Raw genomic sequence first — 230,686 nt, 5'->3', positions numbered from 1 at the left:
ATACTATGACGTTGACCTGATAGCGGCGTGGCATTTTCTTTTCAAGGGAGGCGTAGGCGAGGGCGAGTTGCTCTTCACTCTCCTCAAGGAAAATATCTAAATTACTTAAGATATCCGACTGCATACCCGTTAAGAAGGTTCTGACTTCGGGCTGATGTTTGTATTTGTCTTTCAAGGGTTTGAAAAAGTGCACTAGCACATCTTTAGCGACTTGTTCGTCGTGTTCCTGTTGGGTATCGCTAAACTCTTCTTCCCATTCGGTATTTTGTCGAATGATGCCGCGAAGTTTAACTTCGAGCCCATTGATATTGCTTTCAAACTGGGCGCGCTCGGCTTCGGTTAAGGCGCCAAAGGAGACCTCGTCATGGGGCTCTTCGCCATTGAGGGCAACCATTTGATAATCGCCCTGCAAGGTTAAACTGAGGCTAATGTTTTTTTGTTTTGCTTCTTCGCTCAGCTCGGTTAGCGCCGCTTCTTGTTTTTGTGCCAGTTGGCTTTTGAGCTTTTCAGCTCGTGCATAATACATTTCGTTATCAAAGGCTAAGGGCAGCGCTTTGACCAGTTTTAGCATGAGTTTTTCGATAGACTTTTTAAACTCTTGCCCCGTTCCGGCGGTCAGCTTGAGTACTTTAGGACTGCGAGTATCGTCAAAGTTAACCACATAGCACCAGTCAAACAGTGACGGTTCAATGGGATCATGGCGATTTAGGTAACGCAGCATCATAGTGCGTTTACCTAAGCCGTTTTGGCCAATAGCATAAATGTTATAGCCCTTTTCCTTGATCCCCATGGCGAATTCCACCGCCTGTTGGGCACGTTCCTGCCCAACAATATCATCCAGTGGCGTGAGCTGAGCGGTAGACTGGCACTCAGGGTTAAGCTGTTTCAGTTCAGATTTACGATAAAGCTGTTGACTCGTTAACGGGATGGCGGGTGTTGCTGTGGGCACGGTAGGCATAGAGATCCTTGTTTTTCATCCTGATTATTTCCATTGTAGACAATAGGATAATGTTGTTGTCAATCAAAAGGCGCTAAATTGTATTTAAATCAGTGTCGTGGCTGATTGAGGGATTTTTGCAGATTGATAAGATGAAAAAGCATTGCTTTTCATTGTGTTAGGTTTGCTGGCTTCCTCGTATCATTATTTGAAACAAAGTAATCGGCGATTGGGCCAAATATTTATGTATTAGTGAATGACGATGATTGAGTGTCTGCGGTAATATCTACCCAGATGCTGTGCGGGTTAGCGCGTAGAAACGCTTAAAGCGATGAATCTAAGCTGGTGGCTATCAAGGCTGGATTGCGGCGTGTGAAGGTGAGGGCGCGTGATGCCCTCAATCAAAATGGAATTGTAGAGGCTACAGTAAGCAAGCTTATGATTGATGTTGCAATTTCACAAAAACAGTTGACGGATTGGGCAAACGACTTGCAGTTGATTGCCGATATGACTCAGTCACATGCTGTGGTCCTACAGGCCAGTGTGGCGGGTGACTATCGTCTATTAGTTCAGTCGTCTCAATGCCAATCATCTGATATTGAAGCCCTTATTCGGCATTTTAATCTTAAAGCGCATTTAACCTTACATCAAAATGCCACTCCTAAAGTCAAAGTCGCTTCCTCTGCTGACACTGCTTATAACCCTTTCAATGAATCACGCACCTTTAGTCACCATCAGGTGGACCTTCCCGAGGATATTCGCCAGGCGTGTGCCTATAAGCGCGCCTTGATCCAAAATATCAGCAGCAATCTCCAATGGTGCGATACTGGGCTTGGCAGTTTGATTTACCTGCCTATTCTCTGGACTTCGGGGGCACATTTTGGCGTCTTGTGTGTGTATAACAGCGATCCTCTACATTTAGGGGATAGGGCGCTGCAATTGGCTTCGCTCACGGTCAATAGCCTACAGCTCAATTTGAGCGAGTTGCTAAAGCAGCATAAATACGCCTTGGAGGCGCAGCGCGGGCAAGTCTATGCGCCCGATGTCATTGACCTACAAACCTTTATCGATAGTTTTGAAGAACATATTTGGGTTAAAAATACCCAAGGTGTTTATACCATCTGCAACCATAGTGTTGAGAAAGCCTGGGAGTTGCCACGCAGTGAAATTGTCGGCAAGACGGATGAAGACCTTTTTGGTAAAGAAATCGCCGAGATTTTTCTCAATGGTGACAGGCTTGCCATTGAAGCGGGGACACCGATTATCGTCGCCGAGTGTTTAGACGGTGAAAAACAGAATAAACACTTATGGTTAGAAACCCTTAAAATTCCAGCCATGACTTCTGAGGGCGCGCTTGCTGGTGTCATTGGCATGACCCGTAATATCTCCAAGCATAAAGAGGTGGAAGAGCAGCTCACGCTGGCGACCAATGTGTTTAAACATACCCTCGAAGGTGTGGTGATCACCGACAGGCATGGCAATATCACCGATGTGAATGGTGCCTTCTATGAAATCACCGGCTACTCGCGGGAAGAGTTGCTCGGCCAAAATCCACGATTATTTAACTCGGGTCGCCACGAGAAAGGCTTTTTCGATGCCATGTGGGATCACTTACTCGAGACGGGGAAGTGGAGTGGCGAAATTTGGAATCGCCGCAAGGATGGCACTATCTTCCCGCAAAATATCACCATCAGCACCATTTATGATGAGTTAGGTGATGTGCGCTATTTTGTGGCGGTATTTTCCGATATTTCCGCTCAAAAACAGAGCGAGGCCCAGCTAGCCCATTTAGCTTATTTCGATCCTTTGACCCATCTGCCAAACCGCATGAAGCTGATGATGCAGCTCAAACAGGAACTCAGACATGCAAAAAGGCTCAATGCCCAACTAGCCACAGTGTTTATTGATGTGGATTTGTTTAAACACATTAACGACAGTTTCGGCCACAGTATTGGCGACGAAATGCTGGTGGAGCTGGCTAAGCGGTTACGCAGTCAGCTGCAGGAGCAAGATGTGTTGTCGCGAATTGGCGGCGATGAGTTTGTGGCGCTGATCTCGGGCATTCAAAGCCATGAGGATGCCGCAGCGGCCATTAACCAATTACGCCAAGTGTTTGAACAGCCCTTTGTGGTCAGCACTGGGGATCATCTGCGTCTGACAGCCAGTATGGGAGTATCCATCTATCCCGATGATGGCAGTAATGCCGATACCTTACTGCGTAACGCCGATGCCGCCATGTATCGGGCGAAGAGTGAAGGCCGCAATAACTTTGCTTTTTACACTGAGTCGCTCACTAAGCAATCCTTTGAGCATCTAAAACTGCAGAGTGCGCTTTATGGCGCCCTTGAGCAAAACGCTTTGTATTTGATGTATCAGCCTAAATTGGATTTAGTCAGCCGTAAAACTATAGGGGTTGAGGCGCTACTACGTTGGAATGACCCGATATTGGGGCAAATTTCCCCTGGGGTGTTTATTCCCGTCGCTGAGAAAATCGGGCTGATTTACGATATAGGTTTGTGGGTACTCGAAACCGCTTGCCTTCAAGGCGTGCGTTGGCTTGCAGAGGGGAAACCCTTTGGCCGAATCGCCGTTAACGTTGCCGGACAACAGCTACAACGTAGCTCCTTTGTTGAGGATGTGAAACGCATCCTGACACAAACAGGATTGCCCGCCACTTGCCTTGAGCTTGAAGTGACTGAGAGCGTGATGATGCACAATCCCGATGTGGCGATTCGCGACTTAAAGCTGCTAGGGGATCTTGGCATTGAGCTTTCGGTCGATGATTTTGGTACCGGATATTCCTCCCTTAACTATCTGAAAAAACTGCCGATTCATAAACTTAAGATTGACCAATCCTTTGTGCGGGATATTCCCTTCGACACCAATAATACCGCTATCGCTAAAGCCGTAATTGCCCTAGGGCATGCGCTCAAGTTAGAGATAGTGGCAGAAGGGGTCGAGACTCAAGCACAGGCCGAGTTTTTAACCCAAAACCTCTGCGATCAGGCGCAGGGCTATCTATTCAGCCGTCCGCTATTACCTGTGGATGTTGAGGCGTTTTTAGCGAAAGCCTAAGCTCGTCTAGTGAAAGTCTGAGCGCGTCTATCGACCATAAGGCTGATTGGGCATGATTAACGCCGTGAGCAACTGACAGATGCAATGCAACTGGTCGCTCTAGCGGCTGTCTGTTAACATGGCGCCATTAATGTTTTTGGTGATCTTCCATGTCTTTTAGCGCGCTTTCCTTACATTCTCAGTTAGTGAATACCTTAGCCGAACTTGGCTATCAGCAGCCCACACCTATCCAAATTGAAGCCATTCCAGCTATTTTGGCAAAACAGGATGTGATGGCAGGCGCACAAACGGGAACGGGGAAAACCGCAGCCTTTGCTCTCCCGATTTTGCAGCAATTACTCCTCGATAACCAAAGCCAAGATGCCCCTAAAGATATTCGAGCCCTAGTGCTAGTGCCGACTCGTGAGTTAGCGGTGCAAGTGCAGCAGAGTTTTGTGAAATATGCCAAAGACACGAATATTCGTATCGGGATTGCCTACGGCGGCGTGAGTATCGAGGCTCAGCAAGCCGAATTTAAGGCCGGCATCGATGTGCTTATCGCGACGCCAGGGCGCCTGCTCGATCATCTGCGTCAAGGCGCACTTAACCTTAAGCGTTTGAGTGTGCTGGTATTTGATGAAGCCGACCGTATGCTCGATATGGGATTTATGGATGAAATCAAAGCCGTGCTCAAGCAAGTGCCCGCGCAGCGACAGACATTGCTGTTCTCGGCCACCTTAGACGATTCGATTTTCGGTTTCAGTAAAAATCTGTTGCGTGATCCTAAGCTTATCGAAGTCGCGAAACGCAATACCACGGCCGCACAGGTGGAGCAACGGGTTTATGCCATCGACAATGACCGTAAAACCGAGTTTGTCAGCCATTTAGTGCGCAGTAAAAATTGGCAGCAAGTGCTGATCTTTAGCCGCACTAAGCAGGGTGTCGATAAACTGACCACTCAGCTCAATCAACTCGGGGTGGCAACGCAGGCATTTCACGGTGACTTATCCCAAGGCGCAAGGGAGAAGGTTTTAAAGGATTTTAAACAAGGACTAGTGCAGATTTTAGTCGCGACCGATGTTGCCGCTCGTGGCCTCGATATTGCCGACTTACAGTATGTGATTAACTTCGAACTACCCTTTATTGCCGAAGATTATATTCACCGTATCGGTCGCACTGGGCGTGCGGGTAGCACTGGTTTGGCGATTACGCTGTTTAGCCAAGAGGATGCACTGCTGCTTGAAGAGGTAGAAGCATTGCTCGATAAACGCCTGCCGCAGCAATGGTATCCCGGCTTTGAGCCTGATTTTAATAAAATGGAGCCCGAGCCAAGACGCAATAGTAAAGCGGCTCAAAAACAGCGAGCTAAGAAGCGCGCCTTAGGCGGTAAGAAACGGTAACGCTAGTTTGCTTATTGGTATGGTTTAACTTATGGGTTGAAAGCGTTATCAAAAGTCCTGATTTAGATACTTATCCGCCCCAGAGATGGGGCGGATTTTTGTTTTTCAACCGTTGACGACTCCGCCGTTATCTTGCGCGGCAGTTTACTTATCTTTCACGGTTCTCACGCTGCCGATGGCATTTGGGGTCGCATCTCGCTCATTGTGTGTCTAGTGACTTGCTAATCAAGGTCTTGTTTTTCAGATTGTTAGCGTTGAGCGTTGAGCGTTGAGCGTTGAGCGTTAAGCATTAACTAAAATAGACTTCAGTTTGATTATTGCGTTGCCGCTCTTCATTTTTTTCAGTTGCTTCTTTAATTAGCTCAGCTTTTTGGGCTTCGAGTAGCGCTATCTGCTTGGCCTTTTCTTCCTCGGATAAGCTGTCATTGGCGGCAATTTTCGCCATTTCTTCTTCTAGCTGCTTCAGTTTTTCCCTGTCGACTCCGGTGCGTTTGTCGAGGATAGCCTGCATGGCTTCCGCTAATCTGTCTTCGGATTTTGCGCTCTCTTCTGTACCGGCAATATTTTGCACATTGCTGGTGTAATGTTGTTTGGCATTGGGCGCAAGCTGGCTATAGGTATCACTGGTTTCAGCGCTTCGAGTCACGCCGCCCGATAGGGTGACAGTATCTTGCGGAGCTGTCATTTGAGGGCTCGAACTGGCCGCTGTGCTTGGTACGCCCTGCGTTTGTTGAGTCTGAGCCGATTTTAGCTGGCTTAGTGCAATGGCTGCATAGCTATTGGGATTGATGACCGTCATTTCCTTATTCTCCCTCGTCGATGTTTACTTCCTGATGCCGCGCCAATCGGGCGAATAAACTAAGCAATATCAAGGCCAAGCCCTAGCGACTTTCGTTGGATTTTTAGCGTCAGAAAAATTTTATAAAAATTTGTACAAAAACTTGATCCTTGTACAAGAATGGTCCGTAATATTATTCAAAGTGATACAAGGAATAGCATTATGTACAAGTTTAATCCGCAGCGAATTCAAATTGGGATCAGTGCCTGCCTACTAGGGGAGAAGGTGCGTTTTGACGGTGGGCATAAAAATTCTTCCTATTGTAATCAAGAGATTGCCCCCTTTTTTGATTATGTCCCCTTGTGTCCAGAAATGGCGATCGGCCTAGGTGCACCGCGAAAAAGCATTCGATTAGTGCGCGATGGTGAGCAGATCCGAGTGCAGAGCGGTGACGGCAGCTTAGATGTCACCGACAAACTCAATCGCTTTAGCGAGCAAAAGGTTGAGGAATTAGGCTTTTTAGGCGGTTACTTACTCTGCGCCAAATCGCCGACCTGCGGTATGGAACGGGTGACTGAGTACAAAATCGGTACCAATAATGGCACTAAATCAGGCATTGGGGTGTTTGCCCGTAAATTAATGGAACGCTACCCCTATCTCCCCGTCGAGGAAGAGGGGCGCTTGCACGATATGGTGCTGCGGGAGAACTTTTTTACCCGAGTCTATGCCTATCACGACTGGCATAAGATGTGTCATGAGGGCCTAACCAAGCACAAGTTAGTCAAGTTTCACTCCCGCTATAAGTATTTGTTGATGGCCCATAGCCCAAAATGGTATCGAGAGCTTGGGCCGATTGTGGCCAATATTGAAGACTTAGATCAAACCGCCGAGCGCTATTTTGCGGGTTTTATGACCGCCTTAAAAATCAATGCGACCCGTCGAAACCATACCAGCACCTTACAACATATTCAGGGCTATTTTAAAAAGCATTTGAATAAGGAACAGAAGTTAGAACTGTCTGAAATGATTATGAAATATCGCCAAGGACTTCTCCCTTTGCTGGTGCCTATCACTTTAATTAACCACTATTTGCGCCAATTCCCCACCCCCTATATTGAGGATCAAGTGTACTTAAATCCCCATCCCGAGGAATTAAAGCTGCGCTATGCCTATTAATCACAGTTAGCTGGCGAAAATACGCACCTGAACGATTAGATAATGCATTAAGATTAACGAGTTAAGTGATTGACATGAAACAACATGATTCAAAGGTTGAGGCCGAAAACCTCGAGAGTCGCGAGCTACTCCCGATAGGGGAAGTGTCGTTACTCACAGGGGTTAACGCGGTAACGTTAAGAGCATGGCAGCGCCGCTTTGGGCTGGTGATCCCTGCGCGTACGCCTAAGGGCCATAGGTTATACACACCTGAAAATATTCAACAAATCCATGAGATCAATGCATGGTTAGCCAAGGGGGTCGCCATCAGTAAGGTCAAACCGTTACTGATGAGTTCGGCGCTTGCGACCGAGGCTGATAGCACCCCATTGCAAGAGGGGGATTTGTGGCAGGAGCAGATCACAGCTTTAAATAGTGCGCTGTTTGAACTGGATCAATCAAAGCTGCACCAAATCCTTGATGAAGCCCTTGGCTTATATCCCTTTCAATTAGTGAAACAAAAATTGTTGCTGGCTTGGATGGCGCAGTTACCTGCTTTGTTTGAGCCTCGTTTAGATGCCGAGCTGTTGCTTGCATGGCTAGAAAGTGAGTTAGCCAGTCGCATCGGAGGGCGCGCCAGTTTTGCCGGGCAGGCCAGTTTGGCGCAAATCGGTGTCGTGTGTTTGCCATCTATCCAAGGGCAAAAAACGGCAGAGCTGCACGCGGGTTATTCGAACATGATTCACTCGAGCGCAAGCAACTCAAGCATAAGCAACTCAAGCACAAGCAACTCAAGCATAAGTAGCTCTAGTATGACTAATCGCTTGTATAGCCTGGTTTTACGCTTAGAACTTGCAGAGTTAAGAGTGTCAGTCATTGATCTTGGCGTGCTTGACACTACAAGCCTTGGGCTTATCAATAATCGGCTCAAGGTGGACGCTCTCTTGCTACTGCCTGAGGCGAATCATCCACCATCGAAAATCTTCGAGCTGCAAAGCTTGCTCGAGCAAATGCCACTTTCCTGTTATCTCATCGGCCCCTTTGCACCGACTCTCACGGCCTTATCAGCGTTTATGGCGCCAGACTTGGCTGAATGGGTTAGCCAAGTTTCGGCGGCAAAAGAGCAACAGAAGAAACAGCTACGTAAGAACAAAAACGCGGCCGAAGCGGAGCAAGGAGGGCAAGCCGATGAGTGATAATCAACCCCAAGCGGCAAAGCACGCGTTGATGTGGTTTCGCCAGGATCTGCGTCTAACGGATAACCAAGCGCTGACGGCTGCCTGTGATTGGGTGCGGCAAGCGACGGGCGCAAAACTCAGGGCGATTTATATTGCGACTCCGAGCCAATGGCTCAGCCACGATATGGCGCCGATCCAGATTGATTTTATCCAGCGGCATGTGAATTTGCTCGCCCAAGGACTCGCAAGCCTAGGGATTGAATTTGAGCTTATTCAACTCGATAGCTTTAAAGAGGTGCCCGCTTTTTTAGCGAGTTACTGCGAAAAGCTTGGCGTTGAGCGGGTGTTTGCGGGGCGAGAACCCGAAATCAACGAGCAAAAGCGCGACCAAGCCTGTCTCGATGGGGGGATTCCCTTGGTGCTCAGCGACGAGCATTGCCTATTGCCGCCGGGCACAGTGCTTAACTTAAGCGGTGATATGTATAAGGTGTTCACGCCCTTTAGCCGCAAGTGGCGAGAAGTTGCCGCTAAGCGCGCCATTTTGCCGCTTGCAGTACCTGCGCCGCTTGGCCCTATGTTACCTGAACCAAAGCCAATCAGTTTTAAAGAACGTTTCCCATTCACCAGCAAGCTAACCTCGAGTGAGCAATGGGCGGCGGGAGAGGGGCAGGCAAAACGTATTCTTACCGCATTTATTCAGCAAAAAGCCCAAGACTATAAACAGGATAGGGACTTTCCCGCTCTCGAGGGGACCAGCGTCATATCCCCTTATTTGGCGCTGGGCGTGCTCAGCCCAAGGCAATGTATCGCGGCGCTGCTTGGGCGTTTTCCCGAGGTGATTGTCGATGATACTAGCCCTGGGCGAACCTGGTTGAATGAGCTGATTTGGCGGGAGTTTTATCGCCATTTGTTGGTCGCCTTTCCAGATTTATCCAAGGGGCACAACTTTAATCGTCAGGCCGACCATGTGCAGTGGCGCAACAACCAAGCTGAGTTTTTGGCGTGGTGCGAGGGCAAAACGGGCTATCCGATTGTAGATGCGGCGATGCGCCAGCTTAATCAAACCGGCTGGATGCACAATCGACTGCGCATGGTGGTGGCGAGCTTTTTAACCAAACACTTGCTTATCGATTGGCGCTGGGGGGAACGCTATTTCCGGCAGCATCTTATCGACGGCGATCTGGCGGCTAATAACGGTGGCTGGCAATGGTCGGCGGGCTGTGGCTGCGATGCCCAGCCTTATTTCCGCATTTTTAATCCTATCAGCCAGAGCGAAAAGTTTGATCCAGATGGCAGCTTTATCCGTAAGTACTTACCAGAGCTGGCATCTTGGGGAATCAAGCGTTTGCACCAACCCAATATGCAAAAAACGCCTTCGTTATTTGAGGTGCCAACGCTGGAGTCTGACTCGGCTTATACCTGTGCGATTGTGGAGCACAATGCGGCAAGGGCGAGGGCGCTAGCGGTACTTGGGGTGCTGAAAAAGGCCTAGGCCATAGGCTCAACCTTACAACTTATCCCTTAGGGAGTTATCTGGATGATAAACCAAGCGAAGATTGAACAGAGCGGTGTGGTTGATGAGTTTATCGCGCTCTATCAAGCATTAAACAAGGACAATCTGCATCTGTTGGCTCAGGTCTACGATGACAATATTTGTTTTATCGATCCTATGCATCAAGTGAATGGTTTAATTGCTTTGACTGAGTATTTTGCCAAACTCTACAAAAACGTTGGTTACATTCACTTTGAAATCAAAGAAGTATTGCAAGATGACTCCCAAGCTTCGCTATTCTGGCAGATGCAATATCGCCATCCCAAGTTAAACAAGGGCGAACTCATCCGAGTCGATGGCATGAGCCAGCTTAAGTTTCACCAGCGGATTTACTTTCACCGGGATTATTTCGACTTAGGGCAAATGCTATACGAGCATTTACCTTGTATGGGCGGACTCATTCGCTTGCTTAAAGACAGGGCGGCAAAGTGATGACCTCAGTGCAGATCCACAAAATCAACACTGTGCTGATCACAGGGGCAAGCTCGGGAATTGGGCTGCAATTAGCCAAGGATTATCTCGCCGCAGGCTGGCATGTGATTGCCTGCGGGCGAGATAAAGCCAAGCTCGATGCCCTTGCCGAAACCGTGCTGATTGGGGCGACTTGCATCAGCTTTGATATTAGTGAGCGCAGCCAAGTCCAAGAGAATGCTCTCCGTATCAAAGATGTACTGACTCAGTGCGCCTGTCAGTTAGATCTGGTGATCCTCAATGCCGGTGGCTGCGAGTATATCGATGACGCTAAACACTTCGACGACAGATTGTTTGAGCGTGTCGTGCACACCAATTTGATAGCCATGGGCTACTGCCTTGGCGCGTTTTTACCCTTAATGCCAAGAGGCGCGCGCTTGGCTCTGATGAGTTCGAGCGCGACGTATTTAGCCTTTCCCCGTGCGGAGGCCTATGGCGCTTCTAAGGCGGGCGTGCAGTACTTGGCCGCTAGCCTAAGGCTTGACCTTGCTCAACACGGGATCTCTGTGAGTGTGATTTGCCCAGGATTTGTGGCGACGCCTCTAACGGCCAAGAATGATTTTGCCATGCCGATGCAAGTCGATGTAAAGGCGGCGTCAACGGCAATTCGCCGTGGGCTCTCGCGCGGCGTAACCGAGATCCATTTCCCCAAACGATTTACTTATTTATTGAAATTGATGTCATTTCTACCTGCCTTGGTTTGGCAAAAAATGATCCAACGGGATAACCAGCCAAGGGCGCTTAAGGATGCAGGACGATGAAAAATATTGCCATTGTAGGGACGGGAATTTCAGGGCTGACCTGTGGCTATCTACTCAGCCAATCCCACAAGGTTACTGTGTTTGAGGCCAATGACTATATAGGCGGCCATACCGCGACCGTGGATGTGGAGCATCTTGGTAAACACTATGCGATAGACACTGGTTTTATCGTGTTTAACGACCGAACCTATCCCCGTTTTGAGAGGCTGTTAGCCCGTCTAAATGTCAGTATTTTGCCGACTGAAATGAGTTTTAGTGTGCACAACGCCCTGACGGGGCTTGAGTACAATGGCCATAACGTTGCCAGTTTGTTTGCCCAAAAGCGTAACCTCCTGAATCCGCGCTTTTGGGCCTTTTTAAATGAAATTGTGCGGTTTAATAAAAGCTGCAAGGCGATTTATCAGCAGGATAATTACCCCGCTGGTAACTTGGGTGAGTTTCTCGACCGCGAGCAGTTTTCTCACTTTTTTGCCGAACATTATATTTTGCCCATGGGCGCGGCAATTTGGTCATCGAGCATCGAAGATATGCGCGCCTTTTCGCTGCGCTTCTTTATCCGTTTCTTTGAGCACCATGGCTTATTAAACGTCAGTAACAGACCGCAATGGTATGTGCTTAAGGGGGGCTCACGCAGTTATATTCCTGATTTAATTGCCCCTTTTAAAGACAATCTGCATTTAAACAGCCCAGTGAGTGCCATCGAACGCCATGCTGATGGCGTAAAACTCTATGTGAATGGTGAGTGGCAGGAATTCGATGAGGTGATCCTCGCTTGTCATAGCGACCAAGCGCTTAAGATGTTAACCGATGCCAGCTCGGCCGAAAAAGCAATTCTGGGGGACTTGCAATATCAAAATAATGAGGTGGTTTTACATACAGATACCAACCTTTTACCTAAGCGCAAGGCGGCGTGGGCCAGCTGGAATTATCGTTTGGATGGCAATCAAAAACGCCCCGCCTCTGTGACTTACAATATGAATATTCTGCAGCGCCTACCAAGCGACGCACCAACCTTTTGCGTAACGCTTAACCAGACAGAGCTGATTGACGAAGCCAAAATTCTACGCCGTTTTAACTATGCGCACCCTGTGTTTAATGAGCAGAGTTTGCAGGCGCAGGCGCGCCGGGAAGAAATCTCGGGCCAAAACCATACCCATTTTGCGGGCGCCTATTGGCACAATGGTTTCCATGAAGACGGTGTCCGCAGCGCCTTAGATGTGTGCGCTCACTTTGGGGTTACGCTATGAGTGAGCTCAATAGCGGTATTTACTACGGCAGCGTGACCCATAGTCGCTATACGCCAGTAAAACATCACTTTAGCTACCAAATGGCGTTGCTGGCGATTGATTTAGACGAGGTCGATAGTATCAGTGCCATGGGGCGCAGTTTCGCCAGTCAGCGGCGCGCGCTACTCAGATTTAATCCCAAGGATTACCTTTGTACTTTTACGACAAGGGATAACCAGAGTCGGCAGCTTGAGATAAACGAGCCAAGCAGCTATGCCCTTAAGCAGCGGGTGTTTGAGCAAGTTGCTGAGTTAGGCGGTCACCAGCCTTGCGACAGAGTGTTGTTTGTTGGGCAGATTCGCCACTTTGGCGTGTACTTCAGCCCAGTGAATTTTTACTTTTGTTATCAAGCACAACAGCCTCTATATATGCTTGCCGAAGTGAGTAACACCCCGTGGGACCAACGTCACTGTTATTTAGTGGATTTATTCACCCCTAAAACTACGGATAAAGTGTTTCACGTTTCGCCTTTTATGAACCTTGATATGCGCTACCAATGGCATGTTGAACCGCCCGCTGAACGCTTAAACATTGGCATCGAGAATCTACCTAATCAGACGGGTAAGCGTTTGTTCAATGCCAGCCTGTCGATGACTCGCCAAGCTATCAATGCTCAATCCCTTCGCGCCTTGTTGTTTCGCTTTCCATTTATGACGCTGAAAATCTTCGGTGGAATTTATTGGCAGGCGTTAAAGCTGTTCTTTAAGCGCGTACCTTTTGTGCCACATCCAGTCCAAGTGGAGAAATAAGATGGAAAACACTGCATCGCAATCTTCTGTTATTACGGCAAAATTGCCTGACAGTCTGGCCCGTAAGCTACTGCTTAAAGCATTAGAAAATCTCCCTCATGGCTGTTTAACCTTAGTGGAGGGCGACAAGAGCTATCGCTTTGGTGAGCATCACAGTGATTTACATGCCACCCTGGTGGTGAAGCATCCGAGCTTCTATCGCCAAGCGATGTTTTCGGGCTCCATTGGCGCCGGTGAAAGCTATATCCAAGGTCATTGGACTAGCCCGGATCTCACTAAGGTGGTGCAGCTGTTTGCCCGCAATCTGCCCTTGCTCGATAAGATTGAAGCGAAATTCGGTTGGCTGACTGGATCGGTTAACCGTATGAAACACTTGCTGAATCGCAACTCACAGCAGGGTTCTAAACGTAATATCTTGGCCCATTACGACTTAGGTAATGCCTTGTATGAGCAGTTTTTAGATCGCGAAATGTTGTACTCCAGCGCTCTTTATCCCGATAGCGGAGCGAGTCTAGAGCAGGCGCAGCTACATAAACTGAAAACCATTTGTGAGCGGCTCGACCTACAACCTGGGCAGACCTTACTCGAAATCGGAACGGGGTGGGGCGCCTTAGCCATTTACGCCGCCAAGCATTATGGCGTGCACGTGACGACCACAACGATTTCGGATGCGCAATATGCTTACGCGAAAGCGCGAGTCGAACGGGAAGGCTTAAGCGATAGCATCACCTTATTGACTGAGGATTACCGTAATCTCGGCGGCACCTATGACAGACTAGTGTCTATCGAGATGATTGAAGCCGTTGGCCATGAGTACCTGCCGGGGTTCTTTAAAAAGCTCGAATCCTTACTCAAACCCCATGGCCGCATGTTATTGCAGGCTATTACCATCGCCGACCAACGTTACGACAGTTATCGCAAGGGTGTTGATTTTATTCAGCGATATATTTTCCCTGGCGGTTGCTTGCCTTCGGTTCACCAAATGGTTGGACACTTGGCCAAGCGCACCGATATGCAGGTGTGGTCGATTGATGATATGGGCCTCGATTATGCCAAGACGCTGAGGGACTGGCACAACAATTTCGACCGCGCCATTGAGCAAGTGCAAGCCCTTGGCTATGGCGACGATTTTATCCGCATGTGGAAGTTTTACTTAAGTTATTGCGAAGGAGGCTTTTTAGAGCGCACCACGAGCACAGTGCATTTGGTTGCGGTGCGCCCAGACTACCGTTTGCCGAATGCCGTGAGCGGTAACTAAGGTGGTGATGAGATGTCCTCTATGGCGGGAAACATACTCAATATCTCAAAGCATCAGGGCTTTATACTCTATAACGCCTTGAGTTTTCAGTGTGTGTGGTGGACTGGCGTGTTGTTCGGCAATCGCGCGCTGTTACTGAGTATCCCTTTGTTAGTGCTGCATTTTATATTACTGCCGCGAGTTGAAAGCGCCGCCGCTATCCCGCGGGACTTAAGCACAATGCTTAAGATTGGGTTACTCGGTATGGCGGTTGATAGCCAGCTTACGTTGGCCGGTGTATTTGAATTTTCCGTTTTTCCCGCTTGGTTGGCGTGTCTCTGGTTGCATTTTGCTGTGAGTTTGCAGCATAGCCTTAAGCTTATCCGCGCCTTTACGATTGTATTACAAGCTATTTTAGGGGCAATCTTCGGCAGCCTTAGCTACTTGGCTGGGGCCGCATTTCATGCCGTGAGCCTTCCCTATGGAGAGGGCGTTTCTGCGGTGTTTCTCACAATTATTTGGGCTGTGTTACTGCCTCTTTTCATCAAACTCTCGCGCAGCCATAGGTCTATGGGGTGAACTATCTAGGCGCGTTTATATCGTCGTTAATCCTTGTCTTGCTGGAGAAATCTGATGCTTCATCTTTCATCTATCTTGTCAGCGATGTTGTTAAAAAAGCGATATGTCGGCGCTCTGTGTGGATTAATGCTGCCAGTCGCAGGATATAGCGCCACGCCAGCGGCCATCGAAAATACTATGGCCTCAGGGCTGGTTGAGGTTGGCCGAGGTGAGATGGATTGGCTCTGGTTTAATGTCTATAAAGCCAAGCTGATGACTACTACGGGTAAATACCAGAGCGGGATTTATCCGCAGTTATTAGACATTGAATATTATCGTGATATTGAGGCGAATGATCTGTTAGAGGCGACGGCAGATCAGTGGCGACACTTAGGCTACACCAAGGATGAAATTGCCAATTGGCTGCAATTACTTAAGGGGATTTGGCCTAATGTTGTGCCTGGCGATCATTTAAGTTTCAAACTCATCGATGTGCAGCGCAGTCAGTTCTTTTTCAATGGTCAGCCACTTGGCGTTATCGAAGATCCCAAATTAGCCGAAGCATTTCTGGCGATTTGGTTATCGACCAATACCAGCCGGCCAACCTTAAGGGCGCAATTATTAGGAGAAAAATCATGCGATTGCTAAAGCTTAACTGGGGTAAGCCTGTCATCTTGGGGTTGTTGATGGCTAGTCTTTTGACGAGCTGCTCCAGCGTCGATGTGAGTGACTATCGAGATACTAATCCCCCCTTAGTGTTAGAAAGCTTCTTTAATGGCCCGCTTAAGGCATCGGGCATTGTTGAGAACTTCAGTGGCAAAGTGATACGTCGGTTTAATGTCACCATGGAGGCGAGTTGGCAGGGGGCGGAAGGCACCATCAAAGAATGGTTTGTTTATGATGATGGTGAAACCCAAACTCGCATTTGGCGCATTCAATCCCAAGGAGAAGGGCAATACACTGGCACGGCTGACGATATTATCGGTACCGCGGAAGGGGAGGCGAGCGGCAGTGCGCTGCGTTGGCGCTACGATATGCTACTGCCCGTAGATGGTGATGAATACCAAGTGCACTTTGATGATTGGATGTACTTAGTGAACGACAATACCATTATTAACCAAAGCGATATTATTAAATGGGGCGTCACTGTCGCCAAAGTGACCTTAGTGATCCAAAAGCATTAACGGTATAGCCTAACTAATAATTTTTCGTTTATTACAGTAGGCTGACAAAACACTTCAATCCTGCATGGCTAAGTCGATGAAAAATTATTGGATGTTAATGCAGGTATTCGTAAGTCTGTCTTTAATGGCCTGTTCGAATATCGATTTTCAGTTTGAAGGTCAGTCAGATGAGCAAGTCGACCCTAATCAACCAGCAAGCGATCCTATGGTGCAGGATAATGAGCGCCGGGTTCGTGATGCCCGTGAGGATGGACGACTAGAGCCAAAGAGTAGGTTTAAATTCTAGAGCCCGCTTAAATACTAACGTTGGGTTAATCTAGCGAGAGTGCGATGTTTTCAGCCCTTACTGAAAAATAAGGGCTGAACTTCAAGAGGATTAACCCGCTTGGCGACTATTGTCGACAGCCTTTTTATCGTAATACTCGAAGGGAAATTGGTTACGGATCCGCTGCTGCAGGTTGTCATTCACATTGGCAGAAATATGCAGACGCACGCCGGAGTTTTTTTCTGCTCTAATAGTGCAAGTCAGCTTTTCCGCTTTGGCCAGCTGGCGACATTCGCGTTCGAAACGCTCGGGGATTTTGCCTTTATGTTGAGTCATGCGGCCATCTTTAAAATGCATTTCAAAAATAGTCAGTCCCTTCTTACCTGAAAAGATCAGCTTATAAACCAGAAACAAACCAATCGCGATAAAAACGAGCTTTAAAATAGTGGCTGTCATAATGCCTCCTCTCTTATGTTTATAGGACAAAGATACTCTGGAGTTATGGCTTTTAACAGTGCGCTAACACGCAATTTTAATTTGGCAAAGGTATGATTCTGGCCTAGTCTTACTTTACTAAGGAAATGTACTCCCTCAGTTAAGGAAAACGCCATGTACTTATCTAATGCTGACCGTTGGTCTTTATTGTGTAAAAAACAAATTGATATTATTGATAAATTGTCTGCACAGTTCCCAGAACGAAAAGAACCGCTTAATGAGTTGACCCATGGTTGGCGGCATTTGCAACATCAAGTGCAGGCGGGGGATAGGCCGATAGTGCATGAGCAGATAAAGTAAATTGTCAAAATGACAGAAACAAAAGCCACTCAGTGAGTGGCTTCGTTGTTTTTAATGGTGCTAGCACTAAGAGTCGAGTTTGGGAGCGACTGTGATTATCGAGAGTAAGTCAGTTGCTCAGGGCTGTCGATGCTGTGACTTTTACTCAAAATTCAGGTTCAAAATACGGATACAAAAAAGCCACTCGTCGAGTGACTTCGTTGTTTTTAATGGTGCTAGCACTAAGAGTCGAGTTTGGGAACGACTGTGATTATCGAGAGTAAGTCAGTTGCTCAGGGCTGTCGATGCAGTGACTTTTACTCAAAATTCAGGTTCAAAATACGGATACAAAAAAGCCACTCATTGAGTGGCTTTTTTGTTTTTTATGGTGCCGGCACCAAGAGTCGAACTCGGGACCTACTGATTACAAGTCAGTTGCTCTACCAACTGAGCTATGCCGGCGAATGGTGGTGCCCGAACCCGGAATCGAACCAGGGACACGAGGATTTTCAATCCTCTGCTCTACCGACTGAGCTATTCGGGCAACTAAACTAAGCGTTAGTTAACTACTTCAAACCGAGTGCTTAACACCCCATTCGTTCGAAGTGCGCGTATCATATAGTGCTCGCTTTCACTGTGCAAGCCCTTTTAATTCGACTGACCAAGTATTAAACAAAAAGCGCCTTATTTAAGGCTTTATAGAGATGCGAATGGTTCACTTGGTCGAACTATCAATGGGTTAATTCGATTTAGTTGTGGGATAAATGAGTAAAACGGCAGTGGATGACTGGGAATTTTAAATATTCGCAGTGCGAAGGACTAAGCTGTTAATCAGTATTTTGTTTATATGACGTCATGCCCAAGAACCGAACTTAAGCACTGTTTAAATGATTAATAGCTGGTTAGTCGTAATGTACTTGCATCGAATATCGAAGGAGTTTGAACTCAGCCAAATACCAGAAACAAAAAAGCCACTCAGTGAGTGGCTTTTTTGTTTTTTTATGGTGCCGGCACCAAGAGTCGAACTCGGGACCTACTGATTACAAGTCAGTTGCTCTACCAACTGAGCTATGCCGGCGAATGGTGGTGCCCGAACCCGGAATCGAACCAGGGACACGAGGATTTTCAATCCTCTGCTCTACCGACTGAGCTATTCGGGCAACTAAACTAAGCGTTAGTTGACTACTTTAAACTGACAACTTAATGCTGCCTCGTTCGAAGTGCGGCTATATTAACTAGGGTGTTTATCCTCTGCAAGCGCTTTTTCCTGATAAATGATGTGTTCGACTGTTTAATGTGCACTTTGGCTGTTTTTTATCTATAAACCAGTTGGGAATGAGCCTTTTTGATGCCTCAAAGTTGTATTTCCTGCCGCGTGAGTGACCCGTTTAAGCCCCACAATCAGCGTTAACACCATAATAGCGTTAATCTTTCTGAATTTTAGAAAGATATGAGCGATTTTTACTGATTTTAGTTTTTATTTTTCGTTTTATGATAATGACTATTATTTGATTGTGCGACTTAAGTGCAGAGGTGTGGGGTAGCTATATGTTTAGAAATACTAAGTTGAATTATGGACTTATTGCTATTGCCAGCCATTGGCTAAGTGCGGTTGTGGTGATTGGACTCTTTGCCGTCGGTGTGTGGATGGTGGAATTGACCTACTACAGTGCATGGTACAAAACGGCGCCACATTGGCATAAAAGCGTTGGGATTTTGCTGCTGGCGGTAACGCTGTTTCGTTTAGTTTGGCGTTTGGTTAATCCAAAGCCTGCTCCTGAGCAAAATCACCAAACATGGGAAAAGATTAGCGCTCACATTGCCCATGGCGCGATTTACTTCTTATTACTGGTGATTATGGCCGCAGGTATTTTGATTTCGACGGCTGAGGGCCGTGGAATTATGGTGTTTGACTGGTTTGAGTTACCCGGCCTAACGCCACTGATTGAAAATCAGGCTGATATCGCGGGGGATATTCATCAATATGCCGCCTACAGCTTGATAGCTCTGGTTTTACTGCATGCGTTAGGCGCGTTAAAGCACCATTTTATCGATAAAGATTCAACACTACTCAAGATGATTAAATTTAACCGAGGATAATATAATGAAAAAACAACTATTAGCTGCTTTGATTGGTGGGGCTTTACTCGCTCCAATGGCTGCATCTGCCGCCGATTATGTAATTGACCGCGAAGGTGCTCATGCATCTATTACCTTTAAAGTAAGTCACTTAGGTTATAGCTATGTCGTAGGTCGTTTTAACGATTTCAGCGGTGATTTCAGCTACGACGCTAAAAATCCAACGGCAGCTAAAGTGAATGTTAAAGTGAACACCTTAAGCGTTGACTCTAACCATGCCGAGCGTGATAAGCATATCCGTAGTGACGATTTTTTGAATACGGCTAAATTTGCAGAAGCGACTTTTGTTTCGACTTCGGTTGAAGACAAAGGCAATGGCGATATGGTTATCACAGGTAACTTCACGCTAAACGGTGTGACTAAACCGTTGGCAATCCAAGCGCATGCTGTGGGCGAAGGTCAAGATCCTTGGGGCGGATACCGTGCGGGCTTTACCGGTACGACCACGTTTGCGATGAAAGATTACGGCATCAAGATGGACTTAGGTCCAGCGTCTGCCAATGTTGAGTTAGATTTAGTGGTAGAAGGCGTGCGTAAGTAAGCTTAACGCTACTGAGCTGCATTTATCCGCGAATAAAAAAGCGCCCTTGGGCGCTTTTTTGCTTTCTATTGGATAGGCGCTTAGGCTTATTCCTGACCCTTTTCAGGCACAAAGCCTTCAATTTCCACGTCTTTACCTTCAAACAGGAAAGAGGTCATTTGTTCTTCCAAAAATTTACGATCATCAACATTCATCATGTTGAGTTTCTTTTCGTTAATCAGCATGGTCTGCTTTTTCTGCCATAGGCCCCAAGCTTCTTTACTGACGTTATCGAAAATACGTTTACCTAAATCACCTGGATACAGTTGAAAGTCTAGGCCGTCGGCTTCTTTGTTTAAATATACGCAATTGACTGTACGCGCCATGATTATTCCTTACTGACTGTCGAGGTTGCTAGCAATAGCTACGAGTGATCCCAAGTTGGCTAACACGCGCTCTGTTGCGGCGGCGAGTCCCACTTTGGAAGGTTGATTGATGTTATACCAGAGAGACTGGTTTTGTTCCATGACTGCGCCCACGCTCTGCATACCCAAGGTTTGCTTGTCGTAGCCATTCGCTTGGTTATCCAAATTCAGTAGCATGGGTTGAATATCTAAATGGAAATGGCTAAAGGTATGCCTAAAACCGATTAATGGTTCGAGTTGTGCGGCGTGATAACCTTGGGTTTCAAGCTCTGCATTGAGTGCGGCTTGAGTACTAAATTCGGGGAAGCACCAGAGTCCGCCCCAAATGCCGGCAGGAGGGCGCTTAGCCAAGAAGACTTGGTTATCTTTGAGTAAAACCAACATCCAAGCGGCTTTCTCTGGGATAGTTTTCTTCGGTTTTTTACCGGGGAACTCGGTTTGCCTGCCCATAAGTTGGGCCTTGCAATCGACAGCCACAGGACAAGCGGCACAATTGGGTTTACTGCGAGTACAAATGCTGGCACCAATATCCATCATGGCTTGGTTATATTTTTGAATATCCTGCTCTGGCGTTAACAGCTCGGTTAATTGCCAGAGTTGTTCTTCCACAGGTTTTTGACCGGGCCAGCCCGCAATCGCGCCATGTCTTGCTAATACGCGTTTAACATTGCCATCGAGGATTGGATGATGTTGCCCAAGTGATAGGGATAACACTGCACCTGCTGTCGAGCGGCCAATACCTGGCAGCGCTAACACTTGCTCAAAGTCTGTTGGAAATTGCCCCTGATACAGATCGCGAACCATCTTAGCGGCTTTATGTAGATTGCGAGCCCTGGCGTAATAACCAAGGCCAGTCCAATGATGCAGTACTTCATCATCCGGCGCGTTAGCGAGGGCTAACACATCGGGGAAACGTGCCATAAAACGCTGGTAATAGGGGATAACAGTCGCTACCTGAGTTTGTTGCAGCATAATCTCTGAAACCCATACGCGATATGGGGTTTTATCTTGCTGCCAAGGGAGGGTTTTACGACCGTGGGTGTCGTACCAATTAACGATACGTGTAGCAAAGGAGGCTGTAGATTTCATCGGCGCAGTGTAGCGGGAGATTGGTTGGCAAACAAGTAACACCCCATCGAAAAATCGGCCTAGATTCGCTCTCTAGGATAATCTTGTTATACTTCGCCTCCATTAGTGCTTGCACTGTAAGTTGAACTTTGGATAATGCCCTTCTTTTTAGATGGTGTTGTCCACGAGACGAGGCAAAAATGAGCGAAGTCACTACCGCTGAATTTAATGAAGAAGGCAAGTATCTGCGTAAGATCAGAAGCTTTGTCCTAAGAGAAGGTCGTTTGACTAAAGGTCAAGCGCAAGCCATTGAGACTCAGTGGCCAACAATGGGCTTAGATTACAGCCCAACACCATTAAACCTGACTGAAGTGTTTGGTCGCGAAGCCGATACCGTACTGGAAATTGGTTTCGGCATGGGCGCGTCTTTAGTACAAATGGCACAAGAAGCTCCAGAGCAGAATTTTATCGGTATTGAAGTCCATAAGCCTGGCGTGGGTTCATGCTTAAGTGACGCCGCCGCCGCTGGGGTGACTAATCTTCGCGTGTATCACCATGATGCAATGGAAGTGTTAGAACATGCTATCGCCGATGGCAGTCTTGCTCGCGTGCAATTGTTCTTCCCCGATCCTTGGCATAAAAAGCGCCACCACAAGCGCCGTATCGTGCAGGCGGAGTTTGCTGAGCTTATTCGCCGTAAACTGAAGATTGGCGGCGTGTTCCATATGGCGACCGACTGGGAAAACTACAGCGAACATATGCTGGAAGTGATGAATGCGGCCAATGGTTACAAAAACCAATCCGCCGATGGTACCGTGGTGCCGCGCCCAGATCATCGTCCACTGACTAAATTTGAAGCCCGCGGTCATCGCCTCGGCCATGGCGTGTGGGATCTGATGTTTGAGCGTATCGCTTAACATCTTTTATAGATTTTATTTTTTAACACAACGGGGAAAATCACTATGGCAAAGAATCGTAGCCGTCGTTTACGTAAGAAAATGCGCGTTGATGAATTCCAAGAGTTAGGTTTTGACATTACTTGGACCTTCGATGCATCTGTCTCTGAAGCCGATATTGATGCAACAGTCGATAAGTTTATCGATGAAGTCATTGAAGCCCGTAAGTTAGGTTTCCACGGCGGTGGTCATATCGAGTGGGAAGGTATTATTGCTACCCAAACTATCGGTAAGTGCACCGAAGAAGATGTTGCTGCAGTGAAGGCTTTCTGGGCGGGTCAAAAAGTGACTCAACTTGAAGTTAGCGATCTGTACGATATCTGGTGGAGTTAATGCCAGAACAGGCGTTATTAGAGGAAGTGGTCGACAAAGTTCGGCCCTTGCTCGGCCAAGGAAAGGTTGCTAATTACATCCCTGCGCTCGCCAATGTTGATGCTGGTAAATTGGGTATTGCCGTGACCACAATTGACGGTGAAACCATAGGCGCAGGCGATTACCTTGAGCCATTTTCAATTCAAAGTATTTCTAAAGTTTTCAGCTTAACCTTAGCGCTAACTTTATATGAAGAAACCGAAATTTGGAGCCGTGTCGGCAAAGAACCCTCGGGACACTCCTTCAATTCATTAGTCCAAGTTGAACTCGAGCGGGGTAAACCTCGCAATCCCTTTATTAATGCTGGCGCGTTAGTTATCGCTGACTTATTACAGAGCCGTTTAGGGGCGCCTAAGCATCGGATGTTGGAATTGGTCAGGGCGCTGAGTCAAAACGATAAAGTCTGTTTCGACAAGCAAGTGGCGGATTCAGAATATCAGCACAGTGCACGTAATGCGGCCATCGCTTATCTGATGAAATCCTTCGGTAATTTTCAAGGCGATGTCGATACAGTGCTGCGCACTTATTTTCATTATTGCGCCTTAAAAATGAATTGCGCCGACCTATCGCAGGCGATGTTGTATTTAGCCAACCGCGGTAAAACCTTAGATGGCACTGAGCTTATTTCGCAGGTACAGACTCGGCAATTAAATGCCCTGTTAGCAACTTCTGGCTTATATGACGGCGCCGGTGAGTTTGCCTATCGTGTTGGTATGCCGGGTAAAAGCGGTGTTGGCGGCGGCATTATTGCGGTGATCCCCGGGGAACTTTCGGTCTGCGTTTGGTCACCCGAATTAGACAATCAAGGTAACTCCCTCGCAGGGACGGCGATGCTTGAGCATCTCAGCCAGCGTCTCGGACGTTCAATCTTCTGATTTAACTCTTTTATTAGCACTGTTAGGCTAAATATTAGTGAAATTTACTAATCTGTTATCGGTGCTAATTTTTATAACTTCATAATAATCATATTGTTATAAAGTTGGCACATCTTCTGCTATTCATCTTTTAGCACGTTAGCTTAGTCGAATTCCTCAGATTAAAGGATGAACAACAATGAAGATAAATACACTATTAACCGGAGTGGCATTATCGGGCGTTATTTTAGGCGCTTCTGGCTTGCAATCAGCACAAGCGAAAACCGAGCCGCAAATCGATGAGCGCTGTGAGGTCTCTCTTAACTATGATGTGAGAGTCGAACCGAAAAAATTAGTGATGAGCGAGAAGGGCACCGAGAAGTATCGCATAGAGGTCGACAAGTTATACGTTGAAGGCAAGCAGGTAACCTTAACCGACAAACAGAAAAAGCTCGTGAGCCAGTATGCCGATGAGGTTTCGACTCAGGTTCCTGAGGTCATTGAATTAGTCAACGAAGCCGTTGCACTGGCCTCTCAAGCTGTAAGTATGGCATTAACGCCACTGATGGGCGATGCGGCTGGCGCTAAGTTTGATGAGATGATGGCGGGCGTGCAGAAGCGTGTTGATACCGTAGCCTACAAGCAGGGCGATAGTTTTTACCTTGGTGCGACTGAAGAGTCGATGCAAAACACCTTTAACGACGAATTTGATAAGGAAATGGAACAAATCGTGCAAAACTCCATTGGCACTCTGATGATGAATATCGGCAGCCAAATCCTTGCGGGCGACGGTGAGTCCTTCGAAGCTAAGATGGACGCATTCTCACAAAAAATGGATAGATTAGGCGATGATATTGAGCAGCAAATTGAATCCCAATCTAAGGGGATTGAAGCGAAAGCCGATCGTTTATGTGACCGTTTTGAAAACCTGCTGGTGCTCGAGAGTCAACTGCGTAAAGAAGTGCCTGAGTTAGCACCCTATGTGTTGACGCAAAACACTCACCATGAATTACGTGAATAGTGCTCGGCAGAGTAGCTTAAAACCAACACTGGTTGGAGTCAGGTAATGTCGACCTAACTGACACCATAAATACAGTGATATAAATGAAAAAGCCCCAGTACGTTAAGTGTCTGGGGCTTTTTCTTGATTCATTTTAGCCAAGCGGAATGATATTAATCTAATTGCTTGCGGCTATTTACTATGGAATATTACATTCTAAAGACTAATGTTTGGTATACTCTTAAAATATAATGAAAAGCTGGCAATTCAGTCAGATAGAACACTCTACTTTAGCGGACTTTTTCGGTCTAAATCTCTACAACGAACCCAATTGCTGTGAGATATTAAGGCATTGAGGGATGCTTCAAGGCATTTGTGCTGCATTCCTATGCTATTCCGAAAGTTAATATCACTGTCGAAACTGCTTAAGGCGACTTTCCATGTTAGAACTGTTAGAACCTATTGCGATTTTTACTCATGTGGCCAGAGCTGGTAGTTTTAGTGCCGCCGCAAGAAGGCTTGGGATCTCTAAATCTAAGGTCAGTACGCAGGTAGCCGATCTCGAACATAGACTCGGTGTTCAACTGATCCAGCGTACCACTCGAAGCTTAAGTCTGACTGAAGCTGGACATTTGTTATATCTGCAAGGTGAAGAGTTGCTTCGCGATGCCGAACAGGCCATTGCTAGCGTGCATAACTTAAACGATGCCACCCGCGGCGTGTTAAAGGTGGGGATTTCCCAGTCCTTTGGTGCTATGCATATCATTCCTGCGCTGCCATCATTTATGGCCAAACACCCTGAGCTAGAGCTGCAAGTCAGCTTATTAGATCATAAGGTGGATGTAGTCAGCGAAGGTTTAGACCTATTGTTGACTATGTCTGAGCAGCTTCCCTTGGGTATGGTGGCGCGTCCTTTGATGAAGTGTCAGTTCCTACTCGTTGCCTCGCCTGATTATATTGCTAAACATGGCGAACCGTCGCGTCCAGAGCAATTGGTCGACCATAACTGCTTGGTGTATCAAGGTGAGTGGCATGAGCACAGCATGTGGCAGTTTAAAAAGGGCGATGATTACTGTGAGATAGGTGTCTCTGGTAACTTTAGAGTGGATAACGCTCCCGCTTTAAAATCAGCTGCGATCAGTGGCTTAGGGGTTGTCTATCTTGCCAGTTACTTGATGGAAGATGAAATCGCTAAGGGCACTTTAGTGCCGCTGCTGAGGGATTGGCAACTGACGCATCATTTACCGCTACAGGCCGTTTACCCACGCCGTAAACACTTAGCGCCTAAGGTGAGTGCCTTCATTGAGTTTATTAAAGACCATATTGGTAATCCGCCTTATTGGGATATTCCCTATGCGGAACTCTTCAGTGAACGTCAGTAATTTTGGAAACATTGTTCTTAAAATGCGTTCAATGCGTTTTGAGCGAGTCTGGTAGTTTTTAGATTATATTAAAATCAATTTGTTACGTGATTTTTGGTTTGTATTTTAGTTTGATTTTTTAGGGTTTTCTAAAACAGCTTTTTAGTGGGTGTATTGAAGTCTGTTCTTAAATGAATACAATGGTTGCCAGATGATTCGGAATGACCTGAGTCCTACACTTTTATTGGAAATGACCCCTTTCGATATTAGCGTACAGGTTGGCAGCAATGCAGTTTCGGATCACAGCCAGCAGAAGTTTGCGAACTAAAACAATGTTGGCTTTTAAACCATCATCCTAGTTTTTGGTTTACCTCAGCTCATTAGGCTGAGGTAATTTTTTTCTGATGGTTGAGTGCGGAAAACGAGTTTTGTCTCTCTGTACCCTAAAGTCACACCGAGTGTTAAGTGCTTATGCTTAATACATTAAATATAGTGACCCACAGTGAGATAGGGTTTTATGACCAAGCCGGTGATAAATCCAATAAAAAAGCCACTTGATAGTGGCTTTTTTATTGGCTGTGATTTAACGATGTTATTCGCAAAGGCGCTCAAGGGAGGCTAGCGTTAGCCTCCCAAGGTTTTATGCTTAGGCTTTATTAACGCTGGCAATCCATTGATCGACTTGCTCTTCTAGCACATCCAAAGGCAGTGCGCCGTTAGCCAAGACTAAAGTATGGAAATCCCGGATATCAAACTTATCACCCAGTTGTTTTTCCGCCTTGTGTCTCAGTTCGAGTAACTTAATCATCCCAACTTTATAGGCTGTGGCTTGAGATGGCATAACAATATGACGCTCTACCATTTTCTTCGCATCGGATTTTGCGTTAGGGGTATTATCGACGTAATAAGCTATCCCTTGTTCGCGGGTCCATTTCTTGGCGTGGATCCCAGTATCGACCACTAAACGACAAGCTCGCCATAACTCCATCGCCAGTCGACCAAAATCGGAGTAAGGGTCGGCATATAAGCCCATCTCCTTCGGGAAAGACTCACTGTAGAGTCCCCAACCTTCGATATAGGCGGTATAGCCACCGAACTTACGGAACTTAGGAATATCCTTTAGCTCCTGTGAGATAGCGATTTGCATATGATGGCCAGGGATCCCTTCGTGGTAAGCCAGTGCTTCCATCTGGTATTTAGGCATGGCTTTCATATCGTAGAGGTTGGCATAGTAGCTACCAGGGCGAGAGCCATCGGGAGCCGGTTGTTCATAGAAAGCTTTACCCGCGGATTTTTCCCTAAAGGCTTCAACCTGTTTGACTATCATGGCTGCTTTAGGCTTAACCTTAAAGACTTCATCCAAGCGTGAGCGTATATTATCGATAAGCTTGGTAGCATCGGCTAAATATGCCGCCTTGCCTTCGGCGGTATTAGGATAATAGAACTGTGGATCATCGCGCATAAAGGTGAAGAATTCTTGCAAGGTGCCGTTAAAATTCACCTTTTTCATAATGGCGCGCATTTCATTATGGATGCGTTCCACTTCGGCAAGACCAAGTTGATGGATTTCATCCGCCGTCATGTGGGTAGTGGTCGTGCGTGCAAGAGCATTGTTATAAAACGCCTCGCCGTCGGGGAGTTTCCAAACACCATCGCGGGTATCGGCCTTGGCTTCTAAGGTTTTGATATAGGCGATAAGCGTCTTGTATGCAGGCTCAACTTGTGAGACGAGTGCTTTTTCAGCATCGGCAATCAGTTGGTTTTTTTCTGTTTCAGAGATGCCAAGAGCATTCACTTTTTTGCGAAAATCCGCCAACAACGCACTGTCTTCGCCTTTATCGAAGGGGGCGCCTTTAATGATGTTTTGGCTGTCAGAAATCACGTAACCGAACACAAATTTAGGGGCAATAATGCCTTTATTTGCGCGGATCTCAAGCGCCTGTTGCAGTTGGCTTAAGCGTTTGGGCACGCCATTTAAGCGGCTGATATAGGCCTTAGCATCGCTGACATCGGTGATCTGGTGTTGATTAATCAGGAAGGAGGCTATCATCGAGTGGCCACCATGCATCTGATTCACTGGGTAGTTATGGTAGCGCCACTGATAGTCTTTGATATCGTTATTCAGGTTTTGAGTGAGTAACGTCAGGCTTAGGCGAGTTTGTGGATCAAGCTTACTCGCATCCAGTTGATTCACTTCGGCTAGCTGTTTCTTGGTTCGCGCCAACTCACGCGCATCCGCTTCATCGCCAATGTCGTCCCACTTATCATAGTCCTGCTTTATGCCCATATAGGTTTGCGCAATGGGGCTTGCCATGATGTTTTCCATGAAGATGGTTTCAAACAAGGCGTTGGCTTTTTCTGACTCGCTTTGTGCGGCAACACTGGTACCGGCCACATTATGTGAGTCACTTAAGGTGGGCACAGCATAGGACGGCAGTGCAAGCAGGGCGGAGAGAGTAAATGCGACTAAGCTGATGTTCGTTTTTATTGGCATGATCAGGCTTCCTTAACAATGTTCAGGCAATTCTAAAGAAGCAGGGGAAAAATGTATGAATATAAATGTTAGAAAATGTGTTAGCCATAAAAGATGCTTCATCGAGAAACCTAGGCTAACACATTATTTATATGGGGAATTTAATTAGGGCGTGTTGACGTTTCAGGGTTATTTTTGCAGCAGTTTGGCTGGCTTTTATGCAAGACAAAGTCCGTGCAGTGTAGTTATTCTACATAAACGGACGATAACGCAGCAGAAACGCCAGCCAAACGCTGCCCGAAGGGTTCGTCTAGCAAGCTCGTTCTCTTTGTCACTCGTCATTTGAGTAGAATAACTACACATCATTCCTCGTTTCGCGAGCACGTGCTTGCCAGAACGAACAAAATCTAATCTCGAAACGTCAACACGCCCTAGTGAATTAACAAAATTGTGTCAGTAAATCGTTCACAAACATGTGACCTTTACTGGTTAATTGCCAATGTTCAGCCGATTCGGTCAGTAAACCCCGTTGTTTGGCCTTTTCCATTCCCTCTTTCAACGTATCTCGGTGTAAACCGGTTCTGTCTTCAAACTCTTGCTTAGGAATAGGCGTCATTAAACGCAAGCGATTCATCAAATATTCGAGAGCGCGATCTTCTTCGGCGACCTCAGTCTGCTCGAAGTTATAGTTGTCGGCAGCTAAATAACCCTTAGGGTGTTTGATTTTGACCGTGCGAATAATGCGGTTCTCTTCGGGCAAGGTCACTTTGCCATGGGCACCGCAGCCTATGCCTAAATAATCGCCAAACTGCCAATAGTTAAGGTTATGCCTGCATTGATAGCCGGGTTTGGCATAGGCAGAGATTTCATACTGCTCATAACCGAGTGCCGCTAACTTTTGTTGCCCTTGTTCGTAGATCTGCCAGAGATCTTCATCGTCGGGTAGTTGCGGCGGTTTTGAGTGGAACAGGGTATTAGGCTCAATCGTCAGTTGATACCAAGACAAATGCGGCGGATTGAGCGCCGCCGCGGTATCGATATCCGCCATGGCCTCAGCAAAACTTTGATTCGGAAGTCCGTGCATCAAATCCAAGTTAAAACTTAAATAACCCGCTTGGCTGGCTTTTTGGGCGGCGGTTTGGGCTTCGTTTTGATCGTGGATCCGCCCCAGCAGATTGAGCTTATCCTTAGAGAAACTCTGTACTCCAATGGATAACCGGGTGACCCCGGCGGCGCGGTAGGCACTAAAGTCATCGTGCTCTAGGGTGCCAGGGTTGGCCTCCATGGTGATTTCAATATCGTCACTAAAGGGAATTAGTGCATTGGCACCATCCAATATCCGTTTGATTTGATTGGCATCAAACAGAGACGGTGTTCCACCACCAATAAAAATAGTGTGTAGCTTACGGCCTTGTACTAAGTGCAAGTCTTGGCGTAAGTCAGCTAGCAGCGCATCCACATAGGCCTGCTGGGGTAATTCGCCATTTTGTCCATGGGAGTTAAAGTCGCAGTAAGGACATTTTTGTACACACCAGGGGATATGGATGTACAAGCTCAACGGCGGCAGGGTTAACTGAGGTGACACATTCACTGACATTATTGGGCGTTCCCGTCGGTAAATACGCCTTTTTCCTGCATGGCAGCAATCAGTTGCACTAAAGCTTTACCACGGTGACTCAAGGCATTTTTCTCGTCACTGCTCATTTGGGCTGCGCTGCAATCATGGTGTTCTGGAATAAAAATCGGATCGTAACCATGACCGTTGTCACCCCGTTGCACGAAATCGATTTGGCCTTCCCAAGAGGCTTGGCAAATGATGGGCGTTGGGTCCTTCGCATGGCGCATATAGACTAAAACACATTGGAATCTGGCCGTACGCGGCGCAGGATTATCCTTTAATGTGTCTAAGAGCTTTAACACATTGTCTTGATCCTTGGCATTTTCCCCCGCAAAGCGTGCAGAGTAGATGCCCGGCGCGCCTTGGAGTAAATCGACTTCTAATCCCGAGTCATCGGCAATGGCGGCAAGTCCAGTAATTTGCGCTGCATGTCTGGCTTTGATAATGGCGTTTTCGACAAAGGTTGTGCCCGTTTCGGCCACTTCGCTAACGTTAAATTGGCTTTGTGGCAGCACTTTTACGCCATAGGCGGCGAGCATTTGATCGAATTCGGCAAGTTTACCTTTATTGCCACTGGCGAGGACGATTTGTTGCATGGAATACCTATTGGATTGGGCGCTCTTGTCTGTGTGTCACTGAGTGTGAACATTGAGCGATGTCATTGGACTGTATGCGGCAATGATACCCAAGCTGAGCGGTAAAGGACAGAAAAAGGCAGGGCGATACTTGGTATCGCCCTGCCTTATGAGGTTGAGATTATTCGACGTAGAATTTTTGCTTAAACTGCAGATTGGTGTTGAGCTGATTACCGTGTTTAATGGCGATGTTGAAATTGATTTCTTGATCGTCGCGGTAAGGGACTTCGGCGATGTAATAAATCGCCTTACCCTCACGGATCTCTCTAAATTTCAGATCGATACGCGCATCGAGTAGGTTATTGGCCACGCCAGTGATTTCAACGGGCACTGCGGGCGAGCCTTCTTCACTCATATCTAATACGGCAATGTTAATGATGCCTCTGTAGCTACTGCGTTCGATGCCATAGGATTTCGCAATGCTCGGGGTTAAAAAGGTGCTGCCCAGCGCCATGTAATGAATGTCGAAATTACCGACGGTTTCTTTTTGCTCGGCATTGGCGACGCCACACAGGCTTGCAGTCAAGGCGAGCATAATAAGGAGATTACGTAACATGATGTTGTACCTTCATATGAGGGATTACTTGAGTATAGGTCGCTGGAAGGAGACTTCCAACGGTGCGTTTATTCGAGCAATGTCGCGATTTCTGCCGGAACGTTTTTGGGCGCGCTAATCCGTACCTGCTTATGACGTCCTAATTCGCCCTTAAGGATGTGAACATCGCTTTTAGGGACTTTAAAGGCCTTGGCTAAATACTTGCTTAAATGGGCATTGGCCTTGCCATCGATAGGCGGGGCGGTAATGGCGACTTTTAACTCATCACCGTGTAGCCCGACTATCTGATCGCGACTCGCTTTAGGTTGAATATACAAATTAAGCAGCAAGTCGCCTTGCTGCATAATGACTGCGCTCATTAAATCACGGCCCAAAATGGTACGTATTGCGCCAATAGCATGTTGATAAAGTTCATGCCGATAATCACCAACATCACCGACAAATCTAAACCACCAATGGGCGGAATGATACGGCGCACTGGAGCCAAAATGGGCTCTGTGAGTTGACCCATGATCATCACAATGGGGTTATAGCCTTGATTGAACCAGCTTAAGATGGCGCGAATGAGCAGCATCCAGAAGAGCAAAACGCCCGCCTGTTTGATAACAGTGACAAGCGCAAACACAAAGAACAGCACGATATCAATACCACCACCGGCGATAAGGCTTAACAGTAGTACTTTGACCATCACCACTAATAGGGCGAGTACAAATGAAGAAGTATCGAATCTTCCCATTGAAGGAATTAATCGACGCATAGGCGCGATCAACGGGTGAGTGGCTTTGACCACAAACTGACTGAAGGGATTATAAAAATCGGCACGGGCCAAGGGGAGCCAGATCCGTAATATCACCACCATCAAATATAAATCGAAGAGTGTGCTGATTAAAAAGGTTAATGCATTCATCGAGATTTCTGCCTATATGAGTCCGATTAAAAACGCCCGCGTTAAAATTGAGTGAGTCATCCAGTTATTGCTGAATTAAAAAGTGTTAGCCATTTCTTCTGCACGTTTGATGCAGTTTTCCATCGCATTTTTGACCACACCACGGAGATCCGCCGCTTCGAATGTGGCGATGGCTTGCGCCGTTGTGCCACCCTTCGAGGTGACATTCTCCCGTAAATTACCCAGCGTAAGCTCGGGATTTTGCTTTGCCATCATAGCAGCACCGAGGGCAGCTTGCTGTACTAAGCTTCTGGCTTTGGCTTCATCCATGCCCATTTGCTTGCCGGCATCAATCATAGATTCCATCAGCAGGAAGAAATAGGCCGGAGAACTACCCGCAAGGGCAATGACTTGATTAATCTCAGATTCCTCATTCACCCACACAATTTCACCGCCGCTGGACATCAAGCGTTCGGTAATGGCTTGTTGGGCATCAGAGAGGGGCTGCGGGGCGTAGAGTCCCGTCATACCGACACCGATTTGCATTGGCGTGTTTGGCATAGTGCGAACTAGTGTGATGGATTGCGCTAAATACTGGCTGTAGCGCTCTGCTTTAATCCCCGCAGCAATGGTAATGATCAGCTTGTTTGACATATCAATGCCTTGCAGTGCTTGGCAGACTTGTTCCATCAACTGTGGCTTAACGGATAATACGATGACATCGGCATCTTGGGCGGCGCTAACATTGTCTTGGGATACACGCACACCAAAGTCGGCGGCGAGGGCATCGAGTTTACCTTGGCTAGGATTGGTGGCTTGCACTAGCGCAGCAGGATAGCCGCTACGAATTAAGCCGCTGATAATACTGCGGGTCATATTGCCCGCACCGATAAAACAGATTTTTTGTTGACTCATGTGTACCCCATAATGTCTGGCCTAGGCTGAGTGGATAACATTCAGCATTAATATCATTGAATTAGCGTTATTAGGCCGGATAAAAATTTCTATTTAATGTTCTCTAACAGTATTTGGGCTTTAGCCTCTAAAAACAAGGCTAAAGCCGATAATGCTGACTCGCCTTTGGCTATCTCTGTGATTTCCCTTAGCATCAATCGTACAGATGCATTAAGCCGTAACGACTAATTGCGGGTCGTCTCTTTTGCGCCATAATCCCGTTCACCAAAGATTGCGCTGCCGATACGCACCATGGTTGATCCGCACTCAATAGCCACGTCTAAATCATTACTCATGCCCATAGAAAGCGTATCGACAGCGGGATAATGCTGCTTTAGCGTATCGAATAACTGTTTAAGCTCGCTGAGTTCGCGGCTTTGCTGCGCAGTGTCATTGGTGGCGCTGGGAATCGCCATTAAGCCCCGCAGTTGTAAATGGGGTAATAGGCTTATGCTTTGGGCTAGAGGCAGCATTTGCTCGGCATCAATACCGGATTTAGTGTCTTCATCACTGATATTGATTTGAATACACACATTGAGCGGCGCAAGGTGTGCAGGTCGCTGCTCATTGAGTCGCTGGGCAATTTTCTCCCGCGAGAGGGTGTGCATCCAGTCGAAGTGCTGGGCGACTAAGGCGGTTTTATTGGATTGCAGTGGCCCAATAAAATGCCATTCAATATCAGGGTGTGTGCCCTTTAGCGTCTCAATTTTTGTCACACCTTCTTGAACATAGTTCTCGCCAAAGCAACGCTGGCCCGCATCATAGGCTGCTATAATGTCTTCAATAGGTTTAGTCTTACTGACGGCAAGTAAGCGAATACTGTGAGGTAGGCGTGCGCATTTTTGCGCCGCTTGCGCGATCCTGCTCTGGGCGAGGGCGAGTCTGTCTGCTATTGTTGTCATGATGTAATTATCTGGTTGCAAGGATATCCCAAACTATGGAAATCACTGAGTTATTAGCCTTTAGTGTAAAACACAAAGCCTCGGATCTACACCTCTCTGCAGGGATATCTCCTATGATCCGTGTCGACGGTGAAGTGAGAAAAATTAACCTGCCTGCGCTCGATCATCAGGGTGTACACAGCCTTGTGTACGACATTATGAATGATAAACAGCGTAAGGACTTTGAAGAGCATTTAGAAATCGACTTTTCGTTCGAAGTCCCTAATTTAGCGCGTTTCCGTGTGAACGCTTTTAACCAATCCCGCGGCGCGGCGGCGGTGTTTCGTACCATTCCTAGCGAAATTTTGTCGCTTGAGCAGTTAGGGGCGCCAGAGATTTTTAAGAAAATTTCCAGCTTTCCCCGCGGCTTAGTGCTTGTTACTGGGCCTACCGGTTCGGGTAAGAGTACCACACTTGCGGCCATGGTGGATTACATCAATGAGAACCGCCACGACCATATCTTAACCATTGAAGATCCTATCGAGTTCGTTCACCAGAATAAGCAATGTTTGATTAACCAACGGGAAGTGCATCGTCATACCCACAGCTTTAACGCGGCGCTGCGTAGCGCACTGCGTGAAGACCCTGACGTTATCCTCGTCGGTGAGATGCGCGACCTTGAAACCATTCGTCTGGCGATGACTGCGGCCGAAACGGGTCACTTAGTCTTTGGTACCTTGCACACCACCTCGGCGGCTAAGACCATCGACCGTGTGGTTGACGTTTTCCCTGCTGGTGAAAAGGACATGGTGCGTACCATGTTGTCTGAATCATTACAGGCGGTTATTTCGCAAACCCTGATTAAGAAAATTGGTGGTGGCCGTGTGGCTGCCCACGAAATCATGATGGGTACGCCCGCTATTCGTAACCTTATCCGTGAAGATAAAGTGGCGCAGATGTACTCAGCCATTCAAACGGGAATGGCCCATGGCATGCAAACGCTCGAACAGTGTCTGCAAAACTTAGTGAACCGTGGCCTCATCACCCGTGAGGATGCCATGTCGAAGAGTTCAAACAAACAAGCGACGTTTTAAGGATTTATGATGGATGTCCGTCCGTTTTTAAAAGTCATGGTGGAGCGTAAAGCCTCGGACTTGTTTATTACCGCAGGGTTTCCGCCGAGCGCCAAAATCGATGGTGAGTTACGCCCGTTAGCCGAGAGTGCCTTCACGCCCGCGCAGTCTTTGGATTTTGTCGAGTCCGTGATGACCGAGGCACAAAAGAAGGAGTTTCACACCACTCGCGAGTGTAACTTCGCTTTTGCGGTTAAGGATTTAGGTCGTTTCCGTGTTAGCGCATTCTGGCAGCGTGAATCTCCGGGATGCGTTATGCGCCGGATTGAGACCAAGATCCCTGAGGTAGAAGACTTAAAATTGCCACCGATTTTAAAAGATCTGGTGATGAGTAAACGTGGTCTTATCATCATGGTTGGGGGAACGGGAACCGGTAAGTCGACCTCCTTGGCGGCGTTAGTGGGTTATCGTAATGCCCATGCCCGTGGTCACATCCTCACCATCGAAGACCCGGTGGAATTTGTGCACGACCATCGCAAAAGCATCATTACTCAACGTGAAGTGGGTATAGATACAGAATCCTTTGATGCGGCGCTGAAGAGTTCGCTGCGTCAAGCACCCGATGTGATTTTGATTGGCGAGATCCGTACTCAAGAAACCATGGAGTTTGCGCTTTCTTTCGCCGAAACGGGTCACCTCTGTATGGCGACACTGCACGCGAACAACGCTAACCAAGCGTTAGATCGGATCATGCACTTAGTACCGGAGAGTAAACACCAGCAGTTGCTATTCGACTTGTCACTCAACCTGCGTGGCATTGTGGCGCAGCAACTGGTGCCCAAAGTCGATGGCACAGGACGACGGGCGGCGATTGAAGTCTTGATCAATACGCCACGTGTCGCGAGCTTGATTGCTAAAAACGAGCTGCATTTGCTCAAAGAGACCATGGCCAAATCGAATGAACAGGGCATGCAGACCTTCGACCAAGCCTTGCTGCAACTCTATATCGATGGGGAAATCAGCTATGCCGATGCGCTTCACCATGCTGACTCGCCAAACGACTTACGTTTAATGATCAAACTGCAAAATAAAGAACCTACCAGTTCAAGCTTTATGGAAGGCGTGACCTTGGATATGGATTAATCCTGTCTGCGGTGATGTTAAAGCAGCTCCCTTGAGCTGCTTTTTTTATCGCTTAAGCCAATCGATAACTCGCTGTAGCTTTTATTTTTTTATTCAATATGATCTCTATATTAGTGAGTGACGTAATAGAGAATAACGAGTTTGCCAATCTTGGCGCGCCCAATGAGAAGGACATTATGATGAAACTCCCCTTAGTTATCTTTGCCAGCCTGTTAAGCACTAGCGCATTTGCGACAACTTGCCCGAGTTATCTTGATGTTGAAGTGCGTAAATTGCACTCGGATGAGAAGATTAATCTGTGTGAATTGACTCAGGGCAAGCCAGTGTTACTGGTCAACACCGCGAGTAACTGTGGTTACACTCCACAATTTAAGGCCCTCGAAGCGCTTCATAAAGAATACAAAGACAAAGGCTTAGTGGTGATTGGTTTCCCTTCCGATGACTTTTTCCAAGAAGAAAATGATGAAAAAGACACGGCTAAGGTGTGCTACATCAACTATGGTGTCACCTTCACTATGCTCGCGACATCGCCGGTGCGAGGCAGCGATGCTAACAGTGTATTCAAATACTTAGGAGATAAAGCAGGCTCACCTAAGTGGAATTTCTACAAGTATGTCGTCAGTGGCGATGGCAATACTGTGCAGCAGTTTAATTCTAAGGTGAAACCCGATAGTGCCGAGCTTAAGCAGGCAATAGAATCAGTGCTTTAATGCCCAATTTATTCATTTTACTCATGTTAAGAGGCTACTTTGGCTAGGTTTTCAGGATTATCAAAAGAGATGGGTCACGCAAAGCGTGGCAAAGTGGGTGTGTTGCTACTTAACCTTGGCACACCCGATGCGCCAACGGCATCGGCGGTGAGGCGTTACCTTGCCGAGTTTTTATCCGATCCTCGGGTGGTCGAAATTCCAAAACTCCTGTGGATGCTAATTTTACATGGCATAGTGCTGCGCGTACGCCCAGCCAAGTCTGCGGCGCTCTATCAGAAGGTCTGGACTGACGCGGGTTCGCCGCTGATGGATATCAGCTTGCGCCAAACCGCTAAATTATCGGAAAAATTAACGGCCGATGGGCATCAAGTATCAGTGCATTTAGCCATGCGTTATGGCAATCCTTCTGTGGCGAGCACCTTACAAACGATGCATCAACAGGGGATAGATAAGCTCGTTGTATTGCCGCTCTATCCACAATATGCAGCGCCGACAACTGGCTCGGCCTTCGATGCTATTGCAAGGGAATTAACCCAGTGGCGCTATCTACCATCGCTGCATTTTATTCACACGTATCATGATAACCCTGACTTTATTACCGCATTGGTAAACTCAATTCGTGCCGACTTTGAGCAACAGGGTAAGCCGCAAAAGTTAGTGCTTTCTTACCATGGTATGCCGGAGCGTAATCTGCACTTAGGCGATCCTTATTATTGCTTTTGCATGAAGACCACCCGTCTGGTGGCCGAGCAATTAGGGCTTACAGCGGATGAGTTTGTGATGACTTTCCAATCTCGCTTTGGTAAGGCTAAATGGTTACAACCTTATACGGATGCAACCATGCAGGCGTTGCCAAGCCAAGGTGTACGTGACGTGGCGATTGTGTGCCCAGCGTTTAGCGCCGATTGCTTAGAGACCTTAGAAGAGATCGTGGGTGAGAATGGCCATATCTTTGCGAATGCTGGCGGGGAGAAGTTCCGTTACATTCCGGCACTGAACGATAATGATGACCATATCAGCATGATGGCGAACTTGGTTAAACCTTACCTGTAAGGTTTATAAGTGCAGAAATAAAAAAGGATAGCTTAGGCTATCCTTTTGTTTTTATGAATTATTATTCACCGAAATGATTTTCAAAATAGCTTTCGACAATCAATACGGCTGACACTGCATCGACTTGACCTTTGGTGAGGGCTTTAAAGCCGCCGAGTTCAAATAGCCGAGCTTTTGCATCTGTGGTGGTCAGTCTTTCATCTTGAGTGACAATTTTAACCCCAAACTTAGCGTTCAGTCGGTTGGCAAACTTTCTCGCCCTGTGGGTCATTTCCTGCTCTGTGCCATCCATATTGAGCGGTAAACCTACGACGACTAAATCGGGTTGCCACTCTTTAATGAGTTTGCCGATTTCATCCCAATTGGGGATTCCATCGACGGCTTTAAGGGATAGCAGTGGTGTGGCGCTGGCGGTGATTTGTTGCCCTATGGCGACACCAATACTTTTTGTTCCAAAATCAAAACCTAAAACGGTTTTTGCGTTCATCTGTATATTCACCCGTCACAATAAAATCGGCTAGGCGTGGCCCGCCTGTGATGACAATTGCCAAGCATCAAAGCCGAGCGCGCGGCTCGCTTGTTGCCATCGATCCTCGTGTTTGACATCGAAGAGCAGGGCTTGGTCGGCAGGGATAGTCAGCCATGAGTTATCGGCAAGTTCTTGCTCCAGCTGGTTTTTGCTCCAACCCGCATAACCTAATGCAACGATAAATTTTTCTGGCGAGCGCTCGCTGCCAATCGCCGTTAATACATCCCTTGAGGTGGTGAGCATGAGGCCAGAGCTTAATTCTGTACTGTTGGCCCAATAGGGCTGGGATGTATGCAGGACAAAGCCTCTATCCTGGGAAACGGGGCCACCCATTAAAACCTGCGCGCCCAGTGCCAGATCGGTAGACACTTGTTCAGCGGGTAAATCCATCTGCTCGAGCAATGAGTTCACTTCAATGCCCAGTGGTTTATTAATCACTAGCCCCATGGCGCCTTTTTCATCGTGCTCACATAGATAGATGACGGTGCGCTCAAAAAAAGTGTCATCGAGCGACGGCATGGCGATTAAAAAATGGTTCTGCAAACTCTCCATTAAATGCTCCGTTCAGCCCACAGGCGTTGACCAATAGATTAAATCCAGCGGCTTAGGCTGGTGGCGTATCAACCGCCGGCTAATTTGACTTTGTAGTTTTGTTTTTCAAGCAGTAGTTTTAGTTGCTCACGATTGTCGGTTTGCACTTCGATAGTGAAATCTTTGACTGTACCACCACAACCACATTGTTTTTTAAGGGTTTGAGCCAGTGCTTTTAAGCCCGCTTCATCAAGCCCTAGGCCTGAAATGACCGAGACACCTTTACCTTTGCGGCCTTTGCTGTCTCTGTGGATACGTACAATCCCATCGGATGCAGGGATAGCTTTGGCTTCTGGCTCGGCAGTAATGCGGCCTTTATCTGTGCTGTACACTAAGGAAACGTTGGGATCTACTCTCATAAGTCATCTTTTATCTGAATATACGCCGTTTAAGTTTACCAAACTCAACGTCTTTCGGGGAGGTAAAAAAAGGCCACTGACAGAGACTGAAAGTGGCCGAAGGTCAATGCTAGCTCTTTGCAGGGAAGTAGCATGTTTAAAAAGCAGACTTAGAGATGCTGCAATACCATAGCGATTAATGCCAATGCGGTGAGTAGGGCGCAGGGCATGATAAAACGATGCAATTTAGGGAGGGCGATTAAGCAAGCGGTGGCAACAAACCCAAAGGCGGCAACCGTGGTGTAATTTACCCCGTTAGACACAGTCTCAAAGACGAGCCAACTCAATACGACTAAAGGTAAAAACAGCAGCATCATGGGGAGATGAGGTGTGAGCTTACTGTTATGGGTATCGGCTGAGACTTTTTGCGGTGCGAACCAGAAAATCGCCGATGCCACAATCAATGCGCTAATGAACCAGTACATGTTATTTATCCCTTAATCGCTTTAAGTGATAATCATTATCATTTAAAGTGATTACTGAAGTCAAGCTGAATAACACACTGCTTTTTCATCATATTGAGTTGTAGAACCGTCCATTGCTCTGTAAGCTAAATTTATTTTCGGCTTATTTGTGTTCGATGAGAACAACCAAGGAAATCATCATGAAAAATATAATTGTAGGTTTAGCCGTACTGGCACTGAGTGCCTGTAGTTCGCTGAAGTCGGGTTGGGATTTTGACCCTAGCGCCAATTTTACTCAGTACAAGACCTATGCGTGGGTCGCACAAAAGACCGATGCTTCGGGTTATCACCTCGATGGTTTAATGGATCAGCGCGTGCGAGATGCGGTGAATTCTCAGCTTTCATCTAAGGGCATGACCTTGGTCGATGCGAAAGATGCCGATGTATTAGTGAACTATCTGACCAAAATCGATAAGAAGATTAATGTCGATACCTTCAATACCAATTTTGGCTATAACCCTTACTATGGCCCAGGTTGGGGCTGGGGCGGTAACATGCAAACCCAGACCACAGTCAGAGAATACGAAGTTGGCACCCTGATCATTGATTTAGTTGATAATAAAACAGCTAAGTTAATTTGGCGTGGCTCAGTAGCTGATACTATCCGTGATAAAAATACTCCTTCGGAAAGAGTACAGCTGATCAACGAAGCGGTCGGCAGCGTGATGGCGAATTTCCCGCCAAAGCCTGAAAACAAATAATTTACTTTTAGTCTAAAAAAGCGGCCTTTTGGCCGCTTTTTTGTGGCCAAAATTTAGGCTTGATTGACGTTAAGATGAGTTTTCTGTAAATTTCTATATTTTAATTGATTATGCTTTATTAAAACTTATCAAAAAATAAGCTTAATGGAAAATGGGGAATAGCTCGTTCTTGGTTAATGCATTGTTATTGAAGGGTTGTGGCGTTACGTGATATTGAAAAGTAGAAATGACTAATGCATAAATGCTACCAATAGATTAAATATTCTAATGACAAAATTTAAATAATCTCATTATCCAGTCCGTGGATTATCAGGCAAAATCCGTTCTTTATGCATGGGTAATAAGTAGTTTAAATGCAAGAAGCGCAATTTATCGGATTATTATGGTTGATTGGGATTTTAGCCGAGGCCATGACAGGGGCATTAGCGGCGGGCCGCAAGCAGATGGACTTATTCGGCGTGGTTATCATTGGCTGTGCGACGGCGATTGGTGGTGGCACCCTAAGAGACATGCTGCTCGGAAATTACCCTTTGATTTGGGTCGAGAATGTCCATTACCTGCTGGCGATTGCATTTGCGTCTTTATTAACGGTCGCCATTGCGCCTGTGATGCGTTACCTGTCTAAGTTATTTTTGGCCATTGATGCCTTGGGTTTAGCCGTATTCTCGATTGTTGGCGCCCAAAAAACGCTAATGTTAGGCTTTAGTCCAACGATTGCGGTGGTGATGGGACTCGTTACTGGGGTATTTGGTGGGGTGATCCGCGATATTCTCTGTAACCAAGTGCCTTTGATTTTTAAGAAAGAACTCTACGCGGTGATTTCACTCTTTACCGCAGGCTTATATATCACGCTCAACGCCTATCAATTGGCAGAGTGGATAAACCTAGTGATCTGTTTAACTCTGGGCTTTAGCTTACGAATGTTAGCACTGCGTTATCATTGGTCTATGCCGACCTTCGATTATCAAGCTAACGGCGACCAACACACGCCCTAATAAAAATGGGGCATTAAATGCCCCATTTTTTATGCTTACTGCTGTGCTTGAATGGTTTTTAACGCTTCAAGCGCGGCGTCGTAATTGGGGTGTTCGGTAATATTGGGCACCAGCTCCTGGTACTTAAGCTGACCTTCGGCATCGATAATAAAGATGGCCCGAGCTAGCAAGCCGTAATCTTCAATCAATAAGCCATATTTCTCACCAAAATCACGCCACACTGAGTCGGAGAGAACTTTGATTTTGTCGACATTCTCCACCTTACAGAAACGCTTCTGAGCGAAGGGCAAATCTGTACTGATGGTCAGCATGACGACATCATCGGAGAAGTGACTGACTTCACTGTTAAAGCGCTTTGTTTGCAGTGCACAGACACCAGTATCTAAACTAGGCACGGCGCTGATCAGCACGGTTTTCCCTTTAAAGTCACTTAAACTAATAGGGGTAAATTGTTCGTCGACAACTTTAAATCGTGGCGCCATTTGTTCAAGCTTGGGTAATTTCCCTGCGAGAGTGACAGTCTTGTCGCCCATCATCACTTGGGTTTTATCATTGGCGATAGCGGTGGGGCTGAGAACCATTAAACTAAAGACACAGCCAGCGGCTAGAAACGAAACATACTTTTGCATTTTCTCTCCCGTACTCAGGTATGTTGTGCACATAGGCTTAAGGTACGATAAAACCTAAACTATCACCATAAAAAAGGCCGGTAATGACCGGCCTTTTAATATGCTTGCTGATTATTTGCTCTCTGGCAATTGCTTCACATGAATATCCATTTGTGGGAATGGAATTTCAATGTTCGCTGCATCGAGTGCATTTTTGATCTGTTCTAAAATTTGGAAACGCGCTGTCCAGTAATCGGCGGTTTTAACCCAAGGACGAACCACAAAGTTGATTGAAGAATTCGCCAATTCAGAAAGACCTACAGTGTAACCTGGCTCTTTCAGTACGTATTGGTTGTTATCTAAAATCTCTGTTAATACTTTTTTGGTTTGAGCGATATCCGCAGAATAAGACACGCCAATGACTAAATCGATACGACGGTTTTCAGAGGCTGAGTAGTTTGTAATGGTGCCATTCATGATTGAAGAGTTTGGCGCCACAATTACTTTATTATCTGGGGTGCGTAATTTGGTTGAGAAAATGGTGATTTCATCAACTGTACCGGCAATTCCCGCTGCTTCAATATAATCACCGACGCGGCATGGGCGGAATAGCACCATTAATACGCCTGAGGCAAAGTTAGACAGAGAACCTTGCAGTGCTAAACCTACGGCTAAACCCGCGGCACCGATAACAGCGACTAGAGAGGCTGTTTGTACGCCAATTTGGCCTAAGGTGGCGATAATGGTGAACACAAACACCACTGCCCAAGCTAAGTTAGCCACAAAAGACACCACAGTTGGGTCAATCTTGCGACTGTTAAGCAACTTGCGCACTAACTTTTGTGCGACGCCAGAAAAATATTTACCGACGAAGAAAATAATGAGTGCAAATAAGATTTTTAAGCCATAGGTCATGACCAAATCTGGCGCCTGCTTTAATAAACCTTCGAGGTTATCCATTAAATTACTCCCTAAAAATACGCTAACAAAACTAGTTATTATTGACGATAAATTGTACTCGTCGATTTAATCTGCGACCTTCGCTGGAATGATTATCCGCAACCGGTTCAGATATACCTTTACCGACAACGGTAAAGCGATTTGGATTGAAGCCGTAGTCTTCAACCAAAATACGTTTCACATTTTGAGCCCGTCGTAGTGATAACTGATAATTAAACTCTGGCGTACCGACAATATCCGTATGCCCCACTAGAGTTAACCGAGTCTCAGTATTCGCGTCTAAAAAAGCTTTCACTAAGGCTAAAGCTTTCCATTGCGATAAATCTACTTCGGCGATAGCAAACTCAAAATACACAATCGCGGTCTCAATATTATGACAATCAGCGGCTGAATAAGTACTGGGGTCATTGAGATCACATTGAATACTGCTGGATTTTACTTCGGCTTGGTAAACACAGCCATTGGCCATCACTGTGGTGTTTGCAGGTGTGTTAGGACAGGCATCCTTAATATCGGGAACGCCGTCTTGATCTGTATCTTGCCATGCATACGCGGGTAACATCAGGCTTAAGCTCAGCGCTAAACACGTTACTTTAATCCATTGCATTACGGATATATTCACCACAAATCACCTTGTATTTTATCTTGGATAGTTAAAACCACTAAGAGATTTGCATTGCATTAGCATGAGCATCTTAGTCGGATATTCTATCTTTTTATCGGCCTAACGCCAAGTTTTGCCCGTTATTTGATGCAAATCAATTGCATCAGCATAGATAACATTGGCTCCTTGTTGATTTTATCGGCAGACATAAAGGCAAACTATACAAATTTTTCCTTTGAGGCTAGAGTCGCACTTACGCGATGAATATCCGCGTCGGGGATAGGCACAAGAAGTCGAGGACAAGATGATAGATTTACGCAGTGATACCGTGACCCAGCCAACAGAGGCGATGCGCTTAGCCATGTCGAGGGCTGAAGTGGGTGATGATGTTTATGGTGATGATCCGACCGTTAACAGCTTGCAAGACATGGCCGCCGAGATGTTCGGCTTTGAGAGTGCGCTGTTTACGGCATCTGGTACTCAGGCCAATTTGCTTGCACTGATGGCCCATTGTGAGCGTGGGGATGAATACCTGTGTGGCCAGCAGGCCCATAACTATAAATTCGAGGGCGGCGGCGCGGCGGTACTCGGCAGCATTCAGCCGCAACCGCTGAGCAATCAGTTGGATGGTACTATCGCCCTGACCGACATTGAAGCGGCGATTAAACCCGATGATATTCACTTTGCGCGCACGCGCTTACTGAGCCTAGAAAACACTATCGGCGGGAAAGTATTGCCTCAGACTTACCTCGCCAATGCGCAGGCGCTGGCATTTCAGCGTGGTTTAAAAATTCACTTAGATGGCGCTCGGGTTGCGAATGCCGCCGTGGCGCAGGGGATTGGGATTGCCGATATTGCGGGGCATTTTGATTCAGTCTCCATCTGTTTATCCAAGGGATTGTGCGCGCCTGTTGGCTCACTGCTCCTAGGTGATGAGCGCCTAATTAAAAAGGCCACGCGCTGGCGTAAAATGCTGGGCGGCGGTATGCGCCAGGCGGGGATTTTAGCGGCAGCGGGTAAATTAGCGCTCACAGAGCAGGTTGAGCGACTTGGGGAAGATCATGAAAATGCGGCGTATCTTGCCCAGCAATTGAGTCAGTTGAGTGAGTTTGAAATCGATTTGGCCGCCGTACAAACCAATATGGTGTTTGCCAACCTCGCGCCCCATGTCGATGAGAAAGCCCTAGCGAAGCGTTGCCGTGAGGCGGGGATCCTCATCAGCCCTAGCCGTACCCTGCGCTTTGTGACCCATAAAGATGTTTCGCGTCAGGATATTGATAAAGTGTTGCAAGTGTTTAAATTGCATTTGCAGGCATAATCGGCGTGACGCCCAAGTGAAAGCTTGGGCTTTTTTATACCTCTGGCTTGCTATATCGTGGATTTTAAAATCAAAAGTCGAATTGTGAGCCAGATGCTAGGCGAATTTTTTTAAGCCTATCTATACTAAAAACAATAAGTTCACATCATCGAGGTCATGCTGGGTTGAAACCTAACAATAATACTAATAAAGGGGTCGATTATTGGACAAAACGGATCAGTGAATTGGAAATGCCAGCGCTCTGTTCCACCGTCCAAACGTTAGAAAAGCTTGCCAAGGATGACGTGTCGTCTCTCGCCTTACTCGGGCGAAGCGTGATGCACGATAACGCCCTCACATCCCGCATCTTACGGGTCGCCAATAGCGCGATTTACCATAAGGGCAGTACCCAAATATCGACCGTGAGCCGAGCCGCCATTGTGCTGGGGTTCGATGCCGTGCGTAATATCTGCATCACGGCCCAGCTATTATCGAGCCTTTTAGAGAGCAAGAATCTCGCCCCCGCCGTTTATCAACGCTTAATTAAATTAATGGCGAAGGCATTTCAAGCCGCCATGTTAGCTAGGATGATGCTCAGTGATTACGATGAGGATATTCAGGAAGAAGCCTTTATTGCGTCTTTGCTTTACCACATTGGTGAGAGTGCATTTTGGAGTATCGGCGGCGAGTTTACCGAAACCTTAGACAGCCAACTCAGTGCCAGTGAAACCCCAGCTGAAGAGCGTAGCGTCATTCGTGAAGCCTTGGGCACCTCATTTTCGCAGCTGACGCAGAGTATTGCGCGCCACTGGGGTTTAGGGGAGTTATTGATCCAAGCGGTGAATTATCCTGACGATCAACGCCCTGAAATTCGCTCTATTTTTCTTGCCGATAAGCTTTGCGAAATTCTCTCCCAAGAGGTGATAGATAAAACCGAGTTGGATAAGCGTATCAGCCAAGCCGCGCATTTTACTGGGCTGGATGAGAAAGAATTAACCCTGAGAATGCAGCGCTGTACCAAGGCGACCCATAAATTGGCCGAAGCCTATGGCGCCAAGGTGTTGATTGACTATTTGCCTGACCCTAAACGCATCAATAAGCTTGAGCCCAGCGTCCCTGAGGTTGAGTTGCCCGTGTTTGAGGCCAACTTGAATGTGCAATTGGCTAAGCTGCGTGAACTCACCGCCTTTGCAATCAACAAAGCCGATTTTAATCAAATCATGCAAACCGTGCTCGAGGGGATTTTAGAAGGAGTTGGTGTGGACCGCTGCGGAGTTCTACTCTTATCTCCGAGCCGTAAACAGCTGCAACCTAGGATCATGCTCGGCCGAGACGCCGAGGAAATGAAGCAGCAGTTTATTATCGATCTGAGTGATAGGAAGGGGCTATTTCCACAGGCGATGGAACACAAGGAATGCCAGTGGGTGGATAACCCCAATGCCAAAAAATGGCTAGAACAATGCAAGGAACTTAAGACTCAGTTACCTGAGTCGGGTTTTTTGATGGCGCCGCTCTTGGTGGATAATAAAGTGATCGGTTTTTATTATGCCGATAGGGGGCCTTCACAACGAAGCTTTAGTGAAGTGGATTTTCAAGCCTTTATCCACTTCTCGCAGCTGGCCAATGTGTGTTTTACCGTGTCGCTAAAATAGTGACTTACTGAGCGTTTTTAATTTCTGCGGTAATGTGTTTGGCGATTGCATTGGGGATGGGAAAGCTCAAATGATATTGGGCAATTTTCCATTCCCCATTGGTCTTAATTAAGGTGCCAGTACCACGACTCACGCCATAACTTGGGCTGTTGAGCAGTTCATCGAACAGGATCACATCACCATGCTGCACTAAATGGCGGCGAGTTAAATCGTAGCGCCAACCTTTGGTTGGGCGCGAATAGCGTTCAAACTCGGCCATGCCCCAACGCTCAGTCGCATCGGTTCCAATAAAAATGCCATCCTGACGATAGAGGGCAAAATACTTGTCCCAATCGGCACTGCTCGAATATTGATTCAATTTATCCAGCACTTCGGCGGCTGCTTGCTCATCGGTCTGCGTTATTGCAGCTTGTTCGTTGGCGATGGCCGTTTGTGGATGAAAGCATAGGGCGCCAAGCATGAATATGCTGGCGCTGAACAGGGCAAGACGTTGGCTAGTGCGTGTCGAATGGGCGTGCTGCTCGGCGCGAGTGGAGATTGTCATCGAAAATTCCTTATCCTTATGGTTATTAGGCTAATCGTTTGTTGATTCGATCAATGCCAGTTTATCGGATCGAGTTGATAAAAATGGCTCAATTCTCGATAAAGTGCCGGATGTTCAAGATTAAGCGCTTCTGGTTTTTCAAAAAAGACCTCGGTGACTACGGCAAAAAACTCCGCAGGATTGGTGGCACCATAGTAATTAAACAGTGACGGGCGGCCAAGGGCGGCAGCTTGTACTAACTCATTAAAGGCCTGACTGAATACGTTCGACCACGACAGGTAATCTTGGCGGTGTTGTAAAATCGGCGCGCCATTGGCGTGACCATCTTCTTGATCTAATTGATGGGCAAACTCGTGGATCACGACGTTGTTGCCATCATGGGGATTGGCAGCGCCCTCGAGGGTGTTCTTCCACGACAGTATCACTTGGCCCTGCTCCCAAGATTCCCCCGCCAGCACATTACGTTGCTCCCAAATCAAACCCGCGGGGTCTTGGCGCTGGCTGTCGACAATAAAGGCATCGGGATAGACCAATATCTGCCTTAGATTGGGGTAAAAGTCGGTGTTGCGATTTAGCAAAAGCAGGCAAGCTTGGGCGGCGATAGTGACGCGAATTTCATCGGTTATTTGCAAACCATCACAGCCAACGAATCGTTTCTCATCCAAAAAAACTTGGATGTGGCGTTTGAGTTGTAGTTGAAGATCTGCGGGTAAGGCGTGGAAATAGGGCAATCTCTTTTTCAAAATCGTTCGCCAAGCCTTAGGAAAGGCGCTGGCCATCACACGCTTACGGTGGAGTGTCTTGCGCCAGCGGCTAGACGCTAACCAAGCGATTGCACCGAGACCAAGCATTAGGGTAATGAAAACAGCGAGCATGACTTCCTCAGTGCAATATTTTCCTTAGGTATATTAGCTAATGGGGATTCAGTGAGGCGAACTCAATGCTTTGGCTAAAAATAAATCGATACAGCGAGTTATTGATTACCAAACTCTGGATGTCGTAGCGCTTCGGTGCGATTGCGTCCGGCTTGTTTGGCCTGATACAGGGCTTCGTCCGCATCGGAGATGATTTTATTGGCATCGAGTGATTGTGGCGGTTGCCAGCAGGCGACCCCTAAGCTGATGGTCACCACTCCTGAGTGGGATGAGCTTTGGTGGGGAATGGCCAATTCCATAATGGTTTCGCGCAGTCGCTCGGCAATTCTATAAGCGTCTTCACAGTGGCTCGAGGGCAGTAACAAGGTAAATTCTTCCCCACCGTAGCGGGCGAGGATATCTGTTGGGCGTTGCAGAATCGATTTGGCAGCATTGACGACCTGCTTTAAACACTGATCGCCAACGACGTGGCCATATTTGTCATTAAATTCTTTAAAGTTATCAATATCAAACATCACTATGCTAAGTGGCATATTGTGATCGTTGGCGTAATTCAACTCCTTGTTGATTTGGCTGTCGAGATAACGGCGGTTATAACAGCCCGTTAAGCCATCGGTTTCGGCCATGGCTTTGACTTGCGCGGCGTAGGTTTTTAGGGTCTCCAGCGAGCTGACCATTTGTTGCAGCTCTAAGTTATCGGTAATCGGCATTTCGGTATCGAGTTTTTCATTGGCGATGGCATTCATCGCATCCCGTGTGGCGATCACGGGTTTGATAATTCCCTTAGCGATAAAGTGCCAGCTGATCAACCAGATAAAGAAGCAATACACTATCCCACCACAAAAAATCAGGATCACGAAGGCAGTGCTATCGCTCTTGAGGTTAGAGCTTGCTACTTGGATTTCATCTTCAACATGGTTGACTAACACTTGGGTGAAACTGGCGATTTCCCGCGCGGCATTGGCTTGATAGCCAAAATGCGCATTAGCGATGTGGGTGCTTTTTAAGGCGTTGCGTGATAGTTCAAACAGGTTGTCATTACCCACCATATTTTGCTTTATTTGAGATAACCAGTTGAGATACAGCGTATTATCCTGCGGTATCGAGGCGGCGACTGCCTCCATTTTGAGGAAAAGACGCATGGCATCTCGTTGCAGGCGGTTGAGTCCTATGGTGGTTTGGGTGTTTTTAACTTCATCCAGCAGCACAAACAGGTGTTCACCCTGATGCAAATAATCAGAGATTTTTTGATGCTCATTGAGGTTATGGGTTATTCCCGTGAGATTTTTTTGGGCGATAAGCTGGCTGTTGAGCTCGTGGCTTGAGTCGAGCTGCGCCTGCATCTCAATGGAAAAGGCCGATGACATTCCCGCGAGGTTCGCCTGAATATTTTGTGCCTGTAATTTGGCCTGTAAGGCGCTGTCGGTCAGGGTGTCGAGCAAGGGTAGTTGTTGCTGAAAATACAGCTGAGTATCAATTGTCCTATTTAATGCTTCATGGATATTGGCCGTATTTTCAAGACTTAACAGCACTTTAGTATCTTGCAGCAATTGTTCCCATTGATGGGTTAACTCTTGAAGTAAGCTGAGCCGCTGCTGCTCAGTATCGTAGTGATTCAGCTCGGTAGTGATAATTTGCAGTCTTTCGCTGTTTTTTGCCAATTGCAGCGCTGTGGTGACTTTGACCACATCACTGCTCACCAATTGCTCAATTTTGGTTCTTAACTGTTGTGACAATAGGATGGCGATAATGCCATTAAGCAGCGCCATGCCTAGGATGAAATATAAGGCTAGCGTGATTTTATATTTAAGACTGGTGAGCCGTTTTGAGTTCATTTGTTTTTCTTATCAATTGCAGGCACTTCCCCATAGGTATTCTGCAGGTATTTAATTTTGTTACTTAACTCAATAAAAATATCGGTACTGTTTGCTTCGTGTCGGCTTGCGGCATAGCAAGCGTGGCTTAGCTCGGGATAAATCTGCCCCATAGCAGTAGTGGTAAAATGTCCTACTTCCAATACTTTAGTTGACCAAAACAAGTTTGCTACGTGGCTTGCCTCAAAGGCTCCGGCAATGGCTCTTTTTGAGGCTTGTTTAAATTCGGGGGCTGTGACGACATCCATGCGACAGGGATTACCGCCTCCTAGAGCATAGGCATATTGGGCTTCATAGGTGCCCATGTATTTGAGTAACCAATAGGCGGCTTGTGGATTTTTACTGTCGTAGCTCACCGCAAAAGCGTAGGCGCCGTTATAGGGCATGCCGCCAGGCACTTGGGCCACGCCAAGTCGAGCGCCAGGTATGTTGGCTTCGACTTTAAAGGAGGCGGACCATAGGTTGTTGTAAGCAAAAGGCCAAATCGCCACTTGTCCCGTTGCCATTGCATTGGCTGCTTCGTTGAAGGCAAATTTATCATCTGCTGGAATGGCGTAAGGCATCAGTTTTCGATAGATAGCGCTTGCCTTAATCGCCTCTTGGTTGACTGCGGGCACTTCGAAGTGGGTGATCTGCTTTTGCGGATTATAGACGGGCCACATCCAAGCGCCCCCTAAGCTCCAAATGATGCTCGAAAATTCATCGTTAATATGGGGTTTATTGCCAGACATTAAGGCGAGACCATAAAAGTCATGGCTTAGCGGTTTATCGGCGAGGAGCTCACCCGCTTTTCGGGTAAAAAACGCGGCTTGGTCCTGCAATTGGTCGAAGTTAGTCGCGGGTTTGAGCGGATAACCAAAGCGTTGCTGAAACTGCGTTTGTTCGGTTTTATTCTCAAATAAATCAGCGCGGTAATGACTTCCCATCACGTAGTTGTTGTAGGGAATAGCGTGTAACTCACCGTGATAGGACAAAATATTCAGCAAGGATGGGTAATATGGTTCGAGATAGCTTTCCATCGCTTTTTCACCGTCGGGATCGTAGAGTTTTGCGAGTTCTAATAGGGGGACGGTATAGCCATTGGCGGCCCACTCTTTTGCCCAGCCGGCCTCCATGGTTAGCAGATCATATTTTCCTTCACCTTGCAGCAATGCATGGGTCTGTAGTTCGAACATACCTTCCAGCTCGGTACTGACCACATTGACTTTAACGCCGGTTTTTTCGGTGAACTTGGGTAACATTTCCTGCGTTAGGTAGTCAGTCCAAAAGCCTTTTTCGGCGACTAAGGTGATGGGCGTTTTGTTGGTGAGGGGGGGAATTTGTGCCAAGGAAAATTCCGCTAAGGCAGGTGCTGCTAGCGTGAAACCCAGTCCGACAAGTAAGAGTGACAAAGGTTTTAACAAGAATAACCCCTCGGATACAAGTGTTAACATGCTAATAAGTAGCATTAATCATCTCGACTGTACAATAAGGATAGGCTTGATAAAAAACTATGTCTTAATTTTTGTAGGGTTTTGAGGCGAAAAAAAACGGTGATCGAATTAACTTGGATCACCGAAAAAGGGTGGGAGATGGCGCGATACTAAGATTTTTTTATTTGCTGCTCGCGCATCTGCCGCAAGGCGGTGGGCAAGGCATAATGTTGTTCAATCAAAAAACGGATCAATTTCGATTTGGATATGTCACTTTCTTCAGAGAGCTTGGCTAAATGGCTGATCGCCGCTTCACTGAGGGAAAACGTCGCTTTTCGGTAATGTGGGCGCTCCTCTTCAATACTCGCATCGAGCAGTCTGGTTGCCGTTTGTGGTCGATGTAACGTCACCACATTGGAAGAATCCAGCGTGACTTCGACTTGGGCTTCTTTGACTAAATCGACCGCAACGGCAGAGCCCGTGCTCGGAAGGCGGGTCTCTCCCATAGCATAAAGGGTTGCGGCATCAATAAACTCATCGAGGGAGAGGGGCTGCGCGCCCCCCCTAGATGGCATAGCGTTTTTCTTGAGGTCGCTGAGTCCCATATTGTCCTCTCAGGTGATTTGGCTGAGGTTGATTGATAGCACTGCGTGATGCGGCCATTGGCGTGCTTGGCCTGAGTAATGCCGTTAATGAGGCGGCGCAGTCAACCTGGAACATTTCGCAGGCAATGGCGCGGATTTCGTTGGCAGCCTTGCCGTTGGGCTCAATCTCCATCACGGATAATCCCGATTCTTCGCTATCATCATAGATGTTACGGCTGTAGGTGATCGCATCTAACACATTGATATCGTATGTTTTACAGACTTCTTTGGCCTCTAAAATACGGTTCGCTTGATTCGGCAGGTTAGGGCATTGAGTGATAACAAAAGAGGCATGTAATTTGGGGTTAATCATCTTACAAGTGGCGACGATATCATCCATATGGCTCACGGTTTTTAAGTCGCGGCGTTTTGGTCGCAGTGGCATCAAAATATGCGAAGCCACCGACATGGTCGCCCTTAATGCGAGGTTATCCTGTCCACCACAATCTACGAGAACGAAGTCATAGTGCTGCTCTAAACTCAGCAAGTCATTACGGATTTTGCCGTAAAGTTGCACACAGTTGATGCTAGCAAGTTTTGGATTGTTGTTTCTGGCTTGGATCCAATCGGATGTGGTGCGTTGTGGATCGCAATCCACCATGATGACAGAGGCACCACATTCAGTGGTGAGAAATACTGCGATATTTTGTGCGAGGCAACTCTTACCGCTGCCGCCTTTTTCGCCGCCGACTAACACTATCATGACGAATTCCTCAATGCTTAGGGTATCACTTGGGCGGCTGTTATAAGTGTCGAGCTTTTACCGCACCTTGTTGTCATAAATGAATGTAAACCCTATGTTAATTGAGGTCAATTAGCTGATTTTTGACGTTTTTTTATAAAATGTCGCGCGATTATTATTTGACGTTACAGTGACGTGTGCCGTTTATTTGACTCTTATATCGAGCAAAGATAAATGAGGCTGATTTGTGATTAATTACATGATTTAAAATGCTTTTGTGATTCTTTTGGGCGTATTTAAGTCAGCGTCACTACTTGAGTCGAGTGCAACGATTGCCTCAGTCTTAATTCTTATATTTCTTTTGTGAATATAATTTTTGATATTTATTCTTAAATATTATTGAAACCTTGTTCTTTGCTTTATGATTTTCAGTCGAAAGTTGTCTTGTCGCTGTTCTGTATGTCATCAAATTGCCACCTAATTCAGTTAGGATTTTCCTATTATGCCGTCTAATCACCTTGATTTTTCTACCATTCGTGAAGGGATGCCAAAATGGATATTAAAATGCTTATGCCTATTGAATTTGAGTTGGTTGAATCTGCACCTTTATTTCATGAGCTGCTGAATCTACGCGATGCTGCGGGGCATCCCTCTATCGGTGTGGAAATGGGGGAGGGTCATCCGTTACAGCCTTTATATTGGGTGTCGATTCGGGTGACGGGGGAACAAGAGAAAAACTCGCCGTCAATCATCGCGACCAGCTGCGTGTATGGCGATAAGGCTAACCATTTGGCGATTGAGGACTTTATTGTTTTACCTGAGTATCGTCATTTAGGATTGGCTAGCATCATGTTAGAGCGGGTGATGACTTATATTGATGAACATGCCGCCCCTGGCACCTGTGTCAGCATCAATGTGCATGGCGAAGAGGAGCGACTCTGCGGCGATTATGGTTTTGTCTATTCTCCCTGCGCCAACCTTGGGCCGAACATGCGTAAAATCTATTCTTAATCTCTATTTCCTGACTCAGGGTAAGTGGATGGCTTATCCTGAGTGCGCTTGCCGGATACTTGCTGGATAATGGTCATATCGTTTTGCATCACAAGTCACTTAGCTTGCAGTATGACCTCATGATTACATCACTCGTTAACTTTAGGCATTTGTCCGTCAATAGCGTAGCATCCAGCTATGAGTGTGTTTTTTGTTTGAAGTGGTAATGCAATGGATCAACAACAGCTTATCGATGCCGTGAATCAGGTGATGCCTTTTGGTAAATATGCCGGTCGCCGCTTACTCGAATTGCCCGAACCCTATCTCGTGTGGTTTCATCAACAGGGTTTTCCGAAGGGAAAATTAGGTGAGCAGTTAGCGCTGATTTATGAGGTCAAACTCAACGGCCTTGAGGGCATGTTAAAACCGCTATTGAAATGAGTTCCCTACTGAGCGATAAAAATCCTACTTTTGCGATAAGTGTTGTATTTCGTGATAGAGATTGGCGATTTATTACCTATGGCATGTTTTAATGCCGCATATTAGTAAAACACAAGGAACAAAAGGCATGATGGCAAAATTGGTAAAATTAGCGGCTGTAGCAACTTTAGCGTTAGGTATGTCAAGTGCTTGGGCACAGGGCGTCGTTCATGAAGGTACTGTGGTTGATACTATGAATGGTGGCGGTTACACCTATGTTCAAATTAAAGAAGCTGACAACACGTTTTGGGCCGCTGGCCCAGAAGCTGAAGTCAAGAAAGGCGACAAAGTGGCCGTGGTTGAGCAAATGTGGATGAATCAATTCACCAGCAAAACCTTAAACCGCACCTTTGACAAGCTGTTGTTTGTTGGTCAAATCGAGAAGAAATAATCGATGTCTTAGCAACATTCATGTTGCGATGAGTTCCTAAACCGCCTCGCCTTGTTCGAGGCGGTTTTGTTTACAGCGGCAAACCTTTTCTTATCGCGTTGATGCTATCGCTCGAATCTAAATCGCGGCAGAATATAGCGATTATTTACACTCTTGGTTGATTACTCGTGTCCGCTGCCAATTCAATCGAAAAGCCAGTCGAAGTCATCCCTTATCGGCGCCGTTATGCGCGGGCGGTGAGTGAACTCTTTCATCAGTGCGTGCATAAAATACAACATGAGCGTTATAACGCCGCGCAGCTTAAGGCTTGGTCGCAGGCACCCCGTTCGAGTCAACATTGGCATTTACGCTTAAGTCGTTCCCAAGCATGGATTATTTTGGTGACAGATGCCGCGGGCTTATCTAAGATTTGTGCAGGTTTTATCAATGTCGAAACGGATTTTCACCATAGAGGATATATAGATAGCCTCTATATTCATCCCGATTGGCAACGGCAGGGGCTGGGGGAGCGAGCTTATCGACAGCTAGAACTGTGGGCGAGGGAGCAGGGGTACAGCCAATTGAGTGCCGATGCGTCTTATCTTTCCCGCGGGCTGTTTATTAAACTCGGATTTGTCCAACAACAGCGCAGCTATCAACAAAAACTGGGCCAGGTGTTGCCGAGTTTTTATATGACTAAAAAACTGTAACTGAATGGGAATACATTGCTTATGTGCCCATTGGTCATGATTAACCCATAGGAGTGGACTCCAATGCAGATACGCTTATTTTCACCTCCGGATGTGGCACAGGTGGCGGCGGTATTTAACGCCAGTGTGATGGAGGGCGCGCAGGAATATTACTCGCTTACCGAACGTTTAGCTTGGGCGCAAAATCAGGGTGAGGCGCGAAGCGATGCCTACTGGCTGGCTAAGTTAGAAGACACCACCACTTGGGTGGCGCAGGAAGGCAGCAAGTTGGTTGGCTTTACCAACTTAAGGCTCTGTCCCGATGAAGAGCTCAATTGTATGGTCGGCGAAGTCGATTGTCTGTTTGTCCACCCTGAATACAGCCGTGCCGGGGTGGCGACACATTTGTATTTAGCCCTGCTCGAAGAGGCCAAAAGCCGTAATCTTAAACGGCTTACCGTTGAAGCCTCCTATCAGGCGCGTCCTTTCTTTGAGAAACAGGGTTTTAATTGCATTCGCCGTAATGAACTACGTCGCTATCTCACCGCCGAAGATAAACAAAACGACAGGGCGCAGGTGTTAGTGAATTTTAGTTTGATTATGTCCTTATCATAGGTTCGCGTTTGGAAAGACTGCTCTTCTCTGGCCGTACGATCAGTAATAAAAAAACCGCCTCGTTTCCTTGGCGGTTTTTTATTGGTCACAATATTCATCTGGCTAAGTCAAACACTAGGGCGGTGACATTGCTGCCTGTGGCGCTAAATCGAACCGCTTCTTCGGCGGTGATATGTGCGCCATCCCCAGGGGTGAGCACTTGGTCATTGACCTTAAGCGTGCCCTCCACCAGTTGCACATAGAGCTGACGCTGTGGCTTAAGCTGCGGCATATGCACTTGCTCTTGCGGTGCCAGTATTAGCCGATACAAGGTCGCATCCTGCTGTACTTTCAAGGTGCCATTTTCACCCGTTGGGGTGACCACGGCGGTCAGCGCAGAGGTTTGCTCGAAGGCCTTTTGCTGATAACCGGCATCAATACCTAAGGTGTCTGGTTGGATCCAGATCTGCAAAAAGTGCAGAGACTCAGTGTTTGATGCATTAAACTCGCTGTGATAAATCCCTTTACCAGCAGACATTAACTGAAACTCACCCGCTGGTAAGGTCTTAACATTACCGAAGCTGTCCTTATGGGCAATGGTGCCTGAAATCACATAACTGATGATTTCCATATCTTTATGGCCATGGGTTTCAAACCCTGCGCCCGGCGCAACTCTGTCATCATTAATCACTCGTAGGGAAGACACGCCCATATGCTGCGGATCGTAGTAGCTTGCAAACGAGAAGGTATGTTGGCTCTTTAACCAGCCTAAATCAGCCTGCCCACGGTCCTGCGCTTTACGTATACGGATCATCATTTCCTCCTTATTTTAAGCGTGCGGCTAACAGGTTGTCGGCACTGAGTTTACCTGCACCTGACACGGCCAGAGACACAGTGGCAGCTAACAGGGCTAAACCAAATTCATAACCGTTATTGCTGAGGAACAGACCGTTATCAATGTGGACCGAGAAAATCGCGACCACCATAGTAAAGGACAATACCAGTGCCGTTGGGCGAGTCAGTAAACCGATAATGATCAGCAAGCCACCAAAGAATTCGCTCGAGCCAGCCATCAGCGCCATTAAGTAGCCAGGGGTTAAGCCGATGGAGGCCATCCATTGTCCTGTGCCTTCTAGGCCGTAGCCACCAAACCAGCCGAAGAGTTTTTGCGAGCCGTGGGCCATGAGGATGATCCCGATAGGAATACGCAGGGCCAATGGGGCGAAACTTGGGGCAGAGGTCAGTAATTTTGTGATAAGTGCTTTCATGGGATGTTCCTTAATTCAAATTTTTTAACTATGTCGTTAATGAGTTAGTCGGTGGAGGCTTAGCGTTAATCTCTCCATTGGTTTACAGTCTAGACTTGACCTGATGGAAAGAAAATCGGAACATTTTCAAAGTCTATTTCAAAAAATTTGAATAAGAGGTGGCTATGTTACCTGTGATGAGCCTAGATGGCTTGATAGTACTCGATGCTATTGATAAAAAAGGCAGTTTTTCGGCTGCGGCCGAATCCTTATTCCGGGTGCCATCGGCGCTGACCTACACAGTGCAGAAATTAGAGAGCGACTTAGGGGTAAAATTATTTGAACGTAAGGGCCAGCGTGCCGAATTGACCTTAGTTGGCCAGCTGGTATTACGCCAAGGGCGGGAGATTTTAGCCGCCACCGCCAGGCTTGAAGAGGCGGTTCGCCAACTCGAAACGGGCTGGGAGTCGGCATTAACCTTAGCCATAGATACTGTAGTGCCCGATTTACCACTGCTTAAACTGATTGCTGAATTTACCGAGTTAGGTAAACAGGTGACCATCAATATCACCGAGGAGTCATTGGGTGGCGGTTGGGATGCGCTGTATTCGGGCCGCGCCGATATTGCCATTGGGGTCACGGGGGAGTTACCTAAGGGGCAATATCACTTAGTCGAAATCGGCATGCTTGAATTCATGTTTGCCCTTGCGCCTCATCATCCCTTGGCACAGTTTGACCATCCCATCCCGACCGAAGCCCTGTTGCAATTTCCCTCCGTGGTGGTGGCCGACAGCTCAACGGCGCTCGCGCAGCGCTCAAGTGGATTGTTTGATAGTCGCCAAGTCATCCGCGTGCCTAATATGCAGACCAAGATTAAAGCCCAGCAACTCGGGCTGGGTGTGGGTTATCTTCCCAAACATTTGATCCGCGAAGAACTCGCTTCAGGCGCATTAGTCGCGTGTAAGGTTGAGATCCCAAGACCGGCGCAGCCGGTGTTTCTCGCATGGCGCAAGGGGAATCAAGGCAAAGCGCAGGCGTGGTTTGCCGAACGTTTACCCCATTGCGACTGGTTGTTTTAGTGAGATGTCGATAGTGCGTTTGGGTACAGGATTGAGTGAATCACAGTACTTAACCATTGCTAGGGCGTGTTGACGTTTCGAGATTAAATTTTGTTCGTTCTGGCAAGCTCGTGCTCGCGAAACGAGGAATGATGTGTAGTTATTCTACTCAAATGACGAGTGACAAAGAGCAAGTGTTTGCCAGACGAACCCTTCGGGCAGCATTTGGCTGACTTTTCTGCTGCGTTATCGTCCGTTTATGTAGAATAACTACACTGCACGGACTTTGCCTTGCATAAAAGCCAGCCACATTGCTGCAAAAATAACCCTGAAACGTCAACACGCCCTAAGTACTGTGATGAATTAAGAGGGCTGGGATTTGCGGCAGCGCTGATATAAATCCCTGACGCAGGGCGCTTACACTGAGCGCTTTACATGGCTGGTGTAATGCACATGGGGGGAGAGCAAATCCGCTAAATTGGGGTTGGGCGCCCGATTGAGGAAGCGAATAAAAGCCTGTGGTAGGGTGAGCGTCTCAATCGATTCCTGCCAGCGCGCCTGTAACAGTGGGTGATAACCTTCTTTCCCCGCAGCGGTATAGGAGGTTGACACCCCTACATAGAGCGCATCGGGCTGCACTGGATACCAGAGTGATAAGCCATCTTGCTGCATCATTTCAAGCTTGAACAAGCGCTCCCCTAATGGGCGTCTACCATCGTAGTAATAACGTAATCCATAGGTATAGGGGAAGCTGCCCGCACCCGTTCCGCGCACACTGTTGTTTGTCGCGGCGTTAATTGCCGACTCCAGCGCTTGGTATAAATACTGGCCTTGGATTTCGTATTTGACTAATGGCAACTCGAAGGGCAGCAATTGCCCCAACACATCGGCGAGGGTGAGCCTGCCTTGGGCGACAGATTGCCTTACTCCACCCGCGTTATGCAGGGCAAAGTGGATGCGGGGATCTTCAAGCTTGGCCTCTTGGAACATACTGCGGCTCACCCAAGGGGCGATTTCGCTGCCATGGGGTAATGCCTTAGATGGCAGTCTGGTATGCACTAGATTCTTAGGTACAAGGGCTAAGACTTTGTTTTCCATCTCGGCAATCGCGGGGCGATAGATATCGTGGATCACGCCGTGAATGTCTTCATCGGCAGCATCCCACAATACATAGGGATGCTCATTAAAACGTTGCTGCACGGCTTGATAGTCGGTGTCATCCACTTGCTCACTCGAACTCAACATAAACTGTTTATCGAGCATAAAGTAGTTGCCACCCTTTAGGTTTATCGCGCGGCCAGCTGCATCAAATTCAATCTCGGTCAAGCCTAAGGTTTCGGCGTATTTCCCCGCATGCACGATAGGAGTGCCATGGATGGTTTCACCATAGGGAATATTGCTTAACCCCAAGGCGCTAAAATCGCCCTGCAAGGTATGGGTATGGCCGCCAACGATAAGGCTGATGCCATCGACTTGTTCGGCAAGCCTTCTATCCTGATCTAAACCTAAGTGACTCAGCACAATAATGTGCTTGATGCCTTTGGCATGTAGATGCTCGACGGTGCGCGCCGTGGTCGCAATCGCATCGACAAAGTGGGTATCAGGATCGGGTCTGGCGATGTCTTTCATCTGATCCAGAGTAATGCCGATGACGGCGAGCTTTTTGTCGTAGAAGGGCTTTTCGAGGTAGCTGGCAAGCTGAGTAGTCTCATCATAGGCGAGAATATTCGCCACAGTACGCAGATTACCCGGCTTGCGGATATCCTCTTGGCTCAAGTCCATATTGCCCGCCAGCAGCGGAAAATCGATTTGCTTAGCAAATTCGGCAAGCCGCGCATTGCCTTCATCAATATCGTGATTACCAATCACCATGGCATCGGGTGCGAGTAAATTCAGCAGATGGGCGTTGGCCTTACCCTTAAAATGGCTGAAATACAGCGTGCCTTGGAAACTGTCGCCACCATGCAAAAATAAAAACGGCATTTGGCTTTGTGCGGCTCGGTCACGTGCCTGACTAATCTGATACCCCAGGCGTGCATAGCCACCGCTGTGACTGGTGATATCTAAGGCTTTAAGCCCTAGATTGAGGGAAAATTGTACGCGGCTGGGTTCAAAATTCGAATGGGTATCGTTGATGTGCGCGAGTGAGAGTGTGTATCCCTGTGTCATAACCTACCTCTTTTACGGCGGGAGATTATAACCTTCTCCCCAAAAACAAGAAAGGGAGCCAAGCTCCCTTTACTTTAACAATGACTAAATAATGTCATTAACCCGAGCGCGCCTCGTCATCTTCGGCGGCGGCTTCGAAGTCGCCATCATCGGAGAGACGAATGCCTTTTTGCTTCATGCGCTTGGTCCAGAGTTTACGGGCCAATTGCTGCATGTCGGTCGCTGGGTCATTCACATCGACAATTTCTAAGCCAAGTAGTGATTCGATAATGTCTTCTTGGGTCACAATACCTTGGCTACTGCCGTATTCGTCAACCACCATCGCAATTTGTGTATTGCGTTTAATCATCCGCTCGAATAACGGCAGGATTTTAGCCGTTTCGGGCACCACAAATAGGCTGCGCTTGAGTTCACCAATCGGTGCGTTCGGGCTGTAACGTTCAGCCAGTAAGACATCGGTACGGGTGATGTAACCGATAATGTCGTCGTGGTCCTGATCGTATACTGGAATACGGGTAAAAGGTTTGTCGCGATATTCCTGCACAAACTCATTTTGCGTCAGTGAAACGGGTAACGAGAACATTACGGTACGCGGCGTCATAATCGCCGTCACAGGCACGTCACGCACCTTGAGCATTTGGGTCAAAATTTTAGACTCTTGCTCGTCTAACTCACCGGATTCGTGACCAATCTTGGCCATGGCGCTCATTTCTTGGCGAATGTACTGACCTTCTTCCCCTTTACCTAGCAGGCGAGTCACCTGTTGCGACATCCAAATGAGCGGCTTAGTGACACGCTTCATCCAAGTGATGGCAATCGACACACTCGGGGCTAAACGGCGCCAGTGATTGGCTCCCACAGATTTCGGAATAATCTCTGAGAAGAATAGGATGATAAAAGTTAACACTCCGGAGAACACGCCGAGCATGTCATCACCAAAAACCTTGGCCGCTTGCGCACCGGCAACGGCGGCACCCACAGTGTGGGCAATGGTGTTTAGGGTCAAAATAGACACGAGAGGCGCTTCGATGTTTTCTTTTAGTTTACGCAACCGGGCGGCTGCGGCACTGTCAGTTTGTTCGAGCGAGGCGATATAACTAGGGGTAACCGAAAGCAACACTGCTTCGAATACACTGCACAGAAAAGAAACTCCGACAGCGACAAGCACTATAATGATGAGGGTTAACATATAGGTGGTATTACAACTCCATAATTTAGGCCAACATTGACCCACGCCGATTCTAGCATAGGAGTGTGGAGTTGCTGGCTAAAATTTTTCTGCGTCTGTATAATTCGCCGCCCTGTTGCAGGTTTTGGTGTTGAGGTTAGTCCTATGAGTGAAAAAAAGATCAATTTATTAGACCTTGATCGTAAGGCGATGCGCGCATTATTTGCGGATCTGGGTGAGAAGCCTTTCCGTGCCGATCAGCTGATGAAATGGATCTATCATTTCGGTGTCAGTGACTTCGAAGAAATGACTAACATCAACAAAGTGTTACGCCAAAAGCTGGCGGCGCGTTGTGAGATTGTTGCGCCTGAGATTTCAAGTTATCAAAAATCCGCCGATGGCACCATTAAGTTCGCCATCCACGTCGGCGAAGGTCAAGAAGTCGAAACCGTGTATATTCCTGAAGATGACCGCGCCACTCTGTGTGTGTCGTCTCAAGTGGGTTGCGCCCTCGAATGTACTTTCTGCTCGACTGCGCAGCAAGGCTTTAACCGCAACTTAACTGTCTCTGAAATCGTCGGCCAAATTTGGCGTGTTTCCCATTTCTTAGGGTTCGCTAAAGAAACCGGCGAGCGCCCAATCACCAACGTGGTGATGATGGGCATGGGTGAACCGCTGCTGAACCTAGCCAACGTGATCCCTGCGATGGATATCATGCTGGACGACTTCGGCTTTAGCCTGTCAAAACGCCGTGTGACCCTGTCAACGTCGGGCGTAGTGCCAGCCTTAGATAAACTCGGTGATGCCCTCGATGTGGCGCTCGCCGTGAGTATCCACGCGCCAAACGATGAATTGCGCGATATTCTGGTTCCCGTGAATAAAAAGTATCCACTGCAAGAGTTCCTTGCAGGAATTCGCCGTTACATCGCTAAATCTAACGCTAACCGTGGCCGCGTCACTGTGGAGTATGTGATGCTCGATCACATCAACGACAGCACTGAACAAGCCCATGAATTAGCACAATTAATGAAGGATACGCCTTGTAAGGTAAACCTGATCCCATTCAATCCATACCCAGGTTCGCCCTATGGTCGTTCATCGAACTCGCGCATCGACCGTTTTTCTAAGGTATTGATGGAATATGGCTTAACTGTGATTGTACGCAAAACCCGTGGTGATGATATTGACGCGGCCTGTGGACAGTTAGCGGGTGATATTCGCGATCGAACCAAGCGTTTAGCAAAAAAACGCATGCAAGAAAATCAGATTTCGGTCACAATGAATTAACTCTTTGTTTGCACAGATTTATAGGCTTGCCCATGAAGCATGGATTGTCAGGGTTTTCATTAGCAATTGCCCTGTCATTATTAGTGACAGGATGCGTAACTGAGCGTACCTATTCAGGGACTGATATTCCCGTGTCGGAGCGAAAACTCGATAAAGTCGCCGCTGCACGGGAGCGTATGCAGCTCGGTTTAACTTACCTTAATCGAGGTAACTCGGAACAAGCCAAGTATAATCTTGATAAAGCAATCGAATATGCACCAGAGCTCGAAGATGTGCATGTGGCCATGGCCTATTACTATCAAACCGTTGGCGATTTAGTACGTACCGAACAGGCGTATCAAGACGCTATCAATACTAAGGACGCCTCTGGCGATTCCATGAATAACTTTGGGGTGTTTTTGTGCCAACAAAAGCGATACGACAAAGCTGAAAAAATGTTTTTGGCCGCGATAGAAATGCCCAAATATACGCGTACCGCGTCCAGTTATGAGAACTTAGGCATTTGCAGCCGAGACGCGGGACAAACAGAAAAGGCACGACAGTATTTTCAGATGGCGTTAAAGTATGACCCGAGACGCTCGGTGTCTTTACTGGAGCTGGCTGAGCTTGGGATGGATAAAGGTGATTATGTCGATGCGCAAAACCAATTAGCGCGTTATCACCAAGTGGCTGCCCAGACTCCAGAAAGTTTAACGCTCGGAATAAAAATTGAGCAGGCGTTGAATGATGATGCTGCTATGAAGCGATTTGGCATTTTATTGCTCGCCAAATTCCCAGCATCGCCTCAAGCCAAGCAATACAGAGTTAATTTGCATCAATGAAAGATAACGAAATAAACGCGTCAGTAGAACCAGTTGCAGCGAGTGAAGCTGAATCGACGCCTGATGTAACGCTCGGCACTTTACTCAGAACGGCTCGTGAGCAGATGGGCTTAAGCATTGCGGATACCGCGGTGAAATTACATCTGCGCCCAGGGATTGTTGAAAATCTCGAAGCCGACGATTTTTCCAATATTTCTTCTTCGACTTATGTTCGCGGATACGTCAAAAACTATGCGCGCATGTTGGGGGTGGATAACGCCCTGATTGAGGCATGCCTCGCGCGGCAGGTGCCATTAGTGACTCAGCCTGCTATGCAAAGCTTTTCCCGCAAGACGACTTATCAAGCTCGTGACACTAAACTAAAGTGGCTGAGCTTTTTTATTGTGTTAGTTTTATTGGGTTTGTTCGTCCTATGGTGGATGCAACGAACTACGCTGGTGACCCATGTTGATGTGTCTAAACCAACGGCGGAAGAGTTAGCGGCGGCGAATCAAGCGCTCCCAGGTGATGTGCTGCTGACGGAAACTGATGCCAGTGCGCGTTTAAGTGAGATTGCGGTCAATGGCTCTATGGCGACCGATGGTCCGGTAAAAGATACCGACGAGAGCACTATCGACCCTAATATGAACGATTCGGCAGCGATGGAAGCGGAGCAGACGCCTGCTGCCAATTCGGCTATGAATCCGAGCGAATCTAACACTGCACCGAATACTGCTCCGAACTCCGCAGCGAGCAATACCGTTGCGGTTCCAAGCGCGACACAAAACGCCGCGACCAATGCCGCGCCAGTGCAGAACCAAACCGCATCGAATGCACCTGCAACTAATACAGCAGTAACCAATACTGCTTCGACAGCGCAAGCCATTCCGGTCGCTGCGGGGCAGTCGAGCATTACTATTGAGCTCACGGGCGATTGCTGGATCAACATAGTCGATGCCAAGGGCAAAGCGATTGTTGACGGCGTCCGTGGTGCTGGTGCGAATATTCAAGCCAGTGGTGTGCCTCCGTTTAAAGTGATCTTAGGTGCTCCCACTGTCGTGTCCACGTTTACGGTCGATGGTAAAGCCATCAGCCTTGCTGAATTTCCTAAGGGTCGTGTTGCGCGTTTGACTATCCCACAGGTTTAAGTCTGGCGCCTACGCAGAGTACCGAAAAGAGCGTATTGAGTATGTATAACGAAACACCCATAAAGAGACGTCCTTCAACCCGCATTTATGTGGGCAATGTACCGATTGGTGATGGTGCGCCGATTGCCGTACAGTCGATGACTAATACTAAGACCACAGATGTTGAGGCAACCGTTGCCCAAATCCGTGCCCTAGAAAAAGTGGGTGCCGATATTGTGCGTGTCTCTGTGCCGACGATGGACGCCGCCGAAGCTTTTAAAGTGATTAAGCAATCAGTATCTGTGCCCTTGGTTGCCGATATCCACTTCGATTACCGTATCGCCCTGAAAGTGGCCGAATATGGTGTGGACTGTTTGCGTATCAACCCAGGTAATATCGGTAACGAAGAGCGTATCCGCAGTGTGGTAGAGTGCGCCCGCGATAAAAACATTCCTATCCGTATTGGGGTGAACGGCGGTTCATTAGAAAAAGATCTGATGGACAAATACAAAGAGCCTACGCCAGAAGCCTTGCTCGAATCGGCTATGCGCCATGTGGACATTCTTGACCGTTTGAACTTCGACCAATTTAAGGTCAGCGTAAAAGCCTCCGATGTGTTCTTAGCAGTAGAATCCTATCGTTTATTGGCTAAGCAAATTCGCCAGCCATTGCATTTAGGTATTACCGAAGCGGGTGGCGCCCGTGCCGGTGCGGTGAAATCAGCCGTCGGCTTAGGCATGCTGCTTGCCGAGGGCATTGGTGATACGCTGCGTATTTCGTTGGCGGCCGATCCGGTGGAAGAAATCAAAGTTGGCTTTGATATCCTAAAGTCACTGCGGATCCGTAGCCGTGGCATTAACTTTATTGCGTGTCCTTCTTGCTCGCGCCAAGAGTTCGATGTGATCAGCACAGTAAATGAATTAGAGCGCCGCCTCGAAGATGTGACGACCGCGATGGATGTGTCTATCATCGGCTGTGTGGTCAATGGCCCAGGCGAAGCCTTAGTGTCTCACATCGGCTTAACGGGTGGACATCGTAAGAGTGGTTACTACGATGAAGGCGAGCGTCAAAAAGAGCGTTTCGACAATGATAACCTAGTCGATTCCCTCGAAGCGAAAATTCGCGCTAAGGCGAGCCAAATGGCCAATCGCATCCAAGTGAAAGACACGACTGAGTAACAGACACAGCCGAATCAACCCATAAGGTTAAGCGTTATAAAAACACTCAAGCCTTGAGCTAGACCCCGAAACCGACGGGGTCATTTTACGTTTAGTGTTGAACAGCCTATAATGCCTGACATTTTTTATTAATTTAGCGAAAATCGGACGAGTCGATACAGTGGCAAAACAGATCCAAGCGATTCGCGGAATGAACGACATTCTGCCAACTCAAAGTCCTCTATGGCAAAAAGTGGAAGCGGTACTACGTGCGAGCGTGGCTGCTTATGGTTACAGTGAGATCCGCACTCCAATAGTGGAAAATACCGATCTTTTTAAACGCTCTATCGGTGAAGTGACTGATATTGTTGAAAAAGAAATGTATACCTTCGAGGACCGTAACGGTGACAGTTTAACCCTACGTCCTGAAGGCACAGCCTCAACCGTGCGTGCCGGTAATGAGCATGGTCTGCTCTATAACCAAGAACAACGCCTGTGGTACATGGGCCCAATGTTCCGCCACGAACGTCCGCAAAAAGGTCGTTATCGCCAATTCCACCAGTTTGGTGTGGAGGTCTACGGCATTGGTAGCGCCGATATCGACGCTGAAGTGTTGATGTTATCGGCCCGTCTATGGGAAAAACTCGGCATTAGCGAGCATGTGACGCTTGAGCTAAACACCTTAGGTGACCCTGCTGAGCGCGCCGCTTACCGTGAAGCCTTGATTGCCTTCTTAGAGCAACACAAAGACAAATTAGACGAAGATAGCCAGCGCCGTATGTACAGCAATCCGCTGCGGGTACTGGACTCAAAAGATCCTCAAGTGCAAAGCATTTTAGGTGATGCGCCTGCGCTGATGGATTACTTAGGTGAAGAATCTTCACAACATTTTGCACAATTGCGTGAACTCCTTGACGCAGTTGGCATCCAATACCGAGTTAACCCGCGCCTAGTCCGTGGTTTGGATTATTATAATCGCACGGTTTTTGAATGGGTTACCAATAGCTTAGGCTCTCAAGGCACTGTACTTGCGGGCGGTCGCTACGATGGTTTAGTCGCTCAGTTGGGCGGTAAAGATACGCCTGCTGTCGGTTTTGCGATGGGATTAGAGCGCATCGTTCTGCTGCTTGAAACCTTAGAGCTGACCCAAGATATCCCTGCGGCTGTTGATGTTTACGTCGCAGCGATGGGGGATAGCTGTTTGGTTGAAGCCATTAAAGTGGCACAGGAGTTACGCTCAACCTTACCGACACTGCGTGTTATGAGCCACTGCGGCGGCGGTAACTTCAAGAAGCAAATTAAGCGTGCCGATAAAAGCGGCGCACAAGTAGCCTTACTCATCGGTGAAGAAGAACTCGCCGAAGGTGTGGTTACCGTTAAATATTTACGCAATGACAACGAACAACAACGGGTCGCTCGAAATGCACTAAGCGCATTTTTAGCTGAACTTACCAAATAAGGGGACGTGCGCGTGGAAATTTATAGCACAGAAGAACAACAAGTTGATGCTATCAAGCAGTTCTGGAAAGACTATGGAACCTCGATTGTTATCGGGGCGGTCGTTGGTTTAGGCGGCCTGTACGGTTGGAACTATTACTCCGACATGAAAATCGTGAAGGCCGAAGAAGCATCACAGGCTTTCCAAACCTTAACCACCAAATCAAGTGACGAAGCGGCCATGCTGGCTGGCGTTGCTGAGTTTTCCAAAAATCACGACCAAAAGGGCTATCAAGCACTGCTGGATCTGATCGTTGCGAAAACTGCGGTTGAAGCCAAAGATTTTGCTAAGGCCGAAGAAGCGCTGAAGAAGGTGATTGCCGCTAAGCCAGGTGCTGGATTAGACACAGTGGCAACACTGCGTTTAGCACGCATTCAAGCAGAGCAAGGCCAAATCGGCACTGCGCTAGCGACCTTAGATCAAGTGACGGATAAAGCTTTCTTAGCACAACGTGAAGAACTCAAAGGCGATTTCTTTGTACGCCAAGGCGAAGCGGATAAAGCGAAAACCGCTTACCAAGCGGCAATGGACAATGGCGGTGTTGTGACCAGCCCTGCACTTAAAATCAAACTTGATAACCTAAATCAAGCATAAGGGATCCCTTGATGAAGTCTTGGTGCAAGAACCTGCTAGCCGCTGGGTTAAGCCTAGCCATGTTATCCGCCTGTTCTTCTAGCGATGTGGAAGAAGAACCGGTAAGTGAGTTAACTGCGATTCAGGCGACAGTGTTTCCTGAAGTAAGTTGGAGCGCCTCTGTAGGTGATGGTGTCGGTGATTATTACTCTCGCCTTACTCCTGCAGTTCGTTACGGTAAAATTTTTGCAGCCGACCGTTACGGCGAAGTCGTGGCCTTCGATGAAGCCACGGGTGAGCGCGTTTGGAAGAAAGATTTTAGTGAAGAGTTTCGCGATAACGCCTTAGCCAAAAACAAGGGCGCACGCTTAGCCGCTGGTGTTACTGCCGCGCGCAATAAAATCTTTGTCGGTGGTGAGAGTGGTCTATTGGCCGCACTGAATGCCGAAGATGGTCAAGTGCTGTGGCATGTCGTGACTGGGGGCGAGTTACTCTCTAAGCCAACCGTTGCTGACGATGTGGTGGTGGTGAGCACGAGCTCTGGCGCGCTCGAAGCCTTTAACGTCGATACGGGCGCTAAGCTGTGGGCCTATGAGATGCAGTTGCCTAATCTAACCTTACGTGGCACTGGTTCTGCGGCCTATGAAGCGGGTGGTTTCTTTATCGGTACTGCCGATGGCAAAGTCGCCGTTGTGGTGAAAAACAACGGTCAAGCCGCATGGGAACAAGCGATTTATAATCCAACTGGCGGCAATGAGTTTACTCGTATGGCCGATGTGGATATGACGCCGCTGATCTTAGGTGACAACCTTTATGCGGTGAGCTACAACGGTAACTTGGTGTCGATGGAACTGCGTACCGGACGTGTGATTTGGACCCGTAAGTACTCCAGCTTCAATGAGCTAGCGTCTGCCGGTTTAAGCTTATTCCTAGTGGATGATCACAGCCGTATCTACTCTGTTGACAGACGTAACGGCCTAGAATTGTGGAGCAACTCTGAGCTGGCGAACCGTACACTCACGTCACCAGCCGTATATCGCGACTATCTGGTCGTGGGCGATTTTGAAGGTTATCTGCACTTTATCGACCGCAGCACAGGCAGTATTGTCGGTCGTATCCAAGTGGACAGCTCTGGATTATTCAGCCAGCCATTAGTGGTGGATGATAAAATCTACGTGCAAGGTCGCAGCGGAAAGTTAGCTGTTGTAACACTTCCTTAGTTAAAAGTGTTATCCTTGTAGAGCCCCTGGAAGTGTGTTCCGGGGGCTTTTTATTGAAAAGTTTTTTAGAGGCAAAATCATGATCCCTGTAGTGGCCCTTGTTGGTCGGCCGAACGTCGGTAAATCCACTTTATTTAACCGCCTTACGCGTACGCGTGATGCGCTGGTTGCTGACTTTCCTGGCCTAACACGTGACCGTAAATATGGTCGAGCATTCCTATCCGGCTATGAGTTTATCGTGGTGGATACCGGCGGTATCGACGGCACCGAAGAGGGGATCGAAACTAAGATGGCCGAGCAGTCCCTTGCCGCTATCGAAGAAGCCGATGTTGTCTTATTTATGACCGATGCGCGAGCGGGCTTAACCGCCGCGGATTTGTCTATTGCTCAGCACTTACGTAGCCGTCAAAAAACCACGTTCGTGGTGGCTAACAAGATTGACGGTATCGATGCCGATTCTGCCTGCGCCGAGTTTTGGTCGTTAGGTTTAGGTGAAGTCTACCAAATGGCTGCCGCCCAAGGCCGCGGCGTGACCAACATGATTGAGTACGCCTTAACTCCTTATGCCGAAGCGATGGGGATTGAGCGCCAAGGCGAAGAGGAAGAAGTCGACGAGCGTCAGTACACCGAAGAAGAAGCCGAAGCCGAGCAGAAGCGTCTGCAGGATTTACCGATTAAGCTTGCGATTATCGGTAAGCCTAACGTAGGTAAATCGACGCTGACTAACCGTATCTTAGGTGAAGAGCGTGTGGTGGTTTACGACGAGCCGGGCACCACCCGCGACAGTATTTACATTCCGATGGAACGCGATGGCCGCGAATACGTGATTATCGATACTGCCGGTGTGCGTCGCCGCAGTAAAGTCCATGAAGTGATTGAAAAATTCTCGGTGATCAAAACCCTAAAAGCGGTTGAAGATGCCAACGTTGTGCTGCTGATCATCGATGCCCGTGAAGGGATTGCCGAGCAGGATTTAGGTCTATTAGGTTTTGCCCTGAACGCGGGCCGCGCCTTAGTTATCGCCGTCAACAAGTGGGATGGTATCGATCAGGGCATTAAAGACCGGGTTAAGAGTGAACTCGACCGCCGCTTAGGCTTTATCGACTTTGCTCGCATTCACTTTATTTCGGCGCTACATGGTACGGGCGTTGGCCATCTGTTTGAGTCGATTGAAGAAGCTTACGACAGTGCGACTCGCCGCGTGAGCACCTCTATGCTGACCCGCATTATGCAAATGTCGCAGGATGACCATCAGCCACCATTGGTGAACGGTCGCCGTGTGAAACTGAAATACGCCCACGCCGGTGGTTATAACCCGCCAATCGTGGTTATTCACGGTAACCAAGTCAGCAAGCTACCGGATTCTTACAAGCGCTACATGATGAACTACTTCCGTCGTTCATTAAAAGTGGTCGGTACGCCAATTCAGCTGCGTTTCCAAGAGGGTGATAACCCGTTTGAAAACAAGGTTGAAAAGCTGACCATGAGCCAAGAGCGTCGCCGTAAGCGCGCCCTGAGCCATATTAAAGATCGCAAGACAAAGTAAATCTGCGCTAATGGCTTAAGCGGAACACAAAAAAGGAACCTTAGGGTTCCTTTTTTGTTGGCACATTTTAGGGCGCAATTATAAGTCTTGTATCGATAAAATACTTTATGGTTATGGGCTTAGACGTTGAGGCTAAGGCTGTCTAGACTTAACTTTCATCGGTTATTTGCGTCACGGTCGACTGCACTTGTCCATGGCGTAGGCGAGTGTTTATCTTATCGCCCACACTCAGCTGGGCGGCATTGTCTATGACTTGGTTATTTGCATCTGTGGTGATGCTGTAACCCCGGCTCAAGGTAGCTAATGGACTGACCGTTTCCAATTGATGGGCGGCATATTTGACCCGCTGCTCGCTTTGGTTGAGGGTATCCTGCATAGCGTCTTGTAAACGCGTCGCTAAATAGCTCAATCGATTGGTCTCGAGTGCGAGTTTGTGCTTTGGCGACTGCTGCTCGAGGCGGCTTGCCAGTTGCTGCTGACGGCGACTTAAGCCGTGTAATTTGTTAGAAAGTGCAGCTTCGAGTCTTAATTGCATTTCATCAAAACGCTGCTCAAATTGTTGCAAGGTGCGCTTAGGATCTAAGCGTTGCAGTCTGTGCTCGAGCAAACTTAAGCGTCTTTCCTGCTTGAGTTGATAGTGACTCGCGCTCTGTTTGAGGCGCGAGAGTACTGTGGCTAAGCGTTGGCTCTTATTGTCGCTATCCTGAGACAGCAGCTCTGCGCCCGCAGAAGGCGTCGGGGCGCGAACGTCGGCCACATAGTCACTGATGGTGGTGTCGACTTCATGGCCTACGGCGCTGACAACGGGTAAAGCGCTGTTGTAGATGGTATGGGCGAGCGCTTCGCTATTAAAACACCATAAATCTTCGAGTGAGCCGCCGCCGCGGGTGAGCAGTAATACATCCACCTCGAGCCGTTGATTGGCGATATTAATGGCTTGGCAGATATTCATATCCGCGCTCTCACCCTGTACCTGAGTGGGATAAATAATCACTTCGATGGAAGGGTCACGGCGGGCAAGCACATGCAACACATCGCGGATAGCCGCGCCCGTGGGGGAGGTGATGACCCCAATACGTTGAATATTTTTCGGTAACTGACGTTTAGTGTCGGCGGCAAATAATCCCTGCGCCGCGAGCTTCATTTTGAGCGCTTCAAATTGCTGTGCCAGTAAGCCATCACCGGCGGGGAGCATAGATTCAATCAATAATTGATAGTCACCCCTAGGCTCGTATACGCTGATGGCGCCTTTCACGAGCACCTGTTGGCCATTCACAGGTTTAAAGCTCACGCTTTGATTGCGCCCCTTGAACATGGCACAGCGAATTTGTGAATAATGATCCTTGAGGGTTAAATACCAATGTCCCGAGCTGGGGGCCGAAAAGTTAGAAATTTCACCATTTAGCCAGACTTTTCCCAGTTGTCCCTCGAGAATTTGCCTGACTTCACCATTGAGGCGTGAGACGGTATAAATATTATTTTTAGGGACTTGCATGTGTTTTCTCGTGCAAATGGGATTTTTTCACTATTTTCCATTTACCGCTCCCCAGATGCAAGGTATAATCCCGCCGCAATATTTCACCTCTAAAATCCTACTCAACTGGGGAGATGTTGCCTATGCTACGTTTAATTAAAGAAGCGCTAACTTTTGACGATGTGTTACTTGTTCCTGCGCATTCGACTGTACTCCCAAACACCGCCATCCTTAAAACTCGCCTGACCAATACCATTGAACTGAATATTCCGCTTGTGTCTGCCGCTATGGACACTGTGACCGAAGCGCGTCTTGCTATCGCCATGGCACAGGAAGGTGGCTTAGGTTTTATTCATAAAAACATGAGCATAGAAAAGCAGGCCGAAGAAGTTCGTAAAGTAAAAATTTACGAAGCGGGTGTGGTGCAACAACCTGTAACGGTAACGCCTTCAACTACGCTGGCGGATCTTAAAGTACTGACCGCGAAGAATGGTTTTGCGGGTTACCCTGTGGTAAACGAAGCCAATGAATTGGTGGGTATCATCACTGGCCGTGACGTACGTTTTGTGACTGACTGGAGCAAAACCGTAGAAGAAGTGATGACGCCAAAGGCGCGTTTAGTCACTGTTGCGGAAGGCACTAAGTTAGATGAAGTGCAAAAATTAATGCACTCAAACCGTATCGAAAAAGTGTTAGTTGTCGACGATAACTTCAAGCTGAAAGGCTTAATCACAGTAAAAGACTTCGAAAAAGCCGAGCGTAAACCTAATGCTTGTAAAGACGAATTAGGTCGTTTACGTGTGGGCGCCGCCGTAGGTGCTGGTGCTGGTAACGAAGAGCGTGTCGATGCGCTGGTGAAAGCCGGTGTTGACGTGCTGCTGATTGATTCTTCCCACGGCCACTCTGAAGGCGTGTTGCAACGTATCCGTGAAACCCGCGCTAAATACCCAGAACTGCAAATAATCGGTGGTAACGTGGCAACAGCTGAAGGCGCATTAGCCCTAGTTGAAGCCGGCGTTAACGCGGTTAAAGTGGGTATTGGCCCTGGTTCTATCTGTACCACACGTATCGTGACAGGTGTGGGCGTGCCACAAATTACCGCAGTATCTGACGCTGCCGAAGCCGTAAAAGGTTTAGGGATCCCTGTTATCGCCGACGGCGGTGTACGTTTCTCCGGTGACTTAGCCAAAGCCTTAGCCGCAGGTGCATCATGCATCATGGCGGGTTCAATGTTTGCGGGTACCGACGAAGCGCCGGGCGAAACCGAACTCTACCAAGGCCGTGCCTATAAGTCATACCGCGGTATGGGTTCTTTAGGCGCCATGTCTCAAGGTTCTTCTGACCGTTATTTCCAATCTGACAATGCTGCCGACAAGCTAGTGCCAGAAGGCATCGAAGGCCGTGTACCTTACAAAGGCAAGCTTAAGGAAATCATCCATCAACATATGGGCGGTCTGCGTTCATGCATGGGCTTAACGGGCTGTGCCACGATCCAAGAACTGAACGAAAAAGCGCAGTTTGTGAAAGTGACGTCTGCGGGCATGGGCGAGTCCCACGTTCACGATGTGACTATCACTAAAGAAGCGCCAAACTACCGTTCAGGTGCGTAAACGTGTGTGATAATGGGGCGGCGATAAGCCGCCCCGTTATTAAGATTTGTATGCCCTCAAGATTGAACCTCGTAGTCTTGAGCTAAGTTAAAACAATAGATGAGATAAAGGTTATCCATGAGCGATATTCATGAGCATAAGATACTGATCCTCGACTTTGGATCTCAGTACACCCAGCTAATTGCCCGTCGTATCCGTGAAATTGGTGTTTACTGTGAGTTATGGGCGTGGGATGTGACTGAAGCCCAAATCCGTGAGTTTGCCCCTAACGGGATTATCCTCGCTGGCGGCCCAGAAAGTGTGACTGCCGACAACTCTCCCCGCGCACCTGAATATGTGTTCAATGCTGGCGTCCCCGTTCTAGGGATCTGCTACGGCATGCAAACCATGTCTGAGCAGCTGGGCGGTAAAGTGATTCAAGGCGTGGGCGAAGGCGAGTTCGGCTACGCTCAAATCGAAATGTTAGCGCAATCGGCCCTGTTTAAAGATATCGAAGACGCAGTCAGTGCCGATGGCAAATCTCTGCTCGATGTGTGGATGAGCCATGGCGATAAAGTGTCGGCGATTCCAGAAGGTTTTGTGGCTGTTGCTAAAACTGACACTTGCCCATTTGCGGCCATGTCTAACGAAGAAAAGCGTTTTTACGGTGTACAGTTCCACCCTGAAGTCACCCATACTCGCCAAGGTATGCGTATGCTGTCGCACTTCGCCTTAGATATCTGCGGCTGTGCGGCCAACTGGAAACCTTCTTCAATCATCGAAGACGCTATCGAACGCTTGAAAAAGCAAGTAGGCGACGATGAAGTGATTTTAGGTCTGTCTGGTGGTGTGGATTCATCGGTAGTGGCCATGCTGCTGCACCGCGCAATTGGCAAAAAACTGACCTGCGTATTTGTTGATAACGGCTTACTGCGTTTAAACGAAGCGAAGCAAGTCATGGAAATGTTTGGTGACCATTTTGGTCTGAACATTGTTCACGTCGATGCGGAAAACCGCTTCCTTGACGCGCTGAAAGGCGAAGCCGATCCAGAAGCGAAACGTAAAATCATCGGCCGTGTATTCGTTGAAATCTTCGACGAAGAAGCCAAGAAATGCGTTAACGCTAAATGGTTAGCCCAAGGCACCATCTACCCAGACGTGATTGAATCCGCTGGCAGCGCCACAGGTAAAGCCCATGTGATTAAGTCGCACCATAACGTTGGCGGTCTGCCAGACGATATGGAGTTAGGTCTGGTTGAGCCACTACGCGAACTCTTTAAAGACGAAGTGCGTAAGATTGGTCTTGAGCTAGGTCTGCCATACAACATGCTTTACCGCCACCCGTTCCCAGGCCCTGGTTTAGGCGTGCGTGTACTGGGCGAAGTGAAGAAAGAATACTGTGATTTGCTGCGCCGCGCCGATGCGATTTTTATCGAAGAGCTGCACAAAGCTGATCTTTATAATAAAGTCAGCCAAGCCTTTACCGTGTTCTTACCCGTTCGCTCTGTCGGTGTGATGGGCGATGGCCGTAAATACGATTGGGTGGTGTCACTGCGCGCCGTTGAAACCATCGACTTTATGACCGCTCACTGGGCGCACTTGCCATACGATTTCTTAGGCCGCGTATCAAACCGCATCATTAACGAAATCGACGGTATCTCCCGTGTGGTTTACGATATTTCAGGTAAGCCACCTGCAACTATCGAGTGGGAGTGACCGGTACTGGCTGGCAACGGCAGGCTCTATACCGTCTGTTAGACGGAATTAAAGGTTTCCCTCTCAACGTGATAACCTGAGCCAGTAATAACTTCGCAAGGATGCCAACATATTGCCGTTGCCCGTTGGCACGGAAGCCAGTCCGAGCGTCGGCGCACCGCTGCATGTGCGCCATCGTTCGGAATACACCCCCTTTATCAACTTTCGGCTCGTGGCTTTATTGCGATTGTTGAACAGCCGCTGAGCGAGAGTAAGTGCAGGCCGGTGAGTACTACAGCATGGCCGACAGTATGCTGACGCCATTTCTCGATCATCTGGAGGGTATCCCAGTGCTGGAGAACAAGGGCCGATTATTGCGGCTGGATCAGTCTGTGCGGGTTATTTACAGCGGGTCAGAGCCAGAAGCTCCGCTTGGGTGTTGGCGGAGTCTTGATATTTCTAATATTTATATACATCTGCCATGAGTTATAGTTACTGGCAATTCAACATGGAGGTTAGACAGTGACATTTAGGGATTTGTTCAAGCTTAATACGGAAACAGCGGCACCGGTTATTCAAATCATCAGTCACGAAACCCTGCGGATTCGCGCCTGTTGCATTCAAGTAGCCACAGACCTGAACAGATACCTTTACATATGGAATATGCCGCAGGGCTTGAGGAAATATGATTTCGATGACAATTCCTGGGAATCAGTGGATGAAGGTGAACAGCCTCAGGAAGCCTTGGAGTGGCTGATTGAATCTTCACAAGACCAATTTGAATTCATCTTGCTTCTGGAAGACTTCCATCATTTCCTGAATGAGCACACCCTGATCAGCCGTTTGCGTGCATTTGCGATCGCCGTTGCCAGCCGTGAAATCAATAACGTCACTGTTGTGTTATCCCAGCCTGCTCCATTACTGCCTCCAGAATTGGAGAAAGAGGTACAGGTGATGGAAATGCCATTACCGGATACCGATGACCTCAAAACTCTGATGCGACAGGCCAAGCAGCGGTATGAACTGAGCGACAGGGACTATCAAGAGTCATCCGCTCTGATCGAGTCTGCACTTGGTCTATCAACCAGCGAAGCCCAACTGGCTTTCTCAAAAGCCGCTTGCCAGTTCAAACGTCTCACCGAATCTGAAATCCCTTTTATCGTTAAAGAAAAAGAGCAGGTGATTCGCAAGAGCGGACATCTTGAATACTTTCATCCGAAAGCCACACTCGACGATATCGGCGGCCTCGATAACCTAAAGTCCTGGCTGAACCGCCGTCGTCAGTCGTTTACCGAACATGCTCGTGAATTTGGTCTGGAAACCCCGCGAGGGGTGTTGCTGTTGGGTTTGCCGGGTACGGGCAAGAGTCTTGCAGCAAAGGCAGTGGCCAATGCCTGGCGGTTACCGTTGTTGCGTCTGGACATGGGCAAAATCTACGGCGGTATTGTGGGGCAGTCGGAGGCTAACATCCGTTCGGCGCTGCAAACTGCCGAAGCGCTGGCGCCCAGTATTCTCTGGGTGGATGAAATCGAAAAAGGCCTGTCGGGCATGCAAAGTTCTGGTGCCACAGATGGCGGTACGACATCCCGCGTATTAGGTACTTTTCTGACCTGGATGCAGGAAAAAGAGAAACCGGTGTTTGTGGTAGCGACCGCTAACCATATCGCCCAATTACCACCCGAGCTGCTGCGTAAAGGCCGTGTCGATGAAATCTTCTTTGTGGATCTACCTGTGCAACAAGATCGCAAAGACATTATCTCGATTCACCTGAAACGCCGAAATCGCCTGGATGATTTTACGCAAGACGAATTGGATGAGTTGGCGATTGTCAGCAAAGGCTTTACTGGGGCTGAACTGGAAGAAGCCGTCAAGGAAGCCATGTTTCTGGCCTTTGACGAAGGCCACCAGTTAAACAAGAGCGATATCCTTAAGGCCATTAAGGCTACCTCTCCACTCTCTTTGACTATGGCTGAAATGATTCAGGATACCCGTGCTTGGGCGAAGGGGCGTGCCGTGGCTGCCAGCTCTGTGGAGCCAGAAGCACTGGAGCCTCTCAAAAGTAAAAAGCTCCGTCTCAAACAGGAAGGCGAAAACCCTTTCGTGAAATAATGATCTGGATACCTTGTTATGGAAAACCCGTTTTTTACAGCCCTTGAACAACAAGGTTTCTCGGCAGACACACTGGCCAGCCAGACCAACAGTGTCCTGATGCCGTTTATGCATTACCTGAATAACAGCATCAAGGCACTGGAGAACAAGGAAGTCCGCTGTGAATGGAAGCCTGTTGCCAGAAATCGTTATCGGCTCAAGCCTGACAAAAGTATCTGGCAACTGTTGCCAGTGAGCGAAATAGAAGTTGTCGTCGGCAAGGAAGGCTGGTTTGAGATTCTTACTGTCGATGGTGAGGTACCTGATGCTGATTTTGACCCGGATGAAAACGATCCGATTCAGCAAGGTAAAGGCAAAGGACGACGAGAGACGGATATCCCCGATGGTGGATATAACGCCTCGGAGCATCAGCTGTATTTACCCGAACTTGAATTAGATGATGACCAGATTTCATGGAGCGGTTATCAGCTGGAACTGCGTCCATTGGCCCGTCAGCTTGACCAGTTAAAATCGGTTTATATCGACGGCCAGCCATGTACGGTAACGAAGCAGATTGACGCTCGTCTGATGCTGCAAGGCCATGTGAGGCCCAGCAGTACTCTGTCTATTGACGGGCAAGACACGCCTTTCACCTTGGTTAAAGGGTTGGACGAATCTCGTCTTAAACAATGGCAAGCCAAATCAGAGGGTAATGGTTGGCTGCTGTTTTCAGGGGCGCGGCCTCAACTGGATGGACACGGGCTGGAAGATGTCACCAATAAAGAACTGGCGAAACTGGGTTGCGGTCACTTTCAAAGTCAGGGACAACCCCTGAAAAGTGATCACTGGGAGCTACGTGTAGAAGGCAAAAAACAAGCGCAAAGCCTGATGCTGGAAAGCCGTACTAACCAAGGATTAAATGATACCGACTCTCTTACCTGCTCCGCATTTCCAGCTCTCGTTTGGCAACTTGAATCAGTGTGTGTCGAAGAAAAATGGATTCAGCTGATCGAGAAAGAAGGTGGCGAAGATACCGGTAAATCCGATCTGGACTACTTCTTCGGTGATAACCAGAACATCAAGATTCTTGATTCTACCCAGCGTAAAAATGACGATGGTTTTCGCGTGCTCAAGGTTCGTCAGGATGAGCACCAGATCTTGCTGGCCAGAAATATCAAAGGAAAGAAAAACTGGAATAGCGAGTATCCATCCCAACAAGGGAAGTTCTGTGAGATCCGCGTGAGCGTGGATACCAGCCAGCTAAAGCGTCAGAAGGATGCCATCAACCAACTGATGAGCCGACCATCGAGTGGCCACTGGCCTCTGATTCAGATGCTACAAAAGCGAGAGCAAACCCGTTGGCCAGACGTTCAGCCTGTACGAATCGTTGAATCCGAGTGGAAAGTACTGACAGACCCAAACTTCGATGGCTGTGATCGTCAGCGTGAGTTTGTTACCAAAGCCCTGGCTAACGAAGATTTCACCATTTTGGATGGGCCGCCGGGTACTGGTAAAACCACCACGATTCTTGAACTGATCATGCAGTTGGTACGGCAGGGTAAGCGTATTCTGCTATCGGCTTCTACGCATGCCGCGATCAACAACGTGCTGGAACGTATCAAGGAAAACCCAGTGCTGTCGGCACAGATTTTTCCGCTGCGTATCGGTGATGAAAACAATGCAATCGGTGTTGAAGAATTCCAGTTCGACAAACTGTTTGATGACTTAAAAAAAACGAATGGCTGTGAAAACCTTAGTAAGCAGCTAATGGTAGATTCATCCAATCTGGTTTGCGGTACCACCATTGGTATCTTGCGATTGTTTAATGATCGCGAGGTGTCGCTGGACACCGGCGAGCCGCCGTTTGATGTGATGATTATCGACGAATGCAGTAAAACCACCTTCCAGGAATTTCTGGTGCCTGCGCGTTTTGCCAAACGCTGGGTATTGGTCGGCGACGTGCGTCAGCTATCGCCGTTCACTGATCGTGAGCAGATTGTGGCCAACCTCGATAATCTGATACTAGTTCCGCCAAAAGGCAAAACACCCGCTCAGAACCTTCCTGCAGCAGTCCAGCAAGCCTGCTTCCTGCTAGAGGTGCTGCGAGGTGATCACCAAAGTCCCTATTCCCAGACAATGTTGGTGCCTGTTACCCGTGACGTAGCAAGTGCATTGGTTGCCGAAATTCGAACACGTACTTCGCTGCCGAAACTTGCTAAGGGCCTGGATAACCTGTTGGTCGTAACGGCAAGCGCAGGACGTGATGCAGATAGCCATCAGCTTGGGCTGAAACAGATCCAGCAGAAGCCGGAACGGCTGTATCGCCACAGTTTATGTTTTGTCGAAGAAGGTTGTCTGGGCGAGCTGACGGGCTGGATTCCGGACGATATGTTGATTTTGCATCCCGATTGGTGCCGCATGTCCCAAGCGGCGCAGCATAAGGTTTGGGGAACTGGTTGTAAGCCGTTCAAGGTTAAAACCTCTGATTACGCGGATACCGTGCAGGTTCATAAGGAACTACTCGACCGGATCGACAGCACTAAATGGTCGGAAGAGGTTTGTTGGCGTCTGGAGCGCGAGTACTGGCTGCGGTTATCCGCAAACCAGAAGCAGAAAACTGGCTATCTCGAAGATACTCTGGAACGGCTTTTCCCCAAGTCAGTATCAGCTGATGGCCGAATTCATGTACTCAAAAATATCGCGTTTCCATCTATTCTGGAAGCCCTATCGGGGGATGGGCTGGTCAAACGCAAGAGCGACGATCCAACGACCTTGAATCAGGGGTTTGATGCTTCTGAGAAGTCCCAACGCTATACGACGCTGACGTATCAACACCGGATGCATCCGGATATATCTGCATTCCCTCGACAGCAATTTTACCCACAAGGTGTTTTGAAAGATGGCGGCAAAACGGCTTCTGACAGGGCATGGCAATACGCAAGGTATAAGTCTCGTAATATCTGGCTGGATGTTCGGGGAGAAACCTGGGGCAATAGCAACAAGCAAGAAACGCAGACTCTGATTACTGAGCTTGAAGCGTTTTGTGATTGGGCAGAAGGCAAAAGCAAAAACAAAAAAGGTGAATCCTTTGATGTAGCAGTTCTGACGTTCTACAAAGGGCAGGAAAAAGCCTTGCGGGAAGCCCTTCAAAAGCTGCCGGGTAATGCCAATCGTTATGCACGGTTTAATTACAGAGGCATATCGATCAAGTTGGCGACGGTGGATTACTTCCAGGGGCAGGAAGCGGATGTGGTGTTTCTGTCGATGGTGAATACCCATCGTGATGGTTTTATGGATTCACCCAACCGCCTTAATGTCTCCATTACCCGTGCCCGCTATCAGTTAGTAATTGTTGGACATCATGAATATTTCTCTCAACGTTCCCGTACGCTGGAGCTAAAGAAACTCGCAGAATCCTGCCGGGCTTCGACTGCAAGTAGCTCAAAACAGTTGCACCATCATTCAGGTAAGAAAGGAAAATCTCATTAATGAGTGGCAATCAAAAAAACAGATTGAAGCCGTTAGCGGAACAGAAAGGGAATGCTCGAGCAGATGCTGCTAATCAATCCAGTCCCGGCAAGCATGCTGATGGCATAGTAGGCTCGCTGGCTTTAACGCTCAGCAGAAGCGTTCAGTTGAAACGTTATCCCATCATCGCAAGAGTTACGTTTTTGCGGGAACGCCCCGATCTGGTGTCCTTGTTAAGGAGTATGCAAAACAATCCTGCTAATATGCCGCCTCGATTGAAGGCATATCTCAAGCGGGAAACGCTGTGGGATGAATCAGGCATCTCGGACAAAGGGCTGCAAGTTATAGATAGCGGCTTGTTCGAAGCCAAAGAGCGTGGTCTTTACCATATCTGGTACACACATAATGACCCGTTGCTGGGTACTCGCCCGATCGTGATGCAGCGGGATACGGCATTTTTTGATCCTGATATGAAAAGCTGGAAAAAAGGGGCGGACGCAGCTCGGTCAGAATTTCGGCTAGAGTTGCCTTTAAAGCTGAACGTTCTGGAAGAGTCCTTCGTCGACCGTAACAAGTCTGAAGTAAAGAATATCGGCCTGAAAATGACATCACTTGATCCCGAGGTTATTTGCTCGCCCGAAAAGTCAGCAGAGATTCAGCTTGAATGGACACTGGGCTTTTCAGCATCGCAGCTCAGCCTGAAAGGCCAGCTGGACATGTTGCAATTCAATCAGAATAAACCCAGCTCACGCCCCGAAACACTGCAACTCTCCATTGTTGATTTTGGTGATCGCCTGAACGATGTTATGGAGGCTATCGCTGGAGAACTCGACGGCCACTGGCAGCCTAAAGACCGTCGTATGGGAACTCGGCTTGAACAGATTCAGCGTTTTCCATCAGCTGTGCAGAAATTCTATATTGGAAGTTTTAACCGCTCGGGTCTGCAAACCTATATGGGTGAGTTTCAATCGGTTCAGGCCAAATACATTCCCATCCAGCCAGCTAACCAGGCCGATGCTGAAGATTGGCAGCGTTTCTGGCTTGAAGACTTCTACAGCAGCAAGTACCAGTCATCGGCGGAGACCCGTAAACAGCAGTCACAATGGCTGGATCATATCGCCTTGAATGACTTTGAACTGCCGCTTAAAGAACAGCAGTCCTTGTTATCAGAGCTTTCACGCGAAAGCCAGACACAGGCCTATTGGCATATTGCGGCAATGGCGGATCTGACCCCATCCCAAAGCAAAAAATTGAGGTTGCCAATCAGTCTGATAAACGGTGATGTATTGGATCTCGATGATCTGCTTAAACAGTTGTCAGGAGGCGAATATATTGAACACATCATCTATTCAGATCGTTATGTACATACCCCACGTCAGAGCCGCAACCTGAATTCAGTGGCTGCTTATTTTTCTGATGCCGAAGGCTTGCTGTTGACGCTGGATAGGCAGCACGGAAAAGAAGCTGAACTGCCATACAGCTGGTCTCGCGAAATCCTGCACAAGCAAAATGATAACCACGGTCGTTATTGGATTTTGGTCGGTACGGAGCATACCTGGTGCTGGGAATGCAGCAGCGGGATTGATTTTATCCGCGAGAGTGGTGGCCTATTTACTGTTGATGGCTCACCGACCTTCACTCCGAAAGAAGTGGCAGAGCTGCCTCGATACTTGCAAGACCAGATCAATAACACCATAGCGGAGGCTCTCTGATGACACGGATCGTACCTCGTCAGGAACAATTTCGAATTGATTACCGAAATGAGCATTTGCCTGCTTTGTTCAGCAAACAGGAGTCTGATGCAGACTTCTGCGACTCATTAGATTTGTTCGATGCTCGAAACGTAATTGATAAATACGTCAGTTGTTCTCGCCTTACCCTGCTGATTGCCTGTCAGCAACTAAAAGATGAATCGCTGATTCAGGCCATCAAAGAGCAGGCAGAAAAAGGCATTCGTATTTATCTGCTGCTGGGCGACAAAAATGCCAACAAGGCGGCGATTGATACCTTGTCTGGTCGTTGTCTGATTCGCACAGGCGTGAGCCAGCAAGGTGCCCTGATACTGGTGGATCACACCACCACTCAGGCTCAAGGGCTGCTGTTGATGTCTGGTCTGCCTTTGGTATCTGCTGATCAAGCTGCCTGGGGAATTCTGCTGGAGCGTCAGCAGATCGATGACAGTTTCCGCAGCTTCTGCAAACTGTTCTGGGAAAATAGCAATGAGGAATACCTGCAACAGAACCAGCAGCAATCCAGCGTTCAGCATCCGGATGGCGCTGTCGTTACCAACCACTCCCATCAGCTATGCGGCACCTTACGCGATTGCCTAGGCGATACGCTGGAACACCTGCAAGCAGCCTCTCATTCTAGTTTCGGTGCGACCGGCGATGGCTGGCGGCTGCTGTTGGGAACGCAATCCCGTGAGATAAAAGAGCAGGCTCGTACAGGCGTTGCACTCAGCGATAACCTGATTCCGTCTTTATTGCTATCAAAGGACGGAAACTGGTTGTTGCCAGACCAATCGGATTTCTCTGCGGCCAATTGGTGTTTGAAATTATCAGCACAGCAAAGTCAGAAACTTGGTCAAGCATACGACCAGGCATTTGAAGAAGCAGCATGGCAGTATCGAGGCGATTCTTCGATTTGTGGATACGCTGAGCAGCAGCGACTTCGTTTCGCTGATCAGCCAGATCTGGAATGTCTAGTTGAGAAGGTTCGTAAAATCGAGCTTGAGGATATCAGCACTCAGAGTATCGACAGCTTCCTGAATGATGAAGCCGAACAGCTGGCATCAGGGGGGACGGGCTGGCAACGTAGCCAGCTGGCCCACTTTATTGATTATGATGTGGTTGTACACCCGCCTTACTGTCCTGAGTCCGCAAAGCCCGATGCTTTATATCAGGCTTGGAAAAATTCAGAACAGGATTGGCAGCAACGCCTTGAGGTACTAAACATTGCCCAATCCAAAATTGATCAGCAGCAAGCCAGTATCGCAGACAAATTAAGAGGCTTTATCAAGGGATTCATGCTCGGACAAGGACAATCGGTGAAATCCCTGAACCAGGAAATCGACACCTTGAAAAATTGGTCTGTGACTACAGCAAGACCAGCGGAACGTGAACAACATCGTCAGCGTCTGGAATCATTGCAGGATCAGATTCGCAAGCGTGGTGCTGATACTGAGCAGGAGCTGGACAAGGCCGAAGAAAACCAGCGTTGGGAGCAGCGTCGTGATGCATTAAAAGCCGCTCAGTCGAAGGTGAACGAGCTGTTGAAACAGAAGTTATCGGCACTTGAACAGCTGGAAAAAAACAAGACCGAGGCTACCTCTCAGGTTGGGCGAAAATTCAGCAGTGGCTGGGTAGAGGCTGCCGAAGAGCTCACAGATCATCAGTTGAATGACACCGACATCAACGACCTCAAGCTTGAACAGTTTCTGGCAGAATCTTTGCCTGAGATTCCGCAGGCGGCACCAAAAGACGCTGATGAGCAGGAAAAGCAGTCTCGACAGGAGGCTATTCAGCAAGCCAGATCCCGACATGAAGAATTGACACAACGAGCTCGTCATGCCTGTATAAAAGCCAAACGAGAGGCTCTGCAGTCTATGTCTGTGGATCAGGCAAGCGACTGGAAAACATCCATCAAGGAAAAAATCTGGAAAAAGCATTACAGCGCTTTTGAGCGCTGCCTGGCCGATCATGAGCAAGGCGTGAAGAAAATCGAGCGGGATATTCAGGAAGCTAAAAAGGCACTGGATAACAGCAGATCTGAACAGGAACGAGCAGAAAAGGCACTGAATGAGCACGGTTCATCGTTTGTGTATCAGCCGAAACAAGCATCCGATGCCTTTGCCAAACAGCTCGGTCTGAACGGTAATAAAGCTATTGAAAGCCAATTCCAATGGCCAACAGAGGAACTGCCAGCGAAAGGAACGGAGCTGCGTAAATATCAGCAGGATCGTTATCTGGTGATATTCGATGATGACCAGATTGATCTGGCCACACAGGATGCTGAACGGTTGAACGCAAAAATTGTATGCGATAAGGAGTCTGTTAATGCCTGAACAGAAAATTACCCTGACGATAGATGACGATGGAGCGATTACAGCTAAAACCAGTGGTTTCAAGGGGGAAAGCTGTCTAGAGGCGCTGGATGAATTACTCAATCTGGAAGGTCTAGTCAGCAGCGTCAAGAAGACCGATGAATACCATCAACAGCAGACTCAACAGACGACTCGGGTTCAGTCGCTCAAGGGGAAATCCTGATGAGTGCAGTAATTAAGACAGCTACGCCCTTCGTGATAGAAGAAGTACTGATCGAAGCACTGCTGGCCGTTGGAGCAGAACCAAAAAAAGTCACTTCGAATGAGGTTGGCCTGGTTCAGCGTAATCGACTTAAGGTTGGGGATATTCTAACCAATCGGAGTGATTACAACGGCCGACAGCTGTTTCGGTTTGAGCGAGATCGCTGGGTGATGATGCATGATTCAGATGAGTATACTGCACTTACCGTCGGTCGCTATTCGGAAAAGGGTTATACCAAGGTTTCAAAATTCCTGAATGATGTTAGCGGTGCTTATGAATCTGCTTATGGAATGCATCTGGAAAAACTGGCTGAGCAGGAACGAATCCGCCTTGAGGAAGAACGTAAAGCGAGGGTTGAAACTACTCGCCAGCAAGCCATTGCCAAGGCCAAAGCCCAGGGTTACTCCGTTAAGGAAACTACCAACAGCAAAGGCCAGATTCTGTTAATACTAACCCGTATGGTGTAGCTATGCGACAGGACTATGATGAGTACTTTAACGTTGCGCATATTGAACCAGAAAGCCATATATATGGCCCTGGTAAACGTTACGTTATTTGGCTTCAGGGTTGTTCGTTAGCTTGTGAAGGATGCTGGAATCAGCAGATGTGGTCATTTGAGCCTGAACAATTGATACATCGGGAGCAATTATTGGATGAAATTCTTCAATATAGGGATATTGATGGCATAACCCTACTTGGAGGTGAGCCTCTACAACAGGCACAAAACACACGTTGGTTATTAAGTTCTATTAGGCGCTCCTCGTGCTGCTCGACGGTTTTATATACCGGTTTTACGTATAGTGAGCTAGTAAAGCGCAAGGATTGGGCATTGCTCAGAGAAAATTGTGACTTGATGATAACCGGTCGCTACTCTTCTTCTTTAAGGAATACGAATCTTCGTTGGAGGGGCTCGTCAAATCAGGAATTAATTTACCTGGTGGGGGGCAGAATTCCTCTGGAGCCGCCAGAAGACGCTAACGAGGTCGAAGTAATTATTGATGAAAATGCAGCTATCAGAGTTCTTGGTTACCCGGACAGCGGCTTTTTCGGGACTTTAATAGATTCAGAGTAGATTTGTCTAGCTTGACTTTCAGCCCCTGGGTGTTGAAGTCGGCATCTGTTGCCAGCCTGGCGCGGGCCTGTTGCAGGTCTGCCACCGGGTTGATGGTTGCCAGTTGTGCTGTCAGCCACTCGAGCATGGCTGCTGCAATGCACTGGTGACGACCTTCAAGCGGGCAAGGCGTGTTGTTTGGCGATGGCGACAGAGGAATCCAGTTATGCCAGTAACAGCCGGACATTCGCGGCCGTCGACTGCATCGGCCCGAGGTGAGTTTGGTACATAAAGTTGGGTTCAAGTGCAACCAACCGTTCGATACTTGCACGAATGGCGAGCGGAACTAAGTGCATCGGTGTGGTGGTGACAAATAACAGGTTTTAGCCCGCAGGCGAGTCGAACACCTTGTAGGAAATACTGTGACTGCTGCTGTCGTGAACACTGAAATGGTGTTTAGCGTGTCTGGGGCGTCTCAGCATGTAGCTCTTGGCGAAAGATGCTTTGTAAAAGCCGCCCGAGGCCTCCTAGGTGAGCTGGATGTTTGTGATGGTAATGCGGGTGAGTCTGCTATCTGAAGAGGCTAATCCGACATTTTGAGCGTTTTTACGATTCATGGCATTTTTCATGTTTTTTGATTGAATTTTTCTTCAAGGTGTTGTTTTATAATTAATTTATTTCTCTATTGATAATCGGGAAGGAAAATTCTTTGTCTTGATGACATGATGCATTAACGAAAAGGCGCCAAGTGCGCCTTTTTTATTGGTTATGGGTATAATTGCCCACATTGTTGATTAAAGAGAATCCTTAAGTGGAGCAGACAAAACTTAACCTCAAAATCCTGCATGCGAAGACGCTTAGCTCGGATGAACTTGGCTCTGATGAACTTGGTTGTGATGAAGCTAGTGCTGATGTGAGTGCTGATGTGAGTGCTGATGTGCTAATTGGCGAGCAACCTTGTCTCAATCAAGCAGATGTCGAACAAGCTCGAGTCGATGAACATTGGATGCGTGTCGCGATGGCCATGGCTGAAAAGGCCGAGGCTGCGGGTGAAGTACCAGTGGGGGCGGTTTTAGTCAAAGAGGGTCAGCAAATTGCCACCGGGTACAACTTGTCTATCAGTGAGCACGACCCTTGTGCCCATGCTGAAATTCAGTGTTTGCGAGCGGCGGGGCAGACGATCGAAAACTATCGACTCCTCGATACCACTCTTTACGTTACTCTTGAGCCTTGTGCGATGTGTGCCGGAGCTATGGTGCATAGCCGGATTGCCCGCGTGGTATTTGGGGCAAGGGATGAGAAGACGGGCGCCGCAGGAACCGTGCTTAACCTCTTGCAGCATCCAGCCTTTAATCATCAAGTTGAGGTGACGTCAGGGGTGTTAGCGCAGGACTGTGCTGACCAATTGAGCCGCTTTTTTAAACGTCGCAGGGAGGAAAAGAAGGCTTTAAAACAGGCTCAAAAGGCGCAGCAGGGGACGCTATCCTAAGGAGTTTGGGGACTCGCTTAAGCGTTAGTCTTGGGCTTGGAGAAACGTAAAAAACAGTTTGTGGCGATTGAGCACCCGGCGATGGCGAATTTTCAGTGTGGTGCGACGGCGTGATGCGCTGTTATTGATGGTTTTTCTTCTCATATAGACCCCGTTTTCAATCTTGTTATTGTCTAGGTTAAGGCTATTTTGCTTTGGTTAACGGCTATGGGTTAACGCGCAATGTTTATTATATTGATCTGTCACTATGACAGTATCAGCAGAGATCTCAGGCGGCAATCCCCCTCGATGCATCTGCTCTATAAAGCAGCGTTTTTAGCTCAAAGCGAACTCACTTTAGCCTGTGTTGGCTTAATCAAAGATTAAAATCGTGGTTTGATAGCCGCAAAAAAGCAAGGCTGCGGCGCAAGTCAAGTGATTGAGGGGGAAGCGGTTAGGGCTATTTCGGCTTATCTGGACTGAGGGTGCCGGGCACTGGCGCTGGGCCATCTTCCGAGGCGAGGTCGCTCGGCTCTTCCTCATCGCTATTTTGTTGTTTAGATTGATTATCGACCCAGACTAAGGTGTCGTAATAGCGGCGAATGCTGTCGACGTAATGAACGGCTTCGCTACCACGGGCATAGCCATAGCGGGTCTTCTGGTAATATTTACGCTTTTGCAGCAGTGGCAATACCTTTTTAAGATCGCGCCAGGCGTTGGGATTAAGCTCCATAGATTCGGCGAGTTTACGCGCATCTTCCACATGGGCATAACCGATATTGTAAGAGGCCAGCGCAAACCACATGCGTTGACTCTCGGGGATAGACTCGGGCAGACGGTTGATCATATCCCGTAAATAAGCGGCGCCGCCGCGAATACTCTCTTCCGCATCGAGGCGGTTCGTAATGCCAATTTCTTTGGCGGTGGGCTGCGTGAGCATCATCATGCCGCGCACCCCTGTCGGCGAGCGGGCATTAGGATTCCAATGGGATTCTTGATAACTGGTCGCCGCTAATTTTCGCCAATCTAAGTCGCCGGCGTGGGTTTCGAAAAGCTGACGATAACGAGGCAGCACGGTTTCGATGGCCCGTAGGAAGGCGCGGGTATCGATATAGTCGAAACGCTTAACGTGACCAAAGTACTTTTCGTTTAAATGATCGAGTGTGCCAGCAAGTTTTTCTTGGTGCCAAAATGCCAATAACTGACTCATCAAGCCGTCACTGTGTGTGGGGGGCAATAACCAAACCACATCAAGCTTTTCTTCTAGCACGAGCCCTGAACGTAGATCCGGTAAATAACGGCGGTTAATCTGCACGCTGCTCGAGTCGGCGATGGTGTAGTCGATTTCCTTGTTGGCGATCATCGCTAGCAGCTCTTCGCTGTCTTTATCTGTGACTTGATCCCACACCAGCGTCGGATGGCGCTTCTGTAATTGCGTCAAGGTTTCCACAAAAGAAGAGTCGGCAATGACGGTAATTTTGCCTTTTAAATCTGTGATATCTTTGGGTGTTGGCATGCCTTCACGGTAAACCAGTACTTGATTGACGCGATACAGCGGCGGGCCTAAACGGAATTGTTCACGCCGCGCAGGAGTTTCTGTCATACCGGCGGCAATGATATCAATCTCGTTTTTTTTCAATGCTTCATAGAGTTCGGCGCGGTTGGTGTAGGGCACCATTTTTAAGGGCACATCGAGATACTCGGCAAACAGCACCGCCATATCGTAATCGAAGCCGCTGTTGCCTTGGCCTGAGGTCATATAAATTTGCGGGCCATAAAGGGTGCCGACCCTTAATTCGGTGAGTTTATGGGGGACATATTCTGTTTCTTCCACGGTCACTTGCTGACACGCCGTCAGTAAGAAACCTAAGATAATCGCGAACAGAAATCGAGTCATTAAACACACTTTATTAAATAAAATCAAAATGATGAACAGTAGAAGGTCAGTGAGGTAACAAGGATAAACTGGCTGACATTGCTGTGATTATATCCGTTTGTCGCCAATTACGTAAAAAAATCGTACCGCATGGAATACGAAGGAGGGGAAAAGGGCCGCTTTTTATCTTAATAGGAAACACTGTTTTACGTAAGGTCACAGGTGATTTGTGACAGACATTTCCTTATAATAGCGCCATCTCTGACCCCTGCAATTATAAATATAAGGTGAATTGACGTGATGGAGATCATCCGCGGAGCCCCAGCACTCTCGACGTTTAGAGTGCAAAAGCTAATGGAGGCCTGCGTAAACGCTGCGCTTCCGGTACGCCAAATCTATGCTGAGTATGTTCATTTAGCGGATTTGAGCGAGTTGCTTGAGACCAATGAGCGCGAGCAACTTGAAAAAATTCTCACCTATGGACCAGCTATCGAAGCCCATACCCCCCAAGGTTCACTCCTGTTTGTTACTCCCCGCCCCGGCACAATTTCCCCATGGTCTTCTAAAGCCACTGATATCGCCCACAATTGTGGTTTAGGTAAAGTGAAGCGCTTAGAGCGTGGTGTTGCCTATTATGTGGAGTCAGACACTTTGACTGTCGAGCAGCAACAAACCCTCAAAGGGTTACTGCACGACCGTATGGTTGAAGTGGTTCTGGACGATTTTGCTAAGGCCGATGTGCTGTTTAAGCGCACTGAACCTGCGCCTTTCAAGAGTGTGAACGTGTTGGCTGAAGGTCGCCGTGCCCTTGAAGTGGCCAACGTCGAAATGGGTCTGGCGCTCGCCGAAGATGAAATCGATTATCTAGTCGAAAACTTTGTGCGTTTGAACCGCAATCCAAACGATATTGAACTGATGATGTTTGCTCAGGCCAACTCTGAGCACTGCCGTCACAAGATTTTTAACGCTGATTGGACAATTGATGGCGAGGCGCAGCCTAAGTCTCTGTTCAAGATGATTAAAAACACCTTTGAAACCACACCAGACCACGTGTTATCTGCCTATAAAGATAACGCCGCTGTGATGGAAGGTTCGGTTGCGGGACGTTTCTTCCCCGATCCAAACGGTGTTTACAGCTATCACACTGAACCAATGCACGTACTGATGAAAGTGGAAACCCACAACCATCCTACAGCAATCAGCCCATATCCAGGTGCGGCGACAGGGTCAGGTGGTGAGATCCGCGACGAAGGTGCAACCGGTCGTGGCTCTAAACCTAAAGCGGGTTTAACTGGCTTTAGCGTATCGAATTTAAAAATTCCAGGTTTTGTTCAACCATGGGAAGGCAACTACGGTAAGCCTGAGCGTATCGTCAGCGCGCTGGATATCATGACCGAAGGCCCACTTGGCGGCGCGGCGTTTAACAACGAGTTTGGTCGTCCAGCCCTGTTAGGTTACTTCCGTACCTATGAGCAAGAAGTCTCGAGCCACAACGGCGTAGAAGTCCGTGGTTATCACAAGCCCATCATGTTAGCCGGTGGTTTAGGTAACATCCGCGAAGAGCATGTACAAAAAGGCGAAATCACCGTCGGTGCTAAGCTGATCGTACTCGGTGGCCCTGCGATGAATATCGGTCTGGGCGGCGGCGCGGCATCTTCTATGGCGTCGGGTCAATCGAGCGAAGATTTAGACTTTGCGTCGGTACAGCGCGAAAACCCAGAAATGGAGCGTCGCTGTCAGGAAGTGATCGACCGCTGCTGGCAATTAGGCGATAAAAACCCAATCCAATTTATCCACGACGTGGGCGCGGGTGGTTTATCTAACGCTTTCCCAGAGTTAGTTAACGATGGTGGCCGTGGTGGTATCTTCAATCTGCGCAACGTGCCATCGGACGAGCCTGGCATGAGCCCGCTGGAGATTTGGTGTAACGAATCGCAGGAACGTTATGTGCTTTCGGTTGCTGCCGAAGACCTGCCGTTATTTACGGCGATTTGTGAGCGTGAGCGCGCACCGTTTGCGGTAGTGGGCGAGGCGACGCAAGAGCAGCATTTAACCCTAGCCGACAGCCATTTCGATAACAATCCTATCGATTTACCACTCGAGGTGTTATTAGGTAAAGCACCTAAGATGAGCCGTAATGTGGTATCAGCTAAGGCAGTTTCACCTGCACTTGAGCAAAGCAACATCGATGTGAAAGAAGCGGTTAAACGTATTCTTAGCCTGCCAACCGTGGCGGACAAAACTTTCCTTATCACCATTGGTGACCGCACGGTAACGGGCCTAGTGAACCGTGATCAAATGGTTGGCCCATGGCAAGTCCCCGTGGCTGATTGTGCAGTAACGGCGGCAAGCTTTGATACCTATGCCGGTGAAGCCATGTCTATGGGTGAACGTACGCCGCTGGCACTGCTCGATTTTGGCGCCTCTGCCCGTATGGCGGTGGCCGAATCGATTATGAACATCGCGGGTGCGGATATTGGTTCGTTCAAACGTATCAAACTGTCGGCTAACTGGATGTCTGCCGCGGGTCACCCTGGCGAAGATGCGGGTCTTTATGAAGCGGTTAAGGCCGTGGGTGAAGAGCTGTGTCCAGAACTGAGCCTGACCATTCCTGTCGGTAAAGACTCCATGTCGATGAAAACCGCATGGCAGCAAGACGGCGCGAACAAAACCGTGACGGCACCTATGTCACTGGTCATTTCTGCCTTCGGTGTGGTGCAGGATATCCGTAACACGGTAACGCCTGAACTTCGCAGTGATAAAGGTGAAACCTCGCTGTTATTAGTCGACTTAGGCGCTGGCAAAAATCGTTTAGGCGGTTCTTGTTTGGCTCAGGTTTACGGTGAGTTAGGCGATATCGCGCCTGACTTAGACGATGCAGCTCTGTTACGTGGTTTCTTCGAAACCATGCAAAAGCTGGTGGCGAAGAAGTCGGTTATTGCATACCACGATCGCAGTGACGGTGGTTTATTCACAACGTTAGTGGAAATGGCCTTTGCGGGTAACACGGGTCTTGCTATCGACTTAAGTGCACTGCAAGGTACTGACGTTGAACGTCTATTCAATGAAGAACTCGGTGGCGTACTGCAAGTGAGCCGCGCTGATGCCGAGCTTATCGCTGCGCAATTCGCCCAAGCAGGCGTCCCTTGCCACATGATTGGTACTCTGGCGAATGACCAACGCGTAACCATTAAAGATGGTGCGCGTGAAGTGTTCAGTGAGACACGTGTTGCACTGCGTACCTTATGGTCTGAAACCACTTACCGTATGCAAGCGCTGCGTGATAACCCAGCCTGTGCATTAGAAGAGTTTAAGCTCAAGCAGGATGAAACCGACTTAGGTTTAACGGTTAACTTAAGCTTCGATCCAAGTGAAGACGTTGCTGCGCCGTACATCCTCAAAGGTGCTGCACCTAAGATGGCTATTTTGCGTGAGCAAGGCGTTAACTCCCATGTGGAAATGGCGGCCGCGTTTGACCGCGCAGGTTTTGAGAGCCGTGACGTGCATATGTCTGACATTCTGTCAGGCCGCATTAGCCTTGAAGAGTTCCAAGGTCTGGTGGCCTGTGGTGGCTTCTCCTACGGTGACGTATTAGGTGCGGGTGAAGGTTGGGCTAAGTCTATCCTGTTCAACGCCCGTGCTCGCGATGAGTTCTCACGCTTCTTCGAGCGCGACTCAAGCTTTGCGCTCGGTGTGTGTAACGGTTGCCAAATGCTGTCTAACCTGAAGGAAATCATCCCTGGTAGCGAGCACTGGCCACGTTTCGTGCGTAACCGCTCTGAGCGTTTCGAAGCGCGTTTCAGCTTAGTTGAAGTGCAACAAAGTCCATCACTGTTCTTCCAAGGTATGGCGGGTTCACGTATGCCTATCGCCGTGTCCCACGGCGAAGGACATGCAGAATTTGCTAGTGCGCAGGCGCTGGCCTTAGCTGAGGCTTCTGGCACTATCGCGCTGCGTTTTGTGAATGGTAAAGGTGAAATTGCCACCCAATACCCACAAAACCCGAACGGTTCGCCAAACGGTTTAACTGGTATCTGTACTACCGATGGTCGTGTGACGCTGATGATGCCACACCCTGAGCGTGTATTTAGAACGGTTGCAAACTCTTGGCACCCAGATAACTGGGGTGAAGACAGCCCATGGATGCGTATGTTCCGCAATGCGCGAGTCAACTTAGGCTAAGGTTTTTATTGAGAAAACCACGACTTAAGTGAGCAAAAAAAAGGAGCGAAATTTTTCGCTCCTTTTTTATATATAAAACGCATCTTTAAAAAAGATAAGGTATTTTAAGATCTTAGTCTTATATTTGTTAAACCTAATAAAATGAAGTTCAAAAATATCAATCTTAAAGACTAAATACCCCTTAATAAGTAGTTCACACAAGTGAAACAAAACTGACTTGCTTTAATTTAGTCACTGTACTTGCCTGTATTCTCGAGACATAAAAGCAAAAAGCCCCCAACTCATCGAGAAGGGGGCTCGTTTTGCGCTAACAAAACTTCAAATCAAATCAGTATTATTTCAGAGTAAGCGGTGAACGATTACAGCTCACGAGCTGTATAAAGTTCAACAAAAACACGCTTATAGCTGTTAACCAGACGTTCAAATAAGTTTGTCATATCTCTTTCTCCACACCAAAGTTAGACCTATGTGCGCGGAGTTGGGCTTGTCTGGGGCGCTTCACCAGTCACATCAAACCGTCTCCTTAACACAGGAGATATATTAACCAGCTTAAGCCGTCTTCTCAAACGAGAAAAAATACATTTTATCATTAGTAAAACTAATTAATTTTAGTTTTAAAATATTACATTCTTAAAGGTTTCCTAAATTATCAGTATGATTTTTATGTATTTAATTATTTTAATGATAATGGGCCTGGTAATGTTTTATTAGTGTAAATATTGTTTTTAATTTGTTTTTAGTGATTTTTGCTGCTTATCCATTGGATTTTTGCTCAAGTTGGTAAAAACTAACTTTTTAATTCAGCTTGGTGTGTTCTCTACCTCATAATTATGACTCTGTCAACAGTGGGTAAAAGTGAAGTGTGTGCCCCGTTGCAAAACCCATCTAAAGCCCTGAGTTTGATTGATTTGAATCAAAGGCGGGTGGTATAAAATACTCACAAATGAAAGCGATTAAATATCTTAACTATCTGATATTTATATCGATGGGATCATTTGTAGGATTGGGTGGTGAGGTGAAAGTCTCAAAGCCGAGCGATAGTGTGACTAGGGTCTCAGTATGCGAGGAAAAAGGGGATTTTTAAGCCTTGCTGCTTCGATGTAATGAAAAAGATGAAATTTAACGGTTTATACTGGATTCAGCTATAAACACAAAATGAAAACTCACTATCCTACAAAGGCACTTGCTACGAATGGCTCAAGTAGTCGTAGCAATTGGACGCACCACGTAAGGAGTCACCGATGATTGTTGAAGAGGTTGTTGAGCTATCACGGTTGCAGTTTGCGCTGACAGCCATGTATCACTTCCTGTTTGTTCCCTTAACCTTGGGGTTGGCATTTTTGCTGGCTATCATGGAATCACTCTATGTGATGACTGATAAACAAATTTATAAAGATATGACTAAGTTCTGGGGTAAGTTGTTTGGTATCAACTTTGCCTTGGGTGTTTCAACGGGTTTAGCGATGGAATTCCAGTTTGGTACTAACTGGTCTTATTATTCGCACTATGTGGGTGACATCTTTGGTGCACCACTGGCCATTGAAGGATTAATGGCGTTCTTCTTAGAATCGACCTTCGTGGGTATGTTCTTCTTCGGTTGGGATCGTTTCTCTAAGCGTCAACACTTAGCGACAACCTGGTTGGTGGCCTTTGGTTCCAACTTCTCCGCATTGTGGATTCTGGTGGCAAACGGTTGGATGCAAAACCCTGTGGGTAGCGTGTTCAATTACGAAACCATGCGTATGGAAATGACCAGCTTTGCTGATGTTATCTTCAACCCTGTGGCACAGGTGAAGTTTGTTCACACTGTGGCTTCTGGCTATGTGACTGGCGCAATGTTCGTATTAGCGATCAGCTCTTACTACATTCTGAAGAAACGTGACTTACCTTTTGCACGTCGTTCATTTGCGATTGCAGCCAGCTTTGGTATGGCGTCTATCCTGTCTGTTATCGTTCTGGGTGACGAATCAGGCTATAAAGTGGGTGAAGCGCAGCGCGTTAAGTTAGCGGCAATTGAAGCAGAGTGGCACACTGAGCCTGCTCCTGCAGCCTTTACTGCAGTTGGTTTCCCAAATCAAGAAACCATGCACACCGATTTCGCGGTTAAGATCCCTTACGCTATGGGTATCGTGGCAACACGTTCTTTAGATGAAGAAGTGACAGGTCTACGTGACTTAGTGGCTGAACACGAAGTACGTATCCGCAACGGTATGAAAGCTTACGAGATGCTGGTGAAACTGCGCGCTGGTGATAAGTCTCCAGAGTTACGTGACGCGTTCGAAGCGGCGAAAGTTGACTTAGGTTACGGCTTACTGCTGAAGCGTTACACCGACAATGTTGTAGATGCGACAGAAGAGCAAATCAAAGCGGCAGCGAAGGATTCTATCCCGAATGTGGCACCGATTTTCTGGAGCTTCCGTGTGATGGTTGGCTTAGGCTTTGTGATGTTGTTTGTGTTCGCGGCGGCCTTCTGGCAAAGCACACGTCATCAGATTGAAGAGAAGAAATGGGTACTCAAAGCAGCACTCTTTAGCTTGCCATTACCTTGGATTGCGATTGAGTGTGGTTGGTTTGTGGCTGAATATGGCCGTCAACCTTGGACCATCTCTGAGGTGCTGCCGACCTTTATGTCTGCTTCGAGTTTAACGACTGGGGATCTGTGGTTCAGTATTATTTCGATTTCACTGTTCTACACTGTGCTGCTGGTGATCGAGATATTCTTGATGCTTAAGTTTGCCCGTCTTGGCCCTAGCAGTTTAAAGACTGGTCGTTATCACTTCGAGAAACTAGAAGCCTAAGCAGAGGATTTCATTATGTTTGATTATGAAATATTGAGAGTTATCTGGTGGGCTCTGATCGGCGTACTGTTCATCGGATTTGCGGTCACTGACGGTTTTGACATGGGCGTGGGTGCACTTTTACCGATTATCGGTAAAGACGATACTGAGCGCCGTATTATGGTCAACACCATTGCTCCCCATTGGGACGGTAACCAAGTGTGGTTAATCACCGCAGGTGGTGCCTTGTTTGCGGCATGGCCTATGGTGTATGCAGTGTCTTTCTCTGGCTTCTATGTGGCCATGATGTTAGTGCTGTTTGCCTTGTACACTCGTCCTGTAGGATTTGACTATCGCTCTAAGATTGAAAATCCAAAATGGCGTAAGTCGTGGGACTGGGCGTTGTTCTGTGGTGGCTTTATTCCACCGCTGATCATCGGTGTGGCCTTCGGTAACTTACTCCAAGGTGTGCCATTCAATTTCGATGAGTTCCTACGTGCGACTTATCACGGTGGTTTATTTGGTCTGTTGAACCCATTCGGTTTACTGGCAGGCTTAGTGAGCGTGAGCATGTTTATGATGCAAGGCGCTGCTTGGTTACAAATGAAGACTGACGGTGAGCTGCGTGTACGTGCCGCGAATGCGACTCAGCTATGTGCACTGTTAGTGGCAATATTATTTGCCGCTGCGGGTGTGTGGTTAGCCAATGGTATTGATGGTTATGTTATCACTTCAACCCTTGACCACCATGCACTGTCAAACCCAACGCTGAAAACCGTTGCAGTTGAGTCTGGCGCTTGGTTAGCCAACTATGATAAGTATCCTATTACTATGCTGTTCCCAGTATTAGGTGTGGCATTACCACTGCTGGTTATCCTAGTGAGCCGCTTAAATCGTTCAGGTTTTGCGTTCTTATTTAGCTCGCTGACAGTGGCTATGGTGATCTTAACTTGTGGTGCAGCAATGTTCCCATTCGTTATGCCATCTTCATTAGATCCTAACGTGAGCTTAACCATGTGGGATGCGACTGCGAGTGAAATGACATTAACTGTGATGACTTGGGCGGCGATTATCTTCGTTCCAATCGTGTTAAGTTACACTGTATGGACTTACTTCAAGATGTTTGGCCGCTTAAACCGCAAACATATTGAAGATAACAAAGCCTCACTCTATTAGAATTAAGGAGCATCTACTATGTGGTATTTCACGTGGATATTAGGGGTTTTGTTAGCCTGTTCTTTTGGTGTGATCAACGCCCTGTGGCTTGAAAACACGGAGAACATGGACCGCTCAAGCGATGACGCTGAGTAATAGCTAACCTCCTATAGCTGAACCCTTTAAAACCCCGCAACAGCGGGGTTTTTTATTACCACGTTATTAAGCTTAAGGGATTCGCTAAGGTGGCTTGGTTTGCAGAGATATTTTTAGTTACAACAAACAACAAGCAACAAGCAACAAGCAAGAAGCAAGAAGAAAGAAGAAAGACGTTAGCTCATGCCTATCTGAAAGCTTATGCTCAATTGCCAAAGCCAAAGCCAAAGCCAAAGCCAAAGCCAAAGCCAAAGCCAAAGCCAAAGCCAAAGCCAAAGCCAAAGCCAAAGCCAAAGCCAAAGCTAAAGCCAAAGCTAAAGCTAAAGCCAGCAGGTTGCTCGAACATGAAGCTTCACAACGTGATAAGCGTTTCGCGAGGTTTACCTTGCAGTTTGCTGCATGAATTTAGCAATGGCGACTTAACTGAATAGACGTAACTTAAGTAGAAAGTCAAAAAAATACCGCCCAAGTGGGCGGTATCTTAACAAAGCAATAGTTTGACTTAGGCTTTAAATTGGCTGATTTGTTGTTTAAGCGCGACGGCGAGGGAGGATAGATCATTCGCCGAGTTCACCGTTTCGGCCGCTCTGTGCTCACCTTCATTAGCCAGTTCGCTTATCTGGTGCAGATTATGGGTGATCTCTTGGGCAACGCTGCTTTGCTGCTCAGTCGCCGAGGCAATATTGCGTGAACTAATCGCCAGTTCGCCAATTCTGCGGGTGATTTCCTCCAGCTGCTTGCCGGTTTCTTCCCCTTGATTAGCAGAGGCGATACCCAGCTGGTGGCTCTGCGCCATTTGACTGGTGGTCGTTTTCACTTGAGATTGCAGCTTATCAATGGTTTGCGAAATTTCCAAAATGGAGGATTGTGTCCGCTGGGCTAAGGTTCGCACCTCATCGGCGACCACGGCAAAGCCTCGGCCCTGTTCTCCTGCGCGGGCCGCTTCAATGGCCGCGTTGAGTGCGAGCAGGTTGGTTTGTTCGGCAATGCTGTTAATCACCTCGGTGACTTTACTGATGGCCTCACTCTCTTGGCTGACTTTTTCGACGGCCTGATGGCTACTACTGAGCTGTTGGCTCAGTTTCAACAGATCTTGTACCACTTGGGTTTGTTGCTGTTGGCCTTCTTTGGCGGCGAGATCCACTTGTTGGCTCTGGTTCGCACCATCTTGAGCATGGTTGGCGACATCGCGGATGGAGGTGGACATTTCTTCAATCGCGGTGGCGATTTGATCCGTTTGTTGCATCAATGCCTGGGCTTCTTCACCGTTTTGCTTAGCAATCCGCTGTGCTTTAGAGGCTTGCTGTTCAATGCTTTGCACCGAGGCTTGCAGTGCACTGATTAATTGTCGCAATTCCGACGACATGGTTGACACGCTGGTGGTGATCTTGTCGACTTCGTTTTGACTATCGTAGGCCGATGGTGGAAGCGGATGACTAAAGTCTCCCGTGCCAAGGATTTCCATATGACGCTGCAGCGCATGTAAAGGCTTGAGTGAGCGGATTAGCACAAAGGATAGCAGTACGGTAATAAGCACAATACCCGTGACCGCCACTATGGCGTTGATGGTGAGTAGCAGTAGGCTCTCTTCATTTAATTCGTTTGCATTCACTTGGCCAATCAACATCCAATTCCACCCATTCACCGTTTGGGTGTAGGCAAACATAGGTTGGTTTTTACTGTTAGTGTAGCGAAACTCCGATTGATCCTGTGTGGCTTGGCTAAGGGTTAATCCATCGAGCATGGACTCAGTTACTGGCTCGCCCGCATTAAATTTGGGATTGGCGACCAACACATTGTCGGCTTTGCGCATCAGCAGGAAGCTACCGGTTTCTTCTAGGGTGATTTTATTTACCGCGGCTTGTAACTGTGTGAGTGATTGAGTGATTTCAAAGCCGATATATAAGATCCCAATCACTTGCCCTTGGGCATCTTTAATTGGGCGATAGACTGTCATGTAGTCTTTACCGAAGAGTTTGGCGTAGCCTTCGTAAACTTCACCTTTGATAAGTGTTGGATAACCGGGATGGGTTTTACCGAGGAAAGTACCGAGGGCTCGGCTACCATCGGCCTTTTTTAACGAGGTCGCAATCCGGACAAAGTCATCCCCATCGCGCACAAACACCGTGGCGGTTCCGCCTGTGAGGTTGGCAAAGCGGTCAACTTTACTCTTTGACGAGTTAATTTGTTCTTTTTCATGTAGTAACGCAGGTGTGCTGACGCCGAGCACATTCACGGTTTTATCTGGGCGACTAAATTGACCGGGGTACATTTCCTTAAAGACATCGGCATTGCGTCTTGCTAGTTGCAGCAAGCTATCGTATTGCAGCTCCAGCATGTCGGAGACGGCGTGCATCTCGGCTTTCATGGCACTGATGCCTTTATCTTCGAGCACGTTTGACGCGGATTTGTAGGAGAGGGTACTCAGTATGCAGAAAATGATCAGGGTAAGGATAAAAGCGAGGGCACCAATCTGTTTTGCAATAGGCCAATTTTTATAGTTCATTGTACGATCCTATAGGGTAAAGGTTAACGCTAATGTAACCGAACTTTTACGTTGTGGTCTTGATATGGGTCTAAGATTTTCTATTATTTATAAATAGTTCGCTCACAGATACCAGTGTAGACCAGTCTTTACTTTAGTCGATAGGAATATACATTTGAGTGGTAGGAAGAGTGGCGTAAGGCGATCGTTGAGGGACTAAACGGAAGTATCCCTATGGTTTACTGCGATTGAGTTGATACCAGAAACAAGGAGTGACACTATGCTAGGCGAAAATCATGCATTGGTTTATGAGTTCCCAGATTTTGTCGAACATATTCAAAAGCTTAAAACGAGTAATGCCGTTTTTGCCACTATGGCGGAGCGCTACCATGAGCTAGACCATAAAATCCGCGCTCTTGAATTAACTAAAGTGCCCACCGATGATGAGCACTTTGTTGCCTTAAAATTAGAACGACTCCATCTTAAAGATAAGTTATATCAATACCTTGTGCATGATGCGATTTGAGACGATAACGCCAGTGTCGGAGCCGTACGGCGCGTTTTCATCAGTAACAGATACATGGTTGGCACCCAGACGAGTGACAGCAACGTCGTGAGTAAGGTCCCGCCCGCAATAGCGATGGCAAAGGGAGGCCAGAAGCCACCACCCGCAATAATCAGCGGAATAAATCCGCCGACCGTGGTGATAGTGGTCGAACTGATATGACGACCGCAGCTGCTGACCGTGGTGATGATCACCTCTTTATCACCTGCTCGGGCATTGTCGGTATCTTCAAGCTCAGCCAAAATCACAATCGCCGCGTTGATCGCAAGCCCCATTAGGCCGAGTAGGGCGATGATGACTGGAAAGCCAAAGGGATAACCAAACACATACACCGCAAGCAACCCAAGCCCCGCCGACTGTAATGCGCTCAGTAAAATAATCGCTGTAAGCCTAAAGGAGTTAAAGGACAGGACGACCGTGGCCAGCAGCAGGGTGACGACCAAAATCAGATTGGATAATAGATTACCTACCGCCTCATTACGTTTAGCACTTTCACCGCCGATTTCTATTCGATAGCCCGCAGGGAGCGAAATCGCCGCGACTTTATCTTTCACATCGTTTAACACTTGAGCGGGCAATACGCCGCTGACGATATAGGCTTCAATCGTGTTGACGCGTTGGCCATTACGCCTAGGGATCGCCCCGCGACTGACTTGCACCTCATTGTGGGACAGCGCAGACAAAGGCACGGCTGTGCCTGAGGGGGTGACGAGCTGAATTTCTGAGAGGCGACTGGCTTGCTCGCGGCTGGTGTCGCCCAAACGGACTCGAATAGGCAAAGACTCGGTCTGTTCGAGCACACTGCCGCCGATAACGCCCGTCGTCGCCATTTGAACTTGTCTGGCGATATCAGTCAGGGTTAAGCCACTGATCAAACTCGCATCTTCGTTCACCTGCAACCACACCTTAGGAGCGCCGGCGCTCAACGTCGCGCGGGTATGAAGCACATCGGGCGTGGCGGCTAAGATATTGCGCACTTCATCGCCGAGTGAGCGTAAGGTTTCAAGGTTAGGGCCAAATATCATTAACTCGACCGGCGCATTAAAGGGCGGGCCTTGCTCAAGTTTACGCACTAACACCTGCGCTTCGGGAAAGGCCTTATCTAAGGTTTGCTGCAGCTCAGGGATGAGGGCGTTGGCGCGCTCAAAGTCACTGGCTTTCACCATGGCCTGAGCATAGTTGGTGGCTCCCTGTTGGCGCTGAGTCAAGTTGTAATAAAACGAAGGGGTATTGCCACCCACAACCCAATCGACTTGGGTGATGCCCTCGATTTGATGCAATTGCTTATCCATCAACTGCACTTGGTTTAAGGTGTTTTCGAGGCTGACATGGGGCGCGAGATACAGCTCAATTTGGAACATATTCCGATCCGACGGCGGGAAAAACTGCTCAGTCATTTTGCCGGAAGCATAAAACCCTAGCAGGGGAATTATCCCGATAAAGGTCGCGCTCAGTAGTGGGCGATTTAACGCAAATCTTAGGCTTGCTTGAAAGTAACCACTTACTAAAGGCACACTGATGCCATGTTGATACCAGACAGGATGTTTACCTTCGAGGCTAAAGCGTCCCGCAAGGCCCGCGATCAAAGTATGGGAAATCACATAGGAACCCAGCAGGGCAAACATCACCGACATTGCTATGCCACCGACAAACTCCCCCGCCGCACCCGGCATCAGCACGATAGGGGCGAAGGCTAAAATGGTGGTGATGGTTGACCCGGCCAAGGGCAGCCAGAGGTGATGTAAGGTCTCAGTTACCGCGCTTAAGCGACTCATCCCCTGTTGGCGGCGCTGGGCGATGGCATCGACGATAACAATAGCATTGTCCACCATGATCCCAAGGGCGACGACTAGGCCTGTGACCGACATTTGATGAATGGGTAGGCCGATGTATTTCATACAGGCCAAAGTGAAGAGGGCGGTCAGGGGGAGTGACAGGGCAACGATAATCGCGTTTCTTAAGCCTAAGGTCAGCAGTAAGACCGCCAGAATAATCACAAACCCTTGTAATAGGTTGACGATCAATCCGCCGAGACGTTCGCTGGTGTAGCTGTTCTGCTCAAACAGCCATTGCACTTTGATATTGGCCGGCAGCTCCTGATTGAACTCATCGACCAAGTGTTTGACTTGCCCTTGCCAGATATCGACGCGGGTATTGTTGAGCATGCGCGCAGCAACAAACACGCCCTGCTCGCCATCGACGAGGGCGATGCTGTCAGCGGGGGTTTTAGGTTGGCGACTGATGTGGGCGATGTCTCCCAAACGAATAATTTGTCCCTGCGCATCCACTTTGAGTGGCACTTGGCGAATACGGCTTTGGGAATCGAGCTCACCCGAGACTTCGACGAGGGCGCGAAAGTGATTGTTATTAATCTCGCCCGCGGCAATTTTACTGTCGGCGCTGCTTAAGATTTTCGCTATGGTTCCCGGCGTTAATTGCAATTGGCTCATCTTATAGCCATCGAGCTGGACTAGGATTTCCTCCTCGGGCGCGCCGTAGAGTTTAACGAAGTCGGTGCCGGATAAGAGCCTGAGCCTGCTCTGTAATTCCTTGGCGTAGCGGTTGAGCATATCCACCCGCGGTTGACTGCTATCGTTCCACACTAGGCTTAAAATGGCGGTGTAGGCGTAGCCGACTTGATCGTCTAAGGTCGGTGTTTGTATGCCATCGGGGAGGGAGTTTCTCGCATCAGCTAATAGATCCCGCGCCCTAGACCAGACGGGATCTGTGTCAGTGACGGTATCTTTAAGCTCCAACTGGATCACCGAAATACCGGGTCTTGAGGTGGATTGAATAAGTTTAATTTCCTCAAGGCGACGTAATTGATTCTCTAATACTTCGGTGACAAGCGCCTCGACCCGCTCGGCGGAGGCGCCGGGATAAGGGGTGATGACAGATGCAAATCGGTTGGTGATGTGTGGATCTTCGGTGCGTGGCAAACTGGAGATAGCGCCAAATCCCGCGACCAGCAGCAGGGCGATCACTAGGCTGACTAAGCGACCATTTTCGACGAAGGCTTTAATCATGATTACCTCGTCGATGCGATGGAAGAAACGGCTTGGCCCACCACTAACTTATGTAAGCCTTGAGTCACATACTGTTCGTCGGTCTTAATCGCGCCTTGAATGTAGGCCATATCTTGAGTGGTGTAGAGGATATCGACATCGCGACGCTCTATCTGAGTTGAAATGCTATCGGTTGTTGATTGTGACGGCGGCGTGGTTACATAGATATTCCAGCGGCCGCGGATCCCATCGATAAGTGCCGATACAGGCACCCAATAGCCCGCTTGCTCGACGGTTTGTTGTTGATGCAAATAGGCGATTTCACCGTTGATCACATTGGCATGTTCCGGCAGGCTGATCCTTAGCTGAAGAGTGCGACTAATGGGGTTTACCTCGGCACTGATCCCGGCAATCTTGGCGGTAAATTGCTGATTATGCACGCTCACTGTCACATTCTGCCCATTGACGAATTGCTGGGCGACCGCGACCGGAACACCGATATAGGCTTCGGTATTCACACTGCCGACTAAGGTAAATACAGGGCTGCCTGCGGCGACCACTTCCCCTAGATTGTGTTGCCGTTGGCTGATGATGCCATCGAAGGGCGCAAGTAGCTGTGATTTATCGCGTTTTAGTTGGTTTGCTCGCTGCGAGGCCAATAATCGGTTTTTGGCGGCTTCGAGACTCGCCAGTTGTGTACGGTTCTCGTCGAGTAACTGTTCTGAGACATAACCCGATTTTTTAAGCTCAAGATTTCGGTTGAGGGTGCTGGTGGCAAGGTCAACATCGGCTTGGGTTTGCGCAAGGCTAGCTTGGATTTCCTGATGCTCGGCATCGAGCAAGCGGGTATCGAGCTTGGCCAATACTTGCCCTTGCGTCACCTTAGCGCCGCTATCGACAGTTAACTCACTGAGCTTACCCGATAATTCGAAGCCGACACCCGTGGTATTGCCAGCGCGGATCGTGCCAGTGAATACTTGCTCACTCTGATAGCTAGAGGACAAGCGCAGTGGCGCCGTCGTCACGGTTTGCAATTGGGTGGCGTTGGCATGCTCTGTCACTTCCTTTTGACAGGCCGTTAAGGTGGAGACGGCAATCACGCAAAGGTAAAATGCACGCCAAGAACGTCGGGCAGCTCGATCCATTTGAATCCTTCCGTTGTAAGCTTAAAGTTAATTTTATGTAACTAGACTTGCTAGTCTAGTTGTGCGGAACTAGACTGTCTAGTCTATTTTATGCTTAACTAATACGAATTAATTATGTTGCTACCTTGAGTGAAGATATGACTCAGTCCTCCGATATTCCGATGAGCCGCAGTGAACAAAAGAAACAGCAAGTGCTGGTGGCGGCCATTGACTTGTTTTGCCGCCAGGGGTTTCCCCATACCAGCATGGATGAAGTGGCGAAACAGGCGGGCGTGTCCAAACAAACGGTGTACTCCCATTACGGCAGTAAAGATGATTTGTTTGTTGCGGCGATTGAATCCAAATGCGTTGGCCACAACTTAAATGCCGACTTACTCAGCGATCCAAGTCAACCCGAAGCCACCCTCACCGAATTTGCTCTGCAATTTGGTGAGATGATTGTTAGCCCTGAGGCGATTACCGTATTTAAAGCCTGTGTGGCGCAATCGGAGAGCCACCCTGAAGTGTCACGATTGTTTTTTGAGGCGGGACCACAGCATATGCTTGCGATGCTGACAAAATATTTAATCGCCGTAGAGGCGCTTGGGTTATATCGCTTTCCACAACCGCATCATTGTGCGGTACGTTTATGTTTGATGTTGTTTGGTGAATTGAAACTCAGGTTAGAGTTGGGGCTTGAAACCGAGCCTTTATTGGGGGAGCGTGAGCAGTATATTCGGGGTTGTGCCGAGATGTTTTTAAAAGCCTACCGAGTGTAACGGCGTTAAGCGGTTGGTATCAGTTTGTATCTTCTTCGAAAAGAGTGAACTTTTGTTTCAAATCGAGCGTATTATTCGCGACAAATTACTCACAGTAACGCAAGGAGCAGGCGTGACTAAATCACTTGATTCTCGAGTCAGCATAAAGCCCAGCCTAATGTATATAGGATTGGGATTAATGCCTTTTTTAAGTTATGCCGTGTCCGCGGCTGAGGCGCGTCAACCAGCGCAATATAAACCATTTAAGCTGAGCGTATCGCAGATTAGTACCCAGAGTGCATCGGTTGCCAATGGCGATACAGAGTTGCAGCGGGACAGCTTATTACTCAACGCCAGTGTCAATATTCCCCTAGATAAACAGTGGTCAATTGGAATGCGTGTCGGTTACGATAGGCTTGATTACGATTGGCGCAATATCCGTTTAACGGGGGCGAATAACGCAGCAGGCCTGTTTAGTGATGCGGGTGAAACCTGGGAAAATATCGACCGTTACCGCGCGGGTCTATCCGTTAGCTACCGGATGGATAAGCATTGGTCCTTTATGTTGTCGCCACAACTTCAATATGCCTATGCCGATACCGCATCGGCTAGCCATGCGCAAAGTTATGGTGTAGTTGCCTCGGCCATGTATGCCTTCGAGTCGGGCAATATGCTCGGTTTTGGCGTTGCGTATTTAAACGATATCGATGAAGTGCGCACTATGCCTTATCTGGCGGTGAGTTGGCAGATTAATGATCGTTGGCGGTTAGCTAACCCCTTCCAAGCGGGATTTAGTGGCCCTGCGGGTTTGGAGCTGAGTTATCAAGTGAGCCCTGCATGGAATGTTGGCTTTGGTAATTCACGTCGCACCGAGCGATTTTTAGTCGCCGATAAGGATACCGTGGTAGAGACTAACGAGTGGGTGAGTTATCTGCGTGCCGGTTGGCAAGCTACGCCGGCTATTGCGCTGAATCTTTACGCGGGTTACTACTTCAATGGTGAGTTGGAAGTCACCCATCAAGTGGCGCTCGATATGGATAACCAAGGCGCTGCCGCCTTGGATCTCGAGTTCCGATTTTAATTACTGGCCCAGCATGGCCTCTTTGAGGCTCTTCTGGGCTGGTTTTTCCCCTAGCCAAATTTTGAGTAAGGCCTGGCGGAACATTTCCCCTTCAATCGTGGCTTGTTCTTGACCATTTTTATAGGCGGTCACGCCACGGCTTTTGTTGGCCACCAAGGTGAATTGGTCGCCTTCTTTGATTTCATCCTTAAATAGCGCCATAAAGGCGTCAATTTGTGGCTGAATGTCGGTCGTATTATCGGCGGTCGCGTGCTCAAAACCTTCGGTTATCGCATCACGCATTTTCTCGGACGTAATCATTCCTGACGTAATATTGAGGCGAATCGCCGCAACCGGGGCATTGATCACCTCGGTCATGGTTTTGCTCGGGGTGGGGACATACAGACTACCCACATACAAATCCATAAAGAATTTGCTGCGAACACCAACGCCATTCAATTGCAGCGCCTGAGCGTCGAGCGTGATGCTGTCGGCGACTTGGACACCAGAGACTTCTATAGCTTGGGTGAATAGTGGAAAAAGCAAAGCGGTAGTTAGCGTCAGGGTTGAGAGTAACTTCATCATACACCTCATATTTTTTAGTTATGGTCGTTGAGCGTATCCATGGGATTAACGGCTCAAACGAAGATTAATCTGTTGATTGCCAAGCGATACTAATCGAAACCAAAGAGGAGCGATAGCCTAATCTGTGCAAGCTATCGCTTAGGAGGTAAATCAAGTTGTGCTGCTTTCTTTTGAGGGGCAGCTTAAGAAAGCAAAAGGTCGGAATTAATGGTTGGAGCCATTCGACTTATTGGCAGACCTGGTTAGCCACGAACACCTAATTTGTATTGGCCATTTTGTTCAAACATCACCGCTTGTTTTTGTTTAGGGGAGATCAGAATTGGGCCATCATCGAAAAACAGAAAGCACTTCCAGTTGCGGACAAAGACATCCCAACGAGTCTCAATCACTTGATATTTTTCGTAGCAAAAATAGACCTGAGTATCGTCTGGCCACTGGATAAACTCGGCTAACATCTCGGGTAGGCTATTATCTTCACTGTCCCACGCACTCTGCCAATGATCCGTTTTGACCCATGCGTTGGCTTTAGCGGCCCAATCCCCTTTAGTAAACTGTTCGGCGCGGCTACTTTTATTGCTAATCCACTGATTCCAAACCAGCATGGCGCTTTTGTCTGTCAGCGGCAGAATGCCAGTCTTGTCATCATCGCTCACAGGCAAGTCTTTATGGTTAAAAATCCACTTTCGGCGATAGGTATCTAAAGGTATATAGGTATGAGCCAAAAAAGCTGTCCTCGGTATATTACGGATTATTCAGGATGAGTGGGTTACGCGAGGTAAGTATACTTTTTTGAGAAAAATTAGGAAATGAAGCCGTTAAATCTAACTCTAACTTTACACTATCTGGTCTCTCCACAGGGACTCGAACCCCGATCGGCCGCTTAGGAGGCGGCTGCTCTATCCTGTTGAGCTATGAAGAGACGCTAGTGATTATACTGGTTTTATCTTTGATTAAAAGGCTTATGATTTAGTTGGTTAAATCTTAAGCGCGATGTCGTTTATCTGAACATTGTAAGCTGCATTTTGGTCAACTAGGACCGCAGTTGCACTTTCTTCGCTGACTTGTTCGATTTTTACCGTTGCTCGGCTTTTGGTGGCGACGGCACGCATTTCGTTGAGTCTATCGGGCAAGTTTTGTTGTAACACGACCTGGAATTTATCGCCAACTCGAATGCCGTGTTTGCGACCTAAGTTGAGGATAATTCTATCGCCTTGACGGCTGACGACTTGTCCTAATAGTGGTCTGCAATTGAGCGTGTTGTCTATATCTCGAGTTGCTTCTTGCATGATTTGGCTGATATTTCTGCCATAGGATGAACGCCAAAATCGGTCACTATTAGGGGCTATGATGGCCTGTTCTTCAAACTCCCACGGGGCAGAGGTACTGTAGGTTTTGCTCCATACTTCCTCGCCGCTAATGCCGTGATAGAGACTGAGCTTAAATTGGAATTGTCTGAGTGGCGCTTCATCCCACCATCCCATAAAGGTAGATTGCACTGGCTCAGTCGATATATCGATGATTTGTGGCAATAAAATATATTGGCTATCGGTGATTTCACTCAACCAACTGGGGAGTCGATAGCCGCGGATATCGACGAGTTCCTGTGCAATATCAAGCCGCTCTTTGGCATGGATATGGCTAAAACCAGTAGATGAGTAGCCATCAATACTATTACCCAGTTTCTCGGAGATGACTTCTTCAAATCCCGATAATTGTCCGTAGCGTAACTGTGCTCGGTCTTTTATTTGCGCTTGGGGAATTAAGATGGCGGCCTTTAATTGGCCTGCCGGGCATTGCTGGGTTGGGTCATCATTGAGATCGAGCCTGAGGGATACATAGATTTTATTGCCTTGAATACGCTCGCTCACCAATTGAATGCTAATCGCCTGGGCATAACGATTAATCGCAAAGCTGTTTTGCGTTAAGTTGCCGTTAGTAGTTTGCTGTTCGCTGGTGATTTGGATACCGGTACTGAGCGTGGCATAACTCACCGCTTGATTGATGGCTTCTTCACGTGCTTGGGCGATGTTGCCATTGGTGATCACCGCTTCTCCACTGGCCTCGACCCATTCGGCGTTTGCCGGTGCAGCAAATAGCAGTAGGCTGCTGATTATGAGCAAGTTCTTTCTTAGTATGTTCATCAATAAGCCCTTAACTAAAATTGCTGGGATGAGTCAGTTTACTGGCAGTACTTTATGGCTCTAAGCAAATTGTATGCCTGATTTATCGTGGTAAAGGGATAAAGTTATCAATAGATTTGTCGATAATCTGAAGAGTTCATTAAGCGCAATATTTTGACTTGGTCTAATACTTGCTTGCTTTATGGCAAAGATTGCGGCTCCCACTGGGCCACATTGATACTGATGACGAGGTTACTCCTATGCTTAAGCGTGCATTCATTCCTCTGGCACTGTTAGTGCTGGTTGGGTGTGCGACTAAACCCGTGGCACCGCCCAAACCTAGCTTAGCTGACGGCAATGGTTTGCCGCCTACGGCGACAATTAATCATCTAGCGCAGCGCATTGTGACTGAGTTAGTCAAACAGAATGATGCCTTGCGTCCCGACCAACCTATCGTTGTTGCCACGCCTGTGTTAGTGGGGAATTTGAGTAGCACCAATGCGCTGGCGCAGCAGCTCCAGCAAGGGCTGATGACGTCTTTGCATAGCTTTATGTTTAATGTGGTGGATTTGAATTTAGGTGATGGGTTGAGTGTGACGGCTGATGGCGATTTTATTTTGACGCGCGATTGGCAAAAGCTTTCGACCAACTTACCCGTTGACCATATTGTGGTATCGACGATGAGTCCCACGACCAATGGCATGGCAATTAACACTCGGATTGTCACCCTGAGTAATAATCGCGTGGTGTCAGCCTCTCAAACCTATGTGACCCAAAAAGAGTTGAGCAATTACATGCAGCCTTCAGAGCAAGTTATCTCTCAGGATGGGATTTTATACCGCCAGTCGAGCCCTGGTATGAATGAAGTGCGAGTGCTAGGAGATGGAAAATGAAACGCTACCTATTCATTGTTGCGGCGCTCCTACTGACAGGGTGTGCTGCCAAAGATAAATATGTTCAGTGGGAAGATGTACCGCCAAGCAGTTTTCCTAAGTTGACGGCCATAGGTTATGCCCCGCTTGCGACTCAACCGGCTAAAGAGCAGTCCCAACGAGTATTGATGGCGATGCAGGCCTCAAAAATTGTAGCTTATCGTGAACTGGCTGAACAAGTGTATGGACAAAAGATCACCGCCAATAGCAGTGTCAGTGATTGGATGTTGACAGATGACAATGTTAAAGCTTCTGTGACTGGGGTGATCCGCGGCGCAAGAGTGGTAAAAAGCTACCCGGCAGGGGATCACTATGTCACCGAGTTGGAGCTTGATTTTGCCAAGGTATGGCAAATTTACCAACAGCAGAGCCGCCCACAAAGAATTAAAGACGTTACCTATTTTTAGCGCTAGGGTAGGTTTTAGCGCTAGTGCTGGGTGACTACTAGTCCTTGCTGTACCAATAAACAAAAGCCGCACTCAGTTTTAGCGCGGCTTTTGTTTGTATCCCGTTTACTTTTTATTGCTCGACTTATGCTTTTAAATCATTACCTAAGCTAGAAAGAGTCGAGGTTCTGCCTTTATCGTTATAAGTCAGAGTAGTCGCGTTTCGGCTCGCCTGTAAGGCTTGGGCAAAGCGGTTTAGACTCGCCAGATTCATCTCGATGAGACTGGCATTTTGAGCGTTAAGATCCTTACATTCGGCAAGGGCCTCTTTTACGACGGCCATTTTATGGGATAGTTCTACTTGCGAGGTGAGTAAGGATTTATCGCTGTGATTGGCCAGTAAGTCATCGTTGGCCTTGAGTTCTTGCAGGCATGTTGATTTTTGCTCCGCAAGCGATAAAAGCAAATCGGCGTTTTGGTCAACCAAAGCGCCTTTTTCCTTAAGAATAATCTGTTTAAGAACAGCCAAATGGGCGTGTTGTTGATCTACCAGTTTAGCTATTTCTGTCATAGTTACTCTTTATTGAGGTCATTCAATTCAGCTTCGAAGCTGGCAATGTTGGCCGCCAACTTTTCGGGATCAATTTTATAGCGACCTTCGGCAATCGCTTGCTTAATTTCAGCGACTTTCTTTTGGTCGACTTCAGGTAGGCTGGCCATTTTGGTTTGAGCTCCTTGTAGCTGTTGAGCTTGAGCCGTAATGACGACTGAGTCACCTTTTTGTTGAGTCGATTTAGCCGCAACCTGAGTCGATTGCTCGCTTTCGCTGCTCTTTTTAGTACTGTTTGAACGGACTTGCGCGGCCGCTCCGGCGTTAAATTTGCTAATATCAATTGCCATTTTAGGCTCCAGCGTCGTGTATACGGGATTTCTTAACTGGGGTATCGGCAGCCCAACGAAAAGCTTTAGCTTATTTTACATTCTAACTTCGACTTCGCCAATGGCTGTGACTATAGCATCTAGTTCCTTGTTTGAGCTGCTATTTTTGACCCTAATTTGGTCACCAATATTACCATCTTGCAGTGCTTCCCCCACGGTTTTTAGCACAAAATTACTGGAACGGACATAAATCGACACTGAATCATTCTTACAGACAAAGCAAAGGTTATTGGCAAAAATGGGAAAATTTTTGGCAACACGGCGTTTAACCCGTACGCCTGAAAGTTGGCTGGTATCGCTAAATTGCATTCCGCGTAAACTATTTTGATCAATATAACGGATTTCAACCTGAGTCGGACTGATTAACTCCCCTGGCGCCAGTGTTTCGCTGGCGACCACCACAGGGAACAAGATATCAACACGTACCGACATAAAAATCTGCCAAGGGTAGGCCAAATCCGGTGTGTCACAGCTGACTTTTACTGTGTTGTTGCGGCTGATTTCCCTATCCGATGCTAGTTCAACTTTTATTGGGGACGCACATTGTGCAGGTAATAGTCGGTTGTCGATAGGTTGGGGTGCGATTTCCACTTTGGCATTCGCCGGCACTGAAATCTTTTCATTAATAAGGGCTTTAGCTAACTCTGATATCGCCGATACGCTAGGTACCTCGGGAGCTGCATTGGCTGCCGAGGTGAGAAATAATGCGATAACACATAAAAAATATACTAAATTTACTTTCATAATGAAGAGACTAGCTTGTAACGCCAGAATGCACCTATACTTTTATCAAACGTGAAACTGTCCTGTGTCGTTAAGGCCAAAATTTCGTGTCAGAAGTTTGACTCAGTTTCAACTATGGTTATGGATAACAAGACGCAAGCAATTAATATGCCTATACTCAAACGAGTTTTAGGGCCGTATATAAACAGAACAAGGCAGAGTTATGTCGAGTATTCTTGATTCAGTCAACAAACGCACCCAACTCGTAGGTCAAAACCGACTAGAACTATTGCTATTTAAGTTGAATGGTCGTCAGCGATTTGGGATTAACGTATTCAAAGTGAAAGAGGTTTTGCAGTGTCCGCCATTAACGGCCTTGCCTAAACTTAACCCCTACGTCAAAGGGGTGGCACATATTCGCGGAACGACTATTTCAGTGATCGATTTAAGTGCCGCAACTGGTGGACGTCCGCTCGCGAGTACCGAAAATTGCTTTATTATCATTTCAGAATATAACCGTAGCGTGCAAGGTTTCTTGGTCAGTTCAGTTGAACGTATCATCAACATGAATTGGGAAGCTATTATGCCGCCACCGCAAGGTGCTGGCCGTTATTCCTATTTGACGGCGGTGACTGAAATTGAAGGCGAGTTAGTCGAAATTCTCGATGTTGAAAAGATTCTTGATGAAATCTCCCCAGTAAAAACCGCGATTAGTGAAGAAGTGAATGAGCAGCTCACTATCGATAGAAGTCAGCATTATCACATTATGGTGATTGATGATTCGGCTGTGGCTCGTAAGCAGATTATTCGCGCGTTGGAATCATTAAACTTACAGATTGATACGGCAAAAGATGGCCGCGAAGCATTGGACAAGTTAAAGGCGATTGCAGGTGAAATGAACAATGTCGCGGAAGAAATCCCATTGATTATTTCCGATATCGAAATGCCTGAAATGGATGGTTATACCTTAACGGCAGAAATCCGCGACGATCCAAAACTTAAGCATATTAAGGTTGTTTTGCATACTTCACTCAGCGGCGTGTTCAACCAGGCCATGGTGCAAAAAGTAGGTGCCAACGACTTTATCGCGAAATTCAATCCCGATGAATTAGCGGCAGCAGTGAACAAGCATTTAAGTTTGTAGTGAAAGTGTGGGTTAGTGCCTAGTAGCGCTTTACGCTATAATCTAGCCCTTATTACATGATTGTTGGCACTTATTTGGGTGCTTGCTATAGGATCTAGGACGTGAATGTGCCTGACAAATCACTCGCTGAAGCCGAATATAATCAATTTAGGTTGTTCCTAGAACAACACAGCGGCATCGTACTGGGGGAAAATAAACAATACCTAGTACGTAGCCGTCTTGCTCCTTTGATGGGCAAATATAATCTGCCTTCGTTATCCGATGTGGTAAAACATTCGATGAAGCCCACGGAGCGAGCCTTACGGGCAGAAGTGATCGACGCCATGACAACTAATGAAACCTTATGGTTTCGTGACCGTTATCCGTTTGAGTTGCTCAATAATGTGTTGTTACCTGAATACAGTAAGTTGGGGCGTCCATTAAAAATATGGTCCGCTGCCTGCTCGTCTGGCCAAGAGCCTTATTCGTTGGCAATGACTATCTTAGAATATCAACAGAAGAAGCCGGGAGCTTTGCCGGGCGGCGCCTCGATTCAAGCAACCGATCTTTCGCCTTCGATGCTGGAACGTTGTAAAAATGCCGAATACGATAGTTTGGCGTTAGCGCGTGGCTTATCCGAGGAGCGTAAGCGCCAGTTTTTTGATGCTTTGCCCTCTGGCAATATGCGAGTTAAGGATAACGTTAAGCGTTTAGTCAATTTTCGCGCCCATAACTTACTTGAGAGTTACACCTTACTCGGCAAGTTCGACATTATCTTCTGTCGAAATGTGCTGATCTATTTTGCCCCAGAGGCAAAAGCAAAAATTTTGCGGCAATTCGCTGCCGCTTTAAATCCGAAGGGCATACTCTTTCTCGGTGCGTCAGAGTCGATTGCGGGTCTGACGGATGAGTTTGATATGGTTCGTTGCAACCCTGGCATCTATTACCAGAAAAAGACTTAATATTCTGAAATTAAATAAAAATTACCGACATGAGTCGGTAATTTTTTACCTCGCCAAACCCCATTTCTACACATTTCTGATAGTTTCTGTTTTTTGGCACATGAATTGCTTTATTCCCGTGAGAGTCACGATGGAGGCAATTTTATGGCGATTAATTTTGATAAGGCACTAGGTGTGCACCAATTCACTTTGGGGATACGTGCCGAACGTGCCGAAGTGATTTCAAGCAACATCGCAAACGCCGATACGCCACATTATAAAGCCCGTGACGTCGATTTTTCTGCGGCCTTAAATATTGCGAAAACCCAGCAACAGCAACGCAATAGCCTTGAGATGACAGGCGATGAGCAGCATTTTGGCCTCGCACAGTTAACGGGACAATACGTGAAGTTCCGTGTGCCAAATCAGCCAGATACTGGAGATGGCAATACAGTGGATATTCAACAGGAACAGTCGGCATTTATGCAAAATGCGCTCGAATATCAAATGTCTCTGGGATTTTTGGACAGTAAGTTTAGCGGCATGAAAAAAGCGCTGAGAGGGGATTAATCATGAGTTTATTTAGCATTTTTGATGTGGCTGGCTCTGGTATGTCAGCCCAGTCCGTCAGGCTCAATACCACGGCGAGTAACATCGCTAACGCCGATTCTGTTTCTAGCAGTATTGATAAAACTTACCGCTCACGTCATCCCATTTTTGAAGCTGAAATGGCCAAAGCGCAGAGCCAACAGCAAGCTTCTCAAGGTGTTGCAGTAAAAGGCATCGTTGAGAGCGATAAACCCCTATTAAAAGAGTATTCGCCCGATCACCCGATGGCGGATGCGGATGGTTTTATTTATAAGCCGAATGTGAACGTCATGGAAGAAATGGCGGATATGATTTCTGCCTCTCGCTCATATCAGATGAATGTTCAAGTCGCTGAAGCCGCAAAATCTATGCTGCAACAGACACTTGGGATGGGTAAATAACATGCGCGATTTAGGAGGTAAGCTGTGAGCCTCATTAACCAACTTAGCCAGAATACGGCTCAGACGACTCAAACTAAGAGCCAATCGAATACGGTAGCGACTAATACCACGAACACAACGAGTACATCAACCGGCAATCCATTTTTAGATGGGATCCGTTTGCCCAGCGAATCTGTTGTGCCAGAAGCAAAAGGTAAGCAGCTGACTCAAGAAGATTTTTTCTCATTACTCAGTCAGCAGTTGTCGATGCAGGATCCGTTTAAGCCTGTCGATAACGACCAGATGATTGCGCAAATGGCATCCTTTTCTACCGTGGATGGTATTTCAAAGCTCAATGATGAGATTGTTAATTTAAACAGCGTGATGACATCGAGTCAGGCGCTGCAAGCATCGGGATTAGTTGGACGTAAGGTATTGATCCCAACCGATACCGGCAATGTGTCAGCCGAAAGCCCCACCCTGAGTGGCGTGGTGAGTACGCCGGATAAAATTCCTGTGATTAACGTGCGTGTACTGGATGATAAAAATCAAGTTGTTAGCACCTTTAACATCGATGGCAGTGCTGGCGGCAATATCCCTGTGACATGGGATGGTTTAAATAAAAATGGTGATCCTGTCGGTGCCGGTAATTACACCATTAAGGCCAGCGGTCTTGTCGATGGTAAATCTCAAGAGCTTGCCGTTTCGACCTATGCCCACGTGACCAGTGTTTCTTTGGGCACAGCAAGCACAGGGGCGATTCTGAATCTTCGCGGTGGTGCAGGTATTAAGCTCTCTGATGTACTTGCGGTATCAGAAACCTAATTTGTCAGTATTGAGTTGGACCCAGGTCCTTAATTGAATTGAGTGAAATGTAGAGGTGAATTATGTCGTTTAACATTGCATTGAGTGGCATTTCTGCTGCACAGAAAGACTTAAACACTACCGCGAACAACATCGCGAATGCTAACACCATTGGCTTTAAAGAATCGCGTGCTGAATTTGCGGATGTTTACGCTAATTCAATTTTCTCTAACTCTAAAACCGCCGTCGGTGGTGGTGTGGCAACGAGCCAAGTGGCACAGCAATTCCACCAAGGTAGTTTGCAGTTGACCAATAACTCCTTGGATTTAGCGATTAAAGGAGGTGGTTTCTTTGTAACCTCATCGGAAATAGGCACTTTAGACCATCAGTTTACCCGCGCAGGTGCATTCAAAGTCGATAAAAATAATTATATGGTTGATTCTGCAGGTAATTACCTGCAAACCTTCCCAGTTGATAAAGACGGTAACTCAACATCGGTCAGTTTAACGACGGCAAAACCTGTGCAAATTCCTGATACAGCCGGTAGTCCAGTTAAGACTGATAACATCACAATGCAGATGAACTTAAATTCTAAGCAAAGTGCTCTGGATCCTGCAGCTTTTGACCCGTTGGATTCCAAAACCTATAACAGTGTGACCTCTCTGACGATTTATGACTCCCTCGGTGAGCCACATATTATGACCACCTATTTCGTGAAGCCAACGAATGGCTCTTATAATGGTGAAAACAACTGGGTTGCCTACTACGCAATTGATGGTAAGCAAGTGGATGTGTCTGGCCCCGCAGGGACTTATCAAACGGATACCAATGGTGATGGTACGCCAGATACACCTGCAACAGCCCAAACCACAGGCGGTTGGAAAGGTTCGGTATTAAAATTTAACGAAGTGGGTGTTTATACTGGTAGCGACCCTGCTGTCATAGCTACAGAACCCTTAGGGGTTGCTGGTGCGGGCGTGTTAGGCCCTGGTGCCGATGGTACTCAAGCTGTAACTATTAAGTTCAATGCGCCAACTCAGTTTTCGGCTCCATTTGCGGCCACCGAATTAACGCAGGACGGTACGACTGTTGGGCGTTTAACCAACGTCGAAATCGGTGAAGATGGTTTGATCACTGCCAGCTACTCTAACGGTTCAACCGTGGCATTAGCTCGTGTTGCCTTAGTTCGTTTTGCCAACGAGCAAGGTTTAACTCAAGTGGGTAACACCTCATGGAAAGCGAGCCTTGAGTCGGGTCCTGCGCTCGCGGGTGAACCCAACAGTGGTACCTTCGGTAGCATCAGTTCTTCGGCATTAGAGCAGTCCAACATTGACTTAACGACTGAGCTGGTGGATTTGATTTCGGCGCAGCGTAACTTCCAGGCTAACTCGCGTACCCTCGAAGTGAACAACACTCTGCAACAAACTGTACTGCAAATTCGTTAAGCTGATTTACTCCTTTTCTAAGTGTTGCCGCTGGCGGCAACACTTAGCCTCTTTTGGCCATATTGCCATTTCCTCATGATTTTCTCCCAATTTATCAGTAAATTAGCCATTAACTTTATTGGCATGATGCTTGCTTTGCTATTGTCAGGTTGAAAATTTGACGGAGCAGTCTGTGGACAAATTCCTCTACATATCCATGAGCGGAGCTAAGCAAAACATGCATGAGTTGGCATTGCGTGCCAACAACTTAGCTAACGCCAATACCGATGGATTTAAGTCGGACATGGCGCAAGCCAGATCGATGCAAGCCTTTGGTGAAGGATTGCCATCGAGGGTTTTTGCCATGGTCGAAACACCCTCCGCCAATTTTCGAGCTGGCCCCATCAAAACCACTGGGCGGGATCTTGACGTTGCCATTAAAGGTGATGGTTGGTTCGCTGTTCAGGCAAAGGATGGCAGTGAGGCCTATACCCGTTCAGGGAGTCTCAGTTTTGACTCGACAGGGCTATTGCATAACGACCGCGGTAATCCTGTGATGGGTGATGCGGGACCGATTGTGTTACCGCTGCCGATTGAAAAAGTCACCATCTCACAGGATGGCATTATCTCGGTACGTCCTCAGGGCGCGACAACGGAAGTGGTTGAAGAGGTAGGGCGATTAAAGCTGGTTAATCCTGGCAATGCACAAATGATGCGCGGTGAGGATGGACTGTTCCGTTTGGTATCGGGTAATCCGGCGCCAACCGATCCAAATGTGTTTGTTGAGAGTGGGGCTGTAGAGGGCAGTAACGTCAATCCTGTGGATGAGATGGTGTCCTTAATCGACCTACAGCGACAATTTGAATTGCAAGTGAAGATGATGAAAACCGCGGAAGAAAATGACCGCGCTTCTTCTTCATTAATGCGGATTAGTTAGGAGATAAATTATGCATCCAGCGTTATGGATTAGTAAAACTGGCTTAGACGCACAGCAAACCGATATTGCGGTGATTTCAAACAACGTCGCGAACGCCAGCACCGTCGGCTACAAAAAGAGCCGCGCAGTCTTTGAAGACTTACTCTATCAAACCGTTAACCAAGCGGGGGGCATTAGTGCCTCGAATACTAAGTTACCCAATGGGTTAAATATTGGTGCGGGTACCAAAGTGGTGGCCACTCAAAAAATGTTTACCCAAGGCAATATGCTGACCACGGATAACTCACTCGATCTGATGATTGAAGGCCCAGGCTTTTTCGAAGTGCAGTTACCCGATGGCACCACAGCCTATACCCGTAATGGTCAATTTACCTTAGATGATACTGGGCAAATTGTAACGCCAGGTTCGGGTTACGTTCTGCAACCTGCGATCACGATTCCCGATGATGCGACCAGCATTACCGTGTCTGCCGAAGGGGAAGTCTCGGTGAAAACACCGGGCACGGCGGAAAACCAAGTCGTGGGGCAGCTCAGCATGTCCGATTTTATTAACCCATCGGGTTTAGATCCTATGGGACAAAACCTGTACACCGAAACCGGTGCCAGTGGTACGCCTATCCAAGGCACGGCATCACTCGATGGTATGGGAGCGATTCGTCAAGGCGCGTTAGAAACCTCTAACGTGAACGTGACCGAAGAGCTGGTGAATCTTATTGAAAGTCAGCGGATCTACGAAATGAACTCTAAAGTGATTTCGGCGGTGGATCAGATGCTGGCGTATGTGAATCAGAATTTATAGAGGCACATTATCATGGCTAGATATTTTATATTGGCCGCAGCGCTCTTGCTTACGGCATGTAGCTCCACCTCCAAGAAGCCGATTGCAGATGATCCTTTTTATGCACCGGTTTACCCTGAAGCGCCGCCAACCAAAATTGCCGCAACGGGATCCATTTACCAAGATAGCCAAGCGGCCAGTCTCTATTCGGATATTCGCGCCCATAAAGTGGGTGACATCATCACTATCGTGTTGAAGGAAGCGACTCAGGCGAAAAAGAGTGCGGGTAATCAGATCAAAAAAGGTTCTGACATGTCGCTCGACCCTATTTATGCCGGTGGTAGCAATGTGTCGATTGGCGGGGTTCCCCTCGATCTGCGTTACAAAGACAGCATGAACACTAAGCGGGAATCCGATGCCGATCAAAGCAATAGCTTAGATGGCAGTATCTCCGCTAACGTAATGCAAGTGCTTAATAACGGCAACTTAGTGGTGCGCGGCGAGAAATGGATCTCCATCAATAACGGCGATGAGTTTATCCGAGTGACCGGCATAGTGCGTTCACAGGATATCAAACCTGATAACACTATCGATTCAACCCGTATGGCCAATGCGCGTATTCAATACAGCGGTACTGGTACCTTCGCCGATGCGCAAAAGGTGGGCTGGTTAAGCCAGTTCTTTATGAGCGATTGGTGGCCCTTCTAAGGAGTCGTATCATGAAATTGAAACTGATTTTAGCGGTTGCCATGCTGGCGTTTTCACTTCCTAGCCAAGCAGAGCGCATTAAAGATATTGCCAATGTTCAAGGGGTTCGTAGCAACCAATTGATTGGTTACGGCTTAGTCGTCGGTTTACCTGGAACGGGTGAGAAGACCCGTTATACCGAGCAGACCTTTACCACCATGCTGAAAAACTTTGGGATTAACCTGCCTGATAATTTCAGACCCAAAATTAAGAACGTGGCCGTGGTGGCAGTGCATGCGGATATGCCGGCCTTTATCAAACCTGGTCAAGAATTGGATGTCACAGTATCAAGCCTAGGTGAAGCGAAAAGCTTGCGCGGCGGTACCTTATTGCAAACTTTCCTTAAAGGGGTTGATGGGAATGTGTACGCGATTGCGCAGGGCAGTTTAGTGGTCAGCGGCTTTAGCGCCGATGGTTTGGATGGTTCTAAAGTCATTCAAAATACGCCAACCGTGGGTCGTATTCCTAACGGCGCGATTGTTGAACGTAGCGTAGCAACGCCATTTTCGACTGGCGATTATTTGACGTTTAACCTACGCCGCTCTGACTTTTCGACTGCGCAGCGTATGGCCGATGCAATCAATGACTTGCTAGGCCCCGATATGGCGCGGCCATTGGATGCGACCTCTGTGCAGGTTAGTGCTCCAAGGGATGTGTCACAACGGGTGTCCTTTTTAGCCACACTCGAGAATATCGAAGTGGAGCCTGCTGATGAGTCAGCTAAAGTGATCGTGAACTCCCGTACAGGCACGATTGTGGTTGGGCAGAACGTCAAGTTATTGCCAGCCGCGGTGACACATGGTGGCTTGACGGTAACTATTGCCGAAGCGACTCAGGTATCCCAACCTAATGCGTTAGCGAATGGTCAAACGACGGTGACGAGCAACAGCACAATCAACGCGAGCGAAAGTAATCGCCGTATGTTTATGTTCAATCCTGGCACGACCTTAGATGAGTTAGTGCGAGCCGTAAACTTGGTGGGCGCGGCCCCTTCAGATGTACTTGCTATCCTCGAAGCGTTAAAAGTGGCAGGTGCTTTGCATGGTGAACTTATCATCATCTAATTTCTGTCGGGAAAATCATGGAAAAGCTTTCAAGTTCATCACATTTTCTTGATCTGGGCGGGCTCGACTCCCTGCGCGCCCAGGCTCAGAAAGATGAGAAGGGCGCCTTGAAAAAAGTCGCCCAACAATTTGAAGGCGTTTTTGTGCAAATGCTGATGAAGAGCATGCGTGATGCCAACGCAGTGTTTGAATCCGACAGCCCACTCAACAGCCAATACACTAAATTTTATGAGCAAATGCGGGACCAGCAGTTATCCGTCGATTTATCGGATAAAGGTGTGCTGGGCCTTGCAGACATGATGGTGCAGCAATTATCCCCCGAGTCGAGTCAGTTTACGCCCGCATCCGTGCTGCGTAATGACGGTGGTATGAAGCTGCAACATGATGCGAAGGCCTTCAATATTCCAGCTCAAGCAACCTCGGCTGCTGAAACTCAAACTGCGGCTACGCCAGTAGTTGCGGCGCAAGGCGTGCCAGCATCGATTGCGCGCCCAAGTGTTGATGCGGATAACGCCGAGGGCGTGACGTCCTCCTTAGATATCGATAGGCCTGAGCGCTTGCTGGCCATAGATACGCCAAAGCCCGCTTGGTCAGAGCAACCCTTATCGCCAATCGAACCTGTGATCAGCGGCCAAATCTTGCCGACGGCGGCATTTAGGGAAACCCAAAAGACCCTCAAATTTGGTAGTCGGGAAGAGTTTTTGGCGACCCTCTATCCTCATGCAGAAAAAGCCGCCAAAGCCCTTGGCACTCAACCCGAAGTGCTCTTGGCACAGTCAGCCCTTGAGACGGGCTGGGGTCAAAAAATTGTCCGTGGCAATAATGGCGCGCCCAGCCATAACCTGTTCAACATTAAAGCCGATCGTCGTTGGCAAGGTGATAAGGCTAACGTGAGTACCTTGGAATTTGAGCAGGGTATTGCCGTTAGACAAAAAGCCGATTTTAGGGTGTATGCCGATTTCGAGCACAGTTTTAACGATTTTGTTTCCTTTATTGCTGAGGGTGAGCGTTATCAGGCGGCGAAGAAAGTCGCGGCGTCACCAACTCAGTTTATTCGAGCATTACAGGATGCTGGCTATGCCACCGATCCTAAATATGCTGAAAAAGTCATTAAAGTCATGCAGTCCATCAGCGAAGAGCTGAAATCGATACTGCCAGGAGAAGACAAATGATCATTCTTCATAGGATGTTAGTGTTGGGGAGTATCGGCTGATGGCTATCGATCTATTAAATATTGCCCGTACAGGCGTGCTCGCATCCCAGTCACAACTGGGGGTGACCAGTAATAACATCGCCAATGCCAACACCGCGGGTTATCACAGACAAGTGGCGACGCAAACCACGTTAGATTCACAACGTCTTGGTAATAGCTTCTATGGCACAGGTACTTATGTCTCTGATGTTAAGCGTATTTACAACGACTATGCTGCACGCGAATTGCGGATTGGCCAAACCACGCTGAGTGCGGCCGAAGCGAGCTACGGCAAGTTGAGCGAGCTTGACCAAGTCTTCTCGCAAATTGGCAAAATAGTGCCACAGAGCTTGAACGATTTGTTTTCAGGGCTAAATAGTTTGGCGGACTTGCCAGCGGACTTGGGCATTCGAAGCTCGACTTTAAACGATGCCAAACAATTGGCGAACAGTTTGAACCAGATGCAGTCGACGCTGAACGGACAACTGACTCAAACTAATGATCAAATCACAGGTATGACGAAGCGCATCAATGAGATCAGCACTGAACTTGCTAATCTAAACCTCGAGTTGATGAAGTCGCCGAACCAAGACGCCATGTTACTGGACAAGCAAGATGCATTGGTACAGGAGCTGAGTCAGTACGCGCAGGTGAATGTGATCCCCTTAGAAAACGGGGCCAAAAGCATCATGCTCGGCGGCGCAATTATGCTGGTTTCGGGTGAAGTCCCCATGTCGGTCAGCACTGCGACGGGCGACCCTTTCCCGAATGAACTGCAGTTGATGTCGAGCATCGGCTCTCAAAGTGTACGTGTCGACCCTAGTAAGTTAGGCGGTCAGCTCGGTGCCTTGTTTGACTATCGTGAACAAACTCTAGTGCCTGCGGGGTTGGAACTCGACCAACTGGCCCTTGGGGTTGCCGATAACTTTAACAAGTTACAGGCGCAAGGATTCGATCTTAATGGCCAAGTGGGCGCCGATATCTTTAAGGATATCAACGATCCACTGATGTCTATTGGCCGTGTGGCTGGATTTTCCGGCAACACAGGTAATGCGACCTTAGGTGTCAATATTGACGATACGAGCGCTTTATCGGGTGGCTCCTACGAGCTGTCTTTTACGGCGCCAGCCACCTATGAACTCAGAGACACGCAAACCGGCACTATCACACCGCTCACCTTAAATGGCACTAAGCTCGAAGGTGGCGCGGGATTCTCTATTGATATTAAAGCCGGCGCCATGGCCTCTGGGGATAGATTCGCGATTCGTCCAACCGCGGGAGCGGCGAATGGTATTGAAGTGGTGATGACAGATCCCAAAGGCATTGCCGCCGCTGCGCCCAAAATCACCCCAGATGCAGCGAACTCAGGCAATACTCAAGTGAAGGTCACGCAAATTACCAACCGCAGTGCGGCAAACTTCCCAACAACGGGGAGCGAACTCACCATTCAATTGGATACCACGGCTGTGCCGCCAACCTTTGAAGCCTTCGATGCCAATGGTACATCCCTTGGCGCTCCAGCGGCATATACGCCACCCAGCATTAGTGCGTTTGGCTTTACCTTTGAAGTCGATAGCAGTGCGGCGGCTGCAGGCGACAAATTCACCTTCGATTTATCCTTTGCCGAAGGGGATAACACTAACGCCTTGGCAATGGCCAAACTCAGTGAAACCAAGGTGATGAATGGCGGTAAATCGACGCTTGCCGATGTGTTTGAACAGACCAAGCAAGATATCGGCAGTCAAACCAAAGCGGCCGAAGTCCGAGTCGGGGCGGCTGATGCAATTTATCAACAGGCTTACGCCAGAGTAGAGAGCGAATCAGGGGTGAACTTAGATGAAGAAGCGGCAAACCTGATGCGTTTCCAACAGGCTTACCAAGCGTCTGCGCGGATCATGTCAACCGCCCAGCAAATTTTTGACACCCTACTGACCTCAGTGCGTTAGGAGAAGTGACGATGAGACTATCAAGTGCGCAGCTCTTTAATCAAAGCATTAGTAGTGTGCTGCAAAAACAAACGGCCACGAGCAAGATTTTGGATCAGCTCAGCAGTGGTAAAAAGGTCAATACCTCAGGGGATGATCCGGTTGCGGCTTTAGGTATCGATAACCTGAATCAACGCAATGCCTTAGTCGATCAATTTATGAAGAATATCGACTATGCCACCAATCATCTTCAACAAACTGAAAGTCAGTTAGGCCAAGCGGATACCTTAATATCCAGTATGAAAGATTTGATGTTACAGGGTTCAAACGGCAGCCTAACATCTGAGGAGCGGCAAACTATTGCCGATGATTTGCGCAAGAGCCTTGACCAGTTATTGACGATTGCGAATACCAAAGATGAATCGGGCAATTATTTATTTGCGGGTAACAAGACTGATACTTTGCCATTCCAATTTGATGCCAATGGGAAAATTGTCTATCAAGGTGATTCTGGTGTCCACAGTGCGATAATCGCATCAGGTATACAGCTTAATACCAATGTTGCCGGTGATACCGCATTCATCAAATCCCCCAATGCAATTGGCGATTATAGCGTCAATTATTCGTCATCCCAGCAAGGGGAGTTCAGTGTTACCAGTGCAAAGCTTGACGGTGTAACGCCTTCACTTTCCGACTATAAGATTAATTTTTTAGATGATGGTGCGGGTGGTATTAATGTGGAAGTCACTGATACTGCTACCCCTGCGAATGTGATTTCAGCCGCAGCACCTTTTGACCCCTCCGCATCAATCAATTTTGACGGCGTTAAGCTAAGCATTGAAGGTGAGCCAAAGATTGGTGACAGCTTCACCCTTCACCAAGAAGCTGAAGTGAGTATTTTCGACACCTTTAGTAAGGCTATCGATCTATTTGAGAATGGAGCTGAAGTACAAACTCCTTCAGGTCAATCAGAGTTGGCACAGTTATTGAATAATGTTCAGAGTGGTGTCAAACAAATCAGTCAGCAACAAGGCTTAGCAGGCAACAGTTTAAAAGTACTGGAAAAATATACTGATAAGCATACTGATGAAAAGTTGATCAACACCTCGGCGTTATCCAAGTTGGAGGATGTCGACTATGCCACTGCGATTACTGAATTTGAAAAGCAACAACTTGCGCTCAATGCGGTATCCAGTGTGTTTAGTAAAGTGGGCTCAGTATCGTTGTTTGACTATATCTAGAGCCCGCCTCGCCCAAAACAACAGAGTGCGCCACTTTTGTAAAAGTGTCTCTGAGTTTAATAGGGCAGGTTTTAGATATGGGTAATTAAACCAACGCTTAAGCATTTTAAGCAATATTAAAGTGTACAAAGCAAACCAATATTCTTGGAAAGTAACAAGATTTAGCCAGGCTTCCACGTCTTGGCACCCAACTTAGAAGAGGAATGTAACATGGCTATTACTGTTAATACCAATGTGACCTCATTGAAGTCACAGAAAAACTTGAACGGCGCCAACAACGCCTTGCAAACCTCCATGGAGCGTCTGTCATCTGGCCTGCGTATTAACAGTGCCAAAGACGATGCCGCTGGTCTGCAAATTTCTAACCGTTTGACCAGTCAAATCAATGGTCTTGATGTCGCACAACGTAATGCTAACGATGGTATCTCGATTGCACAAACCGCTGAAGGCGCGATGCAAACATCTACCGACATTCTGCAACGTATGCGTGATCTATCGTTGCAGTCAGCTAACGGTTCAAACTCAACTGAAGACCGTGCAGCTATGCAAAAAGAACTTGCTGCATTGCAAACAGAGTTGACCCGTATCGCTGATACCACTTCTTTTGGTGGACAAAAATTACTTGATGGTACTTACGGTACGCAAAAATTCCAAGTTGGTGCCAATGCAAATGAGACCATTTCAGTGTCTTTGATGGATGTGGCGGCAAATAAGATTGGTAATAATTCAATTAGCGGTGCAGGTACCAAATTTGGGGTTGAGGCTGCAACAGTATTGACTCAGGGAACGACTGCTGATGCAGCATTTACTGTTAACGGTAAAGTTGTTGCGATTACTGCTGGTGATAATGCTGCAACAGTTGCAACAAATATCAACAAGTCAGGAGCGGGCGTTAAAGCGGAAGCGTCGGTTACGACAACTCTGTCAGGTTTAAGTGCGGCTGATACTGGTACGTTTTCAGTCGTTAACGCCGATGGCACCAAAGATAGTTATGATTTAGCTAACTACAAAGGTGATGCAAAAACACTCGCGACAGATCTGGGTAAAGCGGGTTATGACGTGAGCTATGATGATACTACTGGAACAATTTCCTTGACTGCTAAGGGGGTTGCTGGGGTTGAAATTGCAGGTTACGGCGGTGGTACCACTGCGAAATTAGGTGGCCAAGCTGCGGGGGCTGCAAACGCGAGCAAAACAGCATCACTGACATTATCATCATCCGAAAAATTTAGTGTTTCTGGTACAACAGCTAACGAATTGCTTGGCGGTGGAGTTGTGGCAGCAGGTGGTAGCTCAACACTAAATGCGGTGAGTAAGATTGATATCAATACTGCGAAAGGTGCTCAGGATGCACTTGAAGTGATTGACGCTGCAATTGCAGGTATTGATAGTAGTCGTTCTGATTTGGGTGCTGTACAGAATCGAATGAGCTTTACAATCAATAATTTGAATAACATTTCGACTAACGTATCTGATGCCAGAAGCCGAATTCAAGATGTGGACTTTGCGAAAGAAACTGCCACTATGACCAAACAGCAGATTCTGTCACAAACCTCATCTGCGATGTTGGCACAGGCGAATCAACTTCCTCAAGTAGCATTGTCACTACTCGGTGGTTAATTGTTCATACTATAGTTATACTCTCGTTATTACTTGAGTTTTATATAAAGCTAAAAATGCCGATTCTTATCGGCATTTTAATTTTATGATATTTAAGTAAATTTCTCGATTTTGAAGAAATTTCTAAAAAGTAGCTAAAGTTCGTTCCTCCTTTGCCGTTACAGTGAATGTAACAAGTTAAGCTTCGCCTGGCTGAACAGCTCAGGCAGTTGTCTACCAGGTAATATGAGGAACCTATATCATGGCAATTACTGTTAATACCAACGTGACCTCGCTGAGTTCACAAAAGAACTTGAACAACGCCAACAGCGCCTTACAAACATCTATGGCACGTTTATCATCTGGCCTGCGTATTAACAGTGCCAAAGACGATGCTGCAGGTTTACAAATCTCTAACCGTTTGACCAGTCAGATCAACGGTCTTGATGTTGCTCAACGTAACGCCAACGACGGTATCTCTATTTCGCAAACCGCAGAAGGTGCGATGCAAACGTCTACCGACATTCTGCAACGTATGCGTGATCTATCATTACAATCAGCTAACGGTTCAAACTCAACTGAAGACCGTGCATCTATGCAGAAAGAAATTGCATCTTTGCAGACCGAATTGACTCGTATCGCTGATACCACCTCTTTCGGTGGTCAAAAATTACTTGATGGTACTTATGGTACGCAAAAATTCCAAGTTGGTTCTAATGCCAATGAAACCATCTCAATTTCTTTAGGTGACGTTGCTGCTAACAAGATTGGTAACAACTCAATTAGCGGTGCTGGCACCAAGTTTGGGGTTGAAGCTGCAACAGTGTTGACACAAGGCACTACAGCTGACGCAGCATTTGCTGTTAATGGTAAAGTTGTTGCGATTACTGCTGGTGATAACGCTGCAACAGTTGCTGCAAATATCAACAAGTCAGGTTCGGGTGTAAAAGCTGAGGCATCAGTCACGACTACTCTGTCAGGCTTAAGTGCGGCTGATACAGGTACCTTCTCTGTTGTTAACGCTGATGGCACTAAAGATAGCTATGATTTAGCTAACTACAAAGGTGATGCGAAAAGTCTTGCTACCGATTTAGGTAAAGCGGGCTATGACGTGAGTTATGATGATAGTACTAGCACTATTTCTCTGACTGCGAAAGGCGTAGCTGGTGTTGAAATTGCGGGTTACGGCGGTGGTACCACTGCGAAATTAGGTGGTCAAGCTGCGGGTGCTGCGAACGCAAGTAAAACTTCATCACTGACATTATCATCATCTGAAAAGTTCAGTGTTAAAGGTACTACTGCGAATGAATTACTCGGTGGTGGCGTTGTGGCTGCTGGTGGTAGCTCTACTTTGAACGCGGTAAGCAAGATTGATATCAATACCGCACAAGGTGCTCAGGATGCGCTGGCAGTGATTGACGCTGCAATTGCAGGTATTGATGGTCAACGTGCGGATTTAGGTGCAGTACAAAACCGTATGAGCTTTACTATCAATAACCTGAGTAATATTTCTACCAACGTATCTGATGCTCGTAGCCGAGTACAAGATGTGGACTTTGCGAAAGAAACTGCCACTATGACCAAACAGCAGATTCTGTCACAAACCTCATCTGCGATGCTGGCACAGGCGAACCAACTTCCTCAAGTGGCCTTGTCACTGCTGTAAGCGAAGTAAAGGTTTTCGTTTGACTGGGCAGAGGGAGGGCAGTTTTGCTCTCCCTTTATTGTTTTAGTGTTACCGCATCTGTTGTATGGCCGATGCAAAATATAGGAAACACGATATGAGTGACGTAACATTAAATGCAGGCCTTGGACTGCAATCGGTAGTGAATGCGGCAACCAAATCGGCTATCCCTCCACAACAGATAGTTGTTGATACGGCTACAAACGTTAAAAATGGTGTAAATTTTGCTTTAAATTCCGATGTTGTCAATGCGTTGGCAGATACAGCTAATGTAGATCAACAAGAAGAACAAACATCTCTGACTCAAGTTGCAAGTTCATTGACTGAAACCATGTCAATGATGAAAAAAGGGCTAGAGTTTAAAGTAGATGAGCTTGAAGGTTTACCAGTCGTGAGTGTCGTGGATGTGAACTCTGGTGAACTGATCCGCCAAATTCCTTCAGAAGAGGCTTTGGCATTGGCTGAAAAGATGTCGGAAATTGCTGGCGTATTGATGAAAACAGAGGCCTAAGTCAACAAAGACTGAGAGGCAGGGGAGGTTAACATGGCGGGTTTAACTGCAAGCGGCATTGGTTCAGGGCTTGATATTGGTGGCATAGTCTCGGCTTTGGTAAACGCTGAAAAGGCTCCCAAAGAGGCGCAATTCAATAAAACCGAAGGCCTTGTTAATACTCAAATCTCCGCTCTAGGCGCATTAAAAAGTAGTATTTCTGATTTTTTGGATAAATTAAAGCCATTGTCTGAAGCCAAAACCTTTACTGGGTTTACTTCTAAGTTATCTAAAAGCGACTATTTGTCGGCCAAGACTGATTCCGATGCAGTTGCAGGCAGTTATAACTTAGTGGTTGAGCAGCTCGCTCAAAGTCAGAAAGTCGGCTCAGCAAATGTTACCGATGTGACAGCGCCAATTGGTAGCGGCTCTCTGGCAATTGATGTCGCTGGAAAAAGCTTCTCCATCGATGTTGCGAGCGGTGATTCGCTTCAGGATATTGTAAAAAAAATCAATAAGGCTGACGATAATGTTGGGGTAACGGCCACCATCATCAACAGTGATGCTGGACCACAGATGGTTCTGACATCCAATAAAACGGGCACAGCAAATCAAATCCAAGTGACAGCAAACGATGATACAGGTACAGCCCTTGCCGATACCTTCACCATGACAGAGGTACAGGGGGCCAAAGATGCCATACTGTATGTGGATGGCCTAAAGGTGACATCAAATTCTAATGAGGTTAAGGATGCAATACAGGGCGTTACTTTGACTCTTAAAGATGCCGATGTCGATAAATCTACCACATTGACAATTGAGCAAGATAAGGCTTCTGCAACCAAAGCCATAAAGGAGTTTGTTGAGTCTTATAATACCATGACAAGCACAGTGAAGGGGATGTCGGGTTATGATCCTAAAACTAAACAGGTGGGAATATTCCAAGGCGACTCTCTTATTCGTAGTTTGCAAAGCCAGTTTCGAGGGGTGATCTCTTCCTCCTATGGCGATGGTATGGCGCTAGCAAACCTAGGCATTAAAACCACACGTGATGGAACCTTGGAGCTGGATGAGGATACCTTAAAAAAAGCACTTGAGAATGATATAAGTGCAGTGGCCGATTTCTTTACCACTGAGGGCACCGGATTTGCTGCCAAAATGACTAGTGTGGGCGAAGCATATACTCAATCAGGGGGATTGCTTGATAGCCGTGATGAAACATTGGATAACCGACTTTCCCGTCTAGGGGATGAAAGAGCTGCTTTTTCGTTGAAAATGAAAGCCTATGAAGCTCGGCTTACTAAGCAGTTTAATGCAATGGATTTGATGGTTGGCCAGCTTAATTCGCAAGGTAGTACTATTCAGGCTCGTATCGATTCGTTACCTGGATTAGTCTCACGTAAGAAATAATATTGAGTGACCCACATGTCTGAAGCAATAAATGCTTATGATGAGCTGCAGTTAGTAAACAAGTTAGTGCATGAAACATTGTCACATTTGGATACAGTTGCAGGTAATCTTGATGAGTCAGAAGAATTGGCAAGTATCCTGCAAGAACTTATAAACAGGCGTCAAGAATTGTTACTACAATGGCTGCCTGACACAACTCAAGATGATGTTACGTTACTCACAGAACAGCAAAAGCTAAGTCTGACATTCGAGCAGTGTATCGCTAATGTTAGGCAGCAGTATGCCAATGAGTTAGCACTCAGAAAAAGTAACACTTCAAAAGTAAATTTGTATAAAACTTTGTATGCAAACAGGTAGGTAGTTATGAGAGGCTCACTCCAGTCTTATCGTAAAGTTTCCCTCGAGAGTCAGATCGCAGATGCTTCTCCACACAGAATTACTCAGATGTTGTTTAATGGGGCATTAGAGCGGATTGCTCAATCAAAAATTGCAATGGAGCAATGTGATATCGCTAGCAAAGGCTTATTGATTGGTAAGGCTATCGGTATTATTCTCGGTCTGAAAAACACACTAGTGATGGATGCGGGTGGCGATATTGCCACTAATTTAGCCAATCTTTACGATTTTATGGTGCAACGTTTGACTGATGCGAATGTGCAGAATGACCCTGCAGCATTAGATGATGTTGCTGGATTACTGCGCGAAATCAAAGAAGCGTGGGATGCAATTCCTGCGGATAAACACAATATCACTTCTCATACATAAGCTCGTTAATTGTGTTATAGATCAACAGGAAAAAGGACGCACTGAGTGCGTCTTTTTTTTGGCTTTCGTCAATTTATTGACATAATTGACTAGAATCATGGGATAAATGAACTAAAATCAATTCAGTTTGGCATAATCCGCATTCGAAGCTTGCTTCTCGACTGCTGATAATACAATATTCATCACAGTAGTGATGGTGGCACAGATTGTTACATTGAATTTGTTAAGCTTTTACAGCAACTAATCATAAATAATTAATGCGAATTGATACCTAATTAGCGCTTTACGGCCTACTGAATGATGCAAACAGATCAACGAATTTTACTTGTCGGAACCCCATCAGAGCGCTTAAGTCGCCTGTGTTGCATTTTTGAATTTTTAGGTGAGCAGATTGAAATCATCTCCGCCGAAAAGTTGAGCTCTTGTCTCCAGGATACCCGTTATCGTGCCTTAGTGCTGACGACAGACAATATGTCTGTAGAGGCATTGAAATCACTCGCTAATCAGTACCCATGGCAACCTATTTTATTGTTCGGCAACGTCGGTGATCTGCAAGTATCGAATGTGCTTGGTCAAATCGAAGAGCCATTAAACTATCCGCAACTCACTGAACTGCTGCATTTTTGCCAAGTGTATGGCCAGGTTAAACGGCCGCAAGTGCCAACCAGTGCGAATCAAACCAAACTATTCCGTAGTTTAGTGGGCCGCAGTGAAGGTATTGCCAATGTTCGCCATTTGATTAGCCAAGTTGCAACTTCTGACGCGACAGTATTAGTGCTAGGGCAGTCGGGTACAGGTAAGGAAGTCGTCGCTCGTAACATTCATTACTTGTCTGAACGCCGTGATGGTCCTTTTATTCCGGTGAACTGTGGTGCGATCCCGCCAGAACTACTCGAAAGCGAATTATTCGGTCATGAGAAGGGCTCTTTTACGGGGGCTATTAGCTCGCGTAAGGGCCGTTTTGAGCTCGCAGAAGGTGGCACACTGTTTCTCGATGAAATCGGTGATATGCCTTTGCAGATGCAGGTAAAATTGCTGCGTGTGCTGCAGGAGCGCGTATTCGAGCGTGTCGGTGGCACTAAGACGATCAATGCTGATGTGCGTGTTGTCGCTGCTACCCACAGAGATCTCGAAAGCATGATCACCAGCAACGAGTTCCGTGAAGATCTTTACTACCGCCTCAACGTTTTCCCGATTGAGATGCCTGCTCTAAGCGACCGCAAGGATGACGTTCCTCTACTGTTGCAAGAGTTGGTAAGCCGAGTCTATAACGAAGGACGTGGCAAGGTTCGCTTTACCCAACGTGCGATTGAATCGTTAAAAGAGCACGCTTGGTCGGGTAACGTACGTGAATTGTCGAACTTGGTTGAGCGTTTAACGATTTTATATCCTGGCGGTTTAGTCGATGTGAATGACTTGCCTATCAAGTATCGCCATATTGATGTGCCAGAATACAGCATCGAACTCAGTGAGGAACAACAGGAACGTGATGCGCTAGCATCCATCTTCACTAGTGAAGAGCCGGTTGAAATCCCTGAAACCCGTTTCCCAAGTGAATTACCGCCGGAAGGGGTCAACCTTAAGGATCTGCTGGCTGAGCTTGAAATCGACATGATTCGTCAAGCGTTAGAGCAGCAGGATAACGTTGTTGCGCGCGCGGCAGAAATGCTCGGTATTCGTCGTACTACTTTGGTTGAGAAAATGCGTAAGTACGGAATGACGAAAGAATAGTCATATTCCCGTTGTTTATCCTATTGTTTTACCTATCTAAATTCATTTTTTAATTTGGCATAGAATCTGCAAACACTCCGTCAGAAGCAATTTTTTGACGGAGTGACTATGTCAGCCCATCCACTAGCGCAACTTGAAACATTCAAGCACACTAGCAAACAATGGAACCAACTGCGTGAGGCCGCCAATATGTCCAATCGGATGGAGCATATTTTACAGGCTATGCCTTCTGGCGTGGTGATTTTGAACGGTGACGGTATTGTTACCGATGCAAACCCTGTTGCCGTGGAATTGCTAGAGCAGCCGTTATGCGGCGCCCGCTGGATTGATGTGATCCATACGGCGTTTGCGCCACAGGATGATGATGGTCATGAAGTCTCATTACGCAATGGCCGCCGAGTCAAATTTGCGATAACCCCATTAACGCCAGAACCGGGCCAATTAATTGTGCTGACGGATCTGACCGAAACTCGTCTACTGCAAAAGAATCTTTCCCATCTGCAGCGTCTGTCAGCCCTCGGCAAAATGGTCGCGACGCTGGCGCATCAGGTGCGTACACCACTGTCGGCGGCACTGCTCTATGCTGCGAATCTGGCCAGTCCCAAATTATCGGAATCAGCTAAGGCAAAATTTCAGCAGAAGTTAGTGGATAGACTCAATGAGCTTGAACGCCAAGTTAACGATATGCTGCTGATGGCCAAAGGGCGGCAGGATGAATTGGGTGAGTTAGTTAACCTTGATGAGGTGATCAATACTGTCATGGCGAACTGTGAGCCGATTGTGGCTCAGCGCGGCGCAACATTGGCTGTCACCAATGCGTCCAACGGTTTAATGCTGGCGAATGTGAATGCGCTCAGTTCTGCCGTGAATAATCTGGTGATGAATAGCCTTGAAGCTGGGGCAACGCAGATCCAAATCGTCGCCAATGATATCGGCGAGCAGTTAGCCCTCAATGTGGTCGACAATGGCAAAGGGCTGGATGCCAAGATGCAACAAAAAGTGTTGGAGCCTTTCTTTACCACCAAAGCGCAAGGAACGGGCCTTGGCTTAGCCGTTGTGCAGTCCGTGGTGCGCAATCATGGCGGCCAAATCCAATTGAGTTGTATGCCCAATAAAGGTTGTACTGTGTCATTGACATTCCCGCAGGCTAAATCGGCTACAGTGTTGCCGCTGGAGAAACCCTATGTCTGAAGCCAAATTACTCTTAGTCGAAGACGATGCGTCCCTGCGTGAGGCATTGCTCGATACCTTGATGTTGGCGCAATACGACTGTATTGATGTGGCCTCCGGCGAGGAAGCCATTATCGCATTGAAGCAACATCAGTTTGACTTAGTGATCAGCGATGTGCAGATGCAGGGCATTGGCGGCTTAGGCTTATTAAATTACTTACAGCAGCATCACCCCAAGCTGCCGGTGTTACTGATGACAGCATATGCCACCATTGGTAGTGCGGTCAGTGCAATTAAATTGGGCGCCGTCGATTATTTGGCTAAACCCTTTGCTCCAGAGGTGTTGCTCAACCAAGTTTCCCGCTATTTACCGCTCAAACAAAATAGCGATCAACCTGTTGTTGCCGATGAAAAGAGTCTTGCGCTCTTGTCCTTGGCGCAGCGGGTGGCGGCATCCGATGCCTCTGTGATGATCCTTGGGCCAAGCGGCTCGGGTAAAGAAGTATTAGCCCGCTATATTCATCAACATAGCAGCCGTGCCGAAGAGGCGTTTGTGGCCATCAATTGTGCGGCCATCCCTGAGAATATGCTCGAGGCGACCTTATTCGGTTATGAAAAGGGCGCTTTTACAGGGGCTTATCAGGCATGCCCTGGTAAATTTGAACAGGCGCAAGGTGGCACCTTATTACTCGATGAAATTTCAGAAATGGATTTGGGACTTCAGGCCAAACTGCTGCGTGTGCTGCAGGAGCGCGAAGTGGAGCGTTTAGGTGGTCGCAAAACCATTAAGTTAGATGTTCGTGTGCTTGCCACTTCGAATCGGGATTTAAAGGCCGTGGTTGCCGCAGGGCAATTCCGAGAAGATCTCTATTATCGCATTAACGTGTTTCCACTGACCTGGCCTGCACTGAATCAACGCCCTGCGGATATTTTGCCCTTAGCTCGGCATTTACTCGCTAAACACGCCAAGGCGCTAAATGTGCTTGATTTACCAGAGTTTGATGAAGCAGCTTGTCGTCGTTTACTCAGTCACCGCTGGCCGGGTAATGTGCGCGAGTTGGATAACGTTGTCCAACGCGCGTTAATTTTACGTGCTGGTGCTGTGATTAGTGCCAACGATATTATTATCGATGCCCAAGATGTGCCTCTGTCATCCGATGACGCCGAATACGCTAACGAGCCGGAAGGTTTAGGTGAAGAGTTAAAGGCGCAGGAGCATGTGATCATTCTCGAAACCTTAGCGCAATGCCAAGGTAGTCGTAAGCTGGTTGCCGAAAAACTTGGGATCAGTGCGCGGACCTTAAGATACAAGATGGCCAGAATGCGCGATATGGGGATTCAATTGCCCAACTAAGTTGTGTTTTTTACCTTGTCTAAAGCCATTGCCACAGGGGTCACCCTTTGGTGATTTCATATTTGACGACTCCCTCAATTCTTTTTAACACGGCTGAGTGAAAACTTGGCCGTGCTTTTGCATATCCTGTTTATCTAGAGAGTTTAATCGTCAATAACTCGACGATGGGGAGCACGACATGCAAATTGGCGCGAATTCATTACTGCAAGAAATGCAGTCACTTCAAGGTGAGATCAAACCTTCTTTTGGGATTTCACCCAATAATATTGTGCAGCAAGTGAATAACACCAGCGGTGCTGACTTTGGGCAACTTCTCTCTCAAGCCATTGGTAATGTTAGCGGCTTGCAGTCAACCTCATCGAATCTCGCGACTAGGCTCGAAATGGGTGACACGACAGTGAGCCTTTCTGATACTGTTATCGCCCGCGAAAAGGCCAGTGTTGCCTTTGAAGCCACAGTCCAAGTGCGCAATAAGCTCGTTGAAGCTTATAAAGAAATAATGAGCATGCCTGTTTAGGCCTTGAATAACGCAATTAGCAGGTACGAATCGTGAGCACAGAAATGATTGTCGGATCAAACGCCGGCGCAGTGGACCAAGGGGTCCAACAGGAAAATAAATCCGGCGTGCTGGGGAGTCTTGGTGGCGTCGATATGATGCGTCAAATCACCATGATTTTAGCCCTCGCCATTTGTTTGGCGTTAGCCGTGTTCGTCATGATCTGGGCACAGGAGCCTGAGTACCGTCCATTGGGTAAAATGGAAACTCAGGAAATGGTGCAAGTGCTCGACGTGCTTGATAAAAATAAGATCAAGTATCAAATCGATGTTGACGTCGTTAAGGTGCCCGAGGACAAATATCAAGAAGTTAAAATGATGCTGAGCCGTGCGGGTATTGATAGTGCCGCCGCCTCAAACAAAGACTTTCTCACCCAAGACAGTGGTTTTGGCGTGAGCCAAAGAATGGAGCAGGCTCGCCTCAAGCATAGCCAAGAGGAAAACCTCGCCCGCGCAATTGAACAACTGCAAAGTGTTAGCCGCGCTAAAGTGATTTTGGCGTTACCTAAAGAAAACGTGTTTGCGCGTAATACTGCGCAACCAAGTGCGACCGTTGTGATTAACACTCGCCGTGGCGGTTTAGGCCAAGGAGAGGTCGATGCGATTGTGGATATCGTCGCTTCTGCCGTTCAGGGCTTAGAGCCTTCTCGCGTTACCGTCACAGATTCTAACGGCCGTTTACTGAACTCGGGCAGTCAAGATGGCATCTCTGCTAGGGCGCGTCGTGAGCTTGAGTTGGTTCAACAAAAAGAAGCCGAATACCGCACCAAGATTGATTCGATTCTCTCGCCCATCCTTGGCCCTGATAATTTCACCTCCCAAGTGGATGTGAGCATGGATTTTACCGCGGTCGAGCAAACCGCTAAGCGTTTTAACCCTGACTTACCGTCGCTACGTAGCGAAATGACGGTTGAGAATAATTCGACAGGTGGTTCAACTGGCGGTATTCCTGGCGCGTTGTCGAACCAACCTCCGATGGAGTCAAATATTCCTCAGGATGCGACCAAGGCGACAGAAAGCGTGACGGCCGGTAACTCGCACCGCGAAGCGACTCGTAATTTTGAGTTAGATACCACCATCAGCCATACCCGTCAGCAAATTGGCGTAGTGCGCCGCGTCAGTGTGTCGGTAGCCGTGGACTTTAAACCTGGCGCTGCCGGTGAGAATGGTCAAGTGGCGCGCGTTGCCCGCACCGAGCAAGAGCTCACCAATATCCGCCGTTTACTGGAAGGCGCGGTAGGCTTTAGCGCGCAGCGTGGTGATGTTTTAGAGGTGGTCACTGTTCCCTTTATGGATCAATTGGTTGAAGATGTACCTGCGCCTGAGCTTTGGGAACAACCTTGGTTCTGGCGTGCAGTTAAGCTAGGTATCGGTGCCTTAGTTATCTTAGTGCTGATCCTTGCTGTGGTGCGCCCAATGCTGAAACGCTTAATCTACCCAGACAGTGTGAACATGCCTGAAGATTCAAGATTGGGGAATGAGCTGGCCGAGATTGAGGATCAATATGCAGCCGACACCTTAGGGATGCTCAATACCAAAGAAGCAGAGTATAGTTATGCCGACGATGGCTCAATTCTTATCCCTAATCTGCATAAAGATGATGATATGATTAAAGCTATCCGTGCGCTTGTGGCCAATGAGCCCGAGCTTTCAACCCAAGTCGTGAAAAACTGGTTACAAGACAATGGCTGAGAATAAATCAAAAGACGCCGCTGAAACCTCAAGTTTCAATATTAAGGATCTCAGTGGCATCGAAAAAACGGCGATTTTACTGTTAAGTTTGAGTGAAGCCGATGCCGCCTCTATTTTAAAGCACTTAGAACCTAAACAAGTGCAAAAGGTCGGTATGGCGATGGCGGCCATGGAAGACTTTGGGCAGGAAAAAGTCATCGGGGTGCATAAGCTGTTTCTCGATGATATTCAAAAGTATTCTTCTATAGGCTTTAACAGCGAAGAGTTCGTCCGTAAGGCGTTAACCGCGGCTCTAGGTGAAGACAAAGCCGGTAATTTGATTGAACAAATTATCATGGGCAGCGGCGCCAAAGGTTTGGATTCCCTCAAATGGATGGATGCGCGCCAAGTCGCGACTATCATCCAAAACGAACATCCACAGATCCAAACCATTGTTTTATCGTATTTAGAGCCAGACCAAGCGGCGGAAATTTTCGGCCAGTTCCCTGAGAATACTCGCTTAGACTTAATGATGCGTATTGCTAACCTTGAAGAAGTGCAACCTGCGGCATTGCAGGAATTAAACGACATCATGGAGAAACAATTCGCCGGTCAAGGCGGCGCGCAAGCAGCGAAGATGGGCGGCCTAAAGGCGGCGGCCAACATTATGAACTACCTCGATACGGGGGTCGAAAGTCAGTTGATGGAAACCATGCGCGAAACCGACGAGGAAATGGCGCAGCAAATCCAAGACTTAATGTTCGTATTCGAAAACCTAATCGATGTGGACGACCGTGGTATCCAAACCTTGCTGCGTGAAGTGCAGCAGGATGTATTGATGAAGGCGCTGAAAGGTGCAGACGATCAGCTCAAAGACAAAATTTTGGGCAATATGTCGAAACGGGCCGCCGAATTGCTGCGTGACGATTTAGAGGCCATGGGTCCAATCCGGATCAGCGAAGTGGAAATCGCCCAAAAAGAAATTCTGTCAATTGCGCGTCGATTAAGTGACAGCGGTGAAATCATGTTAGGCGGCGGTGGCGGCGATGAGTTCCTCTAATCGGAGTGACAATAGCGACAATAAATTGTCCCATCGGGTAGTGAGCGACTCGGAGATCGAGTTCAGCCATTGGCAATTACCCGATGTGACCCAAACCGAAGGGGTGAGTATTTCAAACCTCTTTGGTTATTCGCCGCAGCAAGCGCCGAAGGCGGTGGCCGCCGAAACCGTTGCGCCACCCACCATGGCGGAAATTGAAGATATTCGCGCTCAAGCCGAAGAAGAAGGCTTTAACGAAGGTAAGACACAAGGTTATGCCGAAGGACTGGAGCAGGGCAGACTCGAAGGTTTAGAGCAAGGCCATACCGAGGGCTTAGCCCAAGGTCATGAGCAAGGGCTTGAGGCTGGGCTTGCTGAAGCCAAGGCATTAGTCAGCCGCTTCGAAGGGCTATTAAGCCAATTTGAAAAGCCATTGCAAATACTCGATGGCGATATTGAACATTCCTTAATGACACTCACTATGGCGCTGGCTAAATCTGTGATTGGTCATGAACTTAAAACTCATCCAGAACAAATCCTGTCGGCGCTACGTTTAGGGGTCGAATCTCTGCCAATCAAGGAGCAAAGCGTCAGTATTCGCATGCATCCCGATGATGTCGCCTTGGTGGAGCAGCTATATTCCAGTACCCAATTAAACCGTAATCAGTGGCAGTTAGAGGCCGATCCCAGCTTAAATTCTGGGGATTGCATTATCAGTAGCCAACGCTCGCTGGTGGATTTAACCCTGTCCTCGCGCATCGATGCGGTGTTTGAGTCCTTACGTAATCAACAGTCCCATTTGAGTCATCAACAGCAACAACGCCAAGCGGCTCTCGATGAGGAAAACGCTGCAAAAGTGCTATTGAGTGATGAGCTAGGTGACGAGGCGCAGAGCACCGAGTCCCTGAGTACAGAGTTGCAAGCTGATGGAGAGCAAGATGCAAAATCGCCGCCATCAACTGCTGAATAGATTGAATCATTGCATCGACAAAGTCCCGCCGTTTCGAGCCGTCGCCAGTGGTCAACTGGTGCGCGTGGTAGGTTTAACCTTAGAGGCGAGTGGTTGCCGTGCGCCTGTGGGCAGTTTGTGCTCTATCGAAACCATGGCCGGAGAGTTGATTGCCGAAGTCGTCGGGTTTGACGATGAGCTGCTGTACCTTATGCCGATTGAGGAATTACGCGGCGTGTTACCCGGCGCCCGTGTCGTCCCCCTCGGTGAGCAGGCGGGGCTGAGTGTGGGCTTATCCCTATTGGGACGCGTGCTCGACGGCAATGGTGTGCCGTTAGACGGTCTTGGCGCATTATCGACCGAACAGCAGGCGCCAAGGCACAGTAACGCCATCAACCCACTTTCTCGCCGTGCGATCACCGAACCACTCGATGTGGGTGTACGCGCCATCAATGCCATGCTCACCGTTGGTAAGGGCCAACGTATGGGCCTATTTGCAGGCTCGGGTGTGGGTAAGAGTGTGCTGTTAGGGATGATGACCCGGGGCACGACAGCTGACATCATTGTGGTGGGGCTCGTCGGGGAGCGTGGCCGCGAAGTTAAAGAATTTATTGAAGAAATCCTCGGTGAAAAGGGCAGAGCACGCTCTGTTGTGGTGGCGGCGCCCGCCGATACCTCACCCTTGATGCGTCTTCGTGCCTGTGAAACCTCGACTCGTATCGCTGAGTATTTTCGTGATTTAGGCTATAACGTACTGTTATTAATGGATAGTCTGACTCGTTACGCCCAAGCGCAGCGTGAGATTGCTCTGGCCGTAGGTGAACCGCCAGCGACTAAAGGTTATCCACCTTCGGTATTTGCTAAATTGCCGCGTTTGGTTGAACGGGCGGGTAATGGCGGGCCTGGACAAGGTTCTATCACCGCATTTTATACTGTGTTGACTGAGGGCGACGATCAACAGGATCCGATTGCCGATGCTTCACGGGCGATCCTAGACGGCCATATTGTGCTATCTCGCTCACTGGCGGATTCTGGGCATTATCCTGCAATAGATATTGAGGCTTCGATCAGCCGTGTGGCCCCAATGGTGATTTCGAACGAGCACTTAGAAGCCATGCGCCGTGTCAAGCAGACTTATTCCCTCTATCAACAGAATAAGGATCTGATTTCGATTGGTGCCTATGCCCAAGGCAGCGATCCGCGAATCGATAACGCTATACGCCTGCAACCTGCGATGAATGCTTTCTTACGGCAGACCATGCGTGATGCCTTTAGTTTTGCCGATAGCCAAGTCATGCTTGGGCAACTCGCGGCGCAATGTAAATAATCGAGACTGTTATGGCGAATGCCGATCCCCTCTTACTGGTGTTGAAATTAGCCCTCGATGCAGAGGAACAGGCCGCGCTGCTGCTAAAGTCGGCGCAACTAGAGTGTCAAAAGCGCCAAAATCAATTGGATGCACTCAACAATTATCGCTTGGACTATATGAAGCAGATGCAGTCTCAGCAGGGCCAAGCGATTAGCGCCAGCCATTATCACCAATTCCACCGTTTTATTCGGCAAATCGATGAGGCCATTGCGCAGCAAAATCGTGTGGTCGCCGATGGTGAGAAACAGAAAAATTATCGTCAGCAGCATTGGCTCGACAAGCAAAAGAAACGCAAGGCGGTTGAATTGCTCTTGGATAATAAAGAGAAAAAACGCCAAGCTCTTGAGTTGAAAAAAGAGCAAAAGATGACCGATGAATTTGCCTCTCAGCAGTTTTTTCGCCGCAATAAACCCTAACCCAAGCTCGCCATTGTGCGTGTAAGTTGTTTCTTCGATATGTAACCCTCACCTATTGGCACTTTATTTGCTTGCTTTATGCCAGAGATGGCCAAAGCCGCATAAATTGACGTTTGCCCTACTTTTTTATGTCTTCGGGTGAATGTTTAGGAGCTGATATGCAACAAATGAACAATATCCTATTAGCGTCAAGCGCGAAAAATAGCGCTAGCTCAAGTAAAGCATTGACTCAAGATACTAATAGTGAAGACTTTTCTGCAGCGTTGGCTTCAGTCACATCCGTATCTTCACCCTCGACTAAACCCCCAGTGTCTCAGGATGTGGCCGTCAAATCTTCCAGAGCGGAAGCCAGCACTGACGATACAAATACCGATGATGACGCCGATATCAACTTGATTTTCGCCCAGATTGGTATGGCAAATGAGATGAAGAAAGCGGCAGCACCGGGCGAGTCTTTGCCGCTTGAGGCTGATATCACGGCAACGAATGATGCCGATACCGACTCATCCTCGTTATTGGTCGATGCTCAATCTCTGACCGACAGCTCTATTGTTGACGGCACTTTTCCCGATGAAATGGCTAAGTTCGTTCAGGCCACTAACACTGGCCTTGGCGATAACAAACTGAAGGTTAGTACTGAATCAGAAGACTCTGGGGCAGTCGCTCCAAAGGCGGCCGGACAAAATACAGTGCAAGCCACCGCACAGCTATTACAGCAACAAACCTCACAACAGAACGCCGTTGATGCTGAAAGTGTAGGACTACCGATTCCAGCGGCTGATGTCGATGCTTTGGTTGCGGCCGTGACTGTAGCTGAAACGGATACTCAAGGCACCTCAGTTGATGATCCGCATTTGATTGATGATGCAGCGTTACTTACCGGTCTGCGCAGCGAAAAGTTCGTTAAACCGCCCGAGAATCATATTTTACCCATCAAGGGTGAGCCCGTGTTGGGGGGAAAAGAGCTTGGTACCACAGACATTGGCGCTAAGGCGATAAATATGTCGACGCAGCCTGCAGATAAAGCACTTGCATCCCAAAGCATGGTATCTCAAGCCGTTGATAATCAAACGCCAATCAAAGCGGCCAATGCCTCTGCGAGTGATGTATTAACGACGAATGCGGCTACAGCCGCGAATACTAACGATCTTAATACCTTAGGCACGAATGCAGCGACTAATGTCTCAGGTACCACAGCCATCGATCCGAGTCTTACTGCCGACAACCCATCCCGCGCCGAGATTTCCGCAGGCTTTTTGCTAAAAGACGCTAAGTTAGCGGTTACTCTCGATGCACAGCAAGATAGTAGGGTTGCTGCTTTAAGTTCAGGTAGTGAAGAGGCGGGCAGCGAGTTTAAGCCTGTGGAATTTAAAGCGGTATCTTCACTGCATTCTTTGGCAACGCCGGTAACCCAGCGTCAAGATATTCAACAAGTGCAGCTTTCCTTGCGCCAAGGTGTAGAAACTCAAAACCAAATGCAGGAGATGATCCAGCGCTTCTCGCCTGTGATGAAGCAGCAATTAGTGACTATGGTGAGTCAAGGGATCCAACAGGCGGAAATTCGCTTAGATCCGCCAGAACTTGGGCATATGTTGGTTAAAGTACAAGTACATGGCGACCAGACACAAGTGCAGTTCCATGTCACACAATCGCAAACCCGCGATGTTGTAGAGCAAGCCATTCCTCGCCTACGTGAATTATTACAGGAGCAGGGAATGCAATTGGCCGACAGTCATGTTTCTCAAGGGGACCAAGGTCAACGCCGCGAAGGGGGATTTGGTGAAGCGGGTGGTTCGAGCGGTGGAAATGTGGATGATTTCTCGGCAGAAGAGCTAGATTTAGGTTTAAATCAAGCAACTAGTTTAAATTCAGGTATAGATTATTACGCTTAAGAAGGTAACCTATAGTAATAAAGCGGATTATGCGCCAAGCCCTGATCCCATTCCCGAATTTAGCCAATTAAAGAGTACAGAAAATGGCCAAGGAAGAATCATTAGAACTTGAAAGCACCGAAGCGCCTAAAAGTAAGAAGAAGTTTATTTTTATCGGTGCGGGCGTGTTTGCAGCCCTGTTGATTGGGGGCGCCCTGTGGTTTTTCCTCGGTAGCAGTGATGAGGCGCCCGAAGCTGCCGCCGAAGGTGCTACAGCAACGGAGGCGACCACTCCTGCCGCCGATGCGGCAATGGCGGCCTATGTGCCAATGCCACGGCCCTTTTTATTTAACCTCCCAGGGCCTGACCGTGCTCGTCTCGTTGAAATTAAAGTGCAACTGATGGTCAGAGGCCAAGACGATGATGTGTTGACCCAAAAGCATATTCCGTTGATTGAAGATGCGCTGTTAACCACCTTTAGTGGCGCCGATGTGCAAAAGTTAAGTACACAGGCGGGTAAAGATGAATTGCGACAATTAGCACTGCTGAGCGTACAAAATACCTTGCAATCTGTGACCGGACGTAAAGTGGTTGAGAAAGTACTCTTCACCGGTTTTGTAATGCAATAACCTTTTATCTTCAGCACCTTAAAGAGGCGAAGACAATACTGTGAGTGATTTATTAAGCCAAGACGAAATTGATGCGCTCTTACACGGAGTCGATGACGTCGAAGAGGATAATGAGCTTGATGCCGCGGGGCTAGAAGCTCGCTCCTACGACTTTTCCTCCCAAGACCGTATTGTGCGTGGTCGTATGCCCACGCTCGAGATTGTGAATGAGCGTTTTGCCCGCCACCTGCGGATCAGCATGTTCAACATGATGCGTCGTGCGGCCGAAGTGTCGATTAACGGCGTGCAAATGCTGAAATTTGGTGAGTACGTACACACCTTGTTCGTCCCGACTAGCTTGAATATGGTGCGCTTCAATCCCTTAAAAGGCACGGCACTGATCACCATGGAAGCGCGTTTAGTGTTTATTCTGGTGGACAACTTTTTTGGCGGCGATGGCCGTTTCCATGCCAAGATTGAAGGTCGGGAATTTACCCCAACTGAACGTCGCATCGTGCAGTTATTGCTTAAGATTATCTTTGAAGACTATAAAGATGCTTGGGCGCCAGTGATGGATGTCGAGTTTGATTATTTAGACTCCGAAGTAAACCCCGCGATGGCCAACATCGTCAGCCCCACTGAAGTGGTGGTGATTAACTCCTTCCACATCGAAGTGGATGGTGGCGGCGGTGACTTCCATATCACTATGCCTTATTCGATGATTGAACCTATCCGTGAACTGCTCGACGCGGGTGTGCAGAGTGATAAACAAGACACCGACATGCGTTGGTCACAGGCGCTGCATGACGAAATTATGGATGTGAAAGTCGGATTTGATGCCAGTGTGGTTGAGCATGAACTCACACTCAAAGATGTCATGAACTTCAAGGCTGGAGATATTATTCCGATCGAGCTGCCTGAATACATTATGATGAAAATCGAAGACTTACCGACCTATCGCTGTAAAATGGGGCGTTCACGCGATAATCTAGCACTTAAAATTTACGAAAAAATCCCACGTCCTGAAACGGTCAAATCCGAACTGCAATTAGTGACACGTAAAGGCAAAGCCAGAGACATATCCGAATTATAAAGGTGAAGTGAGATGAGTACAGATGATGATTGGGCTGCAGCCATGGCCGAACAGGCATTGGAAGAGGCTAATGCCATTGACCTTGACGAGCTGGTAGACGACTCGCAGCCAATAAGTAAGGCTGAAGCCGCCAAACTAGACACTATTTTAGATATCCCTGTGACGATTTCGATGGAAGTTGGTCGCAGCTATATCAGCATTCGTAACCTACTGCAGCTGAACCAAGGTTCTGTGGTGGAATTGGATAGGGTGGCGGGTGAGCCGCTCGATGTGATGGTCAATGGCACACTTATCGCCCATGGTGAAGTGGTTGTGGTTAATGATAAGTTTGGTATTCGCCTAACGGATGTGATCAGCCAAACTGAGCGGATTAAAAAGCTTAAGTAATTCATCGAACAAGACAAAGCCTGAAGGAGCGAGATGAGCACATCGGTCATACTCAGTCTAGTGTCAGCGACTCAGGCGAGTGTTGCTGGCGTTGCAAACGAAAGTGCCGCGACAGCAACGAAAGTGGCTGAACCTTCGCAAATGGCTGCCGCAGCGAGCATGCTAGGCGGTCTTATTTTAGTGTTATTGCTTATCTTCGCCTTAGCGTACCTGCTGCGGCGATTTAATTTAGTGCCGACGAATCACAGCGTGCTGAAAACCCTTGCGGTAACATCCCTTGGGCAAAAGGAGCGTTTGGTGTTAGTTCAGGTCGGTGAACAGCAGTATTTATTGGGTGTTAGCGGGCAACAGGTTAATTTAATTGATAAATTAGCTGAGCCAATCCAAATTGAGTCCGTTTCCTTTGCGGACAAGCTACGGCAGGCGAAATTAAAACAATGATGAAGTACATACTCACCTTGATTGGGGTTAGTACCCTGTTGTTTGCCGCATCGGTGGGCGCGGCCGATGGTGTATTGCCGGCGGTAACCGTAAAAACCGCTGCCGATGGTTCGACCGAATATTCGGTGACCATGCAGATCCTATTACTCATGACCTCGCTGAGCTTTATTCCTGCGATGGTCATTATGTTGACTTCCTTTACCCGCATCATAGTGGTTCTCTCGATTTTGCGCCAAGCCATTGGTTTACAACAGACACCTTCTAACCAAGTCTTGATTGGTATGAGCCTGTTTATGACCTTTTTCATTATGGCGCCAGTGTTCGACAAAATTTATGACCAAGGGGTAAAACCCTATATCGATGAGCAGCTCACGCTGCAACAGGCCTTCGATAAGGGCAAAGAGCCATTACGAGCATTTATGTTAGGGCAGGTGCGTACCACAGATCTGAAAACCTTTATCGATATCTCGGGGTATCAAAACATTAATTCCCCAGAAGAAGCGCCAATGAGCGTGTTGGTGCCAGCTTTTATTACCAGCGAACTGAAAACCGCCTTTCAAATTGGGTTTATGTTGTTTGTGCCATTTTTAGTGCTCGACCTTGTGGTTGCCAGTATCTTGATGGCCATGGGTATGATGATGCTCTCGCCGATGATTGTTTCTTTACCCTTTAAGATCATGTTGTTTGTGCTTGTTGATGGCTGGGGCCTAGTGATGGGCACTTTAGCCAATAGCTTTGGTTAGACGAGCGGAGATTCGCGATGACGCCAGAAGCCCTAATCGATATTTTCCGTGAGGCCTTAGCTGTGATTGTCATGATGGTTTCGGCCATCGTGCTGCCGGGCTTGGGGATTGGCCTCATTGTGGCGGTGTTCCAAGCCGCGACCTCAATTAACGAACAGACTTTAAGCTTTTTGCCTCGACTGATCGTGACCTTACTGGCCTTGATGGTTATGGGACACTGGTTAGTGCAAACCCTCATGGATTTCTTTATCGAAATGGTTAACCGCATTCCCCAAGTGGTGGGCTAAGCCCATGGAGCTGCTGCTCGACACCTTAATGCAAACCATCGCCTCTTACATGTGGCCATTGTTTCGCGTGACCAGCATGCTGATGGTCATGGTGGTGTTTGGTGCTACGACAACCCCGACTCGAGTCCGTTTACTCTTAGCTGTGGCGATCACTCTGGCCATTGCGCCAGTATTACCGCCCGTTAAGGATGCGGAGCTCTTTTCCTTAAGCGCTGTTTTTATTACCGCTCAGCAAATTATTATTGGCGTCGCCATGGGCTTTGTAACCCAAATGGTGATGCAAACCTTTGTGTTAACGGGCCAGATCATCGGTATGCAAACCAGCTTAGGTTTTGCCTCTATGGTCGATCCGGGTTCTGGCCAACAAACGCCAGTGATAGGCAACTTCTTTTTGTTGCTCGCGACGTTGATTTTTCTCGCCGTCGATGGACACCTGTTGATGATCCGTATGTTAGTCGCCAGTTTCGAGACCTTACCGATTTCGAATCAAGGGTTAACGTTGACGAGTTATCGCGCGCTAGCGGAATGGGGCTCCTATATGTTTGGCGCGGCACTGACCATGTCGCTCTCGGCGATTATTGCCTTGCTACTGGTTAACTTATCCTTTGGGGTTATGACTCGCGCCGCGCCGCAGCTGAACATCTTCTCGATAGGTTTCCCAATCACTATGATTGGTGGACTGCTCATTTTGTGGTTAACCTTGACCCCCGTAATGGCCCATTTCGAAGAGGTTTGGGCGTCGGCACAGCTTTTGCTATGTGATATTTTGGGGCTTCAGTGTCAAGCCGACGGCATACTTTAACCTGATAGGAACGCGTAATGGCTGAAGAAAGTAGCGGCGAACGCAGCGAGGAACCCACCGGGAGGCGCCTCGAACAGGCGCGAGAAAAAGGGCAGGTAGCTCGTTCAAAAGAGTTAGGTACTGCGACCGTGTTGCTCTCGGCTGCGACAGGTTTGTATATGCTCGGGCCTGGGATTGCGAAGGCGCTGTCCAATGTGTTTGAACGCGTCTTTACCATGGATCGCGCTGCGATTTTCGATACGAACCAGATGTTTAATGTATGGGGCGTCGTGGGGAGCGAGATTGGTTGGCCGTTACTCAAGATTATGTTACTGATTGTCGTGGTGGCATTTATCGGCAACGTATCCCTTGGCGGGATGAACTTCTCCACCCAAGCCATGATGCCTAAAGCCAGTAAAATGAGCCCGATTGCGGGCTTTAAGCGGATGTTTGGTGTGCAGGCCTTGGTTGAATTAACCAAAGGGATTGCTAAGTTTTCTGTGGTAGCAATCGCGGCTTATTTACTACTCAGTCACTATTTTAACGATATTCTACTCCTGTCAGCCGATCATCTCCCCGGTAACGTCCATCATGCGCTGGATTTGTTAGTGTGGATGTTTATTCTGCTTTGCTCCTCCGTCTTAGTCATTGTGGTGATCGATGTGCCATTTCAGATCTGGAATCACAACAAACAGCTGAAAATGACTAAGCAGGAAGTGAAAGACGAGTATAAAGATACCGAAGGTAAACCTGAGGTCAAAGGGCGAGTACGCCAAATGCAGCGTGAGTTAGCGCAGCGACGCATGATGGCCGAAGTTCCCAATGCGGATGTGATTGTGGTGAACCCTGAGCATTATGCCGTGGCCATTAAATACGATGTGAAGCGTTCTGCAGCGCCTTTTGTTATCGCTAAAGGGGTGGATGAAGTCGCGTTTAAAATCCGCGAAGTGGCAAGGGCACATAACATTGCGATTGTCTCAGCACCACCGCTGGCGCGAGCAATTTATCACACCACTAAGCTTGAGCAGCAGATCCCTGAGGGTCTATTTACCGCGGTGGCACAGGTGCTGGCTTATGTGTTCCAGTTACGCCAGTACCAAAAAGGTCGTGGCCGTAAACCGATTCCAATCCCTGCTAATCAACCCATTCCAGACGAGCTGAAGCACTAGTTGAGTGTTAGGTTAACGCAGAGCTCGTTCACAGAGATAAAACCACGACTTGAAGTGCTAGCGGTTGGCGCGTTTTTTGCTTTCAGGCTGTTATACGTCAAAGTTTAGGTATCTGTGAATGGATGTTAAAGCCTCCCTAGGCCAAGTAAAACAGTTGAAACTGAGCTCTTTCAAGGGCATAGGTACGCCAATGCTAGTGCTTGCGGCATTGGCTATGATTGTATTGCCTATCCCGCCGTTTCTACTCGACGTTTTATTCTCTTTTAACATTGCCTTGGCTTTGATTGTTCTTCTTGTCGCGATTTATACCGATAGACCCTTAGACTTTGCTGCGTTTCCAACGGTTTTATTAGTCGCGACACTGCTGCGACTCGCGCTTAACGTTGCATCGACCCGTGTAGTATTACTCGAAGGTCACAATGGTGGTGATGCCGCCGGTAAGGTGATTGAGGCCTTCGGCTCCGTGGTCATAGGCGGTAACTATGCAGTGGGTCTAGTTGTATTTATCATCTTGATCATTATCAACTTTGCCGTTGTGACTAAAGGTGCTGGCCGTATTGCCGAGGTGAGTGCTCGCTTTACCTTAGATGCGATGCCCGGTAAGCAAATGGCCATCGATGCCGACTTGAACGCAGGTATTATTAATCAGGATCAAGCCAGAACCAGACGCGCCGAGGTGACCCGCGAAGCCGACTTCTATGGCGCAATGGATGGTGCATCTAAGTTTGTGAAGGGCGATGCGATTGCCGGTATCATGATCCTAGTTATCAACATTCTCGGTGGGTTTATTATCGGGATTGTGCAGCACGGTTTGACATTCTCCCAAGCCGTTGAAATTTATACCCTGTTAACCATTGGTGACGGTCTCGTCGCACAAATTCCAGGTCTATTACTGTCTATCGCCGCGGCGTTGATGGTGACCCGTCAAAATGAATCTGGCGATATGGGCCAGATGCTGATCAGTCAGATGTTTGACAGTCATAAGTCGCTCAGTATTGCGGCTGGCGTACTCTTTGTCATGGGTATTGTGCCAGGCATGCCACATATGGCGTTTTTAAGCTTTGCCGTGATCACAGCAGGTGCTGCTTACTTTATCTTCAAACGTAATGAAGCTAAACGTGCCAAAGCCCTTGAACAAGTCAAAACCGGCCCAACGGAAAGAGCCGAAAGAGAACCTAAAGAACTTAGCTGGGACGATGTGCATCACGTTGACACTATCGGTCTGGAAGTGGGTTACCGTTTGATCCCATTAGTCGATAAGGGACAAGGTGGTGAATTACTGAGCCGAATCAAAGGGGTACGTAAAAAGCTTTCTCAAGAACTGGGCTTCTTGGTGCCTGCGGTACATATTCGTGACAACCTCGATTTATCACCTAATGCCTACCGCATCTCGTTAATGGGCGTGGTGGTTGGAGAGGCGGATATTCGCCATGACTGCGAACTCGCCATCAACCCTGGCCAAGTTTATGGCAAGCTCGATGGTATCGAAACACGTGACCCTGCCTTTGGTCTCGAAGCCGTGTGGATTGCCCCTGAGCTGCGTGAACATGCACAAACCTTAGGTTATACCGTGGTGGATGCTGCGACAGTGGTGGCAACCCATATTAGCCAAATATTGACGAATAACGCGGCGAAACTCTTAGGCTACGAAGAAGTGCAACAACTGATGGATATGCTTGCCAAGCATTCACCTAAGCTGGTGGATGGCTTTATTCCTGATGTGATGCCGCTCGGAAATGTCGTAAAAGTGATGCAAAACCTATTAAATGAAGGAGTTTCTGTCAGAGACTTGCGTACCATAGTGCAAACTTTGTTAGAATACGGCACTAAGAGTAACGATACTGAAGTGTTAACGGCGGCAGTGCGTATCGCATTGAAGCGCATGATAGTTCAAGAGATCTCGGGTCCTGAACTTGAAATACCTGTCATAACTTTGGCGCCAGAGTTGGAACAGATGTTGCATCAGTCAATGCAAGCAACCGGTGGCGATGGCCCAAATATCGAACCTGGTCTTGCAGAGCGTATGCAGCAATCCTTAGCGGATGCCGCTCAAAAGCAAGAAATGGTTGGTCAGCCCGCTATTTTGCTAACGTCAGGTATGTTACGTGCGACACTGTCTCGCTTTGTTAAATATACTATTCCTAATCTCAGAGTGATTTCTTACCAAGAAATCCCCGATGAAAAGCAAATACGCATAGTGTCTGCCGTCGGCCAGTAGAGGACGCATAAGTGAAGATTAAACGTTTTTTTGCCAAAGACATGCGTGCTGCACTGGCCCAAGTGAAGGACACGCTCGGCTCCGATGCCGTGATTATGTCGAATAAAAAGGTAAATGGCGGCATTGAGATTGTGGCCGCCGTTGACTATGACGAGCCCAAAGCGAAGGCGCCTGCCGCTGCACCGACTTTTATGGATGTGAGTGATGACTTAGTGTCGCTCGGTGCTAAAGCGCCGATTCGCGCTGAAACTAAGTTAAAACCCTCGGCGCCAGCAGACTCTCTCCAAGCATTGCTCGAGAAGCAACAAAGCCGTTTAAACCAACAGCTCACCCATCAACAGCAAGACGCCGAACTGCCTGCGTGGGCACAAGGTCTACAAGCTCCCGCCGCGCCAAAAGCTGAACGCCGTGATATGGGACAGACTTTCGATAAGAAGCCGCAGGTTTCACAGAAGCAAAATGCGGATATTGAAGCGATGCGTGATGAGTTAGCATCCTTACGCAATTTGCTTACTCATCAAGTGTCTGCGCTGATGACTGAACACAAAAAGCGTATCGATCCTGTGGGTGCCATGCTGGAGTCAAAGTTACTGGAAGCGGAGTTTTCGCCTGCGGTCGCGAACAAGTTAGCGGCGCTTAGTCAACACTATACCCCGGCAGAATTAGTTCGTGCCTTGCCACAAAGTCTAGCGAATATGCTTGATAATCAAGGTGATGATATCGTTAAGCAAGGTGGTGTTGTGGCGCTGGTTGGCCCAACAGGTGTAGGCAAAACCACTTCCTTAGCGAAATTAGCGGCTCGCTTCGCCGCCCATCATGGTGCGGATCAAGTCGCCTTGATTACTACCGATCATTATCGTATTGGCGCCTATGAGCAATTGGCCACCTATGGCAAAATTATGGGATGCCCAGTTAAGCAAGCCCATGATCTTGCTGAGCTAGAGCAAATACTGTATCAGTTCAGAAATCGCAAGCTAGTATTGATAGATACTGCGGGAATGGGCCAACGAGATATGCGGCTTTACCAGCAACTTGATAATTTAACTGCAAATAGCAGAATACCTATCCGCAGTTATCTGGTACTGTCTGCCACAGGACAGCGCCGCGTGCTACAGGATGCTGTAAATCACTTTAAACGCATTCCCTTATCTGGTGTTGTACTCACCAAACTTGATGAGTCCGTGTCGTTAGCGGGTGCATTAAGTGTGTTGATCCAAAGTGGGTTGCCATTAAGTTATGTTACGGATGGGCAGCGAGTGCCCGAAGATATGAAAGTTGCCGATACTTTGCTGCTCGCAGAGCAGGCGTTAGCAGCTTTAGAAAACACTGAACAACAATCGTTACCAGACACAGCGTGGTCAGATAATATGACCTGTGCATTTGAGTAGAGTTATGACCCTGGATCAAGCAAGTGGTTTACGTATGATGAATCAACCCTATAACGAAAAAGTGAAAGTAATCGCGGTTACGGGTGGTAAAGGTGGCGTGGGTAAAACCAGCGTGTCTATCAATACCGCAGTAGCATTAGCCGAAAAGGGCAAGCGTGTCTTAGTGCTTGATGCCGACCTAGGCTTAGCAAACGTCGATGTCATGTTAGGGATCCGTGCTGAACGTAACCTTTCCCACGTACTCTCTGGCGATGCTGAGCTGGATGATATTATCGTCCGAGGACCTAAGGGCATAGGCATTGTCCCTGCGACCTCAGGAACTCAAGGCATGGTAGAGTTGAGCCCTGCGCAACATGCGGGCTTAATTCGTGCTTTCAGTGAGATGCGTACCCAGTTTGATATCCTCATCGTGGATACTGCCGCGGGGATTTCTGACATGGTACTCAGTTTCTCTCGCGCGTCACAGGATGTGTTGGTGGTTGTTTGTGACGAGCCAACTTCTATCACTGACGCCTATGCGTTAATCAAAATTCTCAGCCGTGAACACGGCGTTTTCCGCTTTAAAATTGTTGCTAATATGGTGCGCAGTTTGCGCGAAGGTATGGAATTGTTTGCTAAACTCAGTAAAGTGACCGACAGATTCTTGGACGTGGCACTTGAACTGGTTGCGACCATTCCGTTTGATGAAAACCTTCGCAAATCAGTGCGTAAACAAAAGTTAGTTGTTGAGGCTTATCCTAAGTCTCCAGCTGCGATTGCGTACCATGGCCTAGCGAATAAAATCATGAGCTGGCCAGTACCACAGCAACCTGGTGGGCATTTGGAGTTTTTCGTTGAACGTTTAGTTCAGCGACCAGATTTTCAAGAGGAAAAAACGAGTGAATAAAGCCGCAGCGTATACTTGTTTAGACAGTAAAACGTCAATCGTTGAACAGTATGCACCGTTGGTCAAAAGAATTGCACATCACTTGCTCGCCAGATTACCTGCCTCAGTGCAGCTCGATGACTTGCTTCAAGCGGGGATGATGGGGTTATTAGAAGCATCATCCAAGTTTGATGGTGGCAAAGGTGCAAAGTTTGAAACCTTCGCCGGCATACGGATCCGTGGCGCCATGTTGGATGAGATCCGTCGTGGCGACTGGGTTCCCCGTTCTGTTCATCGTAATAATCGTCGAGTTGCTCAAGCCATTGATGAGTTAGAGCAAGTGTTGGGTCGTGATGCACGCGACACAGAAATTGCAGAAAAACTTGATATGACGCTCGATGAGTACCATCATATTCTTAACGATGTTTCTGTTGGTAAAATCATAGGGATAGAAGACTTAGGCGTATCGCAGGATATACTCACTTCGAGCGATAATGTCAGTGATGGTACATTTGAAGCGTTAGCAGAAACCCAGTTTCATTCAGCACTAGTTGAGGCGATAAAATTATTGCCCGAAAGAGATGCGCTAGTGCTATCGTTATACTACGATGAAGCATTGAATTTAAAAGAAATTGGCGCCATTCTTGAGGTAAGTGAATCGCGAGTTAGCCAGATATTAAGTCAGGCAATGTTGCGGCTCAAAGGCAAACTCAAGCATTGGACATAAGTATAATTATTTATTGAGCACAGAATGTCAGCTCACCGGAGGAAACCTTGGACAAGAATATGAAGATTCTCATCGTTGATGACTTTTCGACAATGAGACGTATCATCAAGAACTTGTTGCGAGACTTGGGGTTTAACAATACCCAAGAAGCAGACGACGGCTCAACTGCGCTGCCTATGTTACAAAAAGGCGACTTTGATTTTGTCGTGACAGACTGGAACATGCCAGGTATGCAGGGTATTGATTTGCTAAAGGCTATTCGGGCTGACGATTCCCTTAAGCATTTACCCGTATTAATGGTTACCGCTGAAGCAAAACGTGAACAAATTATTGCTGCCGCACAAGCCGGTGTTAACGGCTATGTGGTTAAACCTTTTACCGCAGCAACACTTAAAGAGAAGTTAGATAAAATATTCGAACGACTCGCTTAAGCAGGGATGAGCTATGAAGTCACAAACATCAGGGCTCATTACGCTCGAGAAGGCTCAGCGTTTAGTTGAACTATTAAGCGCGAATGAACAAGCTCAAGCAGATGATTTATTTAGGGAACTCGCGGCTCCACTTCAACGGGAGCTCTTTGATGAAGTTGGTAAATTAACCAGACAACTTCACAGCGCATTAATGGATTTCCAAGTTGATAATCGTTTGGTTGAACTCGCGAATAACGAAATTCCCGATGCTAAGGAACGGCTAAGTTATGTCATTGACATGACCGAGCAAGCAGCGAATAAAACCATGGATGCGGTAGAAGAGTGCTTGCCGCTCGCGAATGCATTAACGGCGAATATTCAACAAGTGATGCCTTCTTGGGACAAATTGATGCGCCGTGAAATCGCTCTGAGCGATTTTAAAGCGCTTTGCCACAATGTGCAGCATTTGATGTCACGTAGCGAATTGGATTCCAATCGCTTACGCGAATTGCTCAACCAGATTTTGATGGCGCAGGATTTTCAGGACCTGACTGGACAAATGATCCGGCGGGTGATCGATCTAGTGATGGAAGTTGAAAGTAATCTGGTGTCTATGCTGACAGTATTTGGTGAGCAACCCGTGATTGAGAGTCAGATTACTCAGAAAAATAATATTGAAGCTGAAGGACCGATAATGAATGCCGAGCTTCGTCAAGACGTCGTTACCGGTCAAGATGAAGTCGATGATCTGCTGTCGAGTCTGGGTTTCTAACTGGGAGTCAATTTGATGGCCTTTGATGTAGATGAAGAGATACTCCAGGACTTTTTAATTGAAGCGGGCGAAATTCTTGAGTTGCTGCAAGAGCAGCTGGTCGCGCTTGAAAACAATCCTGATGATACTAACTTGCTAAATGCAATTTTCAGGGGGTTTCATACTGTAAAGGGCGGTGCGGGTTTCCTTAGTCTCACTCCCATGGTGGATGTCTGTCACGAAGCAGAAAACACCTTCGATTTATTACGTACAGGCAAACGCAGTGTCTCCGCCGAGTTAATGGACATCATTCTTCAGGCTGTCGATGCGATTAATACTATGTTTGCTCAAACCCAACAAGGCGAGCAACAAGACCCAGCAGATCCTGCATTATTGGCTAAGTTGAAAATGCTCAGCTCCGGTGAGCCGCTTCCTTCCGAATCGGGTCAAAGTAGTGCCGAAGTTGAGCCATTGCCTGAGCCCGAACCTGTCATAGAAACTGTGGTTGAAGTCGCCGCCGTTGAAGAAATGCCGATTGAGAAATCAGAGCTTTCAGATTCCAGTATTGATGAAATCGATGAAGCAGAGTTTGAAGCATTACTCGATGCGTTGCACGGCGCCGGAAAAAGCCCCGGAGTTTCTGCGCCTCAAGCCGATGCTGCCCCTGCTGTGCAAAATAAGCCTCAAGCGACATCTGCAAGCGCAAGCGATGATATCACCGATGACGAGTTTGAAGCGCTGCTCGATGAGCTGCACGGTTCTGGTAAGTTTAAAGGTAAAGTGGAAGAGCCTGCCAAGCCAAAAGCTGAAGCAGTTGTCGCTGCACCAAAGCCTGCCGCTCCTGCTGTTGATTCGGACGAAATCACTGACGATGAGTTCGAGCGTCTCCTCGATGAATTACATGGCAAAGGCGGCGCGCCAGCAAAAGCCACTGCCAAAGTTGAATCTGCTCCAGCTAAAACCGAGCCCGCTAAAGCGCCTCCAAGTGCCGCGGCGCCTTCAACGCCTGCCGCTCCCAAAGCCAGTGTTGCTACGCCAGCAACCCCTCCCGCGGTAAAAGCCAAAACTGATGTCGCGGTTGCTGAAAAAGCCCCGGCTAAAGCAGCGACAGCAGCGTCTGCTAATGTACCTCAGGGCGAGACAACTGTTCGCGTCGATACCGCGAGGCTCGACCAAATCATGAACATGGTCGGCGAGTTAGTGTTAGTGCGTAACCGCTTATTGAGCTTAGGCATTAGTCGTGATGACGAGGAAATGTCTAAGGCGCTAGCGAATTTAGACTTGGTGACAGCGGATTTGCAGGGCGCGGTGATGAAAACGCGTATGCAACCCATCAAGAAGGTCTTTGGTCGCTTCCCTCGGGTTGTACGCGATTTAGCCCGTACTCTGAATAAAGAAATCGATTTAGTCCTTGTGGGTGAAGAGACCGACCTCGATAAAAACTTAGTTGAGGCGCTCGCTGATCCGTTAGTGCACTTAGTGCGAAACTCGGTAGATCACGGTATTGAGATGCCCAATGACCGTGAGGCCAGCGGCAAACCGAGAACGGGGACCATTACCCTGTCTGCAAGCCAAGAGGGTGACCATATTCTGCTGAAAATCGAAGATGATGGCGCAGGTATGGATCCTGAAAAGTTGAAGCAAATTGCCATCAAGCGTGGGGTACTCGATGAGGATACCGCTGCGCGGATGACCGACAGCGAAGCTTATAACCTGATTTTTGCGCCTGGCTTCTCGACTAAAGTGGAGATTTCAGATATTTCCGGCCGTGGTGTTGGGATGGACGTGGTGAAAACCCGTATTACACAACTTAACGGAACTGTGCATATCGACTCGATGAAAGGCAAAGGCACCATACTTGAGATTAAAGTGCCGCTGACCTTGGCGATTATGCCGACCTTAATGGTGGACGTTGCCAAGCAGGTGTTTGCGTTGCCTTTATCCAGTGTGAATGAGATTTTCCATCTCGATCTCACCAAAACCAATATTGTCGATGGACAACTTACTGTGATTGTCCGCAACAAGGCCGTACCGCTTTTCTATCTGGAGCAGTGGTTACATCGCAATCGAACCAGCTTTAAACATGGTGATAAGAAACACGGTCATGTGGTGATTGTACAGCTGGGAATGATGCAAATTGGTTTTGTTGTTGATGCTTTAATTGGACAAGAAGAAGTGGTGATTAAACCCTTGGGAGCATTGTTGCATGGCACGCCAGGTATGGCGGGGGCGACAATCACATCCGACGGTGGCATCGCCCTCATCTTGGATGTCCCTGGTTTATTAAAGCATTATGCGAAAAATAAAAGTTAGTTTCCAATAAGGAATGGAATGGCCATTAAAGTATTAGTCGTTGATGACTCAAGTTTTTTTAGACGACGTGTTAGTGAAATAGTCAATCAAGATCCTGAACTGGAAGTGATCGCGACGGCCTCTAACGGGGCCGAAGCGGTGAAGATGGCTGCCGAGCTAAATCCTCAAGTCATTACAATGGATATTGAAATGCCTGTCATGGACGGCATTACTGCCGTGCGTGAGATCATGGCGAAATGTCCAACACCAATTTTGATGTTTTCTTCATTGACCCACGATGGCGCCAAAGCCACGCTAGATGCCCTCGATGCGGGGGCGCTCGATTTCTTACCAAAGCGCTTTGAAGACATTGCGACCAATAAAGACGAAGCGATTCTATTATTGCAGCAAAGGGTTAAAGCCTTAGGTCGTCGCCGGATTTTTCGCCCTACGGTGCGTCCAACGGCGCCTACGCCGCCACCTCGTCAGAGTGCGAGTGCCGTATTAGGCGGCGCTGCTACCCATGCGCAACCTGCGCCAGCGCCTGTGCGTTCTTCACCTGCAACCTCGATTCGTCCAAGTGGTAAGCAATATAAATTATTGCTGATTGGCACATCGACGGGCGGGCCTGTCGCCTTGCAGAAGATTTTGACTCAGTTCCCAGCAAATTATCCTCATCCTATTTTGCTTATCCAGCATATGCCTGCGGCTTTCACCCCCGCTTTTGCGAACCGTTTAAACGGTTTGTGTAAGATCGAAGTGAAAGAAGCGGTTAATGGTGACGTATTGCGTCCAGGTTGTGCCTATCTTGCACCAGGTGGAATGCAAATGATGGTTGAGCGCGCTGGTGTTACTGGCCGTGTCAAAGTCTTGGCGGGTAGCGCTGAGATGAACTACAAACCCTGCGTCGATATTACCTTTGCCTCAGCATCTAAAGCCTATGGCGGTGATGTGCTGGCGGTCGTGCTGACGGGAATGGGAGCCGACGGCCGCGAAGGTGCGCGTATGCTGAAATCAGCGGGCGCGACCATTTGGGCTCAGGATGAGGCTAGCTGTGTGGTTTATGGTATGCCACAGGCGGTGGCCAGTGCGGGTATCGCCACTCAGTCCATTTCTCTGGATAACATGGCAGAGTCGATTTTAAAAGAGTCTGCGCGTGGCTAAGTCGAAAACACAGATAAGCACAAATATTTTGCTTATCATAGTGTTAATGGCGATAGCTATAGTGTGCCTCGGCGCGTTAAGTCTCGACTATCATCGAAAAATCATTGCATTACGCGATGATGTAAAGCGATTGGAGTCGACACAGATTTTGCTCATGGTGCCGGATGAACAGGCACAGGCGATTGCGTCTTGGCTCGCTTCCCATCCGGATCAAACCAAAGCAATGTTAAAGTTGGCTTCACCGGGGGAGCAAAAGGCGGTGACGCTAGGCCCTGAGGCGTTCTCGGCATCCGATGCAAAAATTCCGCCGACGCTTGAGAAATCGGTAGAGGATAAACCGCCGCAGCAGCAAACGGCTGTCGATCCCGTGCCTGAGTCTCTGCGTTCAGAAGCTTCATCGGCTTCTGCTACGGAAGCACAACCTCAGTCGAGTAATGTTCCCGTGGTGATTTCAGAAAATGCCGATGGGGTGAAAGTCATTAGTTTGCCTAACGGCGGCATACGAGTGACCACAAGGGAAGGCGAGTAGTGCTTGTCGTTGCTCAAACGGGCATGATGAATAGCCGAGAATCAACATTAAAGAGGTCAGTTCTTTGAAAGTCTGGACCATTGCGAATCAAAAAGGTGGGGTTGGAAAAACCACTTCAGTAGCCAGTTTAGCGGGCGCGCTCGCTAAACGGGGTAAACGTGTACTGATGATTGATACCGATCCCCATGCATCGCTTGGTTATTACCTTGGCATTGACTCTGAAGAGGTTCCTGGTTCGCTATTTGACGTGTTTGTGGCGCATAAGAGTCTGACGACTGACTTAGTGAAGTCCCACATAGTGCCCACCTTAGTCGATGGCTTAGATTTACTGCCCGCTACGATGGCGTTAGCCACGCTAGACCGAGCGCTCGGACATCAAGAGGGTATGGGGTTAGTGCTGCGTAATTTATTGGCACTGGTTGCCGATGAATACGATGTGGCGATTGTGGACTGTCCACCCGTGTTAGGGGTATTAATGGTGAACGCGCTGGCGGCCAGTCAACATATAGTGATCCCAGTGCAAACAGAGTTTTTGGCCATTAAAGGGCTCGAGCGCATGGTTAAAACCATGGAAATCATGGGGCGGTCAAAGAAAACCCGTTATAGCTATACCGTTGTACCCACTATGTACGATAAACGTACCAAGGCATCACCTGCTGCCTTGCAGGTGCTGAGTGAACAATATGGCGACAGCCTTTGGCGAGATGTGATCCCAGTAGATACTAAGTTTAGAGACGCCAGTTTGGCACATTTACCCGCTTCCCATTATGCAAGCGGCAGTCGTGGCGTAAAAGCTTACGAGCGATTATTAGATTTTCTTTTAGCTGGGGAGTTTGGCCATGTCAAAATCGGTTGATGAAACTGTTTTTGATTTTTTTGAATTATTGCTACATGAAGAAGACAGCAAAGCTGTGACTTCCCCGAATGCGCCTCAACATGAGATTGTGGCACCACTGGTTGGCAAAAAAAATGAAGCACAATTACTCGATGACGCCATTTTAGCCGAGCACAGTCAGGCTAAAGTGCACGCGAGCGTGACCATTGCTGCCGAAGTGCAGCCGCAGAAGGCAAAGTCTGTCAGCAATATGCCTCATCTTGATGAGCCTGCGCCGTTAGTTAATAAACAGGCTTTGGAGAAACTCCTCGCGCCGGTATTAAAAACGGTGGTGATTGAGGATAAGCCTGCTGAGGCCATTGTCGAGATTGCACCTGAAGTGGTTCAAGTTCAAGAGGTGGCTCATGACGAGAATACTTCGTCTGGCGCAACGCAAAACGACGCTAGCGTAACCATTGAGCTGCCATCCACAGTCGTAGATGACGAGATAATCATTGAGATAACACCCGAGACTCAGGTGGGGTTTGCCCCTCCAAGTATCACAAAAGACCTACAAGAAGTACTCGATGATGAGTTTCAAGTACTATTCTTTAAAGTGGCTGGGTTAACCTTAGCTGTGCCTTTAGTGAGTCTTGGTGGGATCGTTAAGGTTGAGCGGATTAATCATATTATCGGTCGCCCTTCTTGGTTTTTAGGGGTGCAAACCCATAGGGAAGAACAGTTAAATCTGGTTGATACCTGTGCATGGGTGATGCCAGAAAAATACACGGATAAACTGGCGCAATCGGTAAATTATCAATATCTTGTATTATTAGAAGGCAGTAATTGGGGATTAGCTTGTGAGTCTCTCGTTAATGCAGTAAAAATTAATAAATCGCAAGTAAACTGGCGCAGCAAAGCGGGGAAACGTCCTTGGTTAGCTGGTGTAGTGAAAGAACAAATGTGTGGCATTTTGCACGTACAAGCCTTAGTTGAAATGCTTGATGCGGGTTTAGGCTGTCAGGACTCCATTGGTTGAGGTAAACATGAAAGATACAAGAAATGTCGCGGCCGTGGCTGCAAGTAAAGATGATGCAGTATTGCAATGGGTTACCTTTAAGTTAGACAACGAAACTTATGGTATCAATGTGATGCAGGTGCAAGAGGTGTTACGTTACACTGAGATTGCTCCTGTGCCTGGCGCACCCCATTACGTATTAGGGATCATTAACCTGCGAGGCAATGTGGTGACTGTTATCGATACTCGCTCACGTTTTGGTCTGCAATCGGCGGAAGTGGATGATTCGACTCGTATCGTGATTATCGAAGCTGAGAAACAAGTGATCGGTATTTTGGTGGATAGTGTGGCCGAAGTGGTTTATCTGCGCCGCTCTGAAATTGATAATGCCCCGAATGTTGGCACTGAAGAAAGCGCCAAGTTTATCCAAGGCGTGAGCAATCGCGATAACGAGCTACTGATCCTCGTCGACTTAGACAAGTTATTATCCGATGAAGAATGGGCAGAGTTAAATCAGCTCTAAGCTTCCATGATGAGACGACAGATTAGCTAATCTGTCGTCCTTGCTTCTCACGATACAAACGGTTTATTTCGCCATTGTTTAACCGTTATGATTGCCGTTTGGTGAAACCGTTGTATTGTTGATTTCAGTTTTTAGTGATGCGTAAGGATGATTAATGGGCGATGAATTTTTAATCGCAGCCTTAGTTTATGTGATTGCGTGTTTAGGGTTAGTCCTTTATCTCCAAAAACAATTGAGTAAGTTGCGCAGTAAAGTTGAAGCGTTAACTGTACTGGTCAAAGAAGGCGATCGCCAACGTGAGTCCTTTAAACGGGAGTTGCAGGAGCTTCGCAGCGGCACTATCGGCATGGGACGACGTGTTATTGAGCTTGAGAAGCGCTTACATCAACAATCTGAGCGTATCGAAGAGTCGACGCAGCAGGATCCTCAAGCCAAACTCTATACCCGAGCGATGAAAATGGTCGCGTTAGGCGCGGGGGTGGACGAACTGATTAAAGAGTGTGAGTTACCTAAAGCTGAGGCTGAGTTGTTAATTCGTCTTCATCGAAAATAGGCTGCAAAGTCGCATCATTCTTATTCTTAGGCTTTCTCTACAATTTTCTTGTGCATGTTATTCCACTGCTCAGGCTTTCTCTACAATTTTCTTGTGCATGTTATTCCACTGCTCAGGAAATTTGCCATCCAACATGTACACAAACGCAATCAGTTCTGCGATCAGCAGATACAGTTCTTTCGGAATTTCCTCACCTAATTCGAGCAATCTTAAAAAATTGCTCAGGTGGGGATCTTGATGAATATAAACACCAGATGCTTTTGCGAGCGCAATAATTTCATCTGCAACCAATCCCTCCCCTGATGCCACGACTTTAGGGGCATGTTTCCCATCGTAACTTAAGGCGACGGCTTGCTGGGTTTTGGGTTCTTCATTCATCATTCATTCTCGATTTTAAGCACTTGTTTTCACTAAAAAATGATCGCCCGGGAGCAGTGTCGCCGGCACTTGGGCTATTTGCGTTGAAAGCTCACCTGGCGTAAAGCCTAGCTGGGATAATTTTTGGCCTAAGGGTGCTAAAAAATTATCGACGCGATTGAGCAGTTGTTGGCTATTACCTTTAAATTGAATATCTAACACTTGCTGATGGAAGCGTGCCGAAATCAGCAGCGGCCCCTGTGCAAGATTAAACTTCAATTGCAGATGCCAACCTTTGTGCTTTTGTTGTTCGTCATCATTGGCATCTCGTTCAAATTTTCCTTCGAGCTGTTCATGCCGTTGATTGATCCCATAGGGCAGGGCAAAAAACCATACCAGATTGCCGTTATTTTCGCCGCTTGCCTGCTGATAAAGATGTAAGCTCGAGGCCAGTTGGCCCATGCTTTCAAGCCCTCCTGCTTTACTCAATTGTCCAAGCTGATTGGTCGATAAACCCGTTTTAGCCTGTAATTGCTCTAGGTAATCTGCCAGCTTCTGGCTGACCGTATTGTTGCCATTATTGGCCCTAAACCCCAACAATAGTTGAAATAGCGAGGTAATCGCATTGGCATTCAGAAAAACGGCGGGTTGACTAAGCTGTGAGGCGGCAAGGTTTAAGGCTGAAAGCCCAAGCATAGCGTCCCTTAATTCGCTCAGTTCACTTAATTGACCTAATGTCGGCGGGCTTAAATGGGGCAAATGTTTTAATAACTCCGCCGCGAGATTTGCTCCGCCACGCGCGAGCATTTGTTCTAACGGCAAGGCACCGGCTTTGGTAAAGGCTTTCTGTAGCACCTCATTGACACTGATTTGTGCCTCGGTGGACTTATTTGTTTTTTCGCCTAATTGAGCCTCCATCGCCTGTGGTTTGAGATTCAGTGGCAACTCGTTACCGACTAAGCCAGTTTTAGTGGAACTTGTAGGGGGGAGATCCTGTTGAGCCTTGGCCGCTAAAGGCGAATTTCGATTGCTATCGAGATTGTTCGCCCCCGATCCCATAGTTTTAGCTTCTAAAGGTTTTAATTCTAGAGGCTTAGATTCAAAAGGCTTAGATTCAAAAGGCTTTGATTCAAAGGCCTTGGATTCTAACGCCTTAGCATCCAGCACTTGTGCTTTTTGCTGATTTTGGGAAGTTTCTTGCGATTGCGCCGCAGTATTTAACGTTTGATTTACAACAGTCAGCTTAGGTTCAGTATTGGCTTGTAGACTGGTTTGAGGATTAGCGGCCGATACATTGATTTTGCTGCTTGGCATATCTGTTGCGGAAGAAGGAGCTAGCATATTGGCAGCTTTATTCTCCGAGGACACAGGTGCTTGAGTGCTAGGCTTCGCTGTATTTAATGGCTCGGCCTGTGGTGCAATTCCTTCAAGTTTACGTAAAAATGCAGCAATTATCTGAGCAGGCTCAGTTTTAGTGATGACCACATTAGCTGCTTGTTTATCAATAATGGGAAGTTGAGTTTCATTTATTGGCGCGCCAATGTGGATTTCAAGTTTGCTCAGTATTGGGGTCAGGACTAAAATAGGCCTTCCTTGCGAGAGGCTTATTTTAGCTTGATATTCTCCAGTGCTGAGTCGAGTACCTGGATCCTGTGGCACCACAGTCCCGTTAGCAAATTGAAATTCTTTCGTTGTAACAGTGACATTGGGTAGCGGATATCCCTGTGGCCTTGCCGCTAGGGTATAGAGCTTATCCAGGGAGATGCCATTTTGCTGCGCAAGTTGCGCTATCGCTTCGGGCAATTTTAGGGTCAGTGTCGCGCCTAGTGTCAGTAATTGTGCGTTAGCGACTGTGCTATTGGCACTCGTGCTGGCTGTGGCTTCTGGGGTGATTGGATTCACTAAGAAACTACTCGCCACAATCAAGGCTTGTCTTTGCTGTGCATTAACAAGCTTTAAATTATATTCTGTACCGTTTAGAATAATACTATCGCCCTCGGGGGAGACTTGTACTTCAGCTGGAAGGGGACGTGAGTGTACGCTCACGGCATCGTTTGAAGAGGCTGGAGCGATTAATTGCGCATTAGCGGTATTAATAAGTGGAATTGACTCCATGTGAGGCCCTTGTTGGTGTATCTAACGGCACGCTATTTTGAAAAATTATCAATTGACCAAAATGTTTTGCCAAGTATGCTTATGCGCTTTGTAAAAACAACGACAGTTTCTCTGTCATACTAGAGTATGCCACTCAGGTGAATAATCTTTTATCGTCACTTGTCCTTGGTCACTTTAGCAAAACTCGATATCTAAGCAGTACATTTATTTAAGAGAGCAATATGAAGTTGAAATGGCTAGGGGTACTTTTAGGATTTGCATTACTGCCTAAGGTGTATGGGGCAGAGGCGACTGTACCTGAGGCTACTCCAAAGGATACGGCTTCAGCAGTAAAGATTACTTACGATGACCCGCGTGATCCCTTTGAGGGGTTTAACCGTGCAATGTGGGATTTCAACTATCTGTATTTAGACCGGTATATTTATCGTCCTGTCGCACATGGATATAACGATTATCTGCCATTGCCCGCAAAAACGGGGATAAACAACTTCGTACAGAATTTGGAAGAACCGAGTAGCCTAGTTAACAACGCCTTACAGGGTAAATGGGGCTGGGCAGCAAATGCTGGTGGCCGTTTTACGGTGAACACCACAATCGGTTTACTCGGGGTATTTGATGTGGCGGATATGATGGGGATGCCACGCAAGCAAGATGAATTTAACGAAGTGCTAGGCTACTACGGCGTGCCAAACGGACCGTACTTTATGGCTCCGTTTGCCGGCCCCTATGTGGTGCGAGAACTCGCATCGGATTGGGTTGATGGTCTATACTTTCCACTATCTGAGCTAACAGTGTGGCAATCCATTGTTAAATGGGGACTTAAGAGTCTTCATGCGAGAGCGTCGGCGATTGACCAAGAAAGGCTTGTTGATAATGCGCTCGATCCTTATACCTTTGTGAAAGATGCGTACTTACAACACATGGACTATAAAGTCTATGATGGCAATGTTCCTCAAAAACAAGAAGATGATGAGTTGCTCGATCAGTACATGCAGGAACTTGAGTAAGCTTATGCGCTGTACTTGGCTGTAAATCCTTTTTTGCAGCCAAGCCCTTGCCGTATTGAATGATTCTTCCGATGTCATGATTGAGTTATTGCTATCGCAATGAATGTTATTCGGGAATCTTTATGGCGTTAAATGATGTTTCTATTCTTTTGGTCGAAGACGACCCGGTCTTTAGGCAAATCGTCGCCACTTTTCTGATTGGGCGCGGTGCCGAAGTTGTGCAGGCCTGCGATGGTGAGCAGGGATTGTCCATTTTCAAGCAACAACGTTTCGATATCATTCTTGCCGATCTTAGCATGCCTAAACTCGGTGGGCTCGATATGCTCAAGGAAATGAGTAAATTAGAGCCGCTGGTGCCATCAATTGTGGTCTCTGGCAATAACGTAATGGCGGATGTCGTTGAAGCCCTGCGTGTTGGTGCCTGTGATTATCTCGTAAAACCCGTCCCCGATTTATTTATCATCGAACAAGCGATAAAGCAGGGGTTGCAACGACACCATTCCGATGATGTGACTCAAGCCGAGTTTGATGCTTTATCTAATCAAGAGCTCAAGGATAACTTGGTTCTGTTAGAACAAAGTGTCGAGGCTGCTAAGCAAGTTCAGCAGCAGCTGTTTCCTGCCTCTAACATCAGCTATCCCACGGCCAAAGTGGATTACAGTCTATTTAAGAGTAGCGATATCAGCAGTTACTTTATTGATTCCACTATGGTGGGTAGTGACTACCTCATCATGTATATGGCCCATCTCTATCCCGAAGACAATAGAGCGGCTTTTGCCTGTGTATTGCTGCGCAGTTTTGTTAACCAAAAGCTCAAAAGTTATCGTAGTGGCCAAAGCAAGACGATCATCGAGCCCTTTAATATGTTGAGTTATTTGAACGAGCGTTTAGTTAAATCTGGCCTCGATATTACAGTCGATATTATTTATGTCGCTATCGAATTAACTCGGTATCGCGCCGCGATTGCGCAAGCTGGTAAGGGGCTGAGGTGCTACTTGCGTAATGATGAAGGTTTGAGTCCATTAGCGCTTTCTGAGAGCTTGCAATTGGGGATGTTAGACTGGGGGAAACCGAGCATTCAGTTTCGCACTATATTGCCGCAGGAGCAGCTTTGTATTGCGACCAGTGAGCCCGAACACAAGCAGCAACTCTTAGAAAACCAATTTAAAGGCCTTGTTTATGATTCACAGTTACCCGCGGGTGGCTTTATGCAATTAAGCCTATAACGGTGGCCAAATTCACTATGCCACTACAGTGACTTTGTGCGTATCGATGATAACGAATATGAAGGTTGGCGATATCTACTGTTACTCTGACATGTAATCATAAATTAGCTCGACGCTTATGTTCATTATCTAAGCTACAAATAAAAAACGCTGCCATGGCAGCGTTTTTATTGATTGAACCTAACGCAGATTAACGTTTAATCGCTTCATGCTCACCGGTAACGGCAATTTCATCTTCTAACGCTTCGGCTTCGTTGTGATGCTTGCTTTCTGCGCCATGCATCCAATCCACAAGTTTGTCGGCCATGAAGTATAAGATCACACCAGAAAGCGCAGCAGTAATCGCAATACCCGAGAAAATGGCCATTGCATTGGCAAGCTGTTCTTCTTTTTCACCGCCGTGGCCGATGAATGAGCCCACTACGCCACCAATCTTGTTAGCTGCAGCAACGAACAGGAACCAAGCACCCATCATTAATGAAGCAATACGTAATGGGGCTAGCTTAGTCACCATAGATAAACCAATCGGTGATAAGCAAAGTTCACCCATGGTGTGGAAGAAATAAGCACCGACTAACCACCACATGCTCGATTTCGCTGAAGCATCGCCACCCATCTCAACAACGGCACCGATCATGAATAAGAAGCCAACGGCTAATAGCACTAAGCCTAAAGCAAACTTAACAGGCGAGTTTGGTTCATTCTTACCTAAGCGTACCCAAATCGAGGCTACAACAGGTGCAAAAATCACGATAAACATCGCGTTCAAGGATTGGAACCAAGTGGTAGGAACTTCCCAAGTACCGATCATACGGTCGGTAAAGTCATTCGTGAACAGGTTCATCAAGCCGCCAGCTTGTTCAAACCCCGCCCAGAAGATGATGGTAAATAAGCCCATCACCATGATGACTTTAATACGGTCACGCTCAACTTTGGTGAGTGGCTCTTTGCGAACTTCGCCTTTTTCTGCCGCTTTTTGCTTTTCAAGCTTAGCAGCTGGGGTTCTACCGATATCACCAAGTAGCTTTTGCGCAAACAGAAGTTGGATGATTAATGACAGGATCATACCAATACCGGCACAGATAAAGCCGGCTTGGAAGTTGCCATCATAAGCCGCCACCACAGAACCTACGATAATGCCCGATAGGAAAGCACCGACGTTGATCCCCATATAGAAAATGGTGAATGCACCGTCACGGCGATGATCACCTTCTTCGTACAGATCGCCTACCATGGTAGAGATATTCGGCTTGAACAGGCCGTTACCTAAGATCAAGGTACCTAAGCCGACATAGAAAACTTCGGTTTCCATACCAGGTACCCAAGCGTGCGGCGTACCGAGAATAAATTGACCTGCGGCCATTAAAGTACCGCCAATCATAATCGCGCGGCGTTGGCCTAAAAAGGTGTCTGCTAACCAGCCACCGAGTAGCGGCGTTAAGTAAACAAGACCCGTGAATGTTCCGTAGAGTGAAATGGCGTCGGCTTGAGTCCAACCTAAACCGTGCCCCCCTTCGCTCTGAACCTTATCAACTAAATACAGCACCAAAATGGCGCGCATTGCGTAATAACTAAAACGTTCCCAAAGTTCTGTTGTAAATAGTAGGAATAGGCCCTTGGGATGACCAAGCATCGTCCCTTGTGGTTTTGCTACGCTCATGAAGTTTCCACCTTAAGCTCGTGATTGCCTGTGGCGCCCCTGAAACAGGATGATGTCACCACAGAAAAATGGTTGTTGCTCTTCTCATTTATCCACTGTGAATTCGTTGGTTTACTCAAGCTTTAAAGCAAGAGTAACTTGTTGAATTGCCGCGGCTTACGTATGAGTTATTGTTACGTTTTTATAATAAAAGTTATATTTTACGCGCGAAATTAAATAATTTCGCTAAAATCCCACCTTATATACCCTTTAAAAGTAACTAAAGTCAATTTTGGCTTGCTAACTGGTGAGATTATCTGCAACTTAGCGCAAACACCGATTAATGCTGATTTTACTAATATATGCAGCCACTGTTCAGATACCGAGCGGCAATCCCTTTGTGCCAAAAAACTGCTTCCATCCCTATTCACAACTTTGCTATGATTGCGAGCCGTGAATGGATGTCACTTAACATAGGGTAGTGAGATTAGTAAATGAAGGCATGGTACCTTTTGTACTGTAAACCTCGTAGTGAAGCGAGGGCTCAACAGAACTTAGCGCTTCAAAATTTAGAGACATACTTACCGATGGTTTCTGAAGAAAAATCTCAACGCGGGCAGAAGCGGATCTGTCGTGTACCTCTATTCCCAAATTATCTGTTCATCAATTTCGACCCAAGCCAAACCAGTGTTAAGCAGGTCAACTCTACTCGTGGAGTGAGCCGTATCGTCAACTGCCAAGAAAAAATGACACCTATTGACGATCGTATTATTCACGCCATTCGCATGAAAGAATTAACGCCTTCCCAAGCGGTTTTAGACCATGAATTAGAACTAAAAACCGGGGAAAAAATTCGCTTTAAAGACGGCCCTTTTGTGGATTTAGAAGGCATTTTTCAAGAGAAATGCCCGAACAAGCGCTGTCATGTGTTGTTTAATATTATGGGGCAGAGCAAAGTTGTAGTTGTTCCAGAAAATTCGGTCACGAGGTTATAACTCGATAAACATGGTAACTAGCGTGTGTTGCGAATTACTTCAGTGAATATCTATGTCATCGATGCTTAAACCATTTAGAGTATTTCGTTGTAGATAGTTTCGGTTTGTTGTTTCAATAGCATCGGGTTCTGAACATCAAACATAAAAAAGAAGTAGCATTTTGTACAACACTTAGCGTGTTGGATAGTACACTCTTACTTGTTTAAGCTTTTTTGAGTAAAAGCTCATGAGTAAGTGTATGGTTAGAATGTGATCTATTTTGTGAATTCTAATCATTACAGATTTTAAATTAACTTATCTAATTGATAATTATGAAGTTCGCATTGCGAAGGGGATTTTGGAAACCGTGATCCATGGGCGGTAGCGTGCCTAAATGTTACCATTTTTCTTAAATGGACGCTGCAATCATCATCTCCCCTTGTTCCCTTTGTCCAAAGAATCGTGGTGATTGCTATAGCATTCTCCTCAACAATAAATGTTTAGTTTACGCTCAGTTACTCATTCTGTGTATTTTGAGTGTAGTGGTGGTTTGTATTTACCTATCGGAGATATCTGGTGTTACAACAAGTCAAAAAATTCATCCTAATGGGTTTAAGTGCCTCTATATTGATGTGCTCTCAAGCGCAAGCGCTTACACCCTCTCCGCAAATGATTGAACAATTCAAACAATTACCCAAAGCAGAACAACAGCGCTTAGCAAGACAATACGGAATTGATCCCAGTATTATTTCTGGTAGTCAAACGCAGCCACAGATAGCTAATCCGCAGGTTGTTTCCGAGCGTCAAGTTCAGCCTGAGCGTACTAACGCAACAAATGATAAGAAAGAGAAAGCTGAATTAGATTTTTCTGTGGACTCTTCTAACCTCAAACTTCGTCGTTTTGGTTATGAAATGTTTGCGGGTGAGCCAAGCACTTTTGCGCCAGTATCCGATGTGCCAGTACCCAGCGAATATCTTGTTGGGCCTGGCGATAACATCAAAGTGCAGCTTTATGGAAAAGAGAATAAAGAATACGACTTAGTGATAAATCGCGAAGGAGTGATTCAATTCCCTGAGTTAGGCCCTATCCCTGTAAATGGTTTAACGTTTTCCGAATTGAGAGAAACTCTGGCGCAACGTATTCAGCAACAGATGATAGGTATTGAATCCAATATCACCATGGGTGAATTACGCTCAATTCGTATCTTTGTGGCAGGTGATGCTTACAAACCTGGTTCATATACAGTTTCTAGCTTATCGACTATTACACAAGCGCTGTTCGTTGCTGGTGGTGTTAACGAAATTGGCTCGTTACGTAATATTCAATTAAAACGAAATGGTAAGCTCGTTGGAACCCTAGACTTATATGACTTACTGCTAAAGGGTGATGCATCAGGCGACCTTCGCTTACATTCTGGTGATGTAGTGTTTATTCCGTCTATTGGTGGCCTAGTAAGTGTCTCTGGTGAAGTAAGACGTCCCGCTATTTATGAGTTAAAAAACAATGAAACCATGGCTGATGTTATTACAATGGCCGCTGGTTTAAATCCTGGGGCATACCCTAAAAGCAGCTCTATTGAGCGTTACAACAGCAAATCGTTAAAAACTGTTGTCAACGTCGACCTCACCAGTGATCAGGGGAAAATGACTCTAGCCAAAGCGGGTGATGTGATTCGTGTTAAAAACGCCTCAGAACAATTTGAAAGTGCTGTGACCGTTGTGGGGGCAGTTGTTCGTCCTGGTAAATACCAATGGTTCGCAGGACAAAAAATTAGCGATATCTTTCCTTCTATTTGGGGAGATTTAGCCATCTCTGCTGATTTAGATTATGCCTTGGTCGTTCGTGAAGTTAACGAATATGGGGATATTGAAGTCCATCAGTTTTCACCTGGAAAAGCGATTAGTAATAATAATAGTGACCAAGATATTGAGTTAAAAGCTCGTGATAAAGTAATTGTTTTTAACTTTTCTGACGATGTGCAAAACCGTTTTGAGCTTAACAAGTTAGTTAAACAACGTGTTGAGAAGGTTACTTCTTTAAACACTAATACCTTGATCAGTTCAGATTTATTCAAAGCAGGCTTTGTTCAGCTTGATAAGAGCAGAATAACTCAGCGCACGCAGTTGGCTGGTGTAGTTGTAACAGACAAAACAGACTCAGAAGATGTGGCCGTGGTCAAAGGCGTAGTCAACAAAATGTTGGCTAACTTATTTGATGACACTGAGTTACTCAAACTCAGTAATCAAATGGCACGTCAAGAATTACTCTATCCTGTTATGGTCAAGCTTAATAATCAGGGCAGAGCAGGTGCTGGTATTCAGGTTGTTGGGATTGATGGTCAGGTACGTTTACCTGGGTTGTATCCACTAACAGCGGGAGCAAAAGTGAATGATTTGGTTGTTGCAGCTGGTGGCCTAAAAGAAGGCGCCTACACAGCCAGAGCTGAATTAACCTCAACGGTAGTTGATAATTCAGGCTCAAAGACTGAGCATAAGAATATTGACTTAGCGTTAGCGCTGCAAAATAACTCAAGTGCAAATTTGTTGTTATCTGGCAGAGATATTCTCACTGTAATGACCACGCCTGACTGGCAAGAAACCAAAGTGGTTGAAGTAAGAGGTGAGGTGAAATTCCCTGGTCGTTACAATATTCGTCGTGGTGAAACCTTAAGCGATTTAATCACTCGTGTAGGTGGTTTTACTGAATATGCTGCATTACCTTCGGCAGTATTTGTGCGTGAGTCTGTGCGTCAGCAAGAACAGATTGAAATCAAAAAGCTGGCTGACCAGCTCCGTCGTGATATTGCTACCCGCGGGATTTCAAAAGATGGCACAGTAGTTAATTATGCCGATGCACAGTTAATGTTAACCGACCTTGAAAACATTAAAGCGGTTGGTCGTTTAGTCGTGGATTTACCAGCAATTTCACTCGGTATTACTCAGGCTGATTTGCAGTTAGAAGATGCTGACATTTTATATGTCCCTTCAACTAAACAAACGATCTCTGTGATGGGCGAAGTCCAACATCCTGCTACCCATAGATTTAAAGAAGGTTTAACAATCGACCAGTATCTAGCAATGTCAGGTGGTGCGAGAGAACGTGCTGATGAGGGAAGAACCTATGTTATTCAGGCTAATGGTTCAGTTCTAATGCCTTCGCGTTCAAGCTGGTTTAGCGGTGGTGAGCAATTGCAACCTGGTGATACTGTGATTGTTCCATTAGATACTGAATATAAAGATAACCTGACACTCTGGTCGCAAGTAACAGGCATAATTTATAATACTGCCGTAGCAATTTCTGCTATCTCAGGTCTATAGAAACTAGGAAATTGATGAGAACATCAGTGCCATTTGTGATTCTACAAGTCACTATGCTGATGTTCTTAGTTAGCGTTTATTAATTTTATCTAGCACTATTCTAACTAAAGAATTAACTCTGCGAGAATAAGTTTCAATGTCGAGCGAAACAAACACATATTTACAAGATTCAAGGTTAAGACCTGATTCGTGCGATGATGCACTTTTTAAAAATGTTCATCATTCTACAGACGATGAGATCGATATACGTGAACTACTATCCGCTTTATGGAAAGGAAAGTGGCTAATTATTACCGTTACAATGCTGTTTGCAATCGGTTCTGGAGTATTTGCTTTTAGCCAACCGAATATCTATAGAGCAGAGGCTCTATTGGCTCCCGCATCTGAAGAGCAAGGTGGAAGCCTTAGTGCTTTAGCGTCACAGTTTGGTGGTTTAGCTAGTCTAGCAGGAGTAAATTTAGGAAGTAAAAAGGGTACTGACAAGACCGAGCTTGCTATTGAAGTCCTAAAATCCCGTAGTTTCGCCAGTGAATTCATTCAGAAGCATAATATTCTTCCTGATTTGATGGCCGCAAAAAAGTGGAACCGTGATACGGATACATTAATATACGATGAGGATGATTATTTAGCTGATACTAAAACTTGGATCAGAGATGTAAAAGCACCATTTAAATCTGAGCCATCGATGCAGGAAGCATATAAAGAGTTTAGCAAAGTGTTCGGCGTTAATTCAGCTAAAGACACCGGTATGGTTAAGGTTTCAATTGAACATATATCACCTAATATTGCTAAGCAATGGGTAACCTGGTTAGTGCAAGATATTAATAAGGTGATGAAGGAACGTGATGTTACTGAAGCACAACGTAGTACAGCATTTTTAAATAAGCAAATAGCATTAACAAATGTTGCTGATATTAAAACCGTTCTTTACAAGTTAATTGAAGAGCAAGCAAAGACAATAATGTTTGCTGAAGTGCGGGACGAATATGTATTTAAAACTATTGACCCTGCAATTGCCCCTGAAGAAAAAGCGAAGCCTAAACGTGTACTTATTTGCATTTTAGGACTTATTTTGGGGGGGATGTTGGGTGTTGTTCTAGTTTTAATTAGATATTTTTCTAAAAAGTAAAGTTGGTTGGCCGAAATATGTTTAATATTGTGCAAGCCATGAATGGTTTCTTACTCATCTTTAATCCTATTAGGACATATTCATATGAGTTTACGAGTTAATAACGCGATGGAGTCTGATAGTTTTCTACCAGTTAAAACCGTTACTAAACGTTTTAAATCCAAAAATCAGGTTCTAAGCCAGAAGCTTATTTATGTATATTGTCCTGAAGACAGAGAGCAGGAGATTGGTTTAATCGTAGATGACTACAGTTTTGATATGGTTGTCAATGATTACAGCATCACTGATTTGAGTTGTAAGGTTATTTGTCATTTTGAAAGCGCGCGTTTGACTAAAGAGCAGAGACAGTTTCTTGTTAAAGCGACAGAACTTGGTGCTTGGGTAGAGCCTTTAGTTAGCTATCTTGATGAAAGACTTGGTTATACTGAGGTTCGATTACTACATAGTGGCTATTTTCTACATCAAAAAGCTTTTTCAATTTTATCTACAAAACGTACTCAATTAGCTAAAAGAGTTGTTGATTTATTTGCGGCGTTTCTGCTTTGTACTGTTGCAATTCCTGTTGGATTACTCACTGCATTGGCTATAAAGTTAGAAAGCCCAGGGCCAGTATTTTATAAACAGCGCCGTACAGGACAATATAATGACGAATTTGAAGTGATTAAATTTCGTTCTATGCGTAATGATGCTGAAAAGTCTGGTGCGCAATGGGCTACTCAAAATGATGCTCGTGTTACAAAAGTAGGTAACTTTATTCGTAAGACCCGGATCGATGAATTACCGCAGATCATCAATATTCTAAAAGGTGAAATGTCAATTGTTGGTCCAAGACCAGAGCGTGAAGTCTTTATTGAAGAATTAGAGCAAGAAATTCCTTATTATCGTTTTCGCCATGCTGTCAAACCAGGTGTAACAGGCTTGGCTCAAGTAAGTTATCCATATGGAGCGTCTGTAGAAGATGCAATTTGGAAACATAAATACGATATTTATTATATTAAACATCATAGTTCTCTTTTAGATATAAAAATTTTATTTAAAACAGTCAAAGTAGTGTTATTTGGAATGGGCAGGTAACTGCCTTTTTATTAAATTTTAGGTCAGACTTAATGAAGATTTTAGTAACTGGCGGTGCAGGGTTCATTGGTTCTGCAGTTGTACGCCACATTATAGAAAACACTGAAGATAGCGTTGTCAATGTTGATAAGCTAACCTATGCAGGAAACTTAGAGTCTTTGGCTCATGTTGCTGGTTGTTCACGCTATGCATTTGAAAAAGTTGACATTTGTGACCGTGCTGAACTAGATAGAGTTTTTGCAATGCACAAACCAGATGCAGTGATGCATCTTGCTGCAGAATCTCATGTTGACCGTTCTATAACAGGCCCAAGTGACTTCATTCAGACTAATATTGTCGGTACCTATACTTTACTAGAATCTGCTAGAGAATATTGGATGAAACTTGAAAGTCATAAAAAGCAGGCTTTTCGGTTCCATCATATTTCTACTGATGAAGTCTATGGTGATTTGCTGCACCCTGACGAAGTGTCACCGGATGTGACCTTGCCTCTTTTCACTGAATCAACACCCTATGCTCCAAGCAGCCCATATTCAGCCTCTAAAGCTTCAAGCGATCATCTTGTACGTGCTTGGTTACGCACCTATGGTTTACCGACAATAGTGACGAATTGTTCCAATAACTATGGACCTTATCATTTTCCTGAGAAATTAATCCCACTGGTGATCTTAAATGCACTTGAGGGTAAACCTTTACCAATTTACGGCAAAGGTGACCAGATCCGCGATTGGCTATATGTCGAAGACCATGCTCGCGCACTATATAAAGTGGTTACAGAAGGTCAAATTGGTGAAACCTACAATATCGGTGGGCATAACGAGAAGCAAAATTTAGAAGTTGTGCAGACCATTTGCACTATTCTTGATGCTCTCGTCCCCAAAGCAAGTTCATATGCTGAGCAAATCACCTATGTGACTGACCGACCTGGTCATGACCGTCGCTATGCGATTGACGCAACTAAAATGAGCCGTGAGTTGAATTGGCACCCTCAAGAAACCTTTGAAACAGGTCTTCAAAAAACTATTGAGTGGTATTTAGCTAATCAAGAATGGTGTCAACACGTTCAAGACGGTACGTATCAACGCGAGCGTTTAGGTATTTAATCTTTTTTATTTGCCCTAGATTTTATCTAGGGCTTATTTTTCTAGGAACTGATTTACTATGAAAGGAATTATTCTCGCTGGTGGGTCTGGCACTCGTCTCTACCCTATCACCAAGGGCGTATCTAAGCAGCTTTTACCTGTTTACGATAAACCCATGATTTATTACCCCATTTCAGTATTAATGCTAGCCGGTATTAAAGATATTTTAATTATTACTACTCCAGAAGATCAATCGTCATTCCAACGTCTTCTTGGGGATGGTTCTGAATTTGGTATTAATCTACACTACGCTATTCAAAGTAGCCCTGATGGGCTTGCACAAGCATTCATAATTGGTGAAGAGTTTATTGGTGATGACAGTGTATGTTTAGCGCTTGGAGATAATATTTTCTGGGGGCAAGGTTTTTCGCCGATACTTAAAAAAGCAGCTTTGAGACCTACTGGTGCAACAGTGTTTGGTTACCAAGTTAAAGACCCTGAGCGTTTTGGTGTTGTTGACTTTGACGATGATATGAAAGCTATATCAATCGAAGAGAAACCCACTAGACCTAAATCTAACTTTGCAGTTACAGGGCTATATTTTTATGACAATCGAGTAGTTGATATTGCTAAAAATGTTAAGCCTTCTGAACGCGGAGAATTAGAAATTACTAGTGTAAACCAAGCTTATTTAGAACTTGGCGAATTAAACGTTGAGTTACTTGGTCGAGGTTTTGCGTGGTTAGACACCGGAACTTATGAAAGTTTACTTGAAGCAGCTTCCTTTGTTGAAACTATAGAAAAACGTCAAGGCTATAAAATCGCATGCTTAGAGGAAATTGCATGGCGAAATAAATGGTTAACTAACGAACAGGTTACGGATGCCGCAAAGAAAATGGCAAAAAATAGCTATGGTGAATATTTGAATACATTACTCCAAAATGAGAGTTAGTCATGGGATTGGTAAAAATAGTTAACTTTAATGGCCTCGGGGATAATAGAGGACAGTTGGTTTCCTTTGAGGGAAATAAAAATATCCCCTTTGAAATTAAAAGAGTTTACTGCATCTATGCGACAAAAGGTGATGTGGTTCGTGGTTTGCACGCCCATAAAACGCTAAAACAAGTTGCAATCGCTTTGAGTGGTAGTTGTCGATTCGTTCTGGATAATGGAGTGACTCGTGAGGAAATGCTTCTAAATTCACCTACAGAAGGATTATTAATTGACTCATGTTTATGGCGTGAGATGCACGATTTTTCAGAAGATTGTGTATTAATGGTTTTAGCTAGTGACCACTACGATGAGAACGATTACATAAGAGATTATCAAAAATTTTTAAAAGAGAAAAATAATGTTTAATAATATTTTAATTATTGGTTCAGGTATCATGGGGCAAGGTGTGGCAACTTTGCTATTATCCAAAAAACTGAATGTGACACAAGTTGTTCGCACCCCTGATGCTGCTAAAACAACTCATGATAATATAATTAAAGCATTAACAAAGCTTGTTAGACGTACCAAGGTTGAGATTGACTTAGATGAAGTTTTGTCGAGATTTAACGTTGTTACTGAATTAAATTTAAATTCTAAATTTGACTTGGTTTTTGAGGCAATTGTAGAGAATTTAGACTCCAAAAAATCTATAATCAAAAAGTATGATAGCTATATAACTTCGGATACTATTTGGGCAACAAATACATCTAGCCTTTCAATTACGGACATGGCAGCAATTTACTCCTATCCAGAAAAATTGCTTGGCTTACATTTTTTCAATCCCGTAGCAAATATGGAACTGGTTGAAGTTATTCCCTCAATTCTCACGTCAGAAGATACTGTAAATCGTTGTTGGGACTTCTGTATCCACTTAGGCAAATCTCCAGTTAGGGTCGAGGATAGTCCTGGGTTTATTGTTAATAGGCTTTTAATACCCATGATAAATGAGGCTGTAGGCATTTTAGAAAGTAGAGTTGCCACAGTCGAGGAAATTGATTCAGCAATGAAGCTTGGTGCTCATCATCCCCTCGGACCTTTAGCTCTTGCTGATTTAATAGGTAATGATGTCTGCTTATCCATTATGAATGCTTTATATTCTTCAACATGTGATTCGAAATATCGTCCTTCTTATCTTTTACAGAAAATGGTAAGTGCTAAGAAATTAGGTAGAAAGTCTGGTCAAGGTTTTTATACTTATTAATACATGAAGGAGATATATTATGACTTCTAAAATACATCCGTCCGCCATCGTAAGTAGCAAGGCAATTATTGGAAATAATGTTGCAGTTGGCCCTTATTCTATTATTCATGATAATGTAGTTATCGGAGATAACTCTACGATAGAGGCATTCTGCGAACTTGGTGTAAAAAATAAGTTTTGTGATGATACGCCGTTAGTTATAGGTGAAAACTCTCATATAAGAAGTCATAGTGTGTTTTATGCATCCTCTAATTTTGGTAATAACCTAATTACTGGTCATAGAGTAACGGTTAGAGAAAAAACTAACGCCGGTGTGCATTTTCAGATTGGAACACTTGGTGATATACAGGGACATTGTGAGATAGGTGATTATGTAAAATGTCATAGCAATGTACATATTGGTAATAAGTCTAAAATTGGTAATTATGTTTGGATTTTCCCATATGTTGTACTAACTAATGACCCACATCCTCCAAGTGAAGTTCTTATCGGTTGTGAGGTAAGTGATTTTGCTGTAATTGCTACTATGTCGGTTATTCTACCTGGTGTCAAAATTGCGTCTGATACATTAATTGGTGCTGGTAGTATAGTCGGTAAAAACGTTGATGAGGGGTGGGTTGTCGCTGGCAATCCTGCAAAGCCTATCTGTCCTATTAGTAAGATTAATTTGAAAGATGGTAGTGGTCGTAAAGCTTACCCATGGAGAAGTCATTTCCATCGCGGTTATCCTCAGCATGAAGTTGAAAAGTGGCTGAGTGAATTCAACTTAGAAAATTAAACTAAGTATTTTTATTCACTAGAAGAGAATTATTGTGATAAATTTTTTAGATCTAAAAGAAATTAATAAACAATATCAAACTGAGTTAAAGGATGCTTGTGCGAAAGTAATTGACTCAGGTTGGTATATTATGGGCAACGAACTTGCTCAATTTGAACTTGAGTTTTCTGCTTACTGTAATACTAAATTTGCTATTGGTGTTGCCAATGGATTAGATGCATTAATTTTGACTATTAGAGCTTGGAAGGAGTTAGGTAAACTTAAAGCTGGCGATGAAGTTATTGTCCAAGCTAACACTTATATCGCTTCAGTTCTGGCTATTACTGAAAATGATTTAGTCCCTGTGCTAGTAGAGCCAAATTCTGAAACATATAATCTGGATCCGCAAACTGTTCGTGAAGCCATTACTGAAAAAACCAAACTGATTTTACCTGTACATTTATATGGTCAACTCTCACCAATGCCAGAAATTATGGCTATCGCAGAAGAGTATGATTTATTAGTTTTGGAGGATTGCGCACAGTCTCACGGCGCTGAAATACAAGGTAAGCGAGCCGGAAACTGGGGTGATGCTGCAGGTTTTAGTTTTTACCCTGGGAAAAACTTAGGCGCTCTAGGTGACGCTGGTGCTATTACAACTAATGATCCGGAGTTAGCCGAAACTTTAAAGGCGCTTCGAAATTATGGCTCTCATAAAAAATATGAAAACCTATACCAAGGTGTCAATAGTCGACTAGACGAAATACAAGCTGCAATGTTGCGCGTAAAATTGCGTCACTTAGAGGCCGAAACTGAACGTCGTCAGTTAATAGCGCAAACATACCGCGCTGGTATAACAAATCCACTGGTTACACTTCCGCATGTCACTGCTGAACTTGCTCACGTATGGCATTTATTTGTTTTACGCTGCGAAAAAAGGGAAGCTTTACAGCAATATCTCGCGAGTAAAAACATACAAACATTGATTCATTATCCAATTCCCCCACACAAGCAACAGGCGTATGGTGAGCTCAACTCACTGCAATTGCCTATTACTGAGCAGATCCATCAACAAGTGTTGTCAATTCCGCTAGACCCTACAATGAGTGATGAAGATATCGAAGAGGTGATCGGAGCAATAAACGGATTTAGTGCATGAAACGTTTGTTAAAAGTCACTGCTTTGACAGGTTTACTGACCCTACTGAAAATGGCGATGGGTTTTGTTATTGCTAAAGTAGTGGCAATTTACACCGGACCAACGGGCTTGGCTATGCTTGGTCAAGTGCAAAGTATGGTTAGCAGTTTAAACGGCGTTATTAATGCTCCAGCAGGAAATGGAGTTGTTCGTTTTACTGCTGAGCACCAGGAGCAAGGTTTCGAAGCCTGTGCTCCTTGGTGGAGGGCTTCTTTGCAATGGGTGGTTATTATCTCAGCCATTGCTATTCCTATTGGCTTACTATTATCGAACCAGATAGCGCAATGGCTATTCCAAGATACTCAACTTGCTTGGGTGGTTATTGCAACTGTTTCTGTGCTTCCTCTATCTGCGATTGGTACTTTATGTAATTCTGTTATTAATGGACAACAGCTATATCGACGCTACGTTGGTCTTGGCATGATTTCTGTGCTGATATCCAGTGGTGTAATGCTAGCTATGATAGCGTTTTATAATATAAAAGGTGCACTTTTTGCTGCAGCGATTCAATCTGCATTAATTGGCCTGTTAATGTTAATCGCAAACTTAAGACAACCATGGTTTAAGTTATGCTATTGGTGGGGATCAACTGATAGAGCAGCACGCAAAGCTATTGCGGGTTACATGTTAATGGCTATTACTAGCGCTTTAACGCTGCCAGTCGCACTGATTTTGATTCGGAATATATTAATTAGCCAAGTGGGTTGGGATGCAACTGGTCAATGGCAAGCCGTATGGAAAATATCAGAAGTTTATTTAAGTGTTATCACAATTGCATTGAGTACATATTACTTACCAAAATTATCATCACTACATGGTGTCGATAATGTTATTAACGAAATCAACAAAACCGTTAAGGTTATTTTACCTCTCGTTGCTTTAACAGCTCTTATAGTTTACTTATTGCGTGATATTGCAATTTCAATACTTTTCACAGAGGCATTTAGGCATGCTCGTGATTTGTTTGCCGTACAATTAGTTGGCGACGTTATAAAGATAGTTGCTTGGTTGTATGCATATCCTATGATTTCTCGTGGTGCGACTAAGTTGTTTATTGCTTCAGAAATTTTTTTTGCAATATCATTTTTAGTCCTTACGTACCTATTAGTTTCAAGTTATGGCTTAAGAGGCGTTACTATGGCTTACGCGATAAACTATTTATTCTATTTCTTTTTTGTATTTTTCAATAGAAGAGTCATCGCGTCTTAATATAAGATTTAGGTATTTAGAGAGGTAGCATTGTTTCGGTTCATTAAGTTATTTTCTGTTATATTTAATTATTCATATTTGTTTGTTATAAGCAAATTGACAAACTCAGCTGTGACTTTTCGTTTTCCAAAGATTGAATCTGGATTGAATCTTTTTCTTGAAGGAAATTCAAAGTTAGTTTTGAATAATATTTCATCTAGGAAAAATTTGAGCATTGTTATTTGCAATGGTGAAGTAATCATTGGAGAGAATTGTTTTTTTAATAATGATTGTTCTATTAATTGTCTCGATAAAATAACTATTGGGAATGACACTATTTTTGGTGAGAGTGTTAAAATTTACGATCATGACCACTTGGTTGATGATGATTACTTTGTTTATAAAAATAAGTTCATAACTGCACCAGTATCAATAGGAAAAAATTGTTGGATAGGTTCTAATGTTACCATCTTGAAAGGTGTGCAGATTTCTGACAGAGTCATCATTGGTGCGAACGCTGTTGTCCATAAATCAATTATGGAATCTGGTGTCTATGTTAATAAAAATGGACAGCTTACAAAAGTTAAATGATTAATTTCGATTAGGATGTAGTATTGGATACCTTAGTGACCATTGCTGTAATTGCATATAATTCTGAAAAAACGATTCTAGATACATTGGATAGTATTTTAAGACAAAAATATAATAAAAAGTGTATAGAAGTGGTCATTTCTGATGATGCCTCCGCTGATGCTACATTATCAGTTGCAGAGACATGGGCTAAAGAAAATGTACTTTCCTTTTATGGCATAAAATGTATATCGGGTAATACAAACAAAGGCGTTTCGGCTAATTGTGATTCGGCATGGCGAAATGCTAGCGGTGATTGGATAAAAACCATTGCCGCTGATGATATACTGCTAGATGATTGTATCGTGGAGAATGTGGATTATATTTGCAAGAATGAGTTAACTCATGTTTTGTTCTCGAATATGATTCCTTTTACGGAGCAAGGCCGTGAAACTCCTATATGCCACGATAAATCAAAATTTCTTGGTGGGCCAAATGAGCAACTTAAGATCTTGTTGAAAGAATGTTATCTCCTTGCACCCACTAGTTTTGTAAAGCGGGATGTTCTTATTCAGGTCGGATATGCTGATTTGAGATATCCAATGTTAGATGATTATCCTCTATGGTTTAGATGTTTAACAAATGGCTATAGAATGGACTATATGGACAAAGCAACTGTTCTTTATCGCAAAGGTGATTCGCTTTCCCAACAAGCCATAAAAATAGGTAATCTTAAATATTTGCAGTCGTTGTATTCATTTCAAAGGGATGAGTTGTGGCCATTATTATCATTTTTTAAGATATTTAAAAAGTGGGATGATTCTGTAGTATTTTATGAAAAGTTGCTTTGGATAAAATATATTGGAAATAAAAATACAATTTTATACAGATTTTTTCATTTTTCACTTTTTCTGATTCGGCCTTATAAAGTCCAACAAAAAATCATCGATTTATTTCGCTAGCACTTGGTTAAATTATAGTGATCAACGATATTTTAGTTTTTATTCTATTTTTAATCGCAACTATATTTTCTAGTTGGAGATTGAAATTATTCTCTTTAAAACCATCGATTATTGGTGCATTGTTATTTTTATCTTTATATGTATTGATTATTCCAGGGACTATATTGGTCTCTTTTTTTGATTTTCCAATAGTGATGAATGTTCAAAATGTACTTGCAGATAGCACCTTTGATATAACCTTCAGATATACCTTTATTTCAATATCCCTTATTCTATTGTTCATCTCATTTTTGTCTTTTTTCTTCGAGCTTGATGTGAGATTAACTTCTGTTCGAATTTCATATAAAGTTTCAATACTTTTACTACTTGCTTCAATTCTGGTAGTATCTTTTAAAATTATATCTATTGGGAACATTCCTCTATTTTTGGCTTTGGTAGGAGATTCCGAAGGTGCTGCATTAATTAAAGCAAAAATTTTGAGAAGTGAAGTAGGTGCTGGTGGGCTATTTATTGGTTACATATTCGCATATTTTCCACAATGTTCATTGGTCTATTCCTATTTAGCAAAGAAAATTGAACCTAAAAAATATACATTGATTTTTAATTTAAATCTTATTCTTGTTATATTTTATTCATTATACGATCTTCAAAAATCTAAGCTTGTATTTGTTTTCTTTATCTTATTTGTTCTTTACCTAAAGTACTCAAAAAATATTAACTATTTCTATGTCCTTATTTCTCCATTACTAAGTTTAGCCGTTTTATCTGCTGCATTTATGCTTTTGCATGAAACTCCATTAGGTGATGTTTTGACCGCTGTTGCTGCTCGTCTATTTATTGGTCAAACTGAGGGCGCCTATATGATATACGATGTATTACAGCCAAATCTTGAACGGATAACTTATGGTATGCCGCTCGCAGGGTCTTTTGGGTTTGCCGCAATTGATCCTGCGGCTGAAATTATTACGATATTTTTTCCCACCGCAGGTGATGCTTGGGTTAATTCAAACACTTATATTCAAGCCCACGCTTGGAGTATTTTTGGCCTTTTGTCCTTGTTTATAGCGCCGTTTGTGGTTGTAATTAATATCTTAGGGCTTTATTTTTTAAAAGCGGTATTTAGTAAGTTTGCAGGTGGTTTTTCTCATTCTGTTTACATTGTGTCTATCTTAACATTGCCAATTAATAATGATTTTTCCTATTTCCTATTTTTTAAATCTTGGCTTTGCTTTTTGATATTGATGTTTTTTTATATTATTATAAAGTTTACTTTCGATTTCTTGTTTTCTAGAACAAAAAAGTCGGAACATATAGTTATTAAAAGGTTTTAAATGAAGATTTTACATATAGTTGGTAATGAAATTGAGCCTTCAAATGGAATCGGGAAATTAATTCCTGAGATGATTGGAAAAGTCAATTTGTATAGTGACATTTTAGATTGTTCAATGCTCTGTTTAAATGGGAATTATACTAATAAGGAATTTAAAGTATTTAGTGAGGAAGATATTTCCGATTCTTTATTTAACGCTTATGATATTTTTGTTTTTCATGGCGTGTATTTTTTTAAGTATATCGGTTTATATAAAAAAATATTATCGTTAGGTAAGATTTATCTTGTAAAGCCTCATTCAAGTTTGATTTATCAAGCACAAAAAAAGTCTCTGATAAAAAAAATAATTGCAAATTCAATTTTTTTTAAAGGCTTCATAAAGAATGCTGCAGCAGTCATTTATACTAATGAAGATGAAGCATCTAATTCAGTTCGTTGGAATGAAAGAGTAATCTTCGAGGGTAATGGTATTACTAGTACCCAAATTGATACTGTCTATCAAGATAAATCCATAAGTTCTAAGCCATATAAATTTGTTTACTTAGCTCGAATTGATTCTTCGCACAAGGGTACTGATATATTACTTGATGCTCTTTTTGTTTTAAAAAACTCTAAGGATATTGTGGATATTGACTTCACTTTTTATGGTAAGGGTGATGTCCAAGAAGAACTTCTTCTCCAAAAGCGAATTTCAGAGCTGAATTTTGCTAGTGTCTCTTTCAAAGGGCCTATTTATGGTGATGAAAAAATTCAAATGCTAAATAGTAAAGATGTTTTTGTCTTAACATCACGATATGAAGGCTTTCCTATGGCCGTATTAGAAGCACTTGATTGTGGTTTACCTTGCCTTGTTACTCAAGGTGTTAATATGTCAAAAATTATTGGCAAATATAATGTTGGTTGGGAATGCCAAACAAATGCGAACGATGTAGCTGAATTACTGCTAGATGTCATTAATATCGAACCGTTACATTTGAGAGATATGTCTATCGCCGCAAGGCAATTTGTTACTGATAATCATAGCTGGCCTTCACTTGTAAAGCAAACTGAAGCTATGTTTTTGGGTGTAAATGAGAGGACAACGTGAGTAAGAGAATTCTGATTGTTGGAGGTTCTTCATTTATAGGCATTAATTTGATTGAATCTTTAATTAATAAAGGTTTTGAAGTTATTGTTTTCGGACGAAAAAAACCGTTATGTTTGAATAATAACTTCACATTTATTTCTGCTGAGCTAACTGATTTTGAACTGCATAGAGCATTACTATCTGAACTCGATATACATACAGCGATATACTTGGTAAATTCATTTTCAGTTAATTCTAAGACGTTAAATTTTAATGATTTATTAGATGTAAATAAAAAATTTATTTCAAATGTTTTTGATGTAGTAAAAAGGTTTGTCTTTTTTTCATCAGGTGGAAGAGTTTATCGAAGCAGTGATTTTCCACATTCTGAAACTGAAGAGTTGAGTGCGCTATGTGATTATGGCAGGAGTAAAATACTTTTAGAGTCGTTCATATCTTTTGAATCAGAGTTGAAAGGTAAGCCATATTTAATAGTTAGACCGTCAAATCCATATGGCCCACATCAAATGTTAAATGGTACACAAGGATTAATCGCTGTAGTAACAGGTCGCATTTGCTCTGGCCAGTCTGTTGAGGTTTGGGGAGATGGATACGAGGTAAGGGATTATATTTATATAGATGATTTCGTTGATTTGTTCACTAAGCTTTTAGCTCTTCCTAGTCCTAAGCATAATATTTATAACATAGGCTCTGGATTTCCTGTTTCGACATTAGAGATCTTAGAGGTTGTTAGGAGAAATTTAAAAGTAGAGCATGTTTCCGTGCGTTATGTTTCGAGTTTAAGTACTATAAAATCAAATATCTTAAATAACTCGAGATTACATGATGAGGTGGGGCCTTTTAATTATACAAGTTTAGATTTAGGAGTTTCTAAATTTATTCAATGGTTAGGTAAGTGAAGGTGTTAGATGATCACATTAAAAAATGAGAATTTTTCTGTTCTTTTGTCAATTTATCATAAAGAATCACCAAATAATTTTTCTCAGGCAATGAGAAGCATCTACGATCTTCAAGAATTAAAGCCGGATGATATAGTTCTAGTTAAAGATGGCCCTTTAACACCTGAGCTTGACACAGAGATTCTATACTGGAGTAATAAACTTGGTAATGTTCTTACTATAGTACCATTGCATGAGAATGTAGGGCTTGCTGCTGCATTAAATTTTGGTTTGCAGTATTGTAAGTGGGACCTTGTTGCTCGTATGGATACGGATGATATTTCGACTCCTGATAGATTTAAATTGCAAGTAGGTTTTATGAGTGAAAGGGCTGATATATCTGTCTCAAGTGGTTATATCGAAGAGTGGGATATAAATCTTTCAGAACAAGTTTCTCATCGCGCATTGCCTATTTGTCACGATGAAATTGTGAAGTTCGCAAGGTTACGTTCTCCAATTAGTCATCCGGCTTGTATATTTCGCAAGTCTATTATTCTATCTGTTGGTGGATATCCTTCACTTTATCCGGAAGATCATCTGCTTTGGGTTAAAGTCATTCAAAGTGGAAATAAGCTTGCGAATATACCTCAAGTTATACTTAAGATGAGAACTGGCGAGGATTTTATAACTAGACGTGGTTATAAATTTTTAAAGGGTGAGTTATCCAGTTACGTAGCTATGTATAAGTGCGGTTTTTTAAACTTTTGGCAGTTTTCTAAAGTTTCAATTATTCGTACATTTGTCAGGTTAGCACCTAATTTTATTAAAATCGGTCTGTATAAATGGTTTAGACGTGTCTAATTATCATCCCTTCTTTTGTGACCTTTGTTGATTGTTTTTGCATATTTATGCTGCAAATTTCAGTTTTACTTGCCATGGGAAATAGTCTTAAGTTTTTGCTAGGATTTTATTTCAAGTAGATTCTAGCAACTTGATTTCTTTATTTTTTAGGAAAATGAGCAAAACCTTTATCTGGCTATCGTTTTCTTCATATCGATCTTTTACTTCTGTTTGTTTGATTTTTTGTTGTACGGCCTCAGAAGTTTTAATTCTTAAAAACCTTAACTCACTAGTTAGTTTCTTAGAATTCTTAGCATGCTTATACTGCAACATATCGTAAGGTTTTAGTTGAATAGTTTGTCCTTTATAAACTAGGTTCAGCGGTTCAAGGCACAACAACCATTGTTGTAGTTCGTTGTTTTGTGTATTTGTTAGTTTATGGACATTATCTTCGCGACTGGTTTTGGTGGGTTCAAGACTGAAGAGGTCATCTAATTTTAGCTGTTCAATACATGCGTGGTATTTTCCGCGCCTTGTCATCACATTAAAGTCTAGGATCTGTTTATCTAATAGTTTGCTCTCTATTTGAGTTTCCCCGCTAAAGCAAAATGGAGAATCGTTCGGGCGCAGGATGATTTCCTCTGATTGTCCTAAATCATTCCCCTTTATGTGTAGTTTTACCCCTTCACCTTCCAATATACATAGCTGTCTATCGATGCCGTGGAAGAGTGAGAAGGGGCCATCGCTCGAAATGGTGGCGATGCTGATCCTAAAATCAAAGTTGCTGAGATCTGCCCCCTTTGGCCATATCAAAAGTTGTTTAGTGCTGCCACTACCGTTTTTCCATAAACTCGATTCGCATTCTTCATAACGGATTATCCGGATATTGGGATTCAATTTAAGCTTCTCTTTTGATTATGGATTGTTTCAGTACAGAGGATACCTACTTCGGCGCATTATGCAGTGGCGCATCGTTGCATACTGCGTTCAGAGCTAAATCTCTTTCTTCTTCAAAATGTAATGATCTGCTAGTTCGCCACTTACCCGATTACCTTTCATATCTAACATAAACAGTTGGTTTTCTCCTACCAAGTATTTAGTGCCATCGGATAAGGTGATTTTTGAGCCATTACTATCCCAGTCAAATTTTCCTGCCACTTTAAAGATGGACTCATCTTTACCCAAGTAAATACTCTTTAATTCAAAGCTATTATCCGCTTGGAGCGTGAGTGTCGTTTGGATCCCTTCGCAACTTGCACAGGGGACAACGCCTTCATATACACCTGGCCAATCGAGCGCATTTTGGCTGGTATCGCCAAGTGGTAGGTTTTTTTGTGTATCTTGATGTGGCGCAGCGACAGGCTCATTAGCCACTGTCTTAGCGGGCTCACTGCATGCGGTAATCATTAAAGCGAGAAGGGCGAGTGATATCTGCGAAAGTTTCATATTCATCTTAACCGTTTGATTAATTGGCTGTCGTGTGATGATAACCGCCATCATTACAGGTTCCAACCTTATTTATGTCTGGTATTTCTTTCAGTGTCTTAGTGTTAAGACGGACTTTATGTGTTTGAACTTCATTACGAGTTCAGCAAAAAAAGTGCTAAGGTTGGATGATTTTTTATCGGCGTGTTTAGGTAAAGCAGCACTAGGCATTGATCTGCAAAACCAATTGTAACCAGCGAGTGCATCTCAACTAGTGTGTTTCTAGATTGAATCTATACTAAAGAGAATCACTTAAGCTTAGGTCACCAAGTTTATTGCCTCATTTTTAAGTCAGGCGGTACCACGCGGGGTAAATGTGCATTATGACACGTATGTTAGACAGGATTTTATTCGATGTAAGCCGTTCATCCATTATTGATGGTGGCGATCTTGTTGAGGCCTCACAACTTATCGTGTCATCTGTGTGCCAAGGGTTAAAAATCACCCGTGCTGGTATTTGGTTATGGAGTGAAGATCACCAAAGTATGCATTGCTTTTACCTGCTTGATAATATGCACAGGCAAGAGGCGTTGATATTAACTCGGCAGGATTATCCACATTATTTCAGTCTATTAGATAATGAGCGCGCTATTATTGCGAATCATGCGCAAACCGATGGGGCGAGCCATGAGTTTGTTAGTGCCTACTTAGTCCCTAATCGTATTAGTTCTCTGTTAGATAGTCCCATACGTCATCGCGGAAAAATGGTCGGCATTATCTGCTCCGAGCATCAAGGAGTGCCTCGAGAATGGACGCGTGACGAAAGAGCCTTTGCTTCTGCTTTGGCCGATTTATTCGGCCGAGCGATGAGCGCAAAGGAAATTTTGGATTATCAGCATCAATTAAAAGCCATTAATGCGGATTTGGAGGTTCAGGTTGAACAGAGAACGCAAGAACTTGAAACCGCATTATCGGATTTGCGCTCAATACAACACCATTTAGTTGAAAATGAGAAAATGGCGGCTTTAGGGAGTTTGGTTGCAGGGGTTGCACACGAGGTCAATACGCCTCTAGGGATTGCCGTGACATCCGTAACCCATTGTTTAGATGAAGTGGCATTGTTGAAAACGGCTTTTGAGCAAAATGATCTGGATGAGGATAAATTTTTATCCTTTATCAATACTATGCAGGATGGTTTAGGGTTGATTGAGCGCAATCTTTCGCGAGCAGCGGAGTTAGTCCATAACTTTAAGCGCACCGCCGCAGACCAATCGGTGCTAGAACGTGAGCGGTTTAATTTAAAGACCTATATTTTCCAAATATTCAGCTCATTAAGGCCGTTAATGCGTAAGAAGAATATTGCCTTAAATGTGGAGCTTGATGACGACATCTTTATCGAATCTTACCCTGGTGCCATCGCACAGATTTTCACTAATTTAGTGGCTAACAGCTTTCGCCATGGATTTCCTGAGAGTTTTACGGGGGATAAAAGCATCACTATTCGAGTACAAAAACAAGACTCGAACATTTGTATGCAGTATCAAGATAATGGGGTAGGGATGAGCGATGAGGTTAAACTTAAAGCCTTCGAGCCTTTTTTCACTACCGCACGTAAAGACGGTGGCACAGGCCTTGGTATGTCGATTATTTATAATTTGGTGACGCAAAAGCTACATGGCACCATTTTGCTAACCTCATCCCCAGATCAAGGCGTGAAGGTCGAAATACAGATCCCTGAGAAATAAACTTAGATATTGTTTAGGGGACAACTCGGTCTTGTTGAAGAGCTCGCGCCATTCAGCTTTATCGGCATTTATATGCTACAATCATTCTTTAATTTTGACTCACTAATCCTTGATATATCGATGAAAAATGCATTTTTTGGCGGTTATTATGGTTCTTCTACTTGGAGGGGATCACCTGCTGATATATCAATCTTTCTTTGTGAGAATAGTTGACACATTACCTGTTAATAGCTGTTTAACTTTTCGTAGTATTGAACTTAACGGGTAGAAATTTAAATTACTGAACAAGAAGATTTCTAATGAAATGTATTGAAACAGAGATAGCTGAGATTCTTCTGTTTGAACCGCAAGTATTTGGTGATGAACGCGGTTTTTTTATGGAAACATTTCGCCAATCGTATTTCACTGAATGTTTTCAAAGTCGAGGGTTAAAAACGCCAGAGTTTGTACAAGATAATTACAGTCGCTCACAGCAACACGTATTACGTGGCTTGCATTACCAATGCAAGCATCCGCAGGGGAAATTAGTCCGGGTGTGTGCAGGCAGTATTTTTGATGTTGCAGTGGATATTAGGCCGCAATCAGGAACCTATGGTAAATGGGTAGGGCGTGTACTTTCTGCTGATAACCATTTGCAAATGTGGATCCCCCCTGGCTTTGCGCATGGTTTTTATGTGCTGAGTGAATATGCCGATGTGATTTATCGCTGCACTGATTATTACGCGCCAGATGATGAATATGTGCTAGCCTGGTATAGTGCAGAGTTTGCGATTGACTGGCCCCTGCAAAACGAAACGCCGATTCTATCCGCAAGGGATGCAAACGCCGCCGTTAGCGCTTAAACGCTAACGGCGGTTTTTGTTATCTTACAGACTGTTTTTCCACACTGGGGCGAGTGAACCAAGGTGAGCGAGCATCTGTAATATCAAACAGATAATATTTACGCCCCACCATTTGCCCGCCATCACGGGTGAGAGGAGACCAGACAATTGTAGCTCTGCTATGAGTTGATTTAATAGTCATCAAATCAAACGGAATTGATATGTAGAAGCCTTTTGTGAAGCTTCCTTCACCATATTCTTCCGATGAAAGGTTGGTCTTAGTCGCATAGGCACCAACAATAACACCACTGTCGAATTGTTTAGAAAAATCTACTGTTACGCCTTTATCTTCAGTGAGATACTGGCCAGCACTGACTCTTAATAAGGTATTGGGGAACCAATCCGGTTGATAATAGGCTGTAGCATGCCCTGTTAGCGTTCCTGTTTGTACTCTATATGGACGATTTGTATGTGGGTCGTAGTGATTTTCCTCTGAAAAGAAACCAAACATACTATCCGGATCACGTTGTTTGACATAGTTTACATCAAAACCAAAAGCCCATTGGCTGTTAAGTGGTCGATAGAGGAATTCTGTGCCAACACCGCCATACATCATTTCTAAATAGCCACCATAGGCTTGATAAGAAATGTTGTCGCTTAGATTATCCATCCAAGTTAATTGTAAGTTAGTGACCCTTACCGGGTTATCATGAACATACTGACGAACTAGGGTACGAACCCGTTTTAAATCAGTGCCATCTGGGGGCACATCATATAAAAACTTATCATAGTTATCGTAAAGATTAAGATAAAGGGAGCTTGAAAACTCAAAATTATCACTAAAGCGATAATTTGCACTGCCGGTCACCCCAATGTTGAACATATAAAAACCTTCGGAGCCGCCGAAAGATTGAGCCATGGTAGGTGAAATATCGAAACTTAAGTTATCTAACCAATCCTTATCAGTATTTGTCACCAGTTTCCCTTGCGGTAACCCTGGAACACTAACAACACTGGCATCACTCACTTTTGCATTGATGTAGCCATGGTTTGCAACCTGGGCAAATTTTATAGCATCAATACGGGTTTCCGTTATTGGTTGGTTATAACGCGTTTCAATCAACCGATACTCTTTTATATAAGTTGTGTCAGTATTATTGGCAAGGATGGTTGATGCTCTTTGATGCGCTTCATTTCTATCGCGGAATTTGTTTTGTTCACCTACAACGGTAATACTTTCATTATCAAGGTAAATTTTGGCGTTAGCGTAACCTGCGATGGTTTGTAAGTCACGAGCAACTTTATTCCAGTCCACTTGAGGATTCTCAATTGTCTGACTGGACGCTTTTACAGGCTCTAGATTTGCTACTTCAGCATTTTGCACTTCTGATTTATGCGTTGAAGTTGCTGTACTCACTGTCGCTTGTTCGGCTCTTGGTGTGTTTACTTGAACTGAAGACTCTGTTTGCGTAAGGGTTAATGGCGCGGCAGGAAGTGGCTTATATTTTTCAGCCTCCGGATCGCGTTTAATCTGTGACAAGGTATTAAAGTTGGTTTGCAGACTAAAGCCAAGCGTCCAAGTATTACCGCGCTCATAACTTAAATGAAGGTCTCCCCAGTCCCCAAAACGATAGAGCATTCCATAGTTAAACTTGCTGTCCTGAGGCATAGCTATACCACCCCTAACCACGGGAAAGTCTGATTGATAGTCGTTACCATCGTATTCGACTTTCAAACGTAACGGTTCCCAAGGGGTTTGATATTCAACGCCACCAAAGAGTGCCGCACAGCCTTTAAACCAACGCTGATAATCAACAGTGCCGCCTTTACCCCCATAAGAAGTATCTCTATCACAGTTGTAATTTAGATCCTTTTTATCGGAAGTGAGATTACCGCTGTTACCGATATAGCCCCAGCCTATACCCAGAGTAAAATCAAGTGGGCCAACTTTTTTTGTTGCGGCAATAAATTCGCCATCAAATAAGCCTGTACCACCAAAGTCTCGCACTCCAATGGACGTTTCGGGCAGCCAGTTACTCTCTTCAAGTAGACGAATCTTAAAATCAATACCTTTATCTGTGTATTTAGTGCTTCCGCTAAAGCTAGGATCATCGCTATAGAGTAAATCCTGTACTTGGGTATAGCGGATTGTTGTTTCAAACCAAGGAAATAATTGTACAGATGCAGTGAAGTGTTGGTATTCGTCGTTATAACTTGTGGCAAAGTTAAATTCACCTTCAGGTGCCATGCGACCCGTCGGCATCTGCATTAGGCCTACACCACCAAAGTCAGACTGTGAAGGCAACAATGTTGGGTAAGAAAATTCATCGGCGCAAACATGTAATAATGGTAGCAGTGCTAAAGATAGCGCTGATAAACGCCCGAAAGAGGGAAAAGTGGGAGTCGAGTTTTTCATTACAGAGCCCGATTTTTGAGTAATTCAATGATGTTGTTGTTTAATGTGGAATAGTCATCAAATAGGCCTGAAAACTCAACGAAGAGTATGGCACCAGGAGCTATGTCCATAGACTGATGATTCCAATAGGCAATAGGTTGGCGAATGGTCTTGCCGTCTGGCTGAATTATCCATACAAAGCTATTTTCAGCATTCTCCAATAAGCCTGCTTGTTTCAGATAATCTTTACTACTTGTACGAGATACCCATTTTTGCTCCCCTGTTTGTGCCACGGCTCCAACCACTGTAATGGTTGTTGGACGTGGGGGGAGTACCAATAAGAATTGACCGTCGATAATGGGGTTATAAGCATCGGTAATACGAATTAAATCGAGATCTAATGGCTGATTAACTCTTTGTCCAAGTTTTATGTTACGCAGAAATTGTGCAAACTTGGAAAGTTTAGCAATGTACTGGCTATTGTCTGCTTGCTGTCCCATATTAGCCAACTGTTGCAAGATTTGCTGGCGAATAAGTTCTAATGTTGCGGTATTTTTAGTATCTAACAGCGCGGCACCTAACCAATAAACTGGAGTCGGATGAGCTTCCGTTATGTTATTGGCGGGAAGTCGCGTTAATCCGTCTTGTACTGCTTGCTCGACTCGGATGGCTGAAGGATAAGTCAGTTGTAGCTGAGTAAGATCTGATGACGAGGTACTGACAAAAAGTTGGGTACTGGCATTAACTGCAGGTAAAAATAATGAACTGGCCAGTAGTGTGATAGCGGTGATACAGGATTTCATCATAGCTCCACTAAGCTGCAAATGGTCTAAGTAAAGTAATATCGATAAATGGTAGGTCGGGGGCGATCTTCTGACGACTCTTAATGACATTGCCATCTAGTGGGTTTAGCCAAAACTCATTTTGGTATTGTATATTGAGGGTATCCACAGAGACATACTCACTAAAATGTAGAGTTTGAGTGGGAAAGCCATTGATTAAAATACTCTCTTCGGCAATCAATTTAAATTCTGATTTAGCTTTGTAGCCATAATGATAACCGGGTTGCCAATCGAGTGTTCGAGTCCAAGTTTTTGGGGTATCGCTTAAATGCAAACCTAATAGCAATGGATCCGTTTTATCACTTTCAATTGCACTTAAATTGCCTGTGAGTAGGTTATGAGTTTTGACTAAGCGGCCATTCACTGTAACTAACATAGCTTTATCAGCAGATAGCCATTTTAGCTCTAAGGCTTCATGGGATGATTTTTTTGATGAAAGGTTTATTTTGGATTCTGCAAAACCTAGCACCATAAATACTTGGGGAGTATCATCCAGTTTTGCATAGATACTTGCATAGGGTACCGCTGCTACTTGTTCTGGACTAAGAACAATGTCTTTCGTTCCTAAAAAGGCCAACTTGATCGTATCATTTAATGCACTAATTCGTTGACTACAGCCTGATAGTCCTACGCATACTGCCGAAATGACAATAAGGGGTAAAATATTTTTATTAATACGCATCCGAGTTGCTTATTCTCAATAATAGTAGAAGACCAATGTAAATATATGAAGAGGTTATTTCAAGCTAGATTGTATTGGTTTTGGGCGATTAAAAGCTCAAAAAAAAACAACCGCCCATAAGGCGGTTATTTAAGCATACTTTCTAACTGATTAGTTAGTGCCAGTAGTTGTACCAGTACCAGTACCAGTACCAGTACCAGTTGCAGCTGGGCTACCATCAGAGCTGTTAGCAGCAATTGTGACACCAGCTACTACTGCGCCTGCAGCGATAGCGCCTGCAGTAAGACCACCAACAGCAGCACCAGTACCTGCGCCAGCACCAGCTGCTGGTGCTGGAGTTACTGGATCTGCAGCGTTAGCTGCAACTGAACCTAACATTGAAATAGCAGCAATAAGTGCTAATGAAGTTTTTTTCATCGTGATTCCCTTTTAGAAAAAATTAACCTAATTTTTAGCTAATCTAGTGCAGCATGATAGGCGATTCAACTTAAATGATCAATGTTAAATCTGTTTCGCTATTCAAACTTTAGACTGATTTGCTGCCGAGTCGCCTTCAAATAATCCTTAATTTAGAATGGGTTTGCCACATTCACGTTAGAACATTTAGGCGACTCCTATTTTATACCACGCCGAGGGGGGGCTTCAAATCGATTTATTTGGCGATTTATAACAAGCGCTAAGTCATACCTCATGCCAAATTAAAAAACGCTTTTATCTCATCCATTTGAGCCATGCCATCTTTATAGCCCAATTCAATCAATGCACTGGTGTAGGATTTCTCAAACAAGAGGTAGGACACAATACTCGAGTCTGACTGCCTGTCGATACCGATAAACCCCAGTAAGGTCTTAATTGCCCAAGGCATATCATCATAGAAACGGGCGGCGATTTTACTTAAGTCTTCACTGGGTTTTATCACTAAGGTTTGTATGGGATGTAATGACAGTTGAGTACGGCTCTCTTCGGGTATAAGCGACAGCGTGTGATTAATCCGCTCTAGGCGCTCAAGATCGCTATTTAAGGTATCGGAAAAGATAGTATCTAACAGATGACCCGCAATGGTCGCTGTCTTCGGATGATATTCTAGCTCCATCGGAAAATGCTTATGGGGACTGTCTAGGTTTATCACTAATAGTTTATTAGCCCCCAAATGAATGGGACTTGAGAGTGGCGCCAGCTGGTGGACTGAGCCGTCACCATAATAAGCTTGATTAAGTTTAATTGACGGAAACACCATGGGGATCGCCGAGCTTGCCAAAAGATGCTCGGTATTTAACATCCGCCGCTCACCGCTGCGTCTGGCGCGAGTCCAGTTTTCAATATCCCGCGAAGCTTGAAAAAACGTGACCGAGCGTGAGTTGTTATAGCAAGAAGTATCAACACTGAGCGCCGTCAATGCGCCGTTGCGGATATTGCGATCGATTCTCTTAAAATCGATGAGTTCATTCAGTAAATGTCGTAAAGGCTCGTTATCGAGCAGGCTGCCAGCGTCGGTATTCACCTTATCATCCTGCAGGCCTTTGAGTGCCATCTTGGCTAAATGACTTAACACGCCGGGGATAGAGGCGCGGTATACCTTTCTAGTTTCAAAATGGCGCCAAACCCATTCGAGTTTTTTGACGCCTAAGTGAAAGCAGGAGGCGTGGGTGGCAATGGAGGTGCCATTAATTGCGCCCGCAGAGGTGCCACAAATGATTTTGAATGGCACGCCATGGTTGCGCGGATAAAGCTGGACCAGTGCTTTTAACACTCCCACTTGATAGGCGGCCCGAGCGCCACCGCCACCGAGAACTAATGCTGTTGATGTTGGCAATCTTATGACTCAACGACTTGTTATTATGATTTTATTAAAGCAATGCCTTATCTAAAAAAGCAAGTCTGAGCAGTTATCTCAATGACATTTCTTTAGTTTGTCTTGAGAGGGCTTGCAGAAGGCAATCTGTTTTTGGGGCGGGAATAAAAAACGCACTTGAGGGAGACTCAAGTGCGTTTGCATTTATATCGCGAGAATCTTATTTAAGCATCTGCTCAAACGGGCTGTGTCGGCGCAATAAGTCCGGCGCAGTATGCCTTCGCTTAAGCTTGCAGATTCTTTAAGAAATCGACGATTTGGTCGAATGGCACATCTTGCTTTTCACCGGTGCGGCGGTTTTTGTATTCAAATACGCCAGCGTCGATATTGCGATCGCCGATCACCACAGTGTGTGGAATACCAATCAGTTCCATATCGGCGAACATCACGCCTGGGCGCTCTTTACGGTCATCCAATAGCACATCGATACCCGCAGCACTTAAGTCTTTATATAACTGCTCGGCAATATCGGTTACGCGGTGTGACTTGTGCATATTCATTGGCAGAATGCCTACACTGAATGGGGCAATGGCTTCTGGCCATACAATGCCGCGGTCATCGAAATTTTGCTCAATGGCAGCAGCCACGATACGGCTCACACCAACACCGTAACAACCCATCAGCAGCACTTGTGATTTACCGTTCTCATCGAGAACAGTCGCATTCATCGATTTAGAATAGTTAGTACCGAGTTGGAAAATGTGACCCACTTCGATACCACGCGCCATGGCGTAAGTACCTAAACCATCAGGTGTGGGTTCGCCTTCAACCACGTTACGGATATCGGCAGCTTGTGCCAGTGGCAGATCGCGCTCCCAGTTGATCCCAAAGTAGTGTTTGTCATCTTGGTTAGCGCCAGCGGCGAAGTCGCTCATCACGCTAACACTGTGATCGATGATGATAGGCATGTTCAGGCCGACAGGGCCTAATGAGCCAGGACCTGCGCCAATGGCGTCACGGATTTGGGCTTCAGGGGCAAATTCTAATGGTGATGCCACTAAATCTAACTTGTCTGCCTTGATTTCGTTCAGTTCGTGGTCGCCGCGTACAATCAGCGCTACCAGTGGCGCTTCTTCCGTCGCACCTTTCACAATCAAGGTTTTCACTGTCTTAGTGATATCTAAACCGAATTGCTCAACTAATTCAGCAATGGTTTTTGCATTTGGGGTATCGACTAAACGTAATTCTTCAGTTGCCGCGCCACGCGCTTCGGTGGGCATGGGTGATTCGGCTTTCTCGATGTTAGCGGCATAGTCGCTGCCAGTAGAGTAGGCGATTAAGTCTTCACCGCTTTGCGCCAATACGTGGAACTCGTGTGACATGCTGCCACCGATAGAACCTGTGTCCGCTAAAACTGGGCGGAAGGCCAAGCCCATGCGCGACAGAATGTTGCTATAGGCTTGATACATGGCCTCATAGGTTTCATTCATGGTATCTACGTCCAGATGGAAAGAATACGCATCTTTCATCAGGAACTCGCGCGAACGCATTACGCCAAAGCGTGGGCGCACTTCGTCACGGAATTTGGTCTGGATTTGGTAAAGATTCAGCGGTAATTGCTTGTAAGAGCTGACTTCTTTACGGATTAAGTCGGTGATTACTTCTTCGTGGGTAGGCCCCAGAACGAAGTCACGGTTATGGCGGTCTTTAAAACGCAGCAGCTCAGGACCAAATTTGTCCCAACGACCCGTTTCTACCCATAAATCAGCCGGTTGCACCATAGGCATAAGGATTTCAATCGCGCCTGCTTTGTTCATTTCTTCACGAACAATGGCTTCGACTTTACGCAATACACGCAGGCCCGTGGGCAAATAGCTGTATAGACCTGAAGCGTTACGGCGGATCATACCAGCACGTAGCATTAATTGATGGCTAATGACTTCTGCATTCGCAGGTGTTTCTTTTTGAGTAGAAAGTAGGTATTTGCTAACGCGCATTACCGATGTCCAAATTTGAGTTGAATGGGCGCCATTTTATCACCTGCTTCGATGATGTCACCTATGGATTGAGGTTAAATTCAATCAGCTGCAGACAAATGGCCGTTTTCATTTTACAAAGTGTGCCGCGTCGCCACAGAGGGCGATGCATACAGATAAAGCTAAGTGAGTTATTTATCCCGCCTATCGCCAATCACCCGGGCGGGATTGCCCGCGACTATGGCCCATGCGGGAATATCTTTAGTGACAATACAGCCCATGCCAATTACGGCATGGTCGCCAATGGTGACACCATCGACAATCCCTGCCTGTGCGCCAATCCACACATCTTTACCTATCACTATGCCTCTAGAGTTTGAGGCTTGTTGATAAACAGGCGTCTCGGGCGCCATGCCATGATTAAACGCATAAATAGTGACATGGTTAGCAATGCGGGTTTGGGAGCCAATTTGAATGCCCACTCGGCCGCCATCGAAGGAGCAGCCGTGATTGATAGCGACTTCATCACCGAGCGTGATAGGACCGTGCAAAAAGCATTCTGCGGCAATCATGCAGCGATTACCGATTGTGATATCGCGATTTGGCTCGGCAAATAACTGCGCCTCGGGCGCAATAAAACAGTTTTCGCCAATGGTCACGGTTTCGAGGGCGCAAAGGTTGGCTTGCACTTCATCCTGCCAAGGTTTGGCCCAGACTAAGTGTTTTTCCTTGAGTGAGAAATACAGCCAGGGCATCCAAGATAGACGCTTTTTATGTTGGCTTTGATAATCAGGCAAGGCCGTTGTGATTGGCGTCTGCATTTAGCCACATTTCCCCGGTTTGAGTTCTAATACCTGAATGTATTCCTGCTCATCCTCATCGACCGCCATCCGCCAAAAGATATCTAAATCATACAAAGCTACTTGATATAACTTGGGGTCATCTTTGGCTTTTTTATAGGCAGGGCGGGGGTCTTGCCCCAGCACGCCGTGGATGAGTACGGCTAAATCGGTATAGGCGTCCTGTTTACTGTAGGAATCAATCTGGGTTGCGGCGAGCTCGGAAAACACTACGCTGATAAGTTTTGGTGCTTCTTGCGCGATACCGCCGACGGCACCTTCAATCGAATCCGAGAACGGAATATAGGGCTTAATATCAATAATGGGCGTGCCATCGACAAGATCCATGCCCGAAATCTCTAGGCACACTTTGCCTTTACGTTGCACTACCCCGTGGAGTTTGACCACGGATTGGCCAATGCCATTCGGACGGAAAGTGGAGCGAGTCGCGAATACGCCGAGTTTTTCATTGCCGCCCAAACGGGGCGGGCGTACCGTCGTTTTCCACCCTTGGGCGAGATTTTCATGGAAACAAAACAACAACCAAAGGTGAGAATATTGCTCGATACCACGCACGGCATCGAGATGATTGACATGGGGCTCCAGCTCAACATAACCGCGCGCCTCCACCAACCCGGGCTGCCTTGGAATGCCAAATTTTTGTTTATAGGGAGTGCGGCAAGTGGCGACAGCGGTAATCTGGTTGGTAAATGTCATGCAAAAAATACCTAAAGCAAGGGCAACAACCCAAACGCAGATGGCCTAGGTTGTTAAGTACATCAATATTGGCGTGCAGTATACACGCTTTGAATTAGTCGGCAGAGGCCATTTTGATGGCTTGGCCAACGCAGAGGGCGCGGCTGACGCAGCCTTGGGCTGCTTCTTCCATCATCACGCATTGTTTGATGATGATACCATTGGCGCCTTTATCGGCTGCCGCACGGCGGGCTTCGGTTCGGGCTTCACTTAAGGAAGCGGGCACCGCATTCACATCGGCTTGGCAAGATTCACCCTGTACCAAACCTTTTAATTCGTAATGGCCTTTAGGCAAACTATCGCCCTCAAACAGCGTGACATCTCCCGCCTTGAAGTAGTCATTAATCGCCTCGCCGTCCAAATTGCTGTTAAAACTGTAATCGCTGGCACAGGCGCTAAGCAGTAGCACTAATGCACTTGAGAGGATGATTTTCATGGTTTGACCTGAGATTAAGGGTAAATAAGCGCAGTCCAACGGACTGCGCGGTATCGAGCGATTTATCTGAGCAAATTCTAGCGCTTAAGATACTTTTGATAAAGCTGCTGGTGGCGATTATTCAGATCTATTTGCCGTCCTTCAATCCAGATCGCATCAATTTTGTTGCTCATGGGGTCGAGGATATCCCCGTCACTCAGCACAACACTGCCCTGATAACCGACGGCGATGGCGCCTAAATCGGTGATCCCCAGCAGTTTTGCTGCATCTAAGGTTACCGATTTTAATGCTTGCTCGGGCGTGACGCCGTAAGCGGCACTGTAGCCCGCGGCATAGGGAAGGTTACGACTGTTCCAATCCGATGAAAATCCAAGGGCATAGGGAATGCCCGCACTTGCCAGCAACGAAGGGATTTTAAAGGGCAAATCCACGGGTTCATCTTTACGTTTGGGCAGACTCAGGGTGTGCGGGTAAATCACACTGGCGTTCACTTCCCTTAAGCTTGACGCCAATCGCCATGCATCATAGCCACCGACAATCACCAATTTAAATTGATATTTTTTAGTCAGGGCAATGACTTGCTCAATTTGGCTGACACTGTCCGCATGGGCAAATAGCGTGGCCTTACCTTGGTACAGGGGCAGCATGGCTTGCCAACGTAAATTGGTTGTCTTGGCCGAATCCTTTGCCTTATGGCTTAAAAAGTAGCGATAGCCATCCTCAAAGGCTGTGGTCAGTGTATCTATGGCCTGCTGATTTTTCTCAATGGCCTTAGCTTTTTCCTTTTCATCCTCCGGCATACGCTTGATTTGCGGCCAGTAAACATGGAATTGGCCTTCGCTTGGTTGCAGAGCATCCTCAATCGTCCAAGCATCAAGATCCACGACCACAGATTGGCCCGCGAGTCCGTCGCCACTGGGGACGATTTGTGCGTGGGTGATGCCATTGTAGCGAATGGTTGGCAGCAGCTCTGAATCCGGGTTGTAAGCCGTTGCCGCGCTGATTTGCGGATTAAAATCTCCGACTTCAGCATTATCGACGGTTGGGCGCACCATCTCGATTTCTACTAAACCAAGACTGGTATCGAGCGCGATAAGGCCTGGATATAAATGTTTACCCGTAGCATCGATGATCTGCATCTGGCCATCAGCCTCATTGGCGCTTAACTGTGGCCCTAGTGCGCTGATTTTACCGTTTTCAATCAACACATCGGTATTGGTTAAAACCCCTTGGCTGACCGTATGCACAGTGGCGTTTTTAATCAACACACCGTGAGTTTGTTTAGGCGTAGGGATGAGATTATGTGCCTGCACGGACAAGGTGATGGTCAGTGTCGACAGCAGCAAGCTAGTGGGTAAGTGCTTCATTATTTTGCTCCCTGATGATGTTGGCCCCAAGCCTGATAATGGGTATCGCAGTGCCATTGAGGTTCCTTAAGCGGTGTAACTTTTTCACCCGCCTTGGCGCTATCATCACTACTGAGAATTTTTTGGATAAGGGCGGCGCGCTCTGCGACGACCTGCTGCTGGGCAAGCTGGTCTTGGTCGCGATCGAAGTAGCGCTTGCCTTCGACCCAAGCCTGGGTCACTTTGGCATAAATCGATAGCGGCTCGGCATTCCAAAGCACGATATCGGCCATTTTGCCTGGGGTGAGTGAACCAACATACTCATCGACTCTGAGCTGTTTCGCCGGGTTGATGGTCACCATATTCCAGGCATCTTCTTTAGACATATCGCAATACATCATTGACTTCGCCGCTTCTTGGTTAAGTCTGCGCTGCATTTCGTAGTCGTCAGAGTTGATGCTGGTAAGCACGCCTTGTTTTTGCATCAGGCAGGCGTTTTGTGGAATCGCATCATAGACTTCGAACTTATAGGCCCACCAATCGGCAAAGGTCGAGGCGCCTGCGCCATGGGCGGCTAGTTCACTGGCAACCTTGTAACCTTCGAGCACGTGGGTAAAGGTTTGCACCTTAAAGTGATAGGCTTCGGCTAATCGCAGGAACATTAAGATTTCTGACTGCACATAGGAGTGGATATGCACATCGCGCTGCTGCTTTAACACTTCGGCGACCGCCTGTAGGCGATAGCTTGGGCGCGGCGCAATGGTTTTCTTCTTCTCACTGCTGCGTAAGTCATCATAGTCCTTCTGCGCTTTCTCATAGGCGATTGCGGCATCGAAGGTTTCTTCAAATAAAGCTTTTACGCCCATGCGAGTCTGCGGGAAGCGCTGAACAAATTTCTCGCCCCAGTTACTCTGTTTGACGTTTTCGCCAAGGGCGAATTTGATACTGGCAGGGGCATTGGCAAATTTAAGCTGCTCAGCACTCTCACCCCATTTCATCTTTATTAACTGGGATTGGCCACCAATTGGGTTAGCGCTACCATGGAGTAATTGTGCGCTGGTGACGCCGCCCGCGAGTGCACGGTAGATGGAGATATCTTCGGGATTGACCACATCGCCAATCCGCACCTCAGAGGTGACTGCATCTGTACCTTCATTAGTGCCACCATTGATAGCAATATGGGAATGCTCATCAACGATACCCGCAGTTAAATGTTTACCCGTGGCATCGAGAACTTGATAACCCGAAGGCGTGCTGAGTTGCTGACCGATTTTTTCAATTCGGCCATTGGCCATTAACAGATCCGCATGTTCCAAAATGCCCTGTTTATCCGAGGTCCACAGGGTGGCATTTTTAATATGGAGTTTTTCGGCTTTTGGCGCCTCGCTCAAACCATAGGCAACGTTAGGGTAGGTGAGTTGACTCACTAAAGTCGGTGCAGCATCGGTTTTTGGGGTATCGGCAGGCTTTGTATTTAAACTCGACACGATAGCAATACCCGCCACATTAATACTGCGACTTTGGGCGTCCACCATGCGGCCTTGAATACCATCTTTAGCGAGCCAGAGGGTAAAACGGCTGATGCCATGTATGCCCGCATCGCTTAAATCGGCGTTAAAGCTCACGCGGCCGTCGTCTTCAAGCTGAAGATTGGTGAGTGTAATGCTCTTCTCGCCACTACTCAGTTGACCTTGGAAGGCGGTTTTGCCCGCTTTGCCCGTTTCTTCAAGGCTTAGATCTAAGGCGAGATTATTCAGCGTGAGCTGATAATCGCCTAAGAGTTTGGCCTGTGGGAGTGAGCGAATGGACTGCTCTTCGCCCTGCAGCCAGACACTGTAAATCTGACCATCTTCAAAGATATTGCCCTTAGTAATCACAAAGTCGGCCATATAGTCGGGGGCAAGTTTACCGGCGAAGTCGGCCGTTCCCGCCATTTCGGCGGCTTGAGTCGTCAGCGCGGCGAGGGCATTGTCCTCACTCAGTCCCTGGGCGATGGCTTGACGTAGGCGAGGCCAAAATGCCTCGGTCTTAATGCCAAATTGGGTAAAGGCAAAAGGGATGCCCGCATTGGCCACTGCTGCTGGATTTGTGGGGGCGCGTTCCCATTGTCTGAGTTCAGCAAGGGAAACTTCACGGTCGGCATCATCGGTACCCACATCCGGTGCCTGCGGATAGTTGAGCGGCAGGATCAGAGGATAATTCAGGGCCTTTAATTCATTGATGCGCGCATATTCTTGACCACTTGCGAGTAAGTTGGCAGGCTGCTGATGTTCTTTGAGCAGGTTCGCGGCGCGCAGCAAATCGTTGAGGCTTTTTGTTTCAAAGACGATTTGTTTCTCGGCTAAGTTATCTAAGCGTTCGAAGGCAATATTAAATTCAATTTGAGGATTTGCTGAACTATTAACCGATTTGTGCTTATTTTGGTTATACCAGTTAGCATCGGCAAAGGTTTGTCGGATAAGTGCAATACTGCCCATCAGAGAATTGGGGTAGTCTTGTTCAGACGTGCCTTTATCGAAGGCCATAAAAGGTTGGCTGCGAGCACGATAAATCACCTCGTTGGCGGTTTTATCCGCTAATGAAAGGCTAACACCCGTGCCGCGGAAAATACCGTCGAGTTTACTGCTTTGTACGCTGGTAAAGCCGTTATTGATCCAATCGCGTGCGCGTTCTTTATTTGGGTAGACGTAATTAAACCATTCTTTTTCAGCGTGAATTGCGCCATTTTCTGCATTACCGCCGATACGTTTAATATCATATACCGGACGAGTCAGCCCCAATTTGGGATATTCAAACTCGATACCATAATCGGTAAAGGGATCGATAAAACCAGGATAGATAGTATAACCACTGAGATCAACCTTTAATGCCGCTTCTGGGATATCCCCTTTTTCAATAATGGCTTTGATCCGATTGTTTTCAACTAATAAGGTGGCATTTGTGAGTCGCTTCCCTGGCGCCATGATTAATTCAGCATTAGTAAAGGCCGTTAACTTATTGACGGGGGGGATGGGATTGGCCTCGGCAAAAATGTTGTGGGATACAAAACTACTTATAATGCCGCAGCTTATTATTATCTTATTGTTTATCTGCATTTTTTATTCACTTAGACGGAGGGGGAATAAAGAGTAACCTAAAGCAGATGTAAATACTAAAGCTGAATTGTAACGCAATTTAAGCATTTGCTTGAATGCAATGGTAGTGGCATTCAGGCATAAAAAAGCTCGCAGGGCGCGAGCTTTTTTATGTTACTCAATGGTAATAGCAAACGGCTATTACGAGCACGGTATGGGATTAGATTAAGAAATCATCCATAGAACGGCCTTTATTGACTTCGTTCTTAAATACCGTTGGCATACGACCTTGACCAGTCCACTGGATCACTTCGCCGTTAACTTCAATTTGATATTTTGCTGGACGTGGAGCGCGTTTTTTACCCACAGCTTTAACTGCTACGCCACCTAAGTCGTCGATTGATAAACCAACTGCTTCCATTTGTTGGCGGATTTCTTCGATTTTAGCATTACGTGCAGCAATAGCTTGCTGCTCTTCTGCTGCCATTGACTCACGCTCAACTAAAATTTTATCTAGCTTAGCCGCTAAATCACGCAGTTCTTCAACGCTGAGATCTTTTACCGCAGCTTTAAAACGACGACCGTGAGTTAATATCTCTAAAAATTCGCTCATATCTATTTTCGTCCCACTCTATTTTTATTACAGGATAATGGTGAACAACAGCTAAATGATAGAAAGTAATATAGCTCGAATCAAATAAAATTATGCAATAAACAGAAATTAAATATTATTTAATTTTTGAACTTTTTAAATATGGCAGATAAGTGTTCAAAAATGTGGCCAATACCACAGTCTTAAAAAATGCAAACAGGCGTTTGAGTTTAGTTGACGTTAACGTTAACAGGACGTAAAGTGGCTCTATCCTGCATTGGTGATGACCAATGTTTTGTCCATGTACATGAAAGTGTAGGAAGGAAACCCTATGAAAGTATTGGTGCCTGTTAAGCGCGTAGTTGATGCCAATGTGAAGGTCAGGGTAAAAGCTGACAACACCAGCGTTGATACCGCAAACCTCAAAATGGCGTTGAACCCTTTTTGTGAAATTGCAGTAGAAGAAGCGGTTCGTTTAAAAGAAGCGGGCAGTGCTACTGAAGTAGTGGTCGTCAGTATCGGCAATAAAGCCGTTCAAGAACAATTACGTACCGCGTTAGCATTAGGTGCTGATCGTGCGATTCACATTGATACTGAAGAAGAGTTAACCCCAGTATCAATTGCCAAATTACTCAAAGCCGTACAAGAAAAAGAACAAGCGCAATTAGTGCTGTTTGGTAAGCAATCTATCGATGGCGATAATAACCAAACTGGCCAAATGTTTGCCGCATTAACGGATATGCCACAAGCCACTTTTGCTTCTGAAATCAAAGTAGAAGGTCATTCGGTTCAAGTGGCTCGCGAGATCGATGGCGGGATGCAAACCTTAAGTCTGCCATTACCAGCCGTGGTGACAGCCGATTTACGTTTGAACGAACCTCGTTACGCTTCATTACCTAACATCATGAAAGCTAAACGTAAGCCATTAGATGTGCTCACTGTTGCGGATTTAGGTGTGACGCTAAAAGCCCATCAAACTGTGGTGAAGGTGACGCCGCCTGCCGAACGTAAAGCAGGTATCATGGTTGCGTCGGTAGCTGAGCTGGTTGAAAAGTTAAAGAATGAAGCGAAGGTGATCTAAATGGCCATTTTAGTATTAGCAGAACACGATAATGCGGCACTGAAACTGGATACCGCAAAGGTTGTCACTGCCGCGCGTGCAATTGGTGATGATGTACATGTATTGGTGGTGGGCCACCAATGTGGCGCCGTGGCGCAAGCTGCGCAAGCCCTACAAGGTGTCGCTCAAGTATTGGTCGCCGATAACAGTGCCTATGAAGCGCATTTAGCCGAAAACGTGGCTAAATTGCTGGTGGACTTAGCACCAAACTACAGCCATATCCTCGCTGCAGCATCGAGCGCTGGCAAAGATACGCTACCACGTGTGGCCGCCTTGTTAGACGTTGCACAAATTTCGGAAGTGATTGGCGTAGTGAGCAGCGACACCTTTGTTCGCCCGATTTACGCGGGTAACGCTTTAGCGACAGTACAAAGCCATGACGCGATTAAAGTGATGACAGTCCGTGCCAGCGCCTTCGATGCGGCGGCGCAGGGCAACAGTGCTGCAGTTGCCACCTTAGATAAAGTGTTTGAAGCCAAAACTCAGTTTGTGTCTCAATCATTGACCGTTTCTGCGCGTCCAGAGTTAGGTAATGCGGGCATTATCGTTTCTGGTGGCCGTGGTATGGGCAGCGGTGAAAACTTCGGTATGTTAGAGCAATTGGCGGACAAACTCGGTGCTGCTGTTGGGGCATCTCGCGCCGCGGTTGACGCAGGCTTTGTGCCTAACGACCTGCAAGTCGGTCAAACCGGTAAGATTGTGGCACCAAACCTCTACATCGCCGTGGGGATTTCGGGTGCGATCCAGCATTTAGCTGGGATGAAAGACGCTAAGGTGATTGTGGCAATCAACAAAGATCCTGAAGCGCCAATCTTCCAAGTGGCCGATTATGGCCTCGAAGCCGACCTGTTCGACGCCGTTCCAGAGTTGATTTCAACTCTAGGTTGATTTTATCCGTGATCTAAGTCAAAGTAAGCGGCTTTGCGGTGGCAACTGCTTAGCCGCTTATGTTTTTATGTGCCTCACGCCCGTGCATGGGCGTTCTTAGAAGTAGAGGCGCACCAAATATCAGTAGTGATCAGTAGGGTGATTCCGTTGATCGTTCACGAAAGGATTTGGTGCCGAAGTGGTTTGATTTATCACGATCAACTGCTGGGGTTGTGCCGAATAGGTACAACACTGCCATAGTATTTTCTGATACGGATATTAGGAATAGTTACTATGGAGCGCTACTGATAGGACAGGTGATCTTGGGTATCTATTGCCTTTTCCCACCAGTTCAGTCGCCCTCCATTCGTATTTTGACGAAGAAATAATCAATGACTGTAGTAAGTTACGCCGATTCGGCACTTTCTCTGCTGCCGCCTGTGGTCGCAATTGTGTTGGCGATTTTCACTCGCCGCGTTCTCCTTTCCCTCGGTTTAGGTATTGTGATTGGGGTGTTATTACTCAATCAATTTTCACCTGTGGCCAGCGGTGAGTTTTTATTTAACAGTGTAAAAGGACTTTTTTGGTCAGAAGATGGCGTAAATTCTTGGAATTTATACATTCTCGGCTTTTTAATTGTATTAGGGATGATCACGGCATTAATTACCGTCAGTGGTAGTGCTAGGGCATTTGCTGATTGGGCGCGCCTGCATATTCGCAATAAACGCGATGCCAAATTACTGACCATGTTTTTAGGCTGTGTTGTCTTTATTGACGATTATTTCAATAGCTTAGTCGTGGGTTCTGTCGCAAGGCCCGTCACCGACCGTTATTATATTTCCCGCGCTAAGTTAGCCTATTTATTAGATTCAACGGCGGCGCCGGTTTGTGTTATTTCGCCGGTATCCAGTTGGGGCGCTTATATTATTGCGCTGATCGGCGGCATATTAACCGCCCACGGTTTTGCCGACTCTGGTCATTTGAGTGTGTTTATTCAAATGATCCCTATGAATTTCTACGCTATTTTCTCTTTATTATTATTACTTTGTGTTGCATTTATGGGCTTAGATATTGGCCCTATGCGTGAGCATGAATTAAATGCGCAGCGCGGTAATTTATATGATGAGAATAAAGGATTACCGCCCGGAGCGAATGCCGATTTACCCGAAGCCGAAACGGGTAAGATCCTTGGTTTATTCTTACCTATTACCGTGCTGGTATTTGCGACCCTGTATTTTATGATCGACAGCGGTGCCCAGGTATTAGCGAAAGAAGGTATTGAATTTAATATTATTTCAGCTTTTGAAAAAACCGATGTGAGTTCATCACTGTTCTTTGGTGCCCTGATTGGTTTAGCGGTTGCGCTGGTACTTAACCTAGTGCAAGGCGTTGAAAAGTCGATGGTCGTCAAAGGCGTGGTGCAGGGCGCTCGCTCTATGCTGCCTGCGATTTATATCCTGTTATTTGCATGGACCATTGCCGGCGTGATTGGCCAGCTTGAAACCGGTAAGTTTATGGCAAGCCTCGCCACAGGCAATATTCCTTTTGCCTTCTTACCTGCGTTGATGTTTGTGTTAGCGGGTCTAACGGCGTTTTCTACCGGCACCAGTTGGGGTACGTTCGGCATTATGCTACCGATTGCCGCCGATATGGCGATGGGCAGCCATACAGCCATGATGTTACCTATGCTGGCTTCGGTTTTGGCGGGCGCGGTATTTGGTGATCACTGCTCACCGATTTCGGATACCACGATTTTGTCGTCAACTGGCGCGAGCTGTCACCATATCGACCACGTTGTGACTCAGTTGCCTTACGCTGTGATTGTGGCGCTGATCAGTATGGTGGGTTATGTGGTGCTTGGCTTTACAGAATCGGTGAATGCGGGACTGCTGACCTGTGGTGTGTTGTTTGTCTTAAGCATTGTGTGGTTACGACTCAAATCCCAAAGCAACGCGAAATAAGCCTGACGTAAGCGAGCGCTTTATTCGTGAGTCTTCATTGTTAATTTCCCAAGCTCTCAAAACAAATCAGCCAGCATTATGCTGGCTGATTTTTTATCTATCACACATCCCAAATTACAGGGCGGTGTTGAGTCCACGGCGGTTCAATAACCCTTCGGTGGTAGGCTCTTGACCACGGAAGTTTTTGTAAGCTTCCATTGGTGCAATGCTGTTGCCCACTTCGCGAATCGTCTTGCGGTATTTCATGCCGATTTCACGGTTTAGGCCACCTTGAGTTTGCACATAAGCGTAGGCATCTGCCGCTAAAATCTCACTCCACATATAAGCGTAGTAACTCGCTGAGTAACCACCCGGAAAGGCGTGGGCAAAGTAAGTTGACTTATAACGTGGTGGCACGGCAGTGATATTTAAGCCGTGTTTTTTCAGCGCATTGGCTTCAAATGTCGCCACATCTTGCAGTGGGGCATCTGGGCTTAATGAGTGCCATTCCATGTCGACGAGCGCCGCAGCCATATACTCTAAAGTATCGAAGCCTTGGTTAAAGCTGCCTGATTTGAGCAGTTTTTGCAGCAAATCATCGGGAATTGGTTTACCAGTTTCGTAGTGTTTGGCGTAGTTGGCTAACACTTTAGGGTGGGCTGCCCAGTCTTCTTCGAAGGTTGATGGGAATTCCACAAAGTCACGGGAGACCGAGGTGCCCGCCAAGCTTGGGTAAGTCACCTTGGAGAACATTCCGTGGGTACCGTGGCCCATTTCGTGGAACATAGTGGTGACTTCGTTGTAGCTGACGAAGGTCGGTTGTCCCTCTGGCGCCTTCTTAATGTTCATCACGTTGACCACGACAGGCTTAGTGCCTTCGAGGAAGGATTGACCCACGAACGAGCTCATCCATGCGCCGCCGCGTTTGCCTTCACGGGCAAAGTAGTCGGCGTAGAAAATCGCCATGCTCGAACCATCGGCATCAAACATTTCGTAGGCTTTCACATCCGGGTGGTACACAGGTAAATCTGGGCGAGGCTTTAGGGTAACGCCATAGAGTTCTTTGAGGGTGTAGAACACGCCGTCTTCGAGTACGCGGTTAAATTCGAAGTAAGGGCGAATGCTATTTGCATCGAGGGCGTATTTCTCTTGGCGAACCTTCTCTGCGTAGAATTCCCAGTCCCAAGGCGCGAGTTCAAACTTGCCGCCAGTCTTGTCGATCATCGCTTGGATATCGGCCGCTTCTTTTTCGGTATTAGCGACGACGGCAGGCACCATTGAACCAAACATGCTGTATACCGCTTCAGGCGTTTTTGCCATTTGTGGCGCGAGGCGGTAGCTGGCCCAGTTTTCATAACCTAAGAGGGCAGCGCGCTCGGCACGTAATTGCGCTAAGCGAGACACTAAAGAGGCCGTTTCGTTTTCACCCGTTAAACCACGGTTTGCCGAGGCTTCCCAAATGCGTTGGCGCAGTTCACGGTTCTCTAAAGAGGCGAGCACTGGCTGGCGAGTGGTGTTGGTGATGTTGATTAAGTACTTACCTTCGTGGCCCGCGGCCTTGGCATCGTTGGCTGCCGAGGTGATTTCGCTGTCAGTAAGGCCCGCCAGTTGCTCTTTGTTATCGACAACGATGGCGATTTCTTTGGTTAAGCGCAGTAAACGTTGCGAGAACTCGTTGGTCAGCGTCGATTGCTCTTCGTTCAGCGCGCGGATCTTCACTTTCTGCTCATCGGTCAGTTTAGCGCCAGCCATGATAAAGCGCTGGTGATACACCTCAACCAAACGTACCGCTTCAGGCGTTAAGCCTAAGTTATTGCGGTCGTTATAAATGGTTTCAATACGGGTGAATAGTGCTGGATTGAGGTTGATGTTATCCGAGTGCGCTGCCATTTTAGGGGCCATCTCACCTTGGATTTTACGCAGTGCAGGATTACTGTTTGACCCCGCGAGGTTATAAAACACGCTCGATGCTCGGGTCAGCAGGGCACCGCTTTTTTCCATGGCGACAATCGTGTTGTCGAAGGTCGGGGCGGCAGCATTGTTGGCAATGGCCAAAATCTCTTGATAATGCTCTTTAATGCCTTGCTCTAATGCGGGCTGAAAATGCTCGTCTTTAATGACACTAAAATCAGGCGCTTGGTATTGCAGCGTGCTGGCTTGGAACAGAGGATTTTGGGCTTGAACTGCGGTCACATTTGTCGCTTTAGTCTCTTGAGTGCTGCAGCCTGCGAGTGCGCCTGTCATCAAAGTGGCGCCAATGGCGATGGCAATAAAACTTTTACGCATAGTTGAGTGATTTCCTTAGAATTGTAGTTTTTTGTGACTCTAGCGTTACTAACTTAAATAGGACTGAAAACCTATGGGGTGAAGTTGTAAGTAAAAGTAAACAAAAAAGCGCCCTACAACCGTAGGACGCTTGAACTATTTTCTTGCAGGGAAAATAGCGGGACGACTAGTTATTTACGGGTAAAGTTATGGTACTTGTCGATACCAGAGCTGCTACCTGTGTTGTGGCACACGGCACAAGATTCACCCGTAGGTTGCTTGAACCAATCGCCAGTGGCTGGCACGCTGATCTCGCCACCGTTGCTCACCATGTGAGCTTTGACTGCATCGCCAGTATGGCAGGCATAACAGTTAGCAGTAACAGGGCTGGTCATCTTGCTGCCGGGTTCAAGAATGTATTGATTTGGCACTTTGTTTAAATCAATAGCGGTTTCGTGACAGGCAACACAGCTAGTGACTGGGTTGATAGCGCCTGCGCCGTTCGCTGTCTTGGCTTGGGTGCCGTCGGCCTTCATCTCACCAACATTTGCACCATTACCCCAGTGCCAGCTGTGGATCATAGGACCAAAACCTGCACCCAGTGTGGCCGAAGTCCGCGCCATACCGTTATCGTGACAGGCAATACAACCGTTACCGCCTTGATCGAATGCACCGTTTTTGTGGAAAGCGGTGGCATCGTTGTGGCAAGTCGTACAGCTGTTATCGCTGATCACAGTGCGACGTTCAAAACCTGATACTTTCTCAGCACTTACTGGATTTACCACATCTGAGTAGGCGGTGAAAGAAACACCCATTGAACCGTCATAACCCTTGGCTCTGAGGTTACCATTGCTTTGATAGCGTTGATTACCGTCGTACTCCATCCAGCCTGCAGTGCTGAAGGTGACCCGTGCAGAGTAGGCATAGTTAGCGTTTACTGCGCTGATATCCGTCAGTAGGTGACAGATATTCTTAGTACCATCGGTGTTGTAACCATAGTAATAGTTTGTACGGTTACCTGGGCGGCCTACTAAGGTGTTGTTGTCATAAGCATGCAGATAGGCACCAGCGTAGACAATCGGCTTCTTGGCATCAAATACCAGAGGATCTGAGTAGTTGAAGTTATCTTTAATGCTAAAGATGTTGCCGTCGGTGTCTTTCACTGTGATGGTGGTACACCAACCGGGTTCTGCTTTAGCTACGCTTGAGCCATCTGGCGCATAGTGATCGGTTAAGGTGGAAATATCATCTACTTTTACGGGGGTTGAGAGTGTTACTTGGTACTTAGCACGGATAGCTTGACGCTCGGTAATGCCTTCTTTGCCTTCATGCATTGGGCGTACATCGGCACCATTACTTGGCACAATCGCACCTGGTACGCCACCAGTGTTGTGACAGTCGATACAACCAGGGCCTGAAACGCTGATATTGGTTGGCGCTTCAACGTGGCAAGAAGTACAGTTCATCACGCTGAAATCTTTAGTGAATTTCTGGTGATTAATGTGACCAATCTTAGACAGTGTATTGGTGGCGTAACCGCCGATAGAGAAGCCTTCAGCGTTTTTCGCGCCACGGCTCACCGAGCCGTGACAGACTAAACAGCCTTCAACGAAAGTGACCTCGCTGTCCATACCTGTGGCGACATAGCTAGCATGGCGACGTGGGCTAGTGGCGTAATCGACGTGACAAGCATAGCAGCTGTCGGTGGTGGTTGAATGCGTGCCTTCAGGCTTATTCACAACCATTGGCGCAGAGCGCGCAATACCGCTTTCGCTGTTACCTCCGACTCTGAGCCAGACGATGCCTTCAGTACTGGCGTTGACACCTTTCATTGGAGCTTTAAAGCTGTAATGACCATCGCCTAGCGACTTGATTTCAGCGCCTTCAGTGGCTTGAGTTGCAGCGCCGCCGATATGCACGTTGTCGGCGACATTGTTAATGTCGGCTTCGGTGCGGTTATTAATAAAGCCCTTGTCGGTTAAGGCGGCGACTTTAGCTTCGGCATTTAACAGGCCATTGACTAAGTTGCCGTTTTCGTCGGTGACTTCAAATTCATAGGTGATACTACCTTCGCCAAAGCTGTAGCCAAGTACTTTAACATTGGTCACTAGCGAGCTTGTGACTGGTGGTGGCGTCCATGGATCTCCGGGTTTACCGGGTTGTCCTGGATCGCCGGGTTGGCCTGGTGCGCCGTCTTTACCATCACTGCCACAACCTACGAGTGCACCGGTTAAGGTTAATGCTACTAGGTATGCCAGTTTTTTAGATGTGAATATTCTCATCATAATCTCCATTTAATCCAATACGCATTTAAAGGCACGGATTGCAGCACTAAATTTGCAGGGGAGATTAGTGCTTTGAGCCGCTGATTTAATTTGCAAGCGTTCGAATAACTTTTTTTGTTTTTGTGAGTACATTTGTCTCGAGGAAATAATACGGATATTGAGATGTTTGTTTTTTGAACCAAACCGCATTTGATCCTATATCTTTGGAGGTAGATCTCAATTTTAAATATTTGTTAATGTGTTTTTTCTTATGTAAAACAATATTTAAGGTTGAATTAAGCTTATTGTAACAATTGAACTGTGACAGGGTTTGCCTGATGACTATTTTCTGGTTTGGACGGAAATACGAACAATCACGCTAAACCGAGGTGGAAGATCGCGTTGGTTTAATACCCGTTCGTGATAGTCAGATTGGGATTTCAGTAGAAAAGCTGAGATTGGCCTAGTGTGTTAGGGGACGGCGCAATGGTAAACTAGGCGCCATAAGCTCTGGCAACAGAGAAACAATAAATTTAAGTTAAAAAAGGGATTCGTTTTGGCGCAATTGTATTTTTACTATTCAGCAATGAATGCGGGTAAATCCACCTCTCTATTACAATCTTCCTATAACTACCGTGAGCGCGGCATGAATACCCTAGTGATGACGGCCTCTATCGACGACAGATACGGTAAAGGTAAGGTGGCATCGCGTATTGGTATTGAAACCGATGCCCAGGTATTTAGCAGCCACGACAATCTGATAGACATGATCACCACGGCGCACAAACAGAATCACTTGAGCTGTGTGCTGGTGGACGAGTGCCAATTCTTAAGCAAAGAGCAAGTCAAACAACTTACTTATGTTGTTGATAAAATTGATATCCCAGTTTTGTGCTATGGTTTACGTACCGACTTCCAAGGTGAACTCTTCACTGGCAGTCATTATTTGTTGGCATGGGCCGATAAGTTAGTTGAACTGAAAACCATTTGTCACTGTGGACGCAAGGCCAATATGGTGGTGCGTCTCGATGGTGAAGGTAAAGTGATGCGCGAAGGTGAGCAGGTGGCGATTGGCGGTAATGAAAGTTACGAATCGGTTTGCCGCAAGCATTTTCGTGAATTTATTTGGGATTGATTGAAGCCTCAAGCGCGGTTAGCACTTGCGATAAGTAGCTAAGTATTTTTACGCTAACCACTTTGAGGCGCGCTGCCAACTCATTAAAATACGGTGAGATCTAACAAGAAATGCAATGATCCTGTGTTGTTAGATCTTGCTCAATGAAGGCAAAGGAATGTATTTGCAGACTCATGCACAGTGGACGAACTTAAGTGTGAGTTTTGCCCTGATACTGGATGTGTTGAGCATAGGTTGGGAACTTTCCCACGTAGAAAGGATTTGTTAAGTGATTTTTGGGAGCCGTTTTGCCTAATTCTACGCAAGAAATGCAATTCGAAAATTATCGTCCTCGTCCGCCACAACCCGAACCTAAGGCTAAGCGTCAGCGCAAGCCGAGATCTAAGGGGCGTGTCTGGTTCTTATTTTTTATTCTGATTATCTGTGTGGCGATTTTGGTTGGGCAGGAGGTTAAAACCTCTTATTTCCAGTCTAAGTATGTTCATCAATATGCGAAGACCTTGACCTATGAGCTGAAAAATCAGCCCACTCAGTCAATTATCTATCCAAGTTACGGACCCTTCGATGAACGTCATGGCTACAGTAAGTTGCCCCAGTACATCGATAGATTGCTACAGCGTAATTTCCAAGTGACGCAGCAAGTGGAGTTTTCCCCTGCGCTACAGGAATACGCCCAGATGGGCTTTTTCCCGCCTTACCATGAGAAGGCGCAATCGGGATTAACGCTGCTGGATTGTCGCAATACCGATCTGTACGAGTTTACTTATCCTAAACGTGTGTACCAGGATGACGATAAAATCCCCAATGAAATCGTCAATACCTTGTTATTTATTGAAAACCGCGAGCTGTGGACGACTGAGCCAAAGCTTAATCCGGTGATCGACTGGCCACGCTTTATTGTGGCGGGGATGAGCCAAATCGCTGAAATGGTGGGGATGAATGTCTCTACCGCAGGCGGCAGTACGCTGGCGACACAAATTGAGAAGTTCCGCCATTCCTCCCAAGGGTTAACCCTAAGCATCAAGGATAAACTGCTGCAAATTGGCTCGGCCACAGTGCGGGTTTATCAGCAGGGTGAAATAACTGAGCCTGCTCGTAAGCGCATTATTCAAGACTATTTAAACACTGTACCTTTATCCTCCGCGCCTAACCATGGTGAAGTACACGGTATTGGAGATGGCCTATGGGCCTGGTTTGGTACGGATTTCGACACGGCGAACCAACTGTTAGCTTCGCCGCAAATCAAAGCCAATGCCGCTAAGCGTGGTCAAGTGTTCCGCCAAGTGGTGGCCTTGATGATTGCCCAGCGCCGTCCTTCCTATTATCTATTGCAGGGGCACGAGGACTTAGAGGAACTGGTCGACAGCCATATCCGTTTGCTCGGCCAATATTACCTGATTGACCGACCGCTGAGGGATGCCGCACTTGCTCAAAAGTTGCAGTTTAAAGTCGCCAAGCCTCAACGTAATACGCAGTCGGGTTCCGATAAGGGCGTGAACAGCATCCGTATCCGTACCGCGGGGATGTTAAATGTCGGTCTGTATGATTTAGACCGCCTCGATTTAACCGTGAATAGCAGTTTGCACAGCGACCTGCAGCAGCAAGTGAGTCAATACTTACGCAGTCTTGGGCAAGCCGCTACGGCCGAGAAAGTCGGTCTCTTAGGTGAGCGGTTACTCGAGCCAAGCCAGCTGCAAAATGTGCTTTATAGCTTCACTCTCTATGAAAAAACCGCAACGGCTAACCGTGTGCGGGTGCAAACCGACAGCACAGACCAACCGTTCGATATTAACGAGGGCAGTAAGTTAGAGCTGGGCTCGACGGCCAAACTCAGGGTACTGGCGACTTACCTTGAGATCATTGCCGAGATCCACGACAAATACTCGAAGAAGCATGGTATTGAGTTGGAATCAATTGAGATTGAACCCCGCGATCACCTTACTCGCTGGGCGATTGACTACTTGATAGTGAACCCAGATAGACGCCTCGACCGTATGTTGAATGCGGCGCTGCAACGGGAATACTCAGCCTCACCGAACGAGCAATTCTTTACCGGTGGTGGTTTGCATGTGTTTAACAACTTTAAAAAGACAGAAGATTTTAAAGTGCCGACCATGTACGAGGCGTTGCAAAACTCCATCAACTTACCCTTCGTACGTTTGATGCGCGACATAGTCAACTACAGCAGCAGTATGCAAAACGAAGGCAATATGGCGCGCCTGCTGCGTAATGATAAAGATCCACGCCGCGAGGAATATCTGCGGGTGTTTGCCGACCGCGAAGGCAATACCTTCGTGAATAAGTTCTACCGTAAATATAAGAAAGTGGCGCCCAATGAGCGTTTAGCGCTGTTTTTTGATGGTCAAACCCAAGCGGAGCAGCAACTGACCGCGGCTTACCGTTACTTGCAGCCCTATGAGTCCATCGCTTCATTTAAGGCCTTCTTGCAGCAGCGTTTGCCACAAAACAATTACACGGATAAGCGGATTAAAGAGCTGTATAACAAGTACGGCCCTGAAAAATATAATCTGCCCGATCAAGGTTATATCGCCCGAGTGCACCCACTCGAACTCTGGGTACTCGATTACTTGAATCAACATCCTGAGGCTAACCTCAACGATGTGAAAGAGGCGAGTAAGGATGAGCGTCAGGAAGTGTATCGCTGGCTGTTCAGAACGCGCCATAAAAACGCGCGTGATGTGCGGGTACAGGTAATGCTTGAAGTGGAGGCTTTCCTTGACATTCATCAGCGCTGGGCGCGTTTAGGCTATCCCTTTGAATCTATGGTGCCTTCTTTAGGTTCGGCGCTTGGCAGTTCGGGAGACAGACCCGCGGCGCTGGCGGAATTGATGGGGATTATCCAAAACGATGGTTACCGATTACCGACGGTGCGGATCAATCAGTTGCACTTTGCCGAAGATACGCCCTATGAAGTACGGCTCGATAACCAAAATAACCAAGGTGAGCGAGTGATGCGACACGAAGTCGCTCAGGCCCTAAAGGCAGCACTGGCTAACGTGGTTGAAAACGGCACCGCAAGACGGCTTAAAGGCATCTTTACCGACGATAATGGCGCCATGTTGGCTATCGGCGGTAAAACCGGTACGGGCGACAACCGTATTGTGACTCAGATGCAGCAGGGCCGCAAAGTGGCTACCACGGCGATGAACCGTACCGCGACGTTTGTGTTCTATTTAGGGGATAACTACTTCGGCACCTTAACCGCCTTTGTGCCGGGCAGTAAGTCGGACGATTTTAGTTTTACTTCGGCGCTGCCATTACAAGTGATGAAGGGCATGATGCCAATCCTCGCACCCTATGTGAAATCCTCAAAAGGCATGTGTGTGCGGGATGAGTAATGACTCACTTATTTTGCGATATGGTTTTTGATACATAAGCATTGTAATGCTAGCTTGAAGTTCCTTAGATAAAGCAAACCCCGCAGCCGTGAATCGGTTTGCGGGGTTTTTATTGGCACCGACAGGCTTACTCGTCAGCGTTGATATATTGCTTGCGGTCTAAATCGTACTTGCGCATCTTGTCGTATAAGGTTTTGCGGGGCAGTTCGAGTTGCTCCATGGTCTGCTTAATGCTGCCCTTGTTATGACTTAAGGCTTCTTCTATCAATACCCGCTCAAAAAACTCGACCCGTTGTAGCAATGACATACTGGTATGCAGACTGGGCGCGTTGCCTAAGGTGCCGGCGAAGGCGGCTTCGCCACCTAGTAACACATAACGTTCGGCCAGATTTCGCAGCTCGCGCACATTACCCGGCCAGTCGTGGGAGGTGAGGATAGTATTCTGCTCGGCATTGAGGGCTATTAAGGCCTTGTGATAGCGCGCCGAGGCCACACGGGCAAAATGTAAGAATAATAAGGGAATATCTTCGCGGCGATCCCTGAGGGGTGGAATGGGCACTGTCACCAGATTTAAGCGATAGAGCAGGTCTTGGCGAAACTCTCCGGTGTCGCACAGGGACTTTAAATCCACTTTAGTGGCGGCAATCACCCGAATATCCAAATGAATGCTTTTATTGGAGCCTAGGCGTTCGACCTTGCGATCTTCGAGCACCCGCAGCAGTTTGACCTGTAACGACAGCGGCGTACTTTCGATTTCATCTAAAAAGAGTGTGCCGCCATTGGCGTATTCAAACTTACCGATACGCAGTTTATCTACACCAGTAAAGGCGCCAGCTTCGGCACCGAATAGCTCGCTCTCAATCAAGTTTTCGGGAATCGCGCCGCAGTTAATTGCCACAAAGTTGGCTTGATTGCGACTGCTGTGGTCGTGCAGATAGCGGGCGACCAATTCCTTACCCGTACCGGTTTCACCTTCAATAAGCACATCGGCTGGGGTGTCGATCACTTGGTCTATGATGTGACGCATACGCAAAATGCCGACACTGTGACCTAATATTCTTGGGCCTGGCACGTTATGGCTTTCTAACTCTTTCTTTAATTTACGGTTTTCTAGAGTGAGGCTGCGTTTATCTAAGGCGCGCTTCACCACGTCTAGCATGTGTTCGTTGTTAAAGGGTTTTTCGAGAAAATCGTAGGCCCCTTGTTTTAACGCATTGACCGCCATAGCGATATCACCAAAGCCGGTGAGCAGCACGACGGGTAAATCGGGGTCCTGCTGACGAATTTGCTGCATCAAACTGATGCCATCGAGCTGCGGCATATTCACATCGGAAATCACTACTCCGGCCCAGTCTCTGTCGAGTAATTTGGCAATTCCTTTAGGATCGGTAGTGGCGAAGGCTTTAATGCCTTCCAGCTCAAAAAGCTGCACGAGCACTGTGCCTATATGGGGCTCATCGTCGATGATCAGTACGCTATAGTCTTGAATTGAATTGGGCAGACTCATGATGACTGACGTTCCTCGGCTAAATAAATCGGTAAAATAATGTGGAAAATGGCGCCGCCGTCCTCGGCATTGGCAACATTAATTTGCCCCTGCATGGACTCGATAATGCGCTGGGAAATGGATAACCCGAGTCCAAGCCCTGTACGTTCGCTGGTGGTGAAATAGGGCTCAAAAATTTTCTCCATTTGGCTTTCGCGCACCCCAGGGCCCGAGTCCTGAATACTGATACAGAACTTGTCCTGACAGTTTACCCTAATACTCAGTGTCCGTTTTGACGATTGCTGCATGGCAACAATCGCGTTGCTCATAATATTCACAAACACTTGTTGTAGCCTCACCTTATCACCCCAGACCTGATATTGGCCTTCGGGGAGCAGCACATCGAGTTCAACCCCTTGTTTGTCGATTTCGGGCTGAACTATGGTCAGGGCTTGCTTGATACAGCCCTTGAGATCGGTGGCGCTGTCATTGCCTTGGCTCTTGCGGGTAAAACTTTTAAATTGACCGACAATATCGGCTAATCGATCGGTCAGCTCGATAATAATTTTAAGATTATCAGAGGCTTTATCCGGCATATTGCGGGCGAGAAAGGTTTGGGTATTTTGCGCGTAGCTGCGAAGGGCGGCTAAGGGTTGATTCAGTTCATGGTTGATACTGGCGGATAGACTACCTATCACGGTCAACTTAGCCGCTTGAATGAGTTCATCCTGAGTATCTTTAAGGCGATTATTGGCCTGCTGCAGATCTTGGGTGCGCTCTTCCACCCTTTGTTCTAATAAGCTCTGGGCGAGTTGCATTCGCTGTAGGTTGCGGCGACGCTCGCTACTAAAGAGTAAGCCTAAGGCGAGCAGTAAATAGATGGATGCCGATAACAGCATGAGCGCGGGCATAGACTCGAGCAGAGGTTTCATCGGCGCCAGAATATGCACTCGCCAGCCTGCTTTGGTCATTAAATGATGGGTGTCCATATATTGCGCCTGGCTGTTGCCGGAGCGAATTTGATAGATATGGCCATTACTCAGGCTGTCTTCTTGGTATTGGGGTTTAATCAGTAATTCACCAATCGGCCGCTCGGCATAACGTTTCGAGGCATTTAAGGCATATTGTTTCGCCTGAGTCAGCGGCGTAAGTGAGGCTAAGCGCCATTCATCGACACTGGAGATAAACACGATATCGTCGGGGTCGCTGATGAGGAATTGATACTGGCCCGCTATCGCAATACTGGTGCTTTGCTGCTCGATATCGGCGATATCCACTTTCACAATAATGGCACCCAGAATACCCTTCGCGCCTTGCTGATAAATGGGGTAAGAAAAGTAAAAGCCGCGTTTATCCGAACTGGTGCCCACCGCATAGTAGCGGCCCAAATTGCCTGAAATCGCGTCGGTGTAATAGGGTCTGAAGGAGTAGTCTTTGCCGATAAACGAAAAACTTTGTTGCCAGTTGCTGGCGGCAATCGCAATACCGAGGGCGTCGATAAGATAAATATCGGATGCCTCAGTCACATGCTGAATTTCTTCCAAGTACAGGTTAAGTTCTTGTACTTTTTTGGGGTTTTGTTGATCGTTGAGCACATTGGCGAGCATGGGGTTGGTCGACAAAACATGGGGGATACTCTCGTAACGCGACAGGGCGCCATCGAGGAAGCTGACCAGCTCTTTGAGTTGTTTTTCTGATTGCTGTTGGATTTCAATTTTGCCCTGATAAAAGTGCACCCAGTAGGTTAATTTTAAGATGGCAAATAAGCCCGCAAGTAACACTATGGTCATTAAAAGACGTTGTTTGGCCTTGGGTGTCATGGGCAACATAGCAGGCGATCCTGATCCACACTGAATAAAACAAAGCGAGCCTGAGTAGGCTCGCTTAAAAACTATCTAGAATCAAGGAATAATCCTTATTCCTTGAGATTAATATCCGTTGAGCTTATCCAGAAATTCCGGCAAGAACAGGGAGATTTGTGGCACATAGGTGATAAGTGCCAAGAAGGCCAACATCAGTGCTAACCACGGCAGTACGGATTGGATCACCCAGCCGATACTACGGCCTGTGATCCCCGCCGTCACGAAGAGGTTAAGCCCCACCGGCGGCGTCAGCATACCAATCTCCATGTTCACCACCATGATGATACCTAAGTGAATAGGATCGATACCTAAGTGAGTGGCAATCGGGAACAAAATCGGCGCCATAATCAACACGATGGCCGATGGCTCCATAAAGTTACCCGCCGCTAACAGCAGTAAGTTGACAATGATTAAGAAGCCCCAAGCGGGTAAGCCCATGCCAACAATGTGTTCGGCAATGATATGCGGAATACGCTCAGTGGTCAGCACGTGGGCGAATAGCATGGCGTTGGCAATGATAAACAGCAGCATGATGCTGACTTTTGCCCCGTCGCGCACCACATGGCGAATTTCTTTGTCGATTGGGGTTTTAATCAGCCCGAGCACCATATGGCCTAAGTTACGGGCAATCGCGTTGGGGATGGGCTCATTAGGGTTACGCCAAGCCACATTTTTCAATGGGCCGATATCGCGATAACCAAATACCGCAATGAAATAGGCATACATACAGGCTACGGCAGAGGCTTCGGTTGGACTGGCCACACCGCCGTAGATTGAACCTAACACGATAAGAATTAGCGCCAGACCACCTAAGGCTTTGGCACTGGAAATACCCAGTTGCTTAAAGCCGGGGAAGGGGCGTGATGGCAGATTTTTAAAACGGGCGACGATATAAATCACTATCATCAGCAGGAAGCCCATCATCAAACCAGGGATTAAGCCCGCCATAAACATTCTGGCTGCCGACACTTCCGTCGCCGCCGCATACACTAGCATTACGATTGAAGGTGGGATCAAAATCCCTAAGGTACCAGAAGTGGTAATGACGCCAGCGGCAAATTTTTCGGGATAACCCGCTTTTACCATGCCGACGATAACAATCGAGCCAATGGCGGCCACCGTTGCAGGCGATGAGCCAGACACTGCGGCAAACAACATACAGGCCATCACTGAGGCCATGGCTAAACCACCTCGGATATGGCCGATACTGTCCATCGCAAAGTCGATGATCCGTCGTGCCACCCCTCCGGTTGACAGGAAGGCTGAGGACAGAATAAAGAATGGGATCGCTAGCAGGGTATAGTGCTCTGACGATGACTCATAAAGTTTTAACGCCACAGAGGCGAGGGAATCGTTGGAGAAGAATAAAATCGTCAGCATGCTTGAGAAACCTAACGCAATCGCGATAGGCATACCTAAAAACATACAGACGAGTAGGGCAGTAAAGAGGGTCGCAATGGCCATTACTTCGCTTCCTTGTTGTCTGTTTCTTGTTGTGCGTGCTGAGCAGCTTCATCAATTAAATGCATGCTTTCTTTCGCTTCATCGGCAAATTGGAATCCTGAGACTTGGTTGCGCAGGATGGCGATAAACAGTTCAAAGAAACGCCAAGTCAACATGCTAAAACCAATCAATAGAATGCTTTGGGATAACCAAATGGGCACAGCGCCGTCTTCGACATCAATCTTTAAGGTGTTCCAAGCAAAGTCGGGATCTAAGCTGTTTAACAGAAACTTAGGAAAGTGAATATCTTCCATTGGTACGCCGATTTGGTACATCTGTGACAGATATTCCCAGCTACCTTTTAAAAACAGTCCGCAATAAGCCAAGCAAATCAATGCCGTCACTAGGGAAGTGACTTTTTTAGCCTTAGGGGGCAGATTTTTTACAAACGCATCAACACCGATGTGAGCACCGACTTTCACCCCATAGGACATACCAAAAAGCACAAACCAACCACAGAGGGTTAAGGTCAGTTCTTGGATCCATAAAAAACCGGTATTGAAGAAAAACCGCGCCACTACCTCAGTGAACACTAAGAGTGTCATCAAGGTGATCAAGAGGTTGAGCACCCCTTCTTCAAAGTAACCAAAAATTCGCGATATCACAGCTGTACTCCCCTCGCTCAAATACCGCTTAACCCCAAATAGAGGTTAAGCGGTTTATTTCATTATTGTTTATTTGCAGCAACAGCGGCTTCAATCACATCTTTACCTACTTGGTCTTCAAATTTCGCCCAAACAGGTTTCATTACATCAATCCATTTTTGACGTTCTTCTGGTGTTAAGGTCACCAGTTGAGAACGTTTAGAATCAAGGATTAATTGCTTGTCTTCGTTATCTTTTTCAGCAGCGATCTTGTTACCTAAGGCGATAGACTCATCTAACGCTTCTTTGATCACTTTACGTTTATCCGCTGGTAAACCTTTCCAGAAGGCATCAGAGGTCACGACCATGTAGTCCAGAACTCCGTGGTTACTTTCAGTAATCTGGCTTTGAACTTCATAGAATTTTTGTGAGTAGGTGTTTGACCAAGTGTTTTCTTGACCGTCGATCGCACGGGTTTGCAGCAGAGTGAACACTTCAGAGAAAGGTTTTTTCACTGGGATGGCGCCAACAGCATCAAACTGAGCAGCCAATACGTCAGATGCCATCACGCGGAATTTTAAGCCTTTAGCATCAGAAGGTTGTTTGAGTGGGGTATTAGCAGAGAACTGCTTCATACCATTATGCAGATAACCTAAACCGACAATCCCTTTACGGGTCATTGAGTTCAGCAGGGCTTGGCCAGCTTCGCCTTGTTGGAAACGGTTTACTGCATCCATGTCATTGAACAGGAATGGCAGGTCGAAAACCTGTAGGCGCTTAGTGTAACGCTCAAATTTAGAAAGAGAAGGCGCTACAAATTGCACGTCGTTTAACAGAAGTGCCGCTAACTCGTTGTTATCCCCAAATAACTGTGAGTTAGGGAATACACTGACCGTATATTCACCAGGTAAACGTTGTTCAACTAATTCTTTAAACTTCAACGCCATTTGACCCTTTGGCGTGTTTTCAGCAACCACGTGGGAGAACTTGATTTCAACGGGCGCCGCAAACACGTTAAAGCTAGTCGCAAACACTGAGGCCAGTGCCAGCATTTTTGCGACGGTTTTTAATGGACGAGTGATACCCATCTGTTGATTCAATGTCATTTTTGAGTTCCTTTTTCTGTTGTTAGGATTTGTCCTCAGCCTTGGTTAGTTTGTTACCAAGTGTGAGTAGGAATACAGCCTTGATTTCCCTGAGGTCTGTCTTAATAAAGGCAAATACCACGCCAACTTACGATGCACTCTGTAAGTGTTTGGTTAATAAAGTGTAGTTCATTTGACGTTTGTCACGCTTTTAGTTTTGTGGGTGAGATCTCGCTCACGTTGATTTTTGCTATGGGTGGAAATCCACCCAAACTGCATTTTGTGGGGCATGAGCAGAGGTTTTTAGCTTGATGATTAACTGAGCAAAATAAGTTGCTTTTAGATCAAAAGCTGTTTGAAAAATGACTGTGAAGCAGGGGATAGCTGAGATGGCGAAGAGGAAGCAATGCGGGAGTCAGCCATGATCTTCGCCAATTCGCTTAAGGATTTCATCGCTTGGGAGCAGCTCTAAATGTCCGCGTTCATCGAAGTACCAGCCAGTAATAAAGCCTTTTTGGCGCATGCTGACCAGATTTTGCATGACTTCACGGGCTTCCCTTAGCGCGGTTTGTTCATCGCAGGCATGGGTATGTTTTAAATACGCTGCAATATTGGTGAGGGATGCAGATTGACTGACGCTGGCCATAGTGCTGATCTCCAAATATGCCTAAGGCAACAATCAGCAGCGTTTAAATGGGATTGAATACTGGGCTACAGACTCAGTTAAGCAGATGCTGATTAAGATCAAGCATAGTTGAGTTGTGCTAGGGGTAAAGTTTTTGGGGGAATCTGGTGGTCGCTACTGGGATCGAACCAGTGACCCCCTCCTTGTAAGGGAGGTGCTCTCCCGGCTGAGCTAAGCGACCCGGGGTAAATCAATACTGCAGAATATGGTGGTCGCTACTGGGATCGAACCAGTGACCCCCTCCTTGTAAGGGAGGTGCTCTCCCGGCTGAGCTAAGCGACCCGGGGTAAATCAGTACTGAAGAATATGGTGGTCGCTACTGGGATCGAACCAGTGACCCCCTCCTTGTAAGGGAGGTGCTCTCCCGGCTGAGCTAAGCGACCGGAATTCTTTCAATACAAATTTTAATGTCATTCTAAAAATATGGTGGTCGCTACTGGGATCGAACCAGTGACCCCCTCCTTGTAAGGGAGGTGCTCTCCCGGCTGAGCTAAGCGACCGGAGAATGACTACACAGTGAGTGAGGAGTATATGGTGGTCGCTACTGGGATCGAACCAGTGACCCCCTCCTTGTAAGGGAGGTGCTCTCCCGGCTGAGCTAAGCGACCCGGGCATATAACAACTTGTATACCATGATTAAATTTGCATTTAACACATGGTGGTCGCTACTGGGATCGAACCAGTGACCCCCTCCTTGTAAGGGAGGTGCTCTCCCAGCTGAGCTAAGCGACCTCTGCTGTGTGGAGCCGTATTATAGGGAGGTTCGATCGAGTGTCAACGCTTTTTAATGAAAAAAGCATTGGTCGCGCTATTTTTGCTCGGATTGCCGTAATGTTAATCACGTCATCATTCAAAGTGTTACTTTATTGGACAATTTAGCTGGCATTTTCATTTCAGGCTTTAGCGCTCATCTTGCCAATAAGTCAGCCAATTGCATCGTTAAGTGTTCTCTTTTGAGGGTTTACGGCTTTTTTAGGCTGAAAAGGGTTCTCTTATACGGCTTAAATGATAAAGGAGTAGGGGGGCAGCACCATTCTCTTCATCTATTTTGCTCAATTTCGATGACATATTTCTAAATAGAGGTGCGTAACTTTGATCTAGTTTCGAATATATGGCTTTGGTTTTAGAGCGTTTGTTTTCGGATATGGGACGCTGGATTTTCATCTTTATCAGAGCAATCTAAAGCGCTCACCTTTGAGCAGATACTTTGAGGGGATCTGCAATACCTGCACTAAGTGCCATTTGCAGCGCAGAGTTAGGCTGCTAGAATAAGCCCACTTTTTACCGTGATTGTCTTTATCTAGACGACTTTATATAGGTTAGTGTCCCATTATGACAACTAAGACGCGTTTTGCCCCAAGCCCAACAGGCTTTTTGCACGTGGGCGGTGCCCGTACAGCTCTATATTCTTGGTTACAAGCCCGTGCCAATAATGGTGAGTTTGTTTTACGTATCGAAGATACGGATATTGAACGTTCTACTCAGGCTGCATGCGATGCCATTTTAGAAGGCATGAACTGGTTAGGTTTGACGTGGGATGAGGGCCCGTACTATCAAACTAAGCGTTTTGATCGTTATAACGAAATCATCGCGCAGATGTTAGAGCAGGGCACAGCTTATAAATGTTATTGCTCGCGTGAACGTATCGATGCTTTAAGAGAAGCACAAGCGGCAAATGGCGAAGCCCAAAAATACGATGGTTGCTGCCGTGACTTGCCGGCGCGTGATACCGATGAGCCTTTTGTTGTGCGTTTTAAAAACCCCATCGGCGGTTCAGTGGTATTTGATGACCATGTTCGTGGCCGTATCGAGTTTTCAAACGATGCATTAGATGATCTGATCATTGCCCGTACCGATGGCGTTCCTACTTATAACTTCTGTGTGGTTGTTGACGATTGGGACATGGGGATCACTTGTGTGGTTCGTGGTGAAGACCATATCAACAACACGCCACGTCAAATCAACATCCTTAAAGCATTAGGCGCGCCTATTCCTGAATATGCCCACGTGTCGATGATTTTAGGGGATGACGGTGCCAAGTTGTCTAAGCGTCATGGTGCGGTAAGCGTAATGCAATACCGTGATGATGGTTACCTGCCAGAAGCACTGCTTAACTACTTAGTTCGCTTAGGTTGGTCACATGGCGATCAAGAAGTCTTTTCTTTAGAAGAAATGAAGCAGCTCTTTAAGTTAGACGACATCAACAAAGCGCCTTCTGCTTTTAATACCGAAAAACTGGTTTGGTTAAACCAACACTATATTAAGACGCTTGATCCTGAATATGTGGCTAGCCATTTACAGTGGCACATGGACGATCAAAAGATTGATACCTCAAATGGCCCAGCTTTATCTGCGGTAGTGACTGCATTGGCTGAACGCGCTAAGACCTTAAAAGAGTTAGCCGCTTCTAGCCGCTACTTCTATGAAGACTTCGCAGAGTTCGATGCTGAACAAGCGAAAAAGCACTTACGTGGTGTCGCGCTTGAGCCATTACAATTAGTGCAACAAAAACTGGCTGCATTAACTGAGTGGACTGTTGAAGCTATCCACCAAGCGATTGAAGCTACCGCGACCGAATTAGAAGTCGGTATGGGTAAAGTGGGTATGCCATTACGTGTCGCTGTGACAGGTGCAGGGCAGTCTCCTGGCTTAGATATCACCTTATTCTTAATAGGAAAGGCGCGTTCTGAGCAAAGAATATCCAAAGCGATTGAATTTGTAGCAGATAGAATAAATTCCTAAAAAACGAGTTGACACATTTAGGTGCGCTGCATAGAATGCGCCCCGTAGTTGAGACACAGACGAGCGAATGCTTGTAGTGCACTTAAATACAGCTTGATAAGTTTGGGGCTATAGCTCAGCTGGGAGAGCGCTTGCATGGCATGCAAGAGGTCGACGGTTCGATCCCGTCTAGCTCCACCAAACTTACCGCCGATATTAAGCGGGATAAGCATTAGTAATAATGCAAGTCGAATTAATATGTCCTTGTGTCCCCTTCGTCTAGAGGCCTAGGACACCGCCCTTTCACGGCGGTAACAGGGGTTCGAATCCCCTAGGGGATACCACTATGTTTATCACATAGGGTTCCTAGCAAATGACTAACGAGTCGTTTGGTAAGAACAAATCCAGTTTCTGCGATATATACTGAATATCAGTCATGTCGAAAGAGTTTGGGGCTATAGCTCAGCTGGGAGAGCGCTTGCATGGCATGCAAGAGGTCGACGGTTCGATCCCGTCTAGCTCCACCAAATTCGCCGTATTAAGCGAGAGCACTGTTAGTCATTAATAGTTTTCAAATTAATATGTCCTTGTGTCCCCTTCGTCTAGAGGCCTAGGACACCGCCCTTTCACGGCGGTAACAGGGGTTCGAATCCCCTAGGGGATACCACTCTATCCTCTAAAGATAGGGTGCTATCACAAATGACTAGCGAGTGATTTGTGAGTTAACAGTAAGACCTCAGTGATGAGGCCAAACATCGGTCCTTGTGTCTCCTTCTGTTTTTAGAAGTGCGCCTAGGATACCGCCAATGTTAAGCGGGAATGAAAATTCAAATTAATATGTCCTTGTGTCCCCTTCGTCTAGAGGCCTAGGACACCGCCCTTTCACGGCGGTAACAGGGGTTCGAATCCCCTAGGGGATACCACTCTATCCCTTAAAGATAGGGTGTTATCACAAATGACTAGCGAGTGATTTGTGAAATAACCGCAAGACCTCAGTGATGAGGCTAAACATCGGTCCTTATGTCTCCTTCTGTTCTTAGAAGTGCGCCTAGGATACCGCCAATGTTAAGCGGGAATGAAAATTCGAATTAATATGTCCTTGTGTCCCCTTCGTCTAGAGGCCTAGGACACCGCCCTTTCACGGCGGTAACAGGGGTTCGAATCCCCTAGGGGATACCACTCTATCCCATAAAGATAGGGTGCTATCACAAATGACTAGCGAGTGATTTGTGAGTTAACAGTAAGACCTCAGTGATGAGGCTAAACATCGGTCCTTGTGTCTCCTTCTGTTCTTAGAAGTGCGCCTAGGATACCGCCAATGTTAAGCGGGAATGAAAATTCAAATTAATATGTCCTTGTGTCCCCTTCGTCTAGAGGCCTAGGACACCGCCCTTTCACGGCGG

At 46.6% G+C, this 230,686-nt stretch carries 207 protein-coding genes, 17 tRNA genes and 1 riboswitch (1 of these 225 cut by a window edge); of the genes, 146 read left to right on the top strand and 78 right to left on the bottom strand.

Annotated elements, in window-relative coordinates; genetic code table 11:
• Positions 1–958: the start of a Lon protease family protein gene (locus L2713_RS06540; RefSeq protein WP_248967341.1), read on the bottom strand. The gene continues 1,460 nt to the left of window position 1, outside the view; the window shows 958 of its 2,418 coding nt (coding positions 1–958); its start codon is at positions 956–958; its stop codon lies beyond the left edge, outside the window.
• A 417-nt stretch (positions 959–1,375) separates the two neighbouring features.
• Here L2713_RS06540 and L2713_RS06535 point away from each other — a divergent pair, with 417 nt between their 5' ends.
• Both L2713_RS06535 and L2713_RS06530 read left to right on the top strand, forming a co-directional pair.
• Positions 1,376–4,012, top strand: coding sequence for a bifunctional diguanylate cyclase/phosphodiesterase (locus L2713_RS06535; RefSeq protein ID WP_248967340.1), 2,637 nt, complete (start codon positions 1,376–1,378; stop codon positions 4,010–4,012).
• A 149-nt stretch (positions 4,013–4,161) separates the two neighbouring features.
• Entirely contained in the window at positions 4,162–5,391 is a 1,230-nt protein-coding gene (locus tag L2713_RS06530) for a DEAD/DEAH box helicase (RefSeq protein ID WP_248967339.1), read from the top strand.
• A 289-nt stretch (positions 5,392–5,680) separates the two neighbouring features.
• Here the strand turns inward: L2713_RS06530 and L2713_RS06525 are convergent, their stop codons facing one another.
• Positions 5,681–6,190, bottom strand: coding sequence for a hypothetical protein (locus L2713_RS06525; protein ID WP_248967338.1), 510 nt, complete (start codon positions 6,188–6,190; stop codon positions 5,681–5,683).
• Between the two features lie 201 nt (positions 6,191–6,391).
• Between L2713_RS06525 and L2713_RS06520 the strand changes: the two genes are divergently transcribed.
• From L2713_RS06520 to L2713_RS06465, 12 genes are all read left to right on the top strand, one after another.
• A complete protein-coding gene (locus tag L2713_RS06520) occupies positions 6,392–7,345 on the top strand; it encodes a YbgA family protein (RefSeq protein WP_011625604.1) in 954 nt (317 codons plus the stop codon).
• A gap of 74 nt (positions 7,346–7,419) precedes the next feature.
• A complete protein-coding gene (locus tag L2713_RS06515) occupies positions 7,420–8,520 on the top strand; it encodes a MerR family transcriptional regulator (protein ID WP_248967337.1) in 1,101 nt (366 codons plus the stop codon).
• Positions 8,513–9,994, top strand: a complete 1,482-nt coding sequence (gene phrB / locus L2713_RS06510; protein ID WP_248967336.1) for a deoxyribodipyrimidine photo-lyase — start codon at positions 8,513–8,515, stop codon at positions 9,992–9,994. Before L2713_RS06515 ends, phrB begins: the two co-directional genes overlap by 8 nt.
• A gap of 45 nt (positions 9,995–10,039) precedes the next feature.
• A complete protein-coding gene (locus tag L2713_RS06505; RefSeq protein ID WP_248967335.1) occupies positions 10,040–10,486 on the top strand; it encodes a nuclear transport factor 2 family protein in 447 nt (148 codons plus the stop codon).
• Positions 10,486–11,286: an SDR family NAD(P)-dependent oxidoreductase gene (locus L2713_RS06500; protein ID WP_248967334.1), complete on the top strand. Its 801-nt coding sequence runs from the start codon at positions 10,486–10,488 to the stop codon at positions 11,284–11,286. The genes L2713_RS06505 and L2713_RS06500 overlap by 1 nt, the downstream gene beginning before the upstream one ends.
• Entirely contained in the window at positions 11,283–12,533 is a 1,251-nt protein-coding gene (locus tag L2713_RS06495) for an NAD(P)/FAD-dependent oxidoreductase (protein ID WP_248967333.1), read from the top strand. The genes L2713_RS06500 and L2713_RS06495 overlap by 4 nt, the downstream gene beginning before the upstream one ends.
• Positions 12,530–13,321, top strand: coding sequence for a DUF1365 domain-containing protein (locus L2713_RS06490; protein WP_248967332.1), 792 nt, complete (start codon positions 12,530–12,532; stop codon positions 13,319–13,321). Before L2713_RS06495 ends, L2713_RS06490 begins: the two co-directional genes overlap by 4 nt.
• A gap of 1 nt (position 13,322) precedes the next feature.
• A complete protein-coding gene (locus L2713_RS06485; protein WP_248967331.1) occupies positions 13,323–14,579 on the top strand; it encodes an SAM-dependent methyltransferase in 1,257 nt (418 codons plus the stop codon).
• Between the two features lie 21 nt (positions 14,580–14,600).
• Positions 14,601–15,137, top strand: coding sequence for a DUF2878 domain-containing protein (locus tag L2713_RS06480; protein WP_248967330.1), 537 nt, complete (start codon positions 14,601–14,603; stop codon positions 15,135–15,137).
• A 54-nt stretch (positions 15,138–15,191) separates the two neighbouring features.
• The gene (locus L2713_RS06475) at positions 15,192–15,764 is read left to right on the top strand and encodes a chalcone isomerase family protein (RefSeq protein ID WP_262251083.1); all 573 of its coding nucleotides are present in this window, start codon (positions 15,192–15,194) and stop codon (positions 15,762–15,764) included.
• The gene (locus tag L2713_RS06470; RefSeq protein WP_248967328.1) at positions 15,752–16,300 is read left to right on the top strand and encodes a DUF3833 domain-containing protein; all 549 of its coding nucleotides are present in this window, start codon (positions 15,752–15,754) and stop codon (positions 16,298–16,300) included. Before L2713_RS06475 ends, L2713_RS06470 begins: the two co-directional genes overlap by 13 nt.
• Positions 16,301–16,364: 64 nt before the next feature.
• Positions 16,365–16,586, top strand: a complete 222-nt coding sequence (locus L2713_RS06465; RefSeq protein ID WP_315973156.1) for a hypothetical protein — start codon at positions 16,365–16,367, stop codon at positions 16,584–16,586.
• 90 nt (positions 16,587–16,676) lie between these two features.
• Here L2713_RS06465 and L2713_RS06460 read toward each other — a convergent pair whose 3' ends face one another.
• The gene (locus tag L2713_RS06460; protein ID WP_248967326.1) at positions 16,677–17,021 is read right to left on the bottom strand and encodes a DUF3634 family protein; all 345 of its coding nucleotides are present in this window, start codon (positions 17,019–17,021) and stop codon (positions 16,677–16,679) included.
• Positions 17,022–17,174: 153 nt separating this feature from the next.
• Here L2713_RS06460 and L2713_RS06455 point away from each other — a divergent pair, with 153 nt between their 5' ends.
• Positions 17,175–17,360: a hypothetical protein gene (locus L2713_RS06455; protein WP_011625617.1), complete on the top strand. Its 186-nt coding sequence runs from the start codon at positions 17,175–17,177 to the stop codon at positions 17,358–17,360.
• Positions 17,361–17,725: 365 nt separating this feature from the next.
• Here L2713_RS06455 and L2713_RS06450 read toward each other — a convergent pair.
• The 4 genes from L2713_RS06450 to L2713_RS06435 form a co-directional block, all read right to left on the bottom strand.
• A tRNA-Thr gene (locus L2713_RS06450) sits at positions 17,726–17,801 on the bottom strand.
• A 6-nt stretch (positions 17,802–17,807) separates the two neighbouring features.
• Positions 17,808–17,883, bottom strand: a tRNA-Phe gene (locus L2713_RS06445).
• Between the two features lie 458 nt (positions 17,884–18,341).
• Positions 18,342–18,417: transfer RNA gene (locus L2713_RS06440), tRNA-Thr, on the bottom strand.
• Positions 18,418–18,423: 6 nt separating this feature from the next.
• A tRNA-Phe gene (locus L2713_RS06435) sits at positions 18,424–18,499 on the bottom strand.
• Positions 18,500–18,887: 388 nt separating this feature from the next.
• On the opposite strand from L2713_RS06435, the gene L2713_RS06430 reads away from it, so the two are divergent.
• On the top strand, positions 18,888–19,439 hold the full coding sequence (locus L2713_RS06430; RefSeq protein WP_248967325.1) for a cytochrome b: 552 nt from the start codon (positions 18,888–18,890) through the stop codon (positions 19,437–19,439).
• Positions 19,440–19,443: 4 nt separating this feature from the next.
• Positions 19,444–20,019, top strand: a complete 576-nt coding sequence (locus L2713_RS06425; protein WP_248967324.1) for a YceI family protein — start codon at positions 19,444–19,446, stop codon at positions 20,017–20,019.
• Positions 20,020–20,105: 86 nt separating this feature from the next.
• Here the strand turns inward: L2713_RS06425 and L2713_RS06420 are convergent, their stop codons facing one another.
• On the bottom strand, positions 20,106–20,384 hold the full coding sequence (locus L2713_RS06420; protein WP_011621967.1) for an oxidative damage protection protein: 279 nt from the start codon (positions 20,382–20,384) through the stop codon (positions 20,106–20,108).
• A gap of 9 nt (positions 20,385–20,393) precedes the next feature.
• Complete coding sequence (mutY, locus tag L2713_RS06415; protein WP_248967323.1) at positions 20,394–21,512, bottom strand: A/G-specific adenine glycosylase; 1,119 nt, start codon at positions 21,510–21,512, stop codon at positions 20,394–20,396.
• A gap of 179 nt (positions 21,513–21,691) precedes the next feature.
• On the opposite strand from mutY, the gene trmB reads away from it, so the two are divergent.
• The 5 genes from trmB to L2713_RS06390 all read left to right on the top strand — a co-directional run bounded on the left by trmB (position 21,692) and on the right by L2713_RS06390 (position 26,055).
• Entirely contained in the window at positions 21,692–22,408 is a 717-nt protein-coding gene (gene trmB, locus L2713_RS06410) for a tRNA (guanosine(46)-N7)-methyltransferase TrmB (RefSeq protein ID WP_011621969.1), read from the top strand.
• Between the two features lie 45 nt (positions 22,409–22,453).
• Positions 22,454–22,780 (top strand): YggL family protein, encoded by a 327-nt coding sequence (locus tag L2713_RS06405; RefSeq protein ID WP_011621970.1) that lies wholly within the window; start codon positions 22,454–22,456, stop codon positions 22,778–22,780.
• Entirely contained in the window at positions 22,780–23,694 is a 915-nt protein-coding gene (gene glsB, locus L2713_RS06400; RefSeq protein ID WP_248967322.1) for a glutaminase B, read from the top strand. The genes L2713_RS06405 and glsB overlap by 1 nt, the downstream gene beginning before the upstream one ends.
• Before the next feature lie 178 nt (positions 23,695–23,872).
• Complete coding sequence (locus L2713_RS06395) at positions 23,873–24,694, top strand: YggN family protein (protein ID WP_248967321.1); 822 nt, start codon at positions 23,873–23,875, stop codon at positions 24,692–24,694.
• Between the two features lie 419 nt (positions 24,695–25,113).
• Positions 25,114–26,055: a LysR family transcriptional regulator gene (locus tag L2713_RS06390; protein WP_011625622.1), complete on the top strand. Its 942-nt coding sequence runs from the start codon at positions 25,114–25,116 to the stop codon at positions 26,053–26,055.
• Positions 26,056–26,680: 625 nt separating this feature from the next.
• Here the strand turns inward: L2713_RS06390 and L2713_RS06385 are convergent.
• The 8 genes from L2713_RS06385 to L2713_RS06350 all read right to left on the bottom strand — a co-directional run bounded on the left by L2713_RS06385 (position 26,681) and on the right by L2713_RS06350 (position 34,058).
• Positions 26,681–28,528, bottom strand: a complete 1,848-nt coding sequence (locus L2713_RS06385; RefSeq protein ID WP_248967320.1) for a DUF885 domain-containing protein — start codon at positions 28,526–28,528, stop codon at positions 26,681–26,683.
• Positions 28,529–28,946: 418 nt separating this feature from the next.
• Entirely contained in the window at positions 28,947–30,104 is a 1,158-nt protein-coding gene (gene hemW, locus L2713_RS06380; RefSeq protein WP_248967319.1) for a radical SAM family heme chaperone HemW, read from the bottom strand.
• Complete coding sequence (gene rdgB / locus L2713_RS06375; RefSeq protein ID WP_248967318.1) at positions 30,104–30,721, bottom strand: RdgB/HAM1 family non-canonical purine NTP pyrophosphatase; 618 nt, start codon at positions 30,719–30,721, stop codon at positions 30,104–30,106. Before rdgB ends, hemW begins: the two co-directional genes overlap by 1 nt.
• A gap of 160 nt (positions 30,722–30,881) precedes the next feature.
• Positions 30,882–31,316, bottom strand: coding sequence for a DUF4426 domain-containing protein (locus tag L2713_RS06370; RefSeq protein WP_011621977.1), 435 nt, complete (start codon positions 31,314–31,316; stop codon positions 30,882–30,884).
• Positions 31,317–31,384: 68 nt separating this feature from the next.
• A complete protein-coding gene (gene yggU, locus L2713_RS06365; RefSeq protein ID WP_011621978.1) occupies positions 31,385–31,675 on the bottom strand; it encodes a DUF167 family protein YggU in 291 nt (96 codons plus the stop codon).
• On the bottom strand, positions 31,675–32,223 hold the full coding sequence (locus L2713_RS06360; protein WP_248967317.1) for a YggT family protein: 549 nt from the start codon (positions 32,221–32,223) through the stop codon (positions 31,675–31,677). The genes yggU and L2713_RS06360 overlap by 1 nt, the downstream gene beginning before the upstream one ends.
• Positions 32,224–32,298: 75 nt before the next feature.
• Positions 32,299–33,117: a pyrroline-5-carboxylate reductase gene (gene proC, locus L2713_RS06355; protein ID WP_086904529.1), complete on the bottom strand. Its 819-nt coding sequence runs from the start codon at positions 33,115–33,117 to the stop codon at positions 32,299–32,301.
• 224 nt (positions 33,118–33,341) lie between these two features.
• Positions 33,342–34,058 carry a YggS family pyridoxal phosphate-dependent enzyme gene (locus L2713_RS06350; RefSeq protein WP_248967316.1) on the bottom strand — a complete coding sequence of 239 codons (717 nt, stop codon included), beginning with the start codon at positions 34,056–34,058 and terminating at the stop codon, positions 33,342–33,344.
• 35 nt (positions 34,059–34,093) lie between these two features.
• Between L2713_RS06350 and L2713_RS06345 the strand changes: the two genes are divergently transcribed.
• From L2713_RS06345 to hemH, 4 genes are all read left to right on the top strand, one after another.
• On the top strand, positions 34,094–35,131 hold the full coding sequence (locus L2713_RS06345; protein WP_011716282.1) for a type IV pilus twitching motility protein PilT: 1,038 nt from the start codon (positions 34,094–34,096) through the stop codon (positions 35,129–35,131).
• A 9-nt stretch (positions 35,132–35,140) separates the two neighbouring features.
• Positions 35,141–36,253, top strand: coding sequence for a PilT/PilU family type 4a pilus ATPase (locus tag L2713_RS06340; protein WP_011621983.1), 1,113 nt, complete (start codon positions 35,141–35,143; stop codon positions 36,251–36,253).
• Between the two features lie 176 nt (positions 36,254–36,429).
• Entirely contained in the window at positions 36,430–36,963 is a 534-nt protein-coding gene (locus L2713_RS06335) for a glutathione peroxidase (protein WP_248967410.1), read from the top strand.
• A gap of 69 nt (positions 36,964–37,032) precedes the next feature.
• The gene (gene hemH / locus L2713_RS06330) at positions 37,033–38,016 is read left to right on the top strand and encodes a ferrochelatase (RefSeq protein ID WP_248967315.1); all 984 of its coding nucleotides are present in this window, start codon (positions 37,033–37,035) and stop codon (positions 38,014–38,016) included.
• A 61-nt stretch (positions 38,017–38,077) separates the two neighbouring features.
• Here hemH and ruvX read toward each other — a convergent pair whose 3' ends face one another.
• From ruvX to L2713_RS06310, 4 genes are all read right to left on the bottom strand, one after another.
• Positions 38,078–38,503: a Holliday junction resolvase RuvX gene (gene ruvX, locus L2713_RS06325; protein ID WP_011621986.1), complete on the bottom strand. Its 426-nt coding sequence runs from the start codon at positions 38,501–38,503 to the stop codon at positions 38,078–38,080.
• A 30-nt stretch (positions 38,504–38,533) separates the two neighbouring features.
• Positions 38,534–39,097, bottom strand: coding sequence for a YqgE/AlgH family protein (locus L2713_RS06320; RefSeq protein ID WP_011621987.1), 564 nt, complete (start codon positions 39,095–39,097; stop codon positions 38,534–38,536).
• 68 nt (positions 39,098–39,165) lie between these two features.
• Positions 39,166–39,495, bottom strand: a complete 330-nt coding sequence (gene yciH / locus L2713_RS06315; protein WP_011625632.1) for a stress response translation initiation inhibitor YciH — start codon at positions 39,493–39,495, stop codon at positions 39,166–39,168.
• Positions 39,496–39,644: 149 nt separating this feature from the next.
• Entirely contained in the window at positions 39,645–39,959 is a 315-nt protein-coding gene (locus tag L2713_RS06310) for a hypothetical protein (protein ID WP_011716287.1), read from the bottom strand.
• A gap of 179 nt (positions 39,960–40,138) precedes the next feature.
• On the opposite strand from L2713_RS06310, the gene L2713_RS06305 reads away from it, so the two are divergent.
• Complete coding sequence (locus L2713_RS06305; protein WP_011621990.1) at positions 40,139–40,699, top strand: DUF4136 domain-containing protein; 561 nt, start codon at positions 40,139–40,141, stop codon at positions 40,697–40,699.
• Between the two features lie 353 nt (positions 40,700–41,052).
• Positions 41,053–41,694: a trimeric intracellular cation channel family protein gene (locus tag L2713_RS06300; RefSeq protein ID WP_248967314.1), complete on the top strand. Its 642-nt coding sequence runs from the start codon at positions 41,053–41,055 to the stop codon at positions 41,692–41,694.
• Positions 41,695–41,729: 35 nt separating this feature from the next.
• On the opposite strand, the gene tpx is transcribed toward L2713_RS06300, so the two are convergent.
• From tpx to L2713_RS06285, 3 genes are all read right to left on the bottom strand, one after another.
• Positions 41,730–42,323 carry a thiol peroxidase gene (gene tpx / locus L2713_RS06295; protein ID WP_086904763.1) on the bottom strand — a complete coding sequence of 198 codons (594 nt, stop codon included), beginning with the start codon at positions 42,321–42,323 and terminating at the stop codon, positions 41,730–41,732.
• Between the two features lie 111 nt (positions 42,324–42,434).
• Positions 42,435–43,262: a mechanosensitive ion channel family protein gene (locus L2713_RS06290; protein ID WP_086904764.1), complete on the bottom strand. Its 828-nt coding sequence runs from the start codon at positions 43,260–43,262 to the stop codon at positions 42,435–42,437.
• A gap of 31 nt (positions 43,263–43,293) precedes the next feature.
• Complete coding sequence (locus tag L2713_RS06285; protein WP_380823106.1) at positions 43,294–43,884, bottom strand: OmpA family protein; 591 nt, start codon at positions 43,882–43,884, stop codon at positions 43,294–43,296.
• A 286-nt stretch (positions 43,885–44,170) separates the two neighbouring features.
• Between L2713_RS06285 and ltaE the strand changes: the two genes are divergently transcribed.
• Together ltaE and L2713_RS06275 are read left to right on the top strand one after the other, a co-directional pair.
• The gene (gene ltaE, locus L2713_RS06280; protein WP_248967313.1) at positions 44,171–45,184 is read left to right on the top strand and encodes a low-specificity L-threonine aldolase; all 1,014 of its coding nucleotides are present in this window, start codon (positions 44,171–44,173) and stop codon (positions 45,182–45,184) included.
• A gap of 164 nt (positions 45,185–45,348) precedes the next feature.
• A complete protein-coding gene (locus L2713_RS06275) occupies positions 45,349–46,815 on the top strand; it encodes an HDOD domain-containing protein (protein WP_248967312.1) in 1,467 nt (488 codons plus the stop codon).
• Between the two features lie 4 nt (positions 46,816–46,819).
• Here L2713_RS06275 and L2713_RS06270 read toward each other — a convergent pair whose 3' ends face one another.
• The 6 genes from L2713_RS06270 to L2713_RS06245 form a co-directional block, all read right to left on the bottom strand.
• The gene (locus tag L2713_RS06270; RefSeq protein ID WP_248967311.1) at positions 46,820–47,359 is read right to left on the bottom strand and encodes a nuclear transport factor 2 family protein; all 540 of its coding nucleotides are present in this window, start codon (positions 47,357–47,359) and stop codon (positions 46,820–46,822) included.
• 50 nt (positions 47,360–47,409) lie between these two features.
• On the bottom strand, positions 47,410–48,234 hold the full coding sequence (locus L2713_RS06265) for a M90 family metallopeptidase (protein WP_248967310.1): 825 nt from the start codon (positions 48,232–48,234) through the stop codon (positions 47,410–47,412).
• A gap of 98 nt (positions 48,235–48,332) precedes the next feature.
• The gene (locus tag L2713_RS06260) at positions 48,333–50,069 is read right to left on the bottom strand and encodes a diguanylate cyclase (protein ID WP_248967309.1); all 1,737 of its coding nucleotides are present in this window, start codon (positions 50,067–50,069) and stop codon (positions 48,333–48,335) included.
• Entirely contained in the window at positions 50,066–51,556 is a 1,491-nt protein-coding gene (locus L2713_RS06255) for an ABC transporter substrate-binding protein (protein WP_248967308.1), read from the bottom strand. The genes L2713_RS06260 and L2713_RS06255 overlap by 4 nt, the downstream gene beginning before the upstream one ends.
• A gap of 134 nt (positions 51,557–51,690) precedes the next feature.
• Positions 51,691–52,125 carry a hypothetical protein gene (locus L2713_RS06250; protein WP_011622001.1) on the bottom strand — a complete coding sequence of 145 codons (435 nt, stop codon included), beginning with the start codon at positions 52,123–52,125 and terminating at the stop codon, positions 51,691–51,693.
• A complete protein-coding gene (locus L2713_RS06245) occupies positions 52,085–52,867 on the bottom strand; it encodes an AAA family ATPase (RefSeq protein WP_011622002.1) in 783 nt (260 codons plus the stop codon). The genes L2713_RS06250 and L2713_RS06245 overlap by 41 nt, the downstream gene beginning before the upstream one ends.
• Before the next feature lie 531 nt (positions 52,868–53,398).
• Between L2713_RS06245 and L2713_RS06240 the strand changes: the two genes are divergently transcribed.
• The 5 genes from L2713_RS06240 to L2713_RS06220 all read left to right on the top strand — a co-directional run bounded on the left by L2713_RS06240 (position 53,399) and on the right by L2713_RS06220 (position 55,990).
• Positions 53,399–53,857, top strand: coding sequence for a GNAT family N-acetyltransferase (locus L2713_RS06240; protein WP_011716301.1), 459 nt, complete (start codon positions 53,399–53,401; stop codon positions 53,855–53,857).
• Between the two features lie 210 nt (positions 53,858–54,067).
• A complete protein-coding gene (locus tag L2713_RS06235; RefSeq protein WP_011622004.1) occupies positions 54,068–54,277 on the top strand; it encodes a DUF3820 family protein in 210 nt (69 codons plus the stop codon).
• Between the two features lie 127 nt (positions 54,278–54,404).
• Positions 54,405–54,707 carry a hypothetical protein gene (locus L2713_RS06230; RefSeq protein ID WP_011622005.1) on the top strand — a complete coding sequence of 101 codons (303 nt, stop codon included), beginning with the start codon at positions 54,405–54,407 and terminating at the stop codon, positions 54,705–54,707.
• Between the two features lie 167 nt (positions 54,708–54,874).
• The gene (locus tag L2713_RS06225) at positions 54,875–55,396 is read left to right on the top strand and encodes a GNAT family N-acetyltransferase (protein WP_248967307.1); all 522 of its coding nucleotides are present in this window, start codon (positions 54,875–54,877) and stop codon (positions 55,394–55,396) included.
• 63 nt (positions 55,397–55,459) lie between these two features.
• On the top strand, positions 55,460–55,990 hold the full coding sequence (locus tag L2713_RS06220) for a GNAT family N-acetyltransferase (protein WP_011622007.1): 531 nt from the start codon (positions 55,460–55,462) through the stop codon (positions 55,988–55,990).
• Positions 55,991–56,084: 94 nt separating this feature from the next.
• Here the strand turns inward: L2713_RS06220 and L2713_RS06215 are convergent, their stop codons facing one another.
• Both L2713_RS06215 and L2713_RS06210 read right to left on the bottom strand, forming a co-directional pair.
• On the bottom strand, positions 56,085–56,783 hold the full coding sequence (locus L2713_RS06215) for a pirin family protein (protein WP_248967306.1): 699 nt from the start codon (positions 56,781–56,783) through the stop codon (positions 56,085–56,087).
• A 10-nt stretch (positions 56,784–56,793) separates the two neighbouring features.
• The gene (locus L2713_RS06210) at positions 56,794–57,237 is read right to left on the bottom strand and encodes a DoxX family protein (protein ID WP_248967305.1); all 444 of its coding nucleotides are present in this window, start codon (positions 57,235–57,237) and stop codon (positions 56,794–56,796) included.
• Between the two features lie 164 nt (positions 57,238–57,401).
• Between L2713_RS06210 and L2713_RS06205 the strand changes: the two genes are divergently transcribed.
• Positions 57,402–58,295: a LysR family transcriptional regulator gene (locus L2713_RS06205; RefSeq protein WP_248967304.1), complete on the top strand. Its 894-nt coding sequence runs from the start codon at positions 57,402–57,404 to the stop codon at positions 58,293–58,295.
• 396 nt (positions 58,296–58,691) lie between these two features.
• Here L2713_RS06205 and L2713_RS06200 read toward each other — a convergent pair whose 3' ends face one another.
• On the bottom strand, positions 58,692–60,443 hold the full coding sequence (locus tag L2713_RS06200; protein ID WP_248967303.1) for a bifunctional metallophosphatase/5'-nucleotidase: 1,752 nt from the start codon (positions 60,441–60,443) through the stop codon (positions 58,692–58,694).
• Between the two features lie 97 nt (positions 60,444–60,540).
• Complete coding sequence (locus L2713_RS06195) at positions 60,541–61,632, bottom strand: CNNM domain-containing protein (RefSeq protein ID WP_011622012.1); 1,092 nt, start codon at positions 61,630–61,632, stop codon at positions 60,541–60,543.
• A 144-nt stretch (positions 61,633–61,776) separates the two neighbouring features.
• On the opposite strand from L2713_RS06195, the gene rlmN reads away from it, so the two are divergent.
• The 8 genes from rlmN to der all read left to right on the top strand — a co-directional run bounded on the left by rlmN (position 61,777) and on the right by der (position 70,819).
• Positions 61,777–62,898, top strand: coding sequence for a dual-specificity RNA methyltransferase RlmN (gene rlmN / locus L2713_RS06190; protein ID WP_023266487.1), 1,122 nt, complete (start codon positions 61,777–61,779; stop codon positions 62,896–62,898).
• Between the two features lie 32 nt (positions 62,899–62,930).
• Positions 62,931–63,719 carry a type IV pilus biogenesis/stability protein PilW gene (gene pilW, locus L2713_RS06185; RefSeq protein WP_248967302.1) on the top strand — a complete coding sequence of 263 codons (789 nt, stop codon included), beginning with the start codon at positions 62,931–62,933 and terminating at the stop codon, positions 63,717–63,719.
• Positions 63,716–64,846, top strand: a complete 1,131-nt coding sequence (locus tag L2713_RS06180) for a RodZ domain-containing protein (RefSeq protein ID WP_248967301.1) — start codon at positions 63,716–63,718, stop codon at positions 64,844–64,846. Before pilW ends, L2713_RS06180 begins: the two co-directional genes overlap by 4 nt.
• 41 nt (positions 64,847–64,887) lie before the next feature.
• Entirely contained in the window at positions 64,888–66,003 is a 1,116-nt protein-coding gene (gene ispG, locus L2713_RS06175) for a flavodoxin-dependent (E)-4-hydroxy-3-methylbut-2-enyl-diphosphate synthase (protein ID WP_011622016.1), read from the top strand.
• 160 nt (positions 66,004–66,163) lie between these two features.
• Positions 66,164–67,441, top strand: coding sequence for a histidine--tRNA ligase (gene hisS, locus L2713_RS06170; protein ID WP_011622017.1), 1,278 nt, complete (start codon positions 66,164–66,166; stop codon positions 67,439–67,441).
• A 12-nt stretch (positions 67,442–67,453) separates the two neighbouring features.
• Complete coding sequence (locus L2713_RS06165) at positions 67,454–68,074, top strand: tetratricopeptide repeat protein (protein ID WP_011716314.1); 621 nt, start codon at positions 67,454–67,456, stop codon at positions 68,072–68,074.
• 11 nt (positions 68,075–68,085) lie between these two features.
• On the top strand, positions 68,086–69,273 hold the full coding sequence (gene bamB, locus L2713_RS06160) for an outer membrane protein assembly factor BamB (RefSeq protein ID WP_011716315.1): 1,188 nt from the start codon (positions 68,086–68,088) through the stop codon (positions 69,271–69,273).
• A 79-nt stretch (positions 69,274–69,352) separates the two neighbouring features.
• Positions 69,353–70,819, top strand: coding sequence for a ribosome biogenesis GTPase Der (gene der, locus L2713_RS06155; RefSeq protein WP_011622020.1), 1,467 nt, complete (start codon positions 69,353–69,355; stop codon positions 70,817–70,819).
• A gap of 148 nt (positions 70,820–70,967) precedes the next feature.
• On the opposite strand, the gene xseA is transcribed toward der, so the two are convergent.
• Positions 70,968–72,314, bottom strand: coding sequence for an exodeoxyribonuclease VII large subunit (gene xseA, locus L2713_RS06150; protein ID WP_248967300.1), 1,347 nt, complete (start codon positions 72,312–72,314; stop codon positions 70,968–70,970).
• 122 nt (positions 72,315–72,436) lie between these two features.
• Between xseA and guaB the strand changes: the two genes are divergently transcribed.
• From guaB to tadA, 10 genes are all read left to right on the top strand, one after another.
• Positions 72,437–73,903, top strand: coding sequence for an IMP dehydrogenase (gene guaB / locus L2713_RS06145; RefSeq protein ID WP_011716317.1), 1,467 nt, complete (start codon positions 72,437–72,439; stop codon positions 73,901–73,903).
• Positions 73,904–74,020: 117 nt separating this feature from the next.
• A complete protein-coding gene (guaA, locus tag L2713_RS06140; protein ID WP_248967299.1) occupies positions 74,021–75,598 on the top strand; it encodes a glutamine-hydrolyzing GMP synthase in 1,578 nt (525 codons plus the stop codon).
• 501 nt (positions 75,599–76,099) lie between these two features.
• The gene (locus L2713_RS06135) at positions 76,100–77,686 is read left to right on the top strand and encodes an AAA family ATPase (protein ID WP_248967298.1); all 1,587 of its coding nucleotides are present in this window, start codon (positions 76,100–76,102) and stop codon (positions 77,684–77,686) included.
• 18 nt (positions 77,687–77,704) lie between these two features.
• The gene (locus L2713_RS06130) at positions 77,705–81,154 is read left to right on the top strand and encodes an AAA domain-containing protein (RefSeq protein ID WP_248967297.1); all 3,450 of its coding nucleotides are present in this window, start codon (positions 77,705–77,707) and stop codon (positions 81,152–81,154) included.
• Positions 81,154–82,845, top strand: a complete 1,692-nt coding sequence (locus tag L2713_RS06125) for a hypothetical protein (protein WP_248967296.1) — start codon at positions 81,154–81,156, stop codon at positions 82,843–82,845. The genes L2713_RS06130 and L2713_RS06125 overlap by 1 nt, the downstream gene beginning before the upstream one ends.
• Positions 82,845–85,196 carry a hypothetical protein gene (locus L2713_RS06120; protein WP_248967295.1) on the top strand — a complete coding sequence of 784 codons (2,352 nt, stop codon included), beginning with the start codon at positions 82,845–82,847 and terminating at the stop codon, positions 85,194–85,196. The genes L2713_RS06125 and L2713_RS06120 overlap by 1 nt, the downstream gene beginning before the upstream one ends.
• Positions 85,189–85,398 carry a DUF2997 domain-containing protein gene (locus L2713_RS06115; RefSeq protein WP_248967294.1) on the top strand — a complete coding sequence of 70 codons (210 nt, stop codon included), beginning with the start codon at positions 85,189–85,191 and terminating at the stop codon, positions 85,396–85,398. Before L2713_RS06120 ends, L2713_RS06115 begins: the two co-directional genes overlap by 8 nt.
• Positions 85,398–85,904, top strand: a complete 507-nt coding sequence (locus L2713_RS06110) for a hypothetical protein (protein ID WP_248967293.1) — start codon at positions 85,398–85,400, stop codon at positions 85,902–85,904. The genes L2713_RS06115 and L2713_RS06110 overlap by 1 nt, the downstream gene beginning before the upstream one ends.
• 2 nt (positions 85,905–85,906) lie before the next feature.
• Entirely contained in the window at positions 85,907–86,509 is a 603-nt protein-coding gene (locus L2713_RS06105; RefSeq protein WP_248967292.1) for a 4Fe-4S single cluster domain-containing protein, read from the top strand.
• Between the two features lie 922 nt (positions 86,510–87,431).
• Positions 87,432–87,977 carry a tRNA adenosine(34) deaminase TadA gene (gene tadA / locus L2713_RS06100; RefSeq protein WP_262251910.1) on the top strand — a complete coding sequence of 182 codons (546 nt, stop codon included), beginning with the start codon at positions 87,432–87,434 and terminating at the stop codon, positions 87,975–87,977.
• Between the two features lie 439 nt (positions 87,978–88,416).
• On the opposite strand, the gene mltF is transcribed toward tadA, so the two are convergent.
• Entirely contained in the window at positions 88,417–89,853 is a 1,437-nt protein-coding gene (mltF, locus tag L2713_RS06095; protein WP_011622025.1) for a membrane-bound lytic murein transglycosylase MltF, read from the bottom strand.
• A gap of 279 nt (positions 89,854–90,132) precedes the next feature.
• Between mltF and purL the strand changes: the two genes are divergently transcribed.
• The 4 genes from purL (at position 90,133) to cydX (ending at position 98,102) form a co-directional block, all read left to right on the top strand.
• Positions 90,133–94,014, top strand: a complete 3,882-nt coding sequence (gene purL / locus L2713_RS06090) for a phosphoribosylformylglycinamidine synthase (protein ID WP_011716321.1) — start codon at positions 90,133–90,135, stop codon at positions 94,012–94,014.
• A gap of 1,241 nt (positions 94,015–95,255) precedes the next feature.
• On the top strand, positions 95,256–96,812 hold the full coding sequence (locus tag L2713_RS06085; protein ID WP_011716322.1) for a cytochrome ubiquinol oxidase subunit I: 1,557 nt from the start codon (positions 95,256–95,258) through the stop codon (positions 96,810–96,812).
• Positions 96,813–96,827: 15 nt separating this feature from the next.
• Positions 96,828–97,967: a cytochrome d ubiquinol oxidase subunit II gene (gene cydB, locus L2713_RS06080; RefSeq protein WP_248967291.1), complete on the top strand. Its 1,140-nt coding sequence runs from the start codon at positions 96,828–96,830 to the stop codon at positions 97,965–97,967.
• An 18-nt stretch (positions 97,968–97,985) separates the two neighbouring features.
• On the top strand, positions 97,986–98,102 hold the full coding sequence (gene cydX / locus L2713_RS06075) for a cytochrome bd-I oxidase subunit CydX (protein ID WP_011622029.1): 117 nt from the start codon (positions 97,986–97,988) through the stop codon (positions 98,100–98,102).
• 205 nt (positions 98,103–98,307) lie between these two features.
• Here the strand turns inward: cydX and L2713_RS06070 are convergent, their stop codons facing one another.
• Both L2713_RS06070 and L2713_RS06065 read right to left on the bottom strand, forming a co-directional pair.
• A complete protein-coding gene (locus tag L2713_RS06070; protein ID WP_248967290.1) occupies positions 98,308–98,448 on the bottom strand; it encodes a hypothetical protein in 141 nt (46 codons plus the stop codon).
• Between the two features lie 156 nt (positions 98,449–98,604).
• On the bottom strand, positions 98,605–100,608 hold the full coding sequence (locus L2713_RS06065) for a methyl-accepting chemotaxis protein (protein ID WP_086904637.1): 2,004 nt from the start codon (positions 100,606–100,608) through the stop codon (positions 98,605–98,607).
• Between the two features lie 259 nt (positions 100,609–100,867).
• Here L2713_RS06065 and L2713_RS06060 point away from each other — a divergent pair, with 259 nt between their 5' ends.
• Positions 100,868–101,113, top strand: a complete 246-nt coding sequence (locus L2713_RS06060; RefSeq protein WP_208662060.1) for an HP1242/YdcH family protein — start codon at positions 100,868–100,870, stop codon at positions 101,111–101,113.
• Here the strand turns inward: L2713_RS06060 and L2713_RS06055 are convergent.
• Both L2713_RS06055 and L2713_RS06050 read right to left on the bottom strand, forming a co-directional pair.
• Entirely contained in the window at positions 101,086–104,178 is a 3,093-nt protein-coding gene (locus L2713_RS06055; protein ID WP_248967289.1) for an efflux RND transporter permease subunit, read from the bottom strand. The genes L2713_RS06060 and L2713_RS06055 overlap by 28 nt on opposite strands.
• A 2-nt stretch (positions 104,179–104,180) precedes the next feature.
• Positions 104,181–105,302, bottom strand: a complete 1,122-nt coding sequence (locus L2713_RS06050) for an efflux RND transporter periplasmic adaptor subunit (protein ID WP_248967288.1) — start codon at positions 105,300–105,302, stop codon at positions 104,181–104,183.
• A gap of 137 nt (positions 105,303–105,439) precedes the next feature.
• Here L2713_RS06050 and L2713_RS06045 point away from each other — a divergent pair, with 137 nt between their 5' ends.
• Together L2713_RS06045 and L2713_RS06040 are read left to right on the top strand one after the other, a co-directional pair.
• On the top strand, positions 105,440–106,060 hold the full coding sequence (locus tag L2713_RS06045; protein WP_011625666.1) for a TetR/AcrR family transcriptional regulator: 621 nt from the start codon (positions 105,440–105,442) through the stop codon (positions 106,058–106,060).
• Positions 106,061–106,238: 178 nt separating this feature from the next.
• The gene (locus L2713_RS06040) at positions 106,239–107,120 is read left to right on the top strand and encodes a DUF6268 family outer membrane beta-barrel protein (RefSeq protein WP_248967287.1); all 882 of its coding nucleotides are present in this window, start codon (positions 106,239–106,241) and stop codon (positions 107,118–107,120) included.
• On the opposite strand, the gene L2713_RS06035 is transcribed toward L2713_RS06040, so the two are convergent.
• The 4 genes from L2713_RS06035 to L2713_RS06020 form a co-directional block, all read right to left on the bottom strand.
• Positions 107,121–107,681: a chalcone isomerase family protein gene (locus tag L2713_RS06035; RefSeq protein WP_248967286.1), complete on the bottom strand. Its 561-nt coding sequence runs from the start codon at positions 107,679–107,681 to the stop codon at positions 107,121–107,123. It abuts the gene before it with no gap.
• A gap of 245 nt (positions 107,682–107,926) precedes the next feature.
• Complete coding sequence (locus L2713_RS06030) at positions 107,927–108,406, bottom strand: DUF2947 domain-containing protein (RefSeq protein ID WP_248967285.1); 480 nt, start codon at positions 108,404–108,406, stop codon at positions 107,927–107,929.
• 121 nt (positions 108,407–108,527) lie between these two features.
• Positions 108,528–108,603: transfer RNA gene (locus tag L2713_RS06025), tRNA-Arg, on the bottom strand.
• A 55-nt stretch (positions 108,604–108,658) separates the two neighbouring features.
• Positions 108,659–109,825 carry a flagellar assembly protein FlgT gene (locus L2713_RS06020; protein ID WP_109286356.1) on the bottom strand — a complete coding sequence of 389 codons (1,167 nt, stop codon included), beginning with the start codon at positions 109,823–109,825 and terminating at the stop codon, positions 108,659–108,661.
• 239 nt (positions 109,826–110,064) lie between these two features.
• Here L2713_RS06020 and L2713_RS06015 point away from each other — a divergent pair, with 239 nt between their 5' ends.
• The gene (locus tag L2713_RS06015; RefSeq protein ID WP_248967284.1) at positions 110,065–110,697 is read left to right on the top strand and encodes a FlgO family outer membrane protein; all 633 of its coding nucleotides are present in this window, start codon (positions 110,065–110,067) and stop codon (positions 110,695–110,697) included.
• Entirely contained in the window at positions 110,694–111,143 is a 450-nt protein-coding gene (locus L2713_RS06010; RefSeq protein WP_011625672.1) for an LPP20 family lipoprotein, read from the top strand. The genes L2713_RS06015 and L2713_RS06010 overlap by 4 nt, the downstream gene beginning before the upstream one ends.
• 124 nt (positions 111,144–111,267) lie before the next feature.
• Here L2713_RS06010 and L2713_RS06005 read toward each other — a convergent pair whose 3' ends face one another.
• The 3 genes from L2713_RS06005 to flgA all read right to left on the bottom strand — a co-directional run bounded on the left by L2713_RS06005 (position 111,268) and on the right by flgA (position 112,805).
• Entirely contained in the window at positions 111,268–111,693 is a 426-nt protein-coding gene (locus tag L2713_RS06005) for a flagella synthesis protein FlgN (RefSeq protein WP_248967283.1), read from the bottom strand.
• A gap of 2 nt (positions 111,694–111,695) precedes the next feature.
• A complete protein-coding gene (flgM, locus tag L2713_RS06000; protein ID WP_011622043.1) occupies positions 111,696–112,022 on the bottom strand; it encodes a flagellar biosynthesis anti-sigma factor FlgM in 327 nt (108 codons plus the stop codon).
• Positions 112,023–112,097: 75 nt separating this feature from the next.
• Positions 112,098–112,805 carry a flagellar basal body P-ring formation chaperone FlgA gene (gene flgA / locus L2713_RS05995; RefSeq protein WP_011716392.1) on the bottom strand — a complete coding sequence of 236 codons (708 nt, stop codon included), beginning with the start codon at positions 112,803–112,805 and terminating at the stop codon, positions 112,098–112,100.
• 202 nt (positions 112,806–113,007) lie between these two features.
• On the opposite strand from flgA, the gene L2713_RS05990 reads away from it, so the two are divergent.
• The 50 genes from L2713_RS05990 to L2713_RS05745 all read left to right on the top strand — a co-directional run bounded on the left by L2713_RS05990 (position 113,008) and on the right by L2713_RS05745 (position 162,762).
• Complete coding sequence (locus L2713_RS05990; protein ID WP_011716393.1) at positions 113,008–113,928, top strand: chemotaxis protein CheV; 921 nt, start codon at positions 113,008–113,010, stop codon at positions 113,926–113,928.
• Positions 113,929–114,029: 101 nt separating this feature from the next.
• Positions 114,030–114,869 (top strand): CheR family methyltransferase, encoded by an 840-nt coding sequence (locus L2713_RS05985; RefSeq protein ID WP_011716394.1) that lies wholly within the window; start codon positions 114,030–114,032, stop codon positions 114,867–114,869.
• A 144-nt stretch (positions 114,870–115,013) separates the two neighbouring features.
• The gene (gene flgB, locus L2713_RS05980; protein WP_011716395.1) at positions 115,014–115,418 is read left to right on the top strand and encodes a flagellar basal body rod protein FlgB; all 405 of its coding nucleotides are present in this window, start codon (positions 115,014–115,016) and stop codon (positions 115,416–115,418) included.
• Positions 115,419–115,420: 2 nt separating this feature from the next.
• Positions 115,421–115,837, top strand: a complete 417-nt coding sequence (flgC, locus tag L2713_RS05975; RefSeq protein ID WP_011622048.1) for a flagellar basal body rod protein FlgC — start codon at positions 115,421–115,423, stop codon at positions 115,835–115,837.
• 24 nt (positions 115,838–115,861) lie between these two features.
• Positions 115,862–116,641, top strand: coding sequence for a flagellar hook assembly protein FlgD (gene flgD / locus L2713_RS05970; protein WP_109286359.1), 780 nt, complete (start codon positions 115,862–115,864; stop codon positions 116,639–116,641).
• A gap of 62 nt (positions 116,642–116,703) precedes the next feature.
• On the top strand, positions 116,704–118,065 hold the full coding sequence (gene flgE / locus L2713_RS05965; RefSeq protein ID WP_109286360.1) for a flagellar hook protein FlgE: 1,362 nt from the start codon (positions 116,704–116,706) through the stop codon (positions 118,063–118,065).
• Positions 118,066–118,237: 172 nt separating this feature from the next.
• Positions 118,238–118,981, top strand: a complete 744-nt coding sequence (gene flgF / locus L2713_RS05960; protein WP_248967282.1) for a flagellar basal-body rod protein FlgF — start codon at positions 118,238–118,240, stop codon at positions 118,979–118,981.
• Positions 118,982–118,991: 10 nt separating this feature from the next.
• Complete coding sequence (flgG, locus tag L2713_RS05955; protein WP_011622052.1) at positions 118,992–119,780, top strand: flagellar basal-body rod protein FlgG; 789 nt, start codon at positions 118,992–118,994, stop codon at positions 119,778–119,780.
• Positions 119,781–119,792: 12 nt separating this feature from the next.
• A complete protein-coding gene (gene flgH, locus L2713_RS05950; protein ID WP_109286362.1) occupies positions 119,793–120,467 on the top strand; it encodes a flagellar basal body L-ring protein FlgH in 675 nt (224 codons plus the stop codon).
• An 11-nt stretch (positions 120,468–120,478) separates the two neighbouring features.
• Positions 120,479–121,570, top strand: coding sequence for a flagellar basal body P-ring protein FlgI (locus tag L2713_RS05945; RefSeq protein ID WP_011622054.1), 1,092 nt, complete (start codon positions 120,479–120,481; stop codon positions 121,568–121,570).
• Positions 121,571–121,587: 17 nt separating this feature from the next.
• Positions 121,588–122,742: a flagellar assembly peptidoglycan hydrolase FlgJ gene (gene flgJ, locus L2713_RS05940; protein ID WP_248967281.1), complete on the top strand. Its 1,155-nt coding sequence runs from the start codon at positions 121,588–121,590 to the stop codon at positions 122,740–122,742.
• A 40-nt stretch (positions 122,743–122,782) separates the two neighbouring features.
• Positions 122,783–124,708, top strand: a complete 1,926-nt coding sequence (flgK, locus tag L2713_RS05935) for a flagellar hook-associated protein FlgK (RefSeq protein WP_248967280.1) — start codon at positions 122,783–122,785, stop codon at positions 124,706–124,708.
• 11 nt (positions 124,709–124,719) lie between these two features.
• Positions 124,720–125,928: a flagellar hook-associated protein FlgL gene (gene flgL, locus L2713_RS05930; protein ID WP_248967279.1), complete on the top strand. Its 1,209-nt coding sequence runs from the start codon at positions 124,720–124,722 to the stop codon at positions 125,926–125,928.
• Between the two features lie 210 nt (positions 125,929–126,138).
• The gene (locus tag L2713_RS05925) at positions 126,139–127,548 is read left to right on the top strand and encodes a flagellin N-terminal helical domain-containing protein (RefSeq protein WP_248967278.1); all 1,410 of its coding nucleotides are present in this window, start codon (positions 126,139–126,141) and stop codon (positions 127,546–127,548) included.
• Between the two features lie 241 nt (positions 127,549–127,789).
• Positions 127,790–129,193 carry a flagellin gene (locus L2713_RS05920; RefSeq protein ID WP_248967277.1) on the top strand — a complete coding sequence of 468 codons (1,404 nt, stop codon included), beginning with the start codon at positions 127,790–127,792 and terminating at the stop codon, positions 129,191–129,193.
• Between the two features lie 115 nt (positions 129,194–129,308).
• The gene (locus tag L2713_RS05915) at positions 129,309–129,722 is read left to right on the top strand and encodes a flagellar protein FlaG (protein ID WP_248967276.1); all 414 of its coding nucleotides are present in this window, start codon (positions 129,309–129,311) and stop codon (positions 129,720–129,722) included.
• A gap of 33 nt (positions 129,723–129,755) precedes the next feature.
• The gene (gene fliD / locus L2713_RS05910) at positions 129,756–131,111 is read left to right on the top strand and encodes a flagellar filament capping protein FliD (protein ID WP_248967275.1); all 1,356 of its coding nucleotides are present in this window, start codon (positions 129,756–129,758) and stop codon (positions 131,109–131,111) included.
• A 15-nt stretch (positions 131,112–131,126) separates the two neighbouring features.
• The gene (locus tag L2713_RS05905; RefSeq protein WP_248967274.1) at positions 131,127–131,468 is read left to right on the top strand and encodes a hypothetical protein; all 342 of its coding nucleotides are present in this window, start codon (positions 131,127–131,129) and stop codon (positions 131,466–131,468) included.
• A gap of 6 nt (positions 131,469–131,474) precedes the next feature.
• The gene (gene fliS, locus L2713_RS05900; RefSeq protein WP_248967273.1) at positions 131,475–131,876 is read left to right on the top strand and encodes a flagellar export chaperone FliS; all 402 of its coding nucleotides are present in this window, start codon (positions 131,475–131,477) and stop codon (positions 131,874–131,876) included.
• Between the two features lie 297 nt (positions 131,877–132,173).
• A complete protein-coding gene (locus L2713_RS05895; protein WP_248967272.1) occupies positions 132,174–133,607 on the top strand; it encodes a sigma-54 dependent transcriptional regulator in 1,434 nt (477 codons plus the stop codon).
• A 108-nt stretch (positions 133,608–133,715) separates the two neighbouring features.
• Positions 133,716–134,798, top strand: a complete 1,083-nt coding sequence (locus L2713_RS05890; RefSeq protein ID WP_248967271.1) for a sensor histidine kinase — start codon at positions 133,716–133,718, stop codon at positions 134,796–134,798.
• Positions 134,791–136,131, top strand: coding sequence for a sigma-54-dependent transcriptional regulator (locus tag L2713_RS05885; protein WP_248967270.1), 1,341 nt, complete (start codon positions 134,791–134,793; stop codon positions 136,129–136,131). Before L2713_RS05890 ends, L2713_RS05885 begins: the two co-directional genes overlap by 8 nt.
• A gap of 178 nt (positions 136,132–136,309) precedes the next feature.
• The gene (gene fliE / locus L2713_RS05880; protein WP_011625692.1) at positions 136,310–136,648 is read left to right on the top strand and encodes a flagellar hook-basal body complex protein FliE; all 339 of its coding nucleotides are present in this window, start codon (positions 136,310–136,312) and stop codon (positions 136,646–136,648) included.
• A 44-nt stretch (positions 136,649–136,692) separates the two neighbouring features.
• Positions 136,693–138,378, top strand: coding sequence for a flagellar basal-body MS-ring/collar protein FliF (gene fliF, locus L2713_RS05875; RefSeq protein ID WP_181382174.1), 1,686 nt, complete (start codon positions 136,693–136,695; stop codon positions 138,376–138,378).
• Complete coding sequence (gene fliG, locus L2713_RS05870) at positions 138,371–139,417, top strand: flagellar motor switch protein FliG (protein WP_011716417.1); 1,047 nt, start codon at positions 138,371–138,373, stop codon at positions 139,415–139,417. Before fliF ends, fliG begins: the two co-directional genes overlap by 8 nt.
• Positions 139,404–140,366, top strand: a complete 963-nt coding sequence (gene fliH, locus L2713_RS05865; protein ID WP_248967269.1) for a flagellar assembly protein FliH — start codon at positions 139,404–139,406, stop codon at positions 140,364–140,366. The genes fliG and fliH overlap by 14 nt, the downstream gene beginning before the upstream one ends.
• Positions 140,335–141,672, top strand: a complete 1,338-nt coding sequence (fliI, locus tag L2713_RS05860) for a flagellar protein export ATPase FliI (RefSeq protein ID WP_248967268.1) — start codon at positions 140,335–140,337, stop codon at positions 141,670–141,672. The genes fliH and fliI overlap by 32 nt, the downstream gene beginning before the upstream one ends.
• A gap of 11 nt (positions 141,673–141,683) precedes the next feature.
• Positions 141,684–142,130 (top strand): flagellar export protein FliJ, encoded by a 447-nt coding sequence (gene fliJ / locus L2713_RS05855; protein WP_055647463.1) that lies wholly within the window; start codon positions 141,684–141,686, stop codon positions 142,128–142,130.
• Between the two features lie 158 nt (positions 142,131–142,288).
• The gene (locus tag L2713_RS05850; protein WP_248967267.1) at positions 142,289–144,022 is read left to right on the top strand and encodes a flagellar hook-length control protein FliK; all 1,734 of its coding nucleotides are present in this window, start codon (positions 142,289–142,291) and stop codon (positions 144,020–144,022) included.
• 83 nt (positions 144,023–144,105) lie between these two features.
• Complete coding sequence (gene fliL / locus L2713_RS05845) at positions 144,106–144,630, top strand: flagellar basal body-associated protein FliL (protein ID WP_109286377.1); 525 nt, start codon at positions 144,106–144,108, stop codon at positions 144,628–144,630.
• 40 nt (positions 144,631–144,670) lie between these two features.
• Positions 144,671–145,702: a flagellar motor switch protein FliM gene (gene fliM / locus L2713_RS05840; RefSeq protein ID WP_109286378.1), complete on the top strand. Its 1,032-nt coding sequence runs from the start codon at positions 144,671–144,673 to the stop codon at positions 145,700–145,702.
• 12 nt (positions 145,703–145,714) lie between these two features.
• On the top strand, positions 145,715–146,089 hold the full coding sequence (gene fliN / locus L2713_RS05835; protein ID WP_011622077.1) for a flagellar motor switch protein FliN: 375 nt from the start codon (positions 145,715–145,717) through the stop codon (positions 146,087–146,089).
• A 33-nt stretch (positions 146,090–146,122) separates the two neighbouring features.
• Positions 146,123–146,530, top strand: coding sequence for a flagellar biosynthetic protein FliO (gene fliO / locus L2713_RS05830; protein WP_011625697.1), 408 nt, complete (start codon positions 146,123–146,125; stop codon positions 146,528–146,530).
• Positions 146,527–147,273 carry a flagellar type III secretion system pore protein FliP gene (fliP, locus tag L2713_RS05825; RefSeq protein WP_011622079.1) on the top strand — a complete coding sequence of 249 codons (747 nt, stop codon included), beginning with the start codon at positions 146,527–146,529 and terminating at the stop codon, positions 147,271–147,273. Before fliO ends, fliP begins: the two co-directional genes overlap by 4 nt.
• Before the next feature lie 17 nt (positions 147,274–147,290).
• The gene (fliQ, locus tag L2713_RS05820) at positions 147,291–147,560 is read left to right on the top strand and encodes a flagellar biosynthesis protein FliQ (RefSeq protein ID WP_011622080.1); all 270 of its coding nucleotides are present in this window, start codon (positions 147,291–147,293) and stop codon (positions 147,558–147,560) included.
• A gap of 4 nt (positions 147,561–147,564) precedes the next feature.
• Entirely contained in the window at positions 147,565–148,362 is a 798-nt protein-coding gene (fliR, locus tag L2713_RS05815) for a flagellar biosynthetic protein FliR (RefSeq protein WP_011622081.1), read from the top strand.
• Between the two features lie 17 nt (positions 148,363–148,379).
• Positions 148,380–149,510: a flagellar biosynthesis protein FlhB gene (flhB, locus tag L2713_RS05810; protein ID WP_011622082.1), complete on the top strand. Its 1,131-nt coding sequence runs from the start codon at positions 148,380–148,382 to the stop codon at positions 149,508–149,510.
• Positions 149,511–149,628: 118 nt separating this feature from the next.
• Entirely contained in the window at positions 149,629–151,728 is a 2,100-nt protein-coding gene (gene flhA / locus L2713_RS05805) for a flagellar biosynthesis protein FlhA (protein WP_011716429.1), read from the top strand.
• Between the two features lie 11 nt (positions 151,729–151,739).
• On the top strand, positions 151,740–153,116 hold the full coding sequence (gene flhF, locus L2713_RS05800; protein WP_248967266.1) for a flagellar biosynthesis GTPase FlhF: 1,377 nt from the start codon (positions 151,740–151,742) through the stop codon (positions 153,114–153,116).
• Positions 153,117–153,120: 4 nt separating this feature from the next.
• Positions 153,121–154,002 (top strand): MinD/ParA family protein, encoded by an 882-nt coding sequence (locus tag L2713_RS05795; protein WP_011622085.1) that lies wholly within the window; start codon positions 153,121–153,123, stop codon positions 154,000–154,002.
• The gene (locus L2713_RS05790; protein ID WP_109286381.1) at positions 153,995–154,708 is read left to right on the top strand and encodes an RNA polymerase sigma factor FliA; all 714 of its coding nucleotides are present in this window, start codon (positions 153,995–153,997) and stop codon (positions 154,706–154,708) included. The genes L2713_RS05795 and L2713_RS05790 overlap by 8 nt, the downstream gene beginning before the upstream one ends.
• Before the next feature lie 47 nt (positions 154,709–154,755).
• Entirely contained in the window at positions 154,756–155,139 is a 384-nt protein-coding gene (gene cheY, locus L2713_RS05785) for a chemotaxis response regulator CheY (RefSeq protein ID WP_007649667.1), read from the top strand.
• Between the two features lie 13 nt (positions 155,140–155,152).
• A complete protein-coding gene (locus L2713_RS05780) occupies positions 155,153–155,890 on the top strand; it encodes a protein phosphatase CheZ (protein WP_248967265.1) in 738 nt (245 codons plus the stop codon).
• A gap of 15 nt (positions 155,891–155,905) precedes the next feature.
• Positions 155,906–158,182, top strand: a complete 2,277-nt coding sequence (locus L2713_RS05775; RefSeq protein WP_248967264.1) for a chemotaxis protein CheA — start codon at positions 155,906–155,908, stop codon at positions 158,180–158,182.
• A gap of 18 nt (positions 158,183–158,200) precedes the next feature.
• Positions 158,201–159,325 carry a protein-glutamate methylesterase/protein-glutamine glutaminase gene (locus tag L2713_RS05770; RefSeq protein WP_248967263.1) on the top strand — a complete coding sequence of 375 codons (1,125 nt, stop codon included), beginning with the start codon at positions 158,201–158,203 and terminating at the stop codon, positions 159,323–159,325.
• 13 nt (positions 159,326–159,338) lie between these two features.
• The gene (locus L2713_RS05765) at positions 159,339–159,854 is read left to right on the top strand and encodes a membrane anchored protein in chemotaxis locus (protein ID WP_248967407.1); all 516 of its coding nucleotides are present in this window, start codon (positions 159,339–159,341) and stop codon (positions 159,852–159,854) included.
• 64 nt (positions 159,855–159,918) lie between these two features.
• On the top strand, positions 159,919–160,710 hold the full coding sequence (locus L2713_RS05760; protein WP_086903718.1) for a ParA family protein: 792 nt from the start codon (positions 159,919–159,921) through the stop codon (positions 160,708–160,710).
• Entirely contained in the window at positions 160,694–161,707 is a 1,014-nt protein-coding gene (locus L2713_RS05755) for a chemotaxis protein CheW (RefSeq protein WP_248967262.1), read from the top strand. The genes L2713_RS05760 and L2713_RS05755 overlap by 17 nt, the downstream gene beginning before the upstream one ends.
• Before the next feature lie 7 nt (positions 161,708–161,714).
• Entirely contained in the window at positions 161,715–162,209 is a 495-nt protein-coding gene (locus L2713_RS05750; RefSeq protein WP_011073088.1) for a chemotaxis protein CheW, read from the top strand.
• A 154-nt stretch (positions 162,210–162,363) separates the two neighbouring features.
• A complete protein-coding gene (locus L2713_RS05745) occupies positions 162,364–162,762 on the top strand; it encodes a DUF2802 domain-containing protein (RefSeq protein WP_011622093.1) in 399 nt (132 codons plus the stop codon).
• Positions 162,763–162,831: 69 nt separating this feature from the next.
• Here the strand turns inward: L2713_RS05745 and L2713_RS05740 are convergent, their stop codons facing one another.
• Together L2713_RS05740 and L2713_RS05735 are read right to left on the bottom strand one after the other, a co-directional pair.
• Complete coding sequence (locus L2713_RS05740; RefSeq protein WP_374918424.1) at positions 162,832–163,143, bottom strand: EscU/YscU/HrcU family type III secretion system export apparatus switch protein; 312 nt, start codon at positions 163,141–163,143, stop codon at positions 162,832–162,834.
• A 12-nt stretch (positions 163,144–163,155) separates the two neighbouring features.
• A complete protein-coding gene (locus tag L2713_RS05735; protein WP_248967261.1) occupies positions 163,156–165,234 on the bottom strand; it encodes a flagellar hook-length control protein FliK in 2,079 nt (692 codons plus the stop codon).
• A 221-nt stretch (positions 165,235–165,455) separates the two neighbouring features.
• On the opposite strand from L2713_RS05735, the gene L2713_RS05730 reads away from it, so the two are divergent.
• Positions 165,456–166,241, top strand: coding sequence for an MlaA family lipoprotein (locus tag L2713_RS05730; RefSeq protein WP_248967260.1), 786 nt, complete (start codon positions 165,456–165,458; stop codon positions 166,239–166,241).
• 122 nt (positions 166,242–166,363) lie between these two features.
• Positions 166,364–167,467, top strand: coding sequence for a response regulator (locus L2713_RS05725; RefSeq protein WP_248967259.1), 1,104 nt, complete (start codon positions 166,364–166,366; stop codon positions 167,465–167,467).
• A gap of 190 nt (positions 167,468–167,657) precedes the next feature.
• Here the strand turns inward: L2713_RS05725 and L2713_RS05720 are convergent, their stop codons facing one another.
• Positions 167,658–169,127, bottom strand: coding sequence for a peptide MFS transporter (locus L2713_RS05720; RefSeq protein ID WP_220055068.1), 1,470 nt, complete (start codon positions 169,125–169,127; stop codon positions 167,658–167,660).
• A 473-nt stretch (positions 169,128–169,600) separates the two neighbouring features.
• Between L2713_RS05720 and rfaH the strand changes: the two genes are divergently transcribed.
• The 17 genes from rfaH (at position 169,601) to L2713_RS05635 (ending at position 187,707) form a co-directional block, all read left to right on the top strand.
• Positions 169,601–170,101 carry a transcription/translation regulatory transformer protein RfaH gene (gene rfaH / locus L2713_RS05715; RefSeq protein ID WP_248967258.1) on the top strand — a complete coding sequence of 167 codons (501 nt, stop codon included), beginning with the start codon at positions 169,601–169,603 and terminating at the stop codon, positions 170,099–170,101.
• A 555-nt stretch (positions 170,102–170,656) separates the two neighbouring features.
• The gene (locus L2713_RS05710; protein WP_248967257.1) at positions 170,657–173,398 is read left to right on the top strand and encodes an SLBB domain-containing protein; all 2,742 of its coding nucleotides are present in this window, start codon (positions 170,657–170,659) and stop codon (positions 173,396–173,398) included.
• A 136-nt stretch (positions 173,399–173,534) separates the two neighbouring features.
• Complete coding sequence (locus tag L2713_RS05705) at positions 173,535–174,527, top strand: Wzz/FepE/Etk N-terminal domain-containing protein (protein ID WP_248967256.1); 993 nt, start codon at positions 173,535–173,537, stop codon at positions 174,525–174,527.
• 84 nt (positions 174,528–174,611) lie between these two features.
• Positions 174,612–175,601: an exopolysaccharide biosynthesis polyprenyl glycosylphosphotransferase gene (locus L2713_RS05700; RefSeq protein ID WP_248967255.1), complete on the top strand. Its 990-nt coding sequence runs from the start codon at positions 174,612–174,614 to the stop codon at positions 175,599–175,601.
• Positions 175,602–175,633: 32 nt separating this feature from the next.
• Entirely contained in the window at positions 175,634–176,704 is a 1,071-nt protein-coding gene (rfbB, locus tag L2713_RS05695; RefSeq protein WP_248967254.1) for a dTDP-glucose 4,6-dehydratase, read from the top strand.
• Positions 176,705–176,762: 58 nt separating this feature from the next.
• On the top strand, positions 176,763–177,635 hold the full coding sequence (rfbA, locus tag L2713_RS05690) for a glucose-1-phosphate thymidylyltransferase RfbA (RefSeq protein ID WP_248967253.1): 873 nt from the start codon (positions 176,763–176,765) through the stop codon (positions 177,633–177,635).
• Positions 177,636–177,637: 2 nt separating this feature from the next.
• Positions 177,638–178,042 (top strand): sugar 3,4-ketoisomerase, encoded by a 405-nt coding sequence (locus L2713_RS05685; protein WP_248967252.1) that lies wholly within the window; start codon positions 177,638–177,640, stop codon positions 178,040–178,042.
• Complete coding sequence (locus tag L2713_RS05680; RefSeq protein ID WP_248967251.1) at positions 178,035–178,877, top strand: 3-hydroxyacyl-CoA dehydrogenase family protein; 843 nt, start codon at positions 178,035–178,037, stop codon at positions 178,875–178,877. Before L2713_RS05685 ends, L2713_RS05680 begins: the two co-directional genes overlap by 8 nt.
• Before the next feature lie 19 nt (positions 178,878–178,896).
• A complete protein-coding gene (locus L2713_RS05675; protein ID WP_248967250.1) occupies positions 178,897–179,655 on the top strand; it encodes an acyltransferase in 759 nt (252 codons plus the stop codon).
• Positions 179,656–179,689: 34 nt separating this feature from the next.
• The gene (locus L2713_RS05670) at positions 179,690–180,793 is read left to right on the top strand and encodes a DegT/DnrJ/EryC1/StrS family aminotransferase (RefSeq protein ID WP_248967249.1); all 1,104 of its coding nucleotides are present in this window, start codon (positions 179,690–179,692) and stop codon (positions 180,791–180,793) included.
• On the top strand, positions 180,790–182,040 hold the full coding sequence (locus L2713_RS05665) for an O-antigen translocase (protein WP_248967248.1): 1,251 nt from the start codon (positions 180,790–180,792) through the stop codon (positions 182,038–182,040). The genes L2713_RS05670 and L2713_RS05665 overlap by 4 nt, the downstream gene beginning before the upstream one ends.
• A 207-nt stretch (positions 182,041–182,247) precedes the next feature.
• Positions 182,248–182,610 carry an acyltransferase gene (locus tag L2713_RS05660; RefSeq protein ID WP_248967247.1) on the top strand — a complete coding sequence of 121 codons (363 nt, stop codon included), beginning with the start codon at positions 182,248–182,250 and terminating at the stop codon, positions 182,608–182,610.
• A 23-nt stretch (positions 182,611–182,633) separates the two neighbouring features.
• Positions 182,634–183,551 carry a glycosyltransferase gene (locus L2713_RS05655; protein WP_248967246.1) on the top strand — a complete coding sequence of 306 codons (918 nt, stop codon included), beginning with the start codon at positions 182,634–182,636 and terminating at the stop codon, positions 183,549–183,551.
• A 17-nt stretch (positions 183,552–183,568) separates the two neighbouring features.
• The gene (locus tag L2713_RS05650) at positions 183,569–184,882 is read left to right on the top strand and encodes a hypothetical protein (RefSeq protein ID WP_248967245.1); all 1,314 of its coding nucleotides are present in this window, start codon (positions 183,569–183,571) and stop codon (positions 184,880–184,882) included.
• Positions 184,883–185,968, top strand: coding sequence for a glycosyltransferase (locus L2713_RS05645; RefSeq protein ID WP_248967244.1), 1,086 nt, complete (start codon positions 184,883–184,885; stop codon positions 185,966–185,968).
• Positions 185,965–186,867, top strand: a complete 903-nt coding sequence (locus tag L2713_RS05640; protein WP_248967243.1) for an NAD-dependent epimerase/dehydratase family protein — start codon at positions 185,965–185,967, stop codon at positions 186,865–186,867. Before L2713_RS05645 ends, L2713_RS05640 begins: the two co-directional genes overlap by 4 nt.
• Positions 186,868–186,876: 9 nt before the next feature.
• The gene (locus L2713_RS05635; protein ID WP_248967242.1) at positions 186,877–187,707 is read left to right on the top strand and encodes a glycosyltransferase; all 831 of its coding nucleotides are present in this window, start codon (positions 186,877–186,879) and stop codon (positions 187,705–187,707) included.
• Positions 187,708–187,818: 111 nt separating this feature from the next.
• On the opposite strand, the gene L2713_RS05630 is transcribed toward L2713_RS05635, so the two are convergent.
• Both L2713_RS05630 and L2713_RS05625 read right to left on the bottom strand, forming a co-directional pair.
• On the bottom strand, positions 187,819–188,583 hold the full coding sequence (locus tag L2713_RS05630) for a HutD/Ves family protein (RefSeq protein WP_248967241.1): 765 nt from the start codon (positions 188,581–188,583) through the stop codon (positions 187,819–187,821).
• 96 nt (positions 188,584–188,679) lie between these two features.
• On the bottom strand, positions 188,680–189,132 hold the full coding sequence (locus tag L2713_RS05625) for a copper resistance protein NlpE (protein ID WP_248967406.1): 453 nt from the start codon (positions 189,130–189,132) through the stop codon (positions 188,680–188,682).
• A gap of 362 nt (positions 189,133–189,494) precedes the next feature.
• Between L2713_RS05625 and L2713_RS05620 the strand changes: the two genes are divergently transcribed.
• Entirely contained in the window at positions 189,495–190,856 is a 1,362-nt protein-coding gene (locus tag L2713_RS05620; RefSeq protein WP_248967240.1) for a sensor histidine kinase, read from the top strand.
• Positions 190,857–191,155: 299 nt separating this feature from the next.
• Positions 191,156–191,698, top strand: coding sequence for a dTDP-4-dehydrorhamnose 3,5-epimerase (gene rfbC, locus L2713_RS05615; protein WP_248967239.1), 543 nt, complete (start codon positions 191,156–191,158; stop codon positions 191,696–191,698).
• Between the two features lie 19 nt (positions 191,699–191,717).
• On the opposite strand, the gene L2713_RS05610 is transcribed toward rfbC, so the two are convergent.
• From L2713_RS05610 to L2713_RS05555, 12 genes are all read right to left on the bottom strand, one after another.
• A complete protein-coding gene (locus L2713_RS05610) occupies positions 191,718–194,093 on the bottom strand; it encodes a YjbH domain-containing protein (RefSeq protein WP_248967238.1) in 2,376 nt (791 codons plus the stop codon).
• A complete protein-coding gene (locus L2713_RS05605) occupies positions 194,093–194,875 on the bottom strand; it encodes a capsule biosynthesis GfcC family protein (protein ID WP_248967237.1) in 783 nt (260 codons plus the stop codon). The genes L2713_RS05610 and L2713_RS05605 overlap by 1 nt, the downstream gene beginning before the upstream one ends.
• Before the next feature lie 10 nt (positions 194,876–194,885).
• Complete coding sequence (locus L2713_RS05600; RefSeq protein ID WP_248967236.1) at positions 194,886–195,596, bottom strand: YjbF family lipoprotein; 711 nt, start codon at positions 195,594–195,596, stop codon at positions 194,886–194,888.
• Between the two features lie 150 nt (positions 195,597–195,746).
• On the bottom strand, positions 195,747–196,013 hold the full coding sequence (locus L2713_RS05595; RefSeq protein WP_248967235.1) for a hypothetical protein: 267 nt from the start codon (positions 196,011–196,013) through the stop codon (positions 195,747–195,749).
• Positions 196,014–196,284: 271 nt separating this feature from the next.
• A complete protein-coding gene (locus tag L2713_RS05590) occupies positions 196,285–197,409 on the bottom strand; it encodes a patatin-like phospholipase family protein (RefSeq protein WP_011622128.1) in 1,125 nt (374 codons plus the stop codon).
• A 263-nt stretch (positions 197,410–197,672) separates the two neighbouring features.
• Entirely contained in the window at positions 197,673–199,385 is a 1,713-nt protein-coding gene (locus L2713_RS05585) for a proline--tRNA ligase (RefSeq protein WP_248967234.1), read from the bottom strand.
• 170 nt (positions 199,386–199,555) lie between these two features.
• Complete coding sequence (locus L2713_RS05580) at positions 199,556–200,185, bottom strand: acyltransferase (RefSeq protein ID WP_248967233.1); 630 nt, start codon at positions 200,183–200,185, stop codon at positions 199,556–199,558.
• On the bottom strand, positions 200,186–200,920 hold the full coding sequence (tsaA, locus tag L2713_RS05575; RefSeq protein ID WP_248967232.1) for a tRNA (N6-threonylcarbamoyladenosine(37)-N6)-methyltransferase TrmO: 735 nt from the start codon (positions 200,918–200,920) through the stop codon (positions 200,186–200,188).
• Positions 200,921–201,014: 94 nt separating this feature from the next.
• Positions 201,015–201,395, bottom strand: a complete 381-nt coding sequence (rcsF, locus tag L2713_RS05570) for an Rcs stress response system protein RcsF (protein WP_011622132.1) — start codon at positions 201,393–201,395, stop codon at positions 201,015–201,017.
• 77 nt (positions 201,396–201,472) lie between these two features.
• Positions 201,473–202,762: an amidohydrolase gene (locus L2713_RS05565; protein ID WP_248967231.1), complete on the bottom strand. Its 1,290-nt coding sequence runs from the start codon at positions 202,760–202,762 to the stop codon at positions 201,473–201,475.
• Positions 202,762–205,836, bottom strand: coding sequence for an amidohydrolase family protein (locus L2713_RS05560; RefSeq protein ID WP_248967230.1), 3,075 nt, complete (start codon positions 205,834–205,836; stop codon positions 202,762–202,764). The genes L2713_RS05565 and L2713_RS05560 overlap by 1 nt, the downstream gene beginning before the upstream one ends.
• Positions 205,837–206,035: 199 nt before the next feature.
• On the bottom strand, positions 206,036–206,428 hold the full coding sequence (locus L2713_RS05555; protein ID WP_011625737.1) for an H-NS histone family protein: 393 nt from the start codon (positions 206,426–206,428) through the stop codon (positions 206,036–206,038).
• A 310-nt stretch (positions 206,429–206,738) separates the two neighbouring features.
• Here L2713_RS05555 and L2713_RS05550 point away from each other — a divergent pair, with 310 nt between their 5' ends.
• The 3 genes from L2713_RS05550 to L2713_RS05540 all read left to right on the top strand — a co-directional run bounded on the left by L2713_RS05550 (position 206,739) and on the right by L2713_RS05540 (position 210,355).
• Entirely contained in the window at positions 206,739–207,488 is a 750-nt protein-coding gene (locus L2713_RS05550) for an electron transfer flavoprotein subunit beta/FixA family protein (RefSeq protein ID WP_011716473.1), read from the top strand.
• Complete coding sequence (locus L2713_RS05545; RefSeq protein WP_248967229.1) at positions 207,489–208,415, top strand: electron transfer flavoprotein subunit alpha/FixB family protein; 927 nt, start codon at positions 207,489–207,491, stop codon at positions 208,413–208,415.
• Positions 208,416–208,510: 95 nt separating this feature from the next.
• A riboswitch (Lysine riboswitch) is annotated at positions 208,511–208,707 on the top strand.
• A 79-nt stretch (positions 208,708–208,786) separates the two neighbouring features.
• The gene (locus L2713_RS05540) at positions 208,787–210,355 is read left to right on the top strand and encodes a Na+/H+ antiporter NhaC family protein (RefSeq protein WP_248967228.1); all 1,569 of its coding nucleotides are present in this window, start codon (positions 208,787–208,789) and stop codon (positions 210,353–210,355) included.
• A gap of 114 nt (positions 210,356–210,469) precedes the next feature.
• On the opposite strand, the gene L2713_RS05535 is transcribed toward L2713_RS05540, so the two are convergent.
• Entirely contained in the window at positions 210,470–212,620 is a 2,151-nt protein-coding gene (locus tag L2713_RS05535; protein ID WP_248967227.1) for a M3 family metallopeptidase, read from the bottom strand.
• 170 nt (positions 212,621–212,790) lie between these two features.
• Positions 212,791–214,881 (bottom strand): multiheme c-type cytochrome, encoded by a 2,091-nt coding sequence (locus L2713_RS05530; RefSeq protein ID WP_248967226.1) that lies wholly within the window; start codon positions 214,879–214,881, stop codon positions 212,791–212,793.
• A gap of 538 nt (positions 214,882–215,419) precedes the next feature.
• Here L2713_RS05530 and L2713_RS05525 point away from each other — a divergent pair.
• Both L2713_RS05525 and L2713_RS05520 read left to right on the top strand, forming a co-directional pair.
• The gene (locus L2713_RS05525; RefSeq protein ID WP_011622141.1) at positions 215,420–215,998 is read left to right on the top strand and encodes a thymidine kinase; all 579 of its coding nucleotides are present in this window, start codon (positions 215,420–215,422) and stop codon (positions 215,996–215,998) included.
• A gap of 287 nt (positions 215,999–216,285) precedes the next feature.
• Positions 216,286–219,357, top strand: a complete 3,072-nt coding sequence (locus L2713_RS05520; protein ID WP_248967225.1) for a transglycosylase domain-containing protein — start codon at positions 216,286–216,288, stop codon at positions 219,355–219,357.
• Between the two features lie 127 nt (positions 219,358–219,484).
• Here L2713_RS05520 and L2713_RS05515 read toward each other — a convergent pair whose 3' ends face one another.
• The 12 genes from L2713_RS05515 to L2713_RS05460 all read right to left on the bottom strand — a co-directional run bounded on the left by L2713_RS05515 (position 219,485) and on the right by L2713_RS05460 (position 227,294).
• Positions 219,485–220,864, bottom strand: coding sequence for a sigma-54-dependent transcriptional regulator (locus L2713_RS05515; protein ID WP_248967224.1), 1,380 nt, complete (start codon positions 220,862–220,864; stop codon positions 219,485–219,487).
• Positions 220,861–222,672, bottom strand: a complete 1,812-nt coding sequence (locus L2713_RS05510; protein ID WP_011622144.1) for a sensor histidine kinase — start codon at positions 222,670–222,672, stop codon at positions 220,861–220,863. The genes L2713_RS05515 and L2713_RS05510 overlap by 4 nt, the downstream gene beginning before the upstream one ends.
• Positions 222,673–222,771: 99 nt before the next feature.
• A complete protein-coding gene (locus L2713_RS05505; RefSeq protein ID WP_248967223.1) occupies positions 222,772–224,169 on the bottom strand; it encodes a TRAP transporter large permease in 1,398 nt (465 codons plus the stop codon).
• Entirely contained in the window at positions 224,169–224,813 is a 645-nt protein-coding gene (locus L2713_RS05500) for a TRAP transporter small permease (protein ID WP_011622146.1), read from the bottom strand. Before L2713_RS05500 ends, L2713_RS05505 begins: the two co-directional genes overlap by 1 nt.
• A gap of 62 nt (positions 224,814–224,875) precedes the next feature.
• The gene (locus L2713_RS05495; protein WP_248967222.1) at positions 224,876–225,898 is read right to left on the bottom strand and encodes a TRAP transporter substrate-binding protein; all 1,023 of its coding nucleotides are present in this window, start codon (positions 225,896–225,898) and stop codon (positions 224,876–224,878) included.
• Positions 225,899–226,292: 394 nt separating this feature from the next.
• Positions 226,293–226,523 carry a hypothetical protein gene (locus L2713_RS05490; protein WP_011073026.1) on the bottom strand — a complete coding sequence of 77 codons (231 nt, stop codon included), beginning with the start codon at positions 226,521–226,523 and terminating at the stop codon, positions 226,293–226,295.
• A 144-nt stretch (positions 226,524–226,667) separates the two neighbouring features.
• Positions 226,668–226,743, bottom strand: a tRNA-Val gene (locus L2713_RS05485).
• 25 nt (positions 226,744–226,768) lie between these two features.
• Positions 226,769–226,844 (bottom strand) — tRNA-Val (locus L2713_RS05480).
• 25 nt (positions 226,845–226,869) lie between these two features.
• Positions 226,870–226,945, bottom strand: a tRNA-Val gene (locus L2713_RS05475).
• A 41-nt stretch (positions 226,946–226,986) separates the two neighbouring features.
• Positions 226,987–227,062: transfer RNA gene (locus tag L2713_RS05470), tRNA-Val, on the bottom strand.
• 32 nt (positions 227,063–227,094) lie between these two features.
• Positions 227,095–227,170 (bottom strand) — tRNA-Val (locus tag L2713_RS05465).
• Between the two features lie 48 nt (positions 227,171–227,218).
• Positions 227,219–227,294 (bottom strand) — tRNA-Val (locus L2713_RS05460).
• Positions 227,295–227,894: 600 nt separating this feature from the next.
• Between L2713_RS05460 and gltX the strand changes: the two genes are divergently transcribed.
• From gltX to L2713_RS05425, 7 genes are all read left to right on the top strand, one after another.
• The gene (gltX, locus tag L2713_RS05455; protein ID WP_011625747.1) at positions 227,895–229,304 is read left to right on the top strand and encodes a glutamate--tRNA ligase; all 1,410 of its coding nucleotides are present in this window, start codon (positions 227,895–227,897) and stop codon (positions 229,302–229,304) included.
• 104 nt (positions 229,305–229,408) lie between these two features.
• Positions 229,409–229,484: transfer RNA gene (locus L2713_RS05450), tRNA-Ala, on the top strand.
• Between the two features lie 67 nt (positions 229,485–229,551).
• Positions 229,552–229,627, top strand: a tRNA-Glu gene (locus tag L2713_RS05445).
• 107 nt (positions 229,628–229,734) lie between these two features.
• Positions 229,735–229,810: transfer RNA gene (locus tag L2713_RS05440), tRNA-Ala, on the top strand.
• 64 nt (positions 229,811–229,874) lie between these two features.
• Positions 229,875–229,950: transfer RNA gene (locus L2713_RS05435), tRNA-Glu, on the top strand.
• 180 nt (positions 229,951–230,130) lie between these two features.
• Positions 230,131–230,206 (top strand) — tRNA-Glu (locus L2713_RS05430).
• Between the two features lie 180 nt (positions 230,207–230,386).
• Positions 230,387–230,462: transfer RNA gene (locus L2713_RS05425), tRNA-Glu, on the top strand.
• The last annotated feature ends 224 nt before the right edge of the window (positions 230,463–230,686 follow it).

Source organism: Shewanella seohaensis, assembly GCF_023283775.1.
Lineage (GTDB): Bacteria > Pseudomonadota > Gammaproteobacteria > Enterobacterales > Shewanellaceae > Shewanella > Shewanella seohaensis.
The sequence above is the reverse complement of the archived record's forward strand: the minus strand, read 5'-3'. Positions and strand labels throughout refer to the sequence as shown.

Excerpts from the sequence above, each read along its gene's own strand:
- L2713_RS06535 (WP_248967340.1), top strand. The coding sequence starts at position 1,376 with ATGATTGATGTTGCAATTTCACAAAAACAGTTGACGGATTGGGCAAAC.
- L2713_RS06530 (WP_248967339.1), top strand. The coding sequence starts at position 4,162 with ATGTCTTTTAGCGCGCTTTCCTTACATTCTCAGTTAGTGAATACCTTA.
- L2713_RS06525 (WP_248967338.1), bottom strand. The coding sequence starts at position 6,190 with ATGACGGTCATCAATCCCAATAGCTATGCAGCCATTGCACTAAGCCAG.
- L2713_RS06520 (WP_011625604.1), top strand. The coding sequence starts at position 6,392 with ATGTACAAGTTTAATCCGCAGCGAATTCAAATTGGGATCAGTGCCTGC.
- L2713_RS06515 (WP_248967337.1), top strand. The coding sequence starts at position 7,420 with ATGAAACAACATGATTCAAAGGTTGAGGCCGAAAACCTCGAGAGTCGC.
- phrB (WP_248967336.1), top strand. The coding sequence starts at position 8,513 with ATGAGTGATAATCAACCCCAAGCGGCAAAGCACGCGTTGATGTGGTTT.
- L2713_RS06505 (WP_248967335.1), top strand. The coding sequence starts at position 10,040 with ATGATAAACCAAGCGAAGATTGAACAGAGCGGTGTGGTTGATGAGTTT.
- L2713_RS06500 (WP_248967334.1), top strand. The coding sequence starts at position 10,486 with ATGACCTCAGTGCAGATCCACAAAATCAACACTGTGCTGATCACAGGG.
- L2713_RS06495 (WP_248967333.1), top strand. The coding sequence starts at position 11,283 with ATGAAAAATATTGCCATTGTAGGGACGGGAATTTCAGGGCTGACCTGT.
- L2713_RS06490 (WP_248967332.1), top strand. The coding sequence starts at position 12,530 with ATGAGTGAGCTCAATAGCGGTATTTACTACGGCAGCGTGACCCATAGT.
- L2713_RS06485 (WP_248967331.1), top strand. The coding sequence starts at position 13,323 with ATGGAAAACACTGCATCGCAATCTTCTGTTATTACGGCAAAATTGCCT.
- L2713_RS06480 (WP_248967330.1), top strand. The coding sequence starts at position 14,601 with ATGGCGGGAAACATACTCAATATCTCAAAGCATCAGGGCTTTATACTC.
- L2713_RS06475 (WP_262251083.1), top strand. The coding sequence starts at position 15,192 with ATGCTTCATCTTTCATCTATCTTGTCAGCGATGTTGTTAAAAAAGCGA.
- L2713_RS06470 (WP_248967328.1), top strand. The coding sequence starts at position 15,752 with ATGCGATTGCTAAAGCTTAACTGGGGTAAGCCTGTCATCTTGGGGTTG.
- L2713_RS06465 (WP_315973156.1), top strand. The coding sequence starts at position 16,365 with ATGGCTAAGTCGATGAAAAATTATTGGATGTTAATGCAGGTATTCGTA.
- L2713_RS06460 (WP_248967326.1), bottom strand. The coding sequence starts at position 17,021 with ATGACAGCCACTATTTTAAAGCTCGTTTTTATCGCGATTGGTTTGTTT.
- L2713_RS06455 (WP_011625617.1), top strand. The coding sequence starts at position 17,175 with ATGTACTTATCTAATGCTGACCGTTGGTCTTTATTGTGTAAAAAACAA.
- L2713_RS06430 (WP_248967325.1), top strand. The coding sequence starts at position 18,888 with ATGTTTAGAAATACTAAGTTGAATTATGGACTTATTGCTATTGCCAGC.
- L2713_RS06425 (WP_248967324.1), top strand. The coding sequence starts at position 19,444 with ATGAAAAAACAACTATTAGCTGCTTTGATTGGTGGGGCTTTACTCGCT.
- L2713_RS06420 (WP_011621967.1), bottom strand. The coding sequence starts at position 20,384 with ATGGCGCGTACAGTCAATTGCGTATATTTAAACAAAGAAGCCGACGGC.
- mutY (WP_248967323.1), bottom strand. The coding sequence starts at position 21,512 with ATGAAATCTACAGCCTCCTTTGCTACACGTATCGTTAATTGGTACGAC.
- trmB (WP_011621969.1), top strand. The coding sequence starts at position 21,692 with ATGAGCGAAGTCACTACCGCTGAATTTAATGAAGAAGGCAAGTATCTG.
- L2713_RS06405 (WP_011621970.1), top strand. The coding sequence starts at position 22,454 with ATGGCAAAGAATCGTAGCCGTCGTTTACGTAAGAAAATGCGCGTTGAT.
- glsB (WP_248967322.1), top strand. The coding sequence starts at position 22,780 with ATGCCAGAACAGGCGTTATTAGAGGAAGTGGTCGACAAAGTTCGGCCC.
- L2713_RS06395 (WP_248967321.1), top strand. The coding sequence starts at position 23,873 with ATGAAGATAAATACACTATTAACCGGAGTGGCATTATCGGGCGTTATT.
- L2713_RS06390 (WP_011625622.1), top strand. The coding sequence starts at position 25,114 with ATGTTAGAACTGTTAGAACCTATTGCGATTTTTACTCATGTGGCCAGA.
- L2713_RS06385 (WP_248967320.1), bottom strand. The coding sequence starts at position 28,528 with ATGCCAATAAAAACGAACATCAGCTTAGTCGCATTTACTCTCTCCGCC.
- hemW (WP_248967319.1), bottom strand. The coding sequence starts at position 30,104 with ATGTCAGTGAATGTGTCACCTCAGTTAACCCTGCCGCCGTTGAGCTTG.
- rdgB (WP_248967318.1), bottom strand. The coding sequence starts at position 30,721 with ATGCAACAAATCGTCCTCGCCAGTGGCAATAAAGGTAAACTTGCCGAA.
- L2713_RS06370 (WP_011621977.1), bottom strand. The coding sequence starts at position 31,316 with ATGTTACGTAATCTCCTTATTATGCTCGCCTTGACTGCAAGCCTGTGT.
- yggU (WP_011621978.1), bottom strand. The coding sequence starts at position 31,675 with ATGAGCGCAGTCATTATGCAGCAAGGCGACTTGCTGCTTAATTTGTAT.
- L2713_RS06360 (WP_248967317.1), bottom strand. The coding sequence starts at position 32,223 with ATGAATGCATTAACCTTTTTAATCAGCACACTCTTCGATTTATATTTG.
- proC (WP_086904529.1), bottom strand. The coding sequence starts at position 33,117 with ATGAGTCAACAAAAAATCTGTTTTATCGGTGCGGGCAATATGACCCGC.
- L2713_RS06350 (WP_248967316.1), bottom strand. The coding sequence starts at position 34,058 with ATGACAACAATAGCAGACAGACTCGCCCTCGCCCAGAGCAGGATCGCG.
- L2713_RS06345 (WP_011716282.1), top strand. The coding sequence starts at position 34,094 with ATGGAAATCACTGAGTTATTAGCCTTTAGTGTAAAACACAAAGCCTCG.
- L2713_RS06340 (WP_011621983.1), top strand. The coding sequence starts at position 35,141 with ATGGATGTCCGTCCGTTTTTAAAAGTCATGGTGGAGCGTAAAGCCTCG.
- L2713_RS06335 (WP_248967410.1), top strand. The coding sequence starts at position 36,430 with ATGATGAAACTCCCCTTAGTTATCTTTGCCAGCCTGTTAAGCACTAGC.
- hemH (WP_248967315.1), top strand. The coding sequence starts at position 37,033 with ATGGGTCACGCAAAGCGTGGCAAAGTGGGTGTGTTGCTACTTAACCTT.
- ruvX (WP_011621986.1), bottom strand. The coding sequence starts at position 38,503 with ATGAACGCAAAAACCGTTTTAGGTTTTGATTTTGGAACAAAAAGTATT.
- L2713_RS06320 (WP_011621987.1), bottom strand. The coding sequence starts at position 39,097 with ATGGAGAGTTTGCAGAACCATTTTTTAATCGCCATGCCGTCGCTCGAT.
- yciH (WP_011625632.1), bottom strand. The coding sequence starts at position 39,495 with ATGAGAGTAGATCCCAACGTTTCCTTAGTGTACAGCACAGATAAAGGC.
- L2713_RS06310 (WP_011716287.1), bottom strand. The coding sequence starts at position 39,959 with ATGTACTGGTTCATTAGCGCATTGATTGTGGCATCGGCGATTTTCTGG.
- L2713_RS06305 (WP_011621990.1), top strand. The coding sequence starts at position 40,139 with ATGAAAAATATAATTGTAGGTTTAGCCGTACTGGCACTGAGTGCCTGT.
- L2713_RS06300 (WP_248967314.1), top strand. The coding sequence starts at position 41,053 with ATGCAAGAAGCGCAATTTATCGGATTATTATGGTTGATTGGGATTTTA.
- tpx (WP_086904763.1), bottom strand. The coding sequence starts at position 42,323 with ATGCAAAAGTATGTTTCGTTTCTAGCCGCTGGCTGTGTCTTTAGTTTA.
- L2713_RS06290 (WP_086904764.1), bottom strand. The coding sequence starts at position 43,262 with ATGGATAACCTCGAAGGTTTATTAAAGCAGGCGCCAGATTTGGTCATG.
- ltaE (WP_248967313.1), top strand. The coding sequence starts at position 44,171 with ATGATAGATTTACGCAGTGATACCGTGACCCAGCCAACAGAGGCGATG.
- L2713_RS06270 (WP_248967311.1), bottom strand. The coding sequence starts at position 47,359 with ATGACAATCTCCACTCGCGCCGAGCAGCACGCCCATTCGACACGCACT.
- L2713_RS06265 (WP_248967310.1), bottom strand. The coding sequence starts at position 48,234 with ATGCTCGCTGTTTTCATTACCCTAATGCTTGGTCTCGGTGCAATCGCT.
- L2713_RS06260 (WP_248967309.1), bottom strand. The coding sequence starts at position 50,069 with ATGAACTCAAAACGGCTCACCAGTCTTAAATATAAAATCACGCTAGCC.
- L2713_RS06255 (WP_248967308.1), bottom strand. The coding sequence starts at position 51,556 with ATGCTACTTATTAGCATGTTAACACTTGTATCCGAGGGGTTATTCTTG.
- L2713_RS06250 (WP_011622001.1), bottom strand. The coding sequence starts at position 52,125 with ATGGGACTCAGCGACCTCAAGAAAAACGCTATGCCATCTAGGGGGGGC.
- L2713_RS06245 (WP_011622002.1), bottom strand. The coding sequence starts at position 52,867 with ATGATAGTGTTAGTCGGCGGCGAAAAAGGCGGCAGCGGTAAGAGTTGC.
- L2713_RS06240 (WP_011716301.1), top strand. The coding sequence starts at position 53,399 with ATGGATATTAAAATGCTTATGCCTATTGAATTTGAGTTGGTTGAATCT.
- L2713_RS06235 (WP_011622004.1), top strand. The coding sequence starts at position 54,068 with ATGGATCAACAACAGCTTATCGATGCCGTGAATCAGGTGATGCCTTTT.
- L2713_RS06230 (WP_011622005.1), top strand. The coding sequence starts at position 54,405 with ATGATGGCAAAATTGGTAAAATTAGCGGCTGTAGCAACTTTAGCGTTA.
- L2713_RS06220 (WP_011622007.1), top strand. The coding sequence starts at position 55,460 with ATGCAGATACGCTTATTTTCACCTCCGGATGTGGCACAGGTGGCGGCG.
- L2713_RS06215 (WP_248967306.1), bottom strand. The coding sequence starts at position 56,783 with ATGATCCGTATACGTAAAGCGCAGGACCGTGGGCAGGCTGATTTAGGC.
- L2713_RS06210 (WP_248967305.1), bottom strand. The coding sequence starts at position 57,237 with ATGAAAGCACTTATCACAAAATTACTGACCTCTGCCCCAAGTTTCGCC.
- L2713_RS06205 (WP_248967304.1), top strand. The coding sequence starts at position 57,402 with ATGTTACCTGTGATGAGCCTAGATGGCTTGATAGTACTCGATGCTATT.
- L2713_RS06200 (WP_248967303.1), bottom strand. The coding sequence starts at position 60,443 with ATGACACAGGGATACACACTCTCACTCGCGCACATCAACGATACCCAT.
- L2713_RS06195 (WP_011622012.1), bottom strand. The coding sequence starts at position 61,632 with ATGTTAACCCTCATCATTATAGTGCTTGTCGCTGTCGGAGTTTCTTTT.
- rlmN (WP_023266487.1), top strand. The coding sequence starts at position 61,777 with ATGAGTGAAAAAAAGATCAATTTATTAGACCTTGATCGTAAGGCGATG.
- pilW (WP_248967302.1), top strand. The coding sequence starts at position 62,931 with ATGAAGCATGGATTGTCAGGGTTTTCATTAGCAATTGCCCTGTCATTA.
- L2713_RS06180 (WP_248967301.1), top strand. The coding sequence starts at position 63,716 with ATGAAAGATAACGAAATAAACGCGTCAGTAGAACCAGTTGCAGCGAGT.
- ispG (WP_011622016.1), top strand. The coding sequence starts at position 64,888 with ATGTATAACGAAACACCCATAAAGAGACGTCCTTCAACCCGCATTTAT.
- bamB (WP_011716315.1), top strand. The coding sequence starts at position 68,086 with ATGAAGTCTTGGTGCAAGAACCTGCTAGCCGCTGGGTTAAGCCTAGCC.
- der (WP_011622020.1), top strand. The coding sequence starts at position 69,353 with ATGATCCCTGTAGTGGCCCTTGTTGGTCGGCCGAACGTCGGTAAATCC.
- xseA (WP_248967300.1), bottom strand. The coding sequence starts at position 72,314 with ATGCAAGTCCCTAAAAATAATATTTATACCGTCTCACGCCTCAATGGT.
- guaB (WP_011716317.1), top strand. The coding sequence starts at position 72,437 with ATGCTACGTTTAATTAAAGAAGCGCTAACTTTTGACGATGTGTTACTT.
- guaA (WP_248967299.1), top strand. The coding sequence starts at position 74,021 with ATGAGCGATATTCATGAGCATAAGATACTGATCCTCGACTTTGGATCT.
- L2713_RS06130 (WP_248967297.1), top strand. The coding sequence starts at position 77,705 with ATGGAAAACCCGTTTTTTACAGCCCTTGAACAACAAGGTTTCTCGGCA.
- L2713_RS06125 (WP_248967296.1), top strand. The coding sequence starts at position 81,154 with ATGAGTGGCAATCAAAAAAACAGATTGAAGCCGTTAGCGGAACAGAAA.
- L2713_RS06120 (WP_248967295.1), top strand. The coding sequence starts at position 82,845 with ATGACACGGATCGTACCTCGTCAGGAACAATTTCGAATTGATTACCGA.
- L2713_RS06115 (WP_248967294.1), top strand. The coding sequence starts at position 85,189 with ATGCCTGAACAGAAAATTACCCTGACGATAGATGACGATGGAGCGATT.
- L2713_RS06110 (WP_248967293.1), top strand. The coding sequence starts at position 85,398 with ATGAGTGCAGTAATTAAGACAGCTACGCCCTTCGTGATAGAAGAAGTA.
- L2713_RS06105 (WP_248967292.1), top strand. The coding sequence starts at position 85,907 with ATGCGACAGGACTATGATGAGTACTTTAACGTTGCGCATATTGAACCA.
- mltF (WP_011622025.1), bottom strand. The coding sequence starts at position 89,853 with ATGACTCGATTTCTGTTCGCGATTATCTTAGGTTTCTTACTGACGGCG.
- purL (WP_011716321.1), top strand. The coding sequence starts at position 90,133 with ATGGAGATCATCCGCGGAGCCCCAGCACTCTCGACGTTTAGAGTGCAA.
- L2713_RS06085 (WP_011716322.1), top strand. The coding sequence starts at position 95,256 with ATGATTGTTGAAGAGGTTGTTGAGCTATCACGGTTGCAGTTTGCGCTG.
- cydB (WP_248967291.1), top strand. The coding sequence starts at position 96,828 with ATGTTTGATTATGAAATATTGAGAGTTATCTGGTGGGCTCTGATCGGC.
- cydX (WP_011622029.1), top strand. The coding sequence starts at position 97,986 with ATGTGGTATTTCACGTGGATATTAGGGGTTTTGTTAGCCTGTTCTTTT.
- L2713_RS06070 (WP_248967290.1), bottom strand. The coding sequence starts at position 98,448 with ATGTTCGAGCAACCTGCTGGCTTTAGCTTTAGCTTTGGCTTTAGCTTT.
- L2713_RS06065 (WP_086904637.1), bottom strand. The coding sequence starts at position 100,608 with ATGAACTATAAAAATTGGCCTATTGCAAAACAGATTGGTGCCCTCGCT.
- L2713_RS06060 (WP_208662060.1), top strand. The coding sequence starts at position 100,868 with ATGCTAGGCGAAAATCATGCATTGGTTTATGAGTTCCCAGATTTTGTC.
- L2713_RS06055 (WP_248967289.1), bottom strand. The coding sequence starts at position 104,178 with ATGATTAAAGCCTTCGTCGAAAATGGTCGCTTAGTCAGCCTAGTGATC.
- L2713_RS06050 (WP_248967288.1), bottom strand. The coding sequence starts at position 105,302 with ATGGATCGAGCTGCCCGACGTTCTTGGCGTGCATTTTACCTTTGCGTG.
- L2713_RS06045 (WP_011625666.1), top strand. The coding sequence starts at position 105,440 with ATGACTCAGTCCTCCGATATTCCGATGAGCCGCAGTGAACAAAAGAAA.
- L2713_RS06040 (WP_248967287.1), top strand. The coding sequence starts at position 106,239 with ATGCCTTTTTTAAGTTATGCCGTGTCCGCGGCTGAGGCGCGTCAACCA.
- L2713_RS06035 (WP_248967286.1), bottom strand. The coding sequence starts at position 107,681 with ATGAAGTTACTCTCAACCCTGACGCTAACTACCGCTTTGCTTTTTCCA.
- L2713_RS06020 (WP_109286356.1), bottom strand. The coding sequence starts at position 109,825 with ATGAACATACTAAGAAAGAACTTGCTCATAATCAGCAGCCTACTGCTA.
- L2713_RS06015 (WP_248967284.1), top strand. The coding sequence starts at position 110,065 with ATGCTTAAGCGTGCATTCATTCCTCTGGCACTGTTAGTGCTGGTTGGG.
- L2713_RS06010 (WP_011625672.1), top strand. The coding sequence starts at position 110,694 with ATGAAACGCTACCTATTCATTGTTGCGGCGCTCCTACTGACAGGGTGT.
- L2713_RS06005 (WP_248967283.1), bottom strand. The coding sequence starts at position 111,693 with ATGACAGAAATAGCTAAACTGGTAGATCAACAACACGCCCATTTGGCT.
- flgM (WP_011622043.1), bottom strand. The coding sequence starts at position 112,022 with ATGGCAATTGATATTAGCAAATTTAACGCCGGAGCGGCCGCGCAAGTC.
- flgA (WP_011716392.1), bottom strand. The coding sequence starts at position 112,805 with ATGAAAGTAAATTTAGTATATTTTTTATGTGTTATCGCATTATTTCTC.
- L2713_RS05990 (WP_011716393.1), top strand. The coding sequence starts at position 113,008 with ATGTCGAGTATTCTTGATTCAGTCAACAAACGCACCCAACTCGTAGGT.
- flgB (WP_011716395.1), top strand. The coding sequence starts at position 115,014 with ATGGCGATTAATTTTGATAAGGCACTAGGTGTGCACCAATTCACTTTG.
- flgC (WP_011622048.1), top strand. The coding sequence starts at position 115,421 with ATGAGTTTATTTAGCATTTTTGATGTGGCTGGCTCTGGTATGTCAGCC.
- flgE (WP_109286360.1), top strand. The coding sequence starts at position 116,704 with ATGTCGTTTAACATTGCATTGAGTGGCATTTCTGCTGCACAGAAAGAC.
- flgG (WP_011622052.1), top strand. The coding sequence starts at position 118,992 with ATGCATCCAGCGTTATGGATTAGTAAAACTGGCTTAGACGCACAGCAA.
- flgH (WP_109286362.1), top strand. The coding sequence starts at position 119,793 with ATGGCTAGATATTTTATATTGGCCGCAGCGCTCTTGCTTACGGCATGT.
- L2713_RS05945 (WP_011622054.1), top strand. The coding sequence starts at position 120,479 with ATGAAATTGAAACTGATTTTAGCGGTTGCCATGCTGGCGTTTTCACTT.
- flgJ (WP_248967281.1), top strand. The coding sequence starts at position 121,588 with ATGGAAAAGCTTTCAAGTTCATCACATTTTCTTGATCTGGGCGGGCTC.
- flgK (WP_248967280.1), top strand. The coding sequence starts at position 122,783 with ATGGCTATCGATCTATTAAATATTGCCCGTACAGGCGTGCTCGCATCC.
- flgL (WP_248967279.1), top strand. The coding sequence starts at position 124,720 with ATGAGACTATCAAGTGCGCAGCTCTTTAATCAAAGCATTAGTAGTGTG.
- L2713_RS05925 (WP_248967278.1), top strand. The coding sequence starts at position 126,139 with ATGGCTATTACTGTTAATACCAATGTGACCTCATTGAAGTCACAGAAA.
- L2713_RS05920 (WP_248967277.1), top strand. The coding sequence starts at position 127,790 with ATGGCAATTACTGTTAATACCAACGTGACCTCGCTGAGTTCACAAAAG.
- L2713_RS05915 (WP_248967276.1), top strand. The coding sequence starts at position 129,309 with ATGAGTGACGTAACATTAAATGCAGGCCTTGGACTGCAATCGGTAGTG.
- fliD (WP_248967275.1), top strand. The coding sequence starts at position 129,756 with ATGGCGGGTTTAACTGCAAGCGGCATTGGTTCAGGGCTTGATATTGGT.
- L2713_RS05905 (WP_248967274.1), top strand. The coding sequence starts at position 131,127 with ATGTCTGAAGCAATAAATGCTTATGATGAGCTGCAGTTAGTAAACAAG.
- fliS (WP_248967273.1), top strand. The coding sequence starts at position 131,475 with ATGAGAGGCTCACTCCAGTCTTATCGTAAAGTTTCCCTCGAGAGTCAG.
- L2713_RS05895 (WP_248967272.1), top strand. The coding sequence starts at position 132,174 with ATGATGCAAACAGATCAACGAATTTTACTTGTCGGAACCCCATCAGAG.
- L2713_RS05890 (WP_248967271.1), top strand. The coding sequence starts at position 133,716 with ATGTCAGCCCATCCACTAGCGCAACTTGAAACATTCAAGCACACTAGC.
- L2713_RS05885 (WP_248967270.1), top strand. The coding sequence starts at position 134,791 with ATGTCTGAAGCCAAATTACTCTTAGTCGAAGACGATGCGTCCCTGCGT.
- fliE (WP_011625692.1), top strand. The coding sequence starts at position 136,310 with ATGCAAATTGGCGCGAATTCATTACTGCAAGAAATGCAGTCACTTCAA.
- fliF (WP_181382174.1), top strand. The coding sequence starts at position 136,693 with ATGATTGTCGGATCAAACGCCGGCGCAGTGGACCAAGGGGTCCAACAG.
- fliG (WP_011716417.1), top strand. The coding sequence starts at position 138,371 with ATGGCTGAGAATAAATCAAAAGACGCCGCTGAAACCTCAAGTTTCAAT.
- fliH (WP_248967269.1), top strand. The coding sequence starts at position 139,404 with ATGAGTTCCTCTAATCGGAGTGACAATAGCGACAATAAATTGTCCCAT.
- fliI (WP_248967268.1), top strand. The coding sequence starts at position 140,335 with ATGCAAAATCGCCGCCATCAACTGCTGAATAGATTGAATCATTGCATC.
- fliJ (WP_055647463.1), top strand. The coding sequence starts at position 141,684 with ATGGCGAATGCCGATCCCCTCTTACTGGTGTTGAAATTAGCCCTCGAT.
- L2713_RS05850 (WP_248967267.1), top strand. The coding sequence starts at position 142,289 with ATGCAACAAATGAACAATATCCTATTAGCGTCAAGCGCGAAAAATAGC.
- fliL (WP_109286377.1), top strand. The coding sequence starts at position 144,106 with ATGGCCAAGGAAGAATCATTAGAACTTGAAAGCACCGAAGCGCCTAAA.
- fliN (WP_011622077.1), top strand. The coding sequence starts at position 145,715 with ATGAGTACAGATGATGATTGGGCTGCAGCCATGGCCGAACAGGCATTG.
- fliO (WP_011625697.1), top strand. The coding sequence starts at position 146,123 with ATGAGCACATCGGTCATACTCAGTCTAGTGTCAGCGACTCAGGCGAGT.
- fliP (WP_011622079.1), top strand. The coding sequence starts at position 146,527 with ATGATGAAGTACATACTCACCTTGATTGGGGTTAGTACCCTGTTGTTT.
- fliQ (WP_011622080.1), top strand. The coding sequence starts at position 147,291 with ATGACGCCAGAAGCCCTAATCGATATTTTCCGTGAGGCCTTAGCTGTG.
- fliR (WP_011622081.1), top strand. The coding sequence starts at position 147,565 with ATGGAGCTGCTGCTCGACACCTTAATGCAAACCATCGCCTCTTACATG.
- flhB (WP_011622082.1), top strand. The coding sequence starts at position 148,380 with ATGGCTGAAGAAAGTAGCGGCGAACGCAGCGAGGAACCCACCGGGAGG.
- flhA (WP_011716429.1), top strand. The coding sequence starts at position 149,629 with ATGGATGTTAAAGCCTCCCTAGGCCAAGTAAAACAGTTGAAACTGAGC.
- L2713_RS05795 (WP_011622085.1), top strand. The coding sequence starts at position 153,121 with ATGACCCTGGATCAAGCAAGTGGTTTACGTATGATGAATCAACCCTAT.
- L2713_RS05780 (WP_248967265.1), top strand. The coding sequence starts at position 155,153 with ATGAAGTCACAAACATCAGGGCTCATTACGCTCGAGAAGGCTCAGCGT.
- L2713_RS05775 (WP_248967264.1), top strand. The coding sequence starts at position 155,906 with ATGGCCTTTGATGTAGATGAAGAGATACTCCAGGACTTTTTAATTGAA.
- L2713_RS05770 (WP_248967263.1), top strand. The coding sequence starts at position 158,201 with ATGGCCATTAAAGTATTAGTCGTTGATGACTCAAGTTTTTTTAGACGA.
- L2713_RS05755 (WP_248967262.1), top strand. The coding sequence starts at position 160,694 with ATGTCAAAATCGGTTGATGAAACTGTTTTTGATTTTTTTGAATTATTG.
- L2713_RS05750 (WP_011073088.1), top strand. The coding sequence starts at position 161,715 with ATGAAAGATACAAGAAATGTCGCGGCCGTGGCTGCAAGTAAAGATGAT.
- L2713_RS05745 (WP_011622093.1), top strand. The coding sequence starts at position 162,364 with ATGGGCGATGAATTTTTAATCGCAGCCTTAGTTTATGTGATTGCGTGT.
- L2713_RS05740 (WP_374918424.1), bottom strand. The coding sequence starts at position 163,143 with ATGATGAATGAAGAACCCAAAACCCAGCAAGCCGTCGCCTTAAGTTAC.
- L2713_RS05735 (WP_248967261.1), bottom strand. The coding sequence starts at position 165,234 with ATGGAGTCAATTCCACTTATTAATACCGCTAATGCGCAATTAATCGCT.
- L2713_RS05730 (WP_248967260.1), top strand. The coding sequence starts at position 165,456 with ATGAAGTTGAAATGGCTAGGGGTACTTTTAGGATTTGCATTACTGCCT.
- L2713_RS05725 (WP_248967259.1), top strand. The coding sequence starts at position 166,364 with ATGGCGTTAAATGATGTTTCTATTCTTTTGGTCGAAGACGACCCGGTC.
- L2713_RS05720 (WP_220055068.1), bottom strand. The coding sequence starts at position 169,127 with ATGAGCGTAGCAAAACCACAAGGGACGATGCTTGGTCATCCCAAGGGC.
- rfaH (WP_248967258.1), top strand. The coding sequence starts at position 169,601 with ATGAAGGCATGGTACCTTTTGTACTGTAAACCTCGTAGTGAAGCGAGG.
- L2713_RS05705 (WP_248967256.1), top strand. The coding sequence starts at position 173,535 with ATGTCGAGCGAAACAAACACATATTTACAAGATTCAAGGTTAAGACCT.
- L2713_RS05700 (WP_248967255.1), top strand. The coding sequence starts at position 174,612 with ATGAGTTTACGAGTTAATAACGCGATGGAGTCTGATAGTTTTCTACCA.
- rfbB (WP_248967254.1), top strand. The coding sequence starts at position 175,634 with ATGAAGATTTTAGTAACTGGCGGTGCAGGGTTCATTGGTTCTGCAGTT.
- rfbA (WP_248967253.1), top strand. The coding sequence starts at position 176,763 with ATGAAAGGAATTATTCTCGCTGGTGGGTCTGGCACTCGTCTCTACCCT.
- L2713_RS05685 (WP_248967252.1), top strand. The coding sequence starts at position 177,638 with ATGGGATTGGTAAAAATAGTTAACTTTAATGGCCTCGGGGATAATAGA.
- L2713_RS05680 (WP_248967251.1), top strand. The coding sequence starts at position 178,035 with ATGTTTAATAATATTTTAATTATTGGTTCAGGTATCATGGGGCAAGGT.
- L2713_RS05675 (WP_248967250.1), top strand. The coding sequence starts at position 178,897 with ATGACTTCTAAAATACATCCGTCCGCCATCGTAAGTAGCAAGGCAATT.
- L2713_RS05665 (WP_248967248.1), top strand. The coding sequence starts at position 180,790 with ATGAAACGTTTGTTAAAAGTCACTGCTTTGACAGGTTTACTGACCCTA.
- L2713_RS05645 (WP_248967244.1), top strand. The coding sequence starts at position 184,883 with ATGAAGATTTTACATATAGTTGGTAATGAAATTGAGCCTTCAAATGGA.
- L2713_RS05635 (WP_248967242.1), top strand. The coding sequence starts at position 186,877 with ATGATCACATTAAAAAATGAGAATTTTTCTGTTCTTTTGTCAATTTAT.
- L2713_RS05625 (WP_248967406.1), bottom strand. The coding sequence starts at position 189,132 with ATGAAACTTTCGCAGATATCACTCGCCCTTCTCGCTTTAATGATTACC.
- L2713_RS05620 (WP_248967240.1), top strand. The coding sequence starts at position 189,495 with ATGACACGTATGTTAGACAGGATTTTATTCGATGTAAGCCGTTCATCC.
- rfbC (WP_248967239.1), top strand. The coding sequence starts at position 191,156 with ATGAAATGTATTGAAACAGAGATAGCTGAGATTCTTCTGTTTGAACCG.
- L2713_RS05610 (WP_248967238.1), bottom strand. The coding sequence starts at position 194,093 with ATGAAAAACTCGACTCCCACTTTTCCCTCTTTCGGGCGTTTATCAGCG.
- L2713_RS05605 (WP_248967237.1), bottom strand. The coding sequence starts at position 194,875 with ATGAAATCCTGTATCACCGCTATCACACTACTGGCCAGTTCATTATTT.
- L2713_RS05600 (WP_248967236.1), bottom strand. The coding sequence starts at position 195,596 with ATGCGTATTAATAAAAATATTTTACCCCTTATTGTCATTTCGGCAGTA.
- L2713_RS05595 (WP_248967235.1), bottom strand. The coding sequence starts at position 196,013 with ATGAAAAAAACTTCATTAGCACTTATTGCTGCTATTTCAATGTTAGGT.
- L2713_RS05585 (WP_248967234.1), bottom strand. The coding sequence starts at position 199,385 with ATGCGCGTTAGCAAATACCTACTTTCTACTCAAAAAGAAACACCTGCG.
- L2713_RS05580 (WP_248967233.1), bottom strand. The coding sequence starts at position 200,185 with ATGCAGACGCCAATCACAACGGCCTTGCCTGATTATCAAAGCCAACAT.
- tsaA (WP_248967232.1), bottom strand. The coding sequence starts at position 200,920 with ATGACATTTACCAACCAGATTACCGCTGTCGCCACTTGCCGCACTCCC.
- rcsF (WP_011622132.1), bottom strand. The coding sequence starts at position 201,395 with ATGAAAATCATCCTCTCAAGTGCATTAGTGCTACTGCTTAGCGCCTGT.
- L2713_RS05565 (WP_248967231.1), bottom strand. The coding sequence starts at position 202,762 with ATGAAGCACTTACCCACTAGCTTGCTGCTGTCGACACTGACCATCACC.
- L2713_RS05560 (WP_248967230.1), bottom strand. The coding sequence starts at position 205,836 with ATGCAGATAAACAATAAGATAATAATAAGCTGCGGCATTATAAGTAGT.
- L2713_RS05555 (WP_011625737.1), bottom strand. The coding sequence starts at position 206,428 with ATGAGCGAATTTTTAGAGATATTAACTCACGGTCGTCGTTTTAAAGCT.
- L2713_RS05550 (WP_011716473.1), top strand. The coding sequence starts at position 206,739 with ATGAAAGTATTGGTGCCTGTTAAGCGCGTAGTTGATGCCAATGTGAAG.
- L2713_RS05545 (WP_248967229.1), top strand. The coding sequence starts at position 207,489 with ATGGCCATTTTAGTATTAGCAGAACACGATAATGCGGCACTGAAACTG.
- L2713_RS05540 (WP_248967228.1), top strand. The coding sequence starts at position 208,787 with ATGACTGTAGTAAGTTACGCCGATTCGGCACTTTCTCTGCTGCCGCCT.
- L2713_RS05535 (WP_248967227.1), bottom strand. The coding sequence starts at position 212,620 with ATGCGTAAAAGTTTTATTGCCATCGCCATTGGCGCCACTTTGATGACA.
- L2713_RS05530 (WP_248967226.1), bottom strand. The coding sequence starts at position 214,881 with ATGAGAATATTCACATCTAAAAAACTGGCATACCTAGTAGCATTAACC.
- L2713_RS05515 (WP_248967224.1), bottom strand. The coding sequence starts at position 220,864 with ATGAGTCTGCCCAATTCAATTCAAGACTATAGCGTACTGATCATCGAC.
- L2713_RS05510 (WP_011622144.1), bottom strand. The coding sequence starts at position 222,672 with ATGTTGCCCATGACACCCAAGGCCAAACAACGTCTTTTAATGACCATA.
- L2713_RS05505 (WP_248967223.1), bottom strand. The coding sequence starts at position 224,169 with ATGGCCATTGCGACCCTCTTTACTGCCCTACTCGTCTGTATGTTTTTA.
- L2713_RS05495 (WP_248967222.1), bottom strand. The coding sequence starts at position 225,898 with ATGACATTGAATCAACAGATGGGTATCACTCGTCCATTAAAAACCGTC.
- L2713_RS05490 (WP_011073026.1), bottom strand. The coding sequence starts at position 226,523 with ATGGCCAGCGTCAGTCAATCTGCATCCCTCACCAATATTGCAGCGTAT.
- gltX (WP_011625747.1), top strand. The coding sequence starts at position 227,895 with ATGACAACTAAGACGCGTTTTGCCCCAAGCCCAACAGGCTTTTTGCAC.